Below are 230686 nucleotides of genomic sequence, written 5' to 3'. Positions count from 1 at the left end.
CGCCCGGTGAGGTTGATGACAAAGTCGCCTTCTGACCCGAGATACTCGGGCCTAGCGCACCGAGGGGCGCTCCGACGGCTTACGCCGTTACGACCCCATCGGCACGCTCTCCCTAATAACGGGGTTTGTCAGCAGTCTGATCGGGCGCTTAAGAGCGCCCGGTGTTTTTTTATTTTCTTCCCAACCTGCTTATTCATAATCTTTTCTTATTGATTATGTCTCGCCACCGCGTTTGCTATGCTTCTGCTTCCCACGGCTATTTTTATCTAAAACCTATATTTTTAGGGTATGTCTTGTGTTTATAGCGTAAAGTACTAGTGTTTTCACTCTATGTAGAGAGTTATTCGGTTGTGTTGCCGATTGGAGACATTTTTAAACCATCATAATCAATGAGATAGAAAAAAATCTCTGCCACTCGCCCCCATTTGTCGCCAATAGGCAACAGTTTTCCGCCTTAATGTTATGCCTTTGCTGCTTTATTGTTGTGTTTTGACGGTATTCACACATTGGCACGTGCATTGCTCCTGTTTAAACGTGAACGTTTGATTGTGTAAGTATCGTGAAGTATCCGTTTGAGTTTGCAGCTTTTCGGCCGCATCAGGGTATGCAGCTGTCAAGCTATCCATAACAAGAAGGAAGAGATCGATGAACAAGACCAAATTGGCACATTCACTAATGGTTATCGTGTTGGGTTCTGCATTGCTAAGTGGTACTGCTCTTGCAGAAGAAACTCTGTTGAACAAAGTGTCCAGCGTTGCTGATGGTGCTGGTAACAAAATCGATAACTCTATGAAAAAAGTAGACGGCTTCATGGATGACAGCGCAATTACAGCCAAGGTTAAAAGCGCCTTGATTGAAGATAAAACCATAAAAAGTAACGATATCTCTGTGGAAACTGAGAAAGGTGTCGTCACACTGTCCGGTTTTGTCGATAGCCAGATGCAGGCCGAACAGGCTGTCAAAGCCGCAGGCAAGGTGGAAGGTGTCAAATCCGTTAGCGACAAATTGCACGTAAAAGACCAACCGAGTCAGTCAATCAAAGCTTATGCTGGCGATGCGGCAACGACCAGCGAACTGAAGGCTAAGCTGTTGGCCGACGATATTGTGCCTTCCCGTCATGTGAAAGTAGAAACCACCGATGGCGTAGTTCAGCTTTCCGGTTCGGTGAAAACTCCGGCTCAGTCGGAACGTGCAGAGAAAATTGCCAAAGCCATTGACGGCGTGAAAAGCGTCAAGAACGACTTGGTGGTAAAACCCTAGTCAATCAGCACCAGTAACAACAAGCTGGCAATTCCGGGCTAGCGCCCGGGTTGTGTACGACACAGACCAGGCCGTGTCTTCTGATTGACAGCCTGCGGTGTTCCCCGGCAATTGGGGGACATGGCCTGGAGTACAGCGCTGTGTGAAGGTTAACCCCATCAATAGGGCTGGCTGATGGTAATGCGGTTTTCACTTATGGTAAGGAGTGGCTTATGTTTCGTTGGGGCATTATCTTTTTAATTATCGCCTTGATCGCTGCGGCGTTAGGATTCGGTGCACTTGCCGGTACTGCCGCCTGGGCGGCTAAAATCGTCTTTGTCGTGGGTATTATTCTGTTCCTGGTCAGCCTGTTTACTGGCCGTCGGCGACCTTAATTTTCTCTCAAACTGTAACAAAGTTTAATTCCTTTTCTCGGCATTTAGTGAGGCAAGTTATGAATAGCGACATCATTGTCGGCCGCTTGAAACAGCTGAAAGGCCAGGCTTGGCAGGTGTGGGCGGAGTTTTCCGGCAATGATTTTACCTGGTTGTCAGGGAGTAATGATTTCCTCTCTGGCGTGTTGCAAGAAGATTACGGAAAAGAGCGAGAAGCGCTATCCTCGAAAAAACAGCCACATTGAGGATATAAGATTGGGATACAGAATACCTGTCACGATCGGCAATATAGAACCGTTGGCATATAAACCTTACCGCGCGGGTAAAATGGCGCTGGTATGTGAAGGGGGCGGGCAGCGTGGGATTTTTACCGCAGGTGTACTGGATGAGTTTCAGCGTGCCCATTTTAACCCATTTGAGCTGATGATTGGTACCTCTGCCGGTGCGCAGAATCTCTCGGCTTTTGTTTGCGGCCAGTTGGGCTATGCACGGCGGGTGATCACCCGTTACACCACCTCTGCCAATTTCTTCAACCCGTTGCGTTTTGTGCGCGGTGGGCATCTTATCGATCTCGACTGGCTGGTGGACATCACCTCGCAAGAATTGCCATTGGCAATCGATGTAGCCGAACAACGGCTGAGTAATGGCCGTGAGTTCCTGATGTGCGCCTGCCGGAGCGACGACTTCGAGCCGACTTATCTGCGCGCCGAGCGAGTCAATTGGCTGCCAGCCATCAAGGCTTCCAGTGCCATCCCCGGTTTTTACCGCATGGGCGTTGAACTTGATGGCATCAGCTACCTTGATGGCGGGATCAGTGATGCAATTCCGGTAGAAGAAGCTTACCGCCGTGGGGCTGATACCATTGTAGTGATCCGCACCGTGCCTTCGCAGATGTATTACACTCCCCAATGGATGAAACGCATGGAGCATTGGCTCGGTGACAGTAGCCTACAGCAGATGGTGCGTATTATGCAGCGTCATGAAGAGAGCTATCACCGTATCCAGCAATTCATTGAGAAACCGCCGGGTAAATTGCGTATCTTTGAGATTTACCCGCCCAAACCCTTGGCGAGTAATGCTCTCGGCAGCCGTTTGGCTTCTTTGAATCAGGATTATCATCTTGGCCGCCGCTGCGGGCGCTATTTTTTGGCAACGGTAGGACACTGGCTGCTGGAACAGGAAAAGCTCGATGGTTTAAAGGTAAAAAAAGCCCTTCCTCGCGGTTTGTTGCAACCGGAAAATGTGCGTATGCCGTCACCGATCATGACTGATGTGGAAGCGCCATCTGGCCGAAAAGCGCAGGCAAAAACGCCGCGAGCAACGCCAAGCATCATTCTGCCGGGCGATCCTTCCCCCGGTGGTGGAGAGGCCCCGTGAGCTATGTTTTCGTCGATACCCACTGCCACTTTGATTTCCCACCTTTTACCGGGCACGAGAAGGAGAGCCTGGCGCTGGCGGCGCAGGCCGGTGTACAGCAGATCATTGTGCCAGCGGTGACCGCAGATCGCTTTGCCAGCTTACTGAAACTGGCGGGCGATCATTTACCGCTGTTTGCCGCGCTGGGGCTTCACCCTTTGTATATCGTGCAACATCATGATCAACAGCTTGACCAACTGGCAGACTTTTTAGCCAGTCGGCCAGCAAAACTGGTTGCGGTAGGGGAGATCGGCCTTGATCTTTACATGGCCGACCCGCAGTTTGTGCGCCAACAGACGTTGCTTAAACAGCAACTTACCTTGGCGAAACGGCATGATCTACCGGTGATCTTGCATTCCCGCCGTAGCCACGATCAACTGGCAGCGGCGCTGCGCCGTGCTGATGTCCCCCGCCGTGGCGTAGTGCACGGTTTTGCCGGCAGTCTGGCGCAGGCGCAAGCATTTATTCGCTTGGGTTACTCCATCGGAGTGGGAGGAACCATCAGTTATGAACGCGCCCAGAAAACTCGCGGCGTAATGGCGCAGTTACCGCTGGGATCTCTGTTATTGGAGACTGATGCACCGGATATGCCTTTAGCAGGTTATCAGGGGCAACCCAACCGCCCAGAGCGGGCTGCTGAGGTGTTCAAAATACTCTGCCAACTACGGCCTGAACCGCCGGATGAAATAGCAGATTCTCTGCAGCAAAATGCTCAGTCCCTGTTTGCCTTACCTTCACCTGTTGCAGCGTAATGTGACTTGCTTCACATTACAAAGTTTTTAATTGCGTCTGGTTGTATGCGTTTGTGACATAAAACGGGTCTCATTACCGCTTGCCCCGTATAATTACCAGCCGTTATCACCCTTAGATAACCCGTTGCAGTCACCGGGCTAGGGGCACTTCTTTTTTCGCAACAGGGATATTCTCGTATGCAACTCATCATGAGCCTGGTCGGTATGATGGTACTTATCGCCATTGCTGTACTGCTCTCCAGCAACCGGCGCGCTATTAATCTGCGTACGGTGATCGGCGCATTTATCATTCAAATCGCTATTGGTGCGCTGGTGCTGTATGTACCGGTCGGGCGCCGCATTCTTGGCGGCATGTCTGAAGGGGTGGCAAACGTCATCGCCTACGGCAACCAGGGGATCTCTTTTATCTTCGGCGGCCTGGTTTCCGATAAAATGTTTGAAGTCTTCGGTGGCGGCGGTTTTGTGTTCGCGCTGCGCGTACTGCCGGTGATTGTCTTCTTCTCCTCACTGATAGCGGTGCTCTACTATCTGGGTATTATGCAGTTGGTGATTAAGATCCTTGGTGGCGGACTGCAGAAACTGCTGGGAACGTCACGGACTGAGTCACTGTCGGCGACCGCCAATATCTTTGTCGGCCAGACCGAGGCGCCTCTGGTCGTGCGCCCCTATATCGCCACCATGACCCAGTCTGAGCTGTTTGCCGTGATGTGTGGTGGCTTGGCTTCGGTCGCGGGATCCGTGCTGGCTGGGTATGCCCAGATGGGGGTACCGCTGGAATATCTGATTGCCGCTTCGTTTATGGCTGCGCCAGGTGGCCTGCTGTTTGCCAAGCTGATGGTGCCGGAAACAGAAAAAACCCACGATAAAGACGATGCGATGAAGTTGATTGCCGAAGAGGATCGCCCGGCCAACGTGATTGACGCGGCGGCTTCAGGTGCTGCATCCGGTATGCAACTAGCGCTGAACGTGGGAGCCATGTTGCTGGCATTTATTGCTTTGATCGCCGTGCTGAACGGCATACTGGGCGGTGTTGGCGGCTGGTTTAACTTCCCTCAACTCTCTCTGGAGTTGATTCTGGGGTGGCTCTTCTCGCCAATCGCCTTCCTGATCGGTGTGCCATGGAATGAAGCGATGGTCGCCGGTTCGTTTATCGGCCAGAAGATCATTGTTAACGAATTCGTTGCCTATATGAACTTCGGCGCTTACTTGCGCCCGGACGATGTGGTTGCAGCGGAGGGGTTGCAGGTGCTGTCGCAACATACCAAGGCGATTATCTCCTTTGCGCTGTGCGGTTTTGCCAACCTGTCTTCTGTCGCGATCCTGCTTGGTGGGTTGGGCAGTATGGCACCGAGCCGTCGCCAGGACATCGCGCGCTTTGGTTTGAAGGCCGTTGCTGCGGGTACGCTTTCCAACCTGATGAGCGCTACCATCGCCGGTTTCTTTCTGGCGCTGTAAGCTATACTTCTGATCACCTAAGCCGCACAGTGACTGGCTTAGGTGCCTGAAAGCATTTTTCACGGGCGCGCTGATGGTGCCCGTGTCTACTTGCTATCTAGGCTGTGTCCCTTAATTGCCCGTGGTGCCATCGCAGACCCAAAAGCCCGTTATCAAGGCGGAGGGTGAAGGGCAGAGTGGCCCTCTGTTCAAGCCCGACAACACAGAAAACGGGCTTTTGGGGCGCGACCCTTCGGGCTGGTGCCATTTGCGCGCATTGCGGCGTTGTTCGCCGCTTATTTGGTCCACCAAACCTCGCGGCTCACGCCTTGCCCTGTGCACAAATGACCGCCAGCGGCGCTCGCGTGCAATTAAGGGACACAGCCTAGTGTAGTAATGTGTGAACAATATCCCGGTATTATGTGACATAATTCACATATAATCCGAATCCGTTACAGAGATATTTCATACGGTGTGAATCAGAGCACAAATAACTCGACGTTATCGTGTTCAAATAGCAACCAATGGCTGTTCGATATCGAAAGGCTATGTGCGGTGAGAAGGATCTCAGTTGCCGCCGTGGTTTCACTCCACGCGCTATCTTCAAGGAACCAAGTCCGCTCGCCAACACTGTCAGTACTCAGTTGGAGAGTTTTATGACCGAATTAACCGCAGCGGCGCAACGTGCGCTGAATCTGATGGATTTAACCACGCTGAATGATGATGATACCGACGAGAAAGTTATCGCCCTGTGTCGTCAGGCAAACAGCCCGGCAGGCCATACCGCCGCCATCTGTATTTACCCTCGCTTTATCCCTATTGCGCGCAAGACGCTGCGTGAACAAGGTACCCCTGATATTCGTATCGCTACTGTCACTAATTTTCCGCATGGTAATGATGATGTCGCCATCGCGCTGGCGGAGACTCGGGCGGCCATTGCTTACGGTGCCGACGAGGTTGACGTGGTATTCCCTTACCGTGCATTGATCGCAGGTAACGATAAGGTCGGTTTTGAACTGGTGAAACAGTGCAAGCAGGCCTGTGCCGAGGCCAATGTGCTGTTGAAAGTGATTATCGAAACCGGCGAGTTGAAGCAGGCGGATCTGATCCGCAAGGCATCTTCGATTGCCATCGAGGCAGGGGCCGACTTTATCAAAACATCTACCGGTAAAGTGCCGGTTAATGCCACGTTGGAAAGCGCTGAACTGATGATGACGGTGATCCGTGATATGGGCGTTGCCAACGATGTCGGTTTCAAACCCGCTGGCGGTGTACGCACGGCAGAAGATGCGCTGCACTATCTGCAACTTGCCGATCGTATTCTGGGTAAGGGCTGGGCCGATGCGCGTCACTTCCGCTTCGGTGCTTCAAGCCTGTTGGCCAGCCTGCTGACCACGTTGGGGCATAGCACCCAGTCTGCTGGTAACGGTTACTGATTTTTTATCGCGCCACAGGGTTACTGTTGGCATATCGAATGGGTAAAACAGGGAGAATGCCTTGTTCCTGGCACAAGAAATAATCCGTAAAAAACGTGACGGTCAGTCATTGAGCGAAGCAGAGATCCGCTTCTTCATCAATGGCATCCGCGATAACGTGGTTTCCGAGGGGCAGATTGCTGCTTTGGCGATGACCATTTACTTCCACGACATGACCATGCAGGAGCGCGTGGCGCTGACTATGGCCATGCGTGATTCAGGCTCGGTGCTTGACTGGAAGAAACTGGCATTAAACGGCCCAATAGTCGACAAACATTCAACCGGCGGCGTGGGGGATGTGACTTCGCTGATGCTGGGCCCGATGGTCGCGGCCTGTGGCGGTTATGTGCCGATGATTTCAGGGCGTGGTCTTGGCCATACCGGAGGTACGCTGGACAAACTGGAGGCCATCCCGGGCTTTAACATTTACCCGGACGACACTGCCTTCCGCAGGATCATCAAAGACGTTGGGGTGGCGATTATTGGCCAAACCAGCTCGCTGGCCCCGGCCGACAAGCGTTTCTATGCCACACGCGATATTACGGCCACCGTGGATTCCATCCCGCTGATCACCGCGTCCATTCTGGCGAAGAAGCTGGCTGAAGGGCTTGATGCGCTGGTGATGGACGTTAAAGTTGGATCTGGTGCCTTTATGCCGACCTACGCGCTTTCGGAAGATTTGGCGCAGGCGATCGTTGGCGTGGCCAACGGTGCCGGTTGTAAGACCACGGCACTGCTCACCGATATGAATCAGGTGTTGGCATCCAGCGCCGGTAATGCGGTGGAAGTGCATGAAGCTGTTCGCTTCCTGACCGGTGAATACCGCAACCCGCGTCTGCTGGAAGTGACCATGGCGCTATGCGTGGAAATGCTGCTTTCCGGCGGCCTGTCAACGGATGATGCCGATGCCCGAGCCAAGCTGCAGAAGGTATTGGACAACGGCAAAGCGGCGGAAGTTTTTGGCCGCATGGTGGCGGCACAGAAGGGCCCTACCGATTTTATCGAGCGCTACGATAGCTATCTGCCTGTGGCAACATTAAGCAAACCGGTTTATGCCGAGAGGCCGGGTAACATTACCGCGATGGATACCCGGGCGCTGGGAATGGCAGTGGTATCACTGGGAGGCGGACGCCGTCGGGCCAGTGACAGCATCGATTACAGCGTTGGACTGACCCATATGGCCCGTTTGGGCGCGTTTGTCGATAATCAACGTCCTTTAGCGTTGATCCATGCCAATGATGAAGAGAGCTGGCAGCAGGCCGCTGACGCGGTACGCAGTGCGATGGTGCTGGGTGATAAAGCCCCAGCAGCCACCCCGGTGGTGTACAAGCGCATCACTGAATAAAATCTGTCTTTAAGAATCAGGACCGGCGGCGCTTTATCACTGCCGGTCATAGCGTGAAAACACGCAGGAGAGCACGATGAAACGTACGTTTATTATGGTATTAGATTCATTCGGTATTGGTGCCAGCGCAGATGCCAAGCGTTTCGGCGATGAAGGTTCCGATACCCTTGGTCATATCGCCGCAGCCTGCGCGTGCGGTGAGGCTGACGTGGGCCGTAGCGGCCCGCTTACGCTGCCCAACCTCAGCCGTCTGGGGTTAGGCAAGGCGGCTGAAGAGTCTACCGGTAAGTTCCCGGCAGGCCTGGATAAAGACGCCGAGATCATTGGTGCTTACGGCTATGCCAGCGAACTCTCCTCCGGTAAGGATACGCCCTCGGGACACTGGGAAATCGCCGGTGTGCCGGTGCTGTTCGACTGGGGATACTTCAAGGATGAGCACAACAGCTTCCCGCAAGCGCTGCTGGATAAACTGGTTGAGCGTGCCAACCTGCCAGGCTATCTCGGCAATTGCCACTCTTCGGGCACTGTGATCCTCGATCAACTGGCTGAGGAACATATGAAAACCGGCAAGCCGATTTTCTACACTTCCGCAGATTCAGTATTCCAGATCGCTTGCCATGAAGAGACTTTCGGGCTGGATCGTCTGTATGAGCTGTGTGAAATCGCCCGTGAAGAGTTGACCGAAGGGGGCTATAACATTGGCCGCGTGATCGCTCGCCCGTTTATTGGCGACAAGCCCGGCAACTTCCAGCGTACGGGTAACCGTCACGATCTGGCCGTCGAACCACCGGCTGACACCGTACTGAAAAAACTGGTGGATGAGAAAGGTGGCGAAGTAGTTTCTATCGGCAAGATTGCTGATATCTACGCCAACGTCGGCATCACCCAGAAAGTGAAGGCCACCGGGATCGATGCGCTGTTTGATGCCACGCTGGTCGAGATGGAAAAGGCGGGTGACAACACTATCGTATTCACCAACTTTGTTGATTTTGACTCTTCTTATGGCCACCGCCGTGACGTTGCTGGCTACGCAGCCGCGCTGGAGCTGTTTGACCGGCGTTTGCCTGAAATGCTGAAGCTGGTTAAGGAAGATGACATTCTTATCTTCACCGCTGACCACGGCTGTGACCCTACCTGGAGCGGCACCGATCATACCCGCGAGCACATTCCAGTGCTGGTATATGGGCCGAAAGTAAAACCAGGCTCGTTGGGGCACCGTGAAACCTTCGCTGACATTGGCCAGACAGTCGCCAGCTATTTTGGTATTTCGCCAATGGATTACGGCAAATCCATGCTTTGAGGTTGAAGAACCCGGGTTTTAGCCTGCGATACTGGGCTAAAACGCCTAGGTTCAAATGACCGCTACATTATTAAAAATGCTTCGAGGATAGAGATTATGGCTACGCCACATATTAATGCTGAAATGGGTGATTTTGCTGACGTTGTTCTGATGCCGGGGGATCCGCTGCGGGCAAAATATATTGCGGAAACCTTTCTGGAAGGTGCGGTAGAAGTTAACAACGTACGCGGTATGCTGGGTTTCACCGGAACTTATAAAGGCCGTAAGATTTCTGTCATGGGGCATGGTATGGGTATCCCGTCCTGCTCTATCTATGCCCGCGAGCTGATTGCCGAATTTGGCGTAAAGAAAATTATCCGTGTGGGTTCCTGTGGTGCGGTGCGTGACGACGTCAAACTGCGCGATGTGGTGATTGGTATGGGGGCTTGTACCGATTCCAAAGTGAACCGTATGCGCTTTAAAGATCATGACTATGCGGCGATTGCCGATTTTGACATGGTGCGAAATGCGGTTGATGCTGCTGCGGCACAGGGGATCCCGGCGCGTGTCGGTAATATCTTCTCAGCCGATCTGTTCTATACACCCGATCCGGATATGTTCCAGGTGATGAAGAAGTACGGCATTCTGGGTGTGGAAATGGAAGCGGCGGGTATCTATGGCGTTGCTGCCGAGCTGTATGAAGAGTTCGGTTGTAAAGCACTGACCATTTGCACTGTATCCGATCACATTCTGCGCCATGAAGCGACCACTGCGGCAGAACGCCAGACTACTTTTAACGAAATGATCGTTATCGCGCTGGAGTCTGTGCTGTTGGGTGATAAAGCCTAATACGCCTATCGCCCCACTCACTGAGGTGGGGCACTTTCAGACTTTTTCGTCTCGTCCTGTTTTTCATCGTCATCGTTTTGCACCGCGTTCTCTTCCTCCAACGGGGTGTTGGCAGTCAACAGATAGGGTGACTGTTGCCAACGACTACGGCGGCCTTGCAGCAATGTGCGTGCCAGAATAATACCAATCGCCAACGCCATCAGGATCATCAGGCGTAGCAGGTTGGTGGTGTTATCCACCTGTTTAGATTCGGTAGCCAGCACGTGGGTATCCAGCGTTACGCGGATAAAGCCTAGCGGACCTTCTTTACCCTGAATAGATTCCACCAGTTGGTGATTAAAGTAACTGCCCGCACGCTTACCATCGAGCGCCAGGCGATCGCGCACACTGATCTGCTCACCGGAATGGGCGATCAAAGTTCCATCCAACTTGTAGACACTGGCGTCGAGGATCCTGCTATGGGATGTCAACTGCTCTATAATGCTGCCAACCTGCTGATTATCGATGTTGCTGCTGTCGCCTAATAACGGAACCAGACTGAAAGCCACTTGCCGGGTCAATGTCTGTGCCAGATCTTCTACCTGTTCCGAGCGTGCCATCTGGTGGTTCAGGCTAAAATAGGATGCACCTTGCATCAATAGCACCAGTAACGCCAGGCAGATCAAAATGATAGCGGTGCGGTGCAGGCGGAATTTCAGTTTAGCTTTAGCCATGGGCTTCCTTGGGCTTAATACTCGTCGGTTTTCGAACGGCCGCGTTGTTGCCTGCGGGGGCTCAGTGGGCTGCGACTCGAAATTCATCGGGTAATATGTTGCCAGAAGCAGTAGCGATAGGATAGCTTGATGCGTCGTTTTATCATGCAGCGTTTTACAGGAGTTAATAATGCCAAATAGTCTGACCTATTGCGATCTCCCGGCGGAGATTTCTCAATGGCCGGGGCTTCCCCTTTCGCTTAGCGGTGATGAAGTCATGCCGCTAGATTACCGAGCGGGCCACACCGGTTGGCTATTATATGGCAGAAAGCTGGATAAAGAGCGTATTACCGCGTTCCAACGTAAGCTGGGTGCGGCGATGGTGATTGTGACGGCCTGGTGTGTGGAAGACTATCAGGTTGTTCGTCTGGCGGGAACGCTGTCTCCCCGGGCCAAGTTACTGGCGGCAGAGAATGGGCTGGATGTAGCGCCATTAGGCAAAATACCGCATCTGCGCACGCCGGGCCTGCTGGTGATGGACATGGACTCAACAGCGATCCAGATTGAGTGTATCGATGAAATTGCCAAACTGGCCGGAGTGGGGGAGCAGGTTGCAGAAGTGACCGAACGCGCTATGCGCGGTGAACTCGATTTTACCGCCAGCCTGCGGCAGCGAGTCGGTACACTAAAAGGGGCCGATGCCAATATTCTCAAGCAGGTGCGCGACGAATTGCCATTGATGCCGGGGTTGACCAGCCTGATTGGCAAACTGCATGCGCTGGACTGGCATGTGGCGATTGCTTCCGGCGGTTTTACCTATTATGCCGAATATCTACGCGACAAGTTGAAACTGGTTGCGGTGGCGGCCAATGAGCTGGAAATCCGTGACGGTAAACTGACCGGTGAAGTGCTGGGACCGATCGTTGATGCAAAATTTAAAGCCGCTACCCTAGTGGCGTTGGCAGAAAAACTCGGTATTCCACCGCATCAAACCGTGGCAATAGGTGATGGTGCCAACGATTTGAAAATGCTGCAGGTGGCTGGATTAGGTATCGCCTACCATGCAAAACCTAAAGTTTATGAAAAAGCTCAGGTATCGATTCGTCATGCCGACCTGCTGGGAGTACTCTGTGTCCTCAGTGGCAGTCTGAAACAGGATTTGAGGTAATTTGTGGCCAAAGCAGCAAAACGGGCGTTTGTATGTAATGAATGCGGCGCTGATTATCCGCGCTGGCAGGGGCAATGCAGCGCTTGTCATGCCTGGAATACCATTACAGAAGTGCGTCTGGCTGCGGCCTCCTCTTCTTCTGCCCGCACCGAGCGTTTCAGCGGTTATGCCGGTGATGCCGGTATCAGCAAAGTCCAGAAGCTTTCGGACATCAGCCTGGAAGAACTACCGCGTTTCTCTACCGGCTTTCTTGAGTTTGACCGGGTGCTGGGCGGTGGCGTTGTTCCGGGCAGTGCGATCCTGATCGGCGGAAACCCTGGGGCGGGGAAAAGTACGCTGCTGTTGCAGGTGTTGTGCAAACTCGCTGAACAGATGAAGACGCTGTATGTCACCGGCGAAGAGTCGCTGCAACAGGTAGCCATGCGTGCTCACCGTCTTGGTTTGCCGACCAGCGGTCTGAATATGCTCTCCGAAACCAGCATCGAGCAGATCTGTCTGATCGCCGAGCAAGAGCAGCCCAGGTTGATGGTGATTGACTCCATCCAGGTGATGCATATGGCTGATATCCAGTCTTCCCCTGGCAGCGTGGCGCAGGTGCGCGAAACCGCAGCCTATCTCACCCGTTTTGCCAAAACGCGGGGCGTGGCGATTGTCATGGTGGGCCATGTTACTAAAGATGGTTCTTTAGCCGGGCCTAAAGTGCTGGAACACTGTATTGACTGCTCTGTGCTGTTAGACGGCGATGCCGATTCGCGTTTTCGCACGCTGCGTAGCCATAAAAACCGTTTTGGTGCGGTCAATGAGCTGGGCGTGTTCGCCATGACCGAACAGGGTCTGCGCGAGGTGAGCAACCCTTCCGCTATTTTCCTCAGCCGTGGCGATGAAGTCACTTCGGGTAGCTCGGTGATGGTGGTGTGGGAAGGAACCCGGCCATTACTGGTAGAAATCCAGGCGCTGGTGGATCACTCCATGATGTCCAACCCGCGCCGGGTCGCGGTGGGGCTTGAGCAGAATCGTCTGGCGATCCTGCTTGCCGTCTTGCATCGCCATGGCGGGTTGCAAATGTCCGATCAGGACGTTTTCGTCAACGTGGTGGGTGGCGTCAAGGTAACTGAAACCAGCGCTGATTTGGCGTTGTTGCTGGCTCTGGTCTCCAGCCTGCGCGATCGCCCATTGCCTAACGATCTGGTGGTGTTTGGTGAAGTGGGGCTGGCAGGTGAGATCCGCCCGGTGCCGAGCGGCCAGGAACGCATCTCCGAGGCTGCAAAACATGGCTTCAAGCGTGCTATCGTTCCGCATGCCAATGTGCCAAAGAGACCCCCGGCCAATATGCAGGTATTTGGTGTCAAAAAACTGGCGGATGCTCTGAGTGTTCTGGATGAGCTCTAAGTCAGCCGTAACTTCTCCTTGTTTAGTATATTATACCCAATAGCTTTCATGCTGCAGCTAGGCGACCAGCGTCTCCATCCCAGGAGCTTACTGTAGTAAGTGACTGGGGTGGATTAGCACAGTCAACAACGCTGCAACTTGAAAGATGAAGGGTATATAAACAGGAGGGGCTATGCGGCAGTTCGACTACCTTAAAACGGTTATCAAACAAAAGGGATGTACATTACAACAGGTGGCCGATGCGAGCAGCATGACCAAGGGCTATCTCAGCCAGCTGTTGAACGATAAAATCAAAAGCCCGAGCGCGCAGAAACTGGAGGCACTGCACCGTTTCCTGGAGCTTGAGTTCCCGCGCCGTGAAAAAAAAGTGGGTGTAGTGTTTGGTAAGTTTTACCCGCTGCATACCGGGCACATCTATCTGATCCAGCGAGCCTGCAGCCAAGTGGACGAGTTGCACGTTATTCTGTGCCACGATGAGCCACGCGACCGCGTACTGTTTGAAAACAGTTCGATGTCGCAGCAGCCGACAGTCAGCGACCGTCTGCGTTGGCTGTTGCAAACCTTTAAATACCAGAAAAATATCCGTATTCACTCCTTCGATGAGAAAGGTATTGAGCCTTACCCGCACGGCTGGGACGTGTGGAGTAACGGTATGAAGCAGTTTATGGAGCAAAAAGGCATAGTCCCGAGCTTTATCTACTCGAGTGAAGCGTTGGACGCCCCGCGTTACCGCGAACATCTGGGTATCGAAACCATATTGGTGGATCCTGAACGCTCCTTTATGAATATCAGCGGTGGTCTTATCCGCCAGGATCCATTCCGTTATTGGGATTACATTCCAACCGAAGTGAAGCCTTTTTTCGTTCGCACCGTGGCGATCTTGGGTGGTGAATCCAGCGGAAAATCGACGCTGGTGAATAAGCTGGCAAATATCTTTAACACCACCAGTGCTTGGGAATATGGCCGTGATTATGTATTTTCCCACTTGGGTGGTGATGAAATGGCGCTGCAGTATTCCGACTACGACAAGATTGCTCTGGGGCAGGCGCAGTATGTGGATTTTGCGGTGAAATATGCCAATAAGGTGGCCTTTATTGACACCGACTTTGTTACTACGCAGGCGTTCTGCAAGAAATACGAAGGGCGAGAGCATCCATTTGTACAAGCGCTGATCGACGAATACCGTTTTGACCTGGTGATCTTGCTGGAGAACAATACGCCGTGGGTGGCGGACGGTTTGCGCAGCCTGGGCAGTTCAACCGATCGTAAAGCCTTCCAACGGTTGCTGGAAGAGATGCTGCGAGCCAATAACATTGAGTATGTTCACGTCGACTCCAGCGATTATGAAGAGCGTTTTTTGCGCTGTGTCGAGTTGGTCAAGCAACTGCTGGCAGCGGATGCCAGCCGGTTGGTTGAGACACCTATGTTGACGCGTTGAGATAGAAATGGGGCAGTGAGCTGCCCTCAGACTGCTGACAAAGCCCGTTATTAGGGGGAGCGTGCCGAAGGGGTCGTAACGGCGTAAGCCGTCGGAGTGCCCCTCGGTGCGCTAGACCCGTGTATCTCAGGCTAAAAAGCGACTTTGTCATTAACCTCGGGGCAGTGGACTGCCCTATTCGCCGATCAGTACACGATCACCAGCTTACCCTGCATATGCCCCTCTAACAGTTTGCTGTGAGCGGCAGTAAGCGTGTCGACCGTCAACCCCTGCAGCGTTTCGCTTAGCGTTGTCGTCAACTTTCCTTCATCCAGCAACTGCGCCATTTGCTTGAGGATTTCTCCCTGCTGGGCAATATCGGGCGTGGTATACATGCTGCGTGTGAACATAAATTCCCAATACAGCGCAGCACTTTTCAGCTTCAGCGCGTTCTGATCCAACGGCTGGCGGTTTTCCACTATGGTGCAGATGTGCCCAAGCGGGGCGATCAAATCGCTAATGGCCTCCCAGTGCCCATCTGTATCGTTCAGGCACAGGATGTAATCCACGCTTTCAATGCCCTCTTTCGCCAGGTTAGCTTTCAGATTACGGTAATCTACCACCAGGTCGGCACCGCGCTCGTGGCACCAGGTGGCTGACTCCGGGCGTGAAGCGGTCGCGATGACTCGTACCTTGCTACGCAATGCGGCCAAAGGGATTGCCAAAGAACCTACGCCACCGGCACCGCCGATAATCAGCAGCGTTTTGCCGGCGCTGGCCTGCTGTATATTCAGGTGTTCAAACAGAGCCTCCCACGCCGTGAGAGCGGTGAGTGGCATCGCCGCCGCCTCGGCCCAGTTCAATGTATGCGGCTTGTGCGCAGCGATCCTGGCATCAATCAGTTGATGGGTACTGTTGCTGCCTGGGCGGGTAATATCCCCGGCATACCACACTTCATCACCCGGTTTAAAACTGCTGACGCTGCTGCCGACTTCGACAACCACACCGCTGGCGTCCCAACCGAGGATGCGCGGTTGCTGCAAGCCATTTTTCTGCAAGCCAGCATGAACTTTGGTATCCACCGGGTTAACGGAGACGGCTTTCACTTCCACCAGTAAATCGTATTGGCCCGGCGTTGGCCGCTCAGGGGTGATTTCGATAAATTTGGTTGGGTCTTTGGGATCGACAGCAATGGCTTTGATTGGCATAACGTTGCTCCAAAATATTAGGCGTTTATCTGGCGGGCTGCATCGGCATGGGGCGCGGAGAACCGCGCCCGACAAGAACTTACTTGGTGACTCTTTTGTATTTGATGCGGCGGGGTTCGAGTGCTTCGGCACCCAGAGTACGCTTTTTGTACTCTTCGTATTCGGTAAAGTTACCTTCGAAGAACTCCACCTTGCCTTCATCCTGATAGTCCAGAATGTGGGTGGCAATACGGTCAAGGAACCAACGGTCGTGGGAGATCACCATGGCACAGCCTGGGAATTCCAACAGGGCGTTTTCCAGAGCGCGTAGGGTTTCGATGTCCAGATCGTTGGTCGGTTCATCGAGCAGCAGCACGTTGCCACCAACCTGCAGTAGCTTGGCCAGGTGCAGTCGGCCACGTTCACCACCAGAAAGCTCACCAACGCGTTTGCCTTGATCGACGCCCTTGAAGTTAAAGCGGCCAACGTAGGCGCGGCTTGGCATTTCGGTGGTGCCGATGCGCATGATGTCTTGGCCGCCGGACACTTCTTCCCACACGGTTTTAGAGTTATCCATGCTGTCACGGAACTGATCGACAGAAGCCAGTTTGACGGTATCACCCAGCACGATGCTGCCAGAATCAGGCTGTTCCTGACCGGACATCATGCGGAACAGCGTGGATTTACCCGCGCCGTTCGGGCCGATAATCCCGACCAGTGCTCCTTTCGGTACCGAGAATGAGAGATCGTCAATCAGTACGCGGTCGCCGTAAGACTTACGCAGATTGCTGACTTCAACCACTTTATCGCCTAGGCGTGCACCTGGCGGAATAAACAGTTCGTTGGTTTCGTTACGTTTTTGGTATTCGGTGCTGTTGAGCTCTTCGAAACGTGCCAGACGGGCTTTGCCTTTAGACTGACGGCCTTTGGCACCTTGACGCACCCACTCCAGCTCTTTCTCGATAGATTTACGGCGCGCGGCTTCGGAAGAGGCTTCCTGTGCCAGGCGAGCGTCTTTCTGTTCCAACCAAGAAGAGTAGTTGCCTTCCCATGGAATACCTTCACCACGGTCCAGCTCTAGGATCCAACCTGCCACGTTATCCAGGAAGTAACGGTCGTGGGTAATCGCCACCACGGTACCTTCGAAGTCGTGCAGGAAACGTTCCAACCAGGCCACAGACTCTGCGTCAAGGTGGTTGGTAGGTTCGTCCAGCAGCAGCATGTCTGGTTTTTCCAGCAGCAGGCGGCACAGGGCAACGCGGCGGCGCTCACCACCAGAAAGGGTAGCGATTTTGGCATCCCACTCCGGCAGGCGCAGCGCATCGGCGGCGCGTTCTAGCTGGGTATTGAGATTGTGGCCATCGTGAGCCTGAATAATCTCTTCCAGACGGCCCTGTTCTGCGGCCAGTTTGTCGAAGTCTGCCCCTTCTTCTGCGTACAGTGCGTATACTTCATCAAGACGCTTCAGGGCACCGACCACTTCCGCCAACGCCTCTTCTACCGACTCGCGGACGGTATGCTCGGTGTTGAGCTGCGGTTCCTGCGGCAGATAGCCGATCTTTAGGCCTGGTTGCGGGCGAGCTTCCCCTTCAATATCGGTATCGATGCCCGCCATAATGCGCAGCAGGGTAGACTTACCGGCACCGTTCAGGCCGAGTACGCCAATTTTTGCCCCAGGGAAAAAACTCAGGGAAATGTTCTTAAGAATATGACGCTTCGGCGGAACCACTTTGCCGACGCGATGCATGGTATAGACGAATTGAGCCACGTTGATCCGAGCCTCTCTATCAGTTTTTATAGGATGTCTGGCGGCACGAGTGTAGCCCGTTTCAGCACTAGATCCCAGACCTCCCACGACGATCGTTGAGTATAACCGTTATTGGGCTTTAGCTGTGCCAGAATAGAAAACGCCCGGCAGGGTTTGCCGGGCGCTGGGTGTTACTTTATGAAGGGATTACGACGCCGTTCGGCGGCGGGTAATAAAGCGATTGATGACCCATTTCTCCACTTCAACAATCAGGAACAGCACAATGGCAATCATCAGTGTCACGCCCCAGTAGAACAGGGGTAATGGGGCGGTGCCAAACAGTGAGTTCATAAACGGCAGATAAATGATCGCCATCTGTAATAGCAGCAACACGCCACTCACCAGCCACAGACCTTTGTTCATAAACACTTGGCGGTTAAGCGGGAAGCGATCGGCGGTACGGCAGTTGAACATGTATACCCACTGTGCGGTGACCAGAGTTTGCAGTAATACCGTGCGGATCAGTTCGCTACTGTAACCGCGTGGCTCCATCCAGGCTTCGAGCATGAAAGCACTGATGGCGATCAGGATCCCGACAAAGGCGATACGCCATATGGCATGCAGATCCAGCACATGGCTACCCGGTATGCGCGGTTTACGCTGCATCAGCCCTTTTTCGGCAGGTTCATAGGCCAGGCCAAACGACAGCGTCGTAGATGTGGCCATGTTCATCCACAGGATCTGGATCGGCGTCAGCGGGAGTATTGCACCGGCCAGAATAGCGATAATGATCAGTAAACCTTGCGCCAGGTTGGTTGGCAGTACAAAAAGAATGGTTTTCTTCAGGTTGTCATAAACTCGACGGCCTTCTTTAACCGCACTGGCAATGGTGGCGAAGTTATCGTCAGTCAATACCATGTCTGCGGCTTCTTTGGTGACCTCGGTGCCTTTGATCCCCATAGCGATACCGACGTCAGCCTGTTTCAGAGCCGGTGCATCATTGACGCCGTCACCAGTCATGCCTACCACGCCTCCTTTATCCTGCAAGGCCTTTACCAGACGCAATTTATGTTCTGGACTGGTACGGGCAAAGATATCGTAATGTACCGCGGCTTCAGCCAGTGCTTTGTCATCCATATGTTCCAGCTCGGAACCGGTAATCGAGTCCTGACTGTTGCCGATCCCCAGCATGGCACCAATCGCCATAGCGGTTTTCTGGTGATCGCCAGTGATCATCTTCACCCGGATCCCCGCCTGTTGGCATTCAGCAATAGCCGCGACGGCTTCAGGGCGTGGTGGATCCATAACCCCGGCAATACCGATAAACACCATCTGCTGACGGAGGTCTTCATGACCCAGTTGTACCTCACCGTCCGTGGTGGTTTTGCTGGCGGCAGCAACCATGCGCAAGCCCTGTGCGGCAAAACGCGACATTTCTGCTTCCCAGTAGTCGCGACGGAAAGGTTGTACTCCAGAATCGGTCAGTTCGAATTCGCACAGCGAGAATAGCACGTCAGGCGCACCGGTAAGGAACACCTGATTGTGGCCGGCAACCTGGCTGCGGACCGCCATGTACTTGTAGCTGGAATCAAACGGAATTTTGGCCAGTTGACGTGTTTCACCCAACTCCAATCCTGCTTTCATCGCCAGGACTTTCAGCGCACCTTCCGTCGGGCTGCCAGTAACCACCCAGCGGCCATTTTCATCCTGTTTTACCTGGCTGTCGTTGCACAGGGTGATTGCAGTGATGAATTGAGCTAGTGGAGGCAAATCCTCTACCCGTACCTGCTTGTCGCTCTCGGCAAAGAATATGCCGCCAACGGGCTGGTAACTTTCCCCTTCAACGCGAAAGGCATGGTCGGCCATGATGACGTTTTTTGCGGTCATCTCGTTCATGGTCAGCGTGCCGGTTTTGTCAGAGCAGATCACCGTCATGGAGCCCAGGGTTTCTACCGTTGGCAGCTTACGGATGATGGCGCGGTTACGAGCCATCGTCTGAACACCGAGCGACAGAATTATCGAGATAATGGCGGGTAGGCCCTCGGGGACGGAGGCTACAGCCAGGCTGATAAGTGCTACCAAGAGCTCGCCGAGCGGCATGTCACGCATTGTGAAGGCAAACAGGAACAGCAGTACCATCATTACCAGGATCAGAATGAAGATGCCTTTACCTAGGCGATCCATCTGTTGCAGTAACGGGGTACGCTGGGTTTCAACGGTTGAAATCATCTCGCTGATGTGGCCCAACTCGGTATAGCCACCTGTCGCAATCACCACGCCTTTGGCGTTGCCAGCACTGATGGTTGTTCCGGAGAACAACAGGTTGGTACGGTCGCCAATCATCACTTCTTCGGCTATGGCATCGGTCTGTTTTGACACCACGGTGGATTCACCGGTCAGGATGGCTTCCTCAACCTGCAGGTTGTGCGATTCAATCAACCGCAGGTCCGCAGGGATTTTATCGCCTGGACGCAATAAAACGATATCGCCAAGGACCAGATCCTCTGCGTTTACCGTATGGTTAATTCCATTGCGTACCACAATCGCCTGGCTGGAAAGCATATTGCGAATGCCTTTCAGCGATTTCTCTGCGCTGTTTTCCTGCACAAAACCGATCAGGGCGTTGATCACCGCAACGCCAAGAATGACGACGGTATCGATCCAATGGCCCATAATGCCTTTCAGAAGAGCGGCCGCGAGCAGAATATAGATTAGGACATCGTTGAAGTGCGCGATAAAACGCATGAACGCGCTTTTTCCTGCTTTTTCTGGCAGGGCGTTCGGGCCGAATTTTTGCAGCCGTTGCGAGGCTTCTTGTTCGCTCAGGCCAGTATGCTGGCTATTTAAATTCTTAAGCGTTTCTTCAATATCGTACTGATACCACGCTTTATCCGGCTTTGGGGGCTTATGGTAGTCGTTGGAGGTAGGTTTTGGCATTTAAGCTTCTCCTGGAATAAATTAAACATGGTTTTCTACCTGCACCGGCACCCCAGGGCAAACGCATGTATGCTTACTTTTTATCCACCCCATTAATACCTGCCAGTATCACTTGTTCAAGATAATCGCTGTTCATAGCAGCCATCTTCTGTTTACGTCTGATGCTGGCCTTTTTACCGCTCTCTAAACGCAGCATGTTAAGTGCCATATGGCGTACTGTCGCCAAATTTACCGCCCCGTTGTCCCGATAAATCGAACAGTTATCCTCCTTCATCGTGACATCCAACACCCAATGCAGTTGATTTTCAATGCACCAATGGCTTCGCACCGCATTGGCAAATTGAGCCTTGTTTAGCTCCGCTGAACTGATGTAATAACGGTATTCCAGCGACTCTTTGCCCTGTGGGTCGTATCGGTAGCCTATCGCTACACCCAGCGTCGTTAGCCCTTTCCAGATGGGGAACTCACGAGCGACCTCAGTGGCAGGGATAACGTGGTATTCCCGCATTTCTGCACGGCCTCGGTTTTGCTCAACGCAGGCGATATCACTCATGCCGGGCACTACACTACTCAACGCCTTGCGCACCGCCTTGGACAAACGCTCCTGATTACCTTTAACGGCCAGCAGGTAATCGCCGCCTTTTTCGACAATGTGGGCAGCGATAGCGGTTTGACACCCCATGGCGTCAATGGAAATCAGGCAACCACGAATATCCAATAACGCCAATAAGGCGGGGATAGCGGTAATTTCGTTAGACTTGGCATCTGTTTTTACCTGGCCCAAGACCACGCCATTGGCACTGGCAAAGGCACTGACCATATGGAGGGTTGAGGCACGGTCTTCAGGGTTGTAAGACCTCCGCAACACCTTGCCATCAATAGCGATGACAGCCCCGTTACTGAGGGAGCTTACCGCACGCATCCAGTTGATAAAGCTGCATTGAAATTGCTCCGGGTTGAGGCGTGAAATCACTCTGGCAATCGTATCGTCAACGGGCAATCCTGCGGGGAAAAGCCCTCGCTTCTGAAACCATGGGAGATGAGCTTCGCCAAAATCCTCAATATCTTGCCAACCTTCGGCTCCGCCGACCACCGCACAGACTGTCAGAAACAGAATATCGAACAGGGAATAGGCGACCTTGGCCGTCTGCCGGGGATCTTGCAGGTCAGCGAAGTGTTCTGAAAAGGCGTTGATAGACATGGTGATGCTCCCGTAAAAGGGAGTATAAGATCACAGCTTGTACACTCAGTCAAACAGGATAGCCTTGCTCATAAAACGTTCGTGATCTTGCCCTGACCGGCACCCCTTCTGCCGCGTTAATATTCCATTATTTATTTTACACAGACATAAATGCTGATAATTTTCAATTATCTGAGGTTGATGACAAAGTCGCCTTTTAGCCTGAGATACACGGGGCTAGCGCACCGAGGGGCACTCCGACGGCTTACGCCGTTACGACCCCTCCGGCACGCTCCCCCTAATAACGGGCTTTGTCAGCAGTCTGTGATAATTTTCAATTATCTGTTTGCCCGCTATCAGCCGCATAGATAGTAAAGAATCAACGGCCTGATTTTTTTATCTGTGATAATTAATTCTAAATAACAAAAATTGTTTCACTGAATTGGTAAATATTTCTCTACTTAACGTCAGTTGAATGTCATTTTTTATAAAAAAATGAATGCCTACATACGAAACTATAGAACACGGTGTGTTGTGTGCTGAAAACATTTGCTGACTTCCGGGAGTTATCAAAACCCCGGTTTCTCACAGACAAGGCGCTGCTTTCCGGCTGAAACTGCACTGAGGTACAAAACCTCTGTTAACGTAATGAATGGATAAACGTTTTTGTTGTCTATGATAAATACTAGGCTGTGTCCCTTAATTGCACGCGAGCGCCGCTGGCGGTTATTGGAGAACCCCGAGGTTGATGGGGGCAATATGCGGTGACAACAGATGGCAGTATGGTTTATTCCCCGGCGTGGCTTCCCACTACGGGGCGTGAGACACTCAGAGCGCCAAGTTTATGAACCCGTTGCTGGCTATATGTTGCGGCAACGGGATGAACAGGCTCTTGTAAGACAACCCAGTGAGGAAAGAGTAGGTATGGTCAAGGTGGACAAGTGGCGGTTTTTGGCTTTAGGCCTTTGCCTCACAGCATTTTCTGGTGCAGCATTGGCAGACTCTTTGGATGCCCAGCGCCAGCGTTATCTGCAAATCAAGCAGGCTTGGGACAGTAATCAGATGAATGTGGTGCAGCAACTGATGCCGACACTGCAGGACTATCCGTTGTACCCCTATCTGGCGTACCGCCAACTGACACAGGATCTCAGTAAAGCCAGTGTGGCTCAGGTCAGTCAGTTTTTGCAGCAGAACCCTACGCTGCCCCCAGCAAAATCACTTTCTGCTCGCTTTGTGAATGAGTTAGCAAGCCGAGAGGATTGGCGTACGTTGCTGGAATTCAGCCCGCAAGAACCGAAGCCTGTTTCGGCGCGTTGTAACTATTATTATGCCAAGTGGACCACTGGCGATCAGCAAACGGCCTGGAAAGGGGCTGATGATATCTGGATGAGCGGCCAAACCTTGCCAGCGTCTTGCGACAAACTGCTCAGTGCCTGGCAGGCAGCCGGAAAACAAACGCCGTTGAACATATTGGCACGCATGAAGCTGGCTCTGAAAGAGGGCAACAGCAGCCTGGTGAACTCCCTGTATCGCCAACTTCCCGCCGACTATCAGACCATGGGCGATGCGTTGGTGCGTTTGCAAAACGATCCAAGCACGGTGGAGTCCTTCGCTCGCAGCGTTGGCCCGACAGATTTTACCCGCTCGGCTACTATCATCGTTTTTGAGCGTTTGGCTCGTCAGAACGCGGAAAGCGCTCGCGCCATGATCCCAACGATTGCCCGCCTGCAGAAAATGAGCGAAACCGAGAAGCTGGAGCTGGAAGAGGCGGTGGCTTGGCGTTGGATGGGAAGCGATGCCACGTTTGAACAGGCAAAATGGCGCGATCAGGTGATCCTGCGCAGCCAAGTTCCCGCGTTGCTGGAACGTCGTGTTCGTATGGCGCTAGGGGCTGGCGATCGTCAAGGGCTGAAAACCTGGTTGTCCCGCTTGCCTGAAGCCTCACGTAATAAAGATGAATGGCAATACTGGTATGCCAGTGAATTGATCGATGAGGGTAAACGTAGCGAAGGGGAAGCAGTACTGCGTAACTTAATGAATAAACGCGGTTTCTATCCGATGGTTGCGGCACAAAAGCTGAATGTTCCTTATCCGATCAAGGTGGAAGTCGCACCCAAGCCGCCAACTAATTTAGTCCAGGCCCCAGAGATTGCCCGTGTGCGTGAACTGATGTACTGGAATATGGATAATCTGGCGCGTAGCGAGTGGAGTTCATTCGTGGCAAGCCGTAGCCGTCCTGAACAGGAGGCTCTGGCACGCTATGCCTTTGAACAGAAATGGGCTGATTTGAGCGTCCAGGCCACTATCGTTGCCAAGCTTTGGGATCACTTGGAAGAGCGTTTTCCTTTGGCATGGCCGCAGGAGTTTAGCCGTAACACGGAGGATAAAGGCATTACGCCGAGCTACGCCATGGCGATTGCTCGTCAGGAAAGCGCCTGGAACCCTAAAGCTCAGTCGCCGGTCGGTGCGTCGGGTCTAATGCAGGTAATGCCACGTACTGCCCAGCATACGGTACAGAAGTACGGTATTCCCGGCTATTCCAGCCCAAGTCAGTTGTTTGATCCGCAAACCAATATCACTATTGGCACCAGTTATCTCGAATCGGTGTATCAGCAATTTGGCCGTAACCGCATTCTGTCTTCGGCAGCCTACAACGCTGGCCCTTCAAGGGTGAACACTTGGCTGGCCAATACCGATGGGCGTGTCGATGCTGTCGCCTTTGTGGAGAGTATCCCGTTCTCTGAAACCCGTTCTTATGTGAAGAACGTGTTGGCGTATGACGCATTTTATCGTTATTTCATGCATCACCCGGCAAAAGTGCTGACTGATGCTGAGTGGCAAAGACGCTATTAAGGTTTATCAGGAGATAAATCAAGGAGGGGAGGGCAATCCGTTTAGATTGCGGTTAAGCCCGCCTTGCCTTTTGAAGGGTAAGCCGTCTATGTTATGCTGCTGTACTAGTTAAATAGTATGGTGGCTACCATGACCCAATTATCACTTAACGACCCTGCGCTTTCAGAACAAGGTAATGAAGATTGGTTGCGCTTTGTAGCGCTGTTACAGAATTCATTTTCTCAGGATTTACACCAGCAACTGATGCAACTGATGCTGACACCTGATGAACGCACTGCATTGGGGACGCGTGTGCGAATTATTCAGGAGTTGATGCGGGGGGAAATGAGCCAGCGTGAACTGAAGAATGAACTGGGTGCCGGTATCGCTACCATCACCCGAGGTTCTAATAGCCTTAAAGCGGCATCTCCAGAGTTGAAACAGTGGTTGGAATTACAATTGCTGGGTGATGAATAGCATCACCCAGGCCAATTATTGGTGCGGTGTGTTAATGGTATGGTTGCGATAAATCGGGTTATGAAATGGCACTAACGCTAACAGTAACGCCTGATGATAAACACTGGTGCGGCTTAATCTGCCATCAGTAAAAATGCCAATTGCGCCTCCTTGGCGTTTGACCTCGGTGTTTCCTGTTAGCAAGGCCATTTCGGTGCCCAATTCGCTGCCAGCCCGAATTCCCTGTAAGATTGATTCTGGTAGCATCAGGCTAGCGGAGCGCGATTCACCGCGGATCGAAGGATTCTCTATGGTCATCCAGGCGAACGTCATGTTCTCCTCAAGCCCGGCTTCCACACCGACCCAAAAGTCGGCTTCTGGCCTCACTTGCCGTGCTTCCATGACGCGCTGGCGTGCGCCTGTGCGGGTTTCGGCATTGCCAATCGGTTGCAGAGATACGCCGCTGGCGACGTCAACAGATTCTATACGGAATTGGTCTGCGCCAAAGGTGTCTTCAAAGGCCAATTGAATAGCCTTGATCTTTGCCGGGTTGGTAGTTGCAGCGACAACATGATACATAACGGGTTTAGCTTCCTTAGTGTGAGGCTGTGACTTGCCATTGTTTTTGAAGGCCGCAGGCGGCTATTTAAGGGCAGAGCAAGACACTGGCCACAGATAAACTCAAGTTTCACGCAGTATAACGGAAAAGAAAAATGTTACAGGTATACCTCGTTCGCCATGGCGAAACGGAATGGAACGCAGCACGTCGCATTCAGGGCCAGTCCGATAGCCCATTAACAGCCAAAGGCGAACACCAGGCTCATCTGGTTGGCAAACGCGTAAGCCGGGAAGGCATTACACACGTGATTACCAGCGATCTGGGACGCACCCGCCGCACCGCACAAATCATTGCTGACGCTTGCGGTTGTGATGTTATTGAAGACGTAAGGCTGCGTGAACTGCATATGGGGGTTCTGGAAGAACGCCTTATCGACAGCCTGACACCGCAAGAAGAGCAGTGGCGCAAACGGATGGTTGATGGTACTGCTGACGGCCGGATCCCTCAAGGTGAATCTATGCTGGAGTTGGGCGCGCGCATGCGTGCTGCATTGGAAAGCTGCCTGGCGCTGCCGCAAGGCAGTAAACCCCTGATTGTCAGCCACGGTATCGCTTTGGGCTGCCTCATTAGTACCGTGTTGGGGCTACCGGCCTATGCTGAACGTCGCATGCGTTTGCGAAACTGCTCGCTGTCCCGCGTCGATCATCAGCAAAGCCAGTGGCTGGCTTCCGGCTGGATTGTGGAGACTGCTGGCGATGTTTCGCATCTGGACATGCCCGCGCTGGACGAACTGCAACGTTAGCGGCGGATTGGGATCAGATAATCGCAATGGATCTCGGTGGGTGCTTCAGATTGCTGGTTCTCGCCTTGCGGATAGAAGCGCTCAATATCGTGACCTTTACGGCGGGTTAACTCCAGTGCCGGTAAGCAGGTACCGTACAACATCAGGATAAAATCCTGCAGGCCGGAAGGGCTTCCTTGATAGTTGAACATGGCGTATTCCCCTCCCTGCAACACAATGGGTTGGCCTTCCTGTACGTTGGTAGGTACGTGTTTGGGTTCCAATGCCGTGGTGTAAAGTACCTCCTGCTCGTCGTTTTTTTCCTGGCTCGGCCTTGAATGATGCAGGCCGTAAAGCACAGGGGGCAATGTTTTGGTTTCACCCAGATACTGACGCCAGAATTGTAAGCGGAGTTCGGTACGAAAGTTGGATAATTGCTCCAGGGTACAGGAGTAACTCTGCGTCAGACCAATCAGATGTAGCTCTGGCAGAGTAACAAATTCAGGCGTTGGTAACGTGAATGAGTCTAGGCGGATTGGTGGGCAAATGCCGAATGCGTTCCAATCTTCTGCACGGCGGTAAAGTGCTGGGGTTTGCGCAAACTGCTTTTTGAATGCGCGTGTAAAAGTCTGCTGCGAGTCAAAGCGGTACTGTAGGGCAATATCCAGAATCGGTCGACTGGTCAGGCGTAATGCGACTGCGGCTTTTGATAGCCTTCTTGCCCTGATGTAAGCACCTATGGCGTTACCAGTGATATCTTTGAACATCCTCTGCAGATGCCATTTAGAATAGCCTGCTTTGGCCGCCACATTATCCAGTGACAGAGGTTGGTCCAGATGGCTTTCCAGCCAGATGAGCAGATCACGAATGATACTGGCTTGATCCATAGATCGTCCTCGTAGAGCTTTCAGGTCGAAACCCGAACTGTTTAATTTGTCATGCTGATACCTGAAGACAACTGATTGTTAATCAATCAGTTGCACTGTACGCAGTGCTTCTTTATATGCGCCGAGCAAAAGTTAAAGGGGCATACATTAGGCATAAAGAAATGGCGATGCGGCATCATAGCAATTTTTTACCTCCACGACTCACAAAGATTTTTTTTACGTCTTGTGCTAAAAAGGTGCGATCTGGCTCGAGAAATTTATCTTCCGTAACCTTAAGTAGAAGCATTCTCAATTAAAAGCCTGTTATTGCACAAGCGACACTATCGGAGTTAAGTGAATGAAAAAAGAATGGATATTTTTGCTCGGTCTGGTTTTCGTAACGATAAACAGTGCACAGGCGGAACAGGTGGGATCGGTCGATACGGTATTCAAACTGTTCGGTCCGGATCATAAAATTGTGGTTGAGGCGTTCGACGATCCTGACGTTAAAAATGTAACTTGTTATATCAGCAGGGCAAAAACCGGTGGATTAAAAGGCGGATTAGGGTTGGCTGAGGATACCTCGGATGCTGCCATTTCCTGCCAGCAGATTGGCCCGATTGTGCTGAGTGATAAAATCAAAAATGGTAAGAAGGAAGGGACGGTGGTGTTCCAGAAACGTACTTCTCTGGTGTTTAAAAAGCTGCAGGTGGTGCGCTTTTATGATGCCAGCCGCAACGCGCTAATCTACCTGAGTTATTCTGATCGTGTGATTGATGGTTCGCCAAAGAATGCATTAAGTGCAGTACCGATCATCCCCTGGAACGAAGTCAAATAAAGCAATAGGGGTTCAACATGTGAACCCCTTTCAGCCGCATATGGCTTACTCTTCCAGTTCGCCGCAGAACCGATAGCCTTCACCATGAATGGTGGCAATGATTTCTGGCGTATCCGGCGTAGATTCGAAATGTTTACGAATACGGCGGATGGTAACGTCTACGGTGCGGTCGTGTGGTTTCAGCTCACGGCCAGTCATTTTCTTCAGCAGTTCGCCACGGGACTGAATTTTGCCCGGGTTTTCGCAGAAATGCAGCATGGCGCGGAACTCGCTACGTGGCAGTTTGTACTGCTCACCTTCCGGGCTGATTAGAGAGCGGCTATTGATGTCCAGCTCCCAACCGTTAAACCGGTAGCTTTCAACCAATTTACGTTCTTCACCGACGCTGCCCAGATTCATGGTACGAGACAGCAGGTTACGTGCACGAATGGTCAGTTCGCGAGGATTAAACGGCTTGGTGATGTAATCGTCAGCGCCAATTTCCAGGCCAAGGATTTTATCTACCTCGTTATCACGACCGGTCAGGAACATCAACGCAACGCTGGCCTGTTCTCGCAGTTCGCGCGCGAGCAGTAAGCCATTCTTGCCAGGCAGGTTGATATCCATAATAACCAGATTGATATCATTTTCAGACAGTATATTGTGCATTTCAGCACCGTCATTGGCTTCATGAACAATATAGCCTTCCGCCTCGAAAATGCTCTTCAGGGTGTTACGAGTGACTAACTCGTCTTCGACAATCAGAATGTGCGGGGTCTGCATATTTGCTACCTAAAATTGCCAACAAAATAGAAAATAGGAAGTACAGAAGTCTTTGCTTTCTTCATGGAGGGCAGAGATATTGCTCACATTCCCTCTTGCCAAACGACTAAAGTACGTAAACTCGTTCTTGATGCACTTTCCATCAATGTCAACAAGATCGCTAGCTTGCTGGGGGATGCTATGTCCTACAACCCCAATGATGCCAAAACGGCGCATATCCTAACCGTATTAACAGCAATATAACAGTGTGCGCCGAATTCATCACCCAACAAAACTACGCTTTGTTGACATATATCAAATTCAATAGTAGCACGTTAACAGAATTGTGAAAAACACTTATAGATATGCCAAGTTATGTCACAGAACGACAAATTCTGTGAACGATTCAGCAATGTTAAGCCCGATGCGTTATAATTTTTTTAATACAGTTTGGTTTTTAAATTAACTTCATGAATAATATGGTTATTTATTTTTAACCTTTATATATGATGCTTTCATCGTATTTATCGATTAAACGTCCCATTTAAATGTGTTTCATAAGGCTGACATTGGTTATGTTAATATTTTGTAAATATAATCGAGCAAGCCATAACAGTCAAAGAACTATTATCACAATTTTGCTGGAGTTTTGATGCAGCTTCATATCGTGTTAGTGGCACCTGCCCGCCCTGAAAACGTTGGCGCAGCCGCACGGGCAATGAAAACCATGGGATTCACTTCGTTGCGCATTGTGGGCAGTGAGGCTCATTTGCAGCCTGCAGCCCGTTGGGTGGCTCATGGTGCGGGTGATATTCTCGATGCAGTGCAGACATTTTCTACTTTGGAGCAGGCGCTGGCAGATGTGGATTTCACCATTGCGACCACCGCTCGTAGCCGTGCCCGCTTTCATTACTACTGCACGCCACAGCAATTAACTGCTCAACTGATGGAAAGGCAAACATGGATGCAGCAGGCTGCTTTGGTTTTTGGTCGTGAAGATTCGGGGCTGACTAACGAAGAGCTGGAATTGGCTGATTTACTCACCGGTGTACCCATGATTAACGAGTACCCTTCTCTTAACCTTGGTCAATCAGTAATGGTCTATTGTTATCAACTTGCGGAATTGATGTCTGTCAAAACGCCTCAGCCAGATGTTGCCGATAGCGGGCAATTGAATGCATTACGTCGGCGGATGGAGCGGTTATTGGAAAACCTTGAGGTGGCAGATGACCAAAAACTGTGCGATTGGCTCCATCAGCGATTGGGGGGGTTGCAACAGCGAGACACCGTGATGTTGCACACCTTGCTGCACGATATAGAAAAAAAATTGATGAAGTGATAGTGGTATTTTTTGTTGATTATTTGGATTAATCATCTGTTTTTTGATCTTTATATTGGTTTTTTATTCTAAAATAATGTTTTTTATCTGTTTCATCGCCAAGGTTTTAATGTGAGCATTAAATAAGCAAAGTGAAGAAAATATTTGACTTGAGAAAGCGATTGCTTTAACCAATAGAGGCGATAGAGATCTTAATGAGACAGACAGACTAAATGCGAAACATCAGCCTGAATACCACAATTATTACCACCACCGATACCACAGGTAACGGGGCGGGCTGACGCGTACAGGAAACAATAGAAAAAAGCCCGCACCTAACCAGTGTGGGCTTTTTTTTCGGCATAAATTCAGGAGATAACAGAAATGCGAGTGCTGAAATTTGGTGGAACCTCGGTAGCGAATGCAGAACGTTTTCTGCGCGTTGCCGATATCTTGGAGAACAATGCACGTCAGGGACAGGTGGCCACGGTATTATCCGCACCCGCCAAGATTACTAATCATTTGGTGGCAATGATTGAGAAAACGGCTGCAGGCCTTGATATTCAGCCAACAATGAGCGACGCCGAGCGCATCTTTGCTGATTTGCTGAAAGGCTTGGCACAAGCGCTGCCTGGCTTTGAGTACGATCGCCTGAAGGGGCTGGTCGATCAGGAGTTCGCCCAGTTAAAACAGGTATTGCATGGAGTTGCCTTGCTGGGCCAGTGCCCTGATGGTGTCAATGCGGCGATCATCTGCCGAGGCGAAAAGCTTTCCATTGCCATTATGGAAGGAGTGTTCAAAGCCAAGGGCTATCCGGTCACCGTCATCAACCCGGTCGAGAAATTGTTGGCGCAGGGCAACTATCTGGAATCTACCGTGGATATTGCCGAGTCCACGCGGCGCATCGCCGCGCTGGCTATTCCTGCTGACCATATTGTTTTGATGGCGGGTTTTACTGCGGGCAACGATAAAGGTGAACTGGTCGTCTTGGGGCGTAACGGTTCCGATTATTCCGCAGCGGTGCTGGCTGCCTGCCTGCGTGCTGACTGCTGCGAGATCTGGACGGATGTGGATGGGGTTTATACCTGTGATCCGCGCACGGTACCCGATGCCAGACTATTGAAATCGATGTCCTATCAGGAGGCGATGGAGCTCTCTTACTTCGGTGCTAAAGTGCTTCATCCCCGTACCATCACCCCGATTGCCCAATTCCAAATACCATGTCTGATTAAAAACACCTCCAACCCGCAGGCACCCGGCACGTTGATCGGTGGCGAAAGCGTGGATGACAATATGCCGGTGAAAGGCATCACCAACCTGAATAACATGGCGATGATCAACGTGTCAGGGCCGGGAATGAAAGGAATGGTCGGTATGGCGGCCAGGGTGTTTGCCGTCATGTCACGGGCCAGAATTTCGGTCGTGCTGATCACCCAGTCCTCTTCTGAGTACAGCATCAGCTTCTGTGTGCCGCAGAGCGAGCTGCAACGCGCGCGTCGCGCATTGGAGGATGAGTTCTACCTGGAGCTGAAAGACGGCGTACTTGAGCCTCTGGACGTTATGGAACGCCTGGCGATCATCTCGGTCGTAGGTGACGGCATGCGCACGCTACGTGGCATTTCTGCTCGATTTTTCTCTGCACTGGCACGCGCCAACATCAATATTGTTGCTATCGCCCAAGGTTCTTCAGAACGTTCTATCTCAGTGGTTGTCAGCAATGATTCTGCGACAACAGGGGTACGTGTCAGCCACCAGATGCTGTTCAACACCGATCAGGTGATTGAGGTATTTGTGATTGGCGTTGGCGGCGTAGGTGGCGCGCTGATCGAGCAGATTTACCGCCAGCAACCTTGGCTGAAGCAAAAGCACATCGACCTGCGCATTTGTGGTATTGCCAATTCGCGCGCCATGTTGACGGATGTTTACGGTATCAAGCTTGAAAGCTGGCGCGATGAACTGGCGAGTGCCAAAGAACCCTTCAATCTGGGCCGCTTGATCCGTCTGGTGAAGGAGTGTCATCTGCTTAATCCGGTGATTGTTGACTGTACGTCCAGCCAGGCAGTAGCCGATCAGTATGCCGATTTCCTGGCAGATGGTTTCCACGTGGTAACGCCAAACAAGAAAGCTAACACCTCTTCGATGAACTATTATCAGCAGCTGCGCACCGCTGCCGCGAAGTCGCGCCGCAAATTCCTGTATGACACTAACGTGGGCGCGGGCCTGCCGGTTATCGAAAACCTGCAAAACCTGCTGAATGCTGGCGATGAGCTGACACGTTTCTCTGGCATCCTATCAGGTTCACTGTCCTTTATTTTCGGCAAACTGGATGAAGGAATGTCGTTGTCGGCAGCCACATCACAGGCCAAGGCTAATGGCTATACCGAACCGGATCCGCGTGACGATCTCTCAGGGATGGATGTTGCCCGTAAGCTGCTGATCTTGGCGCGTGAGACTGGTTATGCGCTCGAATTGAGTGACATTGAAGTTGAATCGGTACTGCCACCGTCCTTTGATGCCAGTGGTGATGTGGAAACCTTCATGTCGCGCTTGCCTGAACTGGATGCCGAGTTCAACCGCCGCGTAGCTGCTGCGGCAGCGGAAGGTAAGGTACTGCGTTATGTTGGTGCGATCGAAGATGGCCGCTGTCAGGTGCGTATCGATGCGGTAGATGGCAACGATCCATTGTATAAAGTCAAGAACGGCGAGAATGCATTGGCCTTCTATAGCCGTTACTATCAACCATTACCGCTGGTGCTGCGTGGTTATGGTGCCGGTAATGATGTGACCGCCGCAGGCGTGTTTGCCGACCTGTTGCGCACACTGTCATGGAAGTTGGGAGTCTAATATGGTTAAGGTGTATGCACCGGCCTCAATTGGTAACGTCAGCGTTGGGTTCGACGTTTTGGGAGCTGCGGTTTCCCCCATCGACGGCACGCTGCTCGGTGATTGCGTGAGTGTGGAAGCAGCCACTCGGTTTAGCCTGGAAAATGGCGGGCGTTTTGTCAGCAAACTGCCGACCGATCCGAAACAGAACATTGTTTACCAATGCTGGGAGCGTTTTTGTCAGGAAATCGGACGTGAAATCCCAGTAGCGATGCGCTTGGAAAAGAACATGCCGATCGGTTCTGGACTGGGTTCCAGTGCCTGTTCGGTGGTGGCAGGGTTGATGGCAATGAATGAGTTTTGCCACAACCCTCTCAACAAAATGCAATTGCTGACGCTGATGGGCGAGCTGGAAGGGCGGATTTCTGGCAGCGTGCATTATGATAACGTTGCGCCTTGTTATCTCGGTGGTCTGCAACTGATGCTGGAAGAAGAGGGTTACATTTGCCAGGAAGTCCCCAGCTTTAAGGAATGGCTCTGGGTAATGGCTTATCCGGGTATCAAGGTTTCTACTGCGGAAGCCCGCGCCATTTTACCTGCGCAGTATCGTCGACAGGACTGCATCGCCCATGGCCGCAATCTGGCGGGCTTTATTCACGCTTGCCACACCCAGCAACCACGTCTGGCGGCCAAGATGATGCAAGATGTGATCGCTGAACCGTACCGCACGCGCCTGTTGCCTGGATTCATGGAAGCCCGCAAAGCTGCACAGGATATTGGTGCGCTGGCTTGCGGAATTTCCGGTTCCGGCCCCACGCTGTTTGCTGTCTGTGATGACGGTGCTACCGCCCAGCGCATGGCTGATTGGCTGACTAACCACTATCTGCAAAACGATGAAGGTTTTGTTCATATTTGCCGTCTGGATACTGCAGGCGCTCGACTATTGGATAACGCATGAAACTGTACAACCTTAAAGATCATAACGAACAGGTCAGCTTTGCGCAGGCGATCAAACAGGGCCTGGGCAAACAACAAGGGCTGTTCTTTCCGCTGGAATTACCTGAATTCGAACTGACGGAAATTGACCAACTGCTGGAGATGGATTTCGTCACCCGCAGCAGCAAGATCCTGTCTGCTTTTATTGGCGATGAGATCGGTGAACAAGCGCTGTATAAACGCGTTAAAGCCGCTTTTGAGTTCCCGGCGCCATTGGCGCAGGTTGAGAGCGATATTGCCTGTCTGGAGCTGTTCCATGGCCCAACGCTGGCGTTCAAAGACTTTGGCGGCCGCTTTATGGCGCAAATGTTGGCAGAAGTGGCGGGTGATGAACCTGTCACCATCCTGACCGCGACTTCGGGTGATACCGGTGCAGCCGTTGCCCATGCATTTTATGGGCTGAAAAACGTGCGTGTGGTGATCCTGTATCCGAAAGGTAAAATCAGTGCGCTGCAGGAAAAACTGTTCTGTACTCTGGGTGGCAACATCCACACCATAGCCATTGACGGTGATTTTGATGCCTGCCAGGCGTTGGTTAAGCAGGCGTTTGACGATCAGGAACTGAAAGATGCTGTCCACCTGAATTCGGCAAACTCGATCAATATCAGTCGCCTGTTGGCACAGATTTGCTACTACTTTGAGGCCGTAGCACAGCTCCCACAGGAAGCGCGTAACCAACTGGTGGTTTCGGTACCTAGCGGTAACTTTGGCGATCTGACCGCCGGGCTGCTGGCAAAGTCCCTGGGGCTACCGGTGAAGCGTTTTATCGCGGCCACCAATGCTAACGATACCGTGCCGCGCTTTCTGAGCGATGGCCAATGGCAACCGAAAACCACGGTGGCGACACTTTCCAACGCTATGGACGTTAGCCAGCCAAACAACTGGCCGCGTGTAGAGGAACTCTTCCGCCGTAAAGTCTGGCAACTTAAAGATCTGGGCCACGGTGCGGTGAGCGATGAAACGACCAAAGACACCATGAAAGAGCTGGCAGCCTTGGGTTATCTTTCTGAACCTCATGCTGCAATCGCCTATCGCCTGCTACGCGACCAACTGAAGGAAGGGGAGTTTGGGCTGTTCTTGGGCACGGCTCACCCGGCCAAGTTCAAAGAAAGTGTGGAAGCGATCCTCGGGCAAGAGCTACCGTTACCAAGTGCTCTGGCAGAGCGCGCAGAGTTGCCACTGTTATCCCATAACATGGCGGCTGATTTTGGCAGGTTACGTGAATTCCTGATGACCTTACCAGCGTAAAGCTACCGGCCCCTTTCGGTTGAAAGGGGCCACTACTTTATTGTTCCGGCCGTTTGAAAACCAACTCGTTACCCGCAGAAGATGCCTCATCGAAGGCATACCCTTCCAGATTGAAATCAACCAGTTGTTCGCTCTTTGTCAGGCGATTCTTGATGATAAAGCGACTCATGAGTCCGCGTGCTTTCTTGGCATAAAAACTGATGACTTTGTATTTGCCGTTCTTTTCGTCAAGGAACACCGGTTTGATCAGCGTTCCCTTTAGCTTGGACGTGACTACCGACTTGAAATATTCATCGGAAGCTAAATTGACCACCACGTCGTCACCCTGTTGCTCCAGTGCCTGGTTGAGTTTTTGGGTTATTTGGTTGCCCCAGAAGCTGTACAGGTCTTTACCTTGCTTGGTCTCCAACTTAAGGCCCATTTCCAGCCGGTAGGGCATCATCAGATCCAGCGGACGTAAAACACCGTAAAGACCAGACAGCATCCGCAGATGTTGTTGCGCAAAGTCGAAATCCTCTTCGCTGAAGTCTTGGGCCTGTAAACCGGTATACACATCGCCTTTGAATGCCAGCAACGCCTGGCGCGCATTTTCCAGGGTGAATGTGGGCTGCCACTCTGCGAAACGTGCGGCATTCAGCCCGGCGAGCTTATCGCTGATCCCCATCAGACTGGAGATTTGTGCGGGCGTTAGTGAACGGCAGACTTTGATCAGTGCCTCTGATTTATCCAGCAACTCGGGGTGCGTAAAGCGTTCGGTTGCTAACGGGCTCTCATAATCCAAGGTCTTGGCAGGTGAAATAATAACGAGCATGGGCACATCCTGTTTTATCTACGTGCAGGTACTGTAGCAAAAAGCGCTCAAGAGCAGGAGTGATGACCGCGAGTGGTGTTAACGCGGCTTGTCAGGCTCCCAGATACCAGGTTCGAGTTGAGATTCCAATTCGGGATAACGACGGATGTTAAACGTGGGGATTTTGCCGATAAACCGTTGGTGGTTATAGTCTTCGGCCAGTTTGAGCGCTATGCCTGACAGCAACAGGATAGCGGTCAGATTGGTGATAGCCATCAGGGCCATGGCGATGTCGGCCATTTTCCATACTACGGATAATTCTGCCATTGAACCGAACATAACCATTCCCAGGGCGATGCAGCGGAAAAGTAGCAACACCACGGGATGGTTGCGCTTAAGGAAAATCAGGTTACTTTCGGCGTAGGCATAATTGGCAATAATCGAAGTAAAGGCAAAGAAAAAGATGGCAATCGCGACGAAAGGCGCCCCCCATGAACCAATAGCGAGAGTTAGTGCACGCTGAGTCAGCTCAATGCCACTGATATCGGTGGTGGATTGATCCAATGCACCAGAAGCAAGAATGATCATTGCCGTTGCAGTGCAAATCACGATGGTATCGACAAACACGCCGAGCATCTGTACATACCCTTGCGAAGCTGGATGAGGCGGGTAGGGCGTTGCTGAAGCGGCTGCGTTGGGCGCTGAACCCATTCCTGCTTCGTTAGAAAACAGCCCACGCTGTACGCCCTGAGTCATGGCCTGCGAAATAGTGTAACTCAGCGTGCCGGCAGCCGCCTCCTGAATACCGAAAGCACTCTTGAATATCAACGCCAGAATAGCCGGAATATGCTCTATATTCTGGCCTATTATCCATACAGCCAGCAACAGATAGGCGCCTGCTATAAGGGGGATGATTTTTCCTGCCACGCTAGCGACGGAACGGAGACCGCCAAAGATCACTGCGCCACTCAGAATAACCAAGGTAATTCCGACGTACATAGGATCGAAATTGAAAGCTACGTTACTGGCCTGAGCAATCGCGTTGGCCTGTACTGCATTGAATACCATACCGAAAGAGACGATAAGGAAAATTGAAAACAGTACGCCCATCCAACGCATACCGAGCCCTTTTTCCATATAAAAAGCGGGGCCGCCACGGTAATTACCGTGGTCGTCTTTGGTTTTATAAAGTTGGGCTAGCGTGTTTTCAATAAACGAGGTAGCCATACCGATGAAAGCGACCAACCACATCCAGAAGATGGCTCCAGGGCCACCGGCGGTGAGGGCTATCGCCACACCAGTGAGATTACCGGTGCCGACACGTGCTGCCAGCGAAGTACATAATGCCTGGAATGAAGAGATCCCTGCACCGTCGCTTTTGGTGCTGCTCTTCAGAACGGAAAATATGTGGCGAAAGCAGCGGATCTGTATAAACCGGGTACGTAAAGTGAAATAGATACCGGTACCCAGCAGCAGATAGATCAATACCGATCCCCAAAGGATATCGTTGATAAATTTGATCAGGTCCGTCACCGGTTTCTCCTGGTTTATTGCCGAAACGTACTAGGCTTCATTATCGGGTTAGCCTAGACAAACGATTAGCTAAAGTTAGTATAGTTTTTGATTCTAGGATTTTTCTGGTGTTTTAGATGTTAATATTTTAACGGTCGCGAATTTAACATAATTTACAATGCTGAGAGCGCGTAAATGCCGTCCTGTTTATTCGTTATTTACGAATAATCCGGCGTAAACGGTTGCTCGTACAAGGATAAAACGACCGTTGTGTAAGCATGACTTTCGTGCCTTGCACCGTGCTTCGTGCATGTTATTATCAGGGCAGGGCAGGATTGAACGATGCCAAAAGTTCATGCACAAACGATGAGATAATGCCAACATGACCGATAAATTAACTTCCCTACGCCAGTTCACTACGGTAGTTGCGGATACGGGTGATATCGCTGCTATGAAGCTGTATCAACCGCAAGATGCAACAACCAACCCTTCGCTGATCCTTAATGCAGCTCAAATTCCTGAATACCGTAAACTGATTGATGACGCTATCGCTTGGGCGCGCGAGCAAAGTAACAATCGCGACCAGCAAGTGGCTGACGCGGCAGACAAACTGGCAGTCAACATTGGTCTGGAAATCCTGAAACTGGTTCCGGGCCGTATTTCCACCGAAGTAGACGCACGGCTCTCTTACGACACTGAAGCGAGCGTTGCCAAAGCCAAGCGCCTGATTAAACTTTATAACGAAGCTGGCATCGGTAACGACCGTATCCTGATCAAACTTGCCTCAACCTGGCAAGGTATTCGTGCCGCTGAACGTCTGGAAAAAGAGGGCATCAACTGTAACTTGACGTTGCTGTTCTCCTTTGCGCAGGCGCGTGCCTGTGCCGAAGCGGGTGTCTATCTGATCTCCCCATTCGTTGGCCGTATTCTCGACTGGTATAAGGCCAATGGTGATAAGAAAGAGTTTGCCCCGCATGAAGATCCAGGCGTGGTGTCTGTTTCCGAAATCTACCAGTACTACAAGCAGCATGGCTACGAAACCGTGGTTATGGGAGCAAGCTTCCGTAACGTGGGTGAAATTATCGAGCTGGCAGGGTGTGATCGTCTGACTATCGCTCCTTCATTGCTGAAAGAGTTAGCTGAAACTAAGGGCTCTCTGGAACGCAAATTGTCGTATACCGGTGAAGTGAAGGCGCGCCCTGCGCCGTTGACTGAGCCTGAGTTCTATTGGCAGCACAACTTGGATCCAATGGCGGTTGAGAAACTGACCGATGGTATCCGTAAGTTTGCAGTAGACCAGGGTAAGCTGGAAAAAATGATCGCCGATCTGCTGTAATCATGGCAATACGTGCTGATAGAGGTGGCTCAGGCCACCTTTTTTTATTGTTGATATCCACGCTGCCGGGCAGACACCTTATACTTTTGCCATCAATCTCCTTTCTATCGTTGCAAAATGCTTCAGGCAACAATAGGAACGATGAAAGGGAAAACAGGGCAGGAAAATAACCTGCCTGAAGTACATCAGCGACAGAGGTTAAGCATGGACATATTACGCATTGGTTTGGTTTCTATTTCTGACCGCGCTTCCGGGGGTGTTTATCAGGATAAGGGGATCCCTGCATTGGAAGCGTGGCTGAGCCATGCACTGGCGACACCGTTCAAATTGGAAACGCGGTTGATCCCTGATGAACAGACGTTGATCGAGCATACTCTGTGTGAACTGGTGGATGAAATGGGATGCCACCTGGTATTGACAACGGGCGGCACAGGCCCGGCCCGGCGTGATGTAACTCCTGATGCAACACTGGCTATCGCCGATCGTGTGATGCCGGGCTTTGGCGAACAAATGCGGCAGATCAGCCTACACTATGTCCCAACGGCAATTCTTTCCCGCCAGGTTGGCGTGATCCGCAAACAGGCGCTGATTATTAACCTGCCAGGGCAACCCAAATCAATCCAGGAAACGTTGGAAGGCGTGAAGGATCCGCAGGGTAAGGTAGTGGTTCACGGTATTTTTGCCAGTGTGCCCTATTGTATTCAACTGCTGGAGGGGCCCTATGTGGAAACTCATGAGGCAGTGGTTGCTGCATTTAGACCCAAGAATGCACGCCGTGATGCAACACCTTAAATTTCAGCGACCTGTGAAATATTATTCAGCCGATTTGGTGTGAAAATAATTTGCCGTTATAGTAATGATCTTTTTACAGATGGCCACCGCGCTTTCTCTGTTATTTCTATTTCCTCTAACGGTATCTTATGCATCACGATAGTAATCGTCGGCTGAACCGACAAGACTATAAAACTCTGACCTTGGCTGCCTTGGGCGGCGCGTTGGAGTTTTATGACTTCATCATTTTTGTTTTCTTTGCAGCCGTTATGGGCGATCTGTTTTTCCCGGCAGACATACCTGAATGGCTGCGTCAGGTGCAGACATTTGGCATCTTCGCGGCAGGTTATCTGGCACGGCCGTTGGGTGGCATTATTATGGCGCACTTCGGCGATCTGGTGGGCCGCAAAAAGATGTTCACCTTGAGTATCTTGCTGATGGCATTACCCACGCTGGCAATGGGGATGTTGCCTACCTATGCCACTATCGGCATTGCGGCTCCACTGTTACTGCTGTTGATGCGAATACTGCAAGGTGCTGCTATCGGTGGTGAAGTCCCGGGTGCATGGGTGTTTGTGGCCGAGCATGTGCCGCGCAAGCGTATCGGCTTTGCTTGTGGCACGCTGACTGCTGGTTTAACGGCCGGTATTTTGATTGGCTCGCTGGTGGCAACCCTGATTAATACCACGCTCAGTCAACAGGCGATCCACGACGGCGGCTGGCGTATTCCATTCTTCCTGGGTGGTATCTTTGGCCTGTTTGCCATGTATCTGCGCCGTTGGTTGCAGGAAACACCCATTTTTATTGAGATGCAGGCGCGTAAGGCGTTGGCGGAGGAGTTACCACTCAAATCTGTGGTAGTAAACCATAAGAAAGAGGTAGTGGTTTCGATGCTGCTGACCTGGCTGTTGTCCGCAGGCATTGTTGTGGTGATCCTGATGACGCCAACCTACCTGCAAAAACAGTTTGGGATTGCCCCTGCGTTGTCGCTGCAGGCTAACAGCGTGGCGATTGTTATGCTGTTTATTGGGTGTATTACGTCGGGTTCGGCGGCGGATCGCTTTGGGGCCAGCAAAACCTTTATTGTCGGCAGTCTGTTGCTGGCCGGGTGTAGCTGGCTCTTCTATCAGTCGGTGGGCACGCACCCAGAGATGCTGTTTGTTACTTACGCTTTGGTCGGGTTCAGTGTGGGTATTGTGGGCGCGGTACCTTACGTAATGGTGCGGGCTTTCCCGGCAGAAGTGCGATTTAGCGGGATCTCGTTTTCATATAACGTTGCGTACGCCATTTTCGGTGGTTTAACCCCGATATTTGTCACGTTGCTTATGAAGTTAACCCCGTTAGCACCTGCTTACTACGTTCTGACTTTGTCGGCGGTGGGCTTGTTGCTGGGGATCTACCTGCATCGCGATTTGAACAGTGAAAAGCCCAACTGATTGAAAAAAAGCCCTGCTGTTTCACTCCGCAGGGCTTTTTTGTATTGCGACCTAATTACTTTCAAGCAGTCACGGCAGTCCGCGTTGCCGTTTGGGCTCCAACTGCGCCGATGGGTAAAACGGTGCGGCCCAACTGCTCATTGATGACTTCGGCCATGGCCAGATAAATAGCGCTGGCGCCGCAAATAATGCCTTCATAACCAGCAAACGTCAGGATTGCATGGTTACCGGTGATATTGCCTACGGCCAGTAGGGCGAATAACAGAGTCAGGCTGGCAAACACGAATTGTAGCGCGCGGTTGGCACTCAGCGTTCCGAAGAACATAAACAGAGTAAACACGCCCCATAGTGCCAGATAGACGCCAAGGAATGCGGCGTCGGTAGGATCCGCCAAACCCATACGCGGCAACAGCAGAATGCCTACCAGGCTCAGCCAGAAACAGCCGTATGAGGTAAAAGCGGTCAAGCCGAAGGTATTACCTTTCTTATATTCGAGAATACCGGCAAAAATCTGAGCCATGCCACCGAAGAAAATCCCCATACTGATGATAACTGAAGTCAGTGGGAAAAAACCCGCGTTGTGCAGGTTCAGCAAGACGGTGGTCATCCCGAAGCCCATCAGACCCAGTGGGCCGGGATTCGCCAACTTGTTGGTGTGCATATGTCCTCTGTGATAACAGAATTTTAACGAAAATGGATAGGTTAATTAATAATTGGCTTGAATGGACGAAAAAACCATAACTTCCATCAGAGCGCGCGGCATGATAATGATCCCAATGAAAGGAAACAATGATCTGGCAGGTGATAAAACCGAATTTTTTTTTATCCTGGCCCTTGATGCTGTTGCTTATGGCCCCATCTTATTGTCAACCGCAGTTGCTAACCGCGCGTAATACTGTAATGGCGGGCAGTTGAAAAGTAAAAAATCGCCCACATATAGGTTAGCAACCTGACCGATTATGAATTTATTAGTGGAGATGTTTAGATGGGCAAAATTATTGGTATCGACCTGGGTACAACCAACTCTTGTGTTGCAATTATGGATGGTGCCAAGGCACGTGTGTTGGAGAACGCCGAAGGCGATCGCACAACGCCTTCAATTATTGCATATACCCAGGATGGTGAAATTCTGGTTGGTCAGCCTGCTAAGCGTCAGGCTGTTACTAACCCACAAAACACTTTGTTCGCGATCAAGCGCCTGATTGGCCGCCGCTTCCAAGATGAAGAAGCACAGCGTGACAAGGCAATCATGCCTTACAAAATCGTTGAAGCTGACAACGGTGATGCCTGGATAGAAGTGAAAGGCCAGAAAATGGCACCACCGCAGATTTCTGCTGAAGTGCTGAAGAAAATGAAGAAAACGGCAGAAGATTACCTGGGTGAGCCGGTAACCGAAGCGGTTATCACTGTACCAGCCTACTTCAACGATGCTCAGCGTCAGGCAACCAAAGACGCCGGCCGTATTGCTGGCCTGGAAGTCAAACGTATCATCAACGAACCTACTGCTGCGGCCCTGGCTTATGGCCTGGACAAAGAAGTGGGCAACCGCACTATCGCAGTTTATGACCTGGGTGGCGGTACTTTCGATATCTCAATTATTGAGATCGACGATGTTGACGGTGAGAAAACCTTTGAAGTATTGGCAACCAACGGTGATACCCACCTGGGTGGCGAAGACTTTGACAGCCGTCTGATCAACTATCTGGTTGAAGAGTTCAAGAAAGATCAGGGTATGGATCTGCGTAACGATCCGCTGGCGATGCAGCGTTTGAAAGAAGCTGCCGAGAAAGCGAAGATCGAACTCTCTTCCGCTCAACAGACCGACGTTAACCTGCCGTATATTACTGCAGACGCTAGCGGTCCAAAACACATGAATATCAAAGTGACCCGTGCCAAACTCGAGTCACTGGTAGAAGATCTGGTAGCTCGCTCTATCGAGCCGTTGAAAGTAGCACTGAAAGACGCTGGCTTGTCTGTTTCTGACATTCAGGATGTGATCCTGGTCGGTGGCCAGACCCGTATGCCTATGGTTCAGAAGAAAGTTGCTGATTTCTTCGGTAAAGAGCCGCGTAAAGACGTTAACCCAGACGAAGCGGTTGCGGTTGGTGCTGCAGTTCAGGGTGGTGTGTTGGCTGGTGATGTGAAAGACGTTCTCCTGCTGGACGTTACCCCGTTGTCACTGGGTATCGAAACCATGGGCAGCGTGATGACGCCACTGATCACCAAGAACACCACGATCCCGACCAAGCACAGCCAGGTGTTCTCTACTGCCGAAGATAATCAGGCAGCGGTAACCATTCATGTGCTGCAGGGTGAGCGTAAACGTGCGGCAGACAACAAGTCTCTGGGGCAGTTCAACCTGGACGGAATTCAGCCAGCACCACGCGGTATGGCGCAGATCGAAGTGACTTTCGATATCGACGCCGATGGTATTCTGCACGTGTCTGCCAAAGACAAGAATACCGGCCGTGAGCAGAAGATCACCATCAAGGCTTCTTCAGGTCTGAATGAAGAAGAAATCCAGAAAATGGTGCGTGATGCAGAAGTGAACGCTGAAGCTGACCGTAAGTTTGAAGAACTGGTGCAGACGCGTAACCAGGCGGATCACCTGATCCACGGTACCCGTAAGCAACTGGAAGAAGCAGGCGACAAGCTGCCAGCAGAAGACAAAACGGCTATCGAAGCGGCACTGAAAGATCTGGAAGCGGCGGTTAAGAGCGAAGATAAAGCCGAGATCGAAGCGAAAACCCAGGCTCTGGTGCAGGTTTCCGGCAAGTTGTTGGAAATGGCCCAGGCTCAGGCGCAAGCTCAAGGTGCTGATGCCGGTGCGGACAACGCGGCTCAGAAAGACGACAACGTTGTTGACGCTGAATTTGAAGAAGTTAAAGACAAAAAATAATCGCCCTTAAGCGGGCACGGCGAGGCCAAAGGGCCGTAACCGGAAACCAGCACGGGCGTCGAGGCAACTCTACGCCCGTGTACGCATGTTAAGGGTAAGCAAAATAATGGCGAAGAAAGACTATTACGAGATCCTCGGCGTAACCAAGTCGGCAGATGAGCGTGAAATCAAAAAGGCCTATAAGCGCCTGGCGATGAAGTTTCACCCTGACCGCAATCAGGAACAAGACGCTGAGGCTAAATTTAAAGAGATCAAGGAAGCCTATGAGGTTCTGAATGACCCTCAAAAGCGAGCTGCCTATGACCAGTACGGTCATGCTGCTTTTGAACAAGGCGGTATGGGCGGAGGCGGTTTTGGTGGCGGTGGTGCGGACTTCAGCGACATTTTTGGTGACGTATTTGGTGATATTTTCGGTGGGGGACGCCGCCAGCGTGCCAGCCGAGGCTCCGACTTGCGTTACAACATGGATCTGACACTGGAAGAAGCGGTGCGCGGTGTTACCAAAGAGATCCGCATTCCAACGCTTGAAGAGTGTGATACCTGCCACGGTAGCGGCGCCAAACCAGGCAGTTCACCGGTTACCTGCCCAACCTGCCATGGGCAAGGTCAGGTACAGATGCGCCAAGGGTTTTTCACCGTGCAGCAGGCTTGTCCACATTGTCATGGACGTGGCCAGATCATCAAGGATCCGTGCAACAAATGTCATGGTCATGGGCGCGTAGAAAAGTCCAAAACATTGTCGGTGAAGATCCCGGCTGGTGTTGATACCGGTGACCGCATTCGTTTGGCCGGTGAAGGAGAAGCTGGCGAACATGGTGCGCCAGCAGGCGATCTGTATGTTCAGGTTCAGGTGAAAACACACCCGATCTTTGAGCGAGAAGGTAATAACCTTTACTGCGAAGTACCTATTAACTTCGCTATGGCTGCGCTGGGCGGTGAGATTGAGGTCCCTACGCTGGATGGTCGTGTCAAGCTGAAAGTGCCAGCAGAAACCCAAACAGGTAAGCTGTTCCGTATGCGCGGTAAAGGGGTGAAATCAGTACGTGGTGGTAGCCAGGGTGATTTGCTGTGCCGCGTAGTGGTAGAAACCCCTGTGAATCTGAACGATAAGCAGAAACAATTACTGAAAGAACTGGAGGAAAGCCTGGTAGGCCCTTCTGGTGACAAAAATAGCCCACGTTCGAAAAGCTTCTTCGACGGTGTGAAAAAGTTTTTTGACGATCTGACGCGTTAAACGGCTGTTTCTGTTCGCTACATAATAGACCCCGGTTCTACAGACCGGGGTTTTTTTTCGCCTTTCTATTAATACCCTTATAAAAAATGTGACATAATAGTCAAATAACTCGGTTAAACCGAGTTATCTAATGGTTATAAACTTGTTTTTTCGAAGTTAAACCTAGCCTATACTCAGTATATTGTCTGGAAATCAAAGGCAACAACGCCTGTTATCATCTGGAGTGACGTACTGTGACTAATATTATTCGTCAATTTTTACGCCAGGAGGCGGCAGGGGGAATTATCCTGATTGTTGCCGCGGTCGTGGCGCTACTCATGGCTAATACTCCTTTGCAAGGAGTTTATCAGGCCTTCCTTAACTTGCCGGTGATGGTGAAAATCTCCTCGCTAGAGATTGCCAAACCCCTGTTGCTGTGGATTAACGATGGACTGATGGCCATCTTTTTCCTGGTGGTTGGCCTAGAGGTCAAACGCGAACTGATGCAAGGTTCATTGGCTGGGCGTGATAAGGCTATATTCCCAGCGATCGCCGCTCTTGGTGGCATGCTGGCACCGGCGCTGATTTATCTGCTATTCAACGGCGCTGATGAAGTTACGCGGCAAGGTTGGGCGATCCCAGCGGCAACTGACATTGCTTTTGCATTGGGTGTGATGGCATTACTGGGCAACCGCGTGCCGACCAGTTTAAAAGTATTCTTACTGGCGCTGGCGATTATTGATGATCTCGGTGTCATTATCATTATTGCGCTGTTCTATACCAATCAGGTATCAATGGTGGCGTTGGGCGTTGCAGCTGTTGCAATCGTCGCCTTAGCCATCATGAATTGGCGTGGGGTAGGCAAAACTTCCCTGTATATGATTGTCGGGCTGGTGCTCTGGGTGGCGGTCCTCAAGTCTGGTGTGCATGCCACGCTGGCTGGGGTTATTATCGGCTTTATGATACCGCTGAATGTCAAAAATGGGCCTTCGCCTTCCGAAACCCTGGAGCATGAGATGCACCCTTGGGTTGCGTTCCTGATCCTGCCACTGTTTGCCTTTGCCAATGCGGGGGTTTCCCTACAAGGCGTATCTATAAGCGGGTTGACTTCATTGCTGCCGTTAGGGATTGCGGCGGGATTACTGATCGGTAAGCCATTGGGGATTTTCGCTTTCAGTTGGATAGCAGTGAAACTGGGCATTGCGCGGTTGCCGGAAGGCATTGGCTTTAAACAAGTCTTTGCGGTTTCTGTGCTCTGTGGTATTGGTTTTACCATGTCGATTTTTATTGCCTCTTTGGCATTTGCCGATGCGGATGCGGCTCTCCTCACCTATTCCAAATTGGGGATATTATTGGGGTCGACAACCGCAGCACTGGTTGGCTACGCTTTGCTGCGCCAGTCACTGCCACACAGAAAATAATAGCCCCTGATTGGGTTTTCGGAGCAGCTCAGAGTGAAAGGCGAGCTGCTTCGTTAATTGGCTGGGTATGAAGGTAGATTTGTGGTTGTCTGAAATAAAAAGGGAACTTGTCGCTCATAACGGCAAACCGCTTGCCGATGAGAAACCTAAGGAGAGCAATTCGTGAGAATGTCGCACATCAACTTTAACCATCTGTATTACTTCTGGCAGGTTTGTAAGGCGGGATCGGTAGTTGGTGCCGCAGAAGCTCTATTCCTCACTCCGCAAACCATTACTGGCCAGATCAAAGCACTGGAAGAACGTCTCGACGGTAAGTTATTCAAGCGCCAAGGACGTGGGCTGGTCCCTTCTGAGCTGGGCCAGTTGGTCTTCCGCTATGCCGATAAAATGTTCATGCTTAGCCAGGAAATGCTGGATATCGTTAATTATCGTAAGGAATCCAACCTGTTGTTTGATGTTGGGGTGGCGGATGCGTTATCTAAACGGCTGGTCAGCCAGGTATTAGAAGCCGCAGTAGTAGTAGATAACGAACAAATTCACCTGCGCTGTTTTGAATCAACTCATGAGATGCTGCTCGAGCAACTAAGCCAGCATAAACTAGATATGATCCTTTCGGATTGCCCGGTCGATTCAAGCCAGCAAGAAGGTCTATTTTCGCTAAAACTGGGCGAGTGTGGGGTCAGTTTCTTCTGCCGACAACCGGTGCCGGAGCTGCCGTTTCCTGCTTGCTTGGAACAGCGCCGGTTACTTATCCCTGGCAGACGTTCCATGCTGGGGCGCAAGTTGCTCAATTGGTTCAATACGCAAGGGATACAAGTCGAAATACTGGGCGAGTTTGATGATGCGGCATTGATGAAGGCTTTTGGCCTGTATCACAATGCAATCTTTGTGGCACCGACGCTCTACGCCATTGATACTTATGCCAATGATGATGTGGTTGAGATAGGGCGTATCGACAGTGTTCAAGAAGAGTATTACATTATTTTTGCTGAAAGAATGATCCAGCATCCGGCTGTACAGCGGGTATGCAACAAGGATTTCTCAGCGCTGTTTGCACTTTAGGCATAAAAGTCTGCCAGCCACTCAGCAGCTTTTTTGATTTAAATTTACTACGGGAGAGTGCCGGTAGATAAATTTAATAAAAAAATTTTATTACTGAATGGAAAGTACCAGAACGGCATTGGCGGTAAAGTCACCGGTTGCTATCGTTTTGGCCGTAGGGTTTTTTACCGGGGCAACATAGAGACGATCGCTTCCTGTGCCATCAACTAACATAGTGTCAAAACTAGTCCAGGGTTTAACCGTTTTACCGCTGTGTTTCACCACGATGCCCAGATCGGGATTACTGGTCGCGATATAATTGCTGGAGAAGGTGCTGTTATCAGCGAGCATATTGATTTTTATCGGCAAGGTACGTGGGGTGTTGCAACGGTAAGTGAGTTGGATCTCCTGACCATAGCGGCTACCGTCCAGGGTAATATCTGTACTGCTTAGATCTCTAAAATCCACATCCCTTTTATCAGCCTGGATACTGCATTGTACAGGTACTGGAAGCGTTTGCCCTTTAAGAATGATGCGAAAAACTGGGAGTGGGTTTCGTGGAATTTCTGCCATCCCGCTGACATACATTGAGAGAAAAAAATTAGAGGCAACTACCTGGTCTCGTGGCATTATTACAGCGCCACCAATAACATCCTTACGGAGTCTTAAGGATAAGTATCCATTGAGTCCAAACCCCCACGGTTGAGTCCTGTGATGACCTTTAGGCATAGCGTAGGAGCCCATAAAAAACCAAGAATCCAATCTTCCGCCCGGTAAAATAAAAATCTTTATGTCAAGAAAGTCATTCAATTTTAGATAACCGGGATTGATATCGGAAACAGGAAGAAGGGAGTCTACTAAACCATAGATGGCGACAGCACTTTTACCTGTCTCATTATCATAGTACACGGCATAGCCACTGGGATCAACTTGCGATACGTAGTATGCCATCACGGTAGTTCCTGCTAGGTAGCTCGGGAAAGATATATTGCCCATCTCTACGATAAAATCATTTTCCCCAGGATTAGCCCACATGGTATTTGGCACATTGGCATAGGCGGTTTGCTTCCCAAGCAAAACAAGAAAAAGCAGTAAAGTTAATTTTATTTTATAACCTGATATTATCGCTGCCTTAATCGTATTCTCTTGCTGGAAGATATTCACCTTACACAAAGTTTTACCTTTATGGTTAAGAGCACTAAATATTTTATATCTATAGCTAGTCAAGATGAACTCCTTATCCCATTGATTTACATCGAGCGATGTGTGCGGAAAGGATAGCAAAAGCTAGAGTTATGATCAATAAACTCGATCGTTTTAAATTATTTTATATATTATAATAAAAGATAATTAATAAATGTTACTAACTGGTAACTGATATTATTAGTAATGCATTTAATGAGCTGTATATTTATTTTTAAGCTTTTTTGAAAGGTGAAATATATTATTAACAATACCGTTACTGGTTTTATTCTGTGCAATAGAATGTAAAAAACGGGAAGGTGGGGAAGTTTTTGCGTGAGTGCCGGACCAGTCTGTTATGTGAAGTCTTGAGTGAAGATTTTGCCTAACGAACGATCCTGCATCAGCGTGTGAGCAACAAGGATTTCATAACGTTTTTCACGCCTCAGGCGTAAAAAAACCGGCCTTGACCGGTTTTTTTAACAAGCAGCCAACGCAAGGCTTATTGCATTGCGTTGATACGTGCAGTCAGGTTTGACTTATGACGCGCTGCTTTGTTTTTATGGATCAGACCTTTTGCTGCCTGGCGATCCACAAGTGGTTGCATTACGAGAAATGCGCTTTCTGCTGCTGCTTTATCGCCAGATGCGATAGCTGCGTCTACCTTCTTGATGAAGGTACGCACCATTGAGCGACGGCTAGCGTTATGCTTGCGGCGTTTCTCAGACTGTATGGCGCGTTTCTTAGCTGATTTGATATTAGCCAAGGTCAAACTCCCAAAATATCTATTGAGGACAATTCAAAGGCCGAGGAATATGCCCTTTTAGCCTTCGTTTGTCAATGGATTTGTGCAAATAAGCGCCGTTTGTACGGGCGGCACTTGCTATGTTGTGATGGCGCAGGATTTTACCAGCTTCGGCTATGGGAATACAGTGTTTCGCAATAAAAATCGCGACACGTTGTGCATTATACTCCGCAAGCCCCTGCCAGGGGATCCCCCTGTCGTTTTTCAGGCTGCCGCCTAAGATCGGCCAGCTACAATATAGCACGCATTGATGTGGATTAACGGTGGTGAAGGTGATTTTGCTCCGGTATGGTATGGCTATTACGTCAAACAAAACAATCGCGGGTTAACCTTAACCGCTGTACAAGGTATAATCCGCCGATTTCCACCGTTTTGAGCCAGCTATGCAGCTAATTCGCGGCATCCATAACATCAGAGCACGCCACCATGGTTGTGTGCTCACCATCGGCAATTTTGACGGCGTACATCGTGGTCACAAGGTGCTGTTGGAGCAATTGAAACATGAGGGGCAACGCCTCGGTCTGCCGGTGATCGTCATGATCTTTGAGCCGCAGCCGTTGGAGCTGTTCGCCGCGGATAAGGCTCCAGCCCGCCTTACGCGCCTGCGTGACAAGGCTAAATATCTGGCGCAAACCGGGGTTGACTACCTGTTGTGCGTTAAATTCGATCCTCGTTTTGCCGCTAATACCGCACAGACGTTTGTCTCTGAGCTGTTGGTGGATAAACTGGGTGTGAAATTCCTGATGGTAGGTGATGACTTCCGTTTTGGTGCTGGCCGCACGGGGGATTACCCTCTGCTGCAGAAGGCCGGGGCGGAATATGGCTTTGAGGTGGTCAGTACACCTACTTTCCGTGAAGGCAACCAGCGCATCAGCAGCACCGCCATTCGTAATGCGTTGCGTGACGATGACCTGCCACTGGCTGAGAAGCTGCTTGGGCATCCTTACAGTATTTCAGGGCGCGTGGTGCATGGCGATGAGCTCGGGCGAACCATCGGTTTCCCGACGGCAAATCTGCCGCTTAAACGCCTGGTAGCCCCTGTCAGTGGGGTTTATGCCGTTGACGTTTATGGCCTGGGCGCTGAGCCTTTACCAGGCGTGGCCAATATCGGCACGCGTCCTACCGTGGCTGGCGTGCGCCAGCAACTGGAAGTGCATTTGCTGGATATCACAATAGATCTATATGGGCGCCATCTGGATGTGGTGCTCCGCGCGAAATTGCGCAATGAACAGCGTTTTGCTTCGCTCGATGCGCTGAAGCAACAAATCGCCAATGATGTGGTGACTGCCCGGAAGTTTTTTGGGCTACAGACACTGGCTTAATCTTACGAACCGAAACGAGATCGAGAATCTAATGAGTGACTACAAGAATACCCTGAACTTGCCGGAAACAGGGTTCCCGATGCGCGGCGATCTCGCCAAGCGCGAACCTGGCATGCTCAACCGTTGGAATGAACAGGGGCTGTACGGGATTATTCGGGCTGCCAAAAAGGGTAAGAAATCCTTCATTCTGCATGACGGCCCTCCGTATGCGAATGGCAGTCTGCATATTGGTCACTCGGTAAACAAGATCCTCAAAGATATTATTATCAAGTCTAAAGGAATGGCAGGTTTCGACTCGCCTTACGTTCCTGGCTGGGACTGCCACGGCTTGCCGATCGAACTCAAGGTTGAGCAGCTATATGGCAAACCGGGTGAGAAGCTGACGCCAGCAGAGTTCCGCAAGAAATGCCGTGAATATGCCGCTGAGCAGATAGAAGGCCAGAAAAAAGACTTTATCCGTATGGGGGTCCTTGGCGACTGGGAACACCCGTATCTGACCATGGACTTCAAAACCGAAGCTAACATTATCCGTGCACTCGGTAAGATCATCAGCAATGGTCATCTGTTGAAAGGTGCCAAGCCGGTGCACTGGTGTACGGACTGCGGTTCTTCCCTGGCGGAAGCGGAAGTTGAATATTACGATAAAACCTCGCCATCCATCGACGTGGCTTTCCATGCTGTCGATCCGGTGTCTGTAGCAGCCAAATTTGGTGCTAGCAGCGTCAATGGCGCAGTTTCTCTGGTGATCTGGACAACCACACCTTGGACGTTGCCAGCCAACCGTGCTATCTCGCTGAACCCGGAGTTTGTCTATCAACTGGTGCAGGTAGAAGGCCAATGCTTGATCCTGGCGGCTGAATTGGTTGAGAGCGTAATGAAGCGCGCGGGCATTCCCCACTGGGAAGTGTTGGGTAGCTGCAAAGGCAGCGATCTGGAACTGATGCGTTTCACCCACCCGTTCATGGGTTTTGACGTACCCGTTGTACTTGGCGAGCACGTCACGCTGGACGCCGGTACCGGCGCGGTTCATACCGCTCCAGGCCACGGGCCGGACGACTTTGTCATCGGCCAGAAATACGGTCTTGAAGTTGCCAACCCGGTTGGGCCAAACGGCTGCTATCTAACGGGCACTTATCCATCTCTGGACGGCAAGTTCGTGTTCAAGGCCAACGATATGATCGTTGAGCTGCTGCGTGAAAAAGGCGCATTGCTGCACGTTGAGAAATTGCAGCACAGTTATCCGTGCTGCTGGCGTCACAAAACGCCAATCATCTTCCGTGCTACGCCGCAGTGGTTCATCAGCATGGATCAGAATGGCTTACGCAAGCAGTCGCTGGAAGAGATCAAAGGCGTGCAGTGGATCCCGGAATGGGGCCAGGCGCGCATCGAAACGATGGTAGCAAACCGCCCGGACTGGTGTATCTCCCGTCAGCGTACTTGGGGCGTGCCTATGTCGCTGTTTGTCCACAAAGATACCGAGCAGCTTCATCCGCGCAGCGTAGAGCTGATGGAAGAAGTGGCCAAGCGTGTCGAGCAAGACGGGATCCAGGCATGGTGGGATCTGGACGCTGCCGAGATCCTCGGTGTAGATGCGGCTGATTATGTCAAAGTGCCAGATACGCTGGATGTATGGTTTGACTCCGGGTCAACGCATTCATCGGTGGTGGATGTGCGCCCAGAATTCAATGGGCACGGCGCCGACATGTATCTGGAAGGTTCCGACCAACACCGTGGCTGGTTCATGTCATCGTTGATGATTTCAACGGCTATGAAAGGGAAAGCCCCTTATAAAGAAGTGCTGACTCATGGCTTTACCGTTGATGGTCAGGGCCGCAAAATGTCCAAATCCATTGGCAACACCATCAGTCCACAGGACGTGATGAACAAGTTGGGAGGGGATATCCTGCGTCTGTGGGTCGCTTCTACCGATTATACCGGTGAGATCGCGGTTTCCGACGAGATCCTCAAGCGTGCGGCCGATTCCTATCGCCGTATCCGTAATACCGCGCGCTTCCTGCTGGCTAACCTGAATGGGTTTGATCCAAGCACCGACTGTGTGGCGGCGGATGAGATGGTGACACTGGATCGTTGGGCTGTAGGTCGCGCCTTGGCGGCACAACAGGACATTGAGCAAGCCTATGCCAACTATGATTTCCATGAAGTGGTACAGCGCCTGATGCAGTTCTGCTCGGTGGAAATGGGCTCCTTCTATCTGGATATCATTAAAGATCGCCAATACACCGCGAAGAGCGATAGCGTAGCCCGCCGTAGCTGCCAGACAGCTCTGTTCCACATTGCAGAAGCGCTGGTCCGCTGGATGGCACCGATCATGTCGTTTACCGCTGATGAAATCTGGGGCTTCCTGCCGGGTAAGCGTGCACAGTTCGTGTTTACCGAAGAGTGGTACGATGGCCTGTTCGATCTGGCTGACGGCGAAGGCATGAATGATACTTTCTGGGCCGAGATGCTGAAAGTTCGCGGCGAAGTGAACAAGGTGCTGGAGCAGGCTCGTGCAGATAAGCGCATTGGCGGTTCCTTGGAGGCCGCGGTAACACTGTATGCCGACGGCGACTTGGCCGAGAGCCTGAACAGCCTGCAGGATGAACTGCGTTTTGTCTTATTGACCTCGGCAGCCAGCGTAGCACCGCTTGCGGATGCTCCAGCGGATGCACAGCAAAGTGAACTGATGAAAGGGCTGAAAATTGCGTTCAGTACCGCTGCTGGTGAGAAATGCCCGCGTTGCTGGCATTACACCACCGACATTGGCCAGGTGGCAGAACATGCAGATCTCTGTGGCCGTTGTGTCACTAACGTAGCCGGCGACGGCGAAAAACGTAACTTTGCCTGAGAACAAGCGCCTGATGAGTAGACCGATAAGTTCGACCGGCTTGCGCTGGCTGTGGTTGGTAGTTGTGGTGCTGGTGCTGGATCTGGCCAGTAAACAGTGGATCCTGAATAACTTCGTGCTGGGCCAGAGCCAGCCGCTGTTCCCGTCATTCAATCTGTACTATGCACGTAACTACGGTGCAGCGTTCAGTTTCCTGGCGGATCACGATGGTTGGCAGCGGTGGTTCTTTGCCGGCATCGCCATTGCTATCGTGGTGGCGTTGTTGGTGATGATGTATCGCAGCAGTGCCCAGCAGAAGCTGAACAACATTGCCTATGCCTTTATTATCGGTGGAGCCCTCGGTAACCTGTTTGATCGCTTATGGCATGGTTTTGTGGTCGACTTCATCGACTTTTACATCGGAAACTGGCATTACCCGACCTTCAATCTTGCCGACAGCTTTATTTGCGTCGGTGCAGCGATGATCATACTGGAAGGGTTCTTGCCAGCGAAGAAAAGTGTCAAGAGCGAAGGTAAGTGATATGACGGCTCAGGTTAACAACAATAGTACATTGCTGGCGCATTTTACGCTGAAACTGGCTGATGGAACGACCGCCGAATCAACTCATGCTAGCGGCAAGCCGGCGTTGTTCCGTTTGGGTGATGGTAGCCTGTCTGCGCCGCTCGAGCAGCAGTTGCTCGGGCTGCGGGCAGGGGATAAATGTACCTTTACTCTGCAGCCATCAGCGGCGTTTGGTACCGAGAATCCTGATTTGGTCCAGTTCTTCTCGCGCCGTGACTTTACCGAAACGGGGGTGCCGGAAGTTGGCACCATCATGCTGTTTACGGCAATGGATGGTAGCGAGATGCCTGGTATGGTGCGTGAAGTGGCAGACGACTCTATCACCGTTGATTTCAACCATCCGCTGGCAGGGCATGCGGTGACGTTTGATATCGAAGTGTTGGAGATCGACCCTCATCAGGAGGCAAAGCATGCAGATATTGCTGGCTAACCCACGAGGTTTTTGCGCGGGAGTGGATCGTGCTATCAGCATTGTGGAACGGGCGCTGGAGATTTATGGAGCGCCTATTTACGTACGCCACGAAGTGGTACACAACCGCTATGTGGTAGATAGCCTGCGAAAACGTGGCGCGGTCTTTATCGAAGAGATCGCGGAAGTGCCGGATGGTTCGATCCTGATCTTCTCTGCGCACGGTGTTTCACAAGCCGTTCGGGCTGAAGCCAAAGCGCGCGATCTTACCATGCTGTTTGATGCTACCTGTCCGTTAGTGACCAAGGTACATATGGAAGTGGCGCGTGCCAGCCGTAAAGGAACCGAAGCGATCCTTATTGGCCATGCCGGGCATCCAGAAGTGGAAGGAACCATGGGCCAGTACAGCAACCCTAAAGGGGGCATGTACTTGGTAGAGTCACCAGAGGATGTCTTGAAGCTGCAGGTAAAGAATGAGCATAACTTGTGCTTTATGACGCAGACCACGCTGTCAGTGGATGATACCTCCGATGTGATCGACGCACTGCGCAAGCGTTTCCCGGATATTATCGGGCCGCGTAAAGACGATATTTGTTATGCCACCACCAACAGACAGGAAGCCGTTCGTAGTCTGGCGGGCGATGCCGATGTAGTGCTAGTTGTGGGTTCCAAAAACTCCTCAAACTCCAACCGTCTGGCAGAACTGGCGCAGCGTGTAGGCAAACCGGCTTACCTGATCGATTCTGCGGCAGATATTCAGGAAGTCTGGTTGAAAGACGCTAACAACATTGGTGTGACAGCAGGAGCATCTGCCCCAGATGTGCTGGTTCAGGATGTAATCAGTCGTTTGTTGGCGTTAGGTTGCAAAGACGTTCACGAAATCAGTGGTCGCGAAGAAAATATCGTATTTGAAGTCCCGAAAGAGCTACGGGTAGATATCAAGCAGATCGACTGATAGCCGGATGGGATTAAACAACGGGGAGCCTAGGCTCCCCGTTTTGCATTTACAGAAATAGAAAGAACAAAATTCAGACTGCTGACAAACCCCGTTATTAGGGAGAGCGTGCCGATGGGGTCGTAACGGCGTAAGCCGTCGGAGCGCCCCTCGGTGCGCTAGGCCCGGGTATCTCGGGTCAGAAGGCGACTTTGTCATCAACCTCAAATTGAGTTTTTGCGCGCATTCATGTGAATGCATAAGTAGTGCATGATTATGCAGGAAGGCGCCCCCATTTTCAGCGGAATATTGTTAATCAATTGACAGCGTTGCTGATGAAATGTCACTAATATCATAATTTTCTAATCCGCAATGAAATCCTCTGGTAGTGATTAGGTGAGGAAGTTACTCTGCACCAATAGCCGAGGATTGGCTTCTGACCAATAAGAGAGATAAGCATGACAGATTCACAGATCCGCATTGCAATTGCGGGGGCCGGTGGCCGTATGGGGCGCCAACTCATCCAGGCCGTGCAGCAGGCGCAAGGTGTGGTATTGGGGGCAGCACTAGAGCGCCCAGGCTCAAGCTTGGTGGGTACCGAGGCTGGGGAACTGGCCGGTGTTGGTGCGCTGGGGATAACCGTCAGCGATAGCCTGGATAACGTGGCCAGTGATTTCGATATCCTGATCGATTTCACCCGTCCTGAGGGCACTTTAGCCCATCTGGCATTCTGCGTGGCACATAAGAAAGGCATGATCATTGGCACCACCGGTTTTGACGATGCGGGTAAAGCGACGATCCAGGCTGCGGCACAACAGATTGGTATCGTATTTGCTGCCAACTTTAGCGTTGGTGTTAACGTAGTGCTCAAACTGCTAGAAAAAGCCGCCAAGGTCATGGGCGATTATACCGATATCGAAATTATCGAAGCACATCACCGCCACAAGGTTGATGCCCCTTCTGGCACGGCTCTGGCTATGGGCGAAGCGATTGCTGGTGCGTTAGGCCGTGATTTAAAAGAGTGCGGGGTTTACCAACGTGTAGGTTACACCGGTGAGCGCGATCCTAAGAGTATCGGTTTTGCCACCATCCGCGCAGGGGATATTGTGGGTGAACATACCGCTATGTTTGCAGATATTGGCGAGCGAGTGGAAATTACTCACAAAGCATCGAGCCGTATGACTTTTGCCAATGGCGCGGTACGTGCCGCTGTCTGGATGTCAAAGCAGCAAAAAGGGCTGTTTGATATGCGAGATGTGCTTGGTTTAGAACAGTTATAGTGATCTTGATGCCAATATGATGTGGTGAAATTGGTCATAATACTATGATAATAGGGTGATAATTTTATTACCCTTTTTTTTAACCATGAAAATATTGGTTACGAATTGATATTTTGCTGAGTACTGCGTTTTTTATGGTTACCTCTCTATTTTTCCTATCTGAAAGCTATTTTTTGTTTGAGGTCGGCCGATTTTAGCTGTTTTAAGCATTTTTTTCTGTCATTGTGCCTCGCAACCGTTTACCAAGCCAAGTTTCTATATGTTTTTATGGCTGTGAAGCCAGTTTGAACCTAAGGGCGGCAAAATTGTGATAAAAAATTGTGCTTTGTGTAGACAAACGTAGCACTCATCATTAAAATGCGCCCAATTTGCCAAAAATTAGCCTTGAGGGCGGTTTTTGCATTGATTTAGATCGCGATTTCTGAATTAATATGCAAATATTGTGATTTATTATTCCTCGGAGGGTGTTTTGAATAAGTCAGCGCTATTGGTTCTGGAAGACGGAACCCAATTCCACGGTCGGGCCATTGGGGCGCAAGGTACGGCAGTGGGGGAAGTGGTCTTCAATACGTCGATGACCGGCTATCAAGAAATCCTCACTGATCCTTCCTACTCCCGCCAGATCGTTACTCTTACTTATCCCCATATTGGCAATGTCGGCACCAATGCTTCCGACGAAGAATCCTCCGCTGTTCATGCTCAAGGCCTTGTCATCCGCGATCTTCCTCTGATTGCCAGCAACTACCGCAACGAAGAAGGGCTATCGGAATACCTCAAGCGCAATAACATTGTGGCGATTGCCGATATCGATACCCGCAAATTGACGCGTCTATTGCGTGAGAAAGGTGCACAAAATGGCTGCATCATTGCGGGTGATGTGACCGATGCCGAACTGGCGCTGCAAAAAGCGCGAGCGTTCCCCGGCCTGAAAGGGATGGATCTGGCCAAAGAGGTCACCACCAAAGAAGCCTACACTTGGCAACAGGGGAGTTGGACTCTGGAAGGCGACTTACCTCAGGCTAAAACTGCAGGCGAATTGCCCTACCATGTGGTGGCTTACGATTTCGGTGCGAAGCGCAATATCCTGCGTATGCTGGTGGATCGTGGTTGCCGTCTGACCGTCGTGCCTGCACAAACCTCTGCGGAAGAGGTTTTGAAAATGGCCCCGGACGGTATCTTCCTCTCCAATGGCCCTGGCGATCCGGAGCCCTGTGACTACGCAATTACCGCTATCAAACAGTTCCTGGCAACGGATATTCCGGTATTCGGTATCTGCCTGGGCCACCAACTGCTGGCACTGGCCAGTGGTGCGAAAACCATGAAAATGAAGCTTGGTCACCACGGCGGTAACCATCCGGTAAAAGATCTGGATAACAATACCGTGATGATCACCGCGCAAAACCATGGTTTTGCTGTGGATGAACATGCTCTGCCAGCTCATCTGCGGGTGACGCATAAATCCCTGTTTGACCACACGGTGCAAGGGATACATCGCACGGATAAAGCGGCGTTCAGCTTCCAGGGGCATCCTGAAGCCAGCCCAGGTCCGCACGATGCCGCGCCGTTGTTCGATCACTTTATCGAACTGATTGAGACTTACCGTACCAACGCCAAATAATCAGCATCAGGAGCCATTTTAGCCATGCCAAAACGTACAGATATAAAAAGCATCCTGATCCTCGGTGCTGGCCCGATTGTCATCGGCCAGGCGTGTGAGTTCGACTACTCTGGTGCCCAGGCGTGTAAAGCGCTGCGTGAAGAAGGGTATCGCGTTATTCTGGTCAACTCTAACCCAGCAACCATTATGACCGACCCTGAAATGGCTGATGCAACTTATATCGAGCCTATTCACTGGGAAGTGGTACGCAAGATTATTGAAAAAGAGCGCCCCGATGCGGTGTTACCGACCATGGGCGGGCAGACAGCCCTGAACTGTGCGCTTGAGTTGGAGCGCCAGGGGGTACTGGCAGAATTTGGTGTAACGATGATCGGCGCAACCGCCGATGCCATCGACAAAGCTGAAGATCGCCGCCGTTTCGACATTGCCATGAAGAAGATCGGCTTGGATACGGCGCGTTCCGGTATTGCCCATAATATGGAAGAGGCGTTGGCGGTGGCTGCTGATGTCGGCTTCCCGTGCATTATTCGCCCTTCATTTACCATGGGTGGAACCGGCGGAGGGATTGCCTATAACCGCGAAGAGTTCGAAGAGATTTGTGAGCGTGGTCTGGACCTGTCGCCGACCAAAGAGTTGCTGATTGACGAATCGCTGATCGGTTGGAAAGAGTACGAGATGGAAGTGGTGCGCGATAAGAATGATAACTGCATCATTGTCTGCTCCATCGAAAACTTTGACGCGATGGGCATCCACACCGGTGACTCGATTACCGTTGCACCCGCACAGACGTTGACTGACAAAGAATACCAAATCATGCGTAATGCCTCGATGGCGGTGCTGCGTGAGATCGGCGTTGAAACCGGCGGTTCCAACGTGCAGTTCTCGGTGAATCCGAAAAACGGTCGTTTGATCGTCATCGAAATGAACCCACGTGTATCCCGTTCTTCGGCACTGGCATCGAAAGCGACCGGTTTCCCGATTGCTAAAATCGCTGCCAAACTGGCGGTGGGTTACACCCTCGATGAACTGATGAACGACATTACCGGTGGCCGTACACCAGCCTCGTTTGAGCCCTCTATCGACTACGTTGTGACCAAAATTCCTCGTTTTAACTTCGAGAAATTTGTCGGTGCCAATGACCGTTTGACCACACAGATGAAATCTGTCGGCGAAGTGATGGCTATTGGCCGCACCCAGCAGGAATCTTTGCAGAAAGCGCTACGTGGCCTGGAAGTTGGTGCTACCGGTTTCGATCCGAAAGTGAGTCTGGACGATCCTGAAGCGCTGACCAAGATCCGCCGCGAACTGAAAGATGCCGGTTCAGATCGTATCTGGTATATCGCCGATGCTTTCCGCGCCGGTATGTCTGTTGATGGGGTTTTCAATCTAACCAACGTGGACCGCTGGTTCTTGGTGCAGATCGAAGAATTGGTACGCCTGGAAGAGCAGGTTGCCGAAAAGGGCATCAATGGTCTGAATGAAGATTTCCTGCGGACATTAAAACGCAAAGGCTTTGCCGATGCCCGCTTGGCCAAACTGGCTGGCGTTTCGGAAAACGAAGTCCGCAAGTTGCGTCACAGCTTCAACATGCACCCGGTTTATAAGCGAGTGGACACCTGTGCGGCTGAGTTTGCTACCGATACCGCCTACATGTACTCCACCTATGAAGAAGAGTGCGAATCCAACCCGACCAACGATCGTCCGAAAGTGATGGTACTCGGCGGTGGGCCAAACCGTATCGGACAGGGTATCGAATTCGATTACTGCTGTGTGCACGCTTCTTTGGCCCTGCGTGAAGACGGCTACGAGACCATTATGGTCAACTGTAACCCGGAAACCGTTTCTACCGATTACGACACGTCAGATCGCCTCTACTTTGAACCAGTTACGCTGGAAGACGTGCTTGAAATCGTCCGTATCGAGAAACCGCAAGGCGTGATCGTGCAATACGGCGGGCAAACCCCGCTGAAGCTGGCACGTGAGCTGGAAGCGGCCGGTGTACCGATTATCGGTACCAGCCCAGATGCCATTGACCGTGCGGAAGACCGTGAGCGGTTCCAGCAGGCGGTCAATCGCCTGGGTCTGAAACAGCCTGCCAACGCCACCGTGGCAACCATCGAACAGGCAGTAGAGAAGGCTGCGGGAATCGGTTATCCGTTGGTGGTACGCCCATCATACGTACTGGGTGGCCGTGCGATGGAGATCGTTAATGACGAAATCGACCTGCGCCGCTACTTCCAGAATGCGGTCAGCGTGTCGAATGATGCCCCGGTACTGCTGGATCGCTTCCTTGATGACGCAATTGAAGTGGATGTGGATGCAATCTGTGACGGCGAGCGCGTGCTGATCGGCGGCATTATGGAGCACATCGAACAGGCCGGCGTACACTCCGGTGACTCCGCATGTTCGCTGCCTGCTTACACCCTGAGTAAAGAGATCCAGGACGTGATGCGTCAGCAGGTTGAAAAACTGGCTTTCGAGCTGCAGGTACGTGGTTTGATGAACGTGCAGTTTGCGGTGAAAAACAACGAAGTTTACCTGATTGAAGTGAACCCGCGTGCAGCACGTACCGTGCCGTTTGTCTCCAAGGCTACCGGTGTGCCGCTGGCGAAAGTGGCTGCGCGAGTCATGGCGGGTAAATCGCTGACTGAGCAGGGAGTGACCGAAGAGGTTATCCCTCCTTATTATTCGGTGAAAGAAGTGGTACTGCCTTTCAACAAGTTCCCGGGCGTTGACCCTATTCTCGGGCCAGAAATGCGTTCGACCGGCGAAGTGATGGGGGTTGGCCACACCTTTGCTGAAGCTTTCTCCAAAGCGATGCTGGGCAGTAACTCAGGGATGAAGAAACAGGGACGTGCGCTGCTTTCGGTGCGTGAAGGCGATAAGGCCCGCGTGGTGGATTTAGCCGCCAGCCTGCTCAAGCAGGGCTTTGAGCTGGATGCGACGCACGGTACCGCTGTAGTGCTTGGCGAAGCAGGGATTAACCCGCGTCTGGTCAACAAGGTGCATGAAGGGCGTCCACACATTCAGGATCGTATCAAGAATGGTGAATACACTTACATCGTCAATACCACCGCAGGCCGTCAGGCAATTGAGGACTCCAAGCTGATCCGCCGCAGTGCACTGCAGTATAAAGTGCATTACGACACCACGATGAACGGCGGCTTTGCCACCGCAATGGCGTTGAGAGCGGATCCTACCGAGCAGGTAACTTCAGTACAGGAGTTGCACGCGCGCATCGGTAAGTAAACTGAATAACCCGCCTTGGTCTCGGCTAGGGCGGGTGTTCGAATAAATCTGCCACAAAATCTCTTCCCTCTCTGTGCTACCTCTCGGTACCATTCATCTGTCAATTTGTCTATGACCGATAAAATTTTCGGCTATCAATCCCTGTTTAAAATGTCATTCTGTGCCATTGGTCTATGTTTTAAAAATGATATGAAACGGTAAGCCTCCATGATCCTGATTATTTACGCTCATCCTTATCCCCGTCACTCTCATGCAAACCAGCGACTCTTACAGGCAGTAAAAGATATTCCAGGAGTGGAGATCCGTGTTCTGTATGAGCTGTATCCAGATTTCGATATCGATATTAAAGCCGAACAGCGTGCGCTTGAACGTGCCGATATGATCGTGCTGCAACATCCGATGCAGTGGTATAGCTTGCCGCCGCTGCTGAAACTGTGGATCGACAAAGTGTTGGAGCACGGTTGGGCTTATGGCCACGAGGGTAATGCCCTGATGGGGAAAGACTGCCTATGGGCGGTGACCAGCGGTGGCGATGAACAGCATTTTGCATTGGGGGATTCCCCCAGCTTCGCGGTACTTGCCCAACCTCTTCAGGCCACGGCTATCTATTGCGGCATGAACTGGCAGCCGTATTTTGCGGTGCATGGCACCTTTACCTGTAATGAACCGGCGCTGATAGCCGCTGGAGAAGCTTATCGCCATCGGCTGATGCAGTACCTTATGCAACACCGTGAGCAAATCGCAGAGCAAGGATCCGCACATGGATAATCACGGGATGATGATTGAGGGGCTAATCTATCTGGGAGCCGCTGGTTTATTGGTGCCGATAGCCGTGCGGCTGGGGTTGGGCTCAGTGCTGGGGTATCTGATCGCAGGTTGTATTATTGGCCCCTGGGGGTTGAAACTGGTGTCTAACGCCGAATCTATCCTGGCCTTTGCCGAGATAGGCGTCGTACTGATGCTGTTTATCATCGGCCTTGAACTGGATCCCAAGAGGCTGTGGACACTACGGTCTTCGGTGTTTGGCGGCGGCTGTATCCAGATGGTGGGTTGTGGCCTGGTATTGAGTGTATTTTGCTATTTCCTGGGGCTGGATTGGAAAATTGCCTTACTGATTGGCCTGACTCTGGCCCTTTCTTCCACCGCTATTGCCATGCAGGCGATGAGTGAGCGTAACCTGATGCCTTCGCCGATAGGCCGCAGTGCGTTTGCGGTGCTGCTATTTCAGGATATTGCAGCGATCCCGCTGGTGGCGATGATCCCGCTATTGTCAAACAGCGGTGCCGCAACGACGCTGGGCGCTTTTGTGCTCTCGGCCACCAAGGTCGTTGGCGCGCTGGCAGTGGTGATACTGCTGTGGCGTTACGTTACCCGACCTTTGCTGCATTTTGTCGCCCGCTCCGGAATGCGCGAAGTATTTAGCGCCGTGGCACTGTTTCTGGTATTTGGTTTCGGTATTCTGCTGGAAATGGCCGGTCTTTCAATGGCGATGGGGGCATTTCTTGCTGGCGTGCTGTTGGCCAGCTCTGAGTACCGCCATGCGCTGGAAAGTGATATCCAGCCGTTTAAAGGCCTGCTGCTCGGTCTGTTCTTTATTGGCGTTGGTATGTCGATCGACTTCGGCACCTTGTTTCGCCATCCATTGTTGATCGCTTCGCTGCTGTTCGGTTTTATGTTACTAAAAGCGCTGCTGTTGTGGCTGATTGCACCAATGCTTGGTGTACCAAAGCGCCAACGCGGGCTGTTTGCCATTTTGCTGGGGCAGGGTAGTGAGTTTGCGTTTGTGATTTTTGGCGCTGCGCAGATAGCTGGCGTTCTACCTCTTGAGTGGGCCAAATCGCTGACGCTGGCGGTAGCACTTTCGATGGCCGCCACTCCGCTGTTATTGGTCGCCTCCACTTTGCTGGCCAAGAAAACCCCGCAAGACGATCGCCCTGCAGATGTTATCGACGAAGAGAATGCTAGCGTGATCATCGCTGGATTTGGCCGTTTCGGCCAAATCGCAGGCCGTATGTTGTTGGCGAATGGTGTGCGTACTGTGGTGCTGGACCATGATCCCGACCATATCGAAACGCTGCGCAAATTCGGCACTAAAGTGTTTTATGGCGATGCAACCCGCGCCGACCTGCTGGAAGCCGCAGGCGCAGAGCATGCCAAGATACTGATTAACGCCATTGATGATGTTGAAGCTAACCTGCAATTGACAGAGTTGGTCAAACGCCACTTCCCGCATCTAAAAGTGGTGGCGCGAGCCCGCGATGTGGGCCACTGGTATCAATTACGGCGCTTGGGAGTGGATAAACCGGCGCGCGAAACCTTTGAAAGTTCTCTGCTGATTGGGCGAGAAACCCTTGAATTACTCGGGCTGGACGCCTATGAAGCTCGGGAAAAAGCAGATACCTTCCGCCGCTATAACCTGAAGATGCTGGAAGAGACGTTGGAGAACTACGAGGATACCGAATTCCGTATTGCCAGCCTGCAACGGTCAAAAGATATGCTGGTAGAAGCTATTGAACAGGATCAGCAACGTCTGTCCCGTGTGCAGCAAACCGGCTGGCGAGGCAGTATTGACGGTAAAGCGCCAGAAGAAGAAGTGGTAGAAGCGAAGGGGGAAAGTTTGCGGTAAAAGAGAGAACTGGGTAAGGGAAGTCGCTTGCCCAGTACTTTACCTGTTCTTAACTCAGTGCCACCTTAACACCCAGCGCAATAAGCATGCCACCCAGCAGCTTGTCGACCACCGTTTGTGTTTTTTCCAACCCCCGACGAACCGGGCCACTTTGGATCAAAAACACCACAATGGGCCACCAAACTGCGGCAAGACCAAAAATAATTCCCGCATACCATAGCTTTTCACCGAAACCCGAATTGATTTGCAGTATCTGAGTGAATACGGCAAGGAAGAACAGGGTGGCTTTCGGGTTGAGTAGATTACACAGGTACCCCTGCATAAATGCATTTTTCAGACTGACATATTGTTGGGGCTGCTCGCTAACGTTGATGTTACCACCACCGCGTGATAACAAAGCATGCAGTCCAATCCAGATCAGGTAAACCGCACCAGCGTATTTCAGCATGTTGAACAGCCATGGTGTGGTGGTGATCACCACGGCCAAGCCAGCAACACAGTAGGACATATGGGTCGCAACACCGCAGATCACACCGAATGCCGTCATCATTGCTGCCAGACGTTGATAGCGAGCCGCATTTTTGATTACCAGGAAAAAATCGGGCCCTGGGGAGAGCATCCCCAGAGTAGCAATACTAGCGACAAGGAGTGTGGTTTCAAGCATAAGCGGAGTCTCTGAGGAAAAGGTTTTATCTCACCGATAATAAAGCTACTCCCCCTGATACGCATCAACCTATTGCTGTAATCTTTGGTTATATGATGAACATCTATTAGGGAAAGCGGTTGAGTCACATGAATCAGGAATTAACCATAGAAATACCGGGAGTAAGCCGGCAACAGCGGGAAATTACCCGTCTGTGCATTCAGTGTGCGCTGCTGCTGCTGCAACACGGCGCTGAAAGCATGATCGTGGAACAATTATCCACCCGTTTAGGACTGGCGCTGGGCATGGATTGTGTTGAAAGCTCTATCTCCGCCAACGCAGTGGTGCTGACCACCATCAGTAATGATGCTTGCTTGACCACGACGCGGAAGAACATCGATCGTGGGATTAACATGCAAATGGTGACTGAGGTTCAGCACATTGTGATCCTCGCCGAACACCATTTGGCTGATGCGCACGATGTGGCTCGGCGCTTTGAAAAGCTTCGTCCACTACGTTATCCCCGCTGGCTGGTCGTTTTGATGGTTGGGTTGTCTTGTGGTTGCTTCAGCATGCTCAACGGCGGCGGTATGGATGCTTTTGCCGTAACGTTTATGGCGAGTGGATGTGCGATGTTTGTTCGCCAGGTGTTGACTGCGCACCATATGAATCCACTGATTAATTTTTGTCTGACAGCATTTGTAGCAACATCGATTTCTGGCCTGCTGCTGCGATTAACGATATTCAGCCAGACCTCAAGTGTTTCAATGGCGGCCAGCGTTTTGTTGCTGGTGCCGGGGTTCCCGCTAATTAATGCGGTGGCTGATATGTTTAAAGGCCATGTGAATACCGGGTTGGCCCGTTGGGCCATGGCCAGTCTGTTGACGCTGGCAACCTGTATCGGCGTGGTGATGGCCATGTCTTTATGGGGTTTACGGGGGTGGTCATGAGTCTGCTGTGGGCGCTTTTGCAGGACATGCTACTAGCCGCTGTGCCGGCGTTGGGATTTGCTATGGTATTCAATGTGCCAATGCGTGCGCTGCGTTACTGTGCCTTGCTTGGTGCTTTGGGGCATGGTTCACGTATGCTGATGATGCATTTCGGCATGAATATCGAGTGGGCCTCTTTTCTGGCTGCGATCTTGATCGGGGTTATCGGGATTAACTGGTCGCGTTGGTTGCTCGCACATCCAAAGGTCTTCACCGTTGCCGCCGTTATTCCCATGTTTCCTGGTATCTCGGCGTATACCGCGATGATCAGTGTGGTGGAGATTTCGCATCTTGGTTACAGCGAGGCGCTGATGTCGCTAATGATCTCTAACTTCCTTAAAGCCTGTTTTATCGTGGGAGCTTTGTCGATCGGCCTGTCGGTACCGGGATTGTGGCTGTATCGCAAACGCCCGGGTGTTTAACCGGTGTTCCGCTCAATCAGGTAACATCGGCTAAGGATTTGGCTGCATACCCATGCAACTTGAAAGGCGACGGTATAGTATTTATCAGAATAAGACCCGTCTTATATATTCACATAGCTCGATTAGCCTATCGACGGTTGCTGGGGCTTTACGTATAGTGTGAGCAATTTTTCTGCCTACACAGGGTTAAATAATGATTATCAGCCTGATTGCTGCTTTGGCGGCGGATCGCGTCATTGGTATGGAGAATGCCATGCCGTGGCACCTGCCGGCAGATTTAGCGTGGTTTAAACGTAATACTTTGAATAAACCGGTAATTATGGGGCGTAAGACATTTGAGTCAATTGGCCGTCCGTTACCGAACCGTCATAATATCGTTTTAAGCAGTAGCCCAGACACTGATCCAGGTGTGACTTGGGTAACCTCACTGGAAGAGGCGTTGGCAGCAGTTGGCGATGCAGAAGAGGTCATGGTGATGGGCGGAGGGCGGGTGTATAACCAGTTCCTGCCACGGGCCAACCGGCTGTATCTGACGCATATTGATGCTGAAGTAGGTGGGGACACTTATTTCCCAGATTATGAACCCGATGAATGGGAAACCTCGTTTAGCGAATTCCATGACGCTGACGCATTGAATTCCCACAGCTATTGCTTTGAAATTTTAGAACGCCGCTAAGGCGGCTAACAGAAATGAGCATCTGTTGCAGTCTGAACAGATGCTCATGGTGTTTTTGGCTAAAACGCAGTCTGCGACTCGGTTCCGTCAAACATATCGCGGTGGTTGGAAGGTTGGGTAAAGTACTGTTTGTCTTCCCAGCGTAACATGGTCAGATCTCCCCCCCAGCAGCAGCCCGTGTCCAGGCCGATGATGCCTGCCGGTGTTCCTTTGCCTTCCAATGACGCCCAATGACCGAAAACGATGGTAAATTCTGGGTCAACCAAGCGTGGTAAATCAAACCAGGGTTTTAACGGCGCCGAAGCCTCTCCTGGCGCATCTTTACAGATCATGTCTAGTTGCCCATTAGGGAAGCAGTAACGCATGCGGGTCAATGCATTGGTGCTAAAACGCAGGCGTGATAGACCACTCAGCTCCGAAGACCAATTGTTTGGCATATCACCGTACATTGAATCCAGAAACAGCGGATAGCTGTCACTGCTGAGTACCGCTTCCACTTCACGAGCACACATTTGCGCGGTTTCAATATCCCACTGCGGGGTAATGCCAGCATGGCCCATGATCAGCTTGCGCTCATTATCAACCTGCAACACGGGTTGCCGCCGCAACCAATTGACCAGTTCATCGCCGTCTGGGGCTTCCAGAAGCGGCGTGATCCGGTCCTTGGGTTTGTTACGGCTGATACCGGCATATACAGCCAGTAAATGCAGGTCATGATTACCCAGCACCATTCGTACCGCAGTGCCAAGTGAACGGACATAACGTAACACCTTGAGGGAGTCCGGACCGCGAGCGACCAAATCGCCAGTTAGCCATAGTTGGTCATGCAGTGGGTCGAAATTAACCTGCGCTAATAGCGACTGGAGTTCATCGAAACAGCCATGAACGTCGCCGATAAGATATGTCGACATATTAGTGGATCAACGTAGGAATGGCTAAGCGGAACACAGGAATAGCGGTACGGAATGGCTGACCTTGGTGATCAACCATTTCGTAATGGCCTTCCATGGTACCCAGCGGTGTTTCGAGCACCGCACCGCTGGTATATTGAAATTCGCTGCCGGGCCTGATGATCGGTTGTTCACCAATCACACCTTCGCCCTGAACCTCGGTCTGGCGACCATTACTGTTGGTAATTAACCAGTAACGGCCCAGCAGTTGCACGTCAAAACGCCCCAGATTACGGATTGTTACGGTATACGCGAAAACGTAACGCTCTTCCTCAGGTATTGATTGTGTTTCTACATAGATGCTTTGAACCTGAATACGGACACGAGGCGAATCAATCATGATCACTACTCCTTATTGCTGTGGAGCCTGTTGTGCTGAAAGCCAGTTTGCCAGCTTACAGTACTGCGCTACAGAAATATTTTCAGCCCTGAGCGTCGGATCGACGCCGAGTTCCGTCAACTGCTCTGGCGAGAACAGATCACCCAGACTGTTGCGGACGGTTTTCCTACGCTGGTTAAACGCCTGAGTAGTAATACGGCTTAGCATACGCACGTCGCCGACCGGGTTAGGGATCACGGCGTGCGGCACCAGACGTACTACGGCGGAATCCACTTTGGGTGGTGGAGCAAACGCGGTTGGCGGCACTTCCAGCACCGGAATAATATTACAGTAATACTGAGCCATCACGGTCAAACGCCCGTATGCTTTGCTGTTCGGGCCTGCAACCAAGCGGTTTACCACCTCTTTCTGTAACATGAAGTGCATGTCATGAATAGCGGAAGTATAGCTGAAAAGATGGAACATCAGCGGTGTAGAAATGTTATACGGCAGGTTACCAAATACGCGCAACGGTTGGCCTGCTTCGGCTGCCATTTCTGAGAAGTTCACCGTCATGGCATCTTGCTGATGAATGGTGAGCTTGTCTTTTAATTGTGGGTGATTGGCCAGGCGTGCCGCCAGATCGCGATCCAGTTCGATCACTGTCATGCGGTCCATACGTGCCCCTACCGGTTCGGTTAATGCTCCTAGACCCGGCCCAATCTCAATGACGGCTTCACCCGGCTGCGGATGAATGGCCGAGACAATACTGTCGATGACAAACTGATCGGTTAAAAAGTTTTGTCCAAAACGTTTGCGGGCAAAGTGCCCTTGGTGGACTCTATTATTCATTACAATTAATTATCATTTTAATGGCGAGACTTAAGGCCGTTTTGAAACTGCCTGCATCGGCAGTGCCGGTGCCAGCCAATTCCAATGCGGTACCGTGATCGACCGAGGTACGAATAAAGGGTAAGCCAAGCGTGATATTTACCGCACGGCCAAACCCCTGATATTTTAATACAGGCAAACCCTGATCGTGATACATCGCCAGGACCGCATCGGCATGCTGCAGATACTTCGGCTGGAACAATGTATCTGCGGGAAGCGGCCCCACCAGGTGGATACCACGGCCACGGAGGATCTCGAGAGCAGGAATGATGACGTCCAACTCTTCACGCCCCATGTGGCCACCTTCCCCAGCGTGAGGATTCAGGCCGCAGACGTAAATCTGCGGTTGTGCGATGCCGAACTTGGTTTTCAGATCGCTATCGAGAATGGTGATCACCTCAAACAGACTCTGTTGGGTGACAGCACCAGGAACGGCCAGCAAGGGCAGATGGGTTGTTGCCAGGGCGACACGCAACTCTTCTGTGGCCAGCATCATCACTACGCGTTCACAGTGACTACGCTCGGCAAAAAACTCGGTATGGCCGATGAATGGGATACCGCCATCGTTAATGACCCCCTTGTTCACTGGCCCGGTAACCAGAGCAGCAAACTCCCCATTCAGGCAGCCATCGCAGGCACGTGCAAGGGTTTGTACCACGTATGCGCTGTTGGCTACGTCGAGTTCGCCAGCCACCACACCCGCTGGAGCTGTAACGGGTAATACCGTCAAGGTGCCCGCACGTTGTGGCTGTGCAGGATGATCGGCTTGATAATCGCGCAGCGTCAGCGGCAGCTTCAAATCGCGGGCCCGATCAAGCAGCAAGGCCGGATCGGCACACACCACCAGTTCAACAGGCCAATCCTGTTGCGCCAGTGCGGTGACCAAATCCGGCCCAACCCCGGCTGGCTCGCCGGGGGTTATGACGATGCGTTTATTGCTGTGCATTGCTTCCATCGAGGATTTTCACGTAAGCGGCAGCGCGCTGTTCCTGCATCCAGGTTTGCGCTTCTTCTGCAAACTTGCGGTTGAACAACATGCGATAAGCACGATCTTTCTGGGCTGCGTCGGTTTTATCGACCTGACGAGTATCCAACAACTGAATCAGATGCCAGCCGAATGAGGAGTGAACCGGTTGGCTGATTTCTCCTTTTTGCAGTTTCAGCAGTGCATCGCGGAATGCTGGGTCGTACATGTCTGGAGATGCCCAACCCAGATCGCCACCTTGCAGCGCTGAACCGGGATCCTGAGAAAGTTTTTTGGCTTCATCTTCAAACTTGGTTTTACCACTTTTGATAGACTCAGCCGCTTCCTGCAGTTTTGCCCTGGCCTGATCGTCGGTCATCACAACAGAGGTTTTCAACAGAATATGACGCGCGTGTACTTCGGTCACTGAAACTGACTGGGTACCACCGCGGATGTCGTTCATTTTCAGAATATGGAAACCAACGCCGGAACGGATAGGCCCAATAACATCACCTTTCTTGGCGTTTATCAGCCTTTCTGCAAACAAGGTTGGCATTTCTTGCAGTTTGCCCCAACCCATCTGGCCGCCTTTCAGGGCCTGAGAATCAGCAGAGTAGGTCACTGCCAGCTTGCCGAAGTCCGCACCTCCGTTGATTTCACCCACCAAGCGTTTTGCCAGCGCTTCGGCTTCATCCACTTGCTGCTGGGATGGGTTCTCTGGTAGCGGGATCAGGATGTGGCTGAGGTTCACGTCTGTCTCGCCGCCATTCTGTGCGCCCACCTGTTTGGCTAATGCTTCAACTTCCTGCGGCAGAATAGTCACACGCCGACGAACTTCATTGTTGCGAACTTCCGAAATCAACATTTCCTTACGGATTTGCGCCCGGTAGGTATTGTAGTTCAGACCTTCATACGCCAGACGGCTTCGCATTTGGTCAAGCGACATATTATTCTGGGCGGCGATATTGGTAATCGCTTTATCCAGATCGGCATCGGAAACGGTGATCCCCATTTTTTGTGCCATCTGCAATTGGATATTATCCATGATCAGACGTTCAAGGATCTGATGGCGCAGCGTTTTATCGTCAGGCAATTGCTGACCAGACTGCTGCGAATTGAGTTTTACCGACTGCATTAAACCTTTTACATCGCTCTCAAGTACCACGCCGTTATCGACGACGGCAGCGACTTTATCAACTTCTTGGGGTGCTGCGAACGCGGTATTGGCACAAACTACCAACCCGAGAAGAAGCGTTCTCCAGTTCTTCATACATTTCCCATTATCTAGTCCGCAAATGCGGGTGAAAGTTGTCGTTTTTCAATGTACTAACAATCAGAATGCGCGCTGGTATGGCAAAATACCGGAGCGCAACATTTCGTAGCTACCAAGGCTGTGATCGTTGCTCAAACCACGTAATTCAATGTTGAACGAAACCTTATTATCATACTTACTGGTTTGGTTACCGTAATCCCAGTCAGTGATCTTGCGTTCGTACCCCAGATTGACTGCCCAGCAACAGGTGTTATAGCGCAAGCCGACCAACTGATTGGCGGTCTGCTTCGCCCGGGTGTCATAATAATAGGCACCAACAACGGCCCAGCGATCGGCAATCGGCCAACTTGCGACCAAGCCCAATTGTGAAATACCGTCCTGATAACCTGGGTTACTGATATCCGGCAGAGTAGCCGAAATATATTCCGGGCTGGCATAACGATAGTTCAACTGAACCACTCGATTCTCATCTTGACGGTATTCGACTACACCATCGCCTAAAGCGACGCTGGCAAGACGAGTATCATATTGCATACCGCCACGCAGGCCCCAACGATCATCAATCTTCCAATAAGTGTCACCAGCCCATACTACGCTTCCGGTGTCATCATTCTTGTCAAAGCTACTGATTTGATCCCCGGTCCGCGAACGGCTGAGATAGTAGATTTGACCAACAGAAACGTTGAAACGTTCAATTAGCGCATCATCATAAATGCGCGAAGTAATACCTGTTGCCAGTCGATTCTGCGAAGCGATACGGTCCAGGCCGCTGTATGAGCGATCGCGGAACAGGCCAGAATAGTCGGTCTGCAACAGGGTCGAGTCATAGGTGTAGATATTGCTTTGGTCGCGGTAGGGCACATAAAGATACTGAAGGCGTGGTTCAATGGTCTGAGTGTAGTCTTGTGACCAATCCATGCTGCGTTCAAACACTACCTTGCCGTCAGTTTTGAGCTGTGGCATAACGCGGTTGACCGAGTCATCAAGTTCTGGAGCCTGGCTATTGAGGCTACGGCTGGCGTAATCTGCCGCAAATCCTTTAGGAATATCCTGCTGGAAATGTGTAGCCAGTAGCTTGGTTTCGGTATTCAAGCTTCCCCAACTGTTGACCAATGGCAGATTGAGTGTGGGCTCAATATGCCAGCGGGTAGCTTCCGGATTGTTGGGATTCACGCTGGAAAACTTGGCCACCTGAGCGTAGGTGCGCAAGTCGAACGGACCAATATCGTTCTGGTAATAGTTGAGATCCAATTGTGGCTGGGCGCGGTAGGCATTCTGGTTACCTATACCGCTGAAAATCTGGAATTGTTTCGATGCCAGCGTGGCATCCCAGTTCTCATCGGCATAACCGGCACTGAATTTCTGCGTGGCATAACCGTCGGTGGTTGAACCATATTTTGAAACCAGATCGGTGAAGTAATAAGGGTCGCTTACCTTGGTGTAATCAATGCTGAAGCGCCATACTTTATCCATTACACCGCTGTGGCCCCAATAGAACAACCAACGTTTGCTGTCGTCGGCATCGCCATGATCAGTTTCAAACTGGCGGTCACTTGGCATCCAGTCGAGCGCCAGAGTGCCCAAACCAGGTTGAACCAGATAACGGAATTCGTTCTGCCACTGCAGGCCACGGCGCGACATATAGTGCGGCGTGATGGTGGCATCAAAGTTCGGTGCAATGTTCCAGTAATACGGCAGGATGAACTCAAAGCCGCTGTTGGTGGAGTATTTGGCGTTGGGGATCAGGAAACCTGAACGGCGCTTACTACCTATCGGCAATTGCATATAGGGACTGTAGAACACCGGTACTTTGCCAATCTTGAAGCGAGCATTCCAGATTTCGGCAACTTGTTCATCCCGATCATGGATCACTTCCGATCCCACCACGCTCCAGCTGTTATCACCCGGCAGACAGGAAGTAAAAGAACCGTTCTCTAAAATGGTGTAGCGATTTTGCCCACGCATTTTCATCTTGTCGGCGTCACCACGCCCCTGCCGGCCTACCATCTGATAATCACCCTGATAGACGTCCGTATCTTTGGTATTCAGGTTTGACCAGGCTTTTGGCCCTTGTAGTTTTATCTGATTATCAGCGTAATGCACATCGCCTGTGGCGGTGACGGTGCGTATAGGGTCAGGCTGGCCGTCTTTTTGCGTTTGATTCAGCTCAACCTGTTTGGCGGTCAGGGTGCTGTTACCTTGCTCGATGTAGACGTCACCGGTGAATAACACGCTACCAGGAAAATCGGCACGTGAGTCATTGGAACGTATGGTGACGGGCAACTCATTGGGATCGCCTGTGATGATAGGGCTATCGTAAGTTGGAACACCGAGCATACATTGCTCGGCAAGATCTGCCAGCGCATGCTGACTATAAAGTGCCGTCCAAATCAACGTGGCCAGCAGTGTTGGGAAGCTTTTTTTCATACGCGATTTTGGTGTTCCGTCATCAGAGGCGTCGTGTCCGGCAAACGGTCAGAGACTATATCACTCATCAGGGTTGCGCTAGTGCTAAATACCGCCATTCGACAGCGTCGTCGTTAGGCGCGGAGATAAATGACAGGTATGATAATCGAAATCTTGGAAAAAATCGCCTTAACCCTTGCGTGCAACCGAGGGGGAACTCCTCAAAGCACGTGAAGTTACAGTAACAGAGTGGGTACTTGTCTCTCTGATAGCATACCTGGGTATGTGCGGATTATGATTGATAGTTGGGGAATCTATGCAGTATTGGGGAAAGCTGCTCGGAGTGATTGTTGCCATTTGGTCTGGCGCAGGATTCTGGGGTGTAGTTTTGGGGCTGATTGTCGGCCATATGATCGATACCGCGCGAAATAACAAGCGCAGCCGCGGTTTTTTTGCCGATCAACAAACGCGGCAGACGTTATTTTTCCGCACCACGTTTCAGGTTATGGGGCACCTGACCAAGTCGAAAGGGCGGGTGACTGAAGCCGATATACAGATAGCCAGCCTGTTTATGGATCGCCTGCAATTGCACGGCGAAGCCCGTACCGCAGCGCAAAATGCATTTCGCGAAGGTAAAGAGAGCCAGTTCCCGTTACGTGAAACGCTGCAGCAGTTTCGCAGTATCTGCTTTGGGCGTTCTGATCTGATCCGCATGTTTCTGGAAATTCAGATCCAGGCGGCTTTTGCTGATGGTTCTCTGCATCCCAATGAAAGGCAGGTGCTGTATGTGATTGCCGAAGAGCTGGGGATTTCACGCGCACAGTTCGATCAGTTCCTGAGCATGATGGAAGGCGGCCGTCAGTTTGGTGGCGGACAGCAGGGGAACTACTCCCATGGTGGCTATCAGCAGACGCAACGAGGCCCTACGCTGGAAGATGCGTGTAAAGTGTTGGGTGTCAGCACCAGCGATGATGCAACCACAATTAAAAGAGCCTATCGCAAACTGATGGGCGAGCATCACCCCGACAAGCTGGTAGCGAAAGGCTTGCCACCGCAGATGATGGAAATGGCCAAACAGAAAGCGCAGGAAATCCAGGCTGCGTATGATCTGATCAAACGCGAGAAAGGCTTCAAGTAAGTCTGCTGAGTGTGAAAAGGGGGGCAATATGTTGCGCCCCTTTTGATCAAGGCTAGAAATCCGGCTCGGCGCGAAAATGCATTGGAGTCTGGAATGCTGGATGAGTGATACGCAGTTCTTGCGCGTGTAATTGCAGGCGCGTTGCCATCGCTTTAGCTTCCGGGTGAGCGTAAAAACCGTCCCCCAGAATGGGATGCCCTAATGCAAGCATATGGACGCGTAACTGATGTGAACGCCCAGTAATAGGCGTCAGTTTTACCCGCGTACTGCCGTCCGCGTCACGCGAAAGGACCAGGTATTCGGTCTGCGCCGATTTACCGGTTTCAAAACATACTTTCTGTAATGGCCGGTTTGGCCAGTCGCAAATCAGTGGTAAATCCACCAACCCTTCATCATGTTCCATGTGTCCCCAAACGCGCGCGATATAGGATTTCTTCGGTTCACGTTCACGGAACTGGCGTTTGAGCTCGCGCTCAGCAGCCTTGTTCAAGGCAACGACAATAACGCCGCTGGTGGCCATATCCAGACGATGTACCGATTCGGCAGCGGGGAAATTGACCTGCAGACGCGTCATCAGGCTGTCTTTGTTTTCCGGCAAGCGGCCAGGCACGGAGAGCAGCCCACTTTGCTTGTTGATCACGATGATGTGTTCATCCTGATAAATTACTATCATATGTACCTGTCTCTATCTGTTTTATCTAGTGTTTTGTTGTTTATTTTATTGATTTTGTTCAATTTTATTAAGGTGTCATAATCTCTTGTTGTCCCATCAAATCCCACTAAAAACCACTGAATCCTACATTTTAATGTAGGCCAAAATGTAGCTTGTAAGCTTGCCTATGGTATAATGTATGTCATACAACAGTGACTACACATGGAGCCAGCTAGGTGGAAAAAACAGAGAAAAAACCACTGTCAACCAAAGCCATTGAAGCTATGAAACCCGGTGACAAAGACAAAGCTGATACCGGCGAAAATCGAGGATTAAGGCTCACTTGTGGAGCTACCGGAGTAAAAACTTTCTTCTACCGCTACACCAGTCCTCTCTCACAAACTCACCCAAGTTAAGATCGGCCACTTCCCTAATATTTCACTGGCGCAGGCTCGTGCTGAACTGCACGTGCTCAAGCAGGTAAAGAATGAAGGCCGCTGCCCTGCCAATGAACTTAAAGCAGAAAAACACCACAAACAGCAAACGGAACTCACTGAGAAAAAGGCTGCTTTCACCGTCAAAGATTTGGTTGAACTGTATTTGACTCAGCATATTGAAGATCGTCATGGGAAAGATAGCAAAATCATCCGGGGAGCCAGAAAACAGCAAAACCAGTACGCTACCCGAAGAACTTTAACCAAAGATGTGGTGGATAAAATCGGCCAGTCTCCTGCGCAGGAAGTCACCCGTAAGGATGTTGTCGATCTAGTTATGGCTGTTGTTCAACGCGGCGCTAATGTGCTTGCCGGAATTATTCTACGCGAACTCTGTGCGGCTTACGAGTTTGCTCTAGGTCTTGGCAAACTGGATGAAAACTTTGCTAACCCGGCATTGCTAGCTAAAGCCAGTCTGACACAAGCCAGAGTGAAACTGACATCTACGCCTGGTAAACGAGTGCTATCAGACAAAGAGCTAGCTCAGTTTTTGACGTGGTTGCCAATATCTTATTATCCATCAAACATTAAAAATGTTTTTCAGTTGACGCTTCTGACAGGTTGCCGTACTGGGGAAATCTGTGTGTTGGCATGGGATAATGTTGATTTTAAAAAAGGCACCATCCACCTGAGAGAAACTAAAACAGGCAGTGAACGGCATGTTCAATTATCGAAACAGGCAATAGACTTCCTTGAGTCACTCAGAACTTCTTCTTCAACCTATCATTTATTTGCGTCACGCGGACGCAACAAACCCATTACTCAGCATTTTTTGAATGAAGCTTCAAACAGGTTACGCAATTTAGGCTTAATGCTTGATATCCCTCACTGGACACCGCACGACCTCCGCCGAACCGTGCGAACTGGCTTGGCTAAACTTGGATGTCCCAGTGAGGTCGCAGAAGCCGTTTTGGGCCACTCTCGCAAGGGTATCGAAGGCACCTATAACCTCCATACTTACGAGGCGGAATGTAAGGTTTGGCTGCAAAAATGGGCGGACTATCTCGACACATTGAAAGCGTAAGTGTCTAGCTCATGCACTGGCGTACCTGAATCACTTTTTCTTCTACTGATAGCGGCTAAGATCAATCACATTATCGTGGCTATCAGCACCAACGATATTGGCACTCATCCTGATCGGAGATCACGTTGTTTACCTAAGCTTTGCTGTTACCTGCTAGAATACATAAAGCTCATGTCCGTGAATTCTTTCTTAACTTGTTTTGAGTAAATTGGAGTTTTCTGGCATGGGTTTTCTTCAGGTTATATAGCCTTACAGGAAAATAACCACCTCACAAGGAGGTGGTTTGGGACTGGTAATTAAAGGAGTGGCTCAATGTTATATAGGCCACTCTCTGAAGCCTACGCTCAGGTTGACATTAGCTATTTTCGTTTGCTGATATCCCTTGTTCGGCTCTGTGCTTATTGAGTAATAGCCATGCTATATAGAAGCACAGCGCCACAGTTGCGACGTTAAGAATATTCAAAACATAAATAAACGCATCGTGGTACTGATTAATAATAGCTGTTAGCAGGTTACTATCAGTAATGTCTTTCAATGGGGTCGCGAGGTTGCCTGATGCAATAGCACTAACCCAGTCAGACATTTGGGACGCTGAAGGGTGAAACTGAGCAAACAGACTTGGCAGAGAATCAGTCAGATAGGATGTTAGTAGCGAAGCATAAAGCGCAACTGCCAGCGCTTCACTACCTAACCGAAGTGTGTTAAGCAGCCCAGCAGCCATACCTGCTTGTGAGGGGTCTACACTACTTAAGGCCACCCCGTCAACCAATCCTGCTGATAGCCCCATGCCGATACCAATCAGTAAAAGTGGTATCGCTAACGACCATAATTCACTGCCGGGTTGGCTGGTAACAGCTAAAATAATACCACCTGCAATAAAAGAAACTAGGCTAATAAACAGAACCAAGCGGGCTGAGATGCCGCGTGAAACTATCTTGCCTGCCAAAATTGGACAGAAGAGTACTGGCAACGTTAAAGAAATCATCATTAAGCCAGCTTTCGAAGGTGTCAACTGCATTACGCCAGTCAAATAGCTTGGATAGTATGTTAAAAGTGTGACAAAAATAACGCTAGCAACGACCGGAATCAGGATTAACCCAACAAAGGTACGGTTTTTCAATAGGTCAAAATTCAACATTGGATTATCAATACGCAACTCGTAGAGATAAAAACCGATGGCGAATACGATACTAGTTGCCAATAGTAACAGCGTTTTAGCATTGGTCCAACCCCATTGAGCGCCCTGCACTAGGGTCAGCATAAACAGCATCAGGCTAGCGATAAAAAGTACGGTTCCAGCAGTATCGAAACTGAATTTCTTGCTGCTAACTGCGTCCTTGGGAATAGCTGTTGCAAGAAGTAGTACCATTGTTAGTACGACTGCATGGACAGCAAAAATAGCTCGCCAGTTGATGAAGTCAAGAATGAAACCTGAGATAGTCGGACCTAACGTAATGCCAATACCGGCAGTGGTTCCAAAAAAGGCGAAGGCCTGAGTCCGTTTACTACCTTCGAACTGAGCGATCAAAATAGCGCTGCCACATGAGAAGATCGCAGCGCCGCCGATCCCGGCAAAAGCACGTGCTACGTCAAGAAATAACGCATTTGGAGCAAGCATCGATGCAACTGACGCTGCGGTATATATGCCAGCACCAAGCAAAAAGGCTTTTTTCCGCCCGTAAGAATCGGCTAAAGTTCCCCAAAAGAGTGTAAAGCAGGCAAACATCAGGTTAAAGGCATTTACTACCCACTGTAGCGTCGACAGGCTTGCATCCATATCTGCACTAATGGATGGTAATGCAATAGCCGTTCCTGAAATAGAACTCGGAACAACGAATACCGCTAACAAAATAGCAAATAAAAGCATTCCGCTGCTTTGAGTTTGGTTCTGGGACATAGTGGCTCCTATTAGTTAAAGAATAACCGGCAATTCGTCTGGGCGACGCAGCACGATACCTTCGCACCACCGCAAATAATGAAGTTTGTCTTGGCACAGTCTCATTTGAGGAAATTGCTGGGTTAGAATGCTAACCACTGTGTTGATTTCTAAACGTACAAGCTCTTGCCCCATGCAGTTGTGCATGCCATAGCCAAACTGGAGGTGGCGGTTCCCTTCACGATAAGGGTTTATCAGCAGCGGTTCAGCGTAAACACCAGGATCGCGGTTTGCTAGAATCACATCTGCGTGAATGGCGGAACCTGCTGGGATAGTACCGGTCGTCAAGCGGATCTCTTGATTTGCAATACGTGGAAAGGTAGACGTGTTGCCGAGGTTGGTTAGCCTCAGCATTTCTTCAACGGTTATAGGGATTAGAGCCGGTTCGTCGTGTAGTTTTTGCCACAACTCCGTCATACAGAGCAGGCCATAGACAATTTTTGTCATGACTGTCAGAGTATTTTGATCACCACCAAGCAGTGCACCTAGCAGAATGGCCGTCAACTCTTCGTCGCTGAGCGGTGGCTGGCAGTTAGTCCTATTTTGCAAAAATTTGGCAATTAAACCATCATTAGTATGTGGCCTTTTACCCTGCACATGTTCCATGACATAGCTGTACAGTAGCTCAAACTGTCTGACTAATTCTTCAACATCGCTAGGATCGGCGATCTGCACAATATGACTCAGCTTGCGAAAATAATGTTGATCCTCTAAGGGAATTCCCAATAAAGTGCAGTTCGTCTCAGAAGCAACGTGGTCAAGCAGCTCACTAAATAGGTCTGCATGGCTTTTTTGTGCAATCTCGTCGGCGTATTTTTTCGTTAACCTTATAATCACGGGTTCTAGCCACCTCAACCCACTAAGACTATAGTCCTTGGAGATAAATTGCTTTAGTCGTGTGTGGTCTGGAAAATCCAGGTTCAATAACATATCCTTCGGCGTTAGTGTCGGTAATATACTGGGTGCCCCCACTTCATTCGAAGGGCTGCGGATACAGTTTTTATCCATCAGAATTTTCTTCACATCCTGATAATTAATAACGTGAAACGCTTCGTGGCCGCTTAATAACCGAATTATACCTATATTTTGGTAGGTAGCGGCTTTAACGACGTCGTAGCCCGGTTGGGGGTCATAATTTGGTATGTCTGAAATAAGGTAATTTCTATTATCTAACACTTTCTGTCTCCGATTATTTTGTCTAATTTCTCAAAACAATCTTCATTGTTGGTAAATTGAATTGTCTTCCAGCCGCGCTTTTCTGCTGATACGCAGTTCTCCAGCAGGTCATCTATCAGTACGCAATGCTGTGGTGAAACGCCGGCAACCTGCTCGGCAATGGCGAAGAATTTATGCTCCGGTTTTCTGCACCGGACCTTACAAGAATCAACAATGTGTTCAACTACATCATTAAGACCAACCATGGCCTGCCAATAAGGTTGCCACTCGATGACATTATTGGTCAGGATGCCCACTCGATGGCCAGCATTTCGCATATCCTTAATACGCTGAATTATTGCTGAGTTTGGTTGAACTTCGGCAAACCACTGTTGGCCGAAGTTTTCTAATTGCGCCTTACTGGTATCAGTTGCGGGAAAAAGCCTTGCCATTGCGGCCCGAAGGCGCGTTCCCCACTCTTTCTCGGTAAGAATTGCGCTCTCGATTGGTGCCAACGTTGGTAGCTCCATGTCATCAGCAAGGGCTTTCATTGACGCCTGTAGTTGATTGGCTGGAATACCAGTTTTTTCATAATAAAAGTCGAATAAAGTCGCAATAGGTGGCGATAGTACACCGCCAAAGTCAAACCAATAGAAGGCAGTATTCTCTTTATGATAATCCATAGATAATCCGTTTTATAAATCTGATTTTAAGCAAAATGTTTAAAAGTCATAGTGCCAAAAGTGTTTTTAATATTTTCCTGTAAAAGATAGATTGGAATATGAATTAAATTTTTAATAAACTCTATCTCATGAAAACTGACAACGCATTGAGATCTGCTGTTTAACTCGCAAAACTGTTGGAAGCTAATATTGCAGTCGTGAAAAATTAGTTGATTTACAGGTATATCCTTATATATCTTCGCCGCCAGTATTCCCGTTTGCCTAAATGCCTCGATGATAAACATAGCGGGAACATGGTCTAGCGGGTGATCGAAAATAGGTGAATATGATTGGTCGACAATCAATGCCGTTGTGAAGTGATCGTTTTTTATTTGCGTGTCACCGATGACAACATTGTGTGAGACAATACGTCCAACGGATAAGCAACTTGCCGGTTTAATATCTAAGTGATTTAATGACGCCTGGCTTTCTACTTTTGATCTTAACTTTTTCCAGACTGAGCCTTCCATCCAGCCGATACCCATTGTTTTTTGAGCACAGATGACATTATCAATAGAAAGTTGCATTTCTAATGTATAGCCCGTTAAAAAATTTTTACGATACTTATGATTAGTAATTTTTACTTCTACTGAAGCTAATGAAGGTGTTTGAGTGATTTCTAGTTTTTGACAATCAATCATATTAAATTTAGCATCGTTAAAAATAAACTTTGCGCTAAAAGGTACATCATAGTATTTGTGAGTTACACAGATAGATGTTTGCCGAAAAACCTCTAACAATAACATTGGGTCGTAATACTGTTTGCCGTTTGCTAGTTTAGAATGATCGTTAAAGTACATATGTGATTTTGGTAATGCAGCAGAGATCATAAAATGGTCGTCTGCCAACTGATGTTGGTTTGTGATAAAAACTTCATTAATTGCCTGACGGTGAACATACTTCCTATCAATCGTACTACCAGAATGAATAAATGCAGATGAATGCTCATCTTCACAAGACTGACGTACAGCATTACTCATATACATACTCCATGTAGTGTAAGGGTGACACATTTCGGCGGTAGTGCTATGGTTACATGTGCTTCTAACGTTAAATAGGTATAATACGTTAGATGACCGTCTAACGTTAGATGGATTATTTACATGATATTTACAAAACTTACTGAAAGTCAACGTTTTTTTGATTTAGTATTTTTTTGTATAAAAATTAAAATTCATTTTTTAGGTTTAAAATTGGGGAATATTTGCATGAATAATGTAGTGATACGGGATTTTCCACTGGTTTTGACAGCGGTATTCAAAGCATTAAGCGATCCAACGCGATTGAATATCGTACAGGAACTGTTCAATGATGAGGCAAATTCTGAAAGGCACTGTTCTTCGTTCGATTGTCTGACAAAGTTTAGTCGTGCAACGAGGTCTCATCATTTTAAGGTATTACGTGAAGCTGGCCTTGTCTCACTAATTGATAAAGGCAACATATCGTTGGCTCAGCTAAGGCGTGATGAAATTGAAAAAATGTACCCTGGACTACTAAATATCCTTGTCAGGCATTTGAAATAGTGATTGTTTCTGGACAATCCTCGTTATGTATATTGCTAGGCGTTGCAGCGTTTGGTTGCGCTAGACCGGCCTGCTAGAAAGCAGGCCGTGGAGTGACTTCCAATGTCGGATCAAGTGGCTTTTGTGGCTCTGTGTAATGGCGACGCGAATTTTACAAAAAATAGTCGCGGAACAGAGCCTAAGCACTACATGAATGCTTCAGCACGATCTTCAAAAACGGATGTTGCCAATCCCCATCATTGATCAAACGGTAAGAGACAAACCCATCGTGCTCTAACGCGCATATTAGCCCCGGATGATCGCGTACAAACTCGTAGACTGCCAAGCTTTCGTAACCGAGCGGCGAACTCGCGTTGTGTGATTAACACAATGTAATAAGCTGGCGGATATTAGCTGAAGCTGTTTTCGGCGTAGGGTAATAGCTCGTTGATCCGGCTGTTCGGCCAGGTGGGTAAGCGGGTCAGCACGTCTCGCAACCAGATATACGGGTCGTGGCCATTGAGTTTGGCGGTTTCCAGCAGACTCAAGATAGCCGCCATCCTTTGCCCTGCCCGTAACGACCCGGCGAACAACCAGTTTTTGCGGCCTACGGCCACCGGACGGATGCAGTTCTCAGTGCGGTTATTGTTAATGGGCACGCGCCCATCATCCAGATAGCGTAGCAACGCTGACCAACGTTTCAGGGGGTAGTCCAACGCCTTGCGCAGCCCGGAGTTCGGGGCCGTTTGCGTTTGTTGCAACAACAACCACTGATGGAAGGCGTCCAGTCGGGGTTTTGCATATCGTTGTCGCCATTGGCGTTTCTTATCCGCCGACCGATGTTTGATTTTACGCTCAAGCTTATAAAGCTCACGGATTGTATCCAGCGCAACCTTGGCCACCGGGCTTTTGTTGGTAGTAAACAGTTCGAAGAACTTGCGCCGGGCGTGCGCCCAACACCCCGCTTCAAGCGCCTGGCCACTGTCGAACAACGCCTGGTAACCGGCATAACCGTCTACCACCAGGGTGCCGCGCCAGCCCTCAAGCACATCGCGGGCATATTGCCCACTGCGCCCCGGTTGGCAGTCATAAAAGACTATCGACCGTTCAGCACCAAGCGCGGTGATATAAGCCCACAGGTAACCGCGTTGGGTTTTGCCCTTGCCGGGATCGAGGAGGGAGAGCGGGGTTTCGTCGGCCTGCAGGACCGGGTGTTGCAACAGGTCTTGATGCAGCGCCTGGGCCAACGGCTTCAGGGCCGCCCCTACCGCACCGAACCAGCCCGCGTACTGCGAGGCAGGTCGACACCGCTACGTTGATATATCACCTGCTGACGGTAGAGCGGCAGATGGTCAAGGCTTTTGGCACACACCACCTGCGCCAGAAGACCCGGACCCGGCAGACCTTTTTCAATCAGCTGTGCCGGTAGCGGTTCGCTGACCACGGTCTCACAGTGTGCACAACTGAACTGCGGGCGGACATGGCGATGCACGATGAAGCGAGCCGGAACATATTCCAACCGTTCGCTGACTTCATCACGGATGAAGCGCAGAGTATGCCCACAGTCTGGGCAACTGTCGGATGCAGGGGCCAGACGGACCTCTTCCCGGGGCAGTTCAGGCGGCAGGGGCTGGCGTTTAGCCCTCTGCGGTTTTGGTGCTTTTGGTTCAGGTAACAGGGTATCCAGTTGCTGCTCGATATCGGCGGCATCGGCCTCGATATCTTCGTCGAACAACCCGCGTTGTTCCCCTTGGAAGGCTTCGCTTTTACGCCCGAAGCGCCACTGACGGGCATTTTTCAAGGCCTCTTCCAACTGCTGGATATAGCCTGCCTGCGCCTGATTTCGCTGCTCAAGCTCCGCAAGTAACTTCAACGCCAGAGAGCGCAGTTCGTCGGGGTCTTTTGAGGTCAGCAGTGCATCGATATTCATGCCGCTATTTTATCAGCGTGGCAGCATATTGTCATTGATAATCAATGTATTAATTACTTTTGTTGTTATTTCCAGCCGGTTAAATCCAGGCCATCCACCCGCTGCCAGTCAATGCCTTTCATCAACCAGTCGGCCTGCTCGGGTGACAGCAGCCAGGCAACATCACCTTGCCGAGGCCAGATAAAGTGGCCCTGATGAAGACGACGCAGACACAGCCAGACACCGTGCTTGTCCCAGCGCAGAACCTTGATGCGCGAGCGTGCCTTGTTGCAGAAGACAAAAGCGGCTTCCCCTTGCCAGGGTTGGTGCAGGTGGTCGGTAATGTACTGCGTCAGCGTATCAATCCCCCGGCGCATATCGACAGGCTCCCGCGCCAGCCAGATGTGCTGCGGCGTTAGCATAGGGACAAGGCCTGCATCACGGCGCGCAACTGAGCGGGAAGGCACCTGACTGAACAGCCGTTGGGGAGGTTGAGCGTCACGGTGTCGGCGTCATTATTCCCAGGTATCACTCGGCGCGCAGGAATAAAAGCGGCAGGAACGGTCACAGTAGCGTCATCGCGATGATGCTTAAGCCAATAATAGAAGGTGGCTGGGTTTAAATCGTGTTGCTGACAATAGTGCTGCTTGGTTAATCCGCTCTGTTGCCAGGCCTCGAGATGTTGTTGCCGCTCACTGTGAGAATACCGTTTTGCCATATTTCACCTCCGATCCGTTGTATTGAATGAGGGCAGCATGTGGCAGCCGAGTTTTGTTAGCAATATGAGATCACCGGACGCTTAGTACGCCAGGCAAGCTGGTGATAGAACCGAGGGTGGAAGTCCCTCCTGGATAAGAACTAGCCACTCGCCCAGACCTTTAGCTATGCGCGGCAGCGGGTAACTTCTGACGTGAAGTGTTAGCGAAGGCACTCACAGGCCAGGTATTGAGCCACGTAATTAGGAGTCGGAGGCGGTGATGCTGTTAAGCGAAGCAGAAACCTACAATGGCCGTGTTGCTATGGCAAAACGCGGACATGCCTCCCGGGGTCGGAGACCCTGTGCATGTGAGGAAGTTCATCATACGGAACCTGGGAGATCCTGAACAAATTCCCACCCTGAGCCAGTGGGACGGCGCAGCCTAAACCGTAAGGCGAAGCGGTGCTGTGTTTCAGGAAGTCGGACGGGAGCATAGTACCGGAGAAATCAATGAACAAGACAAGTAACAATGTGGCGGAATTGATGGAGGGAAGGCTCCCGACCAAGGGGAACAGCCAACAGTACGCCCGTATCCGGACGCAGAGCCGGGAGAATACGACGTCACGACTGCTGGCTGTGCGAGAAGCAGCAAGAAAGGAGAAGAAACAGCAGTTTACGAATCTCTTCCACCATGTGAGCGAAGAGCTGCTATTACAGAGCTTTGACCAACTTAAACGCCAATCAGCACCAGGCTGTGATGGAGTGACATGGGAACGCTACGCTGAAAATGCGCAAAGCCATCTCAGTGAACTCCATGGCAGACTTCAGCGGGGACAATACAGGCCGAAGCCTGCAAAGCGGGTCCTGATCCCCAAAGAAGATGGAACTGAAAGGTCGTTGAGTATCCTGTGTCTGGAAGACAAAATCGTACAACAGGCAACAGTCACCGTGCTAAACCAAATCTATGAAGTTGATTTTATGGGTTTCTCCTACGGTTTCAGACCGGGGAGAGGGCAGCACGATGCACTGGATGCGTTAAACGTGGCGATTATGGAACGAAAAGTAAACTGGGTGCTGGATCTGGACATCAGCAAGTTCTTCGATACCGTAGAACATGGCTGGCTCATCCGGTTTATCGAGCACCGTGTTAGGGACAAGAGGATACTTCGGCTAATCAAGCAATGGATCACTGTTGGCGTGGTGGATGAACACGGTCACCGACAACAGTCGCACCGGGGAGTGCCGCAGGGGGCGGTGTGCTCACCGTTACTTGCGAATATTTATCTCCACTACAGCTTTGATCTCTGGTTGAACAAATGCCGACAGAATGCACAAGGAGATGTCGTGATCGTAAGGTATGCAGATGATGCAGTTCTGGGCTTTCAGAAACATAGGGACGCCCGGGAATGCTTGTCATCGTTGCATCAACGACTGGAACAATTTGGCCTGAAAGTTCATCCGGACAAAACCCGGCTGGTGCGTTTTGGTCGATTCGCCCTGAGACAGTATGAAGAACGACCTGATAGTGGCAAGCCGGGGACGTTTGATTTCCTGGGATTTACCCACTATATAGGTCGCCTGCACTCGGGCAAACATGCCGTGATGCGCAAAACCAAACGAAAACGACAGATAGCCCAATTGAAGCGGGTGAAGCAGGAACTTCGTAAACGACTACACGAAAGGCCAGCAGAAACTGGCCGCTGGCTGACGCGGGTGGTACAGGGTCACATAAACTACTATGGCGTACCCTTTAATCACAGAGCTATAAGTCAATTCGTGGAGGAAGTGAAGCGATTGTGGCTGAAGGCACTGAGACGAAGAAGTCAACGTCACAGCATGACCTGGGAACGCTTCAAGCTCTTGTGCGAAAGATGGGTACCGAAGGCCAGAGTTGTCCATCCTTATCCTTTACAACGCTTCTACGCCAAACACCCGAGGTAAGAGCCGGATGCGTTAGCAGCGCACGTCCGGATCTGTGCGGGGGGCGGAGGGTAACCTCCGTCCTACCGCGGCCCGACTGACGTGCTTGCGCTAAGCTGTATCACTCTCCCGAAGCCTGATTGGCAGCCATGACATTTTGTAGTTATGACGTACAGAAAGCGTGAGTAAATCTTGTTTTCTGGTAGCCTGTAATGCCAACCGGGCAGTCATAATTTAGGGAATGAATATATGAAAAGCAGTGTTGCGGGTAAATGGTCTGGGTTATTACTTGCGATAAGTATCTTGATGGTTTCAGGTTGTGTAACACGTTCTATTTCCAATGCCGGTAGTGGACAAAATCAGTTTTATAGTGGTGAGTTAAGGGATCAGGACGTACTAGGCGCGATGCCTGAGCAGGGTATTACTGATGATGATATCAAAACGGCCCTCAATAATTCCCGTGGCAGTTTCAGATTACCGAAGAATTCGTCTATTTTGCTCATCCAGTCAGGTGCGATGACGCCCGATCCGGCCATGCAGAATGCACTCAAGCAGTTTTATTCCGTAGCCGTGTTCTCAGGTATTCCGCCGAATTCAGGCCGTTTTGCTGATACTCAGAGTAAAGATCCTAACGTTGACTATCCTAAACTACTGCGCTTGATGGCAGCTAATGGTGGCCAAGAAAAGATCTTGGTTTACTGGGGGCAGTTGGAAAGCGGCACCGAAAATAAAGCCACTAAAGTGATTTCTTGGGTGCCTTTTGTTGGTGGTCTATTACCTGATGAAACTCAGCATATGCGGATCGTATTGCGTATTGCGCTGATTGACGTTCTGACCGGTCGCTGGACGGCCTTTACGCCAGAAACTTTTGAAAGTAGCGCCCGCAGCGGTCGGTTTAGCCGAGACTCCGTAGATGAAAAGCAGATAATGGAGCTGAAAGAGTTAGCCTATAAATCCGCGGCAAAAGAGATTTTTGAGCGGTTTACCAAGTAACAAAAGATGGGTTTTTTGGAGACTGTAATTTAAATTGTGTAATTGCCTGTTTTTGATATGTTCTTCCTGACAATGGAGACAGGCAAATTATGGACGAAAAGAAACTTAAGGCACTCGCTGCTGAGCTGGCCAAAGGCATTAAAACAGAAGCCGATCTCAATGCGTTTTCTCGTATGTTGACCAAGCTCACCGTCGAAACTGCCTTGAATGCCGAGCTGACTGACCACCTCGGTCATGAAAAAAATACCCCTAAAAAAGGCTCGAATACCCGTAACGGTTACTCGTCTAAAACGTTGCTCACTGATGATGGTGAGTTCGAACTGAATACACCCCGTGACCGTGAAGGCTCCTTTGAGCCCCAACTGATAAAGAAAAACCAGACGCGTATCACGCAGATGGACAGCCAGATTTTATCCTTATATGCCAAAGGGATGACGACGAGGGAAATCGTCGCCACGTTCAAGGAGATGTACGATGCCGACGTGTCGCCCACGCTGATATCCAAAGTCACCGATGCCGTTAAAGAGCAGGTTACCGAGTGGCAAAACCGGCCACTGGACTCACTGTATCCCATTGTTTACCTTGACTGTATCGTGGTGAAGGTGCGTCAAAATGGCAGCGTCATCAACAAGGCCGTGTTCCTTGCCTTGGGCATCAATACCGAGGGTCAGAAAGAACTTCTGGGCATGTGGCTGGCAGAAAATGAAGGGGCCAAGTTCTGGCTTAACGTGTTGACCGAGCTAAAAAATCGGGGGCTTCAGGACATCCTGATTGCCTGTGTAGACGGCCTGAAGGGCTTCCCAGAGGCGATAAACAGCGTCTATCCGCAAACCCACATCCAGTTGTGCATTATCCACATGGTGCGTAACAGCCTGAAGTACGTGTCGTGGAAAGACTACAAAGCGGTCACCAGCGGGTTGAAAACGGTGTATCAGGCCCCGACAGAGGAAGCGGCACTGATGGCGTTGGACAAGTTCGCGGGTGTGTGGGATGAAAAATACCCGCAAATCAGCAAGAGTTGGCGTACTCACTGGGAAAATCTCAACACGTTCTTCGGTTATCCCGCGGATATCCGCAAAGCGATCTACACGACCAACGCCATAGAATCGCTGAACAGCGTGATCCGTCAGGCGATAAAGAAACGTAAAGTGTTCCCGACAGATGACTCAGTGAGAAAAGTGATTTATCTGGCCATCCAGGCGGCGTCGAAAAAATGGAGTATGCCGATCCAGAACTGGCGGTTGGCGATGAGTCGTTTTATTATCGAGTTCGGTGACCGCTTAGACGGTCACCTTTAATAGGTTGGCAGTTACACAGAATTATGGACAGGCTCGTTTTTTGGGGCACAACCCACAGAGCCGGGGCCATCTGAGCGCATTGCCGTATTGTTCGTCGCTCATTTGGCTCGCCAAACCTCAAATGGCTGCTAGTTACGCGTGATTATGCCCATCAATTAGCGACGCACGCTTTCAAGGTGCCCAAAAATAAGTTGGCGTCACGGGCGTGCGCGTTTCATCGCTAATCATAATCAGCAGTCTTAAGATTCGTAGAGGCTAAGGTCTTTGCTCCCAAACGATAAATCTCCTCATACCCGGTAACATCGCTAAACTCTGCCCTAACTATCATTCCCTCAAGAAATGTCATTATGGTTTCAGCTTTCTGCGCGATGTCTTGTTGACTCGGTTCGAAGATGGCGATTAACAATGATTTTAGCCAGATTTTATGCTGTGATGCCGACTTAGATATCATCTCGTCCATGCCTTTAAACTCGGCTAGGGCATGCATAAACATACAACCCTTAAAATTCGCCAGTCGGAACCAGGCAAAGTGCCAGCTCAATATGGCATCTAGCCGGCCTTCCATATCTTTTGCTGAAGATACCGCAGCGTTTAGTCCGTCCGCAAAGCGCTGATGCCGCCGCGCCAACACGGCTTCAATCAACTTATTTTTTGAACCAAAGTACCGATACATGGACGTCTTAGACACCCCGGCTTTGTCACGTATCAAATCAACGCCCACTGAGGTATAACCAAAATCATTAAATAAATCCTCTGCAATATCCAGAATGTATTCTTTCTTAGTCATTCATTTCTCTTATCTATGCCATGCATTTTTACTACAACATATTGTTGCTATGAAGTGTACAGATCTGTACTATTTACCGTGTGTACAGATCTGTACTACCTAGTTTAGCACAACTGTGTTGTCTCTTTGAATCGATTACAAGGAACTTGAAAATGGTAAAATTTAAAGGCGGTGGCAGCTTGCCGCCAAGGCCTGGTGTTGGGCAATTGTTGCGCGGATTAATTGGCGGATCTTTTGGGATACTGGTTCTCTGTTATCTGGGACAAGCTGCTGGTGTGCCTTGGCTGATGGCCCCCTTCGGGGCAACGTGTGCCATCTTGTTTGCTGCGCCAACTTCCCCGTTGGCACAACCGCGTAATGTCATTGCAGGTCACTTGATAACTTCAACTGTTGGTTTGGCCGCACTGTATGGATTTGGCGATTCTATCTTTGTTATGTCACTGGCTGTTGGCGTAGCCATTATGCTGATGCAGCTCTTGCGTGCCGTTCATCCTCCGGCAGGTGCTAACCCGTTGGTTATTATCCTCGCAGGTAAAAGTGTTGTTGGGTTGAGTTTCTTGGTGGCACCCGTGCTGTTAGGTAGTGTTTTGCTGGTTGTAATTGCTGCGGTGATTAACAACTGGGGTAAAGAAAACCATTGGCCAGTGTATTGGCATGGTATGAGTCTCAAAAAGCCCAAGGATAACCCCTAGCTTTCATAAAGATATTCTTGCTCTCCCTCAACATAGTGTTAGCGGTGTGATATTTTGCAAGACCCCACAAAGCATCACTTTATGAGCATCCAATGAATGGACTTATTTTTCACCGTTATCACGGTTTAGGTAACGATTACCTGGTTTGCCAGCGTAGTGTGGCGGATCGTCTGACCAATCAGCAAATACAGCGTATTTGCGATCGTCATTATGGGCTCGGTTCCGATGGATTACTCATAGATATAGATGATCTCGATATCCCGACATTACGCATAATTAACCCTGATGGCTCTGAAGCAGAAAAGAGCGGTAATGGTTTGCGTATCTATGCTCGCTATTTATTTGATACTGGCCGAGTAGCGAATTTACCTTTTTATGTAAATACCCTTGGTGGGCGAGTACGCTGTGAAGTCAAAGAGGATGGACATAAAATTATCGTCGATATGGGGCAAGCCAATTTCACCCCTTCAGCACTTCCCGCTTTAGTGGAAGGTGACGAGGCGCTGGCATTACCACTTCCGATTGATGGTCATAAGCTGAATGCGACCTTGGTATCAATGGGAAATCCGCACTGCGTTATCCAAGTTAAGACGCTGGATCTTGCCTTGGTAAAAGAATTGGGCGGCACAATAGAAACGTTACCGATCTTTCCTAAAAGAACGAATGTTCAGTTTGTGGAGGTTCAGGATCGCAACAATATCCGCATAGGCATATGGGAACGTGGTGCGGGTTATACCCTGGCATCTGGTAGCAGCAGTTGTGCCGCTGCTAGTGCGATGCGCAGGCTTGGGCTCGTGGATGACAAGGTTACGGTGCATATGCCCGGTGGGCAGTTGGCTATCAGCTTCAGTGGTGATTTTCAGGTCAGAATGAGCGGCCCAGTACAAAAAGTATCAATATCGAACCTCGACGAAGATTGCTTTTTTGATCTTGGCTAATGGTAAGCCGTAAGTGTGCTTTTCTAATCAAGTTGCAAGCAGTGTAAAGAGTGAGTTTTTCTTCTCTAGAAGATATCAGGGCCGCTATCGATAGTATTGATTCGCAACTAGTCGCATTAATTGCTCAACGCGGTGAGTGTGTTAAAGCGGCGGCTACCTTTAAAAAAGATCAGGATGCTGTGCGTGCCCCGGACAGGGTTCAGATGGTCATTGATAAATCAGTGGGGCTAATGTCAGTGCTAGATCTGATGGTGTGGTGGCGAGGTTCGATGCGATCTAGGCTGTGTCCCTTAATTGCACGCGAGCGCCGCTGGCGGTCATTTGCGCACAGGGCAAGGCGTGAGCCGCGAGGTTTGATGGACCAAATAAGCGGCGAACAACGCCGCAATGCGCGCAAATGGCCCCAGCCCGAAGGGTCGCGCGCCAAAAGCCCGTTCGAAGTAAAGTCGGGCTTGAACAGAGGGCCACTCTGCCCTTCACCCTCCGCCTTGATAACGGGCTTTTGGGTCTGCGACGGCACCACGGGCAATTAAGGGACACAGCCTAATACCGTGGAATCACTATTGAGCATGGCCGTAACTTGTTCAGCGGTGATCCTGGAGCCGGAAACCAAGCCTACCTAGTGAGTCCAGCCCTGCACGGACCCATTTGGGCGATAAGCCATATTGACTAGATTTGCGATGAGTTCTGCGTCTGTAGCGCGAGCCTCTTCAATATAAGTGCTCATAACATCCCACTGATAGTAATGGTTTTTTCTAAGACATACTTCCATATGGCACTTAACAACGCAATGGTATCTGTAGCGGTGGCACTATCTGATCTTTTACCCATGACAAGCCGATAAATTACTTCATGTTCATTTTTTTTGAATGAGTCGTGCAGAGAGTTACTGTTTTAACTTCCGCCTATTCTGAGTAGTATCTGCCGCATCGAGGTAATGAAACCTCAAAATAACAATATGAATGAAGGAACTTATCATGAAAAACATCAATAAATTCGTTTTTGCTGCTGCGATCACTCTGGTTTCATTTGGTAGTTTTGCTCAAACCGTTAGTGCCAGGGCATCCACTGTTGATAGTGCCGAAGCTGAGATCGCGGCACAGGCTAAAAAATCCGGCGCATCCTATAAAATCATTGCTGCACATTACAATAATGGCGTGTATATGATTGCCAAACTAACGAAATAAATCTTCAAGGCCGACGTCAATAACCTGTACGTCGGCCATTTACTACCAATTTTGACAATCTCACATTGATTAACTTATCAATGACACAGTGAATTTAAGTTATGAATGAAGAAAAACCTCCATTCAAAATAGGTATCTCGTCTATCGGCGCGCATCTGCGGGATCCGCTTACCAATAAGAAAATAACTGAGCAGGAACGCATCAAGCAATTGGTCGATATGGCAATCCAGGCAGAAGCAGCGGGGCTTGATATTTATGCGCTCGGCGAAAGCCATCAGGAAGGTTTTGTCAGCGCTGCTCATACCGTCATTCTCGGTGCCATAGCCCAGGCGACGCAGAGAATTACCCTGATGAGCTCCGTGACCGTGATCAGCACTCTGGATCCTGTTCGCGTATTTGAAGACTTCACAACGCTGGACCTACTGTCAAATGGCCGCACGGAAATTGTTGTCGGACGGGGTTCGCGAGTGGGGGGGTTTAGCTTACTGGGATATTCCGCGCATGATTACGAGGAATTGTTCGATGAAAAAATCGACTTGCTCACCACCATTAATCACGCCAGCGGAGCGCAGCAGGCCGTAAACTGGCAGGGTAAATTCCGCCCTCCGTTGATTAATGCCAGGATTTATCCGCAACCGCAGAACGGGAAATTGCAGATTTGGCACGCCGTAGGTGGGCATAGCAGCAGCGCAATTGCAGCGGCTAAAAGAGGATTGCCAATGATGCTAACCACGTTAGCGGGTGAATCTTTAAATTTCAAACCAGTCATTGATGTCTTCCGGCAAACCGCTGAAGTTGCGGGGCACCAAGCCCCTGACCTGCCGATTACCACAACCAGTTGGTTTCATACCGCACAGACAGACGAACAGGCTGTCGAGGAGTTCTACCCCTACTTCAACGGTATGATGAATGAACTGCGTTCTGACTCCGTGCCAAAGGAATTTCTGCGACGCAGCTTGGCCGTAGACAATGCGATGATGATTGGATCACCGGCCACTATTATAGAAAAACTGAAATATCAGTATCGGCTCTATAAGCAACAGCAGTTTCTTGCTCATGTGGATACCGGCGCTTTACCGGAGCCACTGGTAAGAAACAATATCGATGTATTAGCCAACATTATCGCGCCCGAGATTCGTTCATTTGTTGTGAGTGAACCCACATAATGAGCAACATGGACCGAAAAAATGAATAATATCAGCCAAGTTTTCTATCGCCGAATTGGACTGGAAAAGGAAGTAAGCTGGACGCCAGCAGGGATTAACCAAGTCATCGCCTATAGCCAATTAACACTGCCGTTCGATAATCTGAGTGTATTTAATGCCCCAGACGTGACGTTGACGAAAGCATATATCGAGCAAAAGATCCTGGTAAAGGGCCAGGGGGGACTGTGCTATGAGCTGAACACCCTGTTTCATAGAGTGATGCAGGAGAATGAGGCTGCCGCCAGCCTGATCTCCGCCACCATCTACGATAGCGCCAGTAACGATTGGTTCTATTTGCCTGAAACCCACGTGTTGAACATCGTTAATATAGAGGGAAACGATTATCTGGTCGATATCGGTTTTGGGCTAAAGAGCCCCAGAGTGATCGTTCCTTTGGATGGCCACATTGTTATATTTCAAGATACTCAGTATCAGGTGACCAGAGATGCTGATTTCTACTATTTCAATTTTAAGCAGGCAGGCGAGCGGGATTGGAATATCGGATACCGTTTTGCCATAAATTACAAAAACGTATCTATTGGGGAGCTGGAGAGAAACCGGAAAATAATCACGTTCGACAGCCTGTCCCCTTTTAATAAGAACCCACTAATTGCGATTTTCACCGCCGATGGCAGTAAGTTGTTGACGCCTTCAAGCTATATAATTACGGATGCTGCTGGGAAAACCAAGTACCCACTGGCACCGCAAGCGTTCAAGCAGTTGGCGAGGGAGTTCACTTTTCCTCTTCTGGTCTGACCCACAGCGTTGAATGCAGAATATGCGGGGAAGAGCCTTCCCCGCATATTGTATCACTGATGCGTAACGACGATGGCACGAATGGCATCCAGACGCCATCCAGCCTCGTTCAGGTTGCGCAATACCTGACGGCGATTGAACTCCAGCGCTTCGACCTCGTCGTCACGGATGTTCGGATTCACCGCCTTTAGTGCTTCCAAACGTGCTAACTCGGTGCTGAGTTTGTCATCTGCTTCCTGTTTGGCGCTTTCGATCAACTCGCGAGCTTGCTCCTCAACCAGGCTCTCTGCCTGTTGCAGCATGGCATGAATTTCTTGCTGAACTGCGTTGACCAGCTTGCTTGATGTATGGCGATTGACCGAGTTCAACTGGCGGTTGAAGCTTTCGAACTCAACTTGCGCTGCCAGATTGGTCCCTTTGCGATCCATCAGCATCCGGATCGGGGTCGGCGGCAAGAAACGTGTCAGCTGCAAGTGCTTGGGTGCCTGAGCCTCAACCACATAAATCAGCTCTACCAGCAGAGTACCAACCGGCAGCGCCTTGTTCTTGAGTAAGGATACCGCGCAGCTTCCGGTATCGCCGGAGAGGATCAAGTCCAGTCCGTTGCGGATGATCGGATGTTCCCAACTAACAAACTGCGCATCCTCACGCGACAATGCCTGTTCACGATCGAAGGTGACAGTACAGCCATCCTGCGGCAATCCTGGGAAGTCAGGCACCAACATATGATCGGACGGCGTCAGAACAATCAGGTTATCGCTGCGGTCTTCCTGATTGATACCGACGATGTCAAACAGGTTGAGCGCAAAACTGACCAGACTGACGTCGTTATCTTGCGCAGCAATAGCCTCTGCCAGTGCCTGAGCTTTCTCACCCCCGTTGGAGTGCATTTCCAGCAGGCGATCCCGGCCCTGTTCCAACTGCGTTTTAAGCTGGTTATGCTGCTGGCGGCAGGCGTGAATAAACTCATCCAGACCTTCCTGCTCAGTAGGAGCGGCCAGGTAACCAATCAGTTGCTCGTAGCTGCTGTCGTAGATGTGGCGTCCGGTTGGGCAGGTATGCTCGAAAGCATCCAAACCTTCATGGAACCAGCGTCCGAGCACGGCCTGTGCGGTATTTTCCAGGTAGGGCACCATGATTTCGATGTCGTGCATTTGGCCTATGCGGTCCAGACGGCCAATACGCTGTTCCAATAGGTCGGGGTTAAACGGCAGATCGAACATCACCAGCTTGCTGGCAAACTGGAAGTTACGCCCTTCAGAACCGATTTCAGAGCATAGCAATACCTGCGCCCCTTCTTCTTGGGAAGCGAAGTAAGCGGCGGCACGATCGCGCTCGATAATTGTCAGCCCCTCATGGAACACCGCAGAACGGATCGCTTCGCGTTCACGTAATACCTGCTCCAGTTGAAGTGCGGTAGCGGCCTTGGCGCAAATCACCAGCACCTTCTCATGGCGGTTGGCAACCAGGTAGTCCAATAACCACTCGACTCGTGGATCAAAGTTCCACCAGGTTGCATTCTCACCTTCGAACTCTTGATAAATCTGCTCAGGGTAGAGCATATCCCGTGCGCGTGCTTCGACGGTTTTCTTGGCCCCCATAATGCCGGAAACCTTGATCGCCGTTTGATACTGCGTTGGCAATGGCAGTTTGATTTGATGCAGGTGGCGATGTGGGAAGCCCTTCACACCATTACGGGTGTTACGAAACAGCACGCGGCTGGTACCGTGACGATCCATCAGCATGGTGACCAATTCTTGGCGCGCCTGCTCGCTGTTATCGGTGTCGCTGTTGGCCGCTTTCAACAGTGGCTCAATGTCTTGCTCGTCGATTAACTCTCCCAGCAGGTTGAGTTTGTCATCAGCCAGACGTTCACCACTCAATAGCAGCGTCACAGCATCGGCAACTGGACGGTACTTCTGCTGCTCGGTTACAAACTCTTCGTAGTCATGGAAACGGCTGGGATCAAGCAGACGCAAACGGGCAAAGTGACTTTGTTGGCCCAACTGTTCTGGCGTTGCAGTTAACAGCAATACGCCTGGAATGTGTTCTGCCAGTTGTTCAATGACCTGATATTCACGGCTTGGTGCCTCTTCGCTCCAGGCCAAATGATGGGCTTCGTCCACTACCAGCAGGTCCCAGTGGGCATCGGCCAACTGTTCAAGGCGTTGCTTGTTGCGGCGAACAAAATCCAGTGAACAGATCACCAACTGTTCAGTTTCGAATGGGTTGCTGCTGTCTAACATCGCCTCAGAATAACGACTGTCATCAAATAGCGAGAAATACAGGTTGAAGCGGCGCATCATTTCAACCAGCCACTGATGCTGCAAGGTTTCCGGTACGACAATCAGCACGCGCTCGGCGCGGCCAGCCAGCAGTTGCTGATGAACAATCATTCCGGCTTCAATGGTTTTACCCAGACCCACTTCATCCGCCAATAGCACGCGGGGTGCATGGCGTTGACCCACCTCGTAGGCGATATGCAACTGATGTGGGATCAGACTGGCGCGCATGCCGCGTAGGCCTGCAAATGGCAGACGGTATTGCTCACTTTGGTATTTACGGGCACGAAAGCGCAGTGCAAAGCGATCCATGCGGTCAATCTGACCGGCAAACAGGCGATCCTGCGGCTTGCTGAATGTCAGTTTGCTATCCAATAGCACTTCGCGCATCGCGATACCCGTTTCCTGGGTATCCAGCCGAGTGCCAACGTAGGTTAACAGACCGTTTTCCTCTTTGACTTCCTCTACATGTAACTGCCAGCCCTCGTGGTTACTGATAGTATCGCCCGGGTTGAACATCACACGGGTAATGGGCGAGTCGCTTCTGGCATAGAGACGGTTTTCACCGGTTGCGGGGAAAAGCAGGGTAATCATGCGCGCATCCAGCGCTACAACAGTTCCCAATCCCAATTCGCTTTCCGTATCGCTGATCCAGCGTTGACCAAGTGTAAAAGGCATAGTTTGTCGGCTCGATTCTTATTAAGTAAGTCTTATTATCGGGCGGATGTTAGGCCACGATAACCTGTTTCAACTGTCTGCAATTCACTGCATTTTTCCAGCTAGCGCTGGATTTACTCGTCATCCCTCTGGTTGCCGGCACTCGGCGACTTCACGCAACTAAGTATAGAACCCGTTTTGTACTCATAAGGCGGCAATATTGCTTACCATGCATACGTCTTGTGACGGCACGGGCAAATGGTGGTGAGTATGGGTTCAGAATTTAGGAAGGGCGCTATGGTAATGTAAGGAGGCGCATTCGTCACCTGTAAAACCTAATGATTATCTTCCCTTATGCCATATTAGTGTGCTTGACCTGAAAGAATAATACCTACCCTGTTTTTTAACCAATCAGAATAACCCCATTTGGCCGGTCACCAGTGTAGCAAAGTCGTCATGCAGAAAAGGAAGAATAGCATCTGCTATCGGTTGAAGCTGACGTTCGAGGTAATGATTGTAATCGATCGCCGATTGCCGCGTTTCAAGTGGTTCAGGTCCGGCAACGGTCATCACATAGCTGATCCAACCCCCATTCTGATACTGTAACGGACGCCCCTGCTGGTGATTATAGTCATCAGCGATGCGTGCTGCACGCACGTGGGGAGGAACATTGCGCTGATAGTCGCTTAGTTTACGCCGTAGGCGCTTGCGGTAGACCAGTTGTTCGTCAAATTCACCATTTAGCGTTTTGGCAACGTAATCACGCACCAGATCCTGATAGGGTTGCTGCTTGAAAATACGCTGATAGAGCTGTTGCTGGAATAGCTGTGCCAGCGGTGTCCAGTCTGAACGCACTGTCTCCAAGCCCTTATACACCATCTCTTCACTGCCATCTGGCCTGGCTATCAACCCGGCATAGCGTTTTTTACTGCCCTGTTCGGCGCCACGGATGGTGGGCATCAGGAAGCGCGAGTAGTGCGTTTCGAACTCCAACTCCAGTGTGCTCTCTAATCCATACTGGTGCTGCAAATGTTGTTGCCACCATTGATTGACATGAGCAACCAGCGTGCGGCCAATCTCTGTGGCCTGTTGCTCGCTGTGAGCTTTTTTCAGCCAGACAAAGGTTGAATCGGTATCGCCGTAGATCACCCGGTAGCCTTTTTGTTCAATCAACTCCCGTGTTCTGCGCATGATTTCATGGCCGCGCAGGGTGATCGATGAGGCTAGACGGGGATCAAAGAAACGGCAGCCGCTCGATCCCAGTACGCCATAGAAGGCATTCATAATGATTTTCAGTGCCTGCGACAATGGCTTGTTATTCTGCCGTTTTGCTGTCTCACGCCCCTGCCAGATCTGCCGGACAATCTCAGGCAGGCAGTGCTTGCTGCGCGAGAAACGCGCCTGACGAAAGCCAGGTACCGAGCTTTCGTCATCGGGATGCTGCAACCCTTCAACCAGCCCGACAGGATCGATAAGGAAGGTACGAATGATCGACGGGTACAGACTTTTATAATCCAGCACCAGCACAGAGTCATACAAACCCGGTTGTGAATCCATCACAAAACCACCAGGGCTATGCTCTTCCGGTAGCTCGCCTAGGTTGGGGGCAACAAAGCCCTGACGATGCATGCGCGGAATATACAGATGGCTGAATGCGGCCACCGAACCGCCGCTGCGATCCGCAGCCAGGCCGGTTACCGTTGCCCGTTCAAGCAGGAAGGTCAGCAACTCGGTTTTGGCAAAAATGCGCGTTACCAGTTCGCAATCTTTCAGGTTATAGCGGGCCAGTGCGGGTTTGTCTTCGGCGAAGCGACGATCTATCTCTGCCATACGCTGATAAGGATTATCGATGGACTTACCTTCCCCAAGCAAGGTTAGCGCGACATACTCCAGACTGAACGACGGAAAGTTCCAGGTCGCGGACTTCAGCGCTTCGATACCATCGATAATCAACCTGCCGGCTGCACTGGCGAAGAAGTGGTTCTGCTTAAAGCCATGTTCGCGCCATTCCAGCAAATTGCCTCCGCGACCAAAACGTAATGGGATCTGGTAGCGCTCGGCATGTTTTTGCAATACCCGTAAATCGAACTGAACCAGATTCCACCCGATAATGGCATCGGGATCGTGCTGTTCAAGCCACTGATTCAACCGCTCAAGCAGTTGCGGACGGCTATTACAGTATTCCAGATCGAAGTCCAGCGTTTCGTTGCCGCCATTGGCGGGGCCGAGCATATACACCTGGCGTTGGCCACAACCTTCCAGGGCGATGGAATAAAGCTCGCCGTGGGCGGTAGTTTCAATGTCGAGTGATACCAGCCTCAGCGTTGGCCGGTAGTCGGGTGAGGGCTTCATCTGGCAGTTGAGCCATTGCCCCTTACCGTTTGGTTCGCCGCTGAACCATACTGGGGCTGTAATAAAACGCTCCATAAGGTAGCGTTCTGGTGGACGGATATCGGCCTCAAAGACAGTAACACCGCCTTCTTTCAGCAATTTCTCCAACTTGAGCAACTGGCGGTGCTGGCGGCAATAGAGGCCAACCACCGGCCGGGAGTGGAAATCTTTCAATGGCAGGGGTTTCAGTTCGATATGACGTTCATTGCCCAGCAACAGTTCCGCCCGCTGACGTTGTTCGGCGGGAATGAAGGCCACGGAGGTTTGGGGGGCCAACCGCAGCTGTTGTGGCCCACTCTCGCTCGCCAGCCAGAATTCAACCTCGGTTCCGGCAGGGGTATCACGCCAGTGGCGGGTAAGCAGGAAACCCTGATGCAGTGACTTCACGCTGTTCCTGTCCATTGCTATCGGGTATCTATGAGTGATGGGTGTCTACAGTATGGGTTTTTATACAGTAACTGTCCATAGTTGGCTGGATTGACCAACTCTACATACAATTCAATCATTGACTCACCTTTGTCTGCACCGGACAATCCTTCGCCCACGCGTTTTGCTAACGAAAAGAGGTTCAATGGAAGCCTATTTGCAGCATTTGCTCACCCAATCATTGGCGTTAACCTTAACTGCCGTCATGTTGGTCGCGCTTCTGGAATCGCTGGCGTTGGTCGGTTTGTTGCTGCCGGGGACGCTGCTGATGGCCAGCATCGGCGCACTGATTGGCGGCGGAAAGATAGATTTCTACATGGCCTGGGGTGCCAGTATTGTCGGTTGCCTGTTGGGTGACTGGATCTCCTATTTTATTGGGCGATCCTTTAAAAGGCCGTTGCACCGTTGGTCATTCTTGAAAAAGAATAAAGCGATGCTGGATAAAACTGAACATGCGCTGCACCAGCACAGTATGGTCACCGTATTGATTGGCCGGTTTATTGGCCCGATGCGCCCGCTGGTGCCGATGGTGGCAGGAATGCTTGATTTGCCCCCCTACAAATTTGCGGTACCCAATATTATCGGTTGCATTACCTGGCCACCGTTCTATTTCTTTCCGGGAATTTTGGCTGGAGTCGCGATCTATATCCCTGCTAGTGCCGATAGTACGCAATTTAAATGGTTGTTGCTTGGTGCAGTAGTGCTGTTTTGGTTGGCGGCCTGGTTGAGTTGGCGCTGGTGGCGAGAGGGTAAAAGCGGTACTGTTACTGCTGCCCGTTGGCTCTCGCCTCTTCGGCTGCGATTAGCTTGTGTTCTGAGCTGGGTTGCGATGCTGGTGTGTTGGTATTATCTGTATCAACATCCACTGATGCCTGTTTTCCGGCATCTACTGTGGAAGGTATTGGCTGGTTGATAACTCCAGTGGCTTCAAACCGCAGCGCCAATGGCTGCGGTTTGAAATCCCAAACCTGAGGTTATTGGAAGAAAGCCTCTAACTGCTCAAACACGCGAACGTCTTCGTGATGACGTTTAACCTGTAGCACATCCTCCAGTTTTTCAACTTGGCTGATCATCTGCATCAGACGCTGATCGTCGGCGACCAGCAGCCAGATGCGGCTTTGGGTGCCATCTTTCAGCGGCATACAGAGGATACCTTCCACGTTAAAAGCGCGGCGGGCAAACAGGCCACAAACGTGTGTCATCACCCCAGGATGGTTACGTACCGCCAGTTCCAGGATCACCTGTGGGTTTTTTTGTAGTGATTGCATGGTTTATTCTCCAATCATTTCGATATTGGCGGCACCCGGCGGCACCATTGGGTAGACTTTTTCATTAACGTCAATCAGTGCATGGATCAGGCACGGACCAGGGCGCTGGATTGCCGCTAATAGAGCGGCCTCTGGATCTTCCTCTGCGTTCAGATCGCAAGTATCCAGACCAAAGCCAGCGGCAATTTTTATAAAGTCGGTACTTTTTGGATAAGAGGCAGCAAAGATATGCTGCTGATAGAACAATGTCTGCTGCTGGTGTACTAGCCCCAACGCCTGGTTGTTCATCAGAATGATTTTTACATCCAGATCGTGTTCAACTGCTGTCGCCATTTCTTGAATATTCATCATCAGGCTGCCATCGCCAGAGAAGCATAGGACTTTGCGCTGTGGTTCTGCCAGCGCAGCGCCAATCGCCGCTGGCAGGCCAAAGCCCATGGTGCCTAAACCACCGGAAGTCAACCATTGGCGTGGGCGACTAAGTGGGTATGCCTGCGCAACCCACATCTGATGTTGCCCCACGTCAGTGGTGATAATCGCATTTTCATCAACACAACGGGCAGCGGCTTTTACCAGACCGTAATGGCTCAAAGGATCATCCACGTTAGGCATATTGAATGGGAACTCGCGCCTGAGGTCGTTAACGATTTTCAGCCATTCGCTGCGCGGTTGCGCTTCAATTAATGGCAACAGTTGCTGCAGCACCTGGCCCACATCGGCGTGGATAGCGATGTTGGCTTGTTTGACTTTACCGAGCTCGGCACGGTCAATATCTACGTGGATTATTTTTGCATTCGGGCAGAATTGTTCAGTTTTACCGATAGCACGGTCATCGAAGCGGGCACCCAGTACGATCAACAGGTCTGCTTCCTGCAGGATAAAGTTGGTACTGCGCGCGGCGTGCATTCCCAGCATTCCCAAAGACAGCGGATGTTCAACCGGCATTGCTCCCAGCGCCATCAGCGTCATGGTAGTGGGCAGGTTGGCACGTTCTGCCATTTCCAGCGCCGGTTGATGAGCTTGTGCGCCGATGATCCCGCCCCCTAAGTACATTATCGGGCGTTTAGCCTGATTGATCATCGCTGCGGCCTGCTCGACCAGTAGGCGCTCAAAGGCCGGGGGAGCATCTGGGACTGCGGTAGGGGGTAACTGGTCCCATTCGATCTCCGCGGTTTGAACGTCTTTCGGGATGTCGATCCATACCGGGCCAGGACGGCCTGATTCGGCGATGCGGAATGCGTCACAGATCACCTGTGGCAGTTCGCGAATATCACGCACTAGATGGTTGTATTTGGTTATTGGGATCGAAATACCGTAGGTATCAACCTCCTGAAAAGCGTCAGTGCCGATCATTGAGGAGGGCACCTGGCCGGTGATACATACCAACGGGATTGAGTCGAGTTTGGCGTCGGCAATCGCGGTGACCAGGTTGGTGGCTCCCGGGCCGCTGGAGGCGATGCACACCGCGGCTTTGCCGTTGGTACGGGCCATGCCCTGTGCCATAAAACCAGCGCCTTGCTCATGGCGGGCCAGTACGTGTTTAATGGTGCGGCTTTGGCTCAGTGCGTCGTATAGCGGTAACGCGGCACCGCCGGGAATACCGGCAATGGTGGTAATACCTTGGCGCTCCAGCAGATGAATGATCAACTGCGCACCGGTAAAGCGTTGGCCTTGTTGAGGCGTGCCCGAAATTGCCATGTTCCTATCCTTGTTCAAGGCCGGTCACATTACTGGGCAGGGGACTAAAACAAGAAACCCCGCCCGGTTTGCGCCGGCGGGGTTTGGGAATCGATACGTTGATTCGGACCCTACGGCGCACTGCCGACGACCACCACCACACGTACGACGACCGCCGCGGCTGGTAGCGCGGTAATTAGTAGGGTCGAGGTCAACGAGGATGCGATCACAGGGAAACCTTATCATCAGTAGTAAAAAACAGGATTTTATAAAACCACAGGTGCAAAATTCGCACAACAGGTTTCTTGGTTTAGCATAAAAAACGCGTGGCAGATCACTGTTTATGCTTGATACCCAATACGCGCGCTTCTGGCGTAGTGCCATCCATCAATGCCTGGGTGGGGCCGTCATAGTAAATGCGGCCATCAACTACCAGTAAGGTTCGTGGCGCGAGGCGAGCGGCATCTTCAAGATTGTGCGATACCATCAGCAACGTGAGCTGACGTTGGCGGCACACGTCTTCGAGTAACAGTAACATTTCGCTGCGCAGGGCAGGATCAAGGGCAGAGAAAGGCTCGTCCAGTAACAGAATTGGCTGCTGGCGGATCAGGCAACGCGCTAGCGCGGCGCGCTGTCGCTGCCCACCGGAAAGCTGGGAAGGTAAACGTTGCAGATGTTCTTCCAACCCGACCTGGTGGGCAATCTGCGCCAGCTGTTTCTTTTGTTCTGTATTCAATTTCAAGCCAGGATCCATCCCCAGCCCGATATTCTGCATCACTGTCAGGTGAGCAAACAGGTTGTTTTCTTGAAATAGCATCGAAACCGGGCGCTTGGCTGGAGACGTGTTGGTGTGATCGTTGCCATCCAGTAACAACCTGCCGCTCGCGGGCGTCAGAAAACCGGCAATCAGGCTGAGCAGGGTACTTTTACCCGCTCCGCTAGGACCCAGTATCGCAACATGTTCTCCAGGCCGTATGCGCAGGTCAAAGCGCATCGGCAGGTGATCGTATAGGTAAGTCAGTTTTTCAAGTATCAGCATGGCGGCCCGGTAAACGTTCAATCAGGGTAAACAGCAGGAAACAGAGTAACAGGAGCAGCAATGCGGTAACGGCACCGTCATTGTTGCGGTAAGCCCCAATCTGTTGATAGAGATAAAAGGGGAGAGTTCTGAACTGCTCGTTACCAAACAAGGCGACTACGCCGAAATCACCAATCGATAGCACACAGGCAAAGGCTAATGCTTGCGCCAGTGGTCGTTTCAGCGCTTTCAGCTCGATCCAGCGTAATCGCCGGTAGCCACGGATATCCAGCGATAAGCACAGGGGGTTGTAGCGCTCGGCCAAATCGCGCATCGGGTTTTCCAACAGTTTCAATGCGTAGGGTATGGCCATCAACGCGTTGGTGAGGATCACCAGCGAATAGGGTGACTGCGGCAGCCCGGTGGTGTCGTTAAGCAACAGGAAGAAACCGGTCGCCAGCACGATACCCGGCATCGCCAGGATCACCATGCCACTCAGTTCCAACGATTGCCCCCAGGCGTTTTTTTGCCGCAGTTTCAGTTCCCTGCTGCTCCATAACAGCATCATAGTCAATAGGATACACAGCAAGCCTGCGCAGACCGCAATGCGTAACGAAATGAACAGCGCCTGCCACAGGGCTTGCTGTTGCAGCACAGTAACCAGGGTTTGGTTGGCTCCATCGATGATGATGGCTAGCAGCGGAGGTAACAGTAGCAATAGCGCTGCGGCTATTAGCAGCATGTCACAACCACGTTGCCAGAAGTTGTCCTGGGGATTGCGCCAGTGCTGGGCGTGGGTATAGCCGACAGGGAGTGCCTGGCTCAAACGTTGGCTAAGCACCACCAGCCCCAAACAACAGCCCAGTTGGATCAATGCCAGTAGCGCCCCCCGGCTGAGATCGTAGTCGTAACTCAATGCCTGATAGATAGCTAACTCAATCGTCGTGGCTCGTGGCCCGCCCCCCAATGAAAGCACGGTAGCGAAACTGGCAAAACAGAGCATGAAAACCAATGCGCCACTGGGCAGGATCTGGCGGCGCAGTGCTGGCCACTCCACAAAACGGAACTGTTGCCAATCGTTCATTCCCAATTGCGCCGCCAGTTGGCGTTGTTCGGTAGGAATGTTCTCCAACGTTTGCAATAACAAACGGGTGGCCAGCGGCAGGTTAAAGAATAAATGGGCTAGCAGAATACCTTGCAGACCATAAGGAGAGAAACTGTAGTTAACGCCTAACCAGCCGCAGAGCGTTGCCAGCCAACCTTGTTTACCATAAACACTGAGTATGCCAAATACCGCTACCAGAACGGGGAGCACCAATGTCATGGCGCACAGGCGCAACAGCAAATCGCGGCCGGGGAAACGCCGACGATAAAGTGCTCTTGCAAGCCAGATGGCGGGAAAAACAGAAATCAAGGCAGACAGGAACGCCTGCCAGAAGGTAAATCGCACCACGTGCCACAAATAAGCGTCTTGCCACAGGCTATGCCAATCGATGCCTGGGGCATGCCGCCATAGTGAACCCATGGCGGCCACAGCGATAATGCCGATCAGGCTGGCGGCAATCAGCCCTGGCCAGAGCCATGAAGGGATCAGTGGCTGACGGCGGTTTGCCATGCCCGTACCCAGTTGCTACGTTGCTGCGCGACTTCTTCTGAACTGAATTCTAATGCTTTTTGCGGCTGAGTTAATTGTTCGAAGCCAGCAGGCAGCGGCATTTTGATTACCGGATACATCCAACTACCGGTGGGAATAGTGTTCTGGAAGGCCGGTGAAACCATAAACTCCATGAAACGCTCTGCCAGTTCAGGCTGCTTGCTGGTCTTTAGCTTTCCTGCCACTTCAACCTGCAAATAGTGCCCTTCACTGAAATTCGCCGACTTATAGTTGTCTTTTTTCTCTTCTATCAGGTGGTAGGCGGGGGAGGTGGTATAGCTCAGCACCATGTCACCTTCACCTTTCAGGAATAGGCTGTAAGCATCGCTCCATCCTTTGGTCACGGTAACGGTTTTTTTCGCCAGTTTTTGCCAGGCAAGCGGTGCTTGATCACCATACACTTTCTGCACCCAGAGCAGCAGGCCAAGCCCAGGCGTACTGGTGCGCGGATCCTGATAGATGATCTTCCAGGGCTGATCGCTATCGACCAGCTCCTTCAGGCTTTTCGGCGGGTTTTTCAGTTTGTCCTGGTTATAGACGAAGGCAAAGTAGCCATAGTCAAAGGGCACAAAAGTTTTGTTCTGCCAGCCACCCGGTATAGTGAGCTTACTGGTATCGATGTTACTTTCAGCGAATAGGTCGGTTTGTTGTGCGGCATGTAGCAGGTTATTGTCCAGCCCAAGAACCACGTCGGCTGGGCTGTTTTTGCCTTCCATTCTCAGGCGGTTGAGTAACGAAACGCCATCTTCCAATGCAACGAATTTCAATTCACAGTCGCATTCAGCCTCGAAGGCTTTCTTCACCGCGGCACCAGGGCCCCAGTCGGCGGCGAAAGCATCATAGGTATAGACAGTCAGCGTTGGTTTTGCCAGGACTGGCATGGCGGCTAGTAGTAATAGACAGGACAGGTATTTTTTGACCACTTTGCACTCCTGAAGAATAAGGGGCAAAGGTATCTGAGGGCATGTGTAAAAGATAATCAACTTGCCATGCTCAAATCCCTCCGCCGGTATTGACCGGATCAGGTTCGACGGGTGTGTTCTCAGCGGAAAAACAGGATCCGTTTGGTCTTATACCAAGATCGTTGCTTTCCGCACCCCGTTGAGACGCTGGCATTATAAAGGCTAAGTTGTGCTAATCATAGGCGATTATGTTTCAGGTGGTATCAACCAGGCAGATTTGAAATCAAACCAGCCGAGGGTGTTCATTCGAACTCCGCGCATACTGCGTTGACCGTGCAGTTGTAACCAGTGATGAAACAATGGGTGTAACTGATGACAACTGACCAGACGTTGACAAAACTCTGCCATCGGCAGGCGATTTTCCCGCCACAGCGCAGCATCCTGCGTAATATCCTCACTCAGGCAGTGCTGGATCAGCGGTAATTCATACAGTGTGGCAAACAGCGAAAACTCCAGTGGCAGCGTGAAATTAGCGCTACCAAGCCACAAATCGCTTTTCGCCTCACCTTTGTGCCAGGCATCATAGCTAATGATTTGCACGTTAAGCTTGATACCGTGTTCGGCCAAAAGGGAGCCCATGGCTTGCTGGATCGCATGGAACTCGGAGTGCTCGCTGAAAAACGTCAGCGTAAGTTCGCTCAAACCTACGGGTTTGGGCTGCTGCCCTAATGCACGGTTATGCAGCCAGCGTGGAAGAATGCCGTAAGCCGGTGCCCAGTAGCGCTGATATAGCGGGCCAGCATGGCTCAACAGTGCTATCGGATTGATCAGTTCGCATAGCCAACTGCGGATCTCTGGAGCTGCCGCCAGCGTTGAGCGTTGATCAAACAACAGGAAATAGCAGCCTTCTTCCAGGCGGCTTTCCAACTCATTTTTGCCGGTATCGTCCCCCTGCAATTGTACGCCGGAGTGCACTAACTCCTCACTCACCTCCGGCAATACCCAGATGTTCACTTCGTCAATCAGAGCGCGATAGCCAAAGTAGTCATCAAAGGCGTGGATTTTCATCTGGCTATGATGGTTGCGTATGACTCGATAAGGGCCGGTGCCGATCGGATGGCGGGCAAAGTCAGGCAGACTTTGCCACTCGCGTGGCAGGATCATGGCATGCACGCTACCCAATAGCCACGGTAGCCAATAATCAGGGGTATGCAAATGTACATCGATAACGTGTGGCGTTGGCGAGACAACCTTATCTATATGTGCAAACAGGGATTGTGGGATCAGACGGTTCAGCGACTGGGTCACATCCTCCATTTCCATTTCACGCCCATGGTGAAAACGGATTGCCGGGCGAAGATAAAAACGCCAATGGAGAGGAGTGATAGCTTGCCAGTGGTGTGAAAGATCGGAAACGAGTTCCCCATTTTCCTCGTTTACGCGCGTCAGGCCGTTGAATATCTGTCTGGCCAGGTGCGTTTCTGAACGGCGTAGTGCCGAACCGGGTAACAGGTTGTACAACTGGCGATAGTAGAGAACCCGGAGGATATGCTTTCCCAAGCGGAAACTACGGCCTAACTGAGAGAGTAGCATCTGGCGTACCGCATTTTTATCCCCGACCAGTTGTACAAGCTGGTCGATGCGATCCTGTTCCAGTAACTCTTCGGCCCACTGTTGTTGCAATGCAATACCGGTGTAATGGAATTTTAAGTGTGAACGTTTCCCGCGCCCGGACTCACCCTGCCAAGTCAGCCAACCTTGCTGCTGCATGGCTCCCAAAAGCGAGCGCACATGGCGACGCGAACAACTGAGCATTTCTGCCAACTCCTGCAGCGTGGTTTCGGTTGGCATACCGTGGCAGTGCTGCCATAGGCGAATGAACTGCTGTTGCAAACGTGAGGTGGGCATAAAAGAGGAACTCTCTGGCATAATTCGTCAATTTATCTTTCCTTATATTACGCCGATAATTCTTGCAGTTGAAATGGTGCAGAGGTCTTTTCTTATTTGTTCAATCCTTTGTTCAAGCCGCAGCCTTGTTGGTTGCCCCTTGAAAACCCATTGGGTAGATGAGTACAGCTTCGCTCTGTTTCAATAAAAAGTGTTTCTGAGTAATGGTGCTTTTCACCAGCCAGTGGGGTAACCCGCTGGCATTTTTATCTGTAACAGTTGCTTTCTTCTGTCATTTTCCTTCTGTAGCATAAGCGTTTTCGTTTTCTGGTCAGGGATGCTGGTATGAATTTCGCACGCAGTTTGCCACGCCGTTTTAACCCCGTTTTTACCGCTTTCCTGATGATTGCTTTCCTTACCGGCATTGCCGGGGCATTGCAGGCGCCGACGCTAAGCCTGTTTTTGACCACGGAAGTAAAGGTCCGCCCGCTGTGGGTTGGGATGTTTTATACCGTCAATGCGGTCGCCGGGATTATTGTCAGTTTTCTGCTGGCGAAACGATCCGATACCCGTGGTGATCGGCGTAAACTTATTCTGCTTTGTTGCATTATGGCCGTGGGTAATAGCCTGCTGTTTGCTTTCAACCGGGATTATCTGACGTTGATAACGGCGGGAGTATTACTGGCGTCGATAGCCAATACCGCCATGCCGCAAATTTTTGCCTTGGCGCGCGAGTATGCGGACAGTTCAGCGCGTGAAGTGGTGATGTTCAGTTCCGTGATGCGTGCTCAACTCTCGCTGGCCTGGGTCATTGGCCCCCCTCTGTCGTTTATGCTGGCCTTGAACTATGGTTTTACCGTGATGTTCATGATTGCCGGAGGGATTTTTGGTATCAGCGTTCTGTTGGTCTGGTTGATATTGCCTTCGGTAGCGCGGGCACCGGTTGATACCCACTTGGATGCGCCAGCTATCGAGCCGATAAGCGCCTGGCGTGACCCTGATGTCCGTTTGTTGTTTCTGGCATCGATGTTGATGTGGACCTGCAATACTATGTATATCATCGATATGCCGCTCTATATCACCGCCGATTTAGGATTGCCGGACCGGCTGGCCGGTTGGTTGATGGGTACTGCTGCCGGGCTTGAAATTCCGGCCATGCTGTTGGCTGGCTATTACGTCAAACATTTTGGTAAGCGCAAAATGATGCTATTTGCGGTTGCTGCCGGGGTGCTGTTCTACGCAGGGCTGGTAATGTTCAAGTTCAAAACTGCCCTGATGCTTTTGCAGTTTTTCAATGCGATCTTCATTGGCATCATTGCCGGGATCGGTATGCTCTACTTCCAGGAACTGATGCCGGGGCGGCCTGGTGCGGCAACCACTTTGTTTACCAACAGTATTTCTACTGGCGTGATCCTGGCGGGTGTTCTGCAAGGCGTCCTGGTCGAAAACTTCGGGCACTATATGGTTTATTGGTTGATCACCCTGCTTGCTTTGTTGGCGCTGTGGATGTGTGCCAAGGTGCGGGAAGTGTAACGCTATGTTAATTGATGAAAATCATTGATAACTTTATAACCTATTAACTAAGATGATGAATTAAGGCCGCGAGTTTCGCGCTCATCCGTTCATGAAAGTGGGTATGTTATGGACAAACTAACACCGCTCAAACCTTTACCTTCCCTATGTGCCGTTATTGTTGCTTTGGTTATCTGGTTTGTGATCCCAGTACCTGAAGGGGTAACGCCTAATGCCTGGCATTTGTTAGCACTCTTTATTGGTACCATCATTGCCATCATCGGCAAGGCGATGCCTATTGGGGCTGTCTCCATTATTGCGATTGCGCTGGTCGCCCTGACGGGGGTGACCAATCCGGGTAAACCTGGAGCGGCGCTCGATGATGCGCTGAGCGGTTTCTCCAACCAGCTTATCTGGTTGATTGGCTTCTCTATAATGATCTCGCTAAGCCTGAATAAAACCGGGTTGGGTGCACGCATTGGTTATTACTTCATTTCTTTATTTGGGAAAAAAACGCTGGGGATCGCCTATGCGTTAACTCTGGCAGAGACTGTATTGGCACCGGTCACGCCGAGTAATACCGCCCGTGGCGGCGGGATTATCCACCCAATCATGAAGTCTATCGCCGATAGTTTTGACTCCAAGCCAGAATTGAATACCTCTGGCAAGATTGGCCGCTACCTCGCGCTGGTGAACTACAATATTAACCCGATCACTTCGGCGATGTTTATCACTGCAACAGCACCTAACCCGCTAATTGTTAACCTGATCGCTAAAGGTGCCGGTTCCGAGTTCGAACTAACCTGGTCTATGTGGGCGGTTGCTGCGTTGGTGCCTGCCATTTTTTCACTGATTGTGATGCCGCTGGTGGTGTATCTGTTGTATCCGCCGGAAATCAAGAGTACCCCTGATGCTCCTCGTTTTGCTCAAAACAAGCTTCAGGCGCTTGGCCAGATAACGTTACCCGAGAAAATTACCCTGGGTGTGTTCGCCTTGTTGCTGGTGTTATGGGCCGGTATTCCTGCCATGATTTTTGGTCCGTCGCTGGCGGTTAATCCAACCACCGCTGCGTTGATTGGTCTGGCTATCTTGCTGGCAACCGGGGTGTTGAGCTGGGAGGATATTCTTAAACATAAAGGTGCCTGGGATACCGTCGTCTGGTTTGCGGCATTGGTGATGATGGCTACCTATCTGGGTAAACTCGGCCTGATTGGATGGTTGTCGCAAACGGTAGGAGCGGGTATCGATAGCATGGGGATGAGCTGGATTGGCGGTACTATCCTACTGACGCTTATCTATCTGTATTCGCACTATTTCTTTGCCAGTACGACTGCGCACGTTACAGCCATGTTTGCCGCTTTCTTTGCCGCTGGTATTGCACTGGGCGCGCCCCCCGCGCTGCTTGGCCTGATCCTGGCTTTCTCTTCTTCACTGATGATGTCATTGACTCACTATGGTACTGGTACTGCGCCGATCATCTTTGGCTCGGGTTATACAACCTTGGGCGAGTGGTGGAAAACCGGGTTCATTATGAGCGTGGTCAACTTGCTGATCTGGATGGTGATTGGCGGGGTGTGGTGGAAGTGGTTGGGTTACTGGTAAGGATAATCATCAATCATGATAAACCCTCACCCGCCGAATAACGGGTGAGGGGCATAATCAGTTCAGAAATGCGGGCTGCTGTGCTTCAAAGCGAGAAATTTTCGCTTCGTGTTGCAGTGTCAGGCCGATGCTGTCTAAGCCGTTAATCATGCAATGGCGACGGAAACTGTCGATTTCGAATGGGTAGCTTTTGCCACCTGCATTCACCGTCTGGTTTTCCAGATCGACGACAAACTCCGTGCCTTCGTTTTCTTGCACCAGTTTAAACAGCGTGTCGACATCCTGCTCGCTCAGTGCAACGGGTAGTAACTGGCTGTTGAACGCATTGCCGTAGAAAATATCTGCAAAACTAGGCGCAATCACCACTTTAAAGCCGTAATCGGCCAGCGCCCAAGGAGCATGTTCGCGTGATGAACCACAGCCAAAGTTTTCGCGGGCTAACAGAATGCTTGCCCCTTTGTAGCGCGGTTTGTTCAGCACAAACTCTGGGTTCGGCTGCTGGCCGGCATTATCCAGAAAGCGCCAATCATTGAACAGATGCTGACCAAAACCTGTGCGTGTTACTTTCTGCAAGAATTGCTTGGGAATAATGGCGTCGGTATCGACGTTAGCCGCGTCCAGAGGCACCACTAAACCAGTATGTTGAGTAAATTTAGCCACAGTGATGCTCCTTAGTGCAATTCGCGGATATCGGCAAAATGGCCGGTAACGGCAGCGGCAGCGGCCATCGCCGGGCTGACCAGATGTGTGCGGCCACCACGACCCTGCCGACCTTCGAAGTTACGGTTGCTGGTAGATGCGCAACGCTCGCCAGGGTTCAGCCGGTCGTTGTTCATCGCCAGGCACATGGAGCAGCCTGGCAGGCGCCATTCAAAACCGGCTTCAATAAAGATTTGGTCCAAACCTTCTGCTTCTGCCTGGGCTTTAACCGGGCCTGAGCCTGGAACCACAATTGCTTGAACGCCTGCGGCTACTTTTCTGCCCTTAGCGATTGCGGCGGCTGCACGCAGATCTTCGATACGAGAGTTGGTACAGGAACCGATAAACACTTTATCGATAGCCACTTCCGTCAGCTTAATACCGGGTTTCAGATCCATATAAGCCAATGCTTTTTCGGCTGAAGCACGCTCAACCGGATCGTTGAAGGACTCAGGCGTCGGGATCGCCTGATCGACCGCGATAACCTGGCCAGGATTGGTCCCCCAGGTCACCTGCGGGGCGATATCTTCTGCACGCAGGGTGATAACGGTATCAAATTGGGCATCTGCATCGGATTTCAGCGTACGCCAGTAGGCAACAGCTTGCTCCCAATTTTCACCGGTTGGAGCGAACTGGCGGCCTTTCAGATAATTGAAAGTGGTTTCGTCCGGCGCAACCAAGCCCGCTTTAGCCCCCATTTCAATCGCCATGTTACACAGCGTCATGCGGCCTTCCATGGTCAACTGTTCGATCGCTTTACCACAGAATTCGACAACGTGACCTGTACCGCCAGCACTGCCGGTTTTGCCGATAACGGCCAGCACGATGTCTTTTGCTGTAATACCTTCAGCTGCATCACCCGTCACTTCGATCTTCATTGTCTTGGCACGGCCCTGTTTCAGGGTCTGGGTCGCCAGTACGTGTTCAACTTCTGAAGTACCAATACCGAAGGCCAAAGAGCCAAAAGCACCGTGCGTTGCCGTATGGGAATCGCCGCATACGATAGTCATTCCAGGCAGGGTCATGCCTTGCTCAGGGCCGATAACATGAACAATCCCTTGGAAGGGATGATTCAGGTCGTACAGCGAGATGCCGAATTCTGCACAGTTCTTGATCAACTCCTGCATTTGAATACGCGCCATTTCACCACTGGCATTGATGTCTTTCGTCTGGGTTGAAACGTTGTGATCCATGGTGGCAAAAGTTTTGCCTGGCTGGCGTACTTTACGCCCCATTGCTCTCAGGCCATCAAATGCCTGCGGAGAGGTCACTTCATGTACCAGGTGGCGATCGATGTACAGCAGTGGTGTTTCATTCGGCGCTTCATAAACCACGTGGGCATCGTATAATTTCTGATATAACGTCTTGGCCATGATTTATGCTCCCTGAGCCACAAAGCGGGCAATAATGTCGCCCATTTCATTCGTGCCGATGGCTTTGCCATCACCAGCTAGATCGGCAGTACGGTAACCCTGTTCCAACGCCTGGTTGATAGCGCGTTCAATCGCATCAGCGGCTTCATCCGCGCCCAGGCTGTAACGCAGTAACAGAACGGTCGACAGGATTTGCGCGATCGGATTGGCAATATTTTTGCCAGCGATGTCCGGAGCAGAACCTCCGGCGGGTTCATAGAGGCCAAAGCCTTGTTCATTCAGGCTGGCGGAAGGCAGCATACCCATCGAGCCGGTGATCATGGCACATTCATCAGACAGAATGTCGCCGAACAGATTGGAGCACAGCATGACATCGAACTGGGACGGATCTTTGATTAACTGCATAGTGGCGTTGTCGATATACATGTGTGACAGCGACACATCAGGATATTCTTTGGCAATTTGAGAGACTACTTCACGCCACAAGACCGAACTTTGTAATACGTTGGCTTTATCAATGGAAGTGACTTTGTGGCGACGTTTACGGGCAGATTCAAAGGCAATGCGCGCAATACGCTCAATCTCAAAGCGGTAATACACTTCGGTGTCGAAAGCACGCTCGTGCATACCCTGGCCCTCACGACCTTTAGGTTGACCAAAGTAGATACCACCAGTCAGTTCCCGCACGCACAGGATGTCGAAGCCTTTTGCGGCGATGTCGGCACGCAGTGGGCAGAAATCCTCCAGCCCCTGATAAAGACGAGCAGGACGCAGATTACTGAACAGTTTAAAGTGCTTGCGCAGTGGTAACAGGGCTCCGCGCTCAGGTTGTTCGGCCGGCGGCAGATTTTCCCATTTCGGGCCGCCAACGGAGCCAAATAAAATGGCATCAGCCTGTTCACAGCCAGCGATAGTGGCGGCTGGCAACGGTGTGCCATGACGGTCGATGGCTATGCCACCAACGTCATATTCACTGGTGGTAATGCGGATGCCAAAGCGTTGGCGGACAGCATCCAGCACTTTATGTGCCTGCACCATCACTTCTGGGCCGATTCCGTCTCCGGGTAAGACGGCAATGTGGTAAGTCTTCGTCATGTTCACACCGTTTCCTGATTATTATGATGTTTTGTTTGCTGCAGACGCTGTTTTTCTTTTTCTACCTGCTGTGAGCGCCAAATATTATTCAGCACGTGAATCATTGCCTTGGCAGAAGATTCAACAATGTCGGTTGCCAGGCCAACGCCATGGAAACGGCGTCCGTTATAAGAAACCACTATATCAACCTGACCCAATGCGTCACGTCCCTGACCTTTAGCAGTCAGTTGGTATTTTACCAGTTCAATTGGGTACTCGGTAATGCGGTTGATAGCTTGGTAAACGGCATCTACTGGACCATTTCCGGTGGCGGCTTCTGATTTCTCTTCATCACCGCAGATCAGCTTGACCGAAGCGGTGGCCATAATGCTGCTGCCGGATTGTACGCTGAAGTATTCCAGGCTGAAATGCTCCGGTTCTTCCTGCTGTTTGTTAATGAAAGCCAAGGCTTCCAGATCGTAATCAAACACTTGGCCCTTCTTGTCAGCCAATTTCAGGAAGGCGGCGTACAGAACGTCCAGATTGTAATCCTGCTCTTTATAGCCCATCTCTTCCATGCGGTGTTTCACTGCCGCGCGGCCAGAACGTGAGGTCAGATTCAACTGAACATCTTTCAGACCAATAGTCTGCGGAGTCATGATTTCGTAGTTTTCGCGGTTTTTCAGCACGCCGTCCTGATGGATACCCGAAGAGTGGGCGAAGGCGTTGGAACCTACGATAGCCTTGTTGGCAGGGATTGGCATATTGCACAGTTGGCTGACCAACTGGCTGGTACGGTAAATTTCCTGATGATTGATATTGGTGTGCACATTCATGATGTCCTGGCGCACTTTGATCGCCATGATCACTTCTTCCAATGAACAGTTACCGGCACGCTCACCAATACCATTCAATGTTCCTTCCACCTGACGAGCACCCGCCTGAACTGCGGCGATAGAGTTACCGACGGCCATTCCTAAATCATCGTGGCAGTGAACGGAAATAATTGCTTTATCAATATTAGGTACTCGGTCATAAAGCGTGGTGATAATGCCGCCAAACTGATTTGGTGTGGTATAACCAACAGTATCTGGAATGTTAATAGTAGTCGCGCCAGCGCTGATCGCAGCTTCTACTACGCGACAAAGGTTATCAATCGGTGTGCGGCCAGCATCTTCACAAGAAAATTCAACGTCATCCGTGTAGTTACGTGCGCGTTTCACCGAACGTACTGCCATCTCCAGAACTTCGTCGAAAGAACGTTTTAATTTTGATTCGATGTGCAGTGTAGAGGTGGCCAGGAATACGTGGATACGGAAGGCTTCGGCAACGCGTAACGCTTCGGCAGCGACGTCAATATCTTTATCAACACAGCGCGCCAGGCCGCAAACTCGACTGTTCTTGATCTGGCGTGCAATGGTTTGTACAGACTCAAAATCACCAGGAGAAGAAACCGGGAAGCCGACTTCCATTACGTCGACCCCCATTCTTTCCAGCGCCATAGCGATCTGAATTTTTTCCTTAACGCTCAGGCTGGCCTGCAATGCCTGTTCACCATCACGCAATGTGGTATCGAAAATAATAACTTGTTGGCTCATCGTGTCTTTCCTTGTGGTTTTGCTTCACGCTAAGCGGGCAAAAAAAAACCCGCGCAGTAGCGCGGGTTTTTACAGGTGACTGGCTGAGTCAGTACTGAACTCCGGCCACCAGCATACCGCGCAAAGATGCGTTTAGTAGTAGGCTTGGTAGACGGAAGGTACGGTTCATGACTATCAGCTTCTCAAAAATGTTTTCGTTGCCTAATTTGATACTTTATTCGCTGGGTTATGTCAACAATTGATTGAAAAGAGGGGGCTGACGGCAACAGGAACGGCGGGCAGAACGCAGTAAAAAAACGGTCCTGCGATGAAGTAAAATGGTATTTTTTGCGATTTTTTTAGCAGAAATGGCATCAGTATTGTTTAGCGGCATTGATTCTAGGTACTGCTCAGTTAAACTCCCTGCTGCAAAAAAGTGAGCAAGCACCGTCAGATAAGTACATTCACAAGGAAAATGTATAGAGGTGGTTTCATTATTATTTTGTATTTTATTGGGGCTACTGACACATAACAAGCAATGAAGTGGGGCTAAATCTATCTATTTGAATCGTGTATGATTGTCCATCATCTCATTTTATGGTTTGATTAAATATGTTGATGAGTGTCAATCATAGGATCACTGCTCGAGGGGAACCTGCCAAGTTTTTGCGTGTCGTCAGTACGTTTCGGGCTGGTTTATTGGATGTGGTATGCCTGTAAGCAAAACCTTAATATGAAGCGCAATGCCATTTTTTATAGGATGATGCCCGATTGTTATCTATAGCAGATAGCCAATAGGGATAACTAATTCCGCTATGAGAGAATAACGTAACCACACTATCTGTGGCGTTTCTCTGCTCGCTGGGGGAATTATCTACATAGGACTTAGTGGAGCTAGATATGTCTGAATATAATTCAGGAACTGTCTTGGAAAAGGAAAGTAGCGATATTCATCTGCGCAGTGTTGATCTTAATTTACTCACTGTCTTTGATGCGGTTATGCAAATGCAGAATATTACCCGTGCCGCAAATTCGTTAGGCATGTCGCAGCCTGCGGTGAGTAATGCTGTAGCTCGCTTGAAAATTATGTTCAACGATGAGCTTTTTGTGCGTTTTGGCCGAGGCATTCAACCTACTATGCGTGCACGCCAACTTTTTGGCCCAGTACGGCAGGCATTGCAACTAGTTCAGAATGAATTACCCGGTGCAGGTTTTGACGCCTTGAGCAGCGAGCGTACTTTCGTGCTCTCTATCTGTAGCCCGCTAGACATCCGCCTGACAGCCAAAATAATCAACAACGTAAAGAGAATGGCACCCAATGTGCGGTTGCAGACAAAGTCCTATCTTAACAATAACATTGAACATCAGTTACGCTACCAGGAAATGGATTTTGTTATTGGTTATACCCGCTTTGAACATCCTGAGTATCAGGATATTGCATTATTTGAAGATGAGTTAATTCTGGTTGCTGCACAATCACATCCACGGGTGCTGAACAGCATTACACAAGAACAACTGTTGGCTGAGCAGCATGCGGCCATTTCACTGGAGCGCTTCTGCTCCTTCAGCAAACCTTACTATCGTGAAGAGATTGCACAGCGCAGTATCATGCAGCAATGTACCGATCTGTTCAGTATATTGAATATCGTATCAATGACCGAAATGGTAGCCATCACTCCACGATGGTTAGCACAGCAACATGCGGAAGCGCTGCACCTAAAACTAATTCCATTGCCGTGGAAAAAGAAAAGTGTGACCTGTTATCTTTCCTGGCATGAGTCCGCTGAGCGTGATAAAGGGCATCAATGGATGAAATCCGTGCTTAGTCAATCAGAATTATTGCGCTAATTTAGCGATTTATTAACCCGGCGTGCTTGCGTTGTGCGTAGGGTTAATAGCTGGTGGGTATTTGGAGAAGTAATAACATGTTTACTGGTAATTAAGACACACCTGTGAATTTTGGAGGTGAGTTTTAGTTTTCTCAATTACTTGAAATGATATTCTGAAACAAAAGATATAATTAGAATTTTAAGCTAAGTTAATCCCTATCCTGAATAAAACCTTTTATACCTGTATCCCTTCATACTACAGGGATGTTAACTGTGTTACTCGGCAAGTCCATGAGCTTGGTTGCCGCTTTGCCGCATGCAAATAGGCTCTTGACCGATTTATACCGACTGCGCCTCACCCAAATATTTTATTTCAGTAAGTTCATCAGGACTTATTCGCTGGGCGTCTATTTACAGCGTGAATGAACCTGAACGTAGTGCCCCTTTGTTCAAGATCAATAGAAGTGAAAGTAACTTGAGTTTAGGCTCACACTTCTACGCTGAAATCTCTTTTCTGGCAGAGATAGAGTAGGTAGACTGCGCAGAAAAAAGAAAACACGTGTAAGCTGAGAAGTGGGGCTAAGGTTCCTATCACGGTCTACTGTTTGATTCATTTCAGGCTCAGGGCGCTTATGATCAACAATCTGCCGCATTACCATCTGGTCCAACGTATACAGCATCAAATCACTTACCGTGCCGAGCGTACGGCTTTCCGTCAGTGGTCTCCGCAAGGGGAAACGCAGTTAACCTGGTTTCAGGTTGGGCAGCATACCCGCCAAATTGCCTCAGCCCTGTTGGCTCTTGGCGTAGAAGTTCAGGATCGCATCGCTATTTTTGCCGATAACTGTATGGCTTGGTCGCTAGCCGATCTGGCTATCCTAGAGTTGCGGGCGGTCAGTGTGCCGCTTTATTCTACGAACACGCCTGCTCAGGCGGCATTTATTATTAATGATGCTGACATTAGCGTGCTGTTTGTCGGTGAACAGGAACAACTGGATGCTGCGATAGCGATGCTCTCCATGTGTCCACAACTCACCCATATTATTGTATTCGATGATACCGCTGATTTGCGTGGTTGCAAGATTGCCGAACATCTCAGTCATTTTGAGCAAAAGGCTGATATTGAGCGTTTTGATGCGCTGCGCCAGCAACGGATTGCCGAATGTAACTTGCAAGATCTGTTTACGCTGATCTATACCTCCGGCACCACAGGGGAGCCGAAAGGGGTGATGCTCGATTACCAAAATATGGCTGCGCAACTGCAGTTACATGATGACCGTCTGACAGTCACGGAAGATGACGTTTCTCTCTGTTTCCTGCCGTTGTCGCATGTTTTTGAGCGCGCCTGGAGTTTCTTCATCATGCATTCTGGCGCCCAGAATGTCTATTTGCCAAACACTGATTGGGTGCGTGATGCGATGGCAGCCGTGCAGCCCACACTGATGTGTGCTGTGCCGCGTTTTTATGAAAAGATTTTCAGTGCCGTGCATGAGAAAGTGGCGCGAGCCACTTGGCTACGTCGCGCTTTGTTCCATTGGGCTATTGTTTGCGGTGAGCGAAAATTCTTGCAAGAAAGAGCGGGGAAACCGCTGGGCAAGCTGTTTGATCTTTCGCATCGCTGGGCTGACAAACTAGTGTTGAGTAAATTGCGTGCGATCCTTGGGGGCCGAGTCCGCTTTTTGCCTGCTGCTGGCGCCAGGCTAGATGACAACGTCATACTTTTCTTCCAGGCGATGGGCGTTAACATCAAATACGGGTACGGTATGACAGAAACCTGTGCCACGGTATCTTGCTGGGAGGAAAACAATTTCCGTTTTGGTTCGATCGGCAAACCGTTACCGGGAATAGACGTGCGAATCGGTGAAGAGAGTGAGATCCAGGTTCGTGGCCCAATTGTAATGCGGGGCTATTTCAATAAACCGTTGGAAACTGCTAACTCATTCACCGTAGATGGCTGGTTGAAAACCGGTGATGCGGGCGCAATCGATGATAATGGTAACCTGTTTATTACCGAGCGGCTAAAGGATCTGATGAAAACCTCCGGCGGCAAATACATTGCGCCACAAATGCTTGAAGGTACCTTGGCACAGGATCGTTTTATCGAGCAGGTGGCTATCATTGCCGATGCACGGAAGTTTGTTTCCGCGTTGATCGTGCCGAGCTTTGAGTCACTGGAAGAATACGCCAAATCAATAAACCTGAAGTATCATGATCGGCTTGAGTTACTGCGTAACGGTCACATCATTGAAATGTTCGAAAAGCGGTTGCGTGAGTTGCAAAAGGAACTGGCCCTTTTTGAGCAGGTGAAAAGGTTTACTCTTTTGCCAGAGGCGTTTTCAATGGAGTTGGGGGAATTGACTCCGACGCTGAAACTGCGTCGTAAAGTTATCTTGCAGCGTTATCATAATGAGATTGAGTCAATGTATCAGGAAAAGTGATGGCACTGATGCTACGAGTGTTGGATAAATAATAATCCTGATTCTTGCCTGATATACCTCTGTAATTGTCTCATTGTTCGAAACAATGCCTAGCTGAAATTGCGTTCAGCTAGTGCATTGTCATTTTAAGCGAACGATCCTTAGCCTGTTGGCAATACCCTTAGCGTTGTTAAGTTTTTATGTCGTTTGCCTGCCTTCTAATCAGACGTTATGTTAAGAGATACACCCTAGGCTGTGCCCCTTAACTGTCCGTGGTGCCGTCGCAGACCCAAAAGCCCGTTATCAAGGCGGAGGTTGAAGGGCATAGTGGGTCTCTGTTCAAGCCCGACAACACAGAGAACGGGCTTTTGGGGCGCGACCCTACGGGCTAGGGCCATTTTCGCGGATTGCTGCGTTGTTCGCCGCTTATTTGGTCCACCAAACCTCGCGGCTCACGCCTTGCCCTGCGCGAAAATGACCGCCAGCGGCACTCGCGTGCAGTTAAGGGACACAGCCTAGATAGTTCATCGTTTTTGGGGCTTCACCCCCATGATAGGCGCCATGTTTCGGCGTCAGAGAAGATATGTAAGCCTGGAGGCAAATTCATGGAAATGTTGTCAGGAGCCGAGATGGTCGTTCGATCATTGATCGACCAGGGCGTTAAGCACGTATTCGGCTATCCCGGCGGAGCGGTACTGGATATTTATGATGCCCTCCATACGGTAGGCGGAATTGATCATATTCTGGTACGGCATGAGCAGGGCGCAGTGCATATGGCAGACGGTTATGCGCGGGCTACGGGGGAGGTTGGTGTGGTGCTGGTTACGTCTGGACCAGGGGCTACCAACGCCATAACGGGTATTGCCACGGCCTATATGGACTCTATTCCGATGGTAATATTGTCTGGTCAGGTCCCTAGTTCGCTGATCGGCTATGATGCCTTTCAAGAGTGCGATATGGTGGGGATCTCCCGTCCGGTAGTGAAGCACAGCTTCCTAGTCAAGCGCACAGAAGATATCCCATCTGTATTGAAAAAAGCATTCTATCTGGCTTCTACTGGCAGACCAGGGCCGGTGGTTATTGACCTGCCCAAAGATATCGTTGGCCCCGCAGTGAAAATGCCCTATGCCTATCCGAAGGAAATCAGCATGCGGTCCTATAACCCAACCGTGCAAGGGCATCGGGGGCAGATCAAGCGTGCACTGAAGACCATATTGTCAGCCAAAAAACCGGTTATGTATGTGGGCGGCGGGGCGATCAACGCTGGCTGCCACGCAGAGTTACTGCAATTGGCAGAGAAACTCAATTTGCCGGTCACTTGCACGTTGATGGGGCTTGGGGCCTTTCCTGGCACTCATCGCCAGAGCGTTGGTATGTTGGGAATGCACGGTACTTATGAAGCCAATAACACCATGCACCATGCTGACGTGATTTTTGCCGTTGGTGTGCGCTTTGATGACCGAACGACGAACAACCTGCTCAAATACTGTCCTGATGCGACAGTGCTGCATATTGATATTGACCCAACCTCCATTTCAAAAACGGTTGATGCCGACATTCCGATTGTTGGTGACGCCAAGTTGGTACTGATGGAGATGCTGGAACTGCTGGGGCAGGATGGCAAAACGCAAGATTTCGATGCGTTGCGTGACTGGTGGCAATCCATTGAACAATGGCGTGCGCGCGATTGCCTGAGTTATAACAAAGACAGCGGAACCATCAAGCCTCAGGCTGTGATCGAAGCTCTGCACCGGTTGACCAAAGGTGATGCCTACGTTACGTCTGATGTGGGGCAGCACCAGATGTTTGCTGCGCTCTATTATCCGTTTGATAAGCCACGTCGTTGGATCAACTCCGGTGGGTTGGGGACGATGGGCTTTGGTTTACCTGCAGCACTGGGGGTGAAACTGGCTCTGCCGGAAGAGACGGTAGTGTGTGTTACCGGCGATGGCAGTATTCAGATGAACATCCAGGAGTTGTCCACAGCATTGCAGTACAACCTGCCCGTGGTCGTGGTCAACCTGAACAACCGTTATCTGGGGATGGTGAAACAGTGGCAGGATATGATCTATTCTGGCCGTCATTCACAGTCCTACATGGATTCCCTACCGGATTTTGTCAAACTGGCGGAAGCCTATGGCCATGTGGGGATTGCCATTCGGACTCCTGATGAGCTGGAAAGCAAGTTGGCACAGGCGCTGGCAGAAAAAGAGCGTCTGGTGTTTGTCGATGTGACCGTCGATGAAACTGAACATGTTTATCCAATGCAGATCCGCGGTGGAAGCATGGACGAAATGTGGTTAAGCAAAACGGAGAGAACCTGATGAAGCGCCGTATTTTATCTGTCTTACTGGAAAACGAATCCGGTGCCTTGTCGCGCGTCGTCGGGCTGTTCTCTCAGCGTGGTTATAATATCGAGAGCCTGACGGTGGCCCCAACGGACGATCCTACTCTGTCCCGTATGACGATTCAGACAGTGGGGGATGAGAAGATCCTTGAGCAAATTGAAAAGCAGCTGCACAAACTGGTTGATGTGCTGCGTGTCAGTGAACTGATTCAGGGAGCTCACGTTGAGCGCGAAATCATGCTGGTGAAGCTCCAGGCCAGCGGCTATGGGCGTGAAGAAGTAAAACGTAGCACAGATATTTTCCGTGGCCAGATTGTTGATGTGACAGCCTCGCTTTATACCGTCCAACTGGCTGGTACTAGCGATAAACTCGATGCTTTCCTCAATGCGGTACGTGAAGTGGCTGAAATTGTTGAAGTGGCACGTTCGGGGATAGTGGGCGTATCACGTGGTGACAAGATCATGCGCTGAAGCTGCTTTGCTGCTTTGAACTTGGGGCGTGGCTTGTAGGCTGCGCCCTTTCTTTATATTCTTTTTGCCATTTTGCTGGCACCTTTCTGCAAAAGCGGTTGCTCATCAGTGTTTTCTGCTGTTAGATCCAATGACTGGGTTGAATAACCATAGGGATTACCATGGTTACTCTCTATCCTTACTCTTTCAATCAGTAGCGTTATCGGGTGCAAGTTGAAACGATAAGGTCAATCCGCAATTTTCGTTTCTATTCTATTTTCAGCGTCATTAAAGGGGTTAACGTGAAACTGGATGAAATCGCGCGTCTCGCAGGCGTTTCGCGCACTACGGCCAGTTATGTCATCAATGGCAAAGCGAAGCAATATCGTGTCAGCGATAAAACCGTCGAAAAAGTGATGGCGGTGGTCAGGGAACACAATTATCACCCAAATGCAGTTGCTGCAGGGTTACGTGCAGGCCGCACAAGATCGATTGGTCTGGTGATACCTGATCTTGAAAATACCAGCTATACCCGCATTGCCAATTATCTCGAACGTCAGGCTCGCCAACGTGGTTATCAACTGTTGATCGCTTGTTCTGAAGATCAACCGGACAATGAGATGCGCTGCATTGAGCATCTGCTGCAACGCCAAGTTGATGCCATTATTGTCTCAACGGCACTTCCGCCTGAACATCCTTTCTATCAGCGTTGGGCTAATGATCCTTTCCCGATTATTGCATTGGACCGCGCCCTGGATCGTGAGCATTTTATCAGTGTCGTCGGTGCGGATCAGGAGGATGCATTTGCTTTAGCGCAGGAGCTACGCAGTTTCCCGGCCAAATCGGTGCTGTATATTGGTGCTCTGCCAGAACTGTCAGTCAGCTTCCTGCGTGAACAGGGTTTTCGTCAGGCCTGGCAGGATGATGAACGCCAGGTTGACTATCTCTATGCCAACAGTTACGAGCGTGAAGCTGCCGGTACTCTGTTTGCTGAATGGCTGAAAACCCATCCGATGCCACAAGCGCTATTTACTACTTCATTCTCTCTACTGCAGGGCGTGATGGATGTGACGCTTAAACAAAATGGGCGTTTACCGGCAGATTTGGCGATTGCCACCTTTGGCGATCACGAGTTGCTTGATTTCCTTGAGTGTCCGGTGCTTGCCGTAGCGCAGCGCCACCGTGATGTTGCAGAGAGGGTTCTGGAACTCGTGCTTGCCAGCCTTGACGAGCCGCGTAAGCCTAAACCGGGTCTGACGCGTATTCGTCGCAACTTATTCCGCCGTGGAAGCTTGAGCCGAAAATAAGCCGATAGGGGCGCTTGGTGTCAGCCCCTCATTCTAAACCGTGTTTCTGAGCTGGCTGCCAGTCGCGTTCAATTCAGAAACACCGCCTAAACATAACCCACCACGCGAAACAGTTTGCGGCAATATTCCAGAAAATAGCCGTAAACAACGCCCATCGCCATTGAAATCAAGGCATTACTCGTTACTGCCGCAACAATCTGCTGACCATCAGCGCCGACGCTCCATAAAATGGCGGCATAAACTGGTGACTGAAAACTGACATAAGCCAACAGATCGGCAAGATTACGAAGTAGAAATTGCCCGCGCGGGAAGTGGCGTACAGTCGCGATAAAAAAGTCTCGGTAGCGGCCATAGGGCCAAGCGATAAGAATGTTGACGGGGATCGACAAGAGTCTGGAAGAGAGCGACTGGTTAAAGCTCATACCAGAAATCAGAATCTCAATTGCCATCCCTGCGATAAAACAGTACACCACCAGTGCGAAAGTATCGGCAGCAGCGATGCGCAACCGTGAAGCAGGTGTAGACATGATGTGATCCTGATTTAATGGGTTAATGTTTTATTAATTAATGTTAATTTGGTGTTATAAGCTGATTTTTTGCTTTATATGTAGTTTACTCGTCTTTTTTATATCAATTAAGTAGCTAAATATTTTTATTAATTCTGTTTGTTTGATTTTTATCCTGACAGGGGAAGGTAAAGCTGAGTAAAAAGGCATTAAAAATGGTCCACTTAGTTAAAGTTTTTAAAAACAATATGTTATGTGTTTTTATTTGTTGTGTGGATTTTAAGATATGACTAATGGGATTATTCCCAAACTTGCTGAAATTTCCATCTCAATTGTAAACAGGTGTTTAGGAAATAATCTTGCCAATTTGCTTCAAGCCGTAATTTCAGAGCATTCCACCTGCGAGCGATTTATTTTTTGTATGTTTTTCTTTGACAGAATAATTGAAGTAAAATAGTGCGTAGTAAATTGCTAAATATTCATTGAGGTTATTAAGTCGATAGCTTATGTCATTTGAGCGTAAATTAGCCCACAAAGGCCAAGCCTTTACCAATGCGGGTTGTAGCGGGGAACTTTCCGTGACTGCCATGTTGAAAAATGAGACCTGGGTTGCAGAAGGAGGTAATGAGTTATTTAATCGCCAACTTTTGATTGTTCTGCTCATATTCTTTTCGCTTAGAAAATTATCCTCTTTAATCATGGTGTTATTTTCTGTTTATTCAGTAAATAGAGTTCCTTTCGTGAGTCAGTCCGCAAAATGACCAGAGAAATATTGCCAAACCGCTCTTGCTCTGGCTTGACAAGGTTTTCATACCCTCCGTAAACTCCATATATGTGGGAAATTGTGGTGTAAAGTGGTGAAAAGGGTCACTAGGGGGTAGCTCAGGTATGTTCCGTGGAGCAACGATGGTTAACCTCGACAGTAAAGGTCGGCTTGCCGTACCTACCCGTTACCGGGATTTGCTGAATGAGGAGTCGCAAGGTCAAATGGTTTGTACCATCGACCTCCACCAGCCCTGCCTGCTGCTTTACACATTGCCCCAATGGGAAGTTATTGAGCAAAAGCTGTCTCGTCTGTCGAGCATGAATCCTGCTGAGCGTCGCGTCCAACGCTTACTTTTGGGGCATGCCAGTGAGTGTCAGATGGACGGTGCCGGTCGGTTGCTGTTAGCCAGTACGCTGCGCCAACATGCCGGGCTCACCAAAGAAGTGATGCTGGTTGGGCAGTTCAACAAGTTTGAACTGTGGGATGAACAGACCTGGTATCAACAAGTCAAGGATGATATTGACGCTGAACAGTCCACTCAGGAACCGTTGTCTGAGCGGCTACAGGACTTGTCACTATAAGCATGCTGGAAAACTATAAACATACAACCGTACTGTTGGATGAGGCAGTCAGTGGCCTTAACATTCGCAGCAATGGCATTTACATCGACGGTACTTTTGGTCGCGGGGGGCATTCGCGCCTAATCCTGTCTCAACTTGGGCCAGAAGGGCACCTGTTGGCAATCGACCGCGACCCGCAGGCAATAGCGGCTGCTCAGTCTATTGAGGATCCGCGCTTTACTATCATACATGGCCCGTTTTCTGACTTAGCACACTACGTGCAGGAACGTAATCTGATTGGTCAGATCGACGGTGTCCTGCTTGATCTGGGGGTTTCTTCTCCGCAGTTGGATGACGCTGAGCGTGGTTTTTCTTTCATGCGTGACGGTCCGCTGGATATGCGCATGGATCCTTCCAGTGGCCAATCTGCCTCTGAATGGCTGATGAAAGCGGAAGCAGATGATATTGCCTGGGTATTGAAAACCTTTGGCGAAGAGCGTTTTGCCAAACGTATTGCGCGTGCCATCGTGGAAAGAAATCGAGTACAACCGATGACGCGCACTAAAGAACTGGCGGATTTGATCGCTAATGCCAGCCCGATCCGCGAGAAGCATAAACATCCGGCAACCCGCAGTTTCCAGGCGATCCGTATCTACATCAACAGCGAGTTAGAAGAGATCGAACGTGCTCTTGATGGTGCATTGGCAGTGTTGGCACCGCAAGGTCGCTTGTCAATTATCAGCTTCCATTCGTTGGAGGATCGCATCGTTAAACGCTTTATGCGCCATCACAGCCGTGGTGCTCAGGTTCCGGCAGGCATTCCGTTGACGGAAGCGCAAATTCGTGAGATGGGCGGCCGTACGCTTAAAGCTTTGGGCAAAATGATGCCTTCGGAAGCGGAAGTGGCAGAAAACCCCCGCGCTCGTAGCTCGGTGTTACGTATCGCCGAGAGGATGCCGCTGTGATTGGCAATGAACGCCATAGCTTGGTCGGTGTTATTGGCGGCGATTTGCTGCGCAATGCCAAAATACCGCTGATTCTCTTAGTGGCTGTGCTGGTTTCCGCGGTTTTTGTGGTTACTACTGCACACCGTACGCGTCTGTTGACAGCAGAGCGTGAGCAACTTGTTTTGGAGCGCGATGCGTTGGATATCGAGTGGCGCAACCTGATCCTGGAAGAGAATGCGCTTGGCGATCATAGCCGTGTAGAGAGAATTGCCACCGAGAAGCTGCAGATGCAGCATGTTGATCCTTCGCAGGAAAATATTATCGTCAAGCCATAAATGGTTTAGCCGAAATCACGACACGGAGCAAAAAGGTAACGCATGAAAGCAGCACGGCCCGGTAAATTGAAACGCCAGGAAGATCAAGCCAGCTTTGTCAGCTGGCGTTTTGCGTTGTTGTGTGGCTGTATTTTGCTGGCGTTGGTCGGGCTAATAATGCGTATGGCCTATTTGCAGGTAATCAATCCTGATCGGTTGGTAAAAGAAGGCGATATGCGTTCGCTGCGTGTGCAGGCAGTCCCGACTGCCCGTGGCATGATCAGCGACCGTTCCGGGCGTCCATTGGCGGTGAGTGTTCCGGTCAACGCTGTATGGGCAGACCCGAAAGAACTGATCGAGCACGGAGGGGTTACGCTGGATTCCCGATGGAAGGCGCTCTCTGAGGCGTTAAAAATTCCGCTGGATCAGCTTTCCAATCGTATCAATGCGAACCCTAAAGGTCGGTTTGTTTACCTAGCTCGTCAGGTGAACCCAGCGATTGGTGACTATATCCACAAGCTTAAATTGCCGGGGATCTATCTGCGCCAAGAGTCACGCCGGTATTACCCTGCAGGCCAGGTTACTTCGCATATTATTGGCGTTACCAATATCGATGGTGAAGGGATTGAAGGGGTTGAAAAGAGCTTTGATCGTTGGCTGACTGGGCAACCAGGAGAGCGGACCGTACGCAAAGACCGCTATGGGCGGGTCATAGAGGATGTTTCCTCGGTAGATAGTCAGGCTGCGCACAATCTGGCACTGAGTATCGATGAACGCTTGCAGGCGTTGGTTTACCGCGAGTTGAACAACGCGGTTGCTTTCAATAAGGCGGAGTCGGGCACCGCTGTACTGGTGGATGTCAACACTGGCGAAGTGTTGGCTATGGCTAATAGCCCTTCGTACAACCCAAACAACATGACGGATACGCCGAAAGACACCATGCGTAACCGAGCCATAACCGATATTTTTGAACCTGGTTCTACAGTGAAGCCGATGGTGGTAATGACTGCTTTGCAGCACGGTGTAGTGAAAGAAAACAGCGTGCTCAATACCATTCCTTACCGCGTCAGTGGCCACGAGATTAAAGACGTGGCCCGGTATTCGGAACTGAGCATGACCGGGATCTTGCAGAAGTCGAGTAACGTCGGTGTTTCAAAGCTGGCGTTAGCGATGCCGTCCTCAGCGTTAGTAGATACTTACTCACGCTTTGGGCTAGGAAAAGCGACCAATTTGGGACTGGTCGGAGAAAGCAGTGGCTTATACCCAAAAAAACAACGGTGGTCTGACATAGAGAGGGCCACCTTCTCTTTCGGCTACGGGCTAATGGTAACTCCGTTACAGTTAGCGCGAGTCTATGCAACGATCGGCAGCTTGGGTGTATATCGCCCATTGTCGATCACCAGAGTTGATCCCCCGGTTGCCGGTGAGCGAGTCTTCCCCGAGTCGACAGTGCGCACTGTGGTGCACATGATGGAGAGCGTCGCCTTACCGGGAGGTGGTGGTGTGAAAGCTGCCATAAAGGGGTACCGGATTGCTATTAAGACCGGCACAGCCAAAAAAGTGGGGCCGGACGGCAAATACGTAAACAGATATATCGCTTATACCGCAGGCGTGGCTCCTGCCAGCCAACCGCGTTTTGCTCTGGTGGTGGTCATCAATGATCCGCAGGGCGGCAAATATTACGGCGGTGCGATTTCCGCACCGGTGTTCGGTGCCATCATGGGTGGCGTGCTACGGATCATGAATATTGAGCCAGATGCACTGCCTACTGGTGACAAAAGCGAATTAGTCATAAACAGTAAAGAGGGTTCAGGTGGCAGATCGTAATTTGCGCGATTTACTCGCTCCGTGGGTGCCATCGGCACCCGAGCGCAGGCTTAGGGAAATGATATTAGACAGCCGTATCGCGGCTGCCGGGGACCTGTTTGTCGCCGTTGTCGGGCATGAAACAGATGGACGCCGCTATATTCCGCAAGCTATCGCACAAGGTGTTGCTGCCGTTATTGCTGAAGCAGAAGGGCAGGCTGAAGACGGTAAAAGCTGCGAAATGCATGGTGTGCCGGTGATTTACTTGAGCCAACTGAATCAGCGCCTGTCCGCTTTGGCTGGGCGTTTTTATCATCAGCCCGCAGAGCGCCTGCGTCTGATCGGTGTTACTGGCACTAATGGTAAAACCACTACGACACAATTGTTGGCGCAATGGAGCCAACTGCTGGGTGAGAAAGCGGCAGTAATGGGCACCGTCGGCAATGGGCTGCTGGAGCAGGTTTGCCCGACAGAAAATACCACTGGCTCAGCCGTAGATATTCAGCACATTCTGCACGACCTGGTGGAGCTTGGGGCAACCTTTGCTGCAATGGAAGTCTCTTCACATGGCCTGGTGCAGCACCGCGTAGCTGCTTTACCGTTTGTGGCAGCGGTATTCACCAACCTGAGTCGCGATCATCTGGATTACCACGGCAATATGGCCAGCTACGAAGCAGCGAAGTGGTCATTATTTGCCAGCCACGACGTAGGGCAGATTATCATCAATGCTGACGATGAAGTCGGGCGGCGTTGGTTGGCAAAATTACCGGATGCGGTTGCTGTCACTATGCAGGATAATCTGCAACCTGGTTGCCGTGGGCGCTGGTTGAAAAGCACTGCTGTGAGTTATCACGATAACGGTGCAACCATTCACTTCAGCTCAAGCTGGGGGGAGGGTGAAATTGAAAGCCGCCTGATGGGCGCGTTTAACGTCAGTAACCTGCTTCTGGCCTTGGCAACTTTGCTCTCACTCGGTTATTCGCTTGATGAACTGGTTAAAACTGCCAATCAGCTACAGCCGGTTTGTGGTCGTATGGAAGTATTCAATGCTCCTGGCAAACCGACCGTGGTAGTGGATTATGCCCATACTCCTGACGCGTTGGAAAAAGCCCTGCAAGCTGCTCGCCTGCATTGCCAGGGGCAACTCTGGTGCGTATTTGGCTGTGGGGGCGATCGTGACAAAGGTAAGCGCCCACTTATGGGGGGAATTGCCGAACAGTTTGCTGACCGGGTAATCGTAACTGACGATAATCCCCGTACCGAAGAACCGCAGGCGATCATCAAAGATATTCTGACTGGATTGTTGGATGCAGGGCATGTGCAAGTGATCCACGGCCGCGCTGAGGCTGTTACCAGTGCCATCATGCAGGCAAAAGAACAAGACGTAGTCTTGGTGGCGGGTAAAGGCCACGAAGATTATCAACTGGTGGGTAACCGTCGTCTGGATTACTCGGATCGAACCACTGTCGCACGTCTGTTGGGGGGGCTGGCATGATCCCTGTCTCACTCCATGCGCTGGCTAATGTCTTAAGCGCTGAATTATTTGGCACCGATTGCCAAATCACTGAGGTGACAACGGATACCCGCCAGGTTACTGCGGGTTGCCTGTTTATTGCGCTGAAAGGTGAACGTTTTGACGCCCATGACTTTGCCGCTGATGCCGTTGCTGCAGGTGCCGGGGCGCTGCTGGTAAGTAAGCGCTTATTGGTGGATGTGCCTCAACTGATTGTAAATGACACTAAGATCGCCTTGGGGCAGCTTGGTGCCTGGGTACGTCAGCAGGTGCCAGCTAAAGTCGTGGCGCTGACCGGTTCATCAGGCAAGACTTCCGTGAAGGAAATGACGGCGTCAATACTGCGCGAATGTGGTGATGTGTTGCATACCGCCGGTAATTTTAATAACGACATTGGCGTGCCGCTGACGCTGCTGCGGCTTGAGCCTCAGCATGATTTTGCCGTCATTGAGTTGGGGGCAAACCATATTGGTGAAATTGCCTATACCACCGCATTGACGCGGCCACAGAGTGCGCTGGTGAATAATCTGGCAGCCGCACATCTTGAGGGCTTCGGCTCACTGGAAGGCGTTGCTCAGGCTAAAGGCGAAATATATTCCGGCTTGCCTGCGGATGGTGTGGCAATTATCAATGCCGATAGCAATGACTGGTCACGCTGGCAGGCTCAGTTGCAAGGTAAAAAAGTCTGGCGTTTCTCACCACAGGCTGCGGAAGAAATCGATTTCTCTGCCAGCGATGTTCAGGTTAAGGGTGGCGAGACTCACTTTACTCTGCATAGCCCGTATGGAGCGATGGCAATCGCATTGCCTTTGCCTGGCCGCCATAACGTTGCTAACGCGCTGGCAGCAGCTGCGCTGGCGATGTCAGTTGGTGCCACCCTTGAAGAGGTCCGTGCAGGATTAAAACAGCTTCAGGCAGTGCCAGGGCGATTATTCCCGGTGGGGCTGGCAGAAAACAAGCTATTGCTGGATGACAGTTACAACGCCAATGTGGGCTCAATGAAGGCTGCCGTCCAGACCTTGGCCGAGATGCCGGGCTACCGCGTGATGGTTGTCGGCGATATGGCCGAATTGGGTGCGGAAGCTGAAGAGTGCCACTATCAGGTGGGGGAAGCTGCACGACTAGCCGGTATCGATAAAGTCATCGGTGTGGGGCCGCTTAGCAAAATACTGTGTTCAGCAGCCGATAACGGCGAACATTTTCACGACAAGACAGCAGTGATAGCGCGCGTTGCGGAATTACTGTCAGCACATGCGGTAATTACCGTGTTAATCAAAGGTTCACGTAGTGCCGCAATGGAGCAGGTAGTACGCGCGTTACAGGAGAAAGCATCATGCTAGTTTGGCTGGCAGAGCATTTGGTCAAATATTACTCGGGTTTCAACGTCTTTTCCTATCTGACGTTCAGAGCCATTGTCAGTTTATTGACCGCGCTGTTTCTCTCCTTGTGGATGGGGCCAAGGGTAATCAAACGCCTGCAGGAAATGTCATTTGGTCAGGTGGTGCGCAACGACGGTCCAGAGTCACACTTCAGCAAACGCGGTACGCCGACCATGGGGGGGATCATGATCCTGACCTCCATCACCATTTCGGTGCTGATGTGGGCTTATCCGTCCAACCCTTATGTGTGGTGCGTACTGTTTGTGCTTGTGGGTTACGGCATCGTGGGCTTTGTGGATGACTATCGCAAGGTGGTCCGCAAGGACACCCGAGGGTTGATCGCCCGCTGGAAGTATTTTTGGCAATCGGTGATCGCACTGGCAGCCGCATTTACCATGTATGCAATAGGAAAAGACACGCCAGCCACCGAGCTGGTTGTGCCGTTTTTTAAAGACGTCATGCCGCAACTCGGTTTGCTGTATGTGCTGCTGGCGTACTTTGTGATCGTTGGTACCAGTAATGCGGTCAACCTGACCGACGGGCTGGATGGCTTGGCGATTATGCCAACCGTGTTTGTCGCTGCCGGATTCGCGCTGGTGGCTTGGGCAACAGGTAACATGAATTTCGCCAATTATCTGCATATTCCCTATTTGCGCCATGCAGGTGAGTTGGTCATCGTTTGCACTGCGATCGTCGGGGCTGGCTTAGGTTTCCTCTGGTTCAACACCTACCCTGCACAGGTGTTTATGGGGGATGTAGGCTCGCTGGCACTGGGTGGTGCACTAGGGACTATCGCCGTACTGCTGCGCCAGGAGTTTTTGTTGGTGATTATGGGCGGCGTGTTCGTGGTAGAAACTTTGTCGGTGATCTTGCAGGTGGGGTCGTTCAAGCTGCGCGGGCAACGTATTTTCCGCATGGCACCGATCCACCATCACTATGAATTGAAAGGATGGCCAGAGCCACGCGTCATTGTGCGCTTCTGGATTATTTCGCTGATGCTGGTGCTGATTGGCCTGGCGACGCTGAAGGTACGGTAATTATGGTGGATTATCAGGGTAAAAAAGTCGTCATTATCGGGTTGGGTCTAACCGGTCTGTCCTGTGTTGATTTCTTTATGACTCGTGGCGTTACGCCGCGCGTTATGGATACCCGTATCTCGCCGCCGGGGTTGGATAAATTGCCTGAGAGCGTTGAGCGGCATCTGGGAGACTTGAATCAGGAGTGGTTGTTAGCTGCGGATTTAATTGTAGCCAGCCCAGGCGTAGCGTTGGCAAGCCCGAGCTTGAGTGTTGCAGCAGATGCTGGGGTAGAAATAGTTGGTGATGTGGAACTATTCTGCCGCGAAGCAGAAGCACCTATCGTGGCAATAACCGGTTCCAACGGCAAGAGTACGGTGACGACGCTGGTTGGCGAAATGGCCAAAGCTGCTGGTTGGGCTGTCGGGGTCGGCGGCAATATCGGTCTGCCAGCGCTAAGTCTGTTGAACCAAGAATGCCAGCTCTACGTGCTGGAGCTGTCGAGTTTCCAACTGGAAACCACCGCCAGCCTGCGTGCTGCCGCTGCTACTATCCTGAACGTAACTGAAGATCATATGGATCGCTACCCGTTGGGCCTGCAGCAGTACCGTGCAGCCAAACTGCGGATCTATGAAAATGCAGATGTCTGTGTGGTAAATGCAGATGATGCGCTCACCATGCCTGTGCGTGGTGCTGATAAGCGTTGTGTCAGCTTTGGTGCTGATGTTGGCGATTACCATCTTAACCGGCAGCAGGGGGAAACTTGGCTGCGGGTAAACGGCGAGAAAATCCTCAATACCTGCGAGATGAAGCTCACCGGGCGTCATAACTATACCAATGCGCTTGCGGCTTTGGCGTTGGCGGATGCCGTCAAATTACCACGGGCTTCCAGCCTGAAAGCCTTGACGACCTTTGCCGGTCTGGAGCATCGCTTCCAACTTGTATGGGAGCATGGCGGTGTACGTTGGATTAATGATTCCAAGGCCACTAACGTGGGGAGCACAGAAGCGGCCTTAAACGGCCTACGTGTTGAAGGAACGCTGTACCTGTTACTGGGTGGTGATGGCAAGTCTGCTGATTTTTCACCGCTGGCGCGCTATCTGCAGGGTGACAATATCCAATTGTACTGTTTTGGCCGTGATGGAGAACAGCTTGCCCAGTTGCGTCCGGAAGTGTCGGTGCTGACTGAAACGATGGAACAGGCCATGCGAGCCATTGCTACCCACGCGAAAAAGGGTGACATGGTGTTGCTGTCGCCCGCCTGTGCCAGTCTGGATCAGTTCCGTAATTTTGAAGTGCGTGGCAATGAGTTTGCCCGCCTGGCGAAGGAGCTTGGCGGATGAGACTTCGAGTGCCGACGTTTGGCCTGGCTAACAAGCTGAAAGATTGGGTCATGGGATCGCGTGAGAGCGATTCAGTCAGTATGGTGTTGTACGACCGCACCTTGCTGTGGCTGACTTTCGGTCTGGCGATTGTCGGTTTCGTGATGGTGACGTCGGCATCAATGCCAATTGGCCAGCGTCTGGCGGAAGATCCCTTCCTTTTTGCCAAACGTGATGCACTCTATCTGTCATTGGCATTCGGCCTGGCACTGGTGACGCTACGCATTCCCATGGAAGTGTGGCAGCGTTACAGCAACGTTATGCTGCTGCTTTCTATCGTCCTGCTGTTAATCGTGCTGGTTGTTGGTAGCTCTGTAAATGGCGCATCCCGCTGGATCTCTCTGGGGCCATTGCGTATTCAGCCTGCTGAATTATCCAAGCTGGCGCTGTTCTGTTATCTGTCGAGCTATCTGGTACGCAAGGTTGAAGAGGTGCGCAGCAACTTCTGGGGATTCTGTAAGCCAATGGGCGTGATGGTGGTGCTGGCGGTATTACTGTTGGCGCAACCTGATTTGGGCACCGTGGTAGTATTGTTCATCACCACGCTGGCCATGCTGTTTCTGGCCGGGGCAAAAATGTGGCAGTTCCTGGCAATTATCGGCTCCGGTGTGTTCGCTGTGGGGCTGTTGATCGTAGCTGAACCTTACCGTATGCGCCGTGTTACTTCTTTCTGGAATCCGTGGGCCGATCCGTTTGGCAGTGGCTATCAGCTAACCCAATCGTTGATGGCATTTGGCCGTGGAGAGTTCTGGGGGCAGGGGCTTGGGAACTCGGTGCAGAAACTGGAATATTTACCTGAAGCCCATACTGACTTCATCTTCTCCATTTTAGGCGAGGAGTTGGGCTATATCGGTGTGGTTTTGGCCTTGTTAATGGTATTCTTCGTCGCTTTTCGTGCCATGTCGATTGGCCGCAGAGCGTTGGAGATTGATCAACGCTTTTCAGGTTTTCTGGCGTGTTCGATCGGTGTCTGGTTCAGCTTCCAAGCGTTGGTTAACGTTGGTGCTGCGGCGGGCATGTTGCCAACCAAAGGTCTGACTTTGCCGTTGATCAGTTACGGCGGTTCGAGCCTACTTATTATGTCAACGGCGATTGTGCTGTTGCTGCGGATTGATTATGAAACGCGCCTGACCAAAGCGCAGGCGTTTGTGAAGAGGTAGCGGATGAGCGGTAAAGCTAAGCGTTTAATGGTGATGGCAGGTGGTACCGGTGGGCATGTGTTCCCGGGGCTGGCTGTTGCACATCATCTGATGGCGCAGGGCTGGCAGGTTCGTTGGCTCGGAACCGCAGACCGTATGGAAGCCGATTTGGTGCCTAAACACGGGATAGAGATCGACTTTATCCGTATTTCCGGCTTGCGTGGCAAAGGGCTGAAGGCTCAACTTGCTGCCCCCGTAAGGATCTGGCATGCGGTGCGCCAGGCAAAATCAATTATGCGTAGTTATCAGCCTGATGTAGTGCTGGGAATGGGGGGCTACGTTTCCGGCCCAGGCGGCTTGGCGGCATGGTTGTGCGGTATTCCTGTTGTGTTGCATGAGCAGAATGGCATTGCTGGCCTCACCAATCGTTGGCTGTCTCGGATAGCCAAAACGGTTTTACAGGCTTTTCCTGGCGCTTTCCCAAATGCAGCTGTGGTAGGTAACCCGGTACGTACCGATGTTTTGGCACTGCCCCTACCCGCTGAACGTTTGAGCGGTCGCGAAGGGCCTGTTCGCGTGTTGGTGATTGGCGGAAGCCAGGGGGCCCGCGTGCTGAATCAGACAGTACCAGAAGTCGCAGCGCTTATGGGCGATAGAATTACGCTCTGGCACCAGGTTGGTAAAGGTGCGTTGGCTAACGTTTTGCAAGACTACGAAAGAGTAGGGCAAAGCCAGCACAAAGTAACAGAGTTTATTGATGATATGGCAGCAGCTTATGCCTGGGCCGACGTGGTGGTGTGCCGTTCTGGCGCCTTAACGGTTAGTGAAGTGGCCTCAGCAGGGCTACCGGCTATTTTTGTGCCATTTATGCATAAAGATCGCCAGCAATATTGGAATGCACGCCCTCTTGAAGAGGCTGGCGCGGCAAAAATTATCGAACAGCCTCAGTTTACCGCAGGTGTGGTGGCAGAGCTGCTGGCGAGTTGGGATCGCCAAACGCTAATGACAATGGCCGAAAAGGCACGGGCGGTTGCGATCCCGGATGCAACAGAACGAGTGGCAGCGGAAATTATCCGCGTAGCCAAATAGTGTAGGGCACGGTTCGCCGGGCCAGATGAAGAATAGGTCAGACGGGGTTCGCAAGGCGGGCCCGGATAGAGAGAGTGATGAATACACAACAATTGGCGAAATTACGTACTTTCGTGCCTGAGATGCGACGCGTCCGGCACATACACTTTGTTGGCATTGGTGGTGCCGGCATGGGTGGTATCGCCGAGGTGTTGGCTAACGAAGGTTATCAGATCAGCGGTTCTGACCTGGCTCCGAACGCGGTAACCCAACAGTTGAGTGAGCTTGGTGCAACGATTTATTTCCATCATCGCCCAGAGAATGTACTGGATGCCAGCGTAGTAGTGGTTTCGACCGCTATACCTGCAGATAACCCAGAAATCGTCGCAGCCCGTGAGGCGCGTATTCCGGTGATCCAACGGGCCGAAATGCTGGCCGAACTGATGCGTTACCGTCATGGCATAGCCATCGCGGGTACTCATGGTAAAACAACCACAACGGCGATGGTTTCCAGCATTTATGCAGAGGCTGGCCTTGACCCAACGTTTGTTAACGGTGGATTGGTGAAAGCGGCGGGTACTCATGCGCGTCTGGGATCCAGCCGTTACCTGATTGCTGAGGCGGATGAGAGCGATGCATCTTTCCTGCACTTGCAGCCTATGGTGGCGATTGTAACCAACATCGAAGCCGACCATATGGATACCTATCATGGCGATTTCGAAAATCTGAAGCAGACCTTCATTAATTTCCTGCACAACCTACCGTTTTATGGGCGTGCGGTGATGTGCGTTGATGACCCGGTGGTGCGTGAACTGTTGCCGCGTGTGGGGCGTCATATTACTACCTATGGCTTCAACGAAGATGCGGATGTTCGCGTGGAGAATTACCGCCAGGCTGGCGCTCAGGGGCACTTTACCCTAAGCCGTCAGGATAAATCCTTGCTGACGGTGACGTTGAATGCACCAGGGCGCCATAACGCGTTGAATGCTGCGGCCGCTGTCGCCGTAGCTACGGAAGAGGGGATCGCCGACGAGGCTATCTTACGTGCGTTGGAAGGTTTTCAGGGAACGGGGCGGCGCTTCGATTTTCTGGGCGAATTCCCGTTGTCGGAAGTTAATGGCAAACCGGGCAGCGCAATGTTGGTGGACGATTACGGACACCATCCTACGGAAGTGGATGCAACTATCAAGGCTGCCCGTGCCGGTTGGCCGAGCAAGCGGTTGGTTATGGTTTTCCAGCCACACCGTTATACGCGTACCCGCGATTTGTACGATGATTTCGCCAATGTTTTGTCACAGGTTGACGTGTTACTGATGCTGGATGTTTACCCGGCGGGTGAAGCGCCTATCCCAGGAGCCGACAGCCGTAGCTTATGTCGCACTATCCGTAATCGTGGCAAGTTGGACCCAATCCTGGTTTCCGATGCGGATACCGTGCCTGCCATTTTGGCACAGATGATGTTGGGTGATGATCTGGTGCTGGTTCAAGGGGCTGGTAATGTCGGTAAAATCGCCCGAAAATTGGCTGAGCTGAAGCTGCAACCGCAGTATAAAGAGGATGATCACCATGGCAGATAAAGTCGCTGTCTTGCTGGGTGGTACCTCTGCAGAACGTGAAGTCTCTCTGCAATCTGGGGCTGCAGTACTGGCCGGGCTGAGAGAGGCAGGGATTGATGCTCATGCTATCGACCCCCGGGATTTTCCGGTAACACAACTGAAAGAACACGGTTTCAGCAGGGTGTTCATTGCGTTGCATGGCCGTGGCGGTGAAGACGGTACGTTGCAGGGCCTGTTGGAGTTTTTACAATTACCCTATACCGGCAGTGGCGTGATGGCTTCAGCGTTGACCATGGACAAATGGCGCACAAAAATGGTGTGGCAATCTATGGGATTGCCTATAGCACCTTATGTGGCGCTAAGCCGCCAACTCTATTTCGGCAGCGAGCAGGGCAGTCTGCTTGCTGCCATCGAGATGCTGGGCTTGCCTTTGATCGTTAAACCAAGCCGCGAAGGCTCTAGCGTAGGCATGAGCAAAGTGACCGAACAGAGTGCTCTTGAAGCCGCGCTCGAAGAGGCTTTTCGTCATGATGATGATGTGCTGGTAGAGAAATGGTTGAGTGGCCCCGAGTACACCGTGGCAATCCTGGGTGATCAAGTGCTTCCTTCGATCCGTATCCAGCCTGCCGGTGTGTTTTACGATTATCAGGCCAAGTATATTTCAGATGATACGCAGTATTTTTGCCCCAGTGGCCTGAATGCGCAGCAGGAGGCTGAGATGGCCGAACTGGCATTGCGTGCCTACCGTGGGTTGGGGTGCAGTGGCTGGGGGCGTGTTGATGTTATGCAGCATAGCGACGGCGGTTTCTATCTGTTGGAGGTGAACACCTCTCCGGGGATGACCAGCCACAGTCTGGTTCCGATGGCTGCACGTCAGTTTGGTTTAACTTTCCCGCAGTTGGTGGCGGGAATTCTGGCACTGGCTGACTGAAATGTCGCAAGCTGCTCTGAATGCGCGTGAGCGCGAGACGGATACTGGTACACGCCGTAGCAATGGAACCCAACTGGCAGGAATGATTTTTCTGCTGATGGTGTTGGGAACGATCTTGTGGGGTGGCTGGGTAGTGGTGGGCTGGATGAAAGATGCCAGCCGTTTGCCGCTGTCAAAACTGGTGGTGACGGGTGAGCGCCATTACACCACCAACGATGATATTCGCCAGGCTATTCTGGCTCTCGGAACGCCGGGAACGTTTATGACGCAGGATGTGGACATCATTCAGCAGCAGATTGAACGTATGCCGTGGATCAAACAGGCCAGTGTGCGTAAGCAATGGCCTGATGAGTTGAGGATCCATCTGGTGGAGTACGTTCCGGTGGCACATTGGAACGATTTGCACATGATGGATGCCGAAGGTAAGTCGTTTAGCGTTCCAGCAGATCGTTTAGGCAAACAGAAATTGCCGTTGCTTTATGGCCCGGAAGGCAGTGAAGAGGATGTTCTGGAGGGTTTTCGCGCGATGAACAGCGCGTTGGTGGCCAGCAAGTATACGCTGAAAATGGTGGCTATGACGGCACGCCATTCATGGCAACTCGCTTTGGATAACGATGTTCGGCTGGAACTGGGACGAGACGATCGCATGGGGCGTCTGCAACGCTTTATCGGGCTGTATCCAGTGTTATTACAGCAGGCGCAGGCGGAAAATAAACGTATCAGCTATGTCGACTTGCGTTACGACTCCGGTGCTTCGGTCGGTTGGGCTCCGGCGTTCTTCGACCCGCAGGCTGCGGGGCAGGCGACAGGCGATCGACCAAACAGCAATCAGCAACAGAATCAGGCACAGGCAAAACAACAATGATCAAGTCGACGGACAGAAAACTGGTAGTTGGACTAGAGATCGGAACTTCAAAAGTTTCCGCATTGGTAGGGGAAGTTCTGCCCGATGGCATGGTCAACATTATCGGGGTGGGCAGTTGCCCGTCTCGCGGAATGGATAAGGGTGGCGTTAACGATCTGGAGTCGGTAGTTAAATGCGTGCAGCGTGCTATCGATCAGGCCGAACTGATGGCAGATTGTCAGATTTCCTCGGTTTATCTGGCATTGTCGGGTAAACATATCAGTTGTCAGAATGAAATAGGGATGGTACCCATTTCAGAAGAGGAAGTGACTCAGGAAGACGTAGAGAACGTGGTACACACCGCCAAATCGGTACGTGTACGCGACGAGCACCGTATCCTGCATGTTATTCCTCAAGAATACGCCATCGACTATCAGGAAGGTATCAAGAACCCGGTTGGGCTATCTGGTGTGCGTATGCAGGCTAAGGTGCACCTGATCACCTGCCATAATGATATGGCGAAGAATATTGTCAAAGCCGTTGAACGTTGTGGCCTGAAAGTTGACCAACTTATTTTCGCCGGTCTGGCCGCCAGTTATGCGGTTTTGACCGAAGACGAGCGTGAACTTGGCGTCTGTGTGGTGGATATCGGCGGTGGTACCATGGACATAGCGGTTTATACCGGCGGTGCGCTGCGTCACACCAAAGTTATTCCTTATGCCGGGAACGTAGTTACCAGCGATATTGCCTATGCTTTCGGTACGCCGCCAACAGATGCAGAAGCGATAAAAGTTCGACACGGCTGTGCACTTGGATCAATTGTTAGCAAGGATGAGAGTGTAGAGGTGCCTAGCGTAGGGGGGCGTCCTCCGCGTAGTCTGCAAAGACAGACACTGGCTGAAGTCATTGAGCCACGCTACACCGAACTGCTTAATCTGGTGAACGATGAAATTTTGCAATTGCAGGAGCAACTTCGGAGCCAAGGGGTGAAACATCATCTGGCAGCGGGTATTGTGCTGACCGGTGGGGCCGCCCAGATTGATGGCTTGGCAGCCTGTGCGCAAAGGGTGTTTCACACCCAGGTTCGCATTGGACAACCTTTGAACATTACGGGTCTGACAGATTATGCGCAAGAGCCTTACTATTCGACTGCTGTCGGGCTATTGCATTACGGAAAAGAATCTCACCTGAATGGTGAGGCAGAAGTAGAAAAACGCGCCTCGGTGGGCAATTGGTTTAAACGCATCAATAGCTGGCTGAGAAAAGAGTTTTAATGTTTAGACAAAGAGATCATACGTCAGTCTTTTTTTGATCTCGCAGCGACAGGCACAAAACGGAGAGAAACTATGTTTGAACCAATGGAACTAACCAATGACGCGGTGATTAAAGTCATCGGCGTCGGCGGTGGCGGTGGCAACGCCGTTGAACACATGGTGCGTGAGCGCATCGAAGGTGTTGAATTCTTCGCCGTTAATACAGACGCTCAGGCGCTACGTAAAACGGCAGTTGGCCAAACCATCCAGATTGGTAGTGGTATTACCAAAGGACTGGGGGCTGGTGCGAACCCTGAAGTAGGCCGAAATTCAGCGGAAGAAGACCGTGAAGCCCTACGTACCGCCCTGGAAGGTGCAGACATGGTCTTCATCGCTGCTGGAATGGGTGGCGGTACCGGTACCGGCGCAGCACCCGTTGTAGCCGAAGTGGCGAAAGAGCTGGGTATTCTGACAGTAGCCGTGGTGACCAAGCCTTTCAACTTCGAAGGCAAGAAGCGCATGGCATTCGCTGAGCAGGGTATTGCAGAGTTGTCCAAACATGTGGACTCACTGATCACTATCCCGAACGACAAGTTGCTGAAAGTTCTTGGCCGTGGTATTTCCCTGCTGGATGCGTTCGGCGCAGCCAACGACGTGCTGAAAGGTGCGGTGCAAGGTATTGCTGAGCTAATCACCCGCCCAGGGTTGATGAACGTCGACTTTGCAGACGTGCGTACCGTCATGTCTGAAATGGGCTACGCGATGATGGGGTCCGGTGTGGCGAGTGGTGAAGATCGTGCTGAAGAGGCCGCAGAAATGGCAATCTCCAGCCCACTGCTGGAAGATATCGACCTGTCTGGTGCCCGTGGCGTGCTGGTTAACATCACGGCCGGTTTCGACCTGCGTCTGGATGAGTTTGAAACAGTGGGTAACACCATTCGTGCATTCGCCTCCGACAACGCGACCGTAGTTATCGGTACTTCGTTGGATCCGGAAATGAACGACGAGCTGCGTGTCACCGTTGTTGCAACCGGTATCGGTATGGACAAGCGTCCTGAAATCACTCTAGTGACGAACAAACAGTCAAGCCAACCAGTGATGGACCATCGTTACCAGCAGCATGGTATGTCACCGTTGCAGCAGGAAGTAAAACCTGCCGCTAAAGTGGTGAACGATCAGAATGCGCAGCCAAACAAAGAGCCCGATTATCTGGACATTCCAGCCTTCCTGCGTAAGCAGGCGGACTAGGAATAACCTGATAATTTGGAATCTCCGCCTTTTGTGCTAAACTGTCCCACCAGCTTTGCTGTATGCTTGGCTGGTAGGATTGCTAACACTGCGAGATAAAACGATGATCAAACAAAGGACATTAAAACGTATTGTTCAGGCGACTGGTGTCGGTCTACATACCGGCAAAAAGGTCACACTGACAATGCGCCCAGCGTCGGCTAACACCGGGGTCATCTATCGTCGCACTGACTTGAATCCACCGGTTGATTTTCCGGCTGATGCAAAATCCGTGCGTGATACCATGCTCTGCACCTGTCTGGTTAATGAGCATGACGTGCGTATTTCTACCGTTGAGCACCTTAATGCTGCTCTGGCGGGTTTGGGTATCGATAACATCATTATTGAAGTTGACGCTGCTGAAATCCCGATCATGGATGGTAGTGCCAGCCCGTTTGTTTTCCTGCTGCTGGATGCGGGTATCGAAGAGCTGAACTCGGCGAAGAAATTCCTGCGTTTGAAAGATACCGTACGTGTTGAAGATGGCGATAAGTGGGCCGAGTTATCTCCGTATAACGGGTTCCGCCTGGATTTCACTATCGACTTTAACCACCCTGCAATTGATGCCAGTACCCAGCGCTATCGCCTTGATTTTTCAGCTGATTCATTTGTGAACCAAATCAGTCGTGCGCGTACTTTCGGTTTCATGCGCGATATTGAGTATCTGCAGTCACGTGGTTTGGCCTTGGGCGGCAGTTTCGACTGCGCTATTGTGGTTGACGATTATCGTGTCCTGAACGAAGACGGCCTGCGCTTCGAAGACGAATTCGTTCGCCACAAAATGCTGGATGCCATCGGTGATTTGTTCATGTGTGGTCATAACATTATTGGCGCGTTTACCGCGTACAAATCTGGTCATGCATTGAATAATAAACTCCTGCAAGCTGTTCTGGCGAAACAGGAAGCTTGGGAATATGTCACATTCCAGGATGAAGCGGAAATGCCGTTGGCATTTAAAGCTCCATCGACCGTGTTGGCGTAAAATCGTACAGCAATTATTTATCACGACTGGTAGCGTTGGCTCTCTCTCCTGCCAACGATGCCAGTCGTTCTAATATCTTACGCAATTTTTCTGGGCTACGTGCCGCCAATCCCCGTAGTGAATCCGCACTTTCCTGACTCAAATGACGCATAGGAGCAGATGATTGCTCATTTTCTGTCATTTTTGCCGCACTTTGCACCTGGCTGTTTCCTTTTGCCATTAAGGCTGGATTAATCCTGATGTCGATCGACGACAATGATGGTAGAATTTGTGCGCGTAGTGCGGATAGCAGGCTAGGTTGTTCATAGCGTAAGCGCATCATCCAACTGGCATTAGCAGTTTCCAGCACTAAAACACCTTGTCGGAAATTGGCGACACGGCACCAGGGATGCAGTTGGGCAGGTAATAAACCTTTCACTGCACGATTGAGTTTCAGGAGTGCAACGGCGCGTTGCTGAACGTTATGCAGCGGCCCTTTCTCTGCTGAAGACGCGTCGTCGAACAGGACATCTAACAATTGTGGACGGCTATCACGCATAACGGGCTCCGGCGGATAATAAACTTGTGATTGGTATTCTAAATCGTTGGCGACAATTTGGCAGACGCTATTTTTGGCCCCATCTCCTATTAGGGATGGTTGCGGCCACGCTTGGCGTACCGCAAAATCTGTCTGACGCAACCAATCAAGCCGCATTACCGAGCACGTCGTCAAGCCTTAACCGGCAGAATTCGGCCAGTCATGCTTTTAACAGCCTGGCGTTGCTGCAAGAGGTGCATCGCCGCCCAACATTCAGCGTTGATTACTGGCAACAGCATGCACTTAGAACCGTCATCCGTCACCTCTCTTTTGCTCTTGTCCCTCAGGTTGTTTATGCCCGTGTGCAAGAAGCAGGAAATGATGCGGTTGAACCGCCGTTACAGGTAGCTCAACTGGCACTTCTCTCCACGCTCAACGCTTTATTGACGCATGAGCCGAAACCGCCAACTATAATTCGTGATACGCATCATCCCATCGTTCCTTCTTTGGCGCAGCATCAGGCCGGGCTTTGGCTCGCTCAGGTGCAGGGAATTCGTGCCGGGCCTGGCGTCCTCAACTGATTTTTGCCCTTTGGGCAATAAAAAACCAAGTGAAACAACAGTTTGTTGACGGCAGATATCGTGCCGCAGCGTAAGAGATATTGAGAATCATGTTAACTAAATTATTGACCAAAGTTTTTGGTAGCAGCAACGATCGTACCCTGCGCCGCATGCGTAAAGTGGTTGAAGTGGTCAACCGTATGGAACCAGACATGGAAAAGCTGTCTGATACCGAATTACAGGCCAAAACCAACGAGTTTCGCGAGCGTCTGACAAATGGTGAGGTATTAGAAAACCTTATTCCAGAAGCGTTTGCAGTGGTACGTGAGGCCAGTAAGCGAGTGTTCGGCATGCGTCATTTCGATGTCCAACTGCTGGGGGGCATGGTGTTGAATGAGCGCTGTATCGCTGAAATGCGTACAGGTGAAGGTAAAACGCTGACTGCCACCCTGCCTGCCTACCTGAACGCTTTGAGTGGTCGTGGAGTGCACGTTGTTACCGTCAACGATTATTTGGCGCAACGTGATGCCGAAAACAACCGCCCGTTATTCGAATTCCTTGGCTTGACGGTTGGCATTAACCTGCCAGGTATGCCAGCACCTGCCAAGCGTGAAGCTTATGCTGCTGACATCACATACGGTACCAACAACGAATACGGTTTTGACTACCTGCGTGACAATATGGCGTTCAGCCCGGAAGAGCGCGTGCAGCGTAAACTGCATTATGCGCTGGTGGATGAAGTTGACTCCATTCTGATCGATGAAGCACGTACACCATTGATCATCTCTGGCCCGGCTGAAGACAGTTCAGAGATGTATATTCGCGTTAACAAGCTGATCCCAAATCTGATCCGTCAGGAAAAAGAAGACTCGGAAACTTTCCAAGGGGAAGGGCATTTCTCGGTTGATGAAAAAGCACGTCAGGTTCATTTGACTGAACGTGGTCTGATCCTGATAGAAGAGATGCTGATGGAAGCCGGTATCATGGATGAAGGCGAATCTTTGTATTCGCCGACCAACATCATGCTGATGCACCACGTTACTGCAGCACTGCGTGCACACGTTCTGTTTACTCGCGACGTTGACTACATCGTGAAAGATGGTGAGGTCATCATTGTTGATGAACATACCGGGCGTACTATGCAGGGTCGCCGCTGGTCTGATGGCCTACACCAGGCGGTGGAAGCGAAAGAAGGCGTTGAGATCCAGAACGAGAACCAGACGCTGGCTTCGATCACCTTCCAGAACTATTTCCGTTTGTACGAGAAACTGGCCGGTATGACCGGTACGGCGGACACCGAAGCCTTCGAATTCAGCTCGATTTACAAGCTGGATACTATAGTTGTGCCGACCAACCGCCCAATGATCCGTAAAGACATGCCGGATCTGGTCTACATGACCGAAAAAGAGAAGATTGGCGCGATTATTGAAGATATCCGTGAGCGTACGACTAATGGCCAGCCGGTATTGGTGGGGACGATTTCGATCGAGAAATCAGAAGTGGTTTCCCGTGAGCTGACCAAAGCTGGTATCGAGCACAAGGTTCTGAACGCCAAATTCCACGCAATGGAAGCAGATATTGTGGCACAGGCAGGCCAGATGAGCGCGGTTACCATCGCAACCAACATGGCGGGCCGTGGTACGGATATCGTGTTGGGCGGCAGCTGGCAGGCCGAAATTGCTCATTTGGAAGATCCAACGGAAGAGCAGATTGCGGCCATTAAGGAGGCCTGGCAAATTCGGCATGACGCCGTATTGGCTGCAGGTGGTTTGCATATCATCGGTACCGAGCGTCACGAATCACGCCGCATCGATAACCAGTTACGTGGTCGTTCAGGTCGTCAGGGTGATGCCGGTTCTTCACGCTTCTACCTGTCGATGGAAGATGCATTGATGCGTATTTTCGCTTCGGATCGTGTATCTGGCATGATGCGTAAGCTGGGTATGAAAGAAGGGGAAGCCATTGAGCACCCGTGGGTGACCAAGGCTATCGCCAACGCGCAGCGTAAGGTTGAGAGCCGTAACTTCGATATTCGTAAGCAATTGCTGGAATACGACGATGTTGCCAACGACCAGCGTCGTGCGATCTACAGCCAGCGTAACGAATTGCTGGATGTTTCTGACGTGAGCGAAACTATTAGCAGCATTCGCGAAGACGTTTTCAAAACGACCATTGATAGCTACATTCCTCCTCAGTCGCTTGAAGAAATGTGGGATGTCCAGGGGCTGGAAGAACGCCTGAAAAACGATTTCGACTTGGATATGCCAATCGCTGAGTGGTTGGATAAAGAACCGCAACTGCACGAAGAAACGCTGCGTGAGCGCATTCTGGAAAAGGCTAAAGCAGACTACTTGCGCAAAGAAGAAGTTGTTGGTGCAGATATGATGCGCAACTTTGAGAAAGGCGTAATGTTGCAAACACTGGACTCCTTGTGGAAAGAGCACTTGGCGGCAATGGATTACCTGCGTCAAGGTATCCATCTGCGTGGCTACGCGCAAAAGGATCCGAAGCAGGAATACAAACGTGAGTCATTCAACATGTTTGCCAACATGCTGGAGTCATTGAAATATGAAGTGATCAGCGTGCTTAGCAAAGTTCAGGTTCGGATGCCGGAAGAAGTTGAAGCTTTGGAGCAGCAGCGCCGCGAAGAAGCCGAACGTTTAGCTCGCCAGCAACAGCTGAGTCACCAGGAAGAAAATGCACTGGCAATGACGGATCCAAATGCCCCGGCAGTGGCCGAGCGCAAAGTCGGTCGTAACGATCCTTGCCCATGTGGTTCTGGAAAAAAATACAAGCAATGCCACGGTCGTCTGCAAAAGTAAGCGGATTGTAGTGAGTTATTAAACAGAAAGGCTCAGCTTGCTGAGTCTTTTTTAACGTAAATGTCGGGAGAATGCGATGAAGCATCTGAACATCGCTGTAGGTATTATCCGCAATCCTCAGCAAGAAGTCTTCATTACCCGCCGCGCAGCGGATTCACATATGGCTGGATTCTGGGAGTTTCCCGGTGGCAAGATTGAACAGGGCGAAACGCCCGAGCAGGCGTTATGCCGCGAATTAATGGAAGAAACAGGGATCGCTGCCCATCAGGTACAGTTTCTGCAAATGCTTGAGCACCGCTTTAACGACCGTATTGTGACGCTCAATTTTTATGTGGTGGAAGATTGGGCTGGTGAACCCTATGGTCGCGAGGGGCAACCCATGCGTTGGGTGAGGCAGGCCGACTTGTGCGCGGAAGAGTTTCCCGAAGCCAATGCCAGTATTATCAAGTTGCTGGTGGCTCAGGCAGCTGACACCGCACAATGATTTTCAGGCCTGGTGATGACAGGCCATTATTCATCAATCAACGATCGTCTTGCTCGCTCCAATCATCTGATTCTGAAAGCTCGCCACTGCTAGGAATACGCTTCTCTTCATCAGCCCACTCACCAAGGTCTATCAACTGACAACGTTTGCAGCAAAAGGGGCGATAGGGGCTGATTTCCCCCCAAACTACGTCTTTGCTACAGGTTGGGCACTTTACTACGGTTTGCATATCAACTCCTTCCTCTCCCCGAAGCCAAAGGGGATTTGTTGTATTAGCAGCAGGCTAGCTCAAATTTCAAACGCTCTGGCACTTGGCCATTCTCACTGTCCAGAGGCATAAACCGGATGGCATAACGCGTTTTATGGCCAGAAATTTGCGGATAAAGCTGAAAATCAAGGTTGATTTTCAAACGAAGCAAATCGGCACCTTCAGCGTTGTCTTGAAAAAAACCGTTTAAACTGATCTGATTGCGGAACTGTCCAGCCTGCCTTACCAAGTCTAGCACCATTGTCAGGGCTTGACTCAATGGTTCGAGCGTTTTCAGCCATGCCGCAACATCGGCATCACGTTCATGTTGCGCAACGTGCATCCACATATGTAGAGTGGGCAAATCAAAACTACAGCAGCCACCAGGGATACTCAGGCGCTGGCGTACCAGACCTACCAGACGATCCTCGCGCAAAGCCTGCCCCATACGTGGGGCAGACATCAGCGATGCTGCACATGCTTTCAACTGGCTGCGTAACTGATTGATCAACGTCATATCAACACCGGGCATTTCTGCCCACTGCAACAATTTCTGTTGCTGGCGCTCCAGTTCTTTCAGCAATTCAGTCCGGACTTCGCCCCGTTCAAGCACATCCAACAGGTCTGAAATAGTACGAAAAAAGGTGAGGGCGATAGCTGTTTCGCTCAGTGCTCTTTGGCCATGAAGTTGTTGAAGTAAAAACTCGATCCGCAGCCAGGTGCGCATTTTTTCATTCAATGGGTGTTCAAAGAGAACGGTTGGTGAGGCGTTACTCATTCAGTATTAATCCTGTCGGGTTGCTGATTTTGCCAGCTCAAGATAACGTTGATGCAATGCGGCAACAGAAGGTTCAATCTCTTGCGCTGTGCCGCTATTGTTAATTACGTCGTCTGCGATAGCCAGGCGTTGTTCACGCGAGGCCTGTGCAGACAAAATATTCATTGCCTGCTGACGGCTGATACCGTCGCGGATCATTGTTCTGGTCAGTTGCGTTTCACAGTCTACATCAATCACTAAAACACGGTTGGCACGATCCTGAAGACCATTCTCTACCAATAAAGGAACTACCCATAGTACGTAGGGACTCTGGGCTGTAGCCAACAGGCGCTGAGTCTCTTGGTGAATCAGTGGGTGTAACAATTGATTAAGCCAGGTTTTCTCGTGGGGATTGCTGAAGATCCGTTGACGCAGGGCTGAACGGTTGAGAGAGCCATCTGGCTGCAATATGTCATGACCAAAGTGTTGCACAATGGCCATCAAAGCCGTGGTACCTGGCTCTACAACCTGGCGGGCGATCACGTCTGCGTCAACGATGGTTGCACCGAAGCGCGCGAAGGTATCTGCCACGGTTGACTTGCCGCTGCCGATCCCGCCTGTCAAAGCAACAATATAGGCCATGGTAGGAGTAGATCCTGATATTCACCAAAAATAATAAATGAATCGCAACGCGAGCGTGTACAAGTGCGATCAAGAGACACGACTTAACCTTCACCCTATGATTTCTGCTTGTCAATCTGAATTAGGGTACCAAGAAAATGAGGCAAGAATCACACTGTATTAGCGCAAGTAAATTTGTGGGATTGTAGCGTAAATAATCGCGAAATCGCAGTCTTGCCGAGTAATTATTAGTGCGTATGATAGCGTCACTGGAACTGGCATTAATCTACCCATCACCTTTCGAGCTGAAGTTTAGACTATCTGGTCCGCCCCTTCTGATTGTTACAAGACCTGCCCAGGCAGATTTGTTGCTCCCTCAGTGACTTATGGAAGAGAGCTAAAGAGAATGAGCGGATGACTGTTTGGCCTTAGTTTGAATTGATGGTGTACAGGTTCGAATACTCCCTTGCGATCCGTCGCCAAAAACCAGGAAATAATGTGTCATGCGTATTGAAGAAGATTTGAAGTTAGGCTTTAAAGATGTGCTGATTCGCCCGAAGCGCTCAACGTTGAAAAGCCGTTCGGAAGTTGAACTGGCACGCCAGTTTACCTTTAAACACTCTGGATGGAACTGGTCCGGCGTGCCGATTATTGCTGCTAATATGGATACGGTTGGCACCTTCCGCATGGCAGAAGCTCTGGCGTCTTTCGATGTCCTCACCGCTGTCCATAAACACTATACCGTTGAACAATGGGCTGAGTTTGTTCAACGCGTGCCTGAGTCTACACTGCGTAACGTGATGGTTTCTACCGGCACTTCTGAGGCCGATTTTGTCAAGATGAAGCAAATCCTGGCACTTTCCCCGCTGCTGAAATTTATCTGTATTGATGTAGCGAACGGTTACTCTGAACACTTTGTTGCCTTCCTGAAAAAAGCCCGTGAAGCTTGTCCAAATCATGTGATTTGCGCGGGCAATGTGGTTACCGGTGAAATGGTAGAAGAGCTGGTTCTTTCGGGTGCCGACATTGTGAAAGTGGGCATCGGTCCTGGCTCGGTATGTACGACGCGAGTAAAAACCGGTGTGGGCTACCCGCAGCTTTCTGCTGTCATCGAATGTGCCGACGCCGCGCATGGTTTGGGTGGGCAGATAGTCAGCGATGGCGGTTGCTCAGTTCCGGGTGATGTTGCTAAAGCGTTCGGTGGTGGCGCAGATTTTGTCATGCTGGGAGGAATGCTGGCAGGACACGACGAATGTGAAGGTACTGTAGTAGAAGAGAACGGTGAGAAATTCATGCTGTTCTACGGTATGAGCTCAGAATCTGCCATGAAACGCCATGTGGGTGGAGTTGCTGGATACCGTGCAGCAGAAGGTAAAACCGTCAAGTTGCCACTGCGTGGCGAAGTTGAATTTACCGTGCGTGATATTCTTGGTGGTCTGCGTTCTGCCTGTACCTACGTGGGCGCTGAACGTTTGAAAGAGCTAACCAAGCGGACCACGTTCATTCGCGTGGCAGAGCAGGAAAATCGTGTTTTCGGCAGTAAATAACTCGCTAGAATAATCGGGTTCACTGGACAGGCCTGGCTAACGCCGGGTCTTCTGTTTCTGCGCTATCCCAATACATTGCCCAGTTGGAATATTGGCAAATACATGGCGATAACGAGCGCACCGACAATCCCTCCGACAACCATCATCAGTATTGGCTCTAGCCCTTGCGCCAGCGTATCGGCAAGTTCGTGCGTCTGTTGCTCATGCCAAAGTGCCAGCTTGCCTAATAATATGTCTAATGTGCCTGATTCCTCACCAACGCGAACCAACTGCTGGCATAGCGAAGGAAATAGATTCTGTTGCGCCAACGCGATATGGAAAGGATGCCCCTGAGTGAGTTGTTGCTCTATCGTCTCCAATGCCTGTTTATAGAACAAATTACTGACTGACAACATAGCGGCATTAAGCCCATCTACCAGGGTTAATCCGGCTTGCTGCGTCATGGTCAGAATTCGGAATATCTGGCTAAGACAGTTGCCCTTCACCAGCCGCGAGATAAGTGGCAAACGCAGTAAAATAGCCTGCTCACGCTGTTGCCAGACAGGGAAAGGGTGCATCTTGTGTAGATAAAGCCATGTCAGACTTGCCAAGGCGATCAATAGATAAGGCCCGATACTGATCAGTACGCTTGAGAGTGTCAATAACCCTTGGGTAAACCAGGGGAGGGGCGCATCGAAGGATTGATAAACCTTGGCAAACTCAGGCAGTACTAAGACCAGCATCAGAATACTGACCAGAAAAGCTACCACACAGATAAATAGGGGATAACGTAGTGCCTTGATTACTTTTTTCTGTAATTTTTGCTGAGCTTCTTGCTGTTGAGCCAGTTGCAGGCAGCAGCGATCCAGGTTACCCGTTAATTCACCAATGGCGATCAGTTGGCGGTAGATTAAGGGGAATATGGCGTGCTGCTCGGCAATCACCTCAGAAAAAGGGTTACCCACCGCCACTTTATCGCCAATTTCCAGCAGCAGACAGCGCCAGGCTGCCGACTGATGCTCTTGGGCCAGCAATTGTAGGCTGTTTACCAACGGTAGCCCCGCCTGTAATAAGGTCGCCAACTGGCGGGTGAATTGGATCATGTGTTCGCCACGCCATTGCGCCGGGGCGATGCGCCTACCCGAACTGATTTGGTAAGGTTGCAGCCCTTGTTCGAACAATTGCTGGTATATCAGGCTTTTCTCTTCCGCTATCAACTCACCATGGCGTATTTCTCCGCGCTGGTCGATAGCTTGCCAAGTAAAGAGGCGGCGTATTTTCATAACGAGGTTTCACCATAGCTGCTGATGCCAACAACGCGATATATTTCCTCCAACGAGGTGATCCCTTGGGCTACCAGCGCCAAACCAGCCTGTAAAAGTGTCACTTGTCCTTTCTGCTGTGCGATATCGGCAAGTTGCATGACTGAAGCATTGTGCATCAGGGCGTTTTGTATTTCGGGTGTAATACTTAGCAATTCGTAGACACCGATGCGGCCATAGTGCCCCCCAAAGCAATTTTCACAACCTGCCGCGCGCCAGGGAAACAGAGGCTCAGGCCAGATTTTAGCCGGGAAATGCAAGGGCTTAGCTTCTGGGCGGCGACAATGAGTACACAGGCGCCGTACCAGGCGCTGTGCAATCACCAATTTCAGGCAGGCCGCCAGCAGGTAACCCGGGATCCCCATGTGGGTCAGGCGTGTTAGGGTTTCGCAGGTAGAGTTGGTGTGTAGTGTCGAGAGCACCAGATGCCCGGTTTGTGCGGCCTTCACTGCGATCTCTGCTGTCTCCGTGTCGCGGATCTCACCGATCATGATCACGTCAGGATCCTGACGCAGCAGTGCGCGCAGTACGCGGGCGAAATCCAGATCGGTTTTGCTGTTGATCTGTGTCTGATTAATACCAAAAACGGGGATCTCGATCGGATCTTCTACGCTACACAAATTACTCTGCGCATCATTCAACTGGCGTAATCCACTGTACAACGTGACGGTTTTACCACTCCCTGTTGGGCCAGTTACCAGGATCATGCCCTGGGGATTGGCAAGGGCATTGGCGAATAGCCCAAGTGCATCCTGGCTCATTCCGAGCTGGTCGAGCGGCAACTCCTGGCGTTCGGTTTGCAGGATCCTGAGTACCACTTTTTCACCGTGTAGAGTCGGTAAAGTGGAGATACGCATGGAGAAGCTCGCGTTGTCTAGCTGTACGTTAAGCTGGCCATCCTGCGGTAGGCGGCGTTCCGCAATATCCAGTTGCCCCATGATTTTCAACCTGGCCGTAATCCGTGCCGCCATTGTGAAAGGAGGGGAAGGGATCGCCTGCAAAACACCATCAATCCTGAGCCTGACGCGTAGCACTTGCTGATAAGGTTCAAAATGTACGTCAGAGGCTCGCCGTTGGATTGCGTTGCGCAATGTCTGGTTAATAAATTGTACTACTGGCGTATCGCTCTCGTCGTTGAGTGACGGGGTTGTATTTCCCGTCGTTTCTTGTGGTTGAGTGGTAGGAAGTGCTTGCCATTTATTCTGCGTCTGCTCGAGACGGGCGAGAGGCCATTGTTCAACCCCAATACTTTTGCCAGTGGCAAAACGCAGAGCATTAACCAATTCAGAAGGAATTTCGCCATGCAGGGCGATGGTCAGTTTCTGAGTATCCTCGCTGAGTGCCAAAGCTTGATAGCGTTGACACAGTGCGTGTATTTCATCGCTGATTTTCATGATGATTTCCCTCACTTCTTCGCATCATCAAAACGGAAAACTTCCTGACATGTTTCCTGCAGATTACTGTTTTCACTACTGCATTGACGTGTCCAGCGGAGGGAACCTGTAGTGGTTGACTCTGGGACCAACGTAACCGTCAGGCCCTGCAAGCTTTGCGTACCCGTAAGACTGATGGCTCCCTGCCTCACTTGAATACCGCTGACATAACGTGACGTTTCCCCAGCCGGGATGCCTTTGGTGCCGGCATTGCACTCTGAAACAGAACCGTTTTCTAACGAGCACATTTCAACCGCCATCTTGTATGGCACCATGGCCTGCAACATATCTGTCATGGCAGCTTTCTGGATATAGCGTTGATAAGCGGGGATGCCGATAGCGCTCAGAATGGCGACAATGGCAATCACTACCATTAATTCGATCAGGGTAAAACCGCGTTGCGTTTCCATTTGATGTTTCCTCCATGTCAATTTGGAGACAACGTTAAAACGATGGATTGCGGGTGACTAGAGTGGGGGAATAGTTGTGCGTTGCTTTTCCACGACAATAACTCTGTGTTACGCCATGTTGAGAAAAAATGCGTAGTGTTTCACAGCCTGCAGAGGAGATAACGCCTCCTCAGAGCAGAAGAGGCGCAACAGGAAAAGGGGGCTATTTGAATCGCATCGAAAGATCGAGTGCGGTGAGGTGTTTGGTCAGTGCCCCGACGGAAATGTAATCTACCCCAGTTTCGGCAAACTCCCTGAGTGTCTGATCGGTTACGTTACCGGAAACCTCCAACTGGGTGCGTCCTTGGGCCAGAGCCACAGCATCGCGCATCATTTCTATGCTGAAGTTGTCCAGCATGACGATATCGGCACCGGCATCCAGCGCTTGCTGAAGCTCGTCCAGTGATTCAACTTCTACTTCTATCGGCACGTTGGCGTGTAACCAGAAGGCTTTTTCCACTGCATTCTTGATCGAACCTGAAGCGATAATGTGGTTTTCCTTGATCAAAAATGCATCTGAAAGGCCTAAACGATGATTGCTGCCACCGCCGCACAAGACCGCATACTTCAGCGCTGTCCGCAGACCGGGCAAGGTTTTACGCGTATCCAGCAGACGAGTTTGCGTACCTTGCAGCAGATCCACGTAGCGGTTCACGGCGGTTGCAACGCCGGAAAGTGTCTGCACAAAATTCAATGCGGTACGTTCCCCGGTCAACAGTATCCGAGCCGGGCCGCTTAAGTGGCATAATGGCTGGTTGGCAACCAGTTTATCGCCATCATTAACCAGCCAATCGATCTTCACTTGCCCACCTAACTGGATAAACACCTCTTGTAGCCAACGGCGGCCACAGAAGATACCAGGTTCACGGGTGATGATGGTGGCTTCAGCCTGTTTGTCAGCTGGTAATAGTTGCGCGGTAATATCGCGCCCGGCATCAACCGTCCCCCCGAGATCTTCGCTCAAAGCCTGAGCGACGGCGGCGGGAACATCACTTTCAATACGTTCAAGAAGCGCGGTACGGCGACTGTCGGCACTGTAGCGGCGTGTCGGCATAGAAAACTCCGAAATGGGCGGTAGGATAGTAGACGAACATGCTACTCTGTTGCCGGAACAAGTACCACCGCAGCGAGATGCTTGTGATGTGAAGGGGCTGGGTTCGTAACCGAGCTTTTCATCGCAGTAGCATAGTGCGCTTATTGTATAATATTGGCCTGCTACTCACTGGATTGGTCGTCCTTATTTGCATCCGGCAGTGTGAGGCTGGGGAACAGAACAAGGGAGAGAATTGGCGAATGACGCTGTTTACGCTGTTACTGGTTTTGGCGTGGGAACGTCTGTTTAAACTTGGGGAACATTGGCAACTGGATCACCGTCTTGAGGTGGTTTTCCGGCGCCTGCATCGAGTTTCTTTAGGGCAGACGCTGGCGATGGCACTGGTCTGGATGGCGGTGGTTTGGGGCGTTCTATGGTTATCCCAAGGGCTGTTCTTCGGTGTTGTTGTGTTACTGCTGTGGATTGTGATCGCGCTGCTGTGTGTCGGTGCCGGGATCATGCGCAAGCATTATCGTGCCTATCTAAAAGCGGCACGGCAGGGCGATACTGATGCTTGCGAACATATGGCGGAAGAGCTGGCATTGATCCACGGTTTGCCGGCAGATTGCAGTAAAGAAGAACGCTTATGTGAGCTGCAAAACGCATTATTGTGGATTAACTATCGCTACTATCTGGCCCCACTGTTCTGGTTTGCCGTCTGTGGGCCGTACGGGCCAATCGCCTTGTCAGGTTATGCGTATCTGCGTGCTTACCAGACTTGGCTGGCACGGCACAACTCACCGCTTGAGCGTTCTCAGTCCGGGGTCGACTTCTTGTTGCACTGGCTGGACTGGATCCCAGTTCGATTGGCTGGGGTAGCCTATGCGCTGTTGGGGCATGGGGAAAGGGCTCTGCCTGCCTGGTTTGCTTCGCTAGGGGATCGCCATACGTCGCCGTATCAGGTTTTGACTCGTCTGGCCCAGTTTTCTCTGGCGCGTGAGCCTCACAAGGATCCGGTGCAGACACCGAGGGCTGCGGTCTTATTGGCACGAAAAGTGACGTTGATTATTCTGGTTGTCGTGGCTTTGCTGACGATTTACGGCAAGTTACTGTAAATAAAAATGCGGGCGCAAGGTGCGCCCGCCCGGTTATTACAATTTTGCGAAGCAGCGGCGCGCAGCATTTATAGTGCGCTGGATATCTTCCTCGCTGTGTGCGACCGACATAAATCCTGCTTCGAACGCGGATGGTGCCAGATAAACTCCCTCATCCAGCATCAGATGGAAGAAGCGTTTAAAACGTTCGACATCACATTGCATCACGTCCTGATACCGAGTAACGGTTGGCGAATCAGTAAAGAATAGGCCAAACATCCCACCCACGTGGTTGACGACGAAAGGAATGTTTTCAGCTTGTGCTGCTGCGAGCAGGCCTTCTGCCAGTTTGTTGGTCAAGTCGGTCAGCGTCTGGTGGACCCCCACTTGTGAAACCTCTGTCAGGCAGGCGAAACCTGCCGCCATGGCAATCGGGTTACCGGAAAGCGTACCTGCCTGGTAAACCGGCCCGGTGGGTGCCAGCGCCGCCATGACTTCACGGCGGCCACCGAAGGCACCTACCGGCATGCCACCACCGATAATCTTGCCAAGGCAAGTCAGATCCGGCACCACATCGTAGTAATCTTGAGCGCCAGCCAGCGCGACGCGGAAACCTGTCATCACTTCATCAATTATCAGCAGAGCGCCGTACTTGTCGCACAAAGCGCGAAGACCCGGCAAAAACTCCGGCAGTGGAGGGATACAGTTCATATTGCCTGCGACTGGCTCGACGATAATACAGGCGATTTCAGAGGGGTATTGTTCAAATGCCGCGCGTACCGAGTCGAGATCGTTATAGGTACAAGTCAGCGTGTGCTTGGCGAAGTCAGCTGGCACGCCCGGAGAGTTAGGTTGCCCCAGTGTCAGCGCGCCGGAACCTGCCTTGACCAGCAGGCAGTCGGCGTGGCCGTGGTAACACCCTTCAAACTTGATGATTTTATCACGATTGGTATACCCGCGAGCCAGACGAATAGCACTCATGGTCGCTTCGGTCCCGGAGTTCACCATACGAACCATATCCATGGTCGGTACCAGAGTGGTGACCAACTCGGCCATTTTGACTTCCATCTCGGTAGGGGCACCGAAGCTCAACCCACGCTGTGCAGCTTCGATTACTGCATTGCGGATCGCCGGGTGGTTATGGCCTAACACCATTGGGCCCCAGGAGCCGACATAATCGATATAGGCCTTACCATCGACATCAAAAAGATAGGCGCCGTCGGCACGCTCGATAAACAACGGCGTGCCGCCCACACCGGTGAACGCACGCACTGGAGAGTTAACTCCTCCTGGAATTAACTGTTGCGCCTGGGCATACAGACTTTCGGACTTACTGTGCAAGCTCATAAACCGGCTCCTGGATGTATATTTGAATGACTTGACCGCGCCATTCTAGAGGAGTGTGCTGATAGATGAAACAATCACAATCAGATGCCTACTGCAGAGTAAGCTGAAGCAATTTGCAATCCTTTGGCAATATTTAAAAAAGCGACGAAGCTGAGACTGAGCTAAAATAGAAAACTTCGCTATTTGTATGACCTTTTACGCTGATATCTAAAAAACCATTATGACTGAACTACAACCGCCGTCTTCGAGGGCTCCTGGGCCTCGAAGACGTCTTAAGCGCAAAGCAAGAGTCCGCGAGTTTATCCGTCAGGATAAAACGCCGGTTGCTATTCTCATCATGGCAGCCGTGGTGGGAACTTTGGCGGGGTTACTGGGCGTTGCCTTTGAGAAAGCAGTCGATTGGGTCCAACAGCAACGTCTCTCGAGTTTGGCCTATGTTGCTAATTATTGGATCCTGGTCTGGCCGCTGGCATTTCTTCTTTCAGCCGTATTGGCGATGTTGGGGTACTACCTGGTTAAGCGTTTTGCTCCAGAGGCGGGTGGTTCCGGCATCCCAGAGATAGAAGGGGCCTTGGAGGAACTGCGTCCTGTTCGCTGGTGGCGAGTGATCCCGGTGAAATTTATCGGTGGCATGGGCACACTGGGGGCTGGGATGGTGCTTGGACGCGAGGGGCCAACGGTACAGATGGGTGCCAATATGGGACGAATGGTATTGGATTTGTTCCGTATGCGCAGTGCTGAGGCGCGCCATTCCTTACTGGCAACAGGTGCTGCCGCCGGTCTGTCCGCTGCCTTTAACGCCCCTCTGGCAGGTATTTTGTTTATCATCGAAGAGATGCGCCCGCAGTTTCGCTACAACCTGATCTCCATCAAAGCAGTGTTTATTGGCGTTATCATGTCGAGCATTGTCTACCGTGTATTTAATGGCGAACATGCGGTGATTGAGGTAGGCAAACTTGCCTCGGCACCGTTAAATACCTTGTGGTTGTATCTGGTGTTAGGGGCGGTATTCGGTGCCGTTGGCGTGATGTTCAACGCCATGGTGTTTCGTGCGCAGGATATGTTTACCCGCATCCACGGTGGAGAACTGCGTAAAATTCTGCTGATTGGTGGGCTACTGGGGGGCGCTTGCGGGGTTCTTGGTTTGATTCAACCGGAAGCTGCTGGTGGCGGCTTTGCCTTGATCCCGATAGCGGCGGCAGGGAATTATACCGTGGGAATGTTACTGTTCATCTTTATTGCCCGCGTGGTCACGACGCTACTTTGTTTCGGCTCTGGAGCTCCTGGCGGTATCTTTGCGCCAATGCTGGCATTGGGGACGCTGTTTGGTACCGCTTTCGGGCTTGCCAGCAGTCATCTGTTCCCGCAATACGGCATTGAGGCAGGCACCTTTGCTATCGCAGGTATGGGGGCTCTGTTTGCCGCTACCGTACGCGCGCCCTTAACTGGCATCGTGCTGGTACTGGAAATGACCGATAACTATCAGCTGATTCTGCCGATGATCATTACCTGTCTGGGGGCAACACTGGTAGCGCAATTCCTGGGAGGAAAACCACTGTATGCATCGTTGTTGGCTCGTACATTACAAAAGCAGGAGCAGGCGTTGGCAGAGAAAACAGGTAAAGAAAATGCAACTAATGCGGTGAATACTTGAACGTAACACTCAGGTATTAGATAATCAAAGGCATTAATCAAGTTGTCATGCTAGGCTATGTCCCTTAATTGCCAGCGGCACTTGCGTGAAATTAAGGGACACAGCCTACTAACCTGATGCTGAACAATGTTGGGAGTTAAGAGAATGAGTAATGAAACAGCACTGCCCTTGCAGTTTACAGAGGCAGCAGCAAGCAAGGTTAAATTCCTGATTGCAGATGAAGAAAATCCAAACCTGAAATTGCGGGTTTACATCACTGGTGGAGGCTGTAGCGGATTCCAGTACGGTTTCACTTTTGATGACAAGATCAATGAAGGCGATATGACCATCGAAAAACAGGGTGTGTCGCTGGTGGTTGATCCGATGAGTCTGCAATATCTGGTTGGTGGATCAGTAGACTATACCGAAGGGTTGGAAGGTTCACGTTTTGTTGTGACTAACCCGAATGCAAAAACCACCTGTGGCTGTGGTTCTTCATTCAGTATCTGATTACCACTTAGATAAGAAAACCCGCCAACGTTATCGGTTTGCGGGTTTTTTTATTCAGTAAATGGCGAAAATTCCCGCTATTGTTCGAGAATAAAAGCCGGTAACTTAAGGTGCCAGCGGATGGCCGCCAAACGAATACCAAGCGTGATGACCATGCCTAGCATCATGGCTTGCTGAATGGGCATACCAAAGCTGTAGAACGCGGCGGCATGCACCGCACCGCCAATAATACAGGCTGTGGCGTATACCTCGGTCCGCAAGATCATCGGGATTTCACGAGCCAACACATCACGGATAATCCCGCCACCCACGCCGGTAATCACCCCCATGCAGACGGCGACCAGTGGGCCACTGCCAGCGGCAAAAGCTTTGTTCACACCAATACCAACAAAAACGGCCAGACCAACGGCATCCAGCACCGGTAGGATCCATTTCGCTAAACGACGCGGCTGACGCACAAGCAGCAGTGTCAGTATGCAGGTGATCATTGCCACCACCAGATCGGTGGGATCTTTCACCCAGAATACCGGGCCGTTAGCTAATGCCATATCACGGATAGTACCGCCACCTATCGCGGTTACCACCCCTAGGACTAATACGCCAAACGGATCCATGCGCAGTTTGCCTGCCAAGAGTACGCCAGAAATGGCAAATACAGCAGTGCCAAGAATATCCAGCCAAAACATAAGACTATAGCTGATCATCGGGGGATCTCCGCCAATTGGCGGCACAACGTCTGTGCTGCCAGCATGATGCGCGGGCCTGCGCGGTTGAACCAATCTTCATCAAGTGCTATCACCGGCACGTTCAATTGTGGTGCCCAGAAGGCTTTTACGCTGGCGATCTGCTGTTCTCCTCCTGTCGTGACGATGGCTTGTGGCTTGCGCGCCAGTACCTGTTCACGGCTGACCTGCGGCCATGGCATTGGGCTTTCGGCAAAGATATTCTCCGCGCCACATAAAGACAGTACCTGGCTTTGCAAGGTATCCGCAGAACTGGTGAACAGTGGTTGTGTACCAAACTGCAACAAGACACGCTGTGGTGCATTATTGGCATAGCGGTTTTTCAGCTCGACCACCTGCTGCCGGATTTGCTCTGCGGCCTGATGTGCCAGCTCTGGGTGTGGGCTGTATTGTGCCAACTCATCCAGCGACTGGGCGATTTCATCAATATTTCTAGCATCCGAATAGAAAATAGGAATACCGAATGAGGCGAGTTGATCCAACACCCGCTGCGGGTTACCACCACGCCACGCCAAGATTAAATCAGGTTTCAGGGCCAGTACACGCTCCAGATTGATCCCTTGCCAAGACGCTACCTGTTCCAGCTTCTTGGCTTCTGGCGGGTAATCAGAATAAGCACTGACCGCCAGCAAGTTATCCCCCATGCCAGCAGCATAGGCGAGTTCAGTGGTACTGGGCGCCAGGCTTACCACTCGCTGGGAAGACGCGCTGGCTGGTAATGCTATCCAGAACAACCACCCGCACAGCAGGATAGAGAAAAGCAGCTTCACACTAACTGCGCTCAGCCAGGGCTTGCAACATGGCATTAACCATTAATGATGACTGCTTGGCCGCTACCACCAGGAATTCGTCGAAACTCATGTGTGATTGATGATCGGCAACGTCAGAAATGGCGCGCACCACGACGAATGGTGTACCGAACTGATGGCAGACATGGCCAATGGCGGCGGCTTCCATCTCAACAGCGGCAACGTTAGGGAAAGTGGCACGGATCCGGGCCAATGGTTCTGCACCATTAATGAAGGCGTCACCGCTGCAAATCAAACCGCGTGACGCATGCAGATCAAGCTGTTTGATGCAGTTTTCGGCCAGGGCGATGAGTTGGGCATCGGCGATAAACGCAGCTGGGCAACCGGCCATCTGCCCTGGTTCATAACCAAAGGCGGTAACATCGGCATCGTGATAGCGCACTTCTTCAGATACCACAATGTCGCCCACTTTCAATGTTGGTGCTAGTCCGCCAGCGGAACCTGTGTTGATCACCAGGTCTGGTTGGCATTGATCCAGCAGCAATGTGGTACCTAACGCGGCAGCCACTTTGCCTATACCGGATTTGAGCAGTGCTACCTCAACCCCACCGATCTGGCCGGTATAGATTTCACAGCCCGCGCGTTGAATAGTCTGGCGGTTTTCAATTTGTTCGCGCAACAGTGTGACTTCTTCTTCCATTGCGCCGATGATGCCTACTTTCATAAATAATACTCGCTGATTGGGTGTGGAAACTGCGCCATAGTCTATCATGGCTCAGAGAGAGAGATAATCCGCAATACCGTTGCATCCCAGGCAGGGAATTGTTATCACGGAGGGAATGCGCAACGGTGGGAGAGAGAGATGTCCGGGATCGACTTTAAGCAAAAAATCAGTTTTCAGCGCCCTTTCAGCAAACCGCTCGAAGCTGAAGAAGAATATGACATCGTCCGGCAATTTGAGAGCGATCGTGGGCGGATCATCAATTCGGCGGCTATACGTCGTTTGCAGCAGAAAACGCAGGTATTCCCGCTGGAGCGTAATGCAGCGGTGCGCAGTCGCCTGACGCACTCGATGGAGGTGCAGCAGGTAGGGCGGCATATTGCCAAAGAGATCCTCAATCGTTTCAAACAGGAAAAGCGTATTGATTCACTCGGTCTGACCAAATTGCTCGATCCTTTTGAAAGCATTGTCGAGATGGCTTGCCTGATGCATGACATTGGTAATCCCCCTTTTGGTCATTTCGGCGAGTCGGCAATTAACGATTGGTTCCGCCAGCGTCTTGATCCTGCCAATTGTGGCAGCGAGCCCGGCAGCCATGATCGTTGTCAGATTGATGTTCTCCGATTGCGTGAAGGTGATAACGATCTTAACCGCTTGCGTAGCCGCATTCGTCAAGATCTCTGTCAGTTTGAAGGTAATGCCCAAGCTATTCGGTTGGTATATACGTTGCTGAAACTGAATCTGACCTATGCCCAGGTTGGCTGCATCTTGAAATATACCCGCCCAGCTTATTGGATAGATAAAATTCCGGAAACTCACTGCTATTTGATGAAGAAACCGGGTTTTTATCTAGCTGAAGAGGCTTTTGTCGATCGTTTACGTCGTGAATTGAATATGGGGGAGTTTGATCGTTTTCCTCTTACCTATATTATGGAAGCCGCCGACGATATTTCTTATTGCGTTGCTGACTTGGAAGACGCAGTTGAAAAAAACATTTTTACCGTCGAGCAGTTATATCAACATCTTACTCAGGAATGGGGGGAAGTCGTACCTGGGGATTTGTTTGATAAAACGGTAGCCAGAGCATTTGGTAAAATTGAACGTAGTGGCACTCGGCGAAGCTCGGAAGATCAATTCTTTATGTATCTGCGGGTATTTACCGTGGCCCGGCTGGTTCCGCACGCTGCGCAACGTTTCATAGATAATCTTGATGCGGTTTTCCATGGTTACTTCAATGGTGCACTGTTGGAAGACTCGAGCCCGGCCTATGAACTGCTTAAAATCTTCAAGAATGTCGCCTTCAAACATGTATTCAACCACCCGGAAGTAGAGCAGTTAGAGTTACAGGGATACAGAGTTATCAATGGATTACTGGAAATTTACAGCCCGCTACTGTTGATGCCACTAACGGATTTCAGCCAGTTGGTGCGGGAGGATAGCCACCGTGGATTCCCCATTGAAACCAGACTGTTTCATAAGCTCTCTACCAAACACCGGTTGGCGTATATCGAGGCAGTAGAAGGCTTGCAGCATCTTTCTGCGGAACAGCAGTCAATCCGAGAATATTATTATCGGGCTCGACTTTTACAGGATTATATCAGCGGGATGACAGACCTTTATGCTTATGATGAGTATCGTCGCCTAATGGCCGCAGAATAATAGCCCCTTCATACTCCAAGTTGCTTGGGTGTTGGCTGCGTTACTTGGCCCATGCTGGGCCACTGCAAGCAGCGTTCAAATCTGCCAGGCAGATTTGTCGCTCACCCTAGTCACATAGTTTATCTATGCTCCTAGGGCTTGACTCAATTGCCGCCTACAAGCAACTCGGATTATTTTGGGTATAGATAAGGTATATAATTACTTATTTTCCAGCGAGTAGGATAGCCGAGGAGGAGTATTTCGAGTTTTGTAAAGACCATCAATATTTGTTTACTATTACGCTTCACAGGTTTCGGAACTTCAAGTTATTAACGGGTTCTTATAAGGCACAAAAAACCTGTATTTCCTTGAACGACTTTAAGAGACTCACAAATGAAAAAAACAGCACTAATTTTAAGCGCCTTGGCTTTCAGTATTGGTTTGGCTTTGGGGCCGGTAAGTACCGCCAATGCTGCACAAAGTGCTTCTGCATCAACCAGTGCCCAGCCGTTACCAAGCTTGGCCCCCATGTTGGAGAAGGTTATGCCTTCGGTGGTGAGCATCAATGTGGAAGGTAGCACCACGGTGAATTCTCCAAAGATGCCTCAACAGTTCCAGCAGTTTTTCGGTGATAACTCACCGTTCTGTCAGGATGGTTCCCCTTTCCAGGGCTCGCCAATGTGTCAGCAGGGGCATGGGGAGGCTACCAAAGAAACCTTCAAGGCGCTGGGTTCTGGTGTCATCATTGATGCCACTAAAGGGTATGTGGTTACCAATAATCACGTAGTGGACAATGCCAGCAAGATTATGGTGCAACTGAGCGATGGCCGTCGTTTTGAAGCCAAAGTGATCGGTAAAGATCCCCGTTCTGATATCGCATTGATCCAATTGAAAGATGCTAAAAACCTGACTGCTATCAAAATGGCAGACTCGGAACAACTGCGCGTAGGCGATTACACGGTTGCGATAGGGAACCCGTATGGCTTGGGCGAAACCGTAACCTCCGGGATCGTATCTGCTCTGGGGCGCAGTGGCCTGAACATTGAAAACTACGAGAACTTTATTCAAACCGATGCAGCCATCAACCGCGGTAACTCCGGTGGCGCGTTGGTCAACTTGAACGGTGAACTGATCGGTATCAACACCGCTATTTTGGCACCGGACGGTGGTAACATCGGTATCGGTTTTGCCATTCCGAGCAATATGGTGAAAAACCTGACTGCGCAGATGGTGGAGTTTGGTCAGGTGAAACGCGGCGAGTTGGGCATCATGGGAACCGAACTCAATTCTGATCTGGCGCAGGCTATGAAAGTGGACGCACAGCGTGGCGCATTTGTCAGCCAGGTAGTGCCAAAATCCTCAGCCGACAAGGCAGGTATCAAGGCGGGTGACGTGATCGTTACCATGAACGGTAAAGCGATCTCCAGTTTCGCGTCGTTCCGCGCCGAGATTGGTACGCTGCCGATTGGTAGCAAGATGTCTTTGGGTATCATCCGCAATGGCAAGCCGTTGACGATCGAAGTCACACTGGAGCAAGGCAGCCAGGCTCAGGTCGAATCCGGTAATATTTATACCGGTATTGAAGGGGCGGAGTTGAGCAACAATGTCGCCAAAGAAAAAGGTGTGAAAGTTGACAGCGTGAAAGCAGGAAGTGCTGCAGCACGCATTGGTCTGAAGAAAGGCGACCTTATCCTGGGTGTTAACCAGCAACCCGTAGAGAACCTGGGTGAACTAAGGAAGATCCTTGATAGTAAACCTTCAGTATTGGCGTTGAGCATCCTGCGCGGTGACACGTCATTGTATCTGCTGATGCGTTAAGATTTTCCTACGATCACACCAGGCACGCTTCGGCGTGCCTGGTGTGTTTTATAGCCTTGATAACCAGCTTGGCTGCCAGTTACTCAGCCCAGTCGGAAACGTGCTTCGCTATTTACCAGTTCAATTTCATCCAAAAGTTCCAGCCACTCCGGTTCTAAATCGCTGCTATTTACCCCCTGACGTAACTGTTGTTCAAGATAGAAGCACAGTTGTTTGAGGCGGGGAACACCGCTGTAGCTGCAACTGCCGTGCAGTTTGTGGATCAGATCCAGAATAGTGTCGTCATGTTCGCCTTCCAACAGTGCTTTCACTCGTTCACTGACCTGTGGCAGGAATTCGATTAACATCTGCAGCAGGTCTCGCGCCAGATCTTCTTTATTGGCTGCCTGGCGCAGTGCTAATGGCCAATCCAACGACAGCGGTTGCTCAACAGGGGGGCTAGATTTGGCGGGTTCAGGTTCTGCATCGACAGTATGATAGCGGGAAAGTACCTTTGTCAGCATGGCCTCATCAATCGGTTTCGCAAGATAGTCATCCATTCCTGCCTGCAGTAGGTGCTCCCGTTCTCCACTCACTGCGTGAGCGGTAACTGCCACGATTGGTGTGGAGTTGTGATGTGGCATTTGGCGAATGAGTTCGCTGGCTCGAAGCCCGTCGATATTCGGCATCTGAATATCCATCAGGATCATATCGAGTACATTGTCTCGTGCCAGGGCGATAGCTTCTTCACCGCTTTCACACAGCAGCGTTTTTTCCACCTGTTCGGCCAGCAGAGTCCCGATCAACTTCAGGTTGGCGGGGTTATCATCTACAGCCATTACCGTCAGCGGTAAGCGCTTGCGCACCGGCGGGAGGCTCAATAGGTAAGGGGCTTCCATGCGCAGTAAAGGATATAGCCGATTGCTACTGATTGGCTTGATCAGGCAACCAATTGCACCGAGCTTTTTCATCTCTTCGGCGTCAATTTGCGACTGACTAGGTAGCGCCAGGATCACTCGATAGGCAATTTTCAGCGCTTCCATCAGCTTGTCTCTATGCCTGGAAACATTGTCTTTATAGGGGATTGGCACGCCGAGGAGAAGGAAGTCATAATCATTTTTCGGCAATTGCCCCAGTGTTGGTGAATAAATCACTTCCAACTGAGTGGTACTTAATATACTCAGCGCGGCCTGTGCAGCAGCAGGATTGGCTTCGACATAGGCAAGCGTTTTACCTCGCAGATCCGGCAAGCTTGGTGGTAGCAATAGCAAGCTTTCGTTGAGATCTAACGTAATGTGGAACCAGAAAGTGGAACCTCGGTTTAGTTGGCTGTGGAAACAGATATCCCCACCCATCTCTTTCACCAGTTTCTGAGTGATTACCAAGCCCAGGCCGGTACCGCCATGACGACGTGAAATACTGGCATCCGCCTGACGGAAGGCTTGGAACAATTGTGATTGTTGACGCTCAGAAATGCCGATGCCGGTATCGTGGATCTGTACTTCCAGTTCAACTTGCCCCTCCAACTGGTTACGCTGTTCTACCCGGATATCAATGTTGCCAGTCTCGGTGAATTTCACCGCATTACCGAGCAGATTGGTAATCACCTGTTGTAGACGCAATGAGTCGCCAATCACCTGCTCAGGTACGTCGTTATGCACGTCCAAAGTCAGTTCCAACCCTTTTTCATGCGCGCTAGGGGCCAGCAATACGATCACTTCATCCAACGTTTCACGCAGAGAGAACGGGATATGTTCCAGCACCAGTTTACCGGCTTCCAGTTTGGAGAAGTCCAGCACATCGTTAATGATCGTCAATAGATTGTTGGCGGAACGTTCGATGGTTTGCAGATAGTCGGCTTGAGTGGCGCTAAGGTCGGTTTTCAACATCTGGCGGGTAAAACCAATGACACCATTGAGTGGAGTCCGCAACTCATGTGACATGTTAGCCAGAAATTCGGATTTGATACGAGCGGCTTCTTGCGCGCGCTTTTTGGCCAGATCCAGTTCAACGTTCTGGATCTCCATTTGTTCTAGCGTTTCGCGCAGATCGGAAGTGGCTTGATCGATATTTTGCTGCATCTCCTCATGATAGGCGGTGAGTGACATCGCCATAGAGTTGATGCCGTTTTTCAACATGTGCAGCTCACCAAGCATAAAGCCTTCAACCCGGCTGTCGAGTTGACCACGGCGGATACGGTCGACAGTATTCACCATGTTGCGGATCGGGCCGGTGACGTCGCGCATTAGGCGATATGCAAACAGGATGGCAATACACATGCACAGCAGCAGCAGCAGTGTCGAAATAAAGACCTCTTTGTATTGTTGCAATCTCACCGATTGTAGATCCAGCTCGATCGCAACATAGCCTAGAGTGTTGTCCGGCTGAACATCGCTGTTGCTACTTTCATCAGGGTAGTGGGTCTCTGTTACGATGGGGGTACGCAGGATTAAAGAGTCGCCTCGCCGCGTCAGCATCAATTCGGCGGGGACTGGCATACCTTTCGGTAACTGCAATTGATTGTAATTGTAGTGATAATTTGAAGTGACAAACAGGTTGTTATCCGTATCAAACACGGCAATCGAACGCACAATATCTGAATGGCGGCGGTGCAGAAGGCTAACCAGTTGCCTTACTGACTCACGGCTGCGGAAGGTCATGCCATATTCGCTGGCCACGGCCAAAGGTTCGATAATGCTGGCACCGGAGTCTACCAGTTGCTCCTGAAGTTCGTTGTAGCGGTGCACAACAAAGAACGTGCTGAGGAGAAGACCGATCATTAATGTCGGCGCAAGGATCAGGATCATCATCCGCGCACGCAAGCTATATTTGGTCATGGGATTCCAATGTGGGAGAATTGGGACTAATTCTAGCTTAATGAACCAGCACACAATCGACAATATGGCGCAATTCTACTCCCCCAAACGCCGTGTGACGACCCGGCCAGCTTCACAAATATTAACTGTAACGGTAACCGATCTCGATCCATTCGGCCAGGGAGTGGCTCACCATGAGGGTAAAGCTGTATTTGTAGCTGGCGCTTTGCCGGGCGAACAAGCCGAAATTTTACTGATTGAAGACAAAAAGCAATTTGCCAAGGGCAAGCTAAAACGCTTGTTGAATCGCAGTCCGCAACGTATAGCACCACGTTGCCCACATTTTGGTGTATGTGGCGGCTGCCAGCAGCAACATGCCTCAAAGGAACTGCAACAGCAGAGTAAGTCGGCAGCTTTGGGTCGTATGATTGGCCGCGAAACCGGTATAACGCCACAGCAGGAGCCGGTGATTACAAGCCCGCAATACGGTTATCGTCGGCGGGCTCGCCTAAGTCTGATCTGGCAAGCGAAACAGCAAAAATTGCTGATAGGATTTCGCCAGGCGGCATCTGCCGATCTGGTGGCGGTGAAGCAATGCCCGGTATTGGTAGCAGAACTGGAACGGCTGTTGATACCCTTGGGTGACTGTTTGAGTGGGCTTCAAGCCGTCAGGCGGTTGGGGCATGTTGAATTGGTTCAGGCGGATAACGTGTCAGTTTTGGTGATACGCCACCTGGAAGAGCTTAAAGAGAACGATCGTCAGGCTTTGCTATCTTTTGCATTGCAGCAAAAAGTCTCCATCTATTTGGCTCCAGACAGTGAAAGGCTGGTAAAACTGTGCGGGGAAGCGCCGTATTACAGGGTTGACGGGTTACGCTTAGACTTCAGCCCCCGTGATTTTATTCAGGTTAATGATGCGGTAAATCAGCAAATGGTGGCTCAGGCCCTTGAATGGCTTAATATTGGGCCCAATGATCGGGTATTGGATCTGTTTTGCGGGATGGGTAACTTTACCCTACCGTTAGCCAAACGGGCAAAAGCAGTGGTGGGGATAGAAGGTGTTGCCACGCTGGTAGCGAATGGGCAATATAATGCACATAAGAATTTGCTGACTAATGTATCATTTTTCCATGAGAATCTGGAGGATGACGTTGAGCGGCAACCTTGGGCAGCACAGGGATTTGATAAGGTAATGTTGGACCCTGCCCGCGCAGGCGCGCCTGGAGTGATGTCACATATAGTAAAGTTGGCACCAGAGCGCGTGGTTTACGTTTCCTGTAATCCTACGACGCTGGCACGCGACAGTAAAGTGTTGCTAAACGCCGGTTATCGTCTTGCTCGTGTGCGGATGTTGGACATGTTTCCGCATACGGGGCATCTTGAATCCATGGCGCTGTTTATTCACGCGTCCGGGAACGCTGCAAAGTAGGGAGAAGTTATGGTTGCGGTAAGAAGTGCACATCTGAATACGGCGGGTGAATTCGCGCTTGATGATTGGATCGCCAGCCTGGGTCTTCCTAACCCACAGTCAGGTGAGCGATTAGCCGCAACCTGGCGTTATTGTGAGCAGCAGACCAAAAACCACCCCGACGCGCCACTTTTACTCTGGCGCGGCCTGGAAATGGTGGAAATCCTCTCAACTCTCAGCATGGACAACGACAGCATGCGCGCGGCGTTGCTGTTTCCGCTGGTGGACGCTGCGATTGTGCAGGAGGCCACGCTGACCGAAGAGTTTGGTTCTGGTATCACTTCTCTGGTTCATGGTGTGAGAGACATGGACGCTATTCGCCAACTGAAAGCCACGCACAACGACTCTATGGGTTCTGAGCAGGTCGATAACGTTCGCCGTATGCTGCTGGCCATGGTGGAAGACTTCCGTTGCGTGGTTATCAAGCTTGCTGAACGGATCACTCACTTGCGGGAAGTCAAAGATGCGCCTGAAGACGAACGGGTGTTGGCGGCCAAGGAGTGTTCAAATATTTATGCCCCATTGGCCAACCGCCTGGGTATTGGCCAACTGAAGTGGGAACTGGAGGATTTCTGTTTCCGTTACCTGCATCCGGATGAATACAAACGTATTGCCAAGCTGTTGCACGAGCGCCGAATCGACCGTGAGCAGTTTATTGATGATTTCGTTGCCTCGTTACACAAAGCAATGGTGGATGAAGGCATCAATGCGGAAATCTATGGCCGGCCAAAGCATATCTACAGCATCTGGCGCAAGATGCAGAAGAAATCGTTGGCCTTTGACGAGTTGTTCGATGTCCGTGCGGTGCGTGTTGTCGTTGAGCGTTTGCAGGATTGCTATGCTGCATTGGGCATTGTGCATACGCATTTTCGCCATTTGCCGGATGAGTTCGACGATTATGTCGCTAACCCGAAACCAAACGGTTATCAATCGATTCATACCGTGGTGCTAGGGCCGCGGGGCAAAACGCTGGAAATCCAGATCCGCACCCGTCAGATGCATGAAGATGCCGAACTGGGTGTTGCCGCGCACTGGAAATATAAAGAAGGGGCGGTAGCCGCTGCGCGTTCGGGCTATGAAGAGCGCATCGCCTGGCTGCGTAAACTGATTGCCTGGCAGGAAGAGATGGCTGATTCAGGCGAAATGCTTGATGAAGTCCGCAGTCAGGTGTTTGACGATCGGGTTTATGTCTTTACGCCCAAAGGCGACGTGATGGATCTGCCAGCCGGCTCGACGCCACTCGATTTTGCCTACCATATTCATAGCGATGTTGGCCATCGTTGCATTGGCGCCAAAATTGGCGGTCGCATTGTGCCATTTACCTATCAGTTGCAGATGGGCGATCAGATTGAAATTATCACCCAGAAGCAACCCAACCCCAGCCGTGACTGGCTAAACCCGAATCTGGGCTATGTGACCACCAGCCGTGGTCGCTCCAAGATCCACAACTGGTTCCGCAAACAGGATCGTGATAAAAACATCCTGGCTGGTCGGCAGATGCTCGACAATGAGCTGGAACACCTTGGTATCAGCCTGCGAGAGGCTGAAAAACTGCTGATCCCACGTTATAACGTTAATTCGCTAGATGAAGTGCTGGCTGCAATTGGTGGTGGTGATATTCGCCTGAATCAGATGGTGAATTTTCTCCAGGGCAAGCTCCATAAGCCGAGCGCAGAAGAGCAGGACCGTGAAGCCCTGCGCCAACTGACCCACCATAAAACGCCCGCTGCTGCCCGTAGCAAAGATAATGGCCGCGTAGTGGTTGAAGGGGTCGGTAATCTGATGCACCACATTGCCCGTTGCTGCCAACCGATCCCTGGCGACGACATTGTTGGTTTTATCACTCAGGGCCGCGGGATCTCGATCCACCGTGCGGACTGTGATCAACTGGCAGAACTGCAATCTCATGCTCCAGAGCGGATCGTTGACGCCGTCTGGGGGGAAAGCTACTCCAGTGGTTATTCATTGGTGGTTAGGGTAGTAGCTAACGATCGCAGTGGATTATTGCGCGACATTACCACTATTTTGGCTAACGAAAAGGTCAACGTGTTGGGGGTTGCCAGCCGGAGTGACACTAAAAAGCAGTTGGCGACAATTGATATGGATATCGAAATCTATAATCAGCAGGTGCTTGGGCGCGTATTGGCCAAACTTAACCAATTGCCGGACGTTATTGATGCTAAACGTCTGCACGGCAAGTGAATATCCGGCGGTTTTTCAAGCCGTACCGTTTTTATCGCCTTGATGGATCCTGTGAGCCATAGGCGCAACTTTAATATGGGCACTTTGGTGCCCGTTTTTTTGTCAGAGATATCAATATGACCCAATCCATCCCGTTGCAACGCCTGCTGAACATCATGAAAACCTTGCGTGATCCGCAGGGAGGATGCCCGTGGGACCGTAAGCAAACTTTTGCCACTATCGCACCTTACACACTGGAAGAGACTTACGAAGTGCTGGATGCCATCGAGCGCCAGGATTTTGCCGATCTGCGTGATGAATTGGGTGACCTGCTGTTCCAGGTGGTGTTTTATGCGCAGATGGGGCACGAGCAGGGGCTGTTTGATTTTGACCAGATCTGCAATGCAATCAGCGACAAGCTTGAGCGTCGTCATCCACATATCTTTGGTGAAGCGCAAGCCGCCGACAGTGAAGCCGTTTCGGCACGCTGGGAGCAATTGAAGGCCGGGGAACGGGCAGAGAAAGCCCTGCATTCGGCGCTGGATGATATTCCCAATGCCTTACCCGCGTTGATGAAAGCCCAGAAAATTCAGAAACGTTGTTCTGCGGTAGGTTTTGATTGGAACACGCTGGGACCGGTGCTGGATAAAGTGTACGAAGAACTCGATGAGGTGATGTTTGAGGCGAAGCAAGCGGTGGTAGATGAGCAAAAGCTGGAGGAGGAAATTGGCGATCTGCTATTTGCCACCGTCAATCTCTCTCGCCACCTTGGGCACAAAGCTGAAAACGCGCTGCAGGTGGCCAACCGCAAGTTTGAGCGGCGTTTCCGCCAGGTTGAGGAAATCGTGCAGCAACAGGGCCTGAGGATGCAAGATGCCACACTGGAACAGATGGAAGAGGCCTGGCAGCAAGTGAAACGCCTGGAAAACCCATCATAAATACCATTGCTTGCTCAGTGCCGCTTGTTTGATCGGTGACAATATTCAAGTATGCTGAAACGGTTAAGCTCTACACCATAGTTTGCTGAACGATGTGTTAATGGGTACAAAAAGCCAATAAACTGAAATGTAAGGTTTTTTTTGGAAAAAGATACGGTTTATTGATGGTTTTCCGTGCTAACTTGTTGTTTTAAAAAAGTATGATAAGTGGGGCTTGCAGATTTTACCCGGAATAACCCAGGGGAGTTACAGAGATGATGGAAGGCAAAACGATCGTTTGTAGGTCAGGAGAGGTTCGGGTATACTACTTTCCCGTCTTGGTTCTTCCATCGTCTTTAAACCTAAACTCTCAGGTTCAGCATGACAACTAATTATATTTTTGTGACCGGCGGGGTCGTATCCTCTCTGGGTAAAGGCATTGCCGCAGCCTCTCTGGCGGCTATTCTTGAAGCCCGTGGCCTCAACGTTACCATCATGAAACTGGACCCGTACATCAATGTGGATCCGGGCACCATGAGCCCGATTCAGCATGGGGAAGTTTTCGTCACCGAAGACGGCGCTGAAACCGATCTTGATCTGGGTCACTACGAGCGCTTTATCCGTACCAAAATGACGCGGCGTAATAATTTTACCACTGGCCGTATCTACTCCGATGTACTGCGTAAAGAGCGTCGTGGCGACTATTTGGGTGCCACCGTACAGGTTATCCCGCACGTTACCAACGCCATTAAAGAACGCATCATCGAGGGCGGCGAAGGCCACGATGTGGTGCTGGTTGAAATCGGTGGTACGGTTGGTGATATCGAATCTCTGCCATTCCTGGAAGCCATTCGCCAGATGGCGGTTGAAGTGGGCCGCGAGCATACGCTGTACATGCATTTGACGTTGGTGCCGTATCTGGCCGCAGCAGGTGAAGTCAAAACCAAGCCTACTCAGCATTCAGTAAAAGAACTGCTTTCCATAGGTATTCAGCCTGATGTGTTGATCTGTCGTTCCGACCGCACAGTTCCGGCAAACGAACGCGCGAAAATTGCCCTGTTCTGTAATGTGCCGGAAAAAGCCGTTATCTCGCTTAAAGACGTTGATTCTATTTATAAAATTCCAGGCCTATTGAAATCCCAAGGGTTGGACGATTATATTTGTAAACGATTCAGCCTCAATGCCCCGGAAGCTAACCTGGCCGAATGGGAGCAGGTGATTTACCAAGAAGCGAATCCAGGTGGTGAAGTGACCATCGGCATGGTAGGCAAATATGTCGAACTGCCGGATGCCTACAAGTCTGTTATTGAGGCGCTGAAGCACGGTGGTCTTAAAAATCGTCTGACCGTCAATATCAAGCTGATTGATTCACAAGATGTTGAAACACGCGGTGTTGAAGTGCTGAAAGACCTGGATGCGATCCTCATTCCCGGTGGCTTTGGTTACCGTGGCGTGGAAGGCAAAGTGATGACGGCGCGTTATGCGCGCGAGAACAAAATTCCTTATCTGGGCATTTGCCTGGGGATGCAGGTGGCGTTAATCGAGTTTGCCCGTAACGTGGCGGGCATGCAAAACGCCAACTCGACTGAATTTGTGCCAGACTGTAAGTATCCTGTGATTGCTTTAATTACTGAATGGCGCGATGAAGACGGCAACGTTGAAGTGCGTACTGAAGAAAGTGATTTGGGTGGTACCATGCGTGTTGGTGGGCAGCAATGCCATCTGACCGACAACAGCCTGGTACGCAAGATGTATGGCGAGCCAACTATAGTTGAACGTCATCGCCACCGCTATGAAGTGAACAACATGTTGTTGAAGCCGATCGAAGCCGCCGGTTTAGTGGTTGCTGGCCGTTCTGCTGATAACAAGCTGGTTGAGATTATCGAATTGCCCGACCACCCGTGGTTTGTGGCCTGTCAGTTCCACCCTGAGTTTACTTCGACGCCGCGTGATGGGCACCCGTTGTTCGCTGGTTTTGTCAAAGCGGCGGGCGAGCATCAGAAGCGTCAGGTGAAATAAGAGTTTTGGTAAGCGACGCGCGGCAATAACCGCGCGTTTGTTTGTCTGGAGTTTTAGTTTAACTTGTGACTTAAGGAAAACCTGTATGTCTAAAATTGTTAAAGTCATTGGCCGTGAAATCATCGACTCACGCGGAAACCCTACCGTTGAAGCTGAAGTTCATCTGGAAGGTGGTTTCGTCGGTCTGGCTGCAGCACCGTCAGGTGCATCTACCGGTTCTCGTGAAGCACTGGAACTGCGTGATGGTGACAAATCTCGTTTTCTGGGTAAAGGCGTATTGAAAGCCGTTGCTGCGGTAAACGGCCCAATCGCTCAGGCAGTACTGGGTAAAGATGCCAAAGACCAGGCTAACATCGATAAAATCATGATCGACCTGGACGGCACTGAGAACAAATCCCAGTTTGGTGCTAACGCCATCCTGGCAGTTTCACTGGCTGCTGCTAAAGCCGCTGCTGCATCCAAAGGCATGCCGCTGTATGAGCACATTGCAGAACTGAACGGCACCCCAGGCAAATTCTCTATGCCTCTGCCAATGATGAACATCATCAACGGTGGTGAGCACGCCGACAACAACGTCGACATTCAAGAGTTCATGATCCAGCCAGTAGGTGCGAAAACTCTGAAAGAAGCTGTGCGCATCGGTTCTGAAGTTTTCCATCACCTGGCAAAAGTGCTGAAAGCCAAAGGCATGAACACTGCAGTGGGTGATGAAGGTGGCTATGCTCCAAACCTGGGTTCAAACGCTGAAGCTCTGGCTGTTATCGCCGAAGCGGTGAAAGCAGCAGGGTACGAACTGGGTAAAGACGTGACTCTGGCTATGGACTGTGCAGCCTCTGAATTCTACAAAGACGGCAAATACGTTCTGGCTGGCGAAGGCAACAAAGCGTTCACCTCTGAAGAGTTCACTCACTTCCTGGAAGAACTGACCAAGCAATACCCAATCGTTTCTATCGAAGACGGTCTGGATGAATCTGACTGGGCTGGTTTCGCGTACCAGACCAAAGTGCTGGGCGACAAAATCCAGCTGGTTGGTGACGATCTGTTCGTAACCAACACTAAGATCCTGAAAGAAGGTATCGAGAAAGGCATCGCTAACTCCATCCTGATCAAATTCAACCAGATCGGTTCTTTGACCGAAACTCTGGCTGCTATCAAGATGGCTAAAGATGCTGGTTACACTGCGGTTATCTCTCACCGTTCAGGTGAAACCGAAGATGCAACTATCGCTGACTTGGCAGTAGGTACTGCAGCTGGCCAGATCAAAACCGGTTCTATGAGCCGTTCTGACCGTGTTGCAAAATATAACCAACTGATCCGTATCGAAGAAGCGCTGGGCGACCGCGCACCGTTCAATGGCCTGAAAGAAGTTAAAGGTCAGTAATAACGGTCTGATTCGTTACTAAGTAAAAAAAACCCGCTGCGGCGGGTTTTTGTTTTCTAGCTGCTTTACCTACTGCTAAAGCACGTCTGATTATTACTGACTTTCAGTCGTGGCTATCGCGGGTGACCCCCCATCCTTTTTACGTACCCACAACCAATAAGCCAGCGTCAGGAATGCTACCCACACCAATCCTACAAACAGTGCAATACGGCTCGCTTCGAAGTAACCGAGCAGGCCGATGACAAACAGCATAAATGCCGTTGCCAGCGCAGGGGCTACCGGCCACCAAGGTACCGGGAAACTCAGTTTACTGATTTCTTCTTTGGTGAGTGTGCGGCGCATGGCGATTTGTGAAAGCAGGATCATCAGCCATACCCAAACCGTGGCGAAGGTAGCAATAGAGGCAATAATCATGAATATTTTTTCAGGGATCAGGTAGTTGAGTACCACCGCCAGCAGTAAAGCGATGGACATCACCAATACGGTCATCCATGGCACCCCGTTATTGGTCAGCTTGGAGAAGCTTTTAGGTGCCTGACCATCATTAGCCATGCCATACATCATGCGGCCAGCCCCGAAAATATCACTGTTGATGGCGGAGATAGCGGCGGTGATCACTACCACGTTCAGGACGTTAGCTGCCGAACTGATCCCCAGATTGCTGAAGATTTCCACGAACGGGCTACCATTTTGACCAATGCTGTTCCACGGGTAGATAGACATTAATACCAGAAGCGTTAACACGTAGAACAACAGGATACGTATCGGCACGGCATTGATCGCCTTTGGCAGTACCTTGGCGGGATCTTTGGCTTCGCTGGCGGTAATCCCGATAATTTCAATCCCGCCGAAGGCAAACATAACCACAGCCAGCGAAGCGACAACACCGCCAATCCCGTTTGGCATAAACCCACCGTGCTGCCACAGGTTACTGAAACCGGTAGCCTGCTGTGTCATACCGAAGCCAAACAGCATCACGGCGGCACCGCCGACGATCATCGCCACAATAGCCGCAACCTTGACTAATGACAGCCAGAACTCCATTTCACCAAACACTTTGACGTTGCACATATTGAGCGCACCAATAAAGAAGATGATACTCAACACCCAGACCCACTGCGCAACTTCCGGGAACCATAGCCCCATATAGATGCCGAAGGCCGTCACGTCGGCCAGCGCCACGATCACCATCTCAAAGGTATAGGTCCAGCCGGTGAGGAATCCGGCTAATGGGCCAAGGTAATGGCTGGCATAGTGGCCAAAGGAACCAGAAACGGGCTGATGCACTGCCATTTCTCCTAATGCCCGCATTACCATAAACACTGCGGCACCGCCTACCAGATAGGCCAGCAGCACCGCTGGGCCAGCTAACTGAATTGCGCCGGCTGAGCCGTAAAATAAACCAGTGCCGATGGCTGAACCCAGAGCCATAAAGCGAATATGCCGGGCGTTCAAGCCGCGTCGTAGTTGTGGTTTCTCGGTACGCATGTTGCTCTCCGTATTAATTTAGTTGTCGGACAGGCAGCGCTATCCGCGCCGGGGGAACGAATCCCGGCGGGATAGAGTACGAACTTGTAGGGTAATAGGCTTTGTTACATCTGGCTAGGCAGCAAGGTAGCAGGTATCAGAGCGGTTAGATGACCCGCCGCTAACAGTTGGCTGGCCGCTTCGATATCAGGGGCAAAGAACCGATCTTTATCGTAATAGCTGACATGCTCACGCAGCAGACGGCGAGCCTGTTCCAGGCCTTCGGTCGTTTGCAGGCCTTTACGAAAATCTAATCCTTGGCATGCAGATAGCCATTCCACAGCCAGAATGCCACGCACATTATCTGCCATTTCCCACAGGCGACGGCCCGCTGCTGGTGCCATTGATACGTGGTCTTCCTGGTTTGCTGACGTCGGGATGCTGTCGACACTCGCTGGGTGAGCCAGTGCTTTGTTTTCACTGGTCAGGGCCGCAGCTGTGACCTGGGCAATCATAAAACCGGAGTTTACGCCGCCGTTTTCCACCAGGAATGGCGGCAACTGCGACATGTGTTTATCCATCAGCAGAGAGATACGGCGCTCAGAGAGTGAACCGATCTCAGCGAATGCCAGTGCCAGATTATCTGCCGCCATAGCAACCGGCTCCGCATGGAAATTGCCGCCCGACAGGACATCGCCCTGATCGGCAAACACCAGCGGGTTATCAGAAACTGCGTTGGCTTCGATTTGTAGTACTTCTGCTGCCTGACGGATTTGTGTCAGACAAGCCCCCATTACCTGGGGTTGGCAGCGCAGAGAATAAGGATCCTGCACTTTCTCGCAGTTCTGATGCGAGTCAGAAATGGCGCTACGTTCCCCCAACAGATGACGATAAGCAGTTGCGGCATCGATCTGGCCGCGCTGCCCACGGACTTCGTGAATACGTGGATCGAATGGGCTACGCGATCCCAGAGCGGCTTCAACTGTCAGGCTGCCCGTTACCGTTGCGGCAGCGTACAGATCTTCCGCGTCAAACAGGCCGCGCAGAGCGAAAGCAGCGGAAACCTGCGTGCCGTTGAGCAGAGCCAGCCCCTCTTTGGCTGCCAGCGTCAAGGGTTTCAGGCCGGCTTTAGCCAGTGCTTCGGTCGCCGGTAACCATTCCCCTTGGTAGCGTGCCTTGCCTTCACCCAGCAACACCAGACTCATATGTGCCAGCGGGGCCAGATCGCCTGAAGCACCGACAGAACCTTTTAGCGGAATATGCGGATACACTTCGGTATTGACCAACGCCATCAGCGCCTGAATAACCTCCAGACGGATCCCTGAGAAACCACGGGACAGGCTGTTGATCTTCAGAACCATAATCAGGCGCACCAGATTGTCATCGGTAGGAGCACCGACACCAGCCGAGTGGGACAGCACGATGGAGCGCTGTAGGTTTTCTAAATCTTCACGGGCAATACGGGTAGAAGCCAGCAGACCAAAGCCGGTATTGATGCCGTAGGTAGTGCGGTTTTCTTCCACAATGCGTTCCACACAGGCAACGCTTTTCTGGATCGCACCGTAGGCGTTGTCGTCCAGCGTAACCGTAACCGGATGCTGATAAACCTGACGCAACTCTGCAAGGGTTAGCTTGCCAGGGCGGATAGTCAGCGTTTTCATGCTTTATCCCCCTGAGTTGCAGCCACCATAGGTAAGTTAAGGCCTTGTTCACGGGCGCAGTCGATTGCAATATCGTATCCGGCATCGGCATGACGCATGACACCGGTAGCCGGGTCGTTATGCAGCACACGTGCAATACGCTCGGCGGCTTCATCGGTGCCATCACAAACAATGACCATACCGGAATGTTGGGAGAAGCCCATACCTACGCCACCACCGTGGTGTAGAGAAACCCATGTTGCACCACTTGCGGTGTTGAGCAAGGCGTTGAGCAGCGGCCAGTCGGACACGGCGTCGGAACCGTCTTTCATTGATTCCGTTTCACGGTTCGGGCTGGCTACCGAGCCTGAATCCAGATGGTCGCGGCCAATTACGATAGGTGCAGAAAGTTCGCCACTGCGCACCATCTCATTAAACGCCAAGCCCAGTTTGGCTCGTTGGCCAAGCCCAACCCAACAGATACGCGCCGGTAAACCTTGGAAACTGATGCGTTCGCGTGCCATATCCAACCAGCGATGGAGATGCTCATCGTCCGGGATCAACTCTTTGACCATGGCGTCAGTTTTGTAGATATCCTGCGGATCGCCAGACAACGCAGCCCAACGGAATGGGCCGATCCCCCGGCAGAACAGAGGGCGAATATATGCCGGTACAAAACCTGGGAAATCAAAGGCGTTCTCGACACCCATTTCTTGAGCCATCTGGCGGATGTTGTTCCCGTAATCGAAGGTTGGCACTCCCATTTTCTGGAATGCCAGCATGGCGGTGACATGTTCGGCCATTGATTGTTTAGCCGCTTTTACTACCAGAGCAGGTTCAGTTTGCGCGCGACGACGGTATTCTTCCCAGTTCCAGCCTTTCGGTAAGTAACCGTTCAGTGGATCGTGGGCACTGGTCTGGTCTGTCACCATATCCGGGCGTACGCCACGTTTGACCAGCTCTGGCAGAATTTCTGCCGCATTACCGCAAAGGGCGATGGAGATTGCTTTACCTTCGGCAGTGTATTTTTTGATTCGCGCTAGTGCGTCATCCAAATCCTTGGCCTGCTCGTCGACATAACGGGTCTTCAAGCGGAAATCGATACGGCTTTGCTGGCATTCTATATTCAACGAACAGGCTCCAGCCAGCGTAGCGGCCAATGGTTGTGCACCACCCATCCCGCCCAGCCCAGCAGTCAAAACCCAGCGGCCCTGCAGACTACCCTCGTAATGCTGACGGCCAGCTTCAACGAAAGTTTCGTAGGTGCCTTGCACAATGCCTTGGCTGCCAATGTAAATCCAACTGCCGGCGGTCATCTGGCCATACATTGCCAGACCTTTAGCATCCAACTCGTTGAAGTGCTCCCAGGTTGCCCAGTGAGGAACCAGGTTAGAGTTGGCAATCAGTACACGTGGAGCGTTACTATGGGTTTTGAAAACGCCCACCGGTTTGCCCGATTGCACCAACAGGGTCTCGTTATCTTCCAAGTTCTTCAGTGTTTCGACAATCTTGTCGTAGCAATCCCAATCGCGGGCCGCGCGGCCAATGCCACCATAAACCACCAACTCGTGCGGATCCTCTGCTACCTCAGGGTCTAGATTGTTCATCAGCATGCGCAGTGGCGCTTCGGTCTGCCAGCTTTTGGCATTTAATTTTGTGCCGCGTGGTGCGCGAACATCGACGTTGCGAATTTTGTTATTTGCAGTCACAGCGATTTCCTCAAACAGTATCGGTACAGATCTCATGACGAGGCATGAAAGGCCCCAAGTCATAACAATGCGTAGGTTTAATTAACATATACTTGTATGTACAAGCATATGCAACACTGACCAGTGAAGCGCTGAAATGCATAACGAAAACTGTGTTTTTTATTAAGATTTTGTTTTTATTGTTTATTTTTTAAATTTTGGCATTGATTGGATGCCATTAAATAGTGAGCCATACGACAAAAATGAATTAAAGTTGTGTCATTTTTGAGCTATAAATCACAATAATTTTACATATGAGTTACAAGTTGTTGGCGCGCAAAGTGACGATGGGATCCAACCAGGGGTTCTGCGATAATCATGCTTTATCCTTCTGAATTGAGAAATCGATGAATTACCCGATTAATGAAATGTTCCAGACCTTGCAGGGTGAAGGTTATTTCACCGGTGTACCGGCTATTTTTATCCGCTTGCAGGGTTGCCCAGTGGGATGCAGTTGGTGCGATACCAAACATACCTGGGAAAAGAACGCCGATCGGGAAGTCGATGTACAACGGATCTTGGTAAAGAACCAGGAGAGCGACACATGGAGTAACGCCACCGCTGAGCGACTGCTCGAGGTGATCCAACAGCAGGGATACACTGCCCGTCACATTGTCATTACTGGCGGCGAACCGTGCATTTACGATCTGAACCCACTGACCACGTTTTTGGAAAATAACGGTTTTAGCTGCCAGATCGAAACCAGCGGTACCCATGAGGTTCGTTGTTCTCCCACTACCTGGGTGACTGTTTCGCCGAAAGTAAATATGCGCGGAGGATTAAAGGTATTAGAACAGGCGCTGATTCGTGCCGATGAGATCAAACACCCGGTTGGGCGTGAGCGAGATATCGAGGCTCTGGATATGTTATTAGCCACGTTACACGACCAAAAACATCGAATCATCGCTCTACAACCCATTAGCCAGAAAGAAGAGGCCACGCGGTTGTGTATTGAAACCTGTATCGCCCGTAACTGGCGGCTTTCAATGCAAACTCACAAGTATCTCAATATCGCCTGACAATCCCTTAGCCCTTATACACACAACCAGCGGTGCAGGTTTCTTTCACCATCACTGCGCTTAATGCTGGCAGTTGTGGCTTCACTTGCTGCCAAATCCAGGCAGCAAGCACTTCGCTGGTGGGATTCTCTAATCCAGGAATTTCATTCAGGTAATGATGATCAAGACGCTGCCAAATGGGGTCAAACGCGGCCTTAATCTCGGCAAAATCCATTACCCAACCGGTATGCGCATCCACTTCGCCGGTTACTTCCAGACGCACCAGAAAAGAATGTCCGTGCAGACGACCGCATTTGTGGCCCTCTGGCACATGTGGCAGAAAGTGTGCGGCTTCAAACTGAAAATCTTTAAACAGCGTGGTTGGCATCAATACAGCCTCATTGATTCAAAAACTGCCGCATAGTAACGGAAAGTGGGTCTGCTTGCCATTTATCCCCGACAGCTAAGCCTTATCACTTTATTTGTTAGGTCTGAGATATCCTTATCGGCAGTGCTCATCAGCCAGAAATGCGATCCATTCAAATAATGGTAAAAAAATATTCTGTTTATCAGTTGGTTAAAAATAAAACCTTACCTGTTTAATCACTATCTGTTACCGGAAAAACCGCTTAGTCATTTTGGTTATTAATTATTGCTATCCCTTATTTAATCGTTGCAATTACGCTCGTTAACCTTACAAACTCTCCTGATCTTTTCAGGAAATTAAACAGCGACTGACACTGGCTAAGCATAGGATATCCGTACTGCGATGACGACTCAGGCACCCCCACCACTTTTGCACCCGCTAACACCCGAACAGCTTTCACGCCTGCAGGCAACGATTGCTGAATATTCGCCAACGCAACTTGCATGGTTGTCTGGCTATTTTTGGGGAAAGGTTGAACAGCAGCCGGGTATCGTTGCCTCAGCGCCCGTTGCTGAAGCACCCGCAAGCAGTATTACTATTATCTCAGCTTCCCAGACGGGTAATGCTCGCCGCCTGGCCGAACAACTGCGTGACGATCTGTTGGCGGCAAAACTGAGCGTCACCTTAGTGAGCGCTGGCGACTATAAGTTCAAGCAGATTGCACAGGAACGCCTGTTAGTGGTAGTTGCCTCCACTCAAGGGGAAGGCGAACCAGCAGAGGAAGCGGTTGCTCTGCATAAATATCTGCATTCGAAAAAAGCGCCGAAGCTGAATGAAACCGCTTTTGCGGTGTTCGGTTTGGGTGATAGTTCCTATGAAAACTTCTGCCAGTCTGGGAAGGATTTTGACGCCAAGCTGGCAGAGTTGGGGGGCGAACGACTGGTTGAACGCATTGATGCCGATGTGGATTACCAGGAACTGGCTACTGCCTGGCGTAAGCAGGTGGTCGAAGTGTTTAAAGCCCGTGCCCCGGCTGAAAACAACGCGCCAACTGCGTTGGCCACTGGCGCTGTTGATCAGTTAGCCAGCAGCCCTTATAGCAAAGAGCAACCACTGACGGCACAACTGGCAGTGAAGCAGAAAATCACTGGCCGTGGTTCTGATAAAGATGTGCGGCATATCGAAATCGATCTCGGGGATTCCGGCCTGCGTTATCAACCTGGCGATGCTCTTGGCGTCTGGTTTAATAACGATCCCGCGTTAGTAGACGAACTACTGCAGCTGTTATGGCTGACAGGGGATGAGCCGGTTGAGGTTGAGGGAAAAACTCAGCCATTACGCGATGCATTGCGCAACCATTATGAACTGACGCAGAACACTTCACCTATTGTAGAGAAATATGCCGCTCTGTCGCGAGATGAATCGTTGATTGGCCTGTTGGCCGATAAAACCAAACTGCAGCACTATGCGCATAATACGCCGATTGTTGATATGGTACGGCGAGCCCCGGCCGATCTGAGTGCTGAACAGTTGCTTAGCCTGTTACGTCCGCTGGCTCCGCGCCTCTACTCCATCGCCTCATCCCAGGAAGAAAATGAAAGTGAGGTACATATTACGGTAGGGGTGGTGCGCTACGAGATTGATGGCCGCGCTCGTGCTGGCGGTGCTTCCAGCTTCCTGGCTGACCGCCTGGAGGAGGAAAGCGACCTGAATGTGTTTATTGAGCATAACGAAAACTTCCGTTTACCCGCCAATCCGGAAACGCCAATTATCATGATTGGCCCAGGCACCGGTATTGCACCTTTCCGTGCCTTTATGCAACAACGTGAGGCGGATGGAGCTGGGGGTAAGAACTGGTTGTTCTTTGGCAACCCGCATTTTACTGAAGATTTTCTGTATCAGGTTGAATGGCAGCGCTATGTGAAAGATGGATTATTGACCCGCATTGACCTGGCCTGGTCTCGAGATCAGCAACACAAAGTTTACGTGCAGGACAAACTTCGCGAGCAGGGGGCGGAAGTCTGGCGCTGGATCCAGGAGGGTGCCCATATTTATGTTTGCGGTGATGCCAACCGTATGGCGAAAGACGTTGAAAACACATTATTAGCACTGGTGGCCGAGCACGGTGGTATGGATACCGAGCTGGCGGATGAATTTTTAAGTGAGCTGCGCTTTGAGCGCCGTTATCAGCGAGATGTTTACTAATGAATGATAAACACCCTGGGCCTCTGGTGGTTGAAGGCAAACTTGCCGATGCCGAGCGCTTGAAGAAAGAGAGCGACTTCCTGCGCGGCACTATTGCGCAAGATTTAACCGACGGCCTTACCGGCGGTTTTACTGGTGACAACTTCTTGCTGATCCGTTTCCACGGTATGTACCAGCAGGATGATCGTGATATTCGTGCGGAACGTGCCGAGCAGAAGCTCGAACCTCGACATGCCATGATGCTGCGCTGCCGTTTACCTGGAGGGATCATTACCCCGCAGCAGTGGCTGGGTATCGATAAGTTCGCACAGGAAAGTACCTTGTACGGCAGCATCCGCATTACCAACCGTCAGACATTCCAGTTCCACGGCATTCTGAAAGGCAACGTTAAGCCAGCACATCAGTTGCTTAACAGTCTCGGGTTGGATGCACTGGCAACGGCCAATGATGTAAACCGTAATGTGCTCTGTACGTCGAACCCGGTAGAGTCAGAGTTGCATCAGGAAGCCTATGAATGGGCAAAGAAAATCTCCGAGCACCTGCTGCCTCGTACCCGCGCCTATGCAGAAATCTGGTTGGATAAAGAAAAGATCGCCACCACCGATGAAGAACCGATCCTGGGTGCCACGTATCTGCCGCGTAAATTCAAAACTACGGTGGTCATTCCGCCGCAAAACGATGTCGATCTGCATGCCAATGACATGAACTTCGTGGCTATTGCCGAGAACGGCAAGCTGGTGGGGTTTAACCTGTTGGTTGGCGGTGGTCTGTCTATTGAGCATGGGAATAAGAAAACCTATGCGCGAACGGCCAGTGAATTCGGTTATATCCCGCTGGAGCATACGCTTGCTGTCGCTGAAGCGGTGGTCACGACCCAGCGTGATTGGGGGAACCGGACTGACCGTAAGAATGCCAAAACCAAATACACGCTGGAGCGGGTGGGGGTTGATACCTTCCGTACTGAAGTGGAAAGACGGGCGGGCATTCGTTTCGAACCGGTGCGTCCTTATGAGTTCACTGGCCGTGGCGACCGTATTGGTTGGGTGAAAGGGGTTGATGATCTCTGGCACCTGACGCTGTTTATTGAAAATGGCCGTTTGCTCGATTATCCAGAGCGTCCATTAAAAACCGGTATGGCCGAGATTGCCAGGATCCACCAAGGCGATTTCCGCCTGACGGCAAACCAGAACCTGATCGTAGCCGGCGTGCCAGCAAGCCAGAAAGCCAGGATCGAAGCGTTGGCACGAAAACATGGCCTGATCGATGACAGCACCAGTGAACAGCGTAAAAACTCCATGGCCTGTGTGTCTTATCCCACCTGCCCACTGGCGATGGCTGAAGCCGAACGCTTCCTGCCCGCGTTTGTTACCAAGGTAGAAAGCATCATGCATCAGCATGGCGTGGCTGATGAGCATATCGTATTGCGTATTACCGGCTGTCCGAACGGCTGTGGCCGAGCGTTGCTAGCGGAGATTGGCCTTGTGGGTAAAGCGATTGGCCGCTACAACCTCCATTTGGGAGGCAATCGTGAAGGGACGCGTATTCCGCGTATGTACCGCGAAAATATCAACGAAGAGGAAATTCTACAGAATATTGACCAACTGGTAGGCCGCTGGGCAAAAGAGCGCACGGTGGGTGAAGGATTCGGCGATTTTACCATTCGAGCCGGGATTATCCAGCCGGTTACGGATCCAGCACACGATTTCTGGGATTAACATTCAAGGCTGCATTTTATATTGAGGCAACCAGCCCCTCCCTCTCTTCCATCAGGGGAGAGGGAACACATCACCATTTTCAGGAGATCTCAACATGGCTGAACTCGATCTGGTCGCGCTGAATGGATTACCAAAATCAGGGCAAGCGCTGGCACTGGCGGTGGTCAATGGTCAGTTGGAACACTTTTCGGCGCAGGAGCGTGTTGCATGGGCGCTGGAACATCTGCCGGGAGAGTTTGTGCTCTCTTCAAGTTTTGGTATTCAGGCGGCGGTATGCTTGCATCTGGTCACACGTATCAAGCCGGATATCCCGGTGATCCTGACCGATACCGGTTATCTGTTCCCAGAAACCTACCGCTTTATCGATCAGTTGGTCGATAAGCTGCAACTGAATCTACAGGTATTTCGTGCCGAGCATTCGCCTGCCTGGCAAGAAGCTCGCTACGGTAAGCTTTGGGAACTGGGGGTAGAAGGTATCGAAAAGTACAACCAGATCAACAAAGTTGAGCCGATGAACCGCGCATTGGAAACGCTGGGGGCCCAGACCTGGTTTGCTGGCTTACGCCGCGAGCAATCTGGTAGCCGTGCAAATCTGCCCGTTCTGGCTGTACAACGCGGGGTGTTCAAAATCCTGCCGATTATCGACTGGGATAACCGCCAGATTTACCAATACCTGACCGAACATGGGCTGAATTACCACCCACTATGGGAACAGGGCTATCTCTCTGTTGGTGATACCCACACCACGCGTAAATGGGAAGAGGGTATGAGCGAAGAGGAAACCCGCTTCTTTGGCTTGAAGCGTGAGTGTGGTCTGCACGAAGGCTAATTGACACATTTGTATCTATACCCGTAAACCAAAAGGGGCAAGGCCTTGGCCAAGCCCCAATTTATTTATTTTTCTTCTCTAGCGGCGTTTCAGTGTAGGCCTGTGCCAGCTCTTTAATTAGTGGCAACAGGACTTGCACAGTGTCGTGGCTGCGTTTCTCTAGCCGCCCTGGCAAGTGAGTTTCCAGATATTGCAGATTGTCGTATTGCGGACGATGCCAAGTGACCCCTTGCGGAAAATTCGGGCTTACAGCGCGCTGCTGATAACCATCTTTTTCGCCCAATGACCAGTTAGTGGCCTCTACGGCCATGACGGGAATTTTGGCCTCATCAAACACTTTTTGATCGGAACAGCAGCCAGTTCCTTTGGGGTACTCTGCACTTCCCGGATTGATCGCGGCATCAATCCCGTAGCGATGAGCGATACTCAGCGCTCGGTCTCTGGATTGTTTGGCTATCTCTGGTGCTGTGTTGCGGCCTGAATGGAAATACAGACGATCGCCAGTGATCAGACTGTCGAGATTAATCAGCAGAACGGTATTATCACGCTCTTCCTGCGTCATACGATTTAGATAGTTTTTAGCTCCCAACGACTTGAGTTCTTCACCACCGATAGCGACAAAACGCAGACTGTAGGTGGTGGGAATGCTCTTCATCCTTTGCGCCAACTCCAACATAACTCCCACGCCTGATGCGTTGTCATCAACGCCTTGTAACGTCAGACCGCCCAAATTATTGTCCACTTCATTATCACTGGTCGGCGTGTAGGTATCAAAGTGTGCCATGATGATGATCTGCTTGGGATCATCGCCATTTTTGCTGGCAATCACCGACGTTACGCTTATTTTACGCCAGTTTTCACTGGTGTCTTTGTTTGTATAAAGGTAACGGGCATCAAAGGTACGGGTATCAGCCGGGTAGCCCATCTCGATGAATTGTTGCTTCAGGTACTCTGCGGCGAGGAGTTCTGCCGGGCTGCCCGCCATGCGACCGGGAAAATAGGTGGCGATGTGACGTATCTGATTGGCAGCGAACTGGCCCATTGGGGCTTCTTTGACAGGTTTTGCAGCGACCGAAACGCTAACAACACTGCCGAGAGCGGCTATCAGCAGGCCAACTCTGAGGCAATAGCGGGATAACATACCGAAAATCCTTCTCTTGCAACGATAAAGTCGATTTTTGTGACGCTATTTTAGGCGATAAACCTTAGGTTGGCGACACATCATTAAGAGGCAAGCCTAGTATGGGATGCGTTCGCTGATTACACAATTTCTTGGTTTCTTAATTTTGCATCTGATTCATAAACTTTCATCAGGCTCCTCATCTTTAGCGTCAACAACTGCGGCCTATATTCCAGAAAGTAACTACTCATGCCTTTTCGTCATTTCAGAGGCCAAATCTCACCCCGTATAGTCACTCTATCTTTTGGTTATATGAAAAGGCCGTTGTGGACTACCTACCCCTATTTGCCGATCTGAAACAACGTCCGGTGTTGGTCGTTGGCGGCGGCGAAGTGGCTGCGCGCAAAGTTGACCTTCTTCAGCGTGCCGGAGCTGAAATACGGATAGTTGCGCAGGCGCTTTCACCGGAACTTGAGCATCTTCATCTGGAAGGACGCGTTAATTGGCTGGGCAAGGCTTTTGCGCCACAGCAGTTGGACGATGTCTTTTTGGTTATTGCTGCCACCGACGACAACGTGCTGAACGCAGAAATTTATGTCGAGGCAGATAAACGCCGGGTATTAGCCAATGTGGTTGACGATCAGCCGCGTTGTTCCTTTATTTTTCCGTCGATTATCGACCGCTCACCGCTGGTGGTTGCCGTTTCTTCCAGCGGCCAGGCTCCGGTGCTGGCGCGGATGTTACGTGAAAAGCTGGAGGCGTTACTTCCGGTCAGCCTTGGGCAGATGGCTGACTTGGCCGGTGGTTTCCGCAGCAGGGTGAAGCAACAACTCGCCTCTATCGGTGCGAGACGCCGTTTCTGGGAGAAAGCGTTCAGTGGCCGTTTTGCCACGTTGGTGGCTAGTGGCCAAACGGCACAGGCGCAGCAGCAGTTGGCACAAGATTTAGCGACCTTTGCGCAGGGGAAAGAGGCGAATCAAGGCGAGATCGCACTGGTAGGGGCAGGCCCAGGCGATGTCGGTTTGCTGACCTTACGTGGCTTGCAGGTGATGCAACAGGCTGATGTGGTGCTGTATGACCATCTGGTGAGTGAAGAGACGTTGGACTTGGTTCGTCGTGATGCTGAACGTATCTGCGTGGGCAAACGCGCAGGCGCGCACTCGGTGATTCAGGATGAAACCAATCGCCTGATGATAGAGCTGGCGCAGCAGGGGAAACGGGTTGTACGGCTTAAAGGTGGAGACCCTTTCATTTTTGGCCGTGGTGGTGAGGAGCTGCAAGTGGCTGCCGCTGCCGGTATTCCTTTCCAGGTGGTGCCGGGAGTGACGGCAGCCGCGGGAGCGACGGCTTATGCCGGTATTCCGCTGACGCACCGTGACCATGCGCAGAGCGTGACTTTTATTACCGGCCATTGCCGACCGGATAGCGACGGTTTGGACTGGGCAAACCTCGCGCGTGCACGTCAGACGCTAGCAATTTATATGGGCACCATGAAAGCGGCCGATATCAGCAGCAATCTAATTGCCCATGGCCGTGACGCCGATACGCCGGTGGCAGTTATCAGCCGTGGCACACGGGCGGACCAATGGGTTCAGACAGGTACCCTGCAACAACTTGACCAATTGGCTCAGCAGGCACCGTTACCGGCACTACTGGTGATCGGTGAAGTGGTGGAGCTACATCATCAAATCGCCTGGTTTGGGCATCAACAGCAGATGGCGAGTGCAGCACGCCCAGCCGTCGTGAATTTGGCTTAAGGATCTGTTATGGACGAAAAACGACTCACTCATTTGCGGCAATTGGAGGCGGAAAGTATCCACATTATCCGTGAAGTGGCCGCAGAATTTGGCAATCCGGTGATGCTCTATTCCATCGGTAAAGACTCCTCCGTCATGCTGCATCTTGCACGCAAGGCGTTTTACCCAGGCACGTTACCCTTCCCATTACTGCATGTGGATACCGGCTGGAAGTTCCGCGAAATGTACCAATTCCGCGATCAGACGGCTAAAGAGTATGGCTTTGAATTACTGATACATAAAAACCCGGAAGGTGTGGCAATGGGCATCAACCCCTTTGTTCACGGCAGTGCCAAGCACACCGATATCATGAAAACCGAAGGTTTGAAACAAGCGCTGAACAAATACGGCTTTGATGCCGCTTTTGGCGGGGCTCGCCGTGACGAAGAAAAATCCCGCGCCAAGGAACGTATCTATTCCTTCCGCGATCGCTTCCATCGTTGGGATCCTAAAAACCAGCGCCCTGAACTGTGGCACAACTATAACGGCCAGATTAACAAAGGTGAGAGCATTCGCGTCTTCCCGCTGTCGAACTGGACCGAACTGGATATTTGGCAATACATCTTCCTGGAGAAGATTGACATTGTGCCGCTATACCTGGCTAAACCGCGTCCAGTGGTTGAGCGTGATGGCATGCTGCTGATGGTGGATGATGACCGTATCGATCTGCAGTTGGGTGAAGTGATCAGCCAACGTATGGTGCGCTTCCGTACCCTCGGTTGCTGGCCATTGACTGGCGCGGTAGATTCTGAGGCGCAGACGTTGCCGGAAATCATTGAAGAAATGCTGATCTCCACCACCAGTGAGCGTCAGGGACGCATGATCGATCGTGACCAATCTGGCTCGATGGAGCTGAAAAAGCGCCAAGGGTATTTCTGAGGAGTGTGGCCCGATGAATAACGTTATTGCACAACAAATTGCTGAACAGGGCGGAGTAGAGGCTTATCTGCACGCGCAGCAGCACAAGAGTCTGCTGCGGTTCCTGACCTGCGGCAGCGTCGATGACGGCAAAAGCACCCTGATTGGCCGCTTGCTGCATGATACCCGCCAGATTTATGAAGATCAGCTTTCGACACTGCATACCGATAGCAAACGCATTGGTACCCAGGGTGAGAAGCTCGATCTGGCGTTGCTGGTCGATGGCTTGCAGGCGGAACGTGAGCAGGGCATCACTATCGACGTTGCCTACCGCTATTTCTCGACTGAAAAGCGGAAGTTTATTATTGCCGACACACCGGGGCATGAGCAGTACACCCGTAATATGGCAACAGGTGCGTCCACTTGTGACTTGGCGATCCTGTTGATCGATGCGCGCAAAGGTGTACTTGATCAAACTCGTCGTCATAGCTTTATTGCCACTTTGCTGGGTATCCGCCATTTGGTTGTGGCGGTGAACAAGATGGATCTGGTGGATTACAGCGAAACGGTATTTGAGCAGTTCAAACAGGATTACCTGACGTTTGCTGAGCAGTTGCCAAACGATCTGGACATTAAATTTGTCCCACTCTCCGCGTTGGATGGTGACAACGTGGCAGTACAGAGTGTGCAAATGCCCTGGTACAGTGGCCCAACGCTGCTGGAAGTCTTGGAGAGTGTGGATGTCATAAGCCGAAGGGAGAGCCAGCCACTGCGCTTCCCGGTGCAGTACGTCAACCGCCCTAATCTTGATTTCCGTGGCTATGCTGGCACCTTGTCTGCTGGCGTTGTCAGCGTGGGGCAGCGCGTTAAGGTATTGCCTTCTGGCGTGGTGTCAACGGTGGCACGCATCGTAACTTTCGATGGCGATCTGCAGCAAGCGCATCCCGGAGAAGCAATCACGCTGGTGCTGAAAGACGAGGTAGATATTAGCCGTGGCGACTTGCTGGTGGACGCCAGCGAAACCCTCCAAACAGCGCAGAGTGCCTTGGTGGATACTGTGTGGATGGCCGAGCAGTCACTATTACCGGGCCAAAGCTATGACATCAAGATTGCAGGTAAGAAAACGCGCGCTCGCGTTGAGAATATTCGTCATCAGGTAGAGATAAATTCACTGGCTGAGTACCATGCCGATGTTTTGCCATTGAATGGTATTGGGCTGGTGGAACTGACCTTTGACGAGCCACTGGTGCTGGATAGTTATCAGCAGAATCATGATACCGGCAGTTTGATCTTTATTGACCGTTTGAGCAACGTAACGGTCGGTGCCGGGCTGATCCGTGAGGCTCTCCATACGGATAGCAAGGTAGCCGCTGGTGACTTCAGTGCGTTTGAGCTGGAACTCAATGCGCTGGTACGCAAACACTTTCCCCATTGGGGCGCGCGCGATTTGCTCAAAGGTGAATAGAGTGGCAGAGCTACCGTTGCGGCCAATCGGGCCGGATGATGAAAATGTGGTGTGGCATCCGCATGCGATAACGCGTGCGGAGCGTGAAACGGCTAACGGCCATCGCGGCGTGGTGCTGTGGTTTACTGGGCTTTCTGGCTCAGGTAAATCGACCGTTGCCGGAGCGTTGGAACAGGCCTTGTACCCGTTGGGCGTCAACACCTATCTGCTGGATGGTGACAATGTGCGTCATGGCCTATGCCGCGATCTGGGGTTTTCTGAAAATGACCGGCGCGAGAATATTCGCCGGGTTGGTGAAGTAGCTAAACTGATGGTGGATGCCGGGCTGGTGGTGTTGACTGCGTTTATCTCCCCCCATCGTGTTGAGCGGCAAATGGTGAAAGACATGCTCGATGAAGGGCAATTTATTGAAGTATTTGTCGATACACCGTTGGCGATTTGTGAGGCACGGGATCCAAAAGGGCTTTACAAGAAAGCGCGGGCTGGTGAATTGCGTAACTTCACCGGTATTGACTCAGTTTATGAGGCTCCTCAACAGCCTGATGTGCACTTGGATGGCGAACAATTGGTAACAAATTTGACTGCGCAATTGTTAGACGTTCTTCGTGGTCAGGCTATTATCAAATCCTGAATTTAGGAAAGCGCATGGTGTATTTTGTCCGTGCGCTTTTTATCCCAAACCCGCCTCGTCGCGTGGCCCGTACCGTGTTTTTCATGTTGAATGCCTGGCTGGCAGCAACTTGAAATATATTTGGGTGAAAAACTGAACAACCAGGGATCGCTATGCAAAATGCCATACCAGTAATGATCGATAATAAACAGGAGGAAGAGGAGCGCTCTTACTCGTTTCTTGGCGGGATTAGTGGTTTTGTATTTTACTGGCTGGCGCTCTCACTCCCCTTTATGGTCTACGGCTCCAATACGCTGTTTTTCCTGCTCTATACCTGGCCGTTTTTCCTAGCCCTGATGCCAGTCTCCGTACTGCTGGGTGTCGCTTTCAGCATGCTATTGCGTGGTCGGTTGATCCTTACCCTATTGGTGACTGGTGCCAGCGTGATCTGCCTGTTCTGGCTGTTATTCAGCTTTCTGAGCGGTTGGTAAGAAACAGGGCGCGGTTCTGCGCCCTGATGTGTAAGGCTATAAAACCTTGCTTAAAAATGCCTGAGTACGCGGATTGCTCGGGTTGCTGAAAATCTGCAGCGGTGTCCCTTCTTCCTGAATGATCCCTTGGTCAATAAACAATACGCGATCCGCAACCTCGCGGGCGAATCCCATTTCATGGGTAACCACCACCATGGTCATACCTTCCTCGGCCAGTGATTTCATCACGGCCAATACTTCGCCTACTAACTCAGGATCGAGCGCCGAAGTGGGCTCATCGAACAGCATGATTTTCGGTTCCATTGCCAGTGCCCGAGCAATGGCCACGCGTTGCTGCTGCCCCCCTGACAGGCTATTGGGGTAGGCATCGATTTTATCCAGCAGACCCACTTTGCGGAGTAATACCTCAGCCCGTTCAATGGCTTCTGCGCGCGATAGCTTCTTAACATCTATCGGCGCCATGATGATATTTTCCAACACGGTCATATGTGGGAACAGGTTAAACCGCTGAAATACCATTCCTACGCTTTCACGCATTTTGTTCAGATCGGTCTTCTGACTGTGAATGGCAAAGCCATTAACGTCGATCTCACCACCAGAAAGTGTTTCCAGCGCATTGATACAGCGTAGAAAAGTACTCTTTCCTGAACCGGAAGGGCCGATAATGCATACCACTTCAGTTGGCGCGATCTGGCAAGAGATGCCGCGCAGCACGTGGCTTTCACCAAATTGTTTTTGCAGATTATGTACGCGAATCACTTTTACCGAACCTTTTTTCCATGTGTTGAACCAACAGCGAGAGCAGGAAGGTGAGAACCCAATAAACCAGTGAAATGGTCAAGTACGGTTCCCAGTAAGTTGCGTATGCACCGGAAACGGTTCGAGCGGCGTAGGCCAGATCGGCAAGACCAATCGCAGAGGCCAGTGACGAATCCTTGACGATGGCAATGGCGTTATTACCCAACGGTGGCAACATGCGGCGGAATGCCTGTGGCAGGATCACCTTACGCATGGTTTTACCGTAACTCATCCCCAGTGAACGTGAAGCCTCCATCTGCCCACGATCGATCGACTGGATACCAGCGCGGAAGATTTCTGATACATAAGCCCCGGCATTCAACGTGATGGCTACTACGCAAGAAAGAAATGCACCGTAATCGGAGCGCAACGCGCGGGCAAAGTCGACACTCATCAAGCCACTGCTGACCAGTAAACCGTCGCGCGGATTGATAAACAGCGGCACCAGTGCAAAGTGTACCACCATGATTTGCACGAACAGTGGTGTCCCCCTGAAGGCGCTGATGTAGATACGTACCGGCCATTGGATGCCATAGTGCAGGATCGGTTTCCATACGCCGTGCGGAGCTTGAGCCAGGCGGCCCAACCCAAGGAAGAGCCCCCAGGTAGTACCCAGGATCACACAGATAATAGTGCATTTGATGGTCATCCAGGCACCTTCCATAAACAGCGGTGCGTATTCCTGAATGATCTCCCAACGGAATGCTGACAAAATATTTTCCTTACGGTGCTTATGCGAACTTATAGCGTATTGACGCTAAGGGACTACGTCTACGAGCCCCTTAGCGAGATTGAGGTTTTATTCGGTTGGTAACGAAGGTACGTTGCTGTCGAACCAGGTCTGGTAGATCTTGGCGTAGGTGCCATCGGCGATGATTTTCTTCAGACCGCTGTTGATCTTGTTACGCAGCTCTTCATTCCCTTTCGCGACCGCGATACCGAAATACTGGCGCTCAAACTTGGCATCTGAAACCAGTTTGAACTCTTTTTCCGGGTGGGTTTTGATGTAGAACTTGGCGACGCCAACATCGCCCACGGCGGCACCGATGCCATCTTCATACAGTTCTTGCAGCATTAATGGTGTGTTGTCGAAACGCTTGATGGCGGTGCTGTTCTTACCCAGGGTGTCAGAAACCACAATATCGCCGGTACTGGAGTTGACTACGCCCACTTTTAGCGCTTTCAGTGCGGCGATGGAATCCACATTTGAATCCTTCGGCACCACAATGGCTTGTTCTGCGGGGAAGTAAGGCGCGGAGAAGTCGACCATTTGCTTGCGCTTATCGGTGATCGTAATACCAGAAATGATGATGTCGCGATCGCCAGAGTTCAGGGTGGCAAAGATGCCTTCCCACGGTGTATTCACCAGTTTCACCTGGAAACCTTCCACGTTGGCTACCGCTTTGATGATATCAATATCAAAGCCTTCCAACTGCTTACTGCTGTTTTCAAATTCAAACGGACGGTAAGTACCACCTGAACCCACTACGTATATCGGCTCAGCAGCAAAGGAAGAAACGGAAAACGTGGCCATAAGGCAGGCACTGATTAGAACTAAACGTTTTAACATGGACGATCCCTGATGAGTAAAGGTAATAGTATATATGGTTTATTATGCAAATTAATTGCATAAAATTAAACTTAAATGAATAGGAATGCAACCCCTGGCTGAAGAACAAAGTGCTAATAGTGTTAAATATGAATAATTATATAAAATATGGTTGAAGTGTCGGCAGAAATGGCGACTCACCAGTTCTTATTACTGCATGACATGGCAAGTTGACAGAGAGCCGGGTGTGCCTCGACAGAGCGGCTATATATGCCGCACTCGGTTGAAAAACAGTAGCTAAACTCAGTAAGTTCTTATTCTGCTATACATCCGGTGGTTAAAAGCCGCTACCGGTGTGGAGTCCAACGGAAAGTTGTGGGATGATTAGCCGGTTTTTTAGGGGGCGGAGATGGGAAAACTTACGCTGCTATTGCTGGCATTGCTCGGCTGGTTGCAGTACTCACTGTGGTTAGGAAAGAATGGTATTCACGACTATGTGCGAGTCAATGAAGATGTTGTGGCTCAGCAAAGTAATAATGCCAAACTAAAAGCGCGTAACGATCAGCTGTTTGCCGAGATCGATGACTTGAACGGCGGTCAGGAAGCGATAGAAGAACGCGCACGCAATGAACTGGGTATGATTAAACCCGGTGAGACTTTCTATCGCCTGGTTCCTGAGCAATCCAGACGCAGCAGTGCGTCCCCATCGCAAAATAACCCACAAAAATAGCGTATGAAACATACCGCAGGCCCCTTATCTCGAGTGATTGCCGTTATTCCTGCAGCAGGTATTGGCAGCCGTATGCAGTCCGATTGCCCGAAACAGTATTTAACTATCGGACATCAAACTATTCTCGAGCACGCGATCCACGCTTTGCTGCGCCATCCGCGTATCACCCGGGCGATCGTTGCTATCAGTGCCGAAGACCACCAGTTTCAGACGTTGCCTATTGCCCAGGATCCGCGAGTGCTGGTGACCGTGGGGGGGAAGCAACGCGCAGATTCCGTGATGGCCGGGCTTGAACTAGCTGGTAACGCCGAATGGGTTCTGGTTCATGATGCGGCCCGCCCATGCCTGCATGCGGACGATCTGGCGCGTTTATTAGCGATCACCGATCACAGTTCAGTTGGCGGCATTCTTGCTGCACCGGTGCGTGATACCATGAAGCGTGCGGAAGTGGGCCAAAATGCCATTTCGCACACCGTTGAGCGCCAGGACCTGTGGCATGCACTGACACCGCAGCTGTTTCCGTTGGAACTGCTAAAATTCTGCCTGCGGCGTGCTCTGGATGAAGGAGCGATAGTCACCGATGAGGCCTCAGCACTCGAGCATTGTGGTTATCATCCGCTGCTGGTAGCTGGGCGCTCGGATAATATTAAGGTGACGCGGCCAGAGGATTTGACACTGGCGGCGTTCTATTTGACGCAGTTGAACAACTAAAGGAGCGCATATGCGTATCGGTCACGGTTTTGATGTGCATAAATTTGGCGGCGAAGGTCCGCTGGTGATCGGTGGTGTTCGCATTCCTTTTGAAAAAGGTCTGCTTGCTCATTCTGATGGCGACGTTGCGCTGCATGCAGCTACTGATGCTCTGCTTGGCGCTGCAGCATTGGGTGACATTGGCCGGCTTTTCCCGGATACCGATCCGAAATTCAAAGGGGCAGATAGCCGCGAGTTATTGCGCGAGGCATGGAAACGCATTCGCGCCAAAGGTTATCGTCTGGGGAATCTGGATGTCACCATCATTGCGCAGGCACCGAAGATGGCACCGCATATTCCTCAGATGCGGATCTTTCTGGCAGAAGATCTGCAGTGCCATATGGATGACATTAACGTGAAAGCAACGACTACCGAACAACTTGGTTTTACCGGGCGTGGTGAGGGAATTGCCTGTGAAGCGGTTGCCTTGCTGATCAGGGAATAACGCATGGATATGTTAAATCTGACCTGGTTGCACGGTAAACCACAAGCCTCGGGGGTGTTGAAAGCCAATCCCGAAGATTTTGTCGTCGTTGAGGATTTAGGGTTTACGCCAGATGGTGAGGGCGAGCATCTGCTGGTGAATATCCGAAAAAACGGCTGTAATACTCAGTTTGTAGCCGATAATCTGGCCAAATTTGCGGGCATACCTGCACGTTCGGTCAGCTACGCGGGTCTGAAAGATCGCCACGCGGTCACCGAACAGTGGTTTTGCCTGCATTTGCCGGGTAAGGAGTCGCCCGATCTTACGCAGTTCGTGCTGGAAGGTTGTGAAGTGCTGCAGTCTGCCCGCCATTTACGCAAGCTGCGAATTGGCACGCTGAAAGGCAATGATTTCACTCTGGTACTGCGCCATATCAGCGATCGTCAGCAAGTAGAACAACGTTTGCAGGCCATTGCTGCGAGCGGCGTACCGAATTATTTTGGCAGCCAGCGATTCGGCCATGGCGGAAATAACCTAGTCATGGCGCGCCGTTGGGCAAAAGATGAGATCCGCGTCAAGGAGCGTAGCAAGCGCAGTTTCTATCTTTCTGCCAGTCGCAGTGCATTGTTCAATACCGTTGTCAGTCAGCGTTTGGCCAATCACCAACAGAAAACGGTAATGGTAGGGGATGCGTTGCAGCTGGCTGGTCGCGGCAGTTGGTTCGTAGCCAAAGAGGATGAATTGGCTGGCCTGCAACAGCGGTTAGAGATGGGGGAACTGATGGTTACCGCCCCGTTGCCGGGAGACGGCGAACTGGGTACCACCGAGGACGCCGCTGAGTTTGAACGGCAGTGTTTGGTTGAACAACCAGAATTACTAACGCTTTTAAAGCGTGAGCGCGTTGAACCTGCTCGACGGGCGCTGCTATTGCAACCGCAGAAAATGCATTGGAACTGGCTGGATGATGCGACGGTTGAACTTCGTTTCTGGTTACCGGCAGGCAGCTTTGCGACCAGCGTAGTGCGCGAAATCATACTGCAGGATAACGGCGATGCGGATATTACTGAGTAATGATGATGGCGTCAGCGCACCAGGTATCCAGATACTGGCAGCAGCGCTGCGTGAGTTTGCCGAGGTGCAGGTTGTGGCGCCGGATCGTAACCGCAGTGGGTCTTCCAATGCGCTTACGCTTGGATCCCCACTGTGTACGCTGACCCTTCCTAATGGCGACATTGCCGTTCAGCAAGGAACGCCTACCGACTGCGTTTATCTTGGTGTCAATGCCCTGGTGCTGCCAGCCCCCGATATTGTGGTTTCTGGCATTAACGCCGGGCCTAATCTGGGCGATGATGTCATCTATTCCGGTACGGTTGCTGCTGCGATGGAAGGCCGCCACTTGGGCTTGCCGGCCATTGCTGTTTCACTCAATGGCCACCAGCATTATGAGACAGCGGCGGTGATCACCTGCCGCCTGCTACGCGCATTGCAACGCGAGCCGTTGCGCACTGGTAGAATTCTTAATGTTAACGTACCTGATTTACCATTGGCAGAACTTAAAGGGATACGGGTTACCCGCTGTGGCAGCCGGCATCCCGCCGACAAGGTGTTCAGCCAGGAGGATCCGTACGGCCATAAATTATATTGGATCGGCCCTCCGGGTGATAAATTTGATGCGGGCCCAGATACTGATTTCGCAGCGGTAGAGCAGGGCTATGTGTCCTTGACGCCCTTGCAGGTAGATTTGACCGCCTATGGGGCACAGGATGTAATGACAGCATGGTTAGCCAAGGCAGAGGTTAACGGAAAATGGTGAACAAACGCATGCAAACATTGCTGACGCTGTTACGCCAGCAGGGGATCAGGGATGAACGGTTGCTCAAGGCAATCGCAGAAGTCCCCCGCGAGCGTTTTGTTGACGAAGCGCTGGCCCACAAGGCTTATGAAAACACGGCATTGCCCATTGGGTCGGGGCAGACAATCTCCCAGCCCTATATGGTTGCACGCATGACTGAACTGCTTGGTTTACAGCCTACCTCTAGAGTTCTTGAGATCGGCACAGGTTCTGGTTATCAGACTGCGATCCTGGCACATCTGGTGCAACATGTCTGTTCTGTTGAGAGGATTAAAGGACTTCAGTGGCAAGCGAAGCGCCGTTTGAAACAGCTTGATTTGCACAACGTATCAACACGCCATGGTGATGGTTGGCAGGGCTGGTCATCGCGCGGGCCTTTTGATGCGATCATCGTAACGGCGGCACCACCCGAAATTCCGCAGGCACTAATGCAACAGTTGGATGATGGCGGTGTGTTGGTGCTGCCAGTCGGACAACAGACACAGGTTTTACAATGTATTCAACGGCGTGGTGATGACTTTGCCGTTAATTCCGTTGAGGCGGTGCGCTTTGTGCCGCTGGTTAAGGGTGAACTGGCTTAGCCTGCGAATAAAATGCTGCCACAGAAGAAATCTGTTGCACTTTCAAAACGTCTGAGTAAGGTTTTAGCGTTCCGATGGTATTAATTTTCAATATCATGGCGTTTTACCACGGCTTATGAGTAAGGCGTTGCTGTTGGGCTGTGTCCCCTGAGGTTGACGAAACTCAAGGCGTACAGGGGAGTGTTTGAAACTAGCAACGCTATAGTTTAAAAGACGACGGGTATCGTTGTTTTATTGTGTGGTAGTGCCAATGTATCTGCATCGGCGGCACTGCTTTTTGAATCTCCGGCGGGAAACCTACTGGTATTCAGTGATCGGTCGGGGAAATCCTTCGTTGTAATACTGAGGCAACGCTATGCCCAATGGATTACAAGTTGTAGTGGGGGAGTCAGAGTGCAATATCTGCTTGAAAACGCGCTGAAAACCACGCTAGAGCTGTAAAGACAACCGGTATGATGCTCAGCTACGCTGTAAGGGTATTTTGGAAATAACGCTGATATTGCTGTCATGGGGGAAGCATGAGCACGGGAAGCCCAATGATTACTTTGCGCCGAATTGCGGTGTGTACGATGTTAAGTTTGTGGTTGGCAGGTTGTTCGAATAATAATTCTACCTCGGCACCTATCAGCAGCGTTGGTAGCGAAGGTGCTGCGGCATCCAGCAATGCGGGGCGAGAAAGAACTGCACAGGGGCGTATCGTTTATAATCGCAGTTACAATGCGATCCCCAAAGGGAGTTACAGTGGTAGTACCTATACCGTTAAGCGTGGAGATACGCTGTTCTACATAGCATGGATTACCGGGAACGATTTTCGAGATCTGGCACAGCGCAACAATATTCCTCAGCCATACAATCTGGAGGTGGGACAAACCATTCAAATTGGCAACGGTTCTGCCAATGGTAATGGCGGAATGCTGGCCTCGACAGGCTCGAACGGCGGGTTGATATCCAAGCCACCTACAAGTCGTCAGATACAAACTACAACGGTTGATTCTCAATCTACGAACGCGTATTCTGGTAACTCGGGTAAACAGAATGTAGGTAAAATGTTACCTTCATCAGGAGTGGTCGTAGCGGGTTCAGCCGCCGCTCCTGTTACCGCGCCAGCTGCGACACCTCCAGTGAGCAGCACCGCCAGTAATAGCGCTCCAGTTAGTAGTTGGAGATGGCCAACTGACGGCAAGATCATTGATAACTTCTCTTCATCGGAAGGTGGGAACAAAGGTATCGATATCTCTGGCACCCGTGGGCAACCTATATTTGCTACCGCTGATGGTCGTGTAGTGTATGCAGGCAACGCTTTACGGGGTTACGGTAATCTAATCATCATCAAGCATAATGATGATTACCTGAGTGCCTACGCCCACAACGACACAATGCTGGTCCGGGAACAACAAGAAGTGAAGGCGGGGCAAAAAATAGCAACGATGGGAAGCACCGGAACCAGTTCAGTACGTTTGCATTTCGAAATTCGTTACAAGGGGAAATCCGTAAACCCGCTGCGTTATCTTCCGCAGCGATAGATTGGGCAGAGTGTGTTGCATTCTGCTTGTGGTATCACGGGTAGGAGCCGCTTTATGAGCCAAAATACGCTGAAAGTTAACGAGTTACATGATGATGCAGATTTCGATGAGAATGCCATGGAGTCTGAATCATTCGACGAAAAAGAGCTGGTAGAAGATGACGCCAGCGAGAATGATTTAGCTGAAGACGAGCTGTTGTCTCAAGGTGTTACCCAACGCGTATTGGATGCAACGCAGCTCTATCTGGGCGAAATCGGTTATTCGCCACTGCTTACCGCAGAGGAAGAAGTCTATTTTGCGAGGCGTGCACTGCGCGGTGACGTGCCGTCCCGCCGCCGCATGATAGAAAGTAATCTTAGACTGGTAGTGAAAATTGCCCGTCGTTATAGCAATCGTGGGCTGGCGCTGCTGGATCTGATAGAAGAAGGTAACCTTGGCCTGATCCGTGCAGTTGAGAAGTTTGATCCTGAACGCGGTTTCCGTTTTTCAACTTATGCAACTTGGTGGATCCGCCAGACGATTGAACGGGCAATCATGAACCAAACCCGTACTATCCGTTTGCCGATCCATATAGTTAAAGAACTGAATGTTTACTTACGCACTGCGCGTGAGCTTTCTCACAAACTGGATCATGAACCAAGTGCTGAAGAGATTGCAGAGCAACTCGACAGACCGGTTGATGATGTTAGCCGTATGCTGCGCTTGAACGAACGTATCACTTCTGTTGATACGCCGTTGGGTGGGGATTCTGAGAAAGCATTGTTGGACATTCTGGCGGACGAAAAAGACAACGGACCGGAAGACACAACCCAAGACGACGACATGAAACAGAGTATCGTTAAATGGTTGTTCGAATTGAACGCCAAACAGCGTGAAGTGTTGGCTCGTCGCTTCGGTCTGTTAGGCTACGAAGCCGCAACGTTGGAAGATGTGGGTCGTGAGATTGGGCTAACCCGTGAACGAGTTCGTCAAATCCAGGTTGAAGGTTTACGCCGCCTGCGTGAGATTCTGCAACTGCAGGGCCTGAGTATTGAGGCTTTGTTCCGCGAATAAACGTGATTTATACAAAATTAAAAACGGTGAGCATTATGCTCACCGTTTTTTTATGGCTGGAATTTGCCGAACTCGTGTTATAGCAACACAGAATGCGAACAAAACTGCTGATTACTAACGCCTTATACTCATATCAAACTTTTCAGTCGGTAAATCCATTCCAGCGCTTGCCGTGGCGACAGAGAATCAGCATCTAGTGTCTCCAAAGCTTCTACTGCAGGAGAAACCTCTTCATTCAACAGTGTCATTTGTGTGGCATCTACTGTACCGGCAGCCGTTTGGCTGGAGAGAGCCTCCAGCTCACGCAGCTTCTGACGGGCGCGTTTGATAACATCCCGTGGAACACCAGCCAGCGCCGCAACCGCCAATCCGTAACTTTTGCTGGCTGCGCCATCCTGCACGCTGTGCATAAAGGCAATGGTGTCGCCGTGTTCCAGAGCATCCAGATGCACGTTAACCACACCTTCCATTTTTTCTGGCAGGGTGGTCAGTTCAAAGTAATGGGTGGCAAACAGAGTCATTGCCTTGATGCGACCGGCCAGATTCTCGGCGCAAGCCCAGGCGAGAGAAAGCCCATCGTAAGTGGAAGTACCTCGGCCAATCTCGTCCATCAATACCAGGCTGTTATCGGTGGCGTTGTGAAGGATATTGGCTGTTTCGGTCATTTCCACCATAAAGGTAGAACGGCCAGAAGCTAAATCGTCAGCAGCGCCTACGCGGGTAAAAATGCGATCTACTGGCCCGATAGTTGCTTTGGCTGCAGGCACAAAGCTACCGATATGTGCCATCAAGACAATTAACGCAATTTGCCGCATATAGGTACTTTTCCCCCCCATATTCGGCCCGGTAATGATCAACATACGGCGTTGCGGGGAAAGCGAAACCGGGTTGGCAATGAACGGCTCGCTCAAAACCTGCTCTACCACCGGGTGGCGGCCATCGACAATGCGGATACCCCGTTGCTCACTGATGGTTGGGCAGGCGTAATTCAGTGTTTCCGCCCGTTCGGCAAGGTTAGCTAGCACATCCAGTTCCGCTAATGCCCCTGCGCTCTGCTGTAATGCCTCTAGATGAGGTAACAGCAGATCAAAAAGTTCGTCATATAACCCTTTTTCTATCGCCAGCGCCTTCCCTTTGGAGGTGAGTACCTTGTCTTCATATTCCTTCAACTCAGGAATAATATAACGCTCTGCATTCTTCAGCGTTTGACGACGGACATAGTGGATGGGTACCAGATGACTCTGTCCACGGCTGACCTGAATATAGTAGCCGTGCACGCCGTTGAAACCGACCTTAAGGGTGTCCAGGCCCAGCTTCTCGCGTTCGCGGATTTCCAGGCGATCAAGATAATCGCTGGCTCCATCTGCAAGTGCACGCCATTCATCCAGTTCTTCGTTATAGCCTTGGGAAATCACGCCGCCGTCACGCACCAGCACTGGCGGCGCTTCGACAATGGCGCGCTCAAGCAGAGATTGCAGTTCATCAAATTGGCCGACCTGAGACAGCAGTTTTTGTACATGGGGCGTTTCTATATTTTCCAGCAGTGCGCGAATATCTGGCAATTGCTGGAAAGCATGGCGCATACGGGCAAGATCGCGAGGACGAGCTGTACGTAGTGCCAAGCGGGCGAGAATACGCTCGAGATCGCCAACCTGACGCAGTGGTTGCTGCAAATCGACGCTCAGATCCTGTAGGGCAGCGATTGCCTGCTGACGATTATTTAGCACTGACATATCGCGCGTTGGCATGTGCAACCAGCGTTTAAGCATTCGGCTGCCCATTGCCGTGACGGTGCGGTCAAGGATCGCAGCAAGGGTATTTTCACTGCCGCCGGAAAGATTTTGAGTGATCTCCAGATTACGGCGCGTTGCCGCATCCATGATAATCCCGTCCTGCTGGCGCTCCATGGTGATCCCACGAATATGCGGCAGCGAGGTACGTTGAGTATCTTTGACATATTGCAACAGGCAACCCGCAGCACGTAGTGCCAGATGTGCCTGCTCGACACCAAAGCCTGTCAGATCGCGGGTACCGAATTGTAGGTTCAACTGCTGACAGGCGGTTTCCAGCTCAAACTCCCATAATGGACGACGGCGTAAACCGTGGCGCTGCTCAATCAGCGCCATTTGTTCGAAAGTTTCCGGGTAGAGCAGTTCCGCTGGATTGGTGCGTTGGAGCTCAGCCGCCATGGTTTCGAGATCTTCAGGTTCGGCAACGCGGAAACGGCCGGAACTGAGATCCAGAGTGGCATAGCCAAAACCGCGACCATCTTGCCAGATAGCAGCCAGTAGGTTGTCCTGGCGCTCCTGCAACAGGGCTTCGTCGGTGATGGTACCCGGAGTCACTATGCGAACGACTTTACGCTCGACCGGACCTTTGCTGGTAGCCGGATCGCCAATCTGTTCGCAGATCGCGACCGATTCGCCTAGCTGGACTAGCTTGGCGAGATAGTTTTCCACCGCATGATGGGGAACGCCCGCCATCGGAATGGGTTCCCCGGCGGAGGCACCGCGCTTGGTCAGCGAGATATCCAGCAACTGGGAGGCGCGCTTGGCATCGTCATAGAACAGCTCGTAGAAATCCCCCATACGGTAAAAGAGCAGGATTTCTGGATGCTGCGCCTTAAGACGCAAGTACTGCTGCATCATTGGTGTATGGCTTGTTAAGTCCGTATCTAACGACTCTTTCATATTGATTTTACTCGTTTTATAAGTCTTTTTGGGTTCGGCAGCCACATTTGAAACCCACCTAAACCCGATAGTATAGATAGATTTGCAGCTCACCCGTAGCCTGGCGCATATGCTTTACTCTTTTGCTAATTGGCTCGATAGGGGAAAAGTTCATTAAAATAATGATAATCAATTGGTTGAACAATGGTATCAAATACTGACAAACCCACATACATTGTTTTCGAGAGCTGCAGTAAAGCGTCTGCCGGATCCGAGTGGAAGGCCTGTGTGACGAAAAAAACCTGTTATCCAGCCTAGGCCACGTCACTTTATTTGCCACCAGCGGCACCCACTTACCGTCAAGGGAAACAGCCTAGCTTGGATGAGGAAGGAAAGCCAAGCCCTACAATAAAAGCGAAAGTTGGAAATGCGCATGTTTACGCAGAATTGAGCGCTAAAGAGAATTCGCCAGGCAATGAATTCAGACAACAATCGCAATCAAGAGCCTATTAAGTGGTCAACAAAAATTGGCCACGGCTTTAGAGTTTTCCCAATACAATCGCTCTGATTCATTAGGTGTTAATCCACCATTATATTGGTGGGGTCTGAGCTGGCTGTAATAGCCTATGATGTAATTCGTTATGGATCTATTTGCTTCGCTAAAATTAGCGTATCCACAATTTGGTACCCATTCTGACTTCAGACTGCGGAAAAAACGCTCCATTGGGCTATTGTCCCAGCAATTTCCACGCCGACTCATGCTTTGTTTTATCCGATACCGCCACAGTAAACGTCTGAATTTCCTACTGGTATAGTGACTTCCCTGGTCAGAATGATACATAACGTCAGTCGGTTTTCCACGAGCTTCCCAGGCCATCGTTAATGCTTTTCCTGTCAGAGCTGAGTCCGGAGAAAACGACATCGCCCAACCTATTGGCTTGCGGGAAAATAAATCCAGAACAACCGCCATATAAGCCCAGCGTTTGCCCGTCCAGATGTAGGTCACGTCGCCGCACCAGGACTGATTAGGCTCCGTTACTGCAAACTGGCGAGTCAGATGATAGGGATATCTAGATGCTCTTTTGCGGCTGTTTTGTAGCGATGCTCAGGCTGCTGGCAACTGACAATATTCAGCTCTTTCATTATCTTACTGGCCCGCCAGCGGCTTAAGGGAACACCTTTTGCGCTGACCATATCGGCAATGCTCCGGGCACCCGCAGAGCCATTGCTGGCATGATGAACTTCACGCACCAGGCTCAGTATAATGATGCGTTTTGCATCGAGTTTCTGCGACCGGCTTAGCCAGTATCGATAGCTACTGCGATGGATCCCGAACACATTGCAAATAAAGGCAACAGGAAACCACGCCCTGAGTTTCTCAACTAACTAGAATTGTTCAGGGAGTCTGACATCAAGAGCGCGGTAGCCTTTTTTAATATATCGTTTTCCATTTCAACACGTTGCAATCGTTTTTCTAATTCACGAATACGAAGTTGCTCAGGCGGCAACGGTGTAATGCTGATCGAGGACTAACTGAGCGGCCTCAAGTCTGAACTCAGGGCTGAAATTACGTCTGTTACTTCTGGTCATTGTGTCACCTGTTTTGACTATGAGGTGATGATATCACCTCTATTCAGGTGGCCAAATTTAGTATTCCACTTCATACTGAAGATTGATTTTCCTAGTAAGCAACGAATTATCGGTACGCGCTGGTTTACGGCTTGGAAACCTAGGATTGCCGGGCAGGTTGTGCTGGCAAGTGATTCGTTTGTAACAGCTGATACCTATGATATCAGGCTGGAGTCAACCTCTTTTAAACTGTAGTGTAAAAGGACACCGTTTTTCACGGTGTCCTTTTTTTTTAATCTCACACACAACTGATGCCATTAAACAGCAATGACCAAAGCGCTATTCTTAACGGAAAATTCATGCTAATGCTTTAGCTTTGAGCTGCAAGTATTCACTTTCGGTAATCACACCTTCATCCCACAGTTTCTTGGCGTCAGCAATCTGTTCGGCTGGAGACTTACCGGCAACTTCGCGGATGTACTGGTTAGTTGCAGATACAGATTTTTGTACCTGCGCACGATGACGTTCCGCCATGCCTTTACCGCGAGTAATAAGATAGACGAGTGAAGTCAGCAGTGGGATAAACAGTAAGAAGATAATCCAGATAGCCTTAGAGATACCGCTTAGTTCATGATCGCGGAAAAGGTCGGAGACGACTTGGAATAAAATAAACAGATAAGCAACAAAGAAAAAAATAGAGAATGTCGTCGCCAATATATCCCATAGGGTCAGTAAATGGTTGGTCATTGGAACTCCTAATGGTCAAGAAAAAATGAACAAGGCAATTTTTGTTTGAGAAGATGCGGTAAACGATTTAAGTATATGTCAACATTCCATTTTTTCCACTCGAGGTAATACTTGCAGGTCATTGCTATGAAGTTTTTTCCCTAGATTGAGAATAAGACGACATATCGCCATATTCCTTAACGCATTCCAAATGCAGTGCAACTAGGCACCCGGTAGATTCACTCTCCTGATTTATACGGCGACAATACTCATCTCATTTGGAGAGAGTATCGTCGCCGTAATTGCAGAATGAGACCTGATAATATTGGCCCGTAATACTACCGACGGGCCAATGCAGGTGATCTCTACAGCGGGTAGCGCAATATGGCGTTCAGATCGGCCCCAGAAGGCAGGTCCTCACTGCGCACGGCCAATACTCTTGCGCCAGTAGCAATTGCTCGTTTGGCTATCTCATCAATCAAACCGTATTGTGCTTCATCCTCGTTGCCACTGAAGGTGATCGATCCATTCTCATCAATAGTACCGTTGAGGGTACTGTCGAGGTTGATCAGTAATAAATCAATCGCACCGAACGTAGCCGCTCTTGCCGCATCAGAAAAATCTTGCGTGACTCGACGTTCGCCAGCACGCGTTTCAAAGCGCGATTTCAGCGCCTTCAACTGTGCCTGATAGTAGTTATCCATCAATGGCCGCACGAGCGTGACCAATTCTGAGGCTCCAAGATGTTCGGCATTACTGAATAACGTTTCCTCTGTCAGGTTGGATAGGGAGTTCGTTGAGCGGTAGATGGAAGCTAAAGGTTCAGTACTGACAAGAATCAATGGATAGTCATGTCTCGCAAATACCGGGCGCAGTGCCTGATCAATTTTTCGCGTGTACTGCGCCAGGCGAACTTTATGGTGTACTGCGCCATGGTGATGATCATTTAAAGCTGCATCCCCCATTGCGTCTCTCATTCGTGCTGGCATATCGGGGACGGTGACTTCCTCTGCCGGTGCATCAGCAAAAAATTCGATCAATCGCGTCTGATTCTCTGATAGCGCGAGAATGTAGGCCGAGTGAGGGAAAGTTAATGCACGCAATAGGGGCTTAAGATAGAAGCGGTCGCCAACATCGAGCCGATTGGGCAGTTGGTTTGCTAGCCGATAAGTGCGAATACTGTCTGGGGTGACCAAAACCGCCAGACTGTGCGCATGTAAATCCCAAAATGACTCGTCTTCTAATACTGAATAGAGCTCTTCCTCCAACAGAACTATACGGCGCTTGTCCAGACCTCTGTCCGTGACTTGCTGCAGAGCCTCCTTGATAAAGTTGCCAAACTGAATTTTGCTGGCCGCAAGCTGCTGGTGCAGAGGAGAGGTTTGCAGGTAAATGGAGACGCATGCATCAGAACGAACATCGGCTAGATAGGAATACTCTTCACGGCTTGGGATATCAACATGTAGCATGTAACACCTCGCGAACTGGCAGTTTTGGTTTTAGTTCGGGTAATTGAAGCGGCCAAGACTCATTGGCTAAACCCTACACAAACGGTGTGCTTCAGTCTCAAGTGTAGACTATCTTTAAACTATTGATGGTTCTTCAGTCTGGTGATCGATTTTCAATCAAGTTATGTGAGCACTGGATAGGGGAGCTTTACTAAACCATACCGTTATAGTGGTTTTTAATTCTTTGCATTTCTTTCTATAAAAAATATTATTCCACTGCATTATGGTGTCTGACTACATGGCAGGATAAAAATTTAAGCTCTCCAGACCAGTATTTTGCTTGCTCGTTTTTATTTGAACCGTATCCCCAGATACGAAAAAAATTATCATATTGATAATGAACTGTTGGTGACTTTGTTTGGATACGCCGAAACGATATTGAACTAGATAAGGCCATAGCAATCGTTATGCAGAACAGTTAGAACTGATTTTGCACAGCATGCCCACCACCAAATCGGTGTGTGGTATCAATCTACCCTTTGCAATCCCTCCCTAAAGAACAATGGATTTTGTTAAAGTATTCTCTCATTAATCAAGAAAAATCTTAACTGATGGTTTGTATTTAATTAGGAATTGATGAGTGGCGTTTATGTAAAGTGATGTGATCATTAACTAGCAGTGAAATTTGAATAACCAAACTTTTTTCTTTTATTTCCTACAGAAAATTCCTAACAAATCAATTTATTGCAACTATATGAATTTAATGAGTAAATTTTTGTATTTAGTGGTTAATGTCTAAAATTAAAAATCTTTGATATTTATGACTACTAAAAAAATTTCAAGTAATTGGGTGTTAAAAATTCCAGTAAAGATTGGTTTTTATGTGTTTTTATTCTATATAAAATTGTTTTTTCAAAATTTAAATCCACTACGAGGTCATCAAGGATGGCAATGTTACCATTGTGGTGAGGTTGAAATGATAAAAATAGATTCTATAATGACCCACTTAAAGAGAGGATTTTTATTTTTGTTTTAAAAGCGAAATAATAGTCTGAGATATATATGGAAAGTAGACTTTATGGCTTTTTGATTGACGATAACATTCAATTAGACATCGCTAACCGAAGGCTTTTTCGTTATTCAGATGGGCCGGATGAGCATACTGTATCGTTCAAAGCTATTTCTTTGAATGAGATCCAAACTCGGTTGTTAGTCTATCTTCTACTCAATGGCAAGGATGCTGTTATCTACAAAAATGACATAATGAAATACGTTTGGGAGGATATTAATTTATCTTCGTCTAACCAACGTTTATGGCATGCCATAAATGAAATAAGAAGAAAGCTGTCTTCTATTGGTCTTCCTGATGATTTTATAACGAATGTACATGGCGTTGGTTATTCGCTGGATAATCAAATAATCCTGTCATTATTTATAAGATAAAATGCATTCTGTAAAAAAGAAATATAGCGAAGTAAATGTATCCATATTCTATGGGTATCAACCACGCCATTTTAATGGATATTAGAATGGTTTAACAACTCAAGGTAAGTAGGAATAGATATGAAAAAGTTAGCAATCGTTGCATCCCTGGTAGCAGCTTTTGGTTCAATTGGTATGGCTCAAGCGGCTTCAACAGGAACGATCACTTTTGAGGGTGAACTGACAGCAACCACCTGTGACGTTATTGTGGATGGTCAGACTGCCGATGCCAAAGTGGTTCTGCCAACTGTCAGTATCAACCAATTGGCTGGTCCTGCCCAGACCGCTGGTCGTACTGGTTTCAATATGGCACTGAGTAACTGTTCCGGTGCCCTGGAAACGGCTTCGGCATTCTTTGAAGCTGGCACTTCTGTTGATCTGGTTACCGGCCGTCTGAAAAACATGAACGGAACTGCAGAAAACGTGAGCCTGCAGTTGCGTGATGAATCCAGCGCAAATGAAACAGTGATCAAAGCGGGTAGCCAGAGTCAAATACTTGGTACTACTTATAAGGACATCACCAGCGGTAGCGCCAACCTCCCATACGCTGTTGAGTATTATGCAGAGGATGCAACTCTGGCTGGTACCGTTCGCAGCAACGTAGTTTATTCTATCCAATACCAGTAATAGACTGCGGGAGGGGGATTTCCCCTCCCAATCTCTGAGTTTGTCTGGAGTTTATGATGAAGTTGTTCTCTCACACTACGCGCCTGATGGGTACCATTGCGGTAGTTACATTGTTCAGTGCCAACGCTTTGGCCAGCGTAGTAATCAGCGGTACGCGAGTGATTTATCCATCTGATGCTAAAGAAGTCAGCGTGAAAATCAGCAATGGTGGACCATCCCCTGTATTGCTGCAAAGCTGGATCGATAACGGTGACAGCAAAGCCAAACCCTCGGCGATAAAGGTGCCGTTTGTGCTGACTCCACCAATGAATCGTGTCGAATCCAACAAGGGACAAACCCTACGTATCAGCTATACAGGGGGGGCTCTGCCGAGAGATAAGGAATCGGTGTTCTGGCTTAATGTGCTGGAAGTTCCGGCTAAAGCCCAAGTGAAAAGCGACCAGAATCTTCTTCAGGTCGCTTTCCGTTCACGCATCAAGCTTTTTTATCGCCCGGCAGGTCTTGAAGGCAATGCTAATGATGCAGTGAAGGCGCTGACCTGGAAGATTCAGGCTAGTAAGGTGCAGGCAACAAATCCTACGCCATATTATGTATCCCTGGTGAATCTGTCGATGAACGGTAAAAAACTTGGTTACGCCATGGTAGCGCCACGCAGCACAATGACGTTGGATTTAATGGGTAATTCAGGGAATAAAATTGTCGGGAGTTTTGTTAATGACTACGGTGCGGTTAATACCTTCGACGCTGTCGTGAAGTAAACTGCCATTAGCGAAAGCGTCGTTAGCTAAAATATTAGCCATTATTCAGGAAATTATTTCTTGAAGGGATTCTTAATGTCAAAATCTTTGCAACATGGTTTCCACGGGCGACTATCGCCTTTGGCGATGGCTATTTTACCAACTTTCTTTGTTTGCGGCGTAAATGCTGAGACGGCCATCAATATTAACAAACCGCAAGAGATCGCAAAAAATCTGGAATTTGATGCTTCTTTTCTGAATATTGACGATGAAAAGTCTGTTGACCTCAGCCGTTTTGCCAATGGGGCTTCGGCACTTCCCGGCGTATATAGAACAGCACTCTATGTTAACGCTCAGCCGATCAGTAATGCAGATATTGAATTAAAGGAGCGGGCAGACAAGTCGGTCTATCCCTGCCTGACCCGTGATGTGATTAAAAACATTGCCTTCAATTACGACAAGTTACCGGCAGATTTTTTAAGATCGCAAACCGGTGGTGATACCTGCCTGGATTTACAACGCAAATTGCCAGAGGCGCAGGTTAACTACGACAGTAATGAACAGCGTCTGGATATCGTGGTACCGCAAATTTACATGTTGAATGCCGCACGCGGTTCCGTCAGCACGGAGTTGTGGGATAGTGGCGTACCGGCATTATTGCTGGGCTATAACGTCAATGGTTACACCAGTGAGACACATGGTGATACCTTCAATTCGGTGTTTGCCGGGGTGAACGCCGGGCTGAACGTTGGTGCCTGGTATTTAAGGCACAACGGCTCTTATACCCATATGGATAACGGGTCGAGCCAATACAGCAGCATTAATACTTACCTGCAGCGCGATATTCCGCTGATCAAGGCGCGCGTATTGGTGGGGCAGTCAAACACCCTTGGACAACTGTTCGATACGCTACCGTTTACAGGCATTCAACTGGCCACAGATGAACGGATGCTGCCTGAGTCCTTGCGTGGTTACGCGCCAGAGATCCGCGGTATTGCCCGTACCACAGCCAGGGTCACCGTGCGCCAAGGTGGTCAGGTGCTATATGAAACCACAGTGACGCCTGGGCAATTCCTGATCAACGACCTCTACCCAACCGGCTACGGTGGCGATCTGGATGTGACGATACGCGAATCCGATGGTACCGAGCAGACTTTTAGTGTGCCATATGCTTCTGTGGCTCAATTGCTGCGTCCCGGTGCATCGCGTTACGCAGTGACCGCTGGTGAAATACGTAGCGATAACCTGCGCACTAAACCCGCATTATATCAGGCAACTTATCAGCTTGGCCTGACTAACGCTATTACTGGCTATGGTGGTCTGCAGGTCAGCCAAAACTATTACGCGCTGCAACTGGGGGCTGCAGTTGGAACCCGAATCGGTGCACTGGCCTTTGATGTCACGCAGGCGCGGATCCACCTGGGTAATAGCACTGATGCACAGGGCGAACATCGCTCAGACAACAGCATGAGTGGGCAAAGCTATCAGGTGAGTTACAGCAAGCTGATTAGTGAAACTAACAGCAACCTGTCATTGGCGGCGTATCGCTTCTCGACAGACGGCTACATGGATTTCATGACGGCGATGCAAACGCGTGAAGCCGTAGAACAGGGCTTTTCACCTGACTTGATCTGGCGAGCCAAGAATCGCCTGACGCTGACTGCTGGGCAGGGCTTGCCGGAAAACTGGGGGCAGCTGTATCTCAGTGGCTCATTGCAGAACTACTGGAATAGGGACGGAACCGAGAAACAATTCCAGATGGGCTACAACAGCCGGTACAAGAGCCTGTCTTACGGTATCAGTATCAACCGTAGCTTCTCAAGTCAAGGTACTGCACAGACCAACTATTTACTGAGCTTCAGCCTACCGCTGGGGCGGAGTGACGAGGTTCATATACCGCAGCTACGTATGGATTTGACCCATGACAGCAGTGGCCGCTATGGTCAGCAGGCCACTGTGTCCGGCACCACCGGTGCAGATAGCCAATTTAGCTATGGCGTGACGGCGATGAATTCCAATCAGGGGATCGGTACTAGCGGGTCGGTGAGTGGTAATTATCGCAGTCAGGCGACAGCATTGAGTGCCAGTTACAGTAACGGTAAGGGCTACCAGAGCGCGTCCGCAGGCATGAACGGTACGGTGATTGTGCATGGCGGTGGAGTGAGCTTTACGCCTTATACCTCGGATACCTTCGCACTGATCGAGGCCAAGGGTGCCGAAGGGGCCAGCGTGTCATCCTATCCAGGGGTGCGTATCGATCCGTGGGGGTATGCAGTAGTGCCTTACCTAAGGCCGTACCAGATGAATGAAGTCAACATCGACCCGAAAGGAACTGCAGCCAGCGTGGAGTTGGATAATACCAGCCAGAAGGTGGCGCCGTATTCTGGTGCGGTGGTTAAGTTGAAGTACAGCGCCAAGAAAGGTACACCGATCCTGATTAACGCAACTTATCTGGGTGAACCGGTACCGTTCGGAGCCGACATTTTTGACGGCAAAGGTAACGGTGTGGGGGCTGTGGGCCAGGGGGGGCAACTGTATGCGCGCGTGTTAGAAGACAAGGGCCAGTTAAAAGTGAAATGGGGCGAAGGCGGAGAAATACAATGCACCGTTAGTTATGTATTGATACCTATGGCCAAAGGGCAGAAATTAACTCAGATACAGCAATTTAATTCCCCTTGTACGGCAGCACCAGCCTCGGCAATTTCCGATAAGTCGAAACTGACGAAAAATGACTCAATATCGGCGGTTAACAATGAGTCATGATAACTATTCAGTTGGTGAAGCCAAATAATTTTCGTCATGTCGAAGATATAAAAATACAGTCAGTGTGGTAAATAATGCTGCGCCAGAGGTGAAAGAATGAAGAGAATAATACTGAGTACAATCGGACTGTTTTTGTTCCTGGCAGTCGGCAACAGCGCTTTGGCGTATGTAATCTGTTCCCCAGTAGATGGTTCCTCCCGTATTGATACCGTTCCACTAACCCCTGCCGCGATCTCAGCAGGGGCAGATATTCCTGTCGGAACGGTAATTTATCAAGGAGTTTGGATTAGTGGTACAACCGGCATCGCTGTGATGGATTGTGCATCAACGGTTGATCCCGACTCTATCTGGTTCAACGTTGCCTGGAGTGTCGAACAGGCACCTATGCCGCTTTCCAGTTGGTCAGGTAGTCCTTTCGGTGGCGCGGTGTATGAGACCGGTATTCCAGGTATAGGTATTGCCATCTCCCGCAGCAATAATGGTGATGCGGCCAAGGTTGGCCAACCGAACTATCAGTTTCCCAACGATGTTCAGTTCCAGATAACGGGTGGACATCTTAAGCCTTACTTGGTGAATAGAGTTATCTATGTCTCGCTAATTAAAATCGGCAATATTGCGCTAGGGAATCATATTCTGGATGCGTCGAAACTTCCGCGAGCCGGTTTGACTATAGTTAATCCGTTGAATCATCCGGGGACACTCGGATTACCTATCACTGTTACTCGGGTTCAATTTCAGGGGCAATTGACGGTATCGGCTCAGACCTGTGCTACACCAGATGTCAGTGTTAATCTTGGGAGTTTCGAGATGTCGCAATACTTTACTGGTCAAGGTGCTACCACTCCCTGGGTCGACGCTTCAATCACGATGACCAACTGCCCGACCTTCTATGGTTTTTATAACGCTGATAACAGAACGGTGATGTACGATTACAATACCGGCACCGGACTAGTTGCCAACTCAACCAATAACAGTATTGGTGTGAAATTAAGCCCGAACAGCGGGGTGATAGATGCCGCCAATGGCATAATGAAGATTGATCCGTTAGTTTCTGGTGCCGCTTCGGGCGTTGGGATCCAGATCGGATGGGGAGATAGCGGTCAATCACCGACGCTTTTTAATCTCTCGACTGAAAAAACGCTAACGTTGCCGAAAGATGGGCGTGCGACGATCCGTATTCCTTTGGCTGCCCGATATATTCAAACTTCGGCTTCTCCTACACCTGGAAAAGCGAATGGCAAAATTACGTTTTTGATTAATTACTATTGATAATAACAGGATATACCCCAGGGCTTAATCGCTAGGGGTTTTCTGTGTGTTGAAAACAATGCTTTTATGATGTCACGGTTATTGATCTTTAGCGCTTAAAATAGTGCTCTATACTCGTCATGCAACTCGAATTATTTAGAGTATATATGGTGAAAAACATGGATGACTGCTGTAAGTTAAAAAGGAACGGTAGATATGCCTTTAACAATAAATGTAATAACTGAAAATAATTATTTCTTTGTTGGGATTAAAGAGAGGTTAAGTGGTAAAAGAGATGTCGTTAGAAAACTGATGCCCTATGAATTAAAAAACACTTCGATAAGTGAGTTTAATAAAGATGATATATTAATCCTTCATGCATCAAATCACATTGATGAATTTTTATTTATTGTTTCTACCGCGCTGTTTCCAGGGAAAATAATATTTATTCCAGTTAAGGGGCGGGGGAACTTTAACCTTGCTTTAAAAAAACACGTTGTATTGGATACCTACGCGAGTTTCGAAAGTATTTCACGTGAGATCGCTAATAACCAGGACAACGAGGTAATGATACCTAATTTGATGCGAGATAGATTGACCAAAAGAGAAAAGACAATATTGCTCCATACTATCAGTGGGATGGATGCACAATCCATTGGCCATTCTCTGAGTATTTCAAAAAAGACGGTGTATGCGCACAGAAGGAATGCACTGCATAAATTAGGCGGGCGTAATTTTTTTGAAGTATGGCCGGTGAGGGATAAATCGTTCAGAACAGGTATTTTCTGATTACAGCAGCGATGTTTTCCGTCTTTATTTCCTACAACCCTTTTGCCCTTCAATATGCATGGAGGGCAGAACCGCTGCCCGTAGCTTTCAAATCAGTTAAGCACATTGGTAGCTTGCCTGAGTCATACAGTTAACTATGACAATCGATTTTACGAGCTTGTCAGTTGGATACCACTTGAAGTATCTACATTACACCCTGCGCGCTTAACAACTTGGCTAAACAAGCTAAAAGAGCAAAGTGGCCAGTGTATTTAGCACACTGGCCATCTTGAGATACCTATTGCTGTTGCGGCGCAGGGCCGATGTTGTCATCAATGCGTTTAAGCATATAAGGGAAGAACGGGTTGGAAGAGAGGCGCATGAGCGAATCCAGCCCCACGACCAGCACGGAGCGTTCACCACGAGCAGCGAAGGTGCCCAGGCTGATGCCATACTGATTCCGCGGTTCCGGATAGCGTCCATACAAAGAATCACTCAGTGGGAATGGCAGCGCAACGTGAGACAGCGAGAAGATATCCGGTAAGTAGGTAATGCCAAGCATTTCTGTCGTTTCTGCGGTTTGCCCTGCTGCCGTAGTACGTGCCAGTGTGTCAGTAGTTTCAGGTGTCACATTGGTGACAATCGTGGCCTTGTAGTTACGCGGCGGCGGCGGCAGCAGCCTTGGCAGCGCGGTATAGGAAGCGGTTCTGAGCAATGGCCCGAAACTCACCGCCTGGTTCAAATCGAACAGCACCACTTCACTGCCATTGGCTGGAAGTTGGTTATACAACGCAGTAATCACCGCGCGGGTACTGACGGTCGAGTCCATCACGGATTGGAACGTCAGGATCGGGGGTAGCTCTGCCAGTTTGTTGTTGCGTGAATCGGTGGCGATCTGTTTTTGCAATTGCTGAGTGAGTTGGAATGACTGACGGGCCGCATTAACCGGGAACGAATTGTATTTGAAGGGATTGAACTCCGGCACAATACCCAACCATGCGGCTTTGGCAAATGCCGGGAAGATAGCCGGCCAGCCAGCGACGCCAGCAAAGCGGGCGAAACTTGTGACACCAATCATCGGCGAGATCAGCACCACCCGCTGTGGTTTTGCCAGCTTGGGATCATCCAGTGCATCCAGAGTATATTTCATTGCCAATGCCCCACCGTTGGAAAAACCAACGATATGCAACGGCACATCATTACCCGCCAGACTTTTTGCCTGACGTACTGCCAAGCGAGTCGCAGCCAGCCAATCCTGCCAGTCAACGTCGGTCAATGCACCGGGCACGGTACCGTGTGCTGGCAGACGAATACCCACCGCTACATAACCGTATTGACGATAATTGTCAGCAATATGGCGCAGGCTATAAGGGGTATCCGTCAAGCCATGCAACAAAACCACTGCGCCCTTCGGTTTGCCCTGCGGCATCATGATGTAGGAACGGTTCCAGTCGGTGGGGAATTTTTCCGGGTATATCGGGCTACCAGAATAATAACGGTTTAACGGCGTCTGGGCAGTGCTGTCTAGCTTATCAGTGACATTCAGTTTGATCTCTTTGAAAATGGCATCTTCGGCTTTCAGATAGTCAGACCAGTTGGCCTTATCGATTGCCTCAGCGCGCATTTCATGGGGAACAAAGGTGTGCCAAAGCTGGAGCGATGGCCCACGCTGAGTGTCATAAATGCGCGCACCCAATGCACCGATGAATAAAACAACCATCAACAGTGCAATACGCTTTATCCATTTGAGAAGCATATATTTTAACTCCGTTTCTTATTGTAATTTGAAGAGCCGGAAAACTCGCAATTATCCCGAAAGGCTGACTCTCTGTGCGCTACATATCAGCAGAGAGGGGCCATGTTGACGCTTTGATCCAAACCGCCGGACAACCTGAAAAATCGTACCGTGACCTTACCGCGGAGATACCGTAACGGTGCTCCCACTTGTTGCAATAGCCACGCGTTGCCCCGGATGGAACTGGGAGGAACCCTGAGCCTGGACGACAATGATGTTAGTTCCGTCATCGCGCCGAACTTCAAGTTCCACGCCAGAACTACGGTTCATTGAGCTTTGAATGCTCTGGCCAGCTACTGCACCGCCAACTACACCCGTTGCGGTTGCCAGGTTACGCCCACGGCCACCACCAACGGTATTACCCAGGAATCCCCCAACCACAGCCCCACCGATTGCCCCGGCTGCATTAGTGCCATCACCGCCCTGGATTGTTACCGGACGAACCGATACCAGCGTGCCATAAGTCACGGTTTGCACCTGTCTGGCTTGCGCCGCCGTGAAGGTATCACCGGAGGAGGTTTGATTCGCGGCACAGCCACTGAGAAGGGCGGTGGCAATAGTTATGACAACGATTGTTTTAGTCATAAATAACTCCAAGCAAGTTGAGTGTTGGGAAGAGACAGGTCTGTCTCATAGTTTGAAGTATGGCAGGAACCTGATTTTATTCAGGTAGTCCTGAAAAAAATTATGCTGAGAGGGCTGTGTAAACATTGGAAAATCAATTTTATGATTATAAATCAAGTAATTAATCTGTTTTATGCAGGTGATTGATTAATGGGGGGCTGGGCGACAATGGTGAGATGATGGGACACATCCTTGTGTCCCGCACGATAAGCCGACGCTGGGTTATCACGTCAGGTACTCAGGGTATAAACGCAGCAGGGAACGGTAACGTGTAGGCTGGCGAGTTAACGGCAGCCACGCCCGCCGTGCATACCTGCGCCGCCCATTCCCATTCTGTGGCCCATTGCTGGAACACCTGCTTTGGCGAGATCGGTATCCAGCGCAACGCGCTGTTGGTATAGGTTGTCACGTAGGGTGGTAATTTCTTTGCTGACGGCCAGTACTTTTTGTTCGTCGACGGGCTTGCTGGTTAACAACGCCTGGTACTCATACTGTTTGGACATCATTTGTTGGCGCAAATCGGCCGTTTTGAGTTGGAATTCGCTAAATGCTTTCTGGCTGATGGCCTGTTGCTCTGGTGTCAGTGCAGACATGTAGCCTTGATGATAACCCATGCCCTGCGAGCCAGGCATGCCTTGCCCGTTATTACCATTTTTTGCCATGGCGACGTTACCTAGACCGATCAGCACGACAGTGGAGATAAGTACAGCGAAGGCGTTTTTATTAAGCATCATGGTTAATTTCCTTTTTGTTTAATATCAGTCTGTAAACCTCGAGTGAGCGCCAGAGCGCTCTCGTTTCTTGGGAATACAGCGTTGCGGTTACCAAGTGGTTCAATCAAATCATTGCAAGCGGTGTGCCATGATCGGGCTGGCATGGAATTTGTATGACCCTACGATCGAGAACGTTAATCCGTTCTGACGGCACAAGGCTTGAGGAAAGGCGTTTACGTGCTGGACGCAGATAATTTCACTGCAAGAAAAAATAATTGGTCAGGCAGAAATGGTATTTTTCCTGCTGATAACCTTGCAATAAATGAGTCATTTTTACTCGGCATAGTGGATAGTGTGAGTAATAATTACCCACCTGTCGCCAAGTGTCAGGTTGCAGAGGATACCTATGGCAACGCAATTAACACAAAAATCAAGTCAATCTTCAGGTTTGCCTGTTTGGATCGTTCTCGGCTCGGTGGCCATGTTGTTAGGTATTATCATCACGCTGGCGATTAAGGATTTACAGCGAGGCCGAGAGGTCGAGTTACAGACTCTGCGTGAAAAAAGCGCCGTGCTGATCCTCTCTTTTGAATCGAGTGCTCGAACCGGCATGGGGATGCGCTGGCGTGAGGATCAACGCCAGGCGTTACTGGAAGAAATGGCTTATCAACCCGGGGTTCTGTATATCGCCATTACTGACCGTTCAGGCCGGATCCTGGCACATACCGATCCGCTGCGCGTCGGCAGCCAGCTCTATAGCCAGCAAGAGATAGAGGCGTTGAATGTGACGGGAAAAGAGCAGTGGCATATGACCTCTTTCCTTGATCGGCAAGATAACCGGCAACAGGCCTTTGAAACCTATCGCTTCTTCAAGTCGCAAAAACGCGGTAACGGCCACGGTGCCCATATGATGAAAATGCATCGGGCAGAGGAGGCTGCGGATGTCGTGCAGGATGAACCGCAAGCCATTATTTTTGCGGCCTTTGATACCGTGGCGCTCGATGCAGCCCAAGCTAAAGATATCCGCAATACCTCCATCCTGCTGTCTATTCTGTTACTGCTGGCGCTGGCCTGCCTGATGGCGCTCTTTTGGGCTCGGCGCTATCAACGCTCGAGCCAGCAGTTGCAGGATTCGAAAGCCTTCTCAACGGAAATTATCAATAACTTGCCGATTGGTTTGATCACTACCAATGCCCAGCGTCAAATCAGCGTAGTGAATCATGCCGCGGAAACGATGCTCAACTGCCGGGCCGACAGCCTGATTGGTCACAACAGTCATCGGGTATTACCTGCAGAGTGGGAACGGCTGGTTGATAAAAATTGCAGTGAACAACCGATTATCGAACAAGAGATAGAGTATGGGCTAGCCAACGGGCGGACAATTCCGCTAAGCATCAGCGTAGCCAATATTCTTAACCATAGCGGCCATTTTCTGGGCAACGTATTTATCTTCCGCGACATGCGTGAAGTGCGTCAATTGCAGGATGAAGTTCGTCGCAAAGAGAAACTGGCGGCAATAGGCGATTTGGCGGCCGGGGTTGCTCATGAGATCCGCAATCCTCTCTCCTCGATTAAAGGCTTTGCCAAGTATTTTGAAGGCCGTTCGCCGCAGGGCAGTGAAGAGCAGGAGCTTGCCAAAGTGATGGCGAAAGAGGTTGACCGCCTTAATCGCGTTATCACCGAATTACTGGCGCTGGTTCGTCCGGCAGATCTGCGTCTGCAATGGGTCGATGTCAATGAAGTGATTGAACACTCGCTGCATCTCATCCGCCAAGATGCGGAACGTAAAAATATCGCCCTTCGGTACCACTGTGATAGCGCACTGCCTGTGGTGGAGCTTGATCCCGACCGTTTCACGCAGGTTTTGTTGAATCTTTATCTCAACGCCATTCAGGCAATTGACTCTGACGGCTGGCTTGAGATTGTTGCTGAACTGACAAAAGAACAGGAACTGCGCATCACTGTCACGGACTCTGGAAAAGGTATCAAGCCCGAGGATTTGACAAAAATCTTTAATCCTTACTTTACAACCAAAGCGGCGGGAACCGGACTGGGGCTAACTATGGTTCAAAAAGTTATCGAGGAGCACCAAGGCACAATTGCCGTTACCAGCGGTCCAGCGTCGGGAACGCGCTTTGAGATGGTGATCCCCTTGCAGCATAACGAACAGGAGCACACCGCGCATGATGAAGCCTGACGCAGAGATTCTGGTGGTTGAAGACGATCTCGCCCACTGTACCATCCTTAAGGCGCTGATGACGGGGTGGGGGTATCGGGTGAGTGTGGCACATAACGGTTTAGAGGCGTTGGAACAGGTTAAGCTCAAGCCGTTTGACCTGATCCTGACTGACGTGCGGATGGCGGAAATGGACGGTATAGAAGCGTTAAAGGCAATCAAATCCTATAACCCGGCTATCCCGATCCTGATCATGACCGCATACTCGAACGTTGAGTCTGCGGTGGCGGCGATCAAATCTGGTGCCTATGACTATCTGACCAAACCACTCGATTTCGACATGCTGCGCATTACCCTTGAGCGGGCGCTGGAGCATACCTCGTTGAAAACCGAGAACCATGTGTTGAAGCAGCGTCTGATTTTTGACAGCCAAAATATGATTGGCCGCAGCGAGCCGATGCGTCGGTTGATGGAGATGATCGCCATGATCGCCCCTTCAGAAGCGACGGTGTTGATCTGTGGTGAATCAGGAACAGGTAAAGAGCTGATTGCCAAGGCGGTTCATGCCCATAGCCTGCGGAAAGCGCGGCCGTTGGTCAGTATCAACTGTGCAGCGTTGAGTGAATCACTGTTAGAGTCAGAACTGTTTGGTCATGAAAAGGGGGCTTTCACCGGAGCAGACAAGCGCCGTGAAGGGCTCTTTATGGAAGCCAATAAGGGTACGCTGTTTCTTGATGAAATTGGTGAGATCTCCCTCTTGATGCAGGCAAAATTGCTGCGTGCCATTCAGGAACGTGAAATCCAACGGGTTGGCAGCAACCAGGTTTTACGCGTTGATGTGCGACTGATTGCAGCCACCAATAGGGATTTGCTGGCTGAGGTAGAAGCAGGAAGGTTCCGTCAGGATCTCTATTATCGCTTGAACGTAGTCACGGTGGTCAGCCCACCTTTGCGGGAGCGTTGTGAAGACATCCCTTTGCTGGCGATGCACTTTATGGCGAAGTTTGCCGAGCGTAACCGTAAGTCGATCAAGGGATTCACGCCACAGGCTATGGATATGCTGTTGAAATACTCCTGGCCTGGTAACGTTCGGGAACTGGAGAATAGCGTTGAACGCGGGGTGATCTTACTGACAGGGGACTTTATCAGTGAGAAAGAGCTACCGCTGAGTATCAGCCACTCTACGGACGAACCGCAGGTTGATTTGCAGGGGCTGTCGATTCAACCCTTAGAGGTGGTCGAGAAAAAAGCTATCTTGGCCGCGCTGGAAAAAACGGCCGGCAATAAAACCGAGGCGGCGAAACAGTTGGGTATTACCCGGAAAACGCTGCTGGCAAAGTTACAGAAGTAGTCTGCGGTTTTTTCGCCAAAGCTGTGGCCGCTCAGGCAGTGGACTCTGTATTGAGCCCACGCCTTCAAGCAATGCGGTTGTAAGTTGGGGAGGGGGATCGTGGCTCTTAACCAAGAAACTCCACTTTGCCGCCGGCCAATTGGTACATGCTGCCGACAATTTTGATTTTCCCTTCTTCTTCCAGTTTTTTCAGAACCGGGCTGTTTTTACGAATATCTTCTATCGTCATTTCAACGTTGGTTTTAGCAACGGCATCAACGAAATCATAGTTACTGCCTGTGCGCTCACCTTTATAATCGGTCTTGTCGATAGCCGGTTTGATCTTGTTGAGTAGCCCGGTCAGGTTACCCAACTCAGCATTATCAATCGCCCCTTTCACCGCACCACATGCGGTGTGCCCCATAACCAATACCACCTTGGCTCCCGCTACGGCGCAGGCAAATTCCATGCTGCCTAGAATGTCATCATTTTGGATATTACCTGCAACACGGCAGTTAAAAGTTTCGCCAATGCCCACGTCAAACAGGATCTCCGCCGGAGCGCGTGAGTCAATACAACTTAAAATCACGGCAGCTGGAAATTGCCCATACTGACTGGCTTGTTTCTGAGCTACATAGTCATGTTGCTGCATTTTTCCTTCGCGAAACCGCATATTGCCTTGTTTAAAGCTTTCTATGATCTCGCTTGGCGTCATGCTATCGCGTTCTTCTTTGGTCATCGCCGCAGCATAGGAGACTGTTGGTGCAGTGAAACCGGCAATACCTGTTACTGCAAGTACAGAGAGAGCGGCGGTTCTTTTCAACAAGGCACGGCGTGGTGGTTCCTGGGAGGGAAGCTTACTCATAACGTTACTCCTTGAATACTGCTTGATGAGGCTGAATGTGCTTCAGAGGTTGCGCCGATATGGCTGGGTAAAGAACAAATCTATAATTTTGGTTAACCCTGGTGTTGGCAATTTAAGTGTATATGACCCCTTCTGTTTTGCTGGATTATTTTCTGGTCAATCCAGAGCGAATCACAGATGCATATTCCTGTTTGTTCCGGCCAGACAATGCCTTAACATAGCGGTAACTCACTTTGCTTGGCTTATATGGATATCTGATGCGCCATCTGGTCACTTTTTTACCCCTGATCCCTTTTTTAGCTGCTTGCAGCAGTAAACCTGAACCCAACGTACAGGCTCCACAAGAAAGCCTGGTGCAGACAGGCTTCAAGCTTGAACCGGAACACGCCATTCACCCTTTGGGAGGGGATTTTGCCAATAACCCCGCAACGGCGCGCTTTATCGATAAAATGGTGCAGGAGCATGGCTTTGAACGCCAGCAACTGCACGACGTGTTGGCGCAGGCTCAGCAGTTGGACTGGGTGGTTCGCTTGATGGATAAACAGGCGCCTGGAGGTAAACCATCTACTCGACCAAACGGAGCATGGCTGCGCTACAGAAGCAAATTCCTGACTCCTGACAACGTACAAAACGGTGTCGTGTTCTGGAACAAGTATGAAGATGCATTGCAACGTGCCTGGCAGGTTTACGGCGTACCACCGGAAATCATTGTTGGCATCATCGGGGTAGAAACCCGCTGGGGACGGGTTATGGGGAAAACGCGCATCATTGATGCGTTAGCGACGTTGTCATTTAACTACCCACGACGTGCAGATTACTTCAGTGGGGAGTTGGAAACGTTTCTTCTGATGGCGCGCGCGGAGGGGGACGATCCTCTGTCATTGCGTGGTTCTTATGCCGGTGCAATGGGCTATGGCCAGTTTATGCCTTCATCGTTCAAGAGTTATGCGGTTGATTTCAATGGTGATGGGCACATCAATCTGTGGGACCCGGTGGATGCGATTGGCAGCGTGGCTAACTATTTCAAATCTCATGGCTGGACGCGGGATGCCCCGGTGGCGATCCTGGCCAGTGGGCAGGCTAGTGGCCTGGAAACCGGTTTTAAAACCAGTTACTCGGTTACCAATTTGGCTGCGGCAGGTTTGACCCCACAACGCCCACTTGCCGGCAATCAACAGGTCAGCCTGTTGCGCTTGGACATGGGTAACCGCTTCCAATATTGGTTTGGGTTACCAAACTTCTACACCATCACCCGTTATAACCATAGTGTCCATTACTCCATGGCGGTATGGCAGCTTGGGGAGGCGGTTAGCAGTGCCCGACGTGGTCAGTAAGTTTTTCGCAGGTTTATAACATGGTGTAGGCTTTTTTCAGCCCAGTATCGCCTTCCGGGTCTGCGCCTTGAGGGTGTGTTTCTTCGATAATTACTTCTGCCAAAGCGGATCCTTCAACTGGATCCGCTGTCGTTTCCGGTGCTGGCATCGTCTCCTGAATGATCTGTTCATCAAAAGTAGGGTTTAACGCTGGTGAAAGCGGTGAACTGGACAGACTGTCTGGCATGGCAATGTGGGGTACGGGAGCATCTTGCGCGTATTGTGATTTGTCTTCTTTGACTGTTCGGCTACAGGCGACAATCAACACGCCGCACAGAGCAAAAAACGCATACAGGATATTGCCGCCCAGCGGTTGGATCAACGCACCGACGGCAAGTGGCCCGATACTTGCCCCCACGCCAAATGCCATTAACAGACACGCTGCCAATGATACTCTGCGTTCTGGCTCGATCATGTCATTAGCCAGTGCGACTGCCAATGGATAAAGCGTGAACTGCAGCATGCTTACGATAAAGCCTACGACCAGTAATATCGGGAAATCAATATGTGGCAACAGCGCCAACGGTAAGGCCGCGATCGTCAGCAATATCGCGTTAACTCGCATCAATAACGTTCGGTTGTAATGGTCTGATAGCCAACTCAGCGGAAATTGTGCCACCAGCCCGGCAAAGATGGTGATAGCCATAAACAGACCAGTCTGTTGCGTTGTCAGCGATTGCTGGCTGGTATAAACCGGGGCCAGTCCATAAAACGAACCGACAATCATTCCAATCAGCAGTGTGGTACCCAATATTTTGGGAATGGTACTAACAAAATAACGCAACTCCATAGGGGCGGGTGACATGTGGCGGGCATTGGTGCGGGTGGTTAATGCGATCGGCACCAGGCAAAGGGCAAAACACAAGGCGATCAGCAGGAGTGTTGCGATGCCGAGCTCGGTTTGCACCATTAATGCAATCTGCCCTAATGACATACCAAGATAAGACGCCGCCATGTAAAAGCCGAAAACCATTCCGCGTTGATTAGATTCCGACTGATCGTTAAGCCAACTTTCCAGCACCATATATTGACACATCATACACACGCCGATAATCAGCCGTAGCACTACCCATACCGGGATATACTCCGTCAACCCATGCCCAAGCACGGCAGCGGTAATAATACCGGCACAGGAGACATAAGCGCGAATGTGCCCAACGCGAGCAATCAGAAAATGCCCCACTTTGCCGCCGATCACCAGGCCGATATAGTTGGCGGCGATAATGGCTCCGATCAAGGCTCCGCTGACGTTGATAGCTGTCAAACGCAGGGAAACATAGGTGGTTAGCAGCCCTGAGCCCAGTAGCATCAGTAAGGTAGTGGTATATAGCGGAAAGAATACGCCTAACGTTTTTTTCACTCTGCATTCCTGTGCTTTTTGACGCTGAGGTATAGATAACTGCATAGGTTGCTGTGCAGTGCTACAACATCAACCGGCAGCGCAAATCTGCGCATTGGCTTCGATACTAGCAGTTCATACCTTGGCTTGAAACAGCATCCCATGCGAAGCATTGCGCATTTCCACTCGAGTCCACCCGGTGGCAGTTGATAAATGCTACTATCGGGTGCATATACCTTGATTAAAAAGGAGAGGCGATGAGTGAGAACATGCTGCGTGAACTCAGTATTTCCGTAGGGCAGAAATTGAAGACTAACCGGCAGTGGATCACCTGTGCAGAGTCTTGTACTGGAGGGGGGATAGCCAAGGCTATTACCGATGTTGCTGGTAGCTCCGCCTACTTTGATCGTGGTTTTGTGACTTACAGTAACACTGCAAAGCATCAATTGCTGGGGGTGGCTGAAGCAACCCTGGCGGCTCACGGTGCCGTCAGTGAAAATGTGGTGCGCGAGATGGCAGTAGGGGCGCTTAAGGCGGCCAACGCAGATCTGGCTATTTCGGTCAGTGGTATCGCTGGCCCTGATGGCGGTAGTGAAGAAAAACCGGTGGGGACCGTCTGGTTTGGTTTTGCAGCACGCTCAGGTAGGGTTCTGGCACACAAAATGTGCTTTGCTGGCGATCGCGATGCGGTGCGCTCGCAGGCAACGATTTTTGCACTGCAAACGGCACTGGACGAATTTTTATAAAATTAGTCTTGATACTGTATGACCATACAGTATAATTAGTGGCATTTCCTGCCTATCCCCAAGTTACTTCAAGATGCAGCCAGTACTACTGCAACACGAAGCGAGACGGGAATAGCATACATTCAGCAGCAGTGTGGGGTTACACCGGCATTGCGAAACGAAGGAGCAAAAATGGCTATTGATGAGAACAAGCAAAAGGCGTTAGCTGCGGCACTGGGCCAGATTGAGAAACAGTTCGGCAAAGGCTCCATCATGCGTCTGGGTGAAGACCGCTCCATGGACGTAGAAACGATCTCCACCGGTTCGTTATCGCTCGATATTGCACTGGGTGCAGGTGGCCTGCCAATGGGGCGTATCGTCGAGATCTATGGCCCAGAATCCTCCGGTAAAACCACGTTGACCCTGCAGGTTATTGCCTCGGCTCAGCGTGAAGGTAAAACCTGTGCGTTTATCGATGCCGAACACGCGCTGGATCCAATCTATGCCAAGAAGCTGGGTGTCGATATCGACAACCTGCTGTGTTCTCAGCCAGATACCGGTGAGCAGGCGTTGGAGATCTGTGATGCCTTGACCCGCTCAGGGGCTGTCGATGTGATCATCGTTGACTCCGTTGCGGCTTTGACTCCCAAGGCGGAAATCGAAGGTGAAATCGGCGACTCACATATGGGCCTCGCGGCACGTATGATGAGCCAGGCCATGCGTAAACTGGCCGGTAACCTGAAGAATGCAAACACCTTGCTGATCTTCATCAACCAGATCCGTATGAAGATTGGTGTGATGTTCGGTAACCCAGAAACCACTACCGGTGGTAATGCCCTGAAGTTCTATGCTTCTGTGCGTCTGGATATCCGCCGTATCGGCGCGATCAAAGAAGGCGACGAGGTGATCGGCAGTGAAACCCGTGTGAAAGTGGTGAAAAACAAAATTGCAGCACCATTCAAGCAGGCTGAATTCCAAATCCTCTACGGTGAAGGCATTAACAGCCGTGGCGAATTGGTCGATCTGGGCGTGAAGCACAAAATGATTGAGAAAGCTGGTGCATGGTACAGCTATAACGGTGAGAAGATCGGTCAAGGCAAGTCAAATGCCTGTAACTTCCTGAAAGAAAACCCGGTAATTGCCGCTGAGTTGGATAAGAGACTGCGTGATCTGCTGTTGCACAGCAATGGTGCGCCGGTTGCTGCTGGTGTTGAAGATTTAGATAACAACGAAGCAGAAACCAGCGAAGAGTTCTAATCTTTGCCGGTAAGCATACGCATCCATGTGGTGCGTATGCTGTTCATCAGGTTTTAATCTATGCATGAAGCCATTCCTCTGCCTTCTGGCAATAAAAAGAATGCGTTGATAAGCCGCGCTATGCGCTTATTGTCACAGCGTGATCATAGTGAAGAAGAACTGCGCCGCAAACTTGCGGCGCAGCCGTTTGTTGCGAACCCTACCGCAGAATCCCCTGAAAAACCCGTTGACCCTGCAATTATTGAACAGGTTATAGCCTACTGTTACCAGCATAACTGGCTGGATGACCAGCGCTTTGCCGTTAGCTTTATTGCAAGCCGCAGCCGCAAAGGCCACGGTGCGCAGCGCA

At 50.8% G+C, this 230686-nt stretch carries 195 protein-coding genes, 3 pseudogenes, 1 riboswitch and 1 other annotated feature (1 of these 200 running past the window's edge); of the genes and pseudogenes, 124 read left to right on the top strand and 74 right to left on the bottom strand.

Annotated elements, in window-relative coordinates:
• Positions 1-645: 645 nt before the first annotated feature.
• The 10 genes from osmY (at position 646) to deoD (ending at position 10184) form a co-directional block, all read left to right on the top strand.
• A complete protein-coding gene (gene osmY, locus SAQUA_RS19975; RefSeq protein WP_380674379.1) occupies positions 646-1260 on the top strand; it encodes a molecular chaperone OsmY in 615 nt (204 codons plus the stop codon).
• Between the two features lie 212 nt (positions 1261-1472).
• Positions 1473-1634 (top strand): DUF1328 family protein, encoded by a 162-nt coding sequence (locus SAQUA_RS19970; RefSeq protein WP_380674377.1) that lies wholly within the window; start codon positions 1473-1475, stop codon positions 1632-1634.
• 59 nt (positions 1635-1693) lie between these two features.
• Positions 1694-1879: a CsbD family protein gene (locus SAQUA_RS19965; protein WP_380674375.1), complete on the top strand. Its 186-nt coding sequence runs from the start codon at positions 1694-1696 to the stop codon at positions 1877-1879.
• Positions 1880-1889: 10 nt separating this feature from the next.
• On the top strand, positions 1890-3011 hold the full coding sequence (locus SAQUA_RS19960; RefSeq protein ID WP_380674373.1) for a patatin family protein: 1122 nt from the start codon (positions 1890-1892) through the stop codon (positions 3009-3011).
• Complete coding sequence (locus tag SAQUA_RS19955; RefSeq protein WP_380674371.1) at positions 3008-3802, top strand: TatD family hydrolase; 795 nt, start codon at positions 3008-3010, stop codon at positions 3800-3802. The genes SAQUA_RS19960 and SAQUA_RS19955 overlap by 4 nt, the downstream gene beginning before the upstream one ends.
• Before the next feature lie 177 nt (positions 3803-3979).
• On the top strand, positions 3980-5257 hold the full coding sequence (locus SAQUA_RS19950; protein WP_380674369.1) for a NupC/NupG family nucleoside CNT transporter: 1278 nt from the start codon (positions 3980-3982) through the stop codon (positions 5255-5257).
• Between the two features lie 635 nt (positions 5258-5892).
• Positions 5893-6672 carry a deoxyribose-phosphate aldolase gene (deoC, locus tag SAQUA_RS19945; protein WP_380674367.1) on the top strand — a complete coding sequence of 260 codons (780 nt, stop codon included), beginning with the start codon at positions 5893-5895 and terminating at the stop codon, positions 6670-6672.
• Positions 6673-6733: 61 nt separating this feature from the next.
• Positions 6734-8056, top strand: coding sequence for a thymidine phosphorylase (deoA, locus tag SAQUA_RS19940; protein ID WP_380674365.1), 1323 nt, complete (start codon positions 6734-6736; stop codon positions 8054-8056).
• 76 nt (positions 8057-8132) lie between these two features.
• Positions 8133-9356 (top strand): phosphopentomutase, encoded by a 1224-nt coding sequence (gene deoB, locus SAQUA_RS19935; RefSeq protein ID WP_380674363.1) that lies wholly within the window; start codon positions 8133-8135, stop codon positions 9354-9356.
• Between the two features lie 96 nt (positions 9357-9452).
• Complete coding sequence (deoD, locus tag SAQUA_RS19930; protein ID WP_129934181.1) at positions 9453-10184, top strand: purine-nucleoside phosphorylase; 732 nt, start codon at positions 9453-9455, stop codon at positions 10182-10184.
• A 17-nt stretch (positions 10185-10201) separates the two neighbouring features.
• Here the strand turns inward: deoD and SAQUA_RS19925 are convergent, their stop codons facing one another.
• Positions 10202-10897 (bottom strand): YtjB family periplasmic protein, encoded by a 696-nt coding sequence (locus SAQUA_RS19925; RefSeq protein WP_380674360.1) that lies wholly within the window; start codon positions 10895-10897, stop codon positions 10202-10204.
• Between the two features lie 169 nt (positions 10898-11066).
• On the opposite strand from SAQUA_RS19925, the gene serB reads away from it, so the two are divergent.
• The 3 genes from serB to nadR all read left to right on the top strand — a co-directional run bounded on the left by serB (position 11067) and on the right by nadR (position 14871).
• Positions 11067-12044 (top strand): phosphoserine phosphatase, encoded by a 978-nt coding sequence (gene serB, locus SAQUA_RS19920; RefSeq protein ID WP_380674358.1) that lies wholly within the window; start codon positions 11067-11069, stop codon positions 12042-12044.
• Positions 12045-12047: 3 nt separating this feature from the next.
• The gene (gene radA / locus SAQUA_RS19915) at positions 12048-13433 is read left to right on the top strand and encodes a DNA repair protein RadA (protein ID WP_380674356.1); all 1386 of its coding nucleotides are present in this window, start codon (positions 12048-12050) and stop codon (positions 13431-13433) included.
• A 172-nt stretch (positions 13434-13605) separates the two neighbouring features.
• Positions 13606-14871: a multifunctional transcriptional regulator/nicotinamide-nucleotide adenylyltransferase/ribosylnicotinamide kinase NadR gene (gene nadR, locus SAQUA_RS19910; RefSeq protein WP_380674354.1), complete on the top strand. Its 1266-nt coding sequence runs from the start codon at positions 13606-13608 to the stop codon at positions 14869-14871.
• A 185-nt stretch (positions 14872-15056) separates the two neighbouring features.
• Here the strand turns inward: nadR and SAQUA_RS19905 are convergent, their stop codons facing one another.
• From SAQUA_RS19905 to SAQUA_RS19890, 4 genes are all read right to left on the bottom strand, one after another.
• A complete protein-coding gene (locus SAQUA_RS19905; protein ID WP_380674352.1) occupies positions 15057-16058 on the bottom strand; it encodes a zinc-binding alcohol dehydrogenase family protein in 1002 nt (333 codons plus the stop codon).
• Between the two features lie 79 nt (positions 16059-16137).
• A complete protein-coding gene (ettA, locus tag SAQUA_RS19900) occupies positions 16138-17805 on the bottom strand; it encodes an energy-dependent translational throttle protein EttA (RefSeq protein WP_380674350.1) in 1668 nt (555 codons plus the stop codon).
• Between the two features lie 186 nt (positions 17806-17991).
• Positions 17992-20721, bottom strand: coding sequence for a cation-transporting P-type ATPase (locus SAQUA_RS19895; protein WP_380674348.1), 2730 nt, complete (start codon positions 20719-20721; stop codon positions 17992-17994).
• A gap of 73 nt (positions 20722-20794) precedes the next feature.
• The gene (locus SAQUA_RS19890) at positions 20795-21922 is read right to left on the bottom strand and encodes an ISAs1 family transposase (RefSeq protein ID WP_404413090.1); all 1128 of its coding nucleotides are present in this window, start codon (positions 21920-21922) and stop codon (positions 20795-20797) included.
• Positions 21923-22834: 912 nt separating this feature from the next.
• Between SAQUA_RS19890 and sltY the strand changes: the two genes are divergently transcribed.
• Positions 22835-24754: a murein transglycosylase gene (gene sltY / locus SAQUA_RS19885; protein WP_380678836.1), complete on the top strand. Its 1920-nt coding sequence runs from the start codon at positions 22835-22837 to the stop codon at positions 24752-24754.
• Positions 24755-24883: 129 nt separating this feature from the next.
• Positions 24884-25210, top strand: a complete 327-nt coding sequence (gene trpR / locus SAQUA_RS19880) for a trp operon repressor (RefSeq protein WP_380678827.1) — start codon at positions 24884-24886, stop codon at positions 25208-25210.
• 15 nt (positions 25211-25225) lie between these two features.
• Here the strand turns inward: trpR and yjjX are convergent, their stop codons facing one another.
• Positions 25226-25768, bottom strand: coding sequence for an inosine/xanthosine triphosphatase (yjjX, locus tag SAQUA_RS19875; RefSeq protein ID WP_380678825.1), 543 nt, complete (start codon positions 25766-25768; stop codon positions 25226-25228).
• A gap of 134 nt (positions 25769-25902) precedes the next feature.
• Between yjjX and gpmB the strand changes: the two genes are divergently transcribed.
• Complete coding sequence (gpmB, locus tag SAQUA_RS19870) at positions 25903-26550, top strand: 2,3-diphosphoglycerate-dependent phosphoglycerate mutase GpmB (RefSeq protein WP_380678823.1); 648 nt, start codon at positions 25903-25905, stop codon at positions 26548-26550.
• On the opposite strand, the gene robA is transcribed toward gpmB, so the two are convergent.
• Complete coding sequence (gene robA / locus SAQUA_RS19865; protein WP_380678821.1) at positions 26547-27416, bottom strand: MDR efflux pump AcrAB transcriptional activator RobA; 870 nt, start codon at positions 27414-27416, stop codon at positions 26547-26549. The genes gpmB and robA overlap by 4 nt on opposite strands.
• 337 nt (positions 27417-27753) lie before the next feature.
• Here robA and creA point away from each other — a divergent pair, with 337 nt between their 5' ends.
• Positions 27754-28233: a protein CreA gene (gene creA, locus SAQUA_RS19860; protein ID WP_380678819.1), complete on the top strand. Its 480-nt coding sequence runs from the start codon at positions 27754-27756 to the stop codon at positions 28231-28233.
• A gap of 45 nt (positions 28234-28278) precedes the next feature.
• Here creA and arcA read toward each other — a convergent pair whose 3' ends face one another.
• Positions 28279-28995, bottom strand: a complete 717-nt coding sequence (gene arcA / locus SAQUA_RS19855) for a two-component system response regulator ArcA (protein ID WP_380678817.1) — start codon at positions 28993-28995, stop codon at positions 28279-28281.
• An 87-nt stretch (positions 28996-29082) separates the two neighbouring features.
• On the opposite strand from arcA, the gene SAQUA_RS19850 reads away from it, so the two are divergent.
• The 6 genes from SAQUA_RS19850 to thrC all read left to right on the top strand — a co-directional run bounded on the left by SAQUA_RS19850 (position 29083) and on the right by thrC (position 35359).
• Positions 29083-29238 carry a hypothetical protein gene (locus SAQUA_RS19850; RefSeq protein WP_380678834.1) on the top strand — a complete coding sequence of 52 codons (156 nt, stop codon included), beginning with the start codon at positions 29083-29085 and terminating at the stop codon, positions 29236-29238.
• A 388-nt stretch (positions 29239-29626) separates the two neighbouring features.
• Positions 29627-30313, top strand: coding sequence for a tRNA/rRNA methyltransferase (locus tag SAQUA_RS19845; protein ID WP_380678815.1), 687 nt, complete (start codon positions 29627-29629; stop codon positions 30311-30313).
• A gap of 212 nt (positions 30314-30525) precedes the next feature.
• Positions 30526-30594, top strand: coding sequence for a thr operon leader peptide (gene thrL, locus SAQUA_RS19840; RefSeq protein WP_071998276.1), 69 nt, complete (start codon positions 30526-30528; stop codon positions 30592-30594).
• Positions 30533-30651, top strand: a sequence feature (Thr leader region). It overlaps the preceding gene by 62 nt.
• Positions 30652-30676: 25 nt before the next feature.
• Entirely contained in the window at positions 30677-33136 is a 2460-nt protein-coding gene (thrA, locus tag SAQUA_RS19835) for a bifunctional aspartate kinase/homoserine dehydrogenase I (protein WP_380678813.1), read from the top strand.
• Between the two features lies 1 nt (position 33137).
• On the top strand, positions 33138-34073 hold the full coding sequence (thrB, locus tag SAQUA_RS19830; RefSeq protein ID WP_380678811.1) for a homoserine kinase: 936 nt from the start codon (positions 33138-33140) through the stop codon (positions 34071-34073).
• On the top strand, positions 34070-35359 hold the full coding sequence (gene thrC / locus SAQUA_RS19825; RefSeq protein WP_380678809.1) for a threonine synthase: 1290 nt from the start codon (positions 34070-34072) through the stop codon (positions 35357-35359). Before thrB ends, thrC begins: the two co-directional genes overlap by 4 nt.
• Positions 35360-35396: 37 nt before the next feature.
• Here the strand turns inward: thrC and yaaA are convergent, their stop codons facing one another.
• Together yaaA and SAQUA_RS19815 are read right to left on the bottom strand one after the other, a co-directional pair.
• Entirely contained in the window at positions 35397-36170 is a 774-nt protein-coding gene (gene yaaA / locus SAQUA_RS19820; protein WP_380678807.1) for a peroxide stress protein YaaA, read from the bottom strand.
• Between the two features lie 78 nt (positions 36171-36248).
• Positions 36249-37682, bottom strand: coding sequence for an alanine/glycine:cation symporter family protein (locus SAQUA_RS19815; protein WP_380678805.1), 1434 nt, complete (start codon positions 37680-37682; stop codon positions 36249-36251).
• A gap of 361 nt (positions 37683-38043) precedes the next feature.
• On the opposite strand from SAQUA_RS19815, the gene tal reads away from it, so the two are divergent.
• The 3 genes from tal to SAQUA_RS19800 all read left to right on the top strand — a co-directional run bounded on the left by tal (position 38044) and on the right by SAQUA_RS19800 (position 41204).
• Positions 38044-38997, top strand: coding sequence for a transaldolase (tal, locus tag SAQUA_RS19810; protein WP_380678803.1), 954 nt, complete (start codon positions 38044-38046; stop codon positions 38995-38997).
• Between the two features lie 204 nt (positions 38998-39201).
• On the top strand, positions 39202-39789 hold the full coding sequence (mog, locus tag SAQUA_RS19805; RefSeq protein WP_380678831.1) for a molybdopterin adenylyltransferase: 588 nt from the start codon (positions 39202-39204) through the stop codon (positions 39787-39789).
• A gap of 128 nt (positions 39790-39917) precedes the next feature.
• The gene (locus tag SAQUA_RS19800) at positions 39918-41204 is read left to right on the top strand and encodes an MFS transporter (protein WP_380678801.1); all 1287 of its coding nucleotides are present in this window, start codon (positions 39918-39920) and stop codon (positions 41202-41204) included.
• Positions 41205-41265: 61 nt separating this feature from the next.
• Here the strand turns inward: SAQUA_RS19800 and satP are convergent, their stop codons facing one another.
• The gene (satP, locus tag SAQUA_RS19795; protein ID WP_380678799.1) at positions 41266-41865 is read right to left on the bottom strand and encodes an acetate uptake transporter; all 600 of its coding nucleotides are present in this window, start codon (positions 41863-41865) and stop codon (positions 41266-41268) included.
• A 61-nt stretch (positions 41866-41926) separates the two neighbouring features.
• Here satP and SAQUA_RS19790 point away from each other — a divergent pair, with 61 nt between their 5' ends.
• The 5 genes from SAQUA_RS19790 (at position 41927) to nhaR (ending at position 47799) form a co-directional block, all read left to right on the top strand.
• Positions 41927-42097, top strand: coding sequence for a hypothetical protein (locus SAQUA_RS19790; RefSeq protein ID WP_380678797.1), 171 nt, complete (start codon positions 41927-41929; stop codon positions 42095-42097).
• 92 nt (positions 42098-42189) lie between these two features.
• Positions 42190-44103, top strand: coding sequence for a molecular chaperone DnaK (gene dnaK, locus SAQUA_RS19785; protein ID WP_380678795.1), 1914 nt, complete (start codon positions 42190-42192; stop codon positions 44101-44103).
• A gap of 106 nt (positions 44104-44209) precedes the next feature.
• On the top strand, positions 44210-45337 hold the full coding sequence (dnaJ, locus tag SAQUA_RS19780) for a molecular chaperone DnaJ (protein WP_380678793.1): 1128 nt from the start codon (positions 44210-44212) through the stop codon (positions 45335-45337).
• A gap of 233 nt (positions 45338-45570) precedes the next feature.
• Complete coding sequence (nhaA, locus tag SAQUA_RS19775; protein ID WP_380678791.1) at positions 45571-46737, top strand: Na+/H+ antiporter NhaA; 1167 nt, start codon at positions 45571-45573, stop codon at positions 46735-46737.
• A gap of 162 nt (positions 46738-46899) precedes the next feature.
• Complete coding sequence (gene nhaR, locus SAQUA_RS19770; RefSeq protein WP_380678789.1) at positions 46900-47799, top strand: transcriptional activator NhaR; 900 nt, start codon at positions 46900-46902, stop codon at positions 47797-47799.
• Between the two features lie 90 nt (positions 47800-47889).
• On the opposite strand, the gene SAQUA_RS19765 is transcribed toward nhaR, so the two are convergent.
• Positions 47890-49005, bottom strand: coding sequence for a fimbrial protein (locus SAQUA_RS19765; RefSeq protein WP_380678787.1), 1116 nt, complete (start codon positions 49003-49005; stop codon positions 47890-47892).
• Between the two features lie 457 nt (positions 49006-49462).
• Positions 49463-49726 (bottom strand): 30S ribosomal protein S20, encoded by a 264-nt coding sequence (gene rpsT / locus SAQUA_RS19760; protein ID WP_380678785.1) that lies wholly within the window; start codon positions 49724-49726, stop codon positions 49463-49465.
• A gap of 422 nt (positions 49727-50148) precedes the next feature.
• Here rpsT and ribF point away from each other — a divergent pair, with 422 nt between their 5' ends.
• The 10 genes from ribF to kefC all read left to right on the top strand — a co-directional run bounded on the left by ribF (position 50149) and on the right by kefC (position 64613).
• A complete protein-coding gene (gene ribF / locus SAQUA_RS19755) occupies positions 50149-51087 on the top strand; it encodes a bifunctional riboflavin kinase/FAD synthetase (protein ID WP_380678783.1) in 939 nt (312 codons plus the stop codon).
• Positions 51088-51118: 31 nt separating this feature from the next.
• Complete coding sequence (gene ileS, locus SAQUA_RS19750) at positions 51119-53935, top strand: isoleucine--tRNA ligase (RefSeq protein WP_380678781.1); 2817 nt, start codon at positions 51119-51121, stop codon at positions 53933-53935.
• A 13-nt stretch (positions 53936-53948) separates the two neighbouring features.
• Positions 53949-54455: a signal peptidase II gene (lspA, locus tag SAQUA_RS19745; protein WP_380678779.1), complete on the top strand. Its 507-nt coding sequence runs from the start codon at positions 53949-53951 to the stop codon at positions 54453-54455.
• Between the two features lies 1 nt (position 54456).
• Positions 54457-54927, top strand: coding sequence for an FKBP-type peptidyl-prolyl cis-trans isomerase (gene fkpB, locus SAQUA_RS19740; protein ID WP_380678777.1), 471 nt, complete (start codon positions 54457-54459; stop codon positions 54925-54927).
• Complete coding sequence (gene ispH, locus SAQUA_RS19735) at positions 54908-55861, top strand: 4-hydroxy-3-methylbut-2-enyl diphosphate reductase (RefSeq protein ID WP_380678775.1); 954 nt, start codon at positions 54908-54910, stop codon at positions 55859-55861. Before fkpB ends, ispH begins: the two co-directional genes overlap by 20 nt.
• A 437-nt stretch (positions 55862-56298) precedes the next feature.
• The gene (gene dapB, locus SAQUA_RS19730) at positions 56299-57120 is read left to right on the top strand and encodes a 4-hydroxy-tetrahydrodipicolinate reductase (RefSeq protein WP_380678773.1); all 822 of its coding nucleotides are present in this window, start codon (positions 56299-56301) and stop codon (positions 57118-57120) included.
• A 469-nt stretch (positions 57121-57589) separates the two neighbouring features.
• Entirely contained in the window at positions 57590-58738 is a 1149-nt protein-coding gene (gene carA / locus SAQUA_RS19725; RefSeq protein ID WP_380678771.1) for a glutamine-hydrolyzing carbamoyl-phosphate synthase small subunit, read from the top strand.
• Between the two features lie 24 nt (positions 58739-58762).
• Positions 58763-61987: a carbamoyl-phosphate synthase large subunit gene (gene carB, locus SAQUA_RS19720; RefSeq protein WP_380678769.1), complete on the top strand. Its 3225-nt coding sequence runs from the start codon at positions 58763-58765 to the stop codon at positions 61985-61987.
• Between the two features lie 207 nt (positions 61988-62194).
• Positions 62195-62755 (top strand): glutathione-regulated potassium-efflux system oxidoreductase KefF, encoded by a 561-nt coding sequence (gene kefF / locus SAQUA_RS19715; protein WP_380678767.1) that lies wholly within the window; start codon positions 62195-62197, stop codon positions 62753-62755.
• Complete coding sequence (kefC, locus tag SAQUA_RS19710) at positions 62748-64613, top strand: glutathione-regulated potassium-efflux system protein KefC (RefSeq protein ID WP_380678765.1); 1866 nt, start codon at positions 62748-62750, stop codon at positions 64611-64613. Before kefF ends, kefC begins: the two co-directional genes overlap by 8 nt.
• Positions 64614-64662: 49 nt before the next feature.
• Here the strand turns inward: kefC and SAQUA_RS19705 are convergent, their stop codons facing one another.
• Positions 64663-65277, bottom strand: a complete 615-nt coding sequence (locus SAQUA_RS19705) for a LysE family translocator (protein ID WP_380678763.1) — start codon at positions 65275-65277, stop codon at positions 64663-64665.
• Between the two features lie 128 nt (positions 65278-65405).
• On the opposite strand from SAQUA_RS19705, the gene SAQUA_RS19700 reads away from it, so the two are divergent.
• The 3 genes from SAQUA_RS19700 (at position 65406) to folA (ending at position 67343) form a co-directional block, all read left to right on the top strand.
• A complete protein-coding gene (locus SAQUA_RS19700; RefSeq protein ID WP_380678761.1) occupies positions 65406-66206 on the top strand; it encodes a threonine/serine exporter ThrE family protein in 801 nt (266 codons plus the stop codon).
• Positions 66203-66667 (top strand): threonine/serine exporter, encoded by a 465-nt coding sequence (locus tag SAQUA_RS19695; RefSeq protein WP_380678759.1) that lies wholly within the window; start codon positions 66203-66205, stop codon positions 66665-66667. Before SAQUA_RS19700 ends, SAQUA_RS19695 begins: the two co-directional genes overlap by 4 nt.
• Before the next feature lie 196 nt (positions 66668-66863).
• A complete protein-coding gene (gene folA / locus SAQUA_RS19690; protein WP_380678829.1) occupies positions 66864-67343 on the top strand; it encodes a type 3 dihydrofolate reductase in 480 nt (159 codons plus the stop codon).
• 59 nt (positions 67344-67402) lie between these two features.
• Here folA and apaH read toward each other — a convergent pair whose 3' ends face one another.
• From apaH to lptD, 6 genes are all read right to left on the bottom strand, one after another.
• Positions 67403-68254 carry a bis(5'-nucleosyl)-tetraphosphatase (symmetrical) ApaH gene (gene apaH / locus SAQUA_RS19685; protein WP_380678757.1) on the bottom strand — a complete coding sequence of 284 codons (852 nt, stop codon included), beginning with the start codon at positions 68252-68254 and terminating at the stop codon, positions 67403-67405.
• A 1-nt stretch (position 68255) separates the two neighbouring features.
• Entirely contained in the window at positions 68256-68633 is a 378-nt protein-coding gene (gene apaG / locus SAQUA_RS19680) for a Co2+/Mg2+ efflux protein ApaG (RefSeq protein ID WP_380678755.1), read from the bottom strand.
• Positions 68634-68645: 12 nt separating this feature from the next.
• Entirely contained in the window at positions 68646-69464 is an 819-nt protein-coding gene (rsmA, locus tag SAQUA_RS19675) for a 16S rRNA (adenine(1518)-N(6)/adenine(1519)-N(6))-dimethyltransferase RsmA (protein ID WP_380678753.1), read from the bottom strand.
• Positions 69457-70449: a 4-hydroxythreonine-4-phosphate dehydrogenase PdxA gene (gene pdxA / locus SAQUA_RS19670; RefSeq protein ID WP_380678751.1), complete on the bottom strand. Its 993-nt coding sequence runs from the start codon at positions 70447-70449 to the stop codon at positions 69457-69459. The genes rsmA and pdxA overlap by 8 nt, the downstream gene beginning before the upstream one ends.
• Positions 70436-71737 (bottom strand): peptidylprolyl isomerase SurA, encoded by a 1302-nt coding sequence (surA, locus tag SAQUA_RS19665; RefSeq protein WP_380678749.1) that lies wholly within the window; start codon positions 71735-71737, stop codon positions 70436-70438. Before surA ends, pdxA begins: the two co-directional genes overlap by 14 nt.
• A 63-nt stretch (positions 71738-71800) precedes the next feature.
• A complete protein-coding gene (lptD, locus tag SAQUA_RS19660; protein ID WP_380678747.1) occupies positions 71801-74167 on the bottom strand; it encodes an LPS assembly protein LptD in 2367 nt (788 codons plus the stop codon).
• Between the two features lie 295 nt (positions 74168-74462).
• Here lptD and djlA point away from each other — a divergent pair, with 295 nt between their 5' ends.
• The gene (gene djlA, locus SAQUA_RS19655; RefSeq protein ID WP_380678745.1) at positions 74463-75284 is read left to right on the top strand and encodes a co-chaperone DjlA; all 822 of its coding nucleotides are present in this window, start codon (positions 74463-74465) and stop codon (positions 75282-75284) included.
• A gap of 52 nt (positions 75285-75336) precedes the next feature.
• Here the strand turns inward: djlA and rluA are convergent, their stop codons facing one another.
• Positions 75337-75957 carry a bifunctional tRNA pseudouridine(32) synthase/23S rRNA pseudouridine(746) synthase RluA gene (rluA, locus tag SAQUA_RS19650; RefSeq protein WP_380678743.1) on the bottom strand — a complete coding sequence of 207 codons (621 nt, stop codon included), beginning with the start codon at positions 75955-75957 and terminating at the stop codon, positions 75337-75339.
• 215 nt (positions 75958-76172) lie between these two features.
• Here rluA and SAQUA_RS19645 point away from each other — a divergent pair, with 215 nt between their 5' ends.
• Both SAQUA_RS19645 and SAQUA_RS19640 read left to right on the top strand, forming a co-directional pair.
• Entirely contained in the window at positions 76173-76352 is a 180-nt protein-coding gene (locus SAQUA_RS19645; RefSeq protein WP_380678741.1) for an integrase, read from the top strand.
• A gap of 52 nt (positions 76353-76404) precedes the next feature.
• Positions 76405-77454 carry a tyrosine-type recombinase/integrase gene (locus SAQUA_RS19640; protein WP_380678739.1) on the top strand — a complete coding sequence of 350 codons (1050 nt, stop codon included), beginning with the start codon at positions 76405-76407 and terminating at the stop codon, positions 77452-77454.
• A 355-nt stretch (positions 77455-77809) separates the two neighbouring features.
• Here SAQUA_RS19640 and SAQUA_RS19635 read toward each other — a convergent pair whose 3' ends face one another.
• The 4 genes from SAQUA_RS19635 to SAQUA_RS19620 are packed head-to-tail and all read right to left on the bottom strand — an operon-like array spanning position 77810 to position 82247.
• On the bottom strand, positions 77810-79351 hold the full coding sequence (locus SAQUA_RS19635; RefSeq protein WP_380678737.1) for an MFS transporter: 1542 nt from the start codon (positions 79349-79351) through the stop codon (positions 77810-77812).
• A gap of 15 nt (positions 79352-79366) precedes the next feature.
• On the bottom strand, positions 79367-80566 hold the full coding sequence (locus SAQUA_RS19630; RefSeq protein ID WP_380678735.1) for a cytochrome P450: 1200 nt from the start codon (positions 80564-80566) through the stop codon (positions 79367-79369).
• Positions 80560-81228: an HAD-IA family hydrolase gene (locus tag SAQUA_RS19625; RefSeq protein ID WP_380678733.1), complete on the bottom strand. Its 669-nt coding sequence runs from the start codon at positions 81226-81228 to the stop codon at positions 80560-80562. Before SAQUA_RS19625 ends, SAQUA_RS19630 begins: the two co-directional genes overlap by 7 nt.
• A gap of 26 nt (positions 81229-81254) precedes the next feature.
• On the bottom strand, positions 81255-82247 hold the full coding sequence (locus tag SAQUA_RS19620) for an AfsA-related hotdog domain-containing protein (RefSeq protein ID WP_380678731.1): 993 nt from the start codon (positions 82245-82247) through the stop codon (positions 81255-81257).
• Between the two features lie 123 nt (positions 82248-82370).
• Between SAQUA_RS19620 and SAQUA_RS19615 the strand changes: the two genes are divergently transcribed.
• Complete coding sequence (locus SAQUA_RS19615; RefSeq protein ID WP_380678729.1) at positions 82371-82790, top strand: ArsR/SmtB family transcription factor; 420 nt, start codon at positions 82371-82373, stop codon at positions 82788-82790.
• A 389-nt stretch (positions 82791-83179) separates the two neighbouring features.
• On the opposite strand, the pseudogene tnpC reads toward SAQUA_RS19615, so the two are convergent.
• The 3 genes and pseudogenes from tnpC to tnpA form a co-directional block, all read right to left on the bottom strand.
• Positions 83180-84699 (bottom strand): annotated as a pseudogene (gene tnpC / locus SAQUA_RS19610) (IS66 family transposase).
• 65 nt (positions 84700-84764) lie between these two features.
• Positions 84765-85100: an IS66 family insertion sequence element accessory protein TnpB gene (gene tnpB / locus SAQUA_RS19605; RefSeq protein WP_101377488.1), complete on the bottom strand. Its 336-nt coding sequence runs from the start codon at positions 85098-85100 to the stop codon at positions 84765-84767.
• Positions 85094-85396: an IS66 family insertion sequence element accessory protein TnpA gene (gene tnpA / locus SAQUA_RS19600; RefSeq protein ID WP_380678726.1), complete on the bottom strand. Its 303-nt coding sequence runs from the start codon at positions 85394-85396 to the stop codon at positions 85094-85096. The genes tnpB and tnpA overlap by 7 nt, the downstream gene beginning before the upstream one ends.
• 489 nt (positions 85397-85885) lie before the next feature.
• Here tnpA and ltrA point away from each other — a divergent pair, with 489 nt between their 5' ends.
• From ltrA to SAQUA_RS19585, 3 genes are all read left to right on the top strand, one after another.
• Entirely contained in the window at positions 85886-87316 is a 1431-nt protein-coding gene (gene ltrA / locus SAQUA_RS19595; RefSeq protein WP_380678724.1) for a group II intron reverse transcriptase/maturase, read from the top strand.
• A 228-nt stretch (positions 87317-87544) separates the two neighbouring features.
• Positions 87545-88288 carry a hypothetical protein gene (locus SAQUA_RS19590; RefSeq protein WP_380678722.1) on the top strand — a complete coding sequence of 248 codons (744 nt, stop codon included), beginning with the start codon at positions 87545-87547 and terminating at the stop codon, positions 88286-88288.
• Positions 88289-88377: 89 nt separating this feature from the next.
• Positions 88378-89586, top strand: coding sequence for an IS256 family transposase (locus SAQUA_RS19585; RefSeq protein ID WP_404413008.1), 1209 nt, complete (start codon positions 88378-88380; stop codon positions 89584-89586).
• A gap of 220 nt (positions 89587-89806) precedes the next feature.
• Here SAQUA_RS19585 and SAQUA_RS19580 read toward each other — a convergent pair whose 3' ends face one another.
• Positions 89807-90373 (bottom strand): TetR/AcrR family transcriptional regulator, encoded by a 567-nt coding sequence (locus SAQUA_RS19580; protein WP_380678566.1) that lies wholly within the window; start codon positions 90371-90373, stop codon positions 89807-89809.
• A gap of 152 nt (positions 90374-90525) precedes the next feature.
• Here SAQUA_RS19580 and SAQUA_RS19575 point away from each other — a divergent pair, with 152 nt between their 5' ends.
• The 6 genes and pseudogenes from SAQUA_RS19575 (at position 90526) to SAQUA_RS19550 (ending at position 95151) form a co-directional block, all read left to right on the top strand.
• Positions 90526-91065: an HPP family protein gene (locus tag SAQUA_RS19575; protein WP_380678564.1), complete on the top strand. Its 540-nt coding sequence runs from the start codon at positions 90526-90528 to the stop codon at positions 91063-91065.
• A gap of 92 nt (positions 91066-91157) precedes the next feature.
• On the top strand, positions 91158-92003 hold the full coding sequence (dapF, locus tag SAQUA_RS19570; RefSeq protein ID WP_380678562.1) for a diaminopimelate epimerase: 846 nt from the start codon (positions 91158-91160) through the stop codon (positions 92001-92003).
• A 50-nt stretch (positions 92004-92053) separates the two neighbouring features.
• Positions 92054-92221, top strand: a pseudogene (locus SAQUA_RS19565) (chorismate mutase); the annotation flags it as partial.
• A gap of 759 nt (positions 92222-92980) precedes the next feature.
• Complete coding sequence (locus SAQUA_RS19560) at positions 92981-93190, top strand: DUF1471 domain-containing protein (RefSeq protein ID WP_380678560.1); 210 nt, start codon at positions 92981-92983, stop codon at positions 93188-93190.
• Between the two features lie 101 nt (positions 93191-93291).
• Entirely contained in the window at positions 93292-94356 is a 1065-nt protein-coding gene (locus SAQUA_RS19555; protein WP_380678558.1) for an LLM class flavin-dependent oxidoreductase, read from the top strand.
• A gap of 21 nt (positions 94357-94377) precedes the next feature.
• Positions 94378-95151, top strand: a complete 774-nt coding sequence (locus SAQUA_RS19550) for an arylamine N-acetyltransferase (protein WP_380678556.1) — start codon at positions 94378-94380, stop codon at positions 95149-95151.
• A 53-nt stretch (positions 95152-95204) separates the two neighbouring features.
• On the opposite strand, the gene rapA is transcribed toward SAQUA_RS19550, so the two are convergent.
• Together rapA and SAQUA_RS19540 are read right to left on the bottom strand one after the other, a co-directional pair.
• Positions 95205-98111 carry an RNA polymerase-associated protein RapA gene (gene rapA, locus SAQUA_RS19545; protein WP_380678554.1) on the bottom strand — a complete coding sequence of 969 codons (2907 nt, stop codon included), beginning with the start codon at positions 98109-98111 and terminating at the stop codon, positions 95205-95207.
• Positions 98112-98501: 390 nt separating this feature from the next.
• Complete coding sequence (locus tag SAQUA_RS19540; protein WP_380678552.1) at positions 98502-100883, bottom strand: DNA polymerase II; 2382 nt, start codon at positions 100881-100883, stop codon at positions 98502-98504.
• A gap of 169 nt (positions 100884-101052) precedes the next feature.
• On the opposite strand from SAQUA_RS19540, the gene SAQUA_RS19535 reads away from it, so the two are divergent.
• Positions 101053-101820 carry a DedA family protein gene (locus SAQUA_RS19535; RefSeq protein ID WP_380678550.1) on the top strand — a complete coding sequence of 256 codons (768 nt, stop codon included), beginning with the start codon at positions 101053-101055 and terminating at the stop codon, positions 101818-101820.
• Positions 101821-101881: 61 nt separating this feature from the next.
• Here SAQUA_RS19535 and ilvN (SAQUA_RS19530) read toward each other — a convergent pair whose 3' ends face one another.
• The 7 genes from ilvN (SAQUA_RS19530) to sgrR all read right to left on the bottom strand — a co-directional run bounded on the left by ilvN (SAQUA_RS19530) (position 101882) and on the right by sgrR (position 109334).
• Complete coding sequence (gene ilvN / locus SAQUA_RS19530; protein WP_380678548.1) at positions 101882-102175, bottom strand: acetolactate synthase small subunit; 294 nt, start codon at positions 102173-102175, stop codon at positions 101882-101884.
• A 3-nt stretch (positions 102176-102178) separates the two neighbouring features.
• Entirely contained in the window at positions 102179-103873 is a 1695-nt protein-coding gene (gene ilvB, locus SAQUA_RS19525; protein ID WP_380678546.1) for an acetolactate synthase large subunit, read from the bottom strand.
• Between the two features lie 110 nt (positions 103874-103983).
• Positions 103984-104067: an ilvB operon leader peptide IvbL gene (gene ivbL, locus SAQUA_RS19520; protein ID WP_380678581.1), complete on the bottom strand. Its 84-nt coding sequence runs from the start codon at positions 104065-104067 to the stop codon at positions 103984-103986.
• A gap of 119 nt (positions 104068-104186) precedes the next feature.
• Positions 104187-104891, bottom strand: coding sequence for a thiamine ABC transporter ATP-binding protein ThiQ (thiQ, locus tag SAQUA_RS19515; protein WP_380678544.1), 705 nt, complete (start codon positions 104889-104891; stop codon positions 104187-104189).
• Positions 104878-106485, bottom strand: a complete 1608-nt coding sequence (gene thiP / locus SAQUA_RS19510) for a thiamine/thiamine pyrophosphate ABC transporter permease ThiP (RefSeq protein WP_380678542.1) — start codon at positions 106483-106485, stop codon at positions 104878-104880. The genes thiQ and thiP overlap by 14 nt, the downstream gene beginning before the upstream one ends.
• On the bottom strand, positions 106461-107447 hold the full coding sequence (gene thiB / locus SAQUA_RS19505) for a thiamine ABC transporter substrate binding subunit (protein ID WP_380678540.1): 987 nt from the start codon (positions 107445-107447) through the stop codon (positions 106461-106463). Before thiB ends, thiP begins: the two co-directional genes overlap by 25 nt.
• Before the next feature lie 57 nt (positions 107448-107504).
• Positions 107505-107635: riboswitch (TPP riboswitch) on the bottom strand.
• A 37-nt stretch (positions 107636-107672) separates the two neighbouring features.
• Positions 107673-109334 (bottom strand): HTH-type transcriptional regulator SgrR, encoded by a 1662-nt coding sequence (sgrR, locus tag SAQUA_RS19500; protein WP_380678538.1) that lies wholly within the window; start codon positions 109332-109334, stop codon positions 107673-107675.
• A 324-nt stretch (positions 109335-109658) separates the two neighbouring features.
• On the opposite strand from sgrR, the gene SAQUA_RS19495 reads away from it, so the two are divergent.
• Together SAQUA_RS19495 and SAQUA_RS19490 are read left to right on the top strand one after the other, a co-directional pair.
• A complete protein-coding gene (locus SAQUA_RS19495; protein WP_380678536.1) occupies positions 109659-110846 on the top strand; it encodes an MFS transporter in 1188 nt (395 codons plus the stop codon).
• Positions 110847-110954: 108 nt separating this feature from the next.
• Positions 110955-112427, top strand: coding sequence for a DASS family sodium-coupled anion symporter (locus tag SAQUA_RS19490; protein WP_380678534.1), 1473 nt, complete (start codon positions 110955-110957; stop codon positions 112425-112427).
• Between the two features lie 57 nt (positions 112428-112484).
• On the opposite strand, the gene leuD is transcribed toward SAQUA_RS19490, so the two are convergent.
• The 4 genes from leuD to leuA are packed head-to-tail and all read right to left on the bottom strand — an operon-like array spanning position 112485 to position 117171.
• Entirely contained in the window at positions 112485-113087 is a 603-nt protein-coding gene (leuD, locus tag SAQUA_RS19485; RefSeq protein ID WP_380678532.1) for a 3-isopropylmalate dehydratase small subunit, read from the bottom strand.
• 11 nt (positions 113088-113098) lie between these two features.
• Positions 113099-114499 carry a 3-isopropylmalate dehydratase large subunit gene (leuC, locus tag SAQUA_RS19480; RefSeq protein WP_380678530.1) on the bottom strand — a complete coding sequence of 467 codons (1401 nt, stop codon included), beginning with the start codon at positions 114497-114499 and terminating at the stop codon, positions 113099-113101.
• A 3-nt stretch (positions 114500-114502) separates the two neighbouring features.
• The gene (leuB, locus tag SAQUA_RS19475) at positions 114503-115594 is read right to left on the bottom strand and encodes a 3-isopropylmalate dehydrogenase (RefSeq protein ID WP_380678528.1); all 1092 of its coding nucleotides are present in this window, start codon (positions 115592-115594) and stop codon (positions 114503-114505) included.
• A 2-nt stretch (positions 115595-115596) separates the two neighbouring features.
• A complete protein-coding gene (gene leuA, locus SAQUA_RS19470; RefSeq protein WP_380678526.1) occupies positions 115597-117171 on the bottom strand; it encodes a 2-isopropylmalate synthase in 1575 nt (524 codons plus the stop codon).
• A gap of 879 nt (positions 117172-118050) precedes the next feature.
• On the opposite strand from leuA, the gene leuO reads away from it, so the two are divergent.
• The 5 genes from leuO (at position 118051) to cra (ending at position 125500) form a co-directional block, all read left to right on the top strand.
• Positions 118051-118998, top strand: coding sequence for a transcriptional regulator LeuO (gene leuO / locus SAQUA_RS19465; protein ID WP_380678524.1), 948 nt, complete (start codon positions 118051-118053; stop codon positions 118996-118998).
• Between the two features lie 613 nt (positions 118999-119611).
• Positions 119612-121417 carry an AMP-dependent synthetase/ligase gene (locus tag SAQUA_RS19460; RefSeq protein ID WP_380678522.1) on the top strand — a complete coding sequence of 602 codons (1806 nt, stop codon included), beginning with the start codon at positions 119612-119614 and terminating at the stop codon, positions 121415-121417.
• 584 nt (positions 121418-122001) lie between these two features.
• Positions 122002-123720, top strand: a complete 1719-nt coding sequence (gene ilvI / locus SAQUA_RS19455; RefSeq protein WP_380678520.1) for an acetolactate synthase 3 large subunit — start codon at positions 122002-122004, stop codon at positions 123718-123720.
• Entirely contained in the window at positions 123720-124214 is a 495-nt protein-coding gene (gene ilvN / locus SAQUA_RS19450; RefSeq protein WP_142009917.1) for an acetolactate synthase small subunit, read from the top strand. The genes ilvI and ilvN (SAQUA_RS19450) overlap by 1 nt, the downstream gene beginning before the upstream one ends.
• Before the next feature lie 281 nt (positions 124215-124495).
• On the top strand, positions 124496-125500 hold the full coding sequence (cra, locus tag SAQUA_RS19445; RefSeq protein ID WP_380678517.1) for a catabolite repressor/activator: 1005 nt from the start codon (positions 124496-124498) through the stop codon (positions 125498-125500).
• A gap of 86 nt (positions 125501-125586) precedes the next feature.
• Here cra and SAQUA_RS19440 read toward each other — a convergent pair whose 3' ends face one another.
• Positions 125587-126027: an L-alanine exporter AlaE gene (locus SAQUA_RS19440; RefSeq protein WP_380678515.1), complete on the bottom strand. Its 441-nt coding sequence runs from the start codon at positions 126025-126027 to the stop codon at positions 125587-125589.
• A 364-nt stretch (positions 126028-126391) separates the two neighbouring features.
• Positions 126392-126706: a hypothetical protein gene (locus SAQUA_RS19435; protein WP_380678513.1), complete on the bottom strand. Its 315-nt coding sequence runs from the start codon at positions 126704-126706 to the stop codon at positions 126392-126394.
• A 188-nt stretch (positions 126707-126894) separates the two neighbouring features.
• Between SAQUA_RS19435 and mraZ the strand changes: the two genes are divergently transcribed.
• The 16 genes from mraZ (at position 126895) to lpxC (ending at position 144749) form a co-directional block, all read left to right on the top strand.
• A complete protein-coding gene (gene mraZ, locus SAQUA_RS19430; RefSeq protein ID WP_380678511.1) occupies positions 126895-127353 on the top strand; it encodes a division/cell wall cluster transcriptional repressor MraZ in 459 nt (152 codons plus the stop codon).
• A gap of 2 nt (positions 127354-127355) precedes the next feature.
• Complete coding sequence (rsmH, locus tag SAQUA_RS19425) at positions 127356-128297, top strand: 16S rRNA (cytosine(1402)-N(4))-methyltransferase RsmH (protein WP_380678509.1); 942 nt, start codon at positions 127356-127358, stop codon at positions 128295-128297.
• Entirely contained in the window at positions 128294-128614 is a 321-nt protein-coding gene (gene ftsL, locus SAQUA_RS19420; protein WP_380678507.1) for a cell division protein FtsL, read from the top strand. Before rsmH ends, ftsL begins: the two co-directional genes overlap by 4 nt.
• Before the next feature lie 42 nt (positions 128615-128656).
• Positions 128657-130420 (top strand): peptidoglycan glycosyltransferase FtsI, encoded by a 1764-nt coding sequence (locus SAQUA_RS19415; protein ID WP_380678505.1) that lies wholly within the window; start codon positions 128657-128659, stop codon positions 130418-130420.
• Positions 130407-131894 (top strand): UDP-N-acetylmuramoyl-L-alanyl-D-glutamate--2,6-diaminopimelate ligase, encoded by a 1488-nt coding sequence (gene murE, locus SAQUA_RS19410; RefSeq protein ID WP_380678503.1) that lies wholly within the window; start codon positions 130407-130409, stop codon positions 131892-131894. Before SAQUA_RS19415 ends, murE begins: the two co-directional genes overlap by 14 nt.
• Positions 131891-133252, top strand: a complete 1362-nt coding sequence (murF, locus tag SAQUA_RS19405) for a UDP-N-acetylmuramoyl-tripeptide--D-alanyl-D-alanine ligase (protein ID WP_380678501.1) — start codon at positions 131891-131893, stop codon at positions 133250-133252. The genes murE and murF overlap by 4 nt, the downstream gene beginning before the upstream one ends.
• A complete protein-coding gene (gene mraY, locus SAQUA_RS19400) occupies positions 133246-134328 on the top strand; it encodes a phospho-N-acetylmuramoyl-pentapeptide-transferase (protein WP_380678499.1) in 1083 nt (360 codons plus the stop codon). Before murF ends, mraY begins: the two co-directional genes overlap by 7 nt.
• A 2-nt stretch (positions 134329-134330) precedes the next feature.
• The gene (murD, locus tag SAQUA_RS19395; RefSeq protein WP_380678578.1) at positions 134331-135650 is read left to right on the top strand and encodes a UDP-N-acetylmuramoyl-L-alanine--D-glutamate ligase; all 1320 of its coding nucleotides are present in this window, start codon (positions 134331-134333) and stop codon (positions 135648-135650) included.
• Positions 135647-136849 (top strand): cell division protein FtsW, encoded by a 1203-nt coding sequence (ftsW, locus tag SAQUA_RS19390; RefSeq protein ID WP_380678497.1) that lies wholly within the window; start codon positions 135647-135649, stop codon positions 136847-136849. Before murD ends, ftsW begins: the two co-directional genes overlap by 4 nt.
• Before the next feature lie 3 nt (positions 136850-136852).
• Positions 136853-137917: an undecaprenyldiphospho-muramoylpentapeptide beta-N-acetylglucosaminyltransferase gene (gene murG, locus SAQUA_RS19385; protein WP_380678495.1), complete on the top strand. Its 1065-nt coding sequence runs from the start codon at positions 136853-136855 to the stop codon at positions 137915-137917.
• 77 nt (positions 137918-137994) lie between these two features.
• Positions 137995-139473, top strand: a complete 1479-nt coding sequence (gene murC / locus SAQUA_RS19380) for a UDP-N-acetylmuramate--L-alanine ligase (protein WP_380678493.1) — start codon at positions 137995-137997, stop codon at positions 139471-139473.
• The gene (locus tag SAQUA_RS19375) at positions 139463-140383 is read left to right on the top strand and encodes a D-alanine--D-alanine ligase (RefSeq protein WP_380678491.1); all 921 of its coding nucleotides are present in this window, start codon (positions 139463-139465) and stop codon (positions 140381-140383) included. Before murC ends, SAQUA_RS19375 begins: the two co-directional genes overlap by 11 nt.
• Before the next feature lies 1 nt (position 140384).
• Complete coding sequence (ftsQ, locus tag SAQUA_RS19370; RefSeq protein ID WP_380678489.1) at positions 140385-141248, top strand: cell division protein FtsQ; 864 nt, start codon at positions 140385-140387, stop codon at positions 141246-141248.
• A complete protein-coding gene (ftsA, locus tag SAQUA_RS19365) occupies positions 141245-142501 on the top strand; it encodes a cell division protein FtsA (RefSeq protein WP_380678487.1) in 1257 nt (418 codons plus the stop codon). Before ftsQ ends, ftsA begins: the two co-directional genes overlap by 4 nt.
• 72 nt (positions 142502-142573) lie before the next feature.
• Positions 142574-143728, top strand: coding sequence for a cell division protein FtsZ (ftsZ, locus tag SAQUA_RS19360; protein WP_380678485.1), 1155 nt, complete (start codon positions 142574-142576; stop codon positions 143726-143728).
• A 103-nt stretch (positions 143729-143831) separates the two neighbouring features.
• The gene (gene lpxC, locus SAQUA_RS19355) at positions 143832-144749 is read left to right on the top strand and encodes a UDP-3-O-acyl-N-acetylglucosamine deacetylase (protein WP_380678483.1); all 918 of its coding nucleotides are present in this window, start codon (positions 143832-143834) and stop codon (positions 144747-144749) included.
• Positions 144750-144762: 13 nt separating this feature from the next.
• Here the strand turns inward: lpxC and SAQUA_RS19350 are convergent, their stop codons facing one another.
• Positions 144763-145287: a DUF721 domain-containing protein gene (locus SAQUA_RS19350; protein WP_380678481.1), complete on the bottom strand. Its 525-nt coding sequence runs from the start codon at positions 145285-145287 to the stop codon at positions 144763-144765.
• A gap of 26 nt (positions 145288-145313) precedes the next feature.
• On the opposite strand from SAQUA_RS19350, the gene secM reads away from it, so the two are divergent.
• The 3 genes from secM (at position 145314) to mutT (ending at position 149132) form a co-directional block, all read left to right on the top strand.
• Positions 145314-145847, top strand: a complete 534-nt coding sequence (gene secM, locus SAQUA_RS19345) for a secA translation cis-regulator SecM (RefSeq protein ID WP_380678479.1) — start codon at positions 145314-145316, stop codon at positions 145845-145847.
• A gap of 89 nt (positions 145848-145936) precedes the next feature.
• Positions 145937-148648: a preprotein translocase subunit SecA gene (secA, locus tag SAQUA_RS19340; protein WP_380678477.1), complete on the top strand. Its 2712-nt coding sequence runs from the start codon at positions 145937-145939 to the stop codon at positions 148646-148648.
• A 76-nt stretch (positions 148649-148724) separates the two neighbouring features.
• Positions 148725-149132: an 8-oxo-dGTP diphosphatase MutT gene (gene mutT, locus SAQUA_RS19335; protein ID WP_380678475.1), complete on the top strand. Its 408-nt coding sequence runs from the start codon at positions 148725-148727 to the stop codon at positions 149130-149132.
• 37 nt (positions 149133-149169) lie between these two features.
• Here the strand turns inward: mutT and yacG are convergent, their stop codons facing one another.
• The 3 genes from yacG to coaE are packed head-to-tail and all read right to left on the bottom strand — an operon-like array spanning position 149170 to position 150778.
• Positions 149170-149361, bottom strand: coding sequence for a DNA gyrase inhibitor YacG (gene yacG / locus SAQUA_RS19330; protein WP_380678473.1), 192 nt, complete (start codon positions 149359-149361; stop codon positions 149170-149172).
• A 43-nt stretch (positions 149362-149404) separates the two neighbouring features.
• A complete protein-coding gene (zapD, locus tag SAQUA_RS19325; RefSeq protein ID WP_380678471.1) occupies positions 149405-150157 on the bottom strand; it encodes a cell division protein ZapD in 753 nt (250 codons plus the stop codon).
• 6 nt (positions 150158-150163) lie between these two features.
• Entirely contained in the window at positions 150164-150778 is a 615-nt protein-coding gene (gene coaE / locus SAQUA_RS19320; RefSeq protein WP_380678469.1) for a dephospho-CoA kinase, read from the bottom strand.
• A 482-nt stretch (positions 150779-151260) separates the two neighbouring features.
• On the opposite strand from coaE, the gene SAQUA_RS19315 reads away from it, so the two are divergent.
• Complete coding sequence (locus tag SAQUA_RS19315; protein WP_380678467.1) at positions 151261-152304, top strand: GMP reductase; 1044 nt, start codon at positions 151261-151263, stop codon at positions 152302-152304.
• 62 nt (positions 152305-152366) lie between these two features.
• Here the strand turns inward: SAQUA_RS19315 and hofC are convergent, their stop codons facing one another.
• The 4 genes from hofC to nadC form a co-directional block, all read right to left on the bottom strand.
• The gene (gene hofC / locus SAQUA_RS19310) at positions 152367-153566 is read right to left on the bottom strand and encodes a protein transport protein HofC (RefSeq protein ID WP_380678465.1); all 1200 of its coding nucleotides are present in this window, start codon (positions 153564-153566) and stop codon (positions 152367-152369) included.
• Positions 153563-155005, bottom strand: a complete 1443-nt coding sequence (gene gspE / locus SAQUA_RS19305) for a type II secretion system protein GspE (RefSeq protein ID WP_380678576.1) — start codon at positions 155003-155005, stop codon at positions 153563-153565. The genes hofC and gspE overlap by 4 nt, the downstream gene beginning before the upstream one ends.
• Before the next feature lie 5 nt (positions 155006-155010).
• Entirely contained in the window at positions 155011-155448 is a 438-nt protein-coding gene (ppdD, locus tag SAQUA_RS19300; RefSeq protein ID WP_380678463.1) for a prepilin peptidase-dependent pilin, read from the bottom strand.
• A 202-nt stretch (positions 155449-155650) separates the two neighbouring features.
• Positions 155651-156541 carry a carboxylating nicotinate-nucleotide diphosphorylase gene (gene nadC, locus SAQUA_RS19295; protein ID WP_380678461.1) on the bottom strand — a complete coding sequence of 297 codons (891 nt, stop codon included), beginning with the start codon at positions 156539-156541 and terminating at the stop codon, positions 155651-155653.
• A 239-nt stretch (positions 156542-156780) separates the two neighbouring features.
• Here nadC and ampE point away from each other — a divergent pair, with 239 nt between their 5' ends.
• Positions 156781-157635 (top strand): beta-lactamase regulator AmpE, encoded by an 855-nt coding sequence (gene ampE, locus SAQUA_RS19290; protein WP_380678459.1) that lies wholly within the window; start codon positions 156781-156783, stop codon positions 157633-157635.
• Positions 157636-157671: 36 nt separating this feature from the next.
• On the opposite strand, the gene hemL is transcribed toward ampE, so the two are convergent.
• Complete coding sequence (hemL, locus tag SAQUA_RS19285; RefSeq protein ID WP_380678457.1) at positions 157672-158961, bottom strand: glutamate-1-semialdehyde 2,1-aminomutase; 1290 nt, start codon at positions 158959-158961, stop codon at positions 157672-157674.
• 220 nt (positions 158962-159181) lie between these two features.
• Between hemL and clcA the strand changes: the two genes are divergently transcribed.
• Both clcA and erpA read left to right on the top strand, forming a co-directional pair.
• A complete protein-coding gene (clcA, locus tag SAQUA_RS19280) occupies positions 159182-160615 on the top strand; it encodes a H(+)/Cl(-) exchange transporter ClcA (RefSeq protein ID WP_380678455.1) in 1434 nt (477 codons plus the stop codon).
• Between the two features lie 144 nt (positions 160616-160759).
• On the top strand, positions 160760-161104 hold the full coding sequence (gene erpA / locus SAQUA_RS19275; RefSeq protein WP_380678453.1) for an iron-sulfur cluster insertion protein ErpA: 345 nt from the start codon (positions 160760-160762) through the stop codon (positions 161102-161104).
• A 77-nt stretch (positions 161105-161181) separates the two neighbouring features.
• On the opposite strand, the gene SAQUA_RS19270 is transcribed toward erpA, so the two are convergent.
• Genes SAQUA_RS19270 through mtnN form a run of 3 tightly spaced genes read right to left on the bottom strand, consistent with a single transcriptional unit; the run spans position 161182 to position 163320 of the window.
• A complete protein-coding gene (locus tag SAQUA_RS19270) occupies positions 161182-161808 on the bottom strand; it encodes a TRIC cation channel family protein (RefSeq protein WP_380678451.1) in 627 nt (208 codons plus the stop codon).
• Positions 161805-162653 carry a vitamin B12 ABC transporter substrate-binding protein BtuF gene (gene btuF, locus SAQUA_RS19265; RefSeq protein ID WP_380678449.1) on the bottom strand — a complete coding sequence of 283 codons (849 nt, stop codon included), beginning with the start codon at positions 162651-162653 and terminating at the stop codon, positions 161805-161807. Before btuF ends, SAQUA_RS19270 begins: the two co-directional genes overlap by 4 nt.
• A complete protein-coding gene (gene mtnN / locus SAQUA_RS19260; protein ID WP_380678447.1) occupies positions 162619-163320 on the bottom strand; it encodes a 5'-methylthioadenosine/S-adenosylhomocysteine nucleosidase in 702 nt (233 codons plus the stop codon). The genes btuF and mtnN overlap by 35 nt, the downstream gene beginning before the upstream one ends.
• A gap of 138 nt (positions 163321-163458) precedes the next feature.
• Here mtnN and dgt point away from each other — a divergent pair, with 138 nt between their 5' ends.
• Together dgt and degP are read left to right on the top strand one after the other, a co-directional pair.
• Positions 163459-164976, top strand: coding sequence for a dGTPase (gene dgt / locus SAQUA_RS19255; protein ID WP_380678444.1), 1518 nt, complete (start codon positions 163459-163461; stop codon positions 164974-164976).
• A 372-nt stretch (positions 164977-165348) separates the two neighbouring features.
• Complete coding sequence (degP, locus tag SAQUA_RS19250) at positions 165349-166773, top strand: serine endoprotease DegP (RefSeq protein ID WP_380678442.1); 1425 nt, start codon at positions 165349-165351, stop codon at positions 166771-166773.
• A gap of 83 nt (positions 166774-166856) precedes the next feature.
• Here degP and barA read toward each other — a convergent pair whose 3' ends face one another.
• Positions 166857-169589, bottom strand: coding sequence for a two-component sensor histidine kinase BarA (barA, locus tag SAQUA_RS19245; RefSeq protein ID WP_380678440.1), 2733 nt, complete (start codon positions 169587-169589; stop codon positions 166857-166859).
• 64 nt (positions 169590-169653) lie between these two features.
• Between barA and rlmD the strand changes: the two genes are divergently transcribed.
• The 5 genes from rlmD to eno all read left to right on the top strand — a co-directional run bounded on the left by rlmD (position 169654) and on the right by eno (position 177534).
• A complete protein-coding gene (gene rlmD / locus SAQUA_RS19240; protein WP_380678574.1) occupies positions 169654-170997 on the top strand; it encodes a 23S rRNA (uracil(1939)-C(5))-methyltransferase RlmD in 1344 nt (447 codons plus the stop codon).
• A 9-nt stretch (positions 170998-171006) separates the two neighbouring features.
• A complete protein-coding gene (relA, locus tag SAQUA_RS19235) occupies positions 171007-173238 on the top strand; it encodes a GTP diphosphokinase (protein ID WP_380678438.1) in 2232 nt (743 codons plus the stop codon).
• A 116-nt stretch (positions 173239-173354) separates the two neighbouring features.
• Positions 173355-174155: a nucleoside triphosphate pyrophosphohydrolase gene (gene mazG / locus SAQUA_RS19230; protein WP_380678436.1), complete on the top strand. Its 801-nt coding sequence runs from the start codon at positions 173355-173357 to the stop codon at positions 174153-174155.
• Between the two features lie 360 nt (positions 174156-174515).
• Positions 174516-176153, top strand: a complete 1638-nt coding sequence (gene pyrG, locus SAQUA_RS19225; protein WP_380678434.1) for a glutamine hydrolyzing CTP synthase — start codon at positions 174516-174518, stop codon at positions 176151-176153.
• An 85-nt stretch (positions 176154-176238) separates the two neighbouring features.
• Positions 176239-177534, top strand: coding sequence for a phosphopyruvate hydratase (gene eno, locus SAQUA_RS19220; RefSeq protein WP_380678431.1), 1296 nt, complete (start codon positions 176239-176241; stop codon positions 177532-177534).
• A gap of 93 nt (positions 177535-177627) precedes the next feature.
• Here eno and SAQUA_RS19215 read toward each other — a convergent pair whose 3' ends face one another.
• The 3 genes from SAQUA_RS19215 to hutU form a co-directional block, all read right to left on the bottom strand.
• Positions 177628-179022: an amino acid permease gene (locus SAQUA_RS19215; RefSeq protein ID WP_380678429.1), complete on the bottom strand. Its 1395-nt coding sequence runs from the start codon at positions 179020-179022 to the stop codon at positions 177628-177630.
• Positions 179023-179126: 104 nt separating this feature from the next.
• Positions 179127-180662 carry a histidine ammonia-lyase gene (gene hutH / locus SAQUA_RS19210; protein ID WP_380678427.1) on the bottom strand — a complete coding sequence of 512 codons (1536 nt, stop codon included), beginning with the start codon at positions 180660-180662 and terminating at the stop codon, positions 179127-179129.
• Positions 180659-182350, bottom strand: a complete 1692-nt coding sequence (hutU, locus tag SAQUA_RS19205) for a urocanate hydratase (protein WP_380678425.1) — start codon at positions 182348-182350, stop codon at positions 180659-180661. Before hutU ends, hutH begins: the two co-directional genes overlap by 4 nt.
• A gap of 386 nt (positions 182351-182736) precedes the next feature.
• Between hutU and queE the strand changes: the two genes are divergently transcribed.
• Positions 182737-183408 (top strand): 7-carboxy-7-deazaguanine synthase QueE, encoded by a 672-nt coding sequence (queE, locus tag SAQUA_RS19200; protein ID WP_380678423.1) that lies wholly within the window; start codon positions 182737-182739, stop codon positions 183406-183408.
• Positions 183409-183415: 7 nt separating this feature from the next.
• Here queE and queD read toward each other — a convergent pair whose 3' ends face one another.
• The gene (gene queD, locus SAQUA_RS19195; protein ID WP_380678421.1) at positions 183416-183775 is read right to left on the bottom strand and encodes a 6-carboxytetrahydropterin synthase QueD; all 360 of its coding nucleotides are present in this window, start codon (positions 183773-183775) and stop codon (positions 183416-183418) included.
• 381 nt (positions 183776-184156) lie between these two features.
• On the opposite strand from queD, the gene cysJ reads away from it, so the two are divergent.
• The 3 genes from cysJ to cysH all read left to right on the top strand — a co-directional run bounded on the left by cysJ (position 184157) and on the right by cysH (position 188503).
• Complete coding sequence (gene cysJ / locus SAQUA_RS19190) at positions 184157-185959, top strand: NADPH-dependent assimilatory sulfite reductase flavoprotein subunit (protein ID WP_380678419.1); 1803 nt, start codon at positions 184157-184159, stop codon at positions 185957-185959.
• Positions 185959-187674 carry an assimilatory sulfite reductase (NADPH) hemoprotein subunit gene (cysI, locus tag SAQUA_RS19185; protein WP_380678417.1) on the top strand — a complete coding sequence of 572 codons (1716 nt, stop codon included), beginning with the start codon at positions 185959-185961 and terminating at the stop codon, positions 187672-187674. Before cysJ ends, cysI begins: the two co-directional genes overlap by 1 nt.
• A gap of 94 nt (positions 187675-187768) precedes the next feature.
• Positions 187769-188503 carry a phosphoadenosine phosphosulfate reductase gene (gene cysH / locus SAQUA_RS19180; protein ID WP_380678415.1) on the top strand — a complete coding sequence of 245 codons (735 nt, stop codon included), beginning with the start codon at positions 187769-187771 and terminating at the stop codon, positions 188501-188503.
• Positions 188504-188564: 61 nt separating this feature from the next.
• Here cysH and SAQUA_RS19175 read toward each other — a convergent pair whose 3' ends face one another.
• Complete coding sequence (locus SAQUA_RS19175; protein ID WP_380678413.1) at positions 188565-189644, bottom strand: aminopeptidase; 1080 nt, start codon at positions 189642-189644, stop codon at positions 188565-188567.
• 305 nt (positions 189645-189949) lie between these two features.
• Between SAQUA_RS19175 and cysG the strand changes: the two genes are divergently transcribed.
• The 5 genes from cysG (at position 189950) to SAQUA_RS19150 (ending at position 194843) form a co-directional block, all read left to right on the top strand.
• Positions 189950-191380 carry a siroheme synthase CysG gene (cysG, locus tag SAQUA_RS19170; protein ID WP_380678411.1) on the top strand — a complete coding sequence of 477 codons (1431 nt, stop codon included), beginning with the start codon at positions 189950-189952 and terminating at the stop codon, positions 191378-191380.
• 9 nt (positions 191381-191389) lie between these two features.
• Positions 191390-192298: a sulfate adenylyltransferase subunit CysD gene (gene cysD / locus SAQUA_RS19165; RefSeq protein WP_380678409.1), complete on the top strand. Its 909-nt coding sequence runs from the start codon at positions 191390-191392 to the stop codon at positions 192296-192298.
• A gap of 13 nt (positions 192299-192311) precedes the next feature.
• The gene (gene cysN / locus SAQUA_RS19160; RefSeq protein WP_380678407.1) at positions 192312-193742 is read left to right on the top strand and encodes a sulfate adenylyltransferase subunit CysN; all 1431 of its coding nucleotides are present in this window, start codon (positions 192312-192314) and stop codon (positions 193740-193742) included.
• Positions 193681-194373, top strand: coding sequence for an adenylyl-sulfate kinase (gene cysC, locus SAQUA_RS19155; RefSeq protein ID WP_380678405.1), 693 nt, complete (start codon positions 193681-193683; stop codon positions 194371-194373). Before cysN ends, cysC begins: the two co-directional genes overlap by 62 nt.
• A 152-nt stretch (positions 194374-194525) precedes the next feature.
• Complete coding sequence (locus tag SAQUA_RS19150; RefSeq protein ID WP_380678403.1) at positions 194526-194843, top strand: DUF3561 family protein; 318 nt, start codon at positions 194526-194528, stop codon at positions 194841-194843.
• A gap of 36 nt (positions 194844-194879) precedes the next feature.
• Here SAQUA_RS19150 and SAQUA_RS19145 read toward each other — a convergent pair whose 3' ends face one another.
• The 3 genes from SAQUA_RS19145 to SAQUA_RS19135 all read right to left on the bottom strand — a co-directional run bounded on the left by SAQUA_RS19145 (position 194880) and on the right by SAQUA_RS19135 (position 197211).
• Entirely contained in the window at positions 194880-195602 is a 723-nt protein-coding gene (locus SAQUA_RS19145; protein ID WP_380678401.1) for an amino acid ABC transporter ATP-binding protein, read from the bottom strand.
• Positions 195586-196353: an amino acid ABC transporter permease gene (locus SAQUA_RS19140; protein ID WP_380678399.1), complete on the bottom strand. Its 768-nt coding sequence runs from the start codon at positions 196351-196353 to the stop codon at positions 195586-195588. The genes SAQUA_RS19145 and SAQUA_RS19140 overlap by 17 nt, the downstream gene beginning before the upstream one ends.
• Positions 196354-196440: 87 nt before the next feature.
• On the bottom strand, positions 196441-197211 hold the full coding sequence (locus tag SAQUA_RS19135; RefSeq protein ID WP_380678397.1) for a basic amino acid ABC transporter substrate-binding protein: 771 nt from the start codon (positions 197209-197211) through the stop codon (positions 196441-196443).
• Positions 197212-197599: 388 nt separating this feature from the next.
• Here SAQUA_RS19135 and ftsB point away from each other — a divergent pair, with 388 nt between their 5' ends.
• The 8 genes from ftsB (at position 197600) to rpoS (ending at position 204103) form a co-directional block, all read left to right on the top strand.
• A complete protein-coding gene (ftsB, locus tag SAQUA_RS19130; protein WP_380678395.1) occupies positions 197600-197920 on the top strand; it encodes a cell division protein FtsB in 321 nt (106 codons plus the stop codon).
• A gap of 3 nt (positions 197921-197923) precedes the next feature.
• Positions 197924-198631 (top strand): 2-C-methyl-D-erythritol 4-phosphate cytidylyltransferase, encoded by a 708-nt coding sequence (ispD, locus tag SAQUA_RS19125; protein WP_380678393.1) that lies wholly within the window; start codon positions 197924-197926, stop codon positions 198629-198631.
• A 10-nt stretch (positions 198632-198641) separates the two neighbouring features.
• Positions 198642-199115 carry a 2-C-methyl-D-erythritol 2,4-cyclodiphosphate synthase gene (gene ispF, locus SAQUA_RS19120; protein ID WP_380678391.1) on the top strand — a complete coding sequence of 158 codons (474 nt, stop codon included), beginning with the start codon at positions 198642-198644 and terminating at the stop codon, positions 199113-199115.
• A 3-nt stretch (positions 199116-199118) separates the two neighbouring features.
• Positions 199119-200165, top strand: coding sequence for a tRNA pseudouridine(13) synthase TruD (truD, locus tag SAQUA_RS19115; RefSeq protein ID WP_380678389.1), 1047 nt, complete (start codon positions 199119-199121; stop codon positions 200163-200165).
• Positions 200146-200907, top strand: coding sequence for a 5'/3'-nucleotidase SurE (gene surE, locus SAQUA_RS19110; protein ID WP_380678387.1), 762 nt, complete (start codon positions 200146-200148; stop codon positions 200905-200907). The genes truD and surE overlap by 20 nt, the downstream gene beginning before the upstream one ends.
• Complete coding sequence (locus tag SAQUA_RS19105) at positions 200901-201527, top strand: protein-L-isoaspartate(D-aspartate) O-methyltransferase (protein WP_380678385.1); 627 nt, start codon at positions 200901-200903, stop codon at positions 201525-201527. Before surE ends, SAQUA_RS19105 begins: the two co-directional genes overlap by 7 nt.
• 536 nt (positions 201528-202063) lie before the next feature.
• Entirely contained in the window at positions 202064-203050 is a 987-nt protein-coding gene (gene nlpD / locus SAQUA_RS19100) for a murein hydrolase activator NlpD (RefSeq protein ID WP_380678572.1), read from the top strand.
• A 54-nt stretch (positions 203051-203104) separates the two neighbouring features.
• Complete coding sequence (gene rpoS / locus SAQUA_RS19095) at positions 203105-204103, top strand: RNA polymerase sigma factor RpoS (protein ID WP_380678383.1); 999 nt, start codon at positions 203105-203107, stop codon at positions 204101-204103.
• Between the two features lie 128 nt (positions 204104-204231).
• Here the strand turns inward: rpoS and mutS are convergent, their stop codons facing one another.
• The 4 genes and pseudogenes from mutS to SAQUA_RS19075 form a co-directional block, all read right to left on the bottom strand.
• Positions 204232-206793, bottom strand: a complete 2562-nt coding sequence (gene mutS / locus SAQUA_RS19090) for a DNA mismatch repair protein MutS (RefSeq protein WP_380678381.1) — start codon at positions 206791-206793, stop codon at positions 204232-204234.
• Positions 206794-207289: 496 nt separating this feature from the next.
• Positions 207290-208362, bottom strand: a pseudogene (locus SAQUA_RS19085) (IS3 family transposase).
• 336 nt (positions 208363-208698) lie between these two features.
• Positions 208699-209088, bottom strand: a complete 390-nt coding sequence (locus SAQUA_RS19080) for an SHOCT domain-containing protein (protein WP_380678379.1) — start codon at positions 209086-209088, stop codon at positions 208699-208701.
• Between the two features lie 344 nt (positions 209089-209432).
• Positions 209433-210536 carry a hypothetical protein gene (locus SAQUA_RS19075; protein ID WP_380678377.1) on the bottom strand — a complete coding sequence of 368 codons (1104 nt, stop codon included), beginning with the start codon at positions 210534-210536 and terminating at the stop codon, positions 209433-209435.
• A 1041-nt stretch (positions 210537-211577) separates the two neighbouring features.
• Here SAQUA_RS19075 and SAQUA_RS19070 point away from each other — a divergent pair.
• The 6 genes from SAQUA_RS19070 (at position 211578) to SAQUA_RS19045 (ending at position 218161) form a co-directional block, all read left to right on the top strand.
• Positions 211578-211958 carry a transcriptional regulator gene (locus SAQUA_RS19070; protein ID WP_380678375.1) on the top strand — a complete coding sequence of 127 codons (381 nt, stop codon included), beginning with the start codon at positions 211578-211580 and terminating at the stop codon, positions 211956-211958.
• Positions 211959-212078: 120 nt separating this feature from the next.
• Positions 212079-212624 carry a fimbrial protein gene (locus SAQUA_RS19065; RefSeq protein WP_380678373.1) on the top strand — a complete coding sequence of 182 codons (546 nt, stop codon included), beginning with the start codon at positions 212079-212081 and terminating at the stop codon, positions 212622-212624.
• A gap of 86 nt (positions 212625-212710) precedes the next feature.
• Positions 212711-213382 (top strand): fimbria/pilus periplasmic chaperone, encoded by a 672-nt coding sequence (locus tag SAQUA_RS19060; protein WP_380678570.1) that lies wholly within the window; start codon positions 212711-212713, stop codon positions 213380-213382.
• 75 nt (positions 213383-213457) lie between these two features.
• Positions 213458-216124, top strand: coding sequence for a fimbria/pilus outer membrane usher protein (locus SAQUA_RS19055; protein ID WP_380678371.1), 2667 nt, complete (start codon positions 213458-213460; stop codon positions 216122-216124).
• 96 nt (positions 216125-216220) lie between these two features.
• Positions 216221-217393, top strand: a complete 1173-nt coding sequence (locus SAQUA_RS19050; protein WP_380678369.1) for a fimbrial protein — start codon at positions 216221-216223, stop codon at positions 217391-217393.
• Between the two features lie 195 nt (positions 217394-217588).
• Positions 217589-218161, top strand: a complete 573-nt coding sequence (locus SAQUA_RS19045; RefSeq protein WP_380678367.1) for a helix-turn-helix transcriptional regulator — start codon at positions 217589-217591, stop codon at positions 218159-218161.
• 277 nt (positions 218162-218438) lie between these two features.
• Here SAQUA_RS19045 and SAQUA_RS19040 read toward each other — a convergent pair whose 3' ends face one another.
• The 3 genes from SAQUA_RS19040 to SAQUA_RS19030 all read right to left on the bottom strand — a co-directional run bounded on the left by SAQUA_RS19040 (position 218439) and on the right by SAQUA_RS19030 (position 221293).
• The gene (locus SAQUA_RS19040) at positions 218439-219896 is read right to left on the bottom strand and encodes an alpha/beta hydrolase (protein WP_380678365.1); all 1458 of its coding nucleotides are present in this window, start codon (positions 219894-219896) and stop codon (positions 218439-218441) included.
• A gap of 156 nt (positions 219897-220052) precedes the next feature.
• The gene (locus SAQUA_RS19035; protein WP_380678363.1) at positions 220053-220520 is read right to left on the bottom strand and encodes a glycine zipper 2TM domain-containing protein; all 468 of its coding nucleotides are present in this window, start codon (positions 220518-220520) and stop codon (positions 220053-220055) included.
• Between the two features lie 323 nt (positions 220521-220843).
• Positions 220844-221293, bottom strand: coding sequence for a periplasmic heavy metal sensor (locus SAQUA_RS19030; RefSeq protein WP_380678361.1), 450 nt, complete (start codon positions 221291-221293; stop codon positions 220844-220846).
• A 385-nt stretch (positions 221294-221678) separates the two neighbouring features.
• Here SAQUA_RS19030 and SAQUA_RS19025 point away from each other — a divergent pair, with 385 nt between their 5' ends.
• Together SAQUA_RS19025 and SAQUA_RS19020 are read left to right on the top strand one after the other, a co-directional pair.
• Positions 221679-223469, top strand: a complete 1791-nt coding sequence (locus SAQUA_RS19025; RefSeq protein WP_380678359.1) for an ATP-binding protein — start codon at positions 221679-221681, stop codon at positions 223467-223469.
• Positions 223456-224799, top strand: a complete 1344-nt coding sequence (locus tag SAQUA_RS19020) for a sigma 54-interacting transcriptional regulator (RefSeq protein WP_380678357.1) — start codon at positions 223456-223458, stop codon at positions 224797-224799. Before SAQUA_RS19025 ends, SAQUA_RS19020 begins: the two co-directional genes overlap by 14 nt.
• 106 nt (positions 224800-224905) lie before the next feature.
• Here SAQUA_RS19020 and SAQUA_RS19015 read toward each other — a convergent pair whose 3' ends face one another.
• Positions 224906-225643 (bottom strand): carbonic anhydrase, encoded by a 738-nt coding sequence (locus tag SAQUA_RS19015; RefSeq protein ID WP_380678355.1) that lies wholly within the window; start codon positions 225641-225643, stop codon positions 224906-224908.
• 257 nt (positions 225644-225900) lie between these two features.
• On the opposite strand from SAQUA_RS19015, the gene mltB reads away from it, so the two are divergent.
• The gene (mltB, locus tag SAQUA_RS19010; protein ID WP_380678353.1) at positions 225901-226977 is read left to right on the top strand and encodes a lytic murein transglycosylase B; all 1077 of its coding nucleotides are present in this window, start codon (positions 225901-225903) and stop codon (positions 226975-226977) included.
• A 13-nt stretch (positions 226978-226990) separates the two neighbouring features.
• Here the strand turns inward: mltB and SAQUA_RS19005 are convergent, their stop codons facing one another.
• Positions 226991-228376 (bottom strand): MFS transporter, encoded by a 1386-nt coding sequence (locus SAQUA_RS19005; protein WP_380678351.1) that lies wholly within the window; start codon positions 228374-228376, stop codon positions 226991-226993.
• 236 nt (positions 228377-228612) lie between these two features.
• Between SAQUA_RS19005 and pncC the strand changes: the two genes are divergently transcribed.
• The 3 genes from pncC to recX all read left to right on the top strand — a co-directional run.
• Positions 228613-229101, top strand: a complete 489-nt coding sequence (gene pncC / locus SAQUA_RS19000; RefSeq protein WP_380678349.1) for a nicotinamide-nucleotide amidase — start codon at positions 228613-228615, stop codon at positions 229099-229101.
• A 171-nt stretch (positions 229102-229272) separates the two neighbouring features.
• Positions 229273-230337 carry a recombinase RecA gene (recA, locus tag SAQUA_RS18995; RefSeq protein ID WP_380678347.1) on the top strand — a complete coding sequence of 355 codons (1065 nt, stop codon included), beginning with the start codon at positions 229273-229275 and terminating at the stop codon, positions 230335-230337.
• 60 nt (positions 230338-230397) lie between these two features.
• Positions 230398-230686: the 5' portion of a recombination regulator RecX gene (gene recX, locus SAQUA_RS18990; RefSeq protein ID WP_380678345.1), read on the top strand. The gene runs 227 nt beyond the window's last position; 289 of the gene's 516 nt are visible here — the first part of the coding sequence; it begins with the start codon at positions 230398-230400; the stop codon falls past the right edge of the window.

It is taken from the genome of Serratia aquatilis (assembly GCF_044865145.1).
GTDB classification, from domain to species: domain Bacteria; phylum Pseudomonadota; class Gammaproteobacteria; order Enterobacterales; family Enterobacteriaceae; genus Chania; species Chania aquatilis.
This window is presented reverse-complemented; position numbering and strand designations above follow the sequence as displayed.

Excerpts from the sequence above, each read along its gene's own strand:
- osmY (WP_380674379.1), top strand. The coding sequence starts at position 646 with ATGAACAAGACCAAATTGGCACATTCACTAATGGTTATCGTGTTGGGT.
- SAQUA_RS19970 (WP_380674377.1), top strand. The coding sequence starts at position 1,473 with ATGTTTCGTTGGGGCATTATCTTTTTAATTATCGCCTTGATCGCTGCG.
- SAQUA_RS19965 (WP_380674375.1), top strand. The coding sequence starts at position 1,694 with ATGAATAGCGACATCATTGTCGGCCGCTTGAAACAGCTGAAAGGCCAG.
- SAQUA_RS19950 (WP_380674369.1), top strand. The coding sequence starts at position 3,980 with ATGCAACTCATCATGAGCCTGGTCGGTATGATGGTACTTATCGCCATT.
- deoC (WP_380674367.1), top strand. The coding sequence starts at position 5,893 with ATGACCGAATTAACCGCAGCGGCGCAACGTGCGCTGAATCTGATGGAT.
- deoB (WP_380674363.1), top strand. The coding sequence starts at position 8,133 with ATGAAACGTACGTTTATTATGGTATTAGATTCATTCGGTATTGGTGCC.
- deoD (WP_129934181.1), top strand. The coding sequence starts at position 9,453 with ATGGCTACGCCACATATTAATGCTGAAATGGGTGATTTTGCTGACGTT.
- SAQUA_RS19925 (WP_380674360.1), bottom strand. The coding sequence starts at position 10,897 with ATGGCTAAAGCTAAACTGAAATTCCGCCTGCACCGCACCGCTATCATT.
- serB (WP_380674358.1), top strand. The coding sequence starts at position 11,067 with ATGCCAAATAGTCTGACCTATTGCGATCTCCCGGCGGAGATTTCTCAA.
- nadR (WP_380674354.1), top strand. The coding sequence starts at position 13,606 with ATGCGGCAGTTCGACTACCTTAAAACGGTTATCAAACAAAAGGGATGT.
- SAQUA_RS19905 (WP_380674352.1), bottom strand. The coding sequence starts at position 16,058 with ATGCCAATCAAAGCCATTGCTGTCGATCCCAAAGACCCAACCAAATTT.
- SAQUA_RS19895 (WP_380674348.1), bottom strand. The coding sequence starts at position 20,721 with ATGCCAAAACCTACCTCCAACGACTACCATAAGCCCCCAAAGCCGGAT.
- SAQUA_RS19890 (WP_404413090.1), bottom strand. The coding sequence starts at position 21,922 with ATGTCTATCAACGCCTTTTCAGAACACTTCGCTGACCTGCAAGATCCC.
- trpR (WP_380678827.1), top strand. The coding sequence starts at position 24,884 with ATGACCCAATTATCACTTAACGACCCTGCGCTTTCAGAACAAGGTAAT.
- yjjX (WP_380678825.1), bottom strand. The coding sequence starts at position 25,768 with ATGTATCATGTTGTCGCTGCAACTACCAACCCGGCAAAGATCAAGGCT.
- gpmB (WP_380678823.1), top strand. The coding sequence starts at position 25,903 with ATGTTACAGGTATACCTCGTTCGCCATGGCGAAACGGAATGGAACGCA.
- robA (WP_380678821.1), bottom strand. The coding sequence starts at position 27,416 with ATGGATCAAGCCAGTATCATTCGTGATCTGCTCATCTGGCTGGAAAGC.
- creA (WP_380678819.1), top strand. The coding sequence starts at position 27,754 with ATGAAAAAAGAATGGATATTTTTGCTCGGTCTGGTTTTCGTAACGATA.
- arcA (WP_380678817.1), bottom strand. The coding sequence starts at position 28,995 with ATGCAGACCCCGCACATTCTGATTGTCGAAGACGAGTTAGTCACTCGT.
- SAQUA_RS19845 (WP_380678815.1), top strand. The coding sequence starts at position 29,627 with ATGCAGCTTCATATCGTGTTAGTGGCACCTGCCCGCCCTGAAAACGTT.
- thrA (WP_380678813.1), top strand. The coding sequence starts at position 30,677 with ATGCGAGTGCTGAAATTTGGTGGAACCTCGGTAGCGAATGCAGAACGT.
- thrB (WP_380678811.1), top strand. The coding sequence starts at position 33,138 with ATGGTTAAGGTGTATGCACCGGCCTCAATTGGTAACGTCAGCGTTGGG.
- thrC (WP_380678809.1), top strand. The coding sequence starts at position 34,070 with ATGAAACTGTACAACCTTAAAGATCATAACGAACAGGTCAGCTTTGCG.
- yaaA (WP_380678807.1), bottom strand. The coding sequence starts at position 36,170 with ATGCTCGTTATTATTTCACCTGCCAAGACCTTGGATTATGAGAGCCCG.
- tal (WP_380678803.1), top strand. The coding sequence starts at position 38,044 with ATGACCGATAAATTAACTTCCCTACGCCAGTTCACTACGGTAGTTGCG.
- mog (WP_380678831.1), top strand. The coding sequence starts at position 39,202 with ATGGACATATTACGCATTGGTTTGGTTTCTATTTCTGACCGCGCTTCC.
- SAQUA_RS19800 (WP_380678801.1), top strand. The coding sequence starts at position 39,918 with ATGCATCACGATAGTAATCGTCGGCTGAACCGACAAGACTATAAAACT.
- satP (WP_380678799.1), bottom strand. The coding sequence starts at position 41,865 with ATGCACACCAACAAGTTGGCGAATCCCGGCCCACTGGGTCTGATGGGC.
- SAQUA_RS19790 (WP_380678797.1), top strand. The coding sequence starts at position 41,927 with ATGGACGAAAAAACCATAACTTCCATCAGAGCGCGCGGCATGATAATG.
- dnaK (WP_380678795.1), top strand. The coding sequence starts at position 42,190 with ATGGGCAAAATTATTGGTATCGACCTGGGTACAACCAACTCTTGTGTT.
- dnaJ (WP_380678793.1), top strand. The coding sequence starts at position 44,210 with ATGGCGAAGAAAGACTATTACGAGATCCTCGGCGTAACCAAGTCGGCA.
- ribF (WP_380678783.1), top strand. The coding sequence starts at position 50,149 with ATGCAGCTAATTCGCGGCATCCATAACATCAGAGCACGCCACCATGGT.
- ileS (WP_380678781.1), top strand. The coding sequence starts at position 51,119 with ATGAGTGACTACAAGAATACCCTGAACTTGCCGGAAACAGGGTTCCCG.
- lspA (WP_380678779.1), top strand. The coding sequence starts at position 53,949 with ATGAGTAGACCGATAAGTTCGACCGGCTTGCGCTGGCTGTGGTTGGTA.
- fkpB (WP_380678777.1), top strand. The coding sequence starts at position 54,457 with ATGACGGCTCAGGTTAACAACAATAGTACATTGCTGGCGCATTTTACG.
- ispH (WP_380678775.1), top strand. The coding sequence starts at position 54,908 with ATGCAGATATTGCTGGCTAACCCACGAGGTTTTTGCGCGGGAGTGGAT.
- dapB (WP_380678773.1), top strand. The coding sequence starts at position 56,299 with ATGACAGATTCACAGATCCGCATTGCAATTGCGGGGGCCGGTGGCCGT.
- carB (WP_380678769.1), top strand. The coding sequence starts at position 58,763 with ATGCCAAAACGTACAGATATAAAAAGCATCCTGATCCTCGGTGCTGGC.
- kefF (WP_380678767.1), top strand. The coding sequence starts at position 62,195 with ATGATCCTGATTATTTACGCTCATCCTTATCCCCGTCACTCTCATGCA.
- kefC (WP_380678765.1), top strand. The coding sequence starts at position 62,748 with ATGGATAATCACGGGATGATGATTGAGGGGCTAATCTATCTGGGAGCC.
- SAQUA_RS19705 (WP_380678763.1), bottom strand. The coding sequence starts at position 65,277 with ATGCTTGAAACCACACTCCTTGTCGCTAGTATTGCTACTCTGGGGATG.
- SAQUA_RS19700 (WP_380678761.1), top strand. The coding sequence starts at position 65,406 with ATGAATCAGGAATTAACCATAGAAATACCGGGAGTAAGCCGGCAACAG.
- SAQUA_RS19695 (WP_380678759.1), top strand. The coding sequence starts at position 66,203 with ATGAGTCTGCTGTGGGCGCTTTTGCAGGACATGCTACTAGCCGCTGTG.
- apaH (WP_380678757.1), bottom strand. The coding sequence starts at position 68,254 with ATGTCGACATATCTTATCGGCGACGTTCATGGCTGTTTCGATGAACTC.
- apaG (WP_380678755.1), bottom strand. The coding sequence starts at position 68,633 with ATGATTGATTCGCCTCGTGTCCGTATTCAGGTTCAAAGCATCTATGTA.
- rsmA (WP_380678753.1), bottom strand. The coding sequence starts at position 69,464 with ATGAATAATAGAGTCCACCAAGGGCACTTTGCCCGCAAACGTTTTGGA.
- pdxA (WP_380678751.1), bottom strand. The coding sequence starts at position 70,449 with ATGCACAGCAATAAACGCATCGTCATAACCCCCGGCGAGCCAGCCGGG.
- surA (WP_380678749.1), bottom strand. The coding sequence starts at position 71,737 with ATGAAGAACTGGAGAACGCTTCTTCTCGGGTTGGTAGTTTGTGCCAAT.
- lptD (WP_380678747.1), bottom strand. The coding sequence starts at position 74,167 with ATGAAAAAAAGCTTCCCAACACTGCTGGCCACGTTGATTTGGACGGCA.
- djlA (WP_380678745.1), top strand. The coding sequence starts at position 74,463 with ATGCAGTATTGGGGAAAGCTGCTCGGAGTGATTGTTGCCATTTGGTCT.
- rluA (WP_380678743.1), bottom strand. The coding sequence starts at position 75,957 with ATGATAGTAATTTATCAGGATGAACACATCATCGTGATCAACAAGCAA.
- SAQUA_RS19635 (WP_380678737.1), bottom strand. The coding sequence starts at position 79,351 with ATGTCCCAGAACCAAACTCAAAGCAGCGGAATGCTTTTATTTGCTATT.
- SAQUA_RS19625 (WP_380678733.1), bottom strand. The coding sequence starts at position 81,228 with ATGGATTATCATAAAGAGAATACTGCCTTCTATTGGTTTGACTTTGGC.
- SAQUA_RS19620 (WP_380678731.1), bottom strand. The coding sequence starts at position 82,247 with ATGAGTAATGCTGTACGTCAGTCTTGTGAAGATGAGCATTCATCTGCA.
- SAQUA_RS19615 (WP_380678729.1), top strand. The coding sequence starts at position 82,371 with ATGATATTTACAAAACTTACTGAAAGTCAACGTTTTTTTGATTTAGTA.
- tnpB (WP_101377488.1), bottom strand. The coding sequence starts at position 85,100 with ATGCTAACGCCGCAGCACATCTGGCTGGCGCGGGAGCCTGTCGATATG.
- tnpA (WP_380678726.1), bottom strand. The coding sequence starts at position 85,396 with ATGGCAAAACGGTATTCTCACAGTGAGCGGCAACAACATCTCGAGGCC.
- ltrA (WP_380678724.1), top strand. The coding sequence starts at position 85,886 with ATGAACAAGACAAGTAACAATGTGGCGGAATTGATGGAGGGAAGGCTC.
- SAQUA_RS19590 (WP_380678722.1), top strand. The coding sequence starts at position 87,545 with ATGAAAAGCAGTGTTGCGGGTAAATGGTCTGGGTTATTACTTGCGATA.
- SAQUA_RS19585 (WP_404413008.1), top strand. The coding sequence starts at position 88,378 with ATGGACGAAAAGAAACTTAAGGCACTCGCTGCTGAGCTGGCCAAAGGC.
- SAQUA_RS19580 (WP_380678566.1), bottom strand. The coding sequence starts at position 90,373 with ATGACTAAGAAAGAATACATTCTGGATATTGCAGAGGATTTATTTAAT.
- SAQUA_RS19575 (WP_380678564.1), top strand. The coding sequence starts at position 90,526 with ATGGTAAAATTTAAAGGCGGTGGCAGCTTGCCGCCAAGGCCTGGTGTT.
- dapF (WP_380678562.1), top strand. The coding sequence starts at position 91,158 with ATGAATGGACTTATTTTTCACCGTTATCACGGTTTAGGTAACGATTAC.
- SAQUA_RS19560 (WP_380678560.1), top strand. The coding sequence starts at position 92,981 with ATGAAAAACATCAATAAATTCGTTTTTGCTGCTGCGATCACTCTGGTT.
- SAQUA_RS19555 (WP_380678558.1), top strand. The coding sequence starts at position 93,292 with ATGAATGAAGAAAAACCTCCATTCAAAATAGGTATCTCGTCTATCGGC.
- SAQUA_RS19550 (WP_380678556.1), top strand. The coding sequence starts at position 94,378 with ATGAATAATATCAGCCAAGTTTTCTATCGCCGAATTGGACTGGAAAAG.
- rapA (WP_380678554.1), bottom strand. The coding sequence starts at position 98,111 with ATGCCTTTTACACTTGGTCAACGCTGGATCAGCGATACGGAAAGCGAA.
- SAQUA_RS19540 (WP_380678552.1), bottom strand. The coding sequence starts at position 100,883 with ATGGACAGGAACAGCGTGAAGTCACTGCATCAGGGTTTCCTGCTTACC.
- SAQUA_RS19535 (WP_380678550.1), top strand. The coding sequence starts at position 101,053 with ATGGAAGCCTATTTGCAGCATTTGCTCACCCAATCATTGGCGTTAACC.
- ilvN (WP_380678548.1), bottom strand. The coding sequence starts at position 102,175 with ATGCAATCACTACAAAAAAACCCACAGGTGATCCTGGAACTGGCGGTA.
- ilvB (WP_380678546.1), bottom strand. The coding sequence starts at position 103,873 with ATGGCAATTTCGGGCACGCCTCAACAAGGCCAACGCTTTACCGGTGCG.
- thiQ (WP_380678544.1), bottom strand. The coding sequence starts at position 104,891 with ATGCTGATACTTGAAAAACTGACTTACCTATACGATCACCTGCCGATG.
- thiP (WP_380678542.1), bottom strand. The coding sequence starts at position 106,485 with ATGGCAAACCGCCGTCAGCCACTGATCCCTTCATGGCTCTGGCCAGGG.
- sgrR (WP_380678538.1), bottom strand. The coding sequence starts at position 109,334 with ATGCCCACCTCACGTTTGCAACAGCAGTTCATTCGCCTATGGCAGCAC.
- SAQUA_RS19495 (WP_380678536.1), top strand. The coding sequence starts at position 109,659 with ATGAATTTCGCACGCAGTTTGCCACGCCGTTTTAACCCCGTTTTTACC.
- SAQUA_RS19490 (WP_380678534.1), top strand. The coding sequence starts at position 110,955 with ATGGACAAACTAACACCGCTCAAACCTTTACCTTCCCTATGTGCCGTT.
- leuC (WP_380678530.1), bottom strand. The coding sequence starts at position 114,499 with ATGGCCAAGACGTTATATCAGAAATTATACGATGCCCACGTGGTTTAT.
- leuB (WP_380678528.1), bottom strand. The coding sequence starts at position 115,594 with ATGACGAAGACTTACCACATTGCCGTCTTACCCGGAGACGGAATCGGC.
- leuA (WP_380678526.1), bottom strand. The coding sequence starts at position 117,171 with ATGAGCCAACAAGTTATTATTTTCGATACCACATTGCGTGATGGTGAA.
- leuO (WP_380678524.1), top strand. The coding sequence starts at position 118,051 with ATGTCTGAATATAATTCAGGAACTGTCTTGGAAAAGGAAAGTAGCGAT.
- SAQUA_RS19460 (WP_380678522.1), top strand. The coding sequence starts at position 119,612 with ATGATCAACAATCTGCCGCATTACCATCTGGTCCAACGTATACAGCAT.
- ilvI (WP_380678520.1), top strand. The coding sequence starts at position 122,002 with ATGGAAATGTTGTCAGGAGCCGAGATGGTCGTTCGATCATTGATCGAC.
- ilvN (WP_142009917.1), top strand. The coding sequence starts at position 123,720 with ATGAAGCGCCGTATTTTATCTGTCTTACTGGAAAACGAATCCGGTGCC.
- SAQUA_RS19440 (WP_380678515.1), bottom strand. The coding sequence starts at position 126,027 with ATGTCTACACCTGCTTCACGGTTGCGCATCGCTGCTGCCGATACTTTC.
- SAQUA_RS19435 (WP_380678513.1), bottom strand. The coding sequence starts at position 126,706 with ATGATTAAAGAGGATAATTTTCTAAGCGAAAAGAATATGAGCAGAACA.
- mraZ (WP_380678511.1), top strand. The coding sequence starts at position 126,895 with ATGTTCCGTGGAGCAACGATGGTTAACCTCGACAGTAAAGGTCGGCTT.
- rsmH (WP_380678509.1), top strand. The coding sequence starts at position 127,356 with ATGCTGGAAAACTATAAACATACAACCGTACTGTTGGATGAGGCAGTC.
- SAQUA_RS19415 (WP_380678505.1), top strand. The coding sequence starts at position 128,657 with ATGAAAGCAGCACGGCCCGGTAAATTGAAACGCCAGGAAGATCAAGCC.
- murF (WP_380678501.1), top strand. The coding sequence starts at position 131,891 with ATGATCCCTGTCTCACTCCATGCGCTGGCTAATGTCTTAAGCGCTGAA.
- mraY (WP_380678499.1), top strand. The coding sequence starts at position 133,246 with ATGCTAGTTTGGCTGGCAGAGCATTTGGTCAAATATTACTCGGGTTTC.
- murD (WP_380678578.1), top strand. The coding sequence starts at position 134,331 with ATGGTGGATTATCAGGGTAAAAAAGTCGTCATTATCGGGTTGGGTCTA.
- ftsW (WP_380678497.1), top strand. The coding sequence starts at position 135,647 with ATGAGACTTCGAGTGCCGACGTTTGGCCTGGCTAACAAGCTGAAAGAT.
- murG (WP_380678495.1), top strand. The coding sequence starts at position 136,853 with ATGAGCGGTAAAGCTAAGCGTTTAATGGTGATGGCAGGTGGTACCGGT.
- murC (WP_380678493.1), top strand. The coding sequence starts at position 137,995 with ATGAATACACAACAATTGGCGAAATTACGTACTTTCGTGCCTGAGATG.
- SAQUA_RS19375 (WP_380678491.1), top strand. The coding sequence starts at position 139,463 with ATGGCAGATAAAGTCGCTGTCTTGCTGGGTGGTACCTCTGCAGAACGT.
- ftsQ (WP_380678489.1), top strand. The coding sequence starts at position 140,385 with ATGTCGCAAGCTGCTCTGAATGCGCGTGAGCGCGAGACGGATACTGGT.
- ftsA (WP_380678487.1), top strand. The coding sequence starts at position 141,245 with ATGATCAAGTCGACGGACAGAAAACTGGTAGTTGGACTAGAGATCGGA.
- ftsZ (WP_380678485.1), top strand. The coding sequence starts at position 142,574 with ATGTTTGAACCAATGGAACTAACCAATGACGCGGTGATTAAAGTCATC.
- lpxC (WP_380678483.1), top strand. The coding sequence starts at position 143,832 with ATGATCAAACAAAGGACATTAAAACGTATTGTTCAGGCGACTGGTGTC.
- SAQUA_RS19350 (WP_380678481.1), bottom strand. The coding sequence starts at position 145,287 with ATGCGTGATAGCCGTCCACAATTGTTAGATGTCCTGTTCGACGACGCG.
- secA (WP_380678477.1), top strand. The coding sequence starts at position 145,937 with ATGTTAACTAAATTATTGACCAAAGTTTTTGGTAGCAGCAACGATCGT.
- mutT (WP_380678475.1), top strand. The coding sequence starts at position 148,725 with ATGAAGCATCTGAACATCGCTGTAGGTATTATCCGCAATCCTCAGCAA.
- yacG (WP_380678473.1), bottom strand. The coding sequence starts at position 149,361 with ATGCAAACCGTAGTAAAGTGCCCAACCTGTAGCAAAGACGTAGTTTGG.
- zapD (WP_380678471.1), bottom strand. The coding sequence starts at position 150,157 with ATGAGTAACGCCTCACCAACCGTTCTCTTTGAACACCCATTGAATGAA.
- coaE (WP_380678469.1), bottom strand. The coding sequence starts at position 150,778 with ATGGCCTATATTGTTGCTTTGACAGGCGGGATCGGCAGCGGCAAGTCA.
- SAQUA_RS19315 (WP_380678467.1), top strand. The coding sequence starts at position 151,261 with ATGCGTATTGAAGAAGATTTGAAGTTAGGCTTTAAAGATGTGCTGATT.
- hofC (WP_380678465.1), bottom strand. The coding sequence starts at position 153,566 with ATGAAAATACGCCGCCTCTTTACTTGGCAAGCTATCGACCAGCGCGGA.
- ppdD (WP_380678463.1), bottom strand. The coding sequence starts at position 155,448 with ATGGAAACGCAACGCGGTTTTACCCTGATCGAATTAATGGTAGTGATT.
- nadC (WP_380678461.1), bottom strand. The coding sequence starts at position 156,541 with ATGCCGACACGCCGCTACAGTGCCGACAGTCGCCGTACCGCGCTTCTT.
- ampE (WP_380678459.1), top strand. The coding sequence starts at position 156,781 with ATGACGCTGTTTACGCTGTTACTGGTTTTGGCGTGGGAACGTCTGTTT.
- hemL (WP_380678457.1), bottom strand. The coding sequence starts at position 158,961 with ATGAGCTTGCACAGTAAGTCCGAAAGTCTGTATGCCCAGGCGCAACAG.
- clcA (WP_380678455.1), top strand. The coding sequence starts at position 159,182 with ATGACTGAACTACAACCGCCGTCTTCGAGGGCTCCTGGGCCTCGAAGA.
- erpA (WP_380678453.1), top strand. The coding sequence starts at position 160,760 with ATGAGTAATGAAACAGCACTGCCCTTGCAGTTTACAGAGGCAGCAGCA.
- SAQUA_RS19270 (WP_380678451.1), bottom strand. The coding sequence starts at position 161,808 with ATGATCAGCTATAGTCTTATGTTTTGGCTGGATATTCTTGGCACTGCT.
- btuF (WP_380678449.1), bottom strand. The coding sequence starts at position 162,653 with ATGCCATGTTGCAAGCCCTGGCTGAGCGCAGTTAGTGTGAAGCTGCTT.
- mtnN (WP_380678447.1), bottom strand. The coding sequence starts at position 163,320 with ATGAAAGTAGGCATCATCGGCGCAATGGAAGAAGAAGTCACACTGTTG.
- dgt (WP_380678444.1), top strand. The coding sequence starts at position 163,459 with ATGTCCGGGATCGACTTTAAGCAAAAAATCAGTTTTCAGCGCCCTTTC.
- degP (WP_380678442.1), top strand. The coding sequence starts at position 165,349 with ATGAAAAAAACAGCACTAATTTTAAGCGCCTTGGCTTTCAGTATTGGT.
- barA (WP_380678440.1), bottom strand. The coding sequence starts at position 169,589 with ATGACCAAATATAGCTTGCGTGCGCGGATGATGATCCTGATCCTTGCG.
- rlmD (WP_380678574.1), top strand. The coding sequence starts at position 169,654 with ATGGCGCAATTCTACTCCCCCAAACGCCGTGTGACGACCCGGCCAGCT.
- relA (WP_380678438.1), top strand. The coding sequence starts at position 171,007 with ATGGTTGCGGTAAGAAGTGCACATCTGAATACGGCGGGTGAATTCGCG.
- mazG (WP_380678436.1), top strand. The coding sequence starts at position 173,355 with ATGACCCAATCCATCCCGTTGCAACGCCTGCTGAACATCATGAAAACC.
- pyrG (WP_380678434.1), top strand. The coding sequence starts at position 174,516 with ATGACAACTAATTATATTTTTGTGACCGGCGGGGTCGTATCCTCTCTG.
- eno (WP_380678431.1), top strand. The coding sequence starts at position 176,239 with ATGTCTAAAATTGTTAAAGTCATTGGCCGTGAAATCATCGACTCACGC.
- SAQUA_RS19215 (WP_380678429.1), bottom strand. The coding sequence starts at position 179,022 with ATGCGTACCGAGAAACCACAACTACGACGCGGCTTGAACGCCCGGCAT.
- hutH (WP_380678427.1), bottom strand. The coding sequence starts at position 180,662 with ATGAAAACGCTGACTATCCGCCCTGGCAAGCTAACCCTTGCAGAGTTG.
- queE (WP_380678423.1), top strand. The coding sequence starts at position 182,737 with ATGAATTACCCGATTAATGAAATGTTCCAGACCTTGCAGGGTGAAGGT.
- queD (WP_380678421.1), bottom strand. The coding sequence starts at position 183,775 with ATGCCAACCACGCTGTTTAAAGATTTTCAGTTTGAAGCCGCACACTTT.
- cysJ (WP_380678419.1), top strand. The coding sequence starts at position 184,157 with ATGACGACTCAGGCACCCCCACCACTTTTGCACCCGCTAACACCCGAA.
- cysI (WP_380678417.1), top strand. The coding sequence starts at position 185,959 with ATGAATGATAAACACCCTGGGCCTCTGGTGGTTGAAGGCAAACTTGCC.
- cysH (WP_380678415.1), top strand. The coding sequence starts at position 187,769 with ATGGCTGAACTCGATCTGGTCGCGCTGAATGGATTACCAAAATCAGGG.
- SAQUA_RS19175 (WP_380678413.1), bottom strand. The coding sequence starts at position 189,644 with ATGTTATCCCGCTATTGCCTCAGAGTTGGCCTGCTGATAGCCGCTCTC.
- cysD (WP_380678409.1), top strand. The coding sequence starts at position 191,390 with ATGGACGAAAAACGACTCACTCATTTGCGGCAATTGGAGGCGGAAAGT.
- cysN (WP_380678407.1), top strand. The coding sequence starts at position 192,312 with ATGAATAACGTTATTGCACAACAAATTGCTGAACAGGGCGGAGTAGAG.
- cysC (WP_380678405.1), top strand. The coding sequence starts at position 193,681 with ATGCGCTGGTACGCAAACACTTTCCCCATTGGGGCGCGCGCGATTTGC.
- SAQUA_RS19150 (WP_380678403.1), top strand. The coding sequence starts at position 194,526 with ATGCAAAATGCCATACCAGTAATGATCGATAATAAACAGGAGGAAGAG.
- SAQUA_RS19135 (WP_380678397.1), bottom strand. The coding sequence starts at position 197,211 with ATGTTAAAACGTTTAGTTCTAATCAGTGCCTGCCTTATGGCCACGTTT.
- ftsB (WP_380678395.1), top strand. The coding sequence starts at position 197,600 with ATGGGAAAACTTACGCTGCTATTGCTGGCATTGCTCGGCTGGTTGCAG.
- ispD (WP_380678393.1), top strand. The coding sequence starts at position 197,924 with ATGAAACATACCGCAGGCCCCTTATCTCGAGTGATTGCCGTTATTCCT.
- ispF (WP_380678391.1), top strand. The coding sequence starts at position 198,642 with ATGCGTATCGGTCACGGTTTTGATGTGCATAAATTTGGCGGCGAAGGT.
- truD (WP_380678389.1), top strand. The coding sequence starts at position 199,119 with ATGGATATGTTAAATCTGACCTGGTTGCACGGTAAACCACAAGCCTCG.
- surE (WP_380678387.1), top strand. The coding sequence starts at position 200,146 with ATGCGGATATTACTGAGTAATGATGATGGCGTCAGCGCACCAGGTATC.
- SAQUA_RS19105 (WP_380678385.1), top strand. The coding sequence starts at position 200,901 with ATGGTGAACAAACGCATGCAAACATTGCTGACGCTGTTACGCCAGCAG.
- nlpD (WP_380678572.1), top strand. The coding sequence starts at position 202,064 with ATGATTACTTTGCGCCGAATTGCGGTGTGTACGATGTTAAGTTTGTGG.
- rpoS (WP_380678383.1), top strand. The coding sequence starts at position 203,105 with ATGAGCCAAAATACGCTGAAAGTTAACGAGTTACATGATGATGCAGAT.
- mutS (WP_380678381.1), bottom strand. The coding sequence starts at position 206,793 with ATGAAAGAGTCGTTAGATACGGACTTAACAAGCCATACACCAATGATG.
- SAQUA_RS19080 (WP_380678379.1), bottom strand. The coding sequence starts at position 209,088 with ATGACCAACCATTTACTGACCCTATGGGATATATTGGCGACGACATTC.
- SAQUA_RS19075 (WP_380678377.1), bottom strand. The coding sequence starts at position 210,536 with ATGCTACATGTTGATATCCCAAGCCGTGAAGAGTATTCCTATCTAGCC.
- SAQUA_RS19070 (WP_380678375.1), top strand. The coding sequence starts at position 211,578 with ATGGAAAGTAGACTTTATGGCTTTTTGATTGACGATAACATTCAATTA.
- SAQUA_RS19065 (WP_380678373.1), top strand. The coding sequence starts at position 212,079 with ATGAAAAAGTTAGCAATCGTTGCATCCCTGGTAGCAGCTTTTGGTTCA.
- SAQUA_RS19060 (WP_380678570.1), top strand. The coding sequence starts at position 212,711 with ATGGGTACCATTGCGGTAGTTACATTGTTCAGTGCCAACGCTTTGGCC.
- SAQUA_RS19055 (WP_380678371.1), top strand. The coding sequence starts at position 213,458 with ATGTCAAAATCTTTGCAACATGGTTTCCACGGGCGACTATCGCCTTTG.
- SAQUA_RS19050 (WP_380678369.1), top strand. The coding sequence starts at position 216,221 with ATGAAGAGAATAATACTGAGTACAATCGGACTGTTTTTGTTCCTGGCA.
- SAQUA_RS19045 (WP_380678367.1), top strand. The coding sequence starts at position 217,589 with ATGCCTTTAACAATAAATGTAATAACTGAAAATAATTATTTCTTTGTT.
- SAQUA_RS19040 (WP_380678365.1), bottom strand. The coding sequence starts at position 219,896 with ATGCTTCTCAAATGGATAAAGCGTATTGCACTGTTGATGGTTGTTTTA.
- SAQUA_RS19035 (WP_380678363.1), bottom strand. The coding sequence starts at position 220,520 with ATGACTAAAACAATCGTTGTCATAACTATTGCCACCGCCCTTCTCAGT.
- SAQUA_RS19030 (WP_380678361.1), bottom strand. The coding sequence starts at position 221,293 with ATGATGCTTAATAAAAACGCCTTCGCTGTACTTATCTCCACTGTCGTG.
- SAQUA_RS19025 (WP_380678359.1), top strand. The coding sequence starts at position 221,679 with ATGGCAACGCAATTAACACAAAAATCAAGTCAATCTTCAGGTTTGCCT.
- SAQUA_RS19020 (WP_380678357.1), top strand. The coding sequence starts at position 223,456 with ATGATGAAGCCTGACGCAGAGATTCTGGTGGTTGAAGACGATCTCGCC.
- SAQUA_RS19015 (WP_380678355.1), bottom strand. The coding sequence starts at position 225,643 with ATGAGTAAGCTTCCCTCCCAGGAACCACCACGCCGTGCCTTGTTGAAA.
- mltB (WP_380678353.1), top strand. The coding sequence starts at position 225,901 with ATGCGCCATCTGGTCACTTTTTTACCCCTGATCCCTTTTTTAGCTGCT.
- pncC (WP_380678349.1), top strand. The coding sequence starts at position 228,613 with ATGAGTGAGAACATGCTGCGTGAACTCAGTATTTCCGTAGGGCAGAAA.
- recA (WP_380678347.1), top strand. The coding sequence starts at position 229,273 with ATGGCTATTGATGAGAACAAGCAAAAGGCGTTAGCTGCGGCACTGGGC.